This is a genomic window from Labrys okinawensis (assembly GCF_002982075.1).
Classification (GTDB): Bacteria; Pseudomonadota; Alphaproteobacteria; order Rhizobiales; family Labraceae; genus Labrys; species Labrys okinawensis_A.
The window spans coordinates 1-224,964 of the sequence record NZ_PUEJ01000005.1; the positions used below are offsets into that span (position 1 = coordinate 1).

General features: G+C 63.4%; 223 protein-coding genes, 2 tRNA genes, 2 pseudogenes and 2 riboswitches (1 of these 229 only partly in view). Of the genes and pseudogenes, 112 read left to right on the forward strand and 115 right to left on the reverse strand.

Annotation, left to right across the window (positions count from 1 at the left end):
* The 30 genes and pseudogenes from tuf to C5L14_RS13750 form a co-directional block, all read left to right on the forward strand.
* A pseudogene (gene tuf / locus C5L14_RS13605) lies at positions 1–126 on the forward strand (elongation factor Tu); the annotation flags it as partial.
* Positions 127–195: 69 nt separating this feature from the next.
* Complete coding sequence (gene rpsJ / locus C5L14_RS13610) at positions 196–504, forward strand: 30S ribosomal protein S10 (protein WP_068292049.1); 309 nt, start codon at positions 196–198, stop codon at positions 502–504.
* A 31-nt stretch (positions 505–535) separates the two neighbouring features.
* Positions 536–1,240: a 50S ribosomal protein L3 gene (gene rplC, locus C5L14_RS13615; RefSeq protein WP_105862621.1), complete on the forward strand. Its 705-nt coding sequence runs from the start codon at positions 536–538 to the stop codon at positions 1,238–1,240.
* A gap of 10 nt (positions 1,241–1,250) precedes the next feature.
* Positions 1,251–1,871: a 50S ribosomal protein L4 gene (gene rplD / locus C5L14_RS13620; RefSeq protein WP_105862622.1), complete on the forward strand. Its 621-nt coding sequence runs from the start codon at positions 1,251–1,253 to the stop codon at positions 1,869–1,871.
* Positions 1,868–2,164 carry a 50S ribosomal protein L23 gene (locus C5L14_RS13625; protein ID WP_105862623.1) on the forward strand — a complete coding sequence of 99 codons (297 nt, stop codon included), beginning with the start codon at positions 1,868–1,870 and terminating at the stop codon, positions 2,162–2,164. The genes rplD and C5L14_RS13625 overlap by 4 nt, the downstream gene beginning before the upstream one ends.
* A gap of 28 nt (positions 2,165–2,192) precedes the next feature.
* On the forward strand, positions 2,193–3,026 hold the full coding sequence (gene rplB, locus C5L14_RS13630) for a 50S ribosomal protein L2 (protein ID WP_105862624.1): 834 nt from the start codon (positions 2,193–2,195) through the stop codon (positions 3,024–3,026).
* A gap of 11 nt (positions 3,027–3,037) precedes the next feature.
* Positions 3,038–3,316, forward strand: coding sequence for a 30S ribosomal protein S19 (rpsS, locus tag C5L14_RS13635; protein WP_068292063.1), 279 nt, complete (start codon positions 3,038–3,040; stop codon positions 3,314–3,316).
* 3 nt (positions 3,317–3,319) lie between these two features.
* Positions 3,320–3,700, forward strand: a complete 381-nt coding sequence (gene rplV / locus C5L14_RS13640; protein ID WP_068292065.1) for a 50S ribosomal protein L22 — start codon at positions 3,320–3,322, stop codon at positions 3,698–3,700.
* A gap of 10 nt (positions 3,701–3,710) precedes the next feature.
* A complete protein-coding gene (gene rpsC, locus C5L14_RS13645; RefSeq protein ID WP_105862625.1) occupies positions 3,711–4,421 on the forward strand; it encodes a 30S ribosomal protein S3 in 711 nt (236 codons plus the stop codon).
* A gap of 30 nt (positions 4,422–4,451) precedes the next feature.
* Positions 4,452–4,865 carry a 50S ribosomal protein L16 gene (gene rplP, locus C5L14_RS13650; RefSeq protein WP_105862626.1) on the forward strand — a complete coding sequence of 138 codons (414 nt, stop codon included), beginning with the start codon at positions 4,452–4,454 and terminating at the stop codon, positions 4,863–4,865.
* A 10-nt stretch (positions 4,866–4,875) separates the two neighbouring features.
* Entirely contained in the window at positions 4,876–5,079 is a 204-nt protein-coding gene (rpmC, locus tag C5L14_RS13655) for a 50S ribosomal protein L29 (RefSeq protein WP_068292078.1), read from the forward strand.
* Between the two features lie 11 nt (positions 5,080–5,090).
* Positions 5,091–5,342 carry a 30S ribosomal protein S17 gene (rpsQ, locus tag C5L14_RS13660; protein ID WP_105862627.1) on the forward strand — a complete coding sequence of 84 codons (252 nt, stop codon included), beginning with the start codon at positions 5,091–5,093 and terminating at the stop codon, positions 5,340–5,342.
* Positions 5,343–5,678: 336 nt separating this feature from the next.
* A complete protein-coding gene (rplN, locus tag C5L14_RS13665) occupies positions 5,679–6,047 on the forward strand; it encodes a 50S ribosomal protein L14 (RefSeq protein ID WP_068292087.1) in 369 nt (122 codons plus the stop codon).
* A gap of 1 nt (position 6,048) precedes the next feature.
* Positions 6,049–6,366 (forward strand): 50S ribosomal protein L24, encoded by a 318-nt coding sequence (rplX, locus tag C5L14_RS13670; protein WP_105862628.1) that lies wholly within the window; start codon positions 6,049–6,051, stop codon positions 6,364–6,366.
* Positions 6,359–6,946: a 50S ribosomal protein L5 gene (gene rplE / locus C5L14_RS13675; protein ID WP_105862629.1), complete on the forward strand. Its 588-nt coding sequence runs from the start codon at positions 6,359–6,361 to the stop codon at positions 6,944–6,946. Before rplX ends, rplE begins: the two co-directional genes overlap by 8 nt.
* A gap of 42 nt (positions 6,947–6,988) precedes the next feature.
* Positions 6,989–7,294 carry a 30S ribosomal protein S14 gene (gene rpsN, locus C5L14_RS13680; RefSeq protein ID WP_068292095.1) on the forward strand — a complete coding sequence of 102 codons (306 nt, stop codon included), beginning with the start codon at positions 6,989–6,991 and terminating at the stop codon, positions 7,292–7,294.
* A gap of 12 nt (positions 7,295–7,306) precedes the next feature.
* Positions 7,307–7,705: a 30S ribosomal protein S8 gene (gene rpsH, locus C5L14_RS13685; RefSeq protein ID WP_105862630.1), complete on the forward strand. Its 399-nt coding sequence runs from the start codon at positions 7,307–7,309 to the stop codon at positions 7,703–7,705.
* Between the two features lie 17 nt (positions 7,706–7,722).
* Entirely contained in the window at positions 7,723–8,256 is a 534-nt protein-coding gene (gene rplF, locus C5L14_RS13690; RefSeq protein WP_105862631.1) for a 50S ribosomal protein L6, read from the forward strand.
* A 12-nt stretch (positions 8,257–8,268) separates the two neighbouring features.
* Positions 8,269–8,631, forward strand: coding sequence for a 50S ribosomal protein L18 (gene rplR, locus C5L14_RS13695; RefSeq protein WP_105862632.1), 363 nt, complete (start codon positions 8,269–8,271; stop codon positions 8,629–8,631).
* Positions 8,632–8,643: 12 nt separating this feature from the next.
* Positions 8,644–9,201: a 30S ribosomal protein S5 gene (gene rpsE, locus C5L14_RS13700; protein ID WP_105862633.1), complete on the forward strand. Its 558-nt coding sequence runs from the start codon at positions 8,644–8,646 to the stop codon at positions 9,199–9,201.
* Positions 9,202–9,218: 17 nt separating this feature from the next.
* Positions 9,219–9,410 carry a 50S ribosomal protein L30 gene (rpmD, locus tag C5L14_RS13705; RefSeq protein WP_105862634.1) on the forward strand — a complete coding sequence of 64 codons (192 nt, stop codon included), beginning with the start codon at positions 9,219–9,221 and terminating at the stop codon, positions 9,408–9,410.
* Positions 9,411–9,422: 12 nt separating this feature from the next.
* Positions 9,423–9,902, forward strand: coding sequence for a 50S ribosomal protein L15 (rplO, locus tag C5L14_RS13710; protein ID WP_105862635.1), 480 nt, complete (start codon positions 9,423–9,425; stop codon positions 9,900–9,902).
* A gap of 77 nt (positions 9,903–9,979) precedes the next feature.
* Complete coding sequence (secY, locus tag C5L14_RS13715; protein WP_105862636.1) at positions 9,980–11,317, forward strand: preprotein translocase subunit SecY; 1,338 nt, start codon at positions 9,980–9,982, stop codon at positions 11,315–11,317.
* Entirely contained in the window at positions 11,317–11,907 is a 591-nt protein-coding gene (locus tag C5L14_RS13720) for an adenylate kinase (protein WP_105862637.1), read from the forward strand. The genes secY and C5L14_RS13720 overlap by 1 nt, the downstream gene beginning before the upstream one ends.
* Positions 11,908–12,124: 217 nt before the next feature.
* Positions 12,125–12,493: a 30S ribosomal protein S13 gene (gene rpsM / locus C5L14_RS13725; RefSeq protein ID WP_068292123.1), complete on the forward strand. Its 369-nt coding sequence runs from the start codon at positions 12,125–12,127 to the stop codon at positions 12,491–12,493.
* Between the two features lie 59 nt (positions 12,494–12,552).
* Positions 12,553–12,945: a 30S ribosomal protein S11 gene (gene rpsK, locus C5L14_RS13730; protein WP_105862638.1), complete on the forward strand. Its 393-nt coding sequence runs from the start codon at positions 12,553–12,555 to the stop codon at positions 12,943–12,945.
* A 67-nt stretch (positions 12,946–13,012) separates the two neighbouring features.
* Positions 13,013–14,044 (forward strand): DNA-directed RNA polymerase subunit alpha, encoded by a 1,032-nt coding sequence (locus C5L14_RS13735; RefSeq protein WP_209430830.1) that lies wholly within the window; start codon positions 13,013–13,015, stop codon positions 14,042–14,044.
* A gap of 39 nt (positions 14,045–14,083) precedes the next feature.
* Positions 14,084–14,500, forward strand: coding sequence for a 50S ribosomal protein L17 (gene rplQ, locus C5L14_RS13740; RefSeq protein WP_105862639.1), 417 nt, complete (start codon positions 14,084–14,086; stop codon positions 14,498–14,500).
* Positions 14,501–14,722: 222 nt separating this feature from the next.
* Positions 14,723–16,117: a Do family serine endopeptidase gene (locus C5L14_RS13745; protein ID WP_105862640.1), complete on the forward strand. Its 1,395-nt coding sequence runs from the start codon at positions 14,723–14,725 to the stop codon at positions 16,115–16,117.
* Positions 16,117–17,427 (forward strand): replication-associated recombination protein A, encoded by a 1,311-nt coding sequence (locus C5L14_RS13750; RefSeq protein ID WP_105863204.1) that lies wholly within the window; start codon positions 16,117–16,119, stop codon positions 17,425–17,427. The genes C5L14_RS13745 and C5L14_RS13750 overlap by 1 nt, the downstream gene beginning before the upstream one ends.
* Before the next feature lie 182 nt (positions 17,428–17,609).
* On the opposite strand, the gene C5L14_RS13755 is transcribed toward C5L14_RS13750, so the two are convergent.
* Both C5L14_RS13755 and C5L14_RS13760 read right to left on the reverse strand, forming a co-directional pair.
* Positions 17,610–18,068 carry a hypothetical protein gene (locus C5L14_RS13755; RefSeq protein WP_105862641.1) on the reverse strand — a complete coding sequence of 153 codons (459 nt, stop codon included), beginning with the start codon at positions 18,066–18,068 and terminating at the stop codon, positions 17,610–17,612.
* A 169-nt stretch (positions 18,069–18,237) separates the two neighbouring features.
* Entirely contained in the window at positions 18,238–18,987 is a 750-nt protein-coding gene (locus tag C5L14_RS13760; protein ID WP_105862642.1) for a pyridoxamine 5'-phosphate oxidase family protein, read from the reverse strand.
* Between the two features lie 112 nt (positions 18,988–19,099).
* Here C5L14_RS13760 and C5L14_RS13765 point away from each other — a divergent pair, with 112 nt between their 5' ends.
* Positions 19,100–20,500, forward strand: a complete 1,401-nt coding sequence (locus C5L14_RS13765; protein WP_105862643.1) for a PLP-dependent aminotransferase family protein — start codon at positions 19,100–19,102, stop codon at positions 20,498–20,500.
* Between the two features lie 11 nt (positions 20,501–20,511).
* Here the strand turns inward: C5L14_RS13765 and C5L14_RS13770 are convergent, their stop codons facing one another.
* A complete protein-coding gene (locus C5L14_RS13770) occupies positions 20,512–20,916 on the reverse strand; it encodes a GFA family protein (protein WP_181161165.1) in 405 nt (134 codons plus the stop codon).
* Positions 20,917–21,112: 196 nt separating this feature from the next.
* On the opposite strand from C5L14_RS13770, the gene C5L14_RS13775 reads away from it, so the two are divergent.
* The 3 genes from C5L14_RS13775 to C5L14_RS13785 are packed head-to-tail and all read left to right on the forward strand — an operon-like array spanning position 21,113 to position 23,571.
* Positions 21,113–22,108, forward strand: coding sequence for an RluA family pseudouridine synthase (locus C5L14_RS13775; RefSeq protein ID WP_105862644.1), 996 nt, complete (start codon positions 21,113–21,115; stop codon positions 22,106–22,108).
* Positions 22,109–22,111: 3 nt separating this feature from the next.
* Positions 22,112–22,789, forward strand: a complete 678-nt coding sequence (locus C5L14_RS13780) for an HAD-IA family hydrolase (RefSeq protein WP_105862645.1) — start codon at positions 22,112–22,114, stop codon at positions 22,787–22,789.
* Entirely contained in the window at positions 22,786–23,571 is a 786-nt protein-coding gene (locus C5L14_RS13785; RefSeq protein WP_105862646.1) for an ATP12 family chaperone protein, read from the forward strand. The genes C5L14_RS13780 and C5L14_RS13785 overlap by 4 nt, the downstream gene beginning before the upstream one ends.
* 91 nt (positions 23,572–23,662) lie before the next feature.
* On the opposite strand, the gene C5L14_RS13790 is transcribed toward C5L14_RS13785, so the two are convergent.
* The 5 genes and pseudogenes from C5L14_RS13790 to C5L14_RS13810 form a co-directional block, all read right to left on the reverse strand.
* Positions 23,663–24,940: an aminotransferase gene (locus C5L14_RS13790; protein WP_105862647.1), complete on the reverse strand. Its 1,278-nt coding sequence runs from the start codon at positions 24,938–24,940 to the stop codon at positions 23,663–23,665.
* An 89-nt stretch (positions 24,941–25,029) separates the two neighbouring features.
* Positions 25,030–26,859: a TRAP transporter large permease gene (locus C5L14_RS13795; protein WP_105862648.1), complete on the reverse strand. Its 1,830-nt coding sequence runs from the start codon at positions 26,857–26,859 to the stop codon at positions 25,030–25,032.
* Positions 26,859–27,524 (reverse strand): TRAP transporter small permease subunit, encoded by a 666-nt coding sequence (locus tag C5L14_RS13800; RefSeq protein ID WP_105862649.1) that lies wholly within the window; start codon positions 27,522–27,524, stop codon positions 26,859–26,861. Before C5L14_RS13800 ends, C5L14_RS13795 begins: the two co-directional genes overlap by 1 nt.
* A 284-nt stretch (positions 27,525–27,808) precedes the next feature.
* Positions 27,809–28,954: a TRAP transporter substrate-binding protein gene (locus C5L14_RS13805; RefSeq protein ID WP_105862650.1), complete on the reverse strand. Its 1,146-nt coding sequence runs from the start codon at positions 28,952–28,954 to the stop codon at positions 27,809–27,811.
* Positions 28,955–29,247: 293 nt separating this feature from the next.
* Positions 29,248–30,161: pseudogene (locus C5L14_RS13810) on the reverse strand (LysR family transcriptional regulator).
* Between the two features lie 186 nt (positions 30,162–30,347).
* Here C5L14_RS13810 and C5L14_RS13815 point away from each other — a divergent pair.
* The 7 genes from C5L14_RS13815 to C5L14_RS13845 all read left to right on the forward strand — a co-directional run bounded on the left by C5L14_RS13815 (position 30,348) and on the right by C5L14_RS13845 (position 38,889).
* Positions 30,348–31,085 (forward strand): N-acetyltransferase family protein, encoded by a 738-nt coding sequence (locus tag C5L14_RS13815; RefSeq protein WP_342588409.1) that lies wholly within the window; start codon positions 30,348–30,350, stop codon positions 31,083–31,085.
* Positions 31,082–32,302, forward strand: a complete 1,221-nt coding sequence (locus C5L14_RS13820) for an MFS transporter (protein ID WP_105862651.1) — start codon at positions 31,082–31,084, stop codon at positions 32,300–32,302. The genes C5L14_RS13815 and C5L14_RS13820 overlap by 4 nt, the downstream gene beginning before the upstream one ends.
* 70 nt (positions 32,303–32,372) lie before the next feature.
* Entirely contained in the window at positions 32,373–33,905 is a 1,533-nt protein-coding gene (locus C5L14_RS13825) for an acyl-CoA carboxylase subunit beta (protein WP_105862652.1), read from the forward strand.
* 408 nt (positions 33,906–34,313) lie between these two features.
* A complete protein-coding gene (locus C5L14_RS13830; protein WP_146126907.1) occupies positions 34,314–35,150 on the forward strand; it encodes a hypothetical protein in 837 nt (278 codons plus the stop codon).
* A 384-nt stretch (positions 35,151–35,534) separates the two neighbouring features.
* Positions 35,535–37,550 carry an acetyl-CoA carboxylase biotin carboxylase subunit gene (locus C5L14_RS13835; protein ID WP_105862654.1) on the forward strand — a complete coding sequence of 672 codons (2,016 nt, stop codon included), beginning with the start codon at positions 35,535–35,537 and terminating at the stop codon, positions 37,548–37,550.
* A 130-nt stretch (positions 37,551–37,680) separates the two neighbouring features.
* Complete coding sequence (locus C5L14_RS13840) at positions 37,681–38,355, forward strand: Crp/Fnr family transcriptional regulator (protein ID WP_181161166.1); 675 nt, start codon at positions 37,681–37,683, stop codon at positions 38,353–38,355.
* A 102-nt stretch (positions 38,356–38,457) separates the two neighbouring features.
* The gene (locus C5L14_RS13845) at positions 38,458–38,889 is read left to right on the forward strand and encodes a hypothetical protein (RefSeq protein ID WP_105862656.1); all 432 of its coding nucleotides are present in this window, start codon (positions 38,458–38,460) and stop codon (positions 38,887–38,889) included.
* 13 nt (positions 38,890–38,902) lie between these two features.
* Here the strand turns inward: C5L14_RS13845 and lipB are convergent, their stop codons facing one another.
* Positions 38,903–39,646 (reverse strand): lipoyl(octanoyl) transferase LipB, encoded by a 744-nt coding sequence (gene lipB, locus C5L14_RS13850; RefSeq protein ID WP_181161167.1) that lies wholly within the window; start codon positions 39,644–39,646, stop codon positions 38,903–38,905.
* Positions 39,647–39,827: 181 nt separating this feature from the next.
* On the opposite strand from lipB, the gene C5L14_RS13855 reads away from it, so the two are divergent.
* Positions 39,828–39,912: transfer RNA gene (locus C5L14_RS13855), tRNA-Leu, on the forward strand.
* 62 nt (positions 39,913–39,974) lie between these two features.
* On the opposite strand, the gene C5L14_RS13860 is transcribed toward C5L14_RS13855, so the two are convergent.
* Entirely contained in the window at positions 39,975–40,811 is an 837-nt protein-coding gene (locus C5L14_RS13860; protein ID WP_245443387.1) for a polysaccharide deacetylase family protein, read from the reverse strand.
* Between the two features lie 300 nt (positions 40,812–41,111).
* Here C5L14_RS13860 and C5L14_RS13865 point away from each other — a divergent pair, with 300 nt between their 5' ends.
* Positions 41,112–41,867, forward strand: a complete 756-nt coding sequence (locus tag C5L14_RS13865; RefSeq protein ID WP_245443388.1) for a glycoside hydrolase family 25 protein — start codon at positions 41,112–41,114, stop codon at positions 41,865–41,867.
* A 37-nt stretch (positions 41,868–41,904) separates the two neighbouring features.
* Here the strand turns inward: C5L14_RS13865 and C5L14_RS13870 are convergent, their stop codons facing one another.
* A complete protein-coding gene (locus C5L14_RS13870) occupies positions 41,905–42,168 on the reverse strand; it encodes a DUF3253 domain-containing protein (RefSeq protein WP_105862658.1) in 264 nt (87 codons plus the stop codon).
* 245 nt (positions 42,169–42,413) lie between these two features.
* Between C5L14_RS13870 and C5L14_RS30360 the strand changes: the two genes are divergently transcribed.
* The 4 genes from C5L14_RS30360 to C5L14_RS13890 all read left to right on the forward strand — a co-directional run bounded on the left by C5L14_RS30360 (position 42,414) and on the right by C5L14_RS13890 (position 44,615).
* Positions 42,414–42,566 (forward strand): hypothetical protein, encoded by a 153-nt coding sequence (locus C5L14_RS30360; protein WP_181161168.1) that lies wholly within the window; start codon positions 42,414–42,416, stop codon positions 42,564–42,566.
* 383 nt (positions 42,567–42,949) lie between these two features.
* Positions 42,950–43,624 carry a glutathione S-transferase family protein gene (locus C5L14_RS13880; RefSeq protein WP_105862660.1) on the forward strand — a complete coding sequence of 225 codons (675 nt, stop codon included), beginning with the start codon at positions 42,950–42,952 and terminating at the stop codon, positions 43,622–43,624.
* On the forward strand, positions 43,624–44,043 hold the full coding sequence (locus C5L14_RS13885; RefSeq protein ID WP_105862661.1) for a DUF1489 family protein: 420 nt from the start codon (positions 43,624–43,626) through the stop codon (positions 44,041–44,043). Before C5L14_RS13880 ends, C5L14_RS13885 begins: the two co-directional genes overlap by 1 nt.
* A 212-nt stretch (positions 44,044–44,255) precedes the next feature.
* Positions 44,256–44,615: a hypothetical protein gene (locus C5L14_RS13890; RefSeq protein WP_105862662.1), complete on the forward strand. Its 360-nt coding sequence runs from the start codon at positions 44,256–44,258 to the stop codon at positions 44,613–44,615.
* 4 nt (positions 44,616–44,619) lie between these two features.
* Here C5L14_RS13890 and C5L14_RS13895 read toward each other — a convergent pair whose 3' ends face one another.
* Positions 44,620–45,195 carry a PAS domain-containing protein gene (locus C5L14_RS13895; protein ID WP_181161169.1) on the reverse strand — a complete coding sequence of 192 codons (576 nt, stop codon included), beginning with the start codon at positions 45,193–45,195 and terminating at the stop codon, positions 44,620–44,622.
* A 322-nt stretch (positions 45,196–45,517) separates the two neighbouring features.
* Here C5L14_RS13895 and C5L14_RS13900 point away from each other — a divergent pair, with 322 nt between their 5' ends.
* The gene (locus C5L14_RS13900; RefSeq protein WP_146126908.1) at positions 45,518–46,267 is read left to right on the forward strand and encodes a rhomboid family intramembrane serine protease; all 750 of its coding nucleotides are present in this window, start codon (positions 45,518–45,520) and stop codon (positions 46,265–46,267) included.
* Between the two features lie 106 nt (positions 46,268–46,373).
* On the opposite strand, the gene folP is transcribed toward C5L14_RS13900, so the two are convergent.
* The 6 genes from folP to C5L14_RS30365 all read right to left on the reverse strand — a co-directional run bounded on the left by folP (position 46,374) and on the right by C5L14_RS30365 (position 53,575).
* Entirely contained in the window at positions 46,374–47,669 is a 1,296-nt protein-coding gene (gene folP / locus C5L14_RS13905; RefSeq protein WP_105862665.1) for a dihydropteroate synthase, read from the reverse strand.
* Positions 47,670–47,679: 10 nt separating this feature from the next.
* Complete coding sequence (locus C5L14_RS13910) at positions 47,680–48,591, reverse strand: aminotransferase class IV (protein WP_105862666.1); 912 nt, start codon at positions 48,589–48,591, stop codon at positions 47,680–47,682.
* Positions 48,588–49,154 (reverse strand): anthranilate synthase component II, encoded by a 567-nt coding sequence (locus C5L14_RS13915; RefSeq protein WP_105862667.1) that lies wholly within the window; start codon positions 49,152–49,154, stop codon positions 48,588–48,590. The genes C5L14_RS13910 and C5L14_RS13915 overlap by 4 nt, the downstream gene beginning before the upstream one ends.
* Positions 49,151–50,521 (reverse strand): aminodeoxychorismate synthase component I, encoded by a 1,371-nt coding sequence (pabB, locus tag C5L14_RS13920; protein WP_105862668.1) that lies wholly within the window; start codon positions 50,519–50,521, stop codon positions 49,151–49,153. The genes C5L14_RS13915 and pabB overlap by 4 nt, the downstream gene beginning before the upstream one ends.
* 340 nt (positions 50,522–50,861) lie before the next feature.
* Complete coding sequence (locus C5L14_RS13925; protein WP_105862669.1) at positions 50,862–52,028, reverse strand: benzoate/H(+) symporter BenE family transporter; 1,167 nt, start codon at positions 52,026–52,028, stop codon at positions 50,862–50,864.
* Between the two features lie 188 nt (positions 52,029–52,216).
* Positions 52,217–53,575 carry a hypothetical protein gene (locus C5L14_RS30365; RefSeq protein ID WP_181161170.1) on the reverse strand — a complete coding sequence of 453 codons (1,359 nt, stop codon included), beginning with the start codon at positions 53,573–53,575 and terminating at the stop codon, positions 52,217–52,219.
* A 387-nt stretch (positions 53,576–53,962) separates the two neighbouring features.
* Here C5L14_RS30365 and cckA point away from each other — a divergent pair, with 387 nt between their 5' ends.
* From cckA to C5L14_RS13945, 3 genes are all read left to right on the forward strand, one after another.
* Positions 53,963–56,521, forward strand: coding sequence for a cell cycle histidine kinase CckA (gene cckA / locus C5L14_RS13935; protein ID WP_105862670.1), 2,559 nt, complete (start codon positions 53,963–53,965; stop codon positions 56,519–56,521).
* 285 nt (positions 56,522–56,806) lie between these two features.
* Positions 56,807–57,721: an alpha/beta hydrolase gene (locus tag C5L14_RS13940; protein ID WP_105862671.1), complete on the forward strand. Its 915-nt coding sequence runs from the start codon at positions 56,807–56,809 to the stop codon at positions 57,719–57,721.
* A 215-nt stretch (positions 57,722–57,936) separates the two neighbouring features.
* Positions 57,937–59,778, forward strand: a complete 1,842-nt coding sequence (locus C5L14_RS13945) for a hypothetical protein (protein ID WP_146126909.1) — start codon at positions 57,937–57,939, stop codon at positions 59,776–59,778.
* Positions 59,779–59,790: 12 nt separating this feature from the next.
* On the opposite strand, the gene C5L14_RS13950 is transcribed toward C5L14_RS13945, so the two are convergent.
* Positions 59,791–60,414: a TetR/AcrR family transcriptional regulator gene (locus C5L14_RS13950; protein ID WP_105862673.1), complete on the reverse strand. Its 624-nt coding sequence runs from the start codon at positions 60,412–60,414 to the stop codon at positions 59,791–59,793.
* A gap of 105 nt (positions 60,415–60,519) precedes the next feature.
* Here C5L14_RS13950 and C5L14_RS13955 point away from each other — a divergent pair, with 105 nt between their 5' ends.
* Together C5L14_RS13955 and C5L14_RS13960 are read left to right on the forward strand one after the other, a co-directional pair.
* The gene (locus tag C5L14_RS13955) at positions 60,520–61,209 is read left to right on the forward strand and encodes a PspA/IM30 family protein (RefSeq protein ID WP_105862674.1); all 690 of its coding nucleotides are present in this window, start codon (positions 60,520–60,522) and stop codon (positions 61,207–61,209) included.
* 40 nt (positions 61,210–61,249) lie between these two features.
* On the forward strand, positions 61,250–61,531 hold the full coding sequence (locus C5L14_RS13960; RefSeq protein WP_105862675.1) for a YiaA/YiaB family inner membrane protein: 282 nt from the start codon (positions 61,250–61,252) through the stop codon (positions 61,529–61,531).
* A gap of 142 nt (positions 61,532–61,673) precedes the next feature.
* On the opposite strand, the gene metA is transcribed toward C5L14_RS13960, so the two are convergent.
* The 5 genes from metA to C5L14_RS13985 all read right to left on the reverse strand — a co-directional run bounded on the left by metA (position 61,674) and on the right by C5L14_RS13985 (position 69,559).
* Positions 61,674–62,597 (reverse strand): homoserine O-acetyltransferase MetA, encoded by a 924-nt coding sequence (gene metA, locus C5L14_RS13965; protein WP_105862676.1) that lies wholly within the window; start codon positions 62,595–62,597, stop codon positions 61,674–61,676.
* Between the two features lie 55 nt (positions 62,598–62,652).
* Positions 62,653–62,730: riboswitch (SAM riboswitch) on the reverse strand.
* Between the two features lie 70 nt (positions 62,731–62,800).
* Complete coding sequence (gene metH, locus C5L14_RS13970; protein ID WP_105862677.1) at positions 62,801–66,571, reverse strand: methionine synthase; 3,771 nt, start codon at positions 66,569–66,571, stop codon at positions 62,801–62,803.
* 186 nt (positions 66,572–66,757) lie between these two features.
* Positions 66,758–67,063 (reverse strand): hypothetical protein, encoded by a 306-nt coding sequence (locus C5L14_RS13975; protein ID WP_105862678.1) that lies wholly within the window; start codon positions 67,061–67,063, stop codon positions 66,758–66,760.
* 1 nt (position 67,064) lies between these two features.
* Positions 67,065–68,153 (reverse strand): hybrid-cluster NAD(P)-dependent oxidoreductase, encoded by a 1,089-nt coding sequence (locus C5L14_RS13980; protein ID WP_105862679.1) that lies wholly within the window; start codon positions 68,151–68,153, stop codon positions 67,065–67,067.
* A gap of 161 nt (positions 68,154–68,314) precedes the next feature.
* A complete protein-coding gene (locus C5L14_RS13985; RefSeq protein ID WP_105862680.1) occupies positions 68,315–69,559 on the reverse strand; it encodes an aromatic ring-hydroxylating oxygenase subunit alpha in 1,245 nt (414 codons plus the stop codon).
* A gap of 117 nt (positions 69,560–69,676) precedes the next feature.
* A riboswitch (cobalamin riboswitch) is annotated at positions 69,677–69,881 on the reverse strand.
* A gap of 182 nt (positions 69,882–70,063) precedes the next feature.
* Between C5L14_RS13985 and C5L14_RS13990 the strand changes: the two genes are divergently transcribed.
* Positions 70,064–71,704, forward strand: coding sequence for a fumarate hydratase (locus tag C5L14_RS13990; protein ID WP_105862681.1), 1,641 nt, complete (start codon positions 70,064–70,066; stop codon positions 71,702–71,704).
* 364 nt (positions 71,705–72,068) lie between these two features.
* Positions 72,069–73,244, forward strand: a complete 1,176-nt coding sequence (locus C5L14_RS13995) for a porin (RefSeq protein ID WP_181161171.1) — start codon at positions 72,069–72,071, stop codon at positions 73,242–73,244.
* A gap of 69 nt (positions 73,245–73,313) precedes the next feature.
* On the opposite strand, the gene C5L14_RS14000 is transcribed toward C5L14_RS13995, so the two are convergent.
* Positions 73,314–74,231: an NAD(P)-dependent oxidoreductase gene (locus C5L14_RS14000; RefSeq protein ID WP_105862683.1), complete on the reverse strand. Its 918-nt coding sequence runs from the start codon at positions 74,229–74,231 to the stop codon at positions 73,314–73,316.
* A 326-nt stretch (positions 74,232–74,557) separates the two neighbouring features.
* Here C5L14_RS14000 and recA point away from each other — a divergent pair, with 326 nt between their 5' ends.
* From recA to C5L14_RS14020, 4 genes are all read left to right on the forward strand, one after another.
* The gene (gene recA / locus C5L14_RS14005; protein WP_105862684.1) at positions 74,558–75,631 is read left to right on the forward strand and encodes a recombinase RecA; all 1,074 of its coding nucleotides are present in this window, start codon (positions 74,558–74,560) and stop codon (positions 75,629–75,631) included.
* 319 nt (positions 75,632–75,950) lie between these two features.
* Positions 75,951–78,602, forward strand: a complete 2,652-nt coding sequence (gene alaS, locus C5L14_RS14010) for an alanine--tRNA ligase (protein ID WP_105862685.1) — start codon at positions 75,951–75,953, stop codon at positions 78,600–78,602.
* A gap of 4 nt (positions 78,603–78,606) precedes the next feature.
* Positions 78,607–78,795 (forward strand): hypothetical protein, encoded by a 189-nt coding sequence (locus C5L14_RS14015; RefSeq protein ID WP_105862686.1) that lies wholly within the window; start codon positions 78,607–78,609, stop codon positions 78,793–78,795.
* 37 nt (positions 78,796–78,832) lie between these two features.
* A complete protein-coding gene (locus C5L14_RS14020) occupies positions 78,833–79,624 on the forward strand; it encodes a dimethylarginine dimethylaminohydrolase family protein (protein WP_105862687.1) in 792 nt (263 codons plus the stop codon).
* Between the two features lie 175 nt (positions 79,625–79,799).
* On the opposite strand, the gene C5L14_RS14025 is transcribed toward C5L14_RS14020, so the two are convergent.
* The 4 genes from C5L14_RS14025 to C5L14_RS14040 form a co-directional block, all read right to left on the reverse strand.
* Positions 79,800–80,528, reverse strand: coding sequence for an ABC transporter permease subunit (locus tag C5L14_RS14025; protein ID WP_105862688.1), 729 nt, complete (start codon positions 80,526–80,528; stop codon positions 79,800–79,802).
* A gap of 2 nt (positions 80,529–80,530) precedes the next feature.
* On the reverse strand, positions 80,531–81,211 hold the full coding sequence (locus C5L14_RS14030) for an ABC transporter permease (protein WP_181161172.1): 681 nt from the start codon (positions 81,209–81,211) through the stop codon (positions 80,531–80,533).
* A 121-nt stretch (positions 81,212–81,332) separates the two neighbouring features.
* Positions 81,333–82,109, reverse strand: coding sequence for a transporter substrate-binding domain-containing protein (locus tag C5L14_RS14035; protein ID WP_105862689.1), 777 nt, complete (start codon positions 82,107–82,109; stop codon positions 81,333–81,335).
* A gap of 128 nt (positions 82,110–82,237) precedes the next feature.
* Positions 82,238–83,038, reverse strand: coding sequence for an ABC transporter ATP-binding protein (locus C5L14_RS14040; RefSeq protein WP_105862690.1), 801 nt, complete (start codon positions 83,036–83,038; stop codon positions 82,238–82,240).
* A gap of 151 nt (positions 83,039–83,189) precedes the next feature.
* Between C5L14_RS14040 and C5L14_RS14045 the strand changes: the two genes are divergently transcribed.
* Together C5L14_RS14045 and pssA are read left to right on the forward strand one after the other, a co-directional pair.
* A complete protein-coding gene (locus tag C5L14_RS14045) occupies positions 83,190–83,888 on the forward strand; it encodes a phosphatidylserine decarboxylase (RefSeq protein WP_105862691.1) in 699 nt (232 codons plus the stop codon).
* Between the two features lie 95 nt (positions 83,889–83,983).
* A complete protein-coding gene (pssA, locus tag C5L14_RS14050; protein ID WP_342588410.1) occupies positions 83,984–84,715 on the forward strand; it encodes a CDP-diacylglycerol--serine O-phosphatidyltransferase in 732 nt (243 codons plus the stop codon).
* Positions 84,716–84,832: 117 nt separating this feature from the next.
* Here the strand turns inward: pssA and tyrS are convergent, their stop codons facing one another.
* The gene (gene tyrS, locus C5L14_RS14055; RefSeq protein ID WP_105862693.1) at positions 84,833–86,074 is read right to left on the reverse strand and encodes a tyrosine--tRNA ligase; all 1,242 of its coding nucleotides are present in this window, start codon (positions 86,072–86,074) and stop codon (positions 84,833–84,835) included.
* A 199-nt stretch (positions 86,075–86,273) separates the two neighbouring features.
* On the opposite strand from tyrS, the gene C5L14_RS14060 reads away from it, so the two are divergent.
* Positions 86,274–87,401 (forward strand): anhydro-N-acetylmuramic acid kinase, encoded by a 1,128-nt coding sequence (locus C5L14_RS14060; protein WP_342588411.1) that lies wholly within the window; start codon positions 86,274–86,276, stop codon positions 87,399–87,401.
* Positions 87,398–87,802, forward strand: a complete 405-nt coding sequence (gene mce / locus C5L14_RS14065) for a methylmalonyl-CoA epimerase (RefSeq protein ID WP_105862694.1) — start codon at positions 87,398–87,400, stop codon at positions 87,800–87,802. The genes C5L14_RS14060 and mce overlap by 4 nt, the downstream gene beginning before the upstream one ends.
* A 90-nt stretch (positions 87,803–87,892) precedes the next feature.
* Here mce and C5L14_RS14070 read toward each other — a convergent pair whose 3' ends face one another.
* The 9 genes from C5L14_RS14070 to C5L14_RS14110 all read right to left on the reverse strand — a co-directional run bounded on the left by C5L14_RS14070 (position 87,893) and on the right by C5L14_RS14110 (position 97,983).
* Positions 87,893–89,320, reverse strand: coding sequence for a DEAD/DEAH box helicase (locus C5L14_RS14070; RefSeq protein WP_105862695.1), 1,428 nt, complete (start codon positions 89,318–89,320; stop codon positions 87,893–87,895).
* Between the two features lie 464 nt (positions 89,321–89,784).
* Positions 89,785–90,354, reverse strand: a complete 570-nt coding sequence (locus C5L14_RS14075) for a hypothetical protein (RefSeq protein ID WP_105862696.1) — start codon at positions 90,352–90,354, stop codon at positions 89,785–89,787.
* Between the two features lie 230 nt (positions 90,355–90,584).
* Positions 90,585–90,998 carry an HIT family protein gene (locus C5L14_RS14080; protein WP_105862697.1) on the reverse strand — a complete coding sequence of 138 codons (414 nt, stop codon included), beginning with the start codon at positions 90,996–90,998 and terminating at the stop codon, positions 90,585–90,587.
* 4 nt (positions 90,999–91,002) lie between these two features.
* Complete coding sequence (locus C5L14_RS14085) at positions 91,003–92,241, reverse strand: GNAT family N-acetyltransferase (protein WP_105862698.1); 1,239 nt, start codon at positions 92,239–92,241, stop codon at positions 91,003–91,005.
* Positions 92,242–92,346: 105 nt separating this feature from the next.
* Entirely contained in the window at positions 92,347–92,814 is a 468-nt protein-coding gene (locus C5L14_RS14090) for a RidA family protein (protein ID WP_105862699.1), read from the reverse strand.
* Between the two features lie 114 nt (positions 92,815–92,928).
* The gene (locus tag C5L14_RS14095; protein ID WP_105862700.1) at positions 92,929–94,140 is read right to left on the reverse strand and encodes an NADP-dependent isocitrate dehydrogenase; all 1,212 of its coding nucleotides are present in this window, start codon (positions 94,138–94,140) and stop codon (positions 92,929–92,931) included.
* A gap of 113 nt (positions 94,141–94,253) precedes the next feature.
* On the reverse strand, positions 94,254–94,898 hold the full coding sequence (locus tag C5L14_RS14100; protein ID WP_105862701.1) for a glutathione S-transferase family protein: 645 nt from the start codon (positions 94,896–94,898) through the stop codon (positions 94,254–94,256).
* 214 nt (positions 94,899–95,112) lie between these two features.
* Positions 95,113–97,353 carry an NADP-dependent isocitrate dehydrogenase gene (locus C5L14_RS14105; protein WP_105862702.1) on the reverse strand — a complete coding sequence of 747 codons (2,241 nt, stop codon included), beginning with the start codon at positions 97,351–97,353 and terminating at the stop codon, positions 95,113–95,115.
* 381 nt (positions 97,354–97,734) lie between these two features.
* Complete coding sequence (locus C5L14_RS14110; RefSeq protein ID WP_105862703.1) at positions 97,735–97,983, reverse strand: hypothetical protein; 249 nt, start codon at positions 97,981–97,983, stop codon at positions 97,735–97,737.
* Between the two features lie 254 nt (positions 97,984–98,237).
* Between C5L14_RS14110 and C5L14_RS14115 the strand changes: the two genes are divergently transcribed.
* The 3 genes from C5L14_RS14115 (at position 98,238) to murI (ending at position 100,624) form a co-directional block, all read left to right on the forward strand.
* Entirely contained in the window at positions 98,238–98,984 is a 747-nt protein-coding gene (locus tag C5L14_RS14115; RefSeq protein ID WP_245443389.1) for an RNA methyltransferase, read from the forward strand.
* A gap of 73 nt (positions 98,985–99,057) precedes the next feature.
* Positions 99,058–99,555 carry a CYTH domain-containing protein gene (locus C5L14_RS14120; protein ID WP_105862705.1) on the forward strand — a complete coding sequence of 166 codons (498 nt, stop codon included), beginning with the start codon at positions 99,058–99,060 and terminating at the stop codon, positions 99,553–99,555.
* 247 nt (positions 99,556–99,802) lie between these two features.
* Entirely contained in the window at positions 99,803–100,624 is an 822-nt protein-coding gene (gene murI / locus C5L14_RS14125; protein ID WP_245443390.1) for a glutamate racemase, read from the forward strand.
* 70 nt (positions 100,625–100,694) lie between these two features.
* Here the strand turns inward: murI and C5L14_RS14130 are convergent, their stop codons facing one another.
* Together C5L14_RS14130 and C5L14_RS14135 are read right to left on the reverse strand one after the other, a co-directional pair.
* Positions 100,695–101,387: a DUF930 domain-containing protein gene (locus C5L14_RS14130; protein ID WP_105862707.1), complete on the reverse strand. Its 693-nt coding sequence runs from the start codon at positions 101,385–101,387 to the stop codon at positions 100,695–100,697.
* Positions 101,388–101,655: 268 nt separating this feature from the next.
* On the reverse strand, positions 101,656–102,051 hold the full coding sequence (locus C5L14_RS14135) for a hypothetical protein (RefSeq protein ID WP_146126910.1): 396 nt from the start codon (positions 102,049–102,051) through the stop codon (positions 101,656–101,658).
* Between the two features lie 230 nt (positions 102,052–102,281).
* On the opposite strand from C5L14_RS14135, the gene rpsD reads away from it, so the two are divergent.
* Both rpsD and C5L14_RS14145 read left to right on the forward strand, forming a co-directional pair.
* The gene (gene rpsD / locus C5L14_RS14140; protein WP_105862709.1) at positions 102,282–102,899 is read left to right on the forward strand and encodes a 30S ribosomal protein S4; all 618 of its coding nucleotides are present in this window, start codon (positions 102,282–102,284) and stop codon (positions 102,897–102,899) included.
* Positions 102,900–103,190: 291 nt separating this feature from the next.
* Positions 103,191–103,829, forward strand: coding sequence for a glutathione S-transferase family protein (locus C5L14_RS14145; RefSeq protein WP_105862710.1), 639 nt, complete (start codon positions 103,191–103,193; stop codon positions 103,827–103,829).
* 12 nt (positions 103,830–103,841) lie between these two features.
* On the opposite strand, the gene C5L14_RS14150 is transcribed toward C5L14_RS14145, so the two are convergent.
* Entirely contained in the window at positions 103,842–104,768 is a 927-nt protein-coding gene (locus C5L14_RS14150) for a LysR family transcriptional regulator (RefSeq protein ID WP_105862711.1), read from the reverse strand.
* An 87-nt stretch (positions 104,769–104,855) separates the two neighbouring features.
* Here C5L14_RS14150 and C5L14_RS14155 point away from each other — a divergent pair, with 87 nt between their 5' ends.
* Entirely contained in the window at positions 104,856–105,767 is a 912-nt protein-coding gene (locus C5L14_RS14155; RefSeq protein WP_105862712.1) for a DMT family transporter, read from the forward strand.
* A gap of 182 nt (positions 105,768–105,949) precedes the next feature.
* Here C5L14_RS14155 and C5L14_RS14160 read toward each other — a convergent pair whose 3' ends face one another.
* The 4 genes from C5L14_RS14160 to purL form a co-directional block, all read right to left on the reverse strand.
* A complete protein-coding gene (locus C5L14_RS14160; protein WP_105862713.1) occupies positions 105,950–106,255 on the reverse strand; it encodes a putative quinol monooxygenase in 306 nt (101 codons plus the stop codon).
* Positions 106,256–106,346: 91 nt separating this feature from the next.
* A complete protein-coding gene (grxD, locus tag C5L14_RS14165; RefSeq protein ID WP_105862714.1) occupies positions 106,347–106,688 on the reverse strand; it encodes a Grx4 family monothiol glutaredoxin in 342 nt (113 codons plus the stop codon).
* Positions 106,689–106,792: 104 nt separating this feature from the next.
* The gene (locus C5L14_RS14170; RefSeq protein WP_105862715.1) at positions 106,793–107,023 is read right to left on the reverse strand and encodes a BolA/IbaG family iron-sulfur metabolism protein; all 231 of its coding nucleotides are present in this window, start codon (positions 107,021–107,023) and stop codon (positions 106,793–106,795) included.
* A gap of 16 nt (positions 107,024–107,039) precedes the next feature.
* Positions 107,040–109,262 (reverse strand): phosphoribosylformylglycinamidine synthase subunit PurL, encoded by a 2,223-nt coding sequence (gene purL / locus C5L14_RS14175; protein ID WP_181161173.1) that lies wholly within the window; start codon positions 109,260–109,262, stop codon positions 107,040–107,042.
* 174 nt (positions 109,263–109,436) lie between these two features.
* On the opposite strand from purL, the gene C5L14_RS14180 reads away from it, so the two are divergent.
* Entirely contained in the window at positions 109,437–109,673 is a 237-nt protein-coding gene (locus C5L14_RS14180; protein WP_068294951.1) for an Lrp/AsnC ligand binding domain-containing protein, read from the forward strand.
* A 257-nt stretch (positions 109,674–109,930) separates the two neighbouring features.
* Here the strand turns inward: C5L14_RS14180 and C5L14_RS14185 are convergent, their stop codons facing one another.
* Complete coding sequence (locus C5L14_RS14185; protein WP_105862716.1) at positions 109,931–110,395, reverse strand: hypothetical protein; 465 nt, start codon at positions 110,393–110,395, stop codon at positions 109,931–109,933.
* Between the two features lie 461 nt (positions 110,396–110,856).
* Between C5L14_RS14185 and C5L14_RS14190 the strand changes: the two genes are divergently transcribed.
* Positions 110,857–111,099, forward strand: a complete 243-nt coding sequence (locus tag C5L14_RS14190; protein ID WP_105862717.1) for a hypothetical protein — start codon at positions 110,857–110,859, stop codon at positions 111,097–111,099.
* A gap of 244 nt (positions 111,100–111,343) precedes the next feature.
* On the forward strand, positions 111,344–111,634 hold the full coding sequence (locus C5L14_RS14195; protein WP_105862718.1) for a hypothetical protein: 291 nt from the start codon (positions 111,344–111,346) through the stop codon (positions 111,632–111,634).
* A gap of 530 nt (positions 111,635–112,164) precedes the next feature.
* On the opposite strand, the gene C5L14_RS14205 is transcribed toward C5L14_RS14195, so the two are convergent.
* The 3 genes from C5L14_RS14205 to C5L14_RS14215 form a co-directional block, all read right to left on the reverse strand.
* Complete coding sequence (locus C5L14_RS14205; protein WP_105862720.1) at positions 112,165–113,148, reverse strand: asparaginase; 984 nt, start codon at positions 113,146–113,148, stop codon at positions 112,165–112,167.
* Positions 113,149–113,178: 30 nt separating this feature from the next.
* A complete protein-coding gene (gene purQ / locus C5L14_RS14210) occupies positions 113,179–113,874 on the reverse strand; it encodes a phosphoribosylformylglycinamidine synthase subunit PurQ (protein ID WP_105863211.1) in 696 nt (231 codons plus the stop codon).
* 136 nt (positions 113,875–114,010) lie between these two features.
* Positions 114,011–114,958, reverse strand: a complete 948-nt coding sequence (locus C5L14_RS14215; RefSeq protein ID WP_105863212.1) for a LysR substrate-binding domain-containing protein — start codon at positions 114,956–114,958, stop codon at positions 114,011–114,013.
* A gap of 209 nt (positions 114,959–115,167) precedes the next feature.
* On the opposite strand from C5L14_RS14215, the gene C5L14_RS14220 reads away from it, so the two are divergent.
* Positions 115,168–115,485, forward strand: a complete 318-nt coding sequence (locus C5L14_RS14220) for a DMT family transporter (protein ID WP_105862721.1) — start codon at positions 115,168–115,170, stop codon at positions 115,483–115,485.
* Positions 115,486–115,519: 34 nt separating this feature from the next.
* Here the strand turns inward: C5L14_RS14220 and C5L14_RS14225 are convergent, their stop codons facing one another.
* The 5 genes from C5L14_RS14225 to purC all read right to left on the reverse strand — a co-directional run bounded on the left by C5L14_RS14225 (position 115,520) and on the right by purC (position 118,335).
* The gene (locus C5L14_RS14225) at positions 115,520–116,056 is read right to left on the reverse strand and encodes a hypothetical protein (protein ID WP_105862722.1); all 537 of its coding nucleotides are present in this window, start codon (positions 116,054–116,056) and stop codon (positions 115,520–115,522) included.
* The gene (gene purS / locus C5L14_RS14230; RefSeq protein ID WP_105862723.1) at positions 116,056–116,295 is read right to left on the reverse strand and encodes a phosphoribosylformylglycinamidine synthase subunit PurS; all 240 of its coding nucleotides are present in this window, start codon (positions 116,293–116,295) and stop codon (positions 116,056–116,058) included. Before purS ends, C5L14_RS14225 begins: the two co-directional genes overlap by 1 nt.
* Before the next feature lie 64 nt (positions 116,296–116,359).
* Complete coding sequence (locus C5L14_RS14235; protein WP_105862724.1) at positions 116,360–116,932, reverse strand: RNA 2'-phosphotransferase; 573 nt, start codon at positions 116,930–116,932, stop codon at positions 116,360–116,362.
* Between the two features lie 78 nt (positions 116,933–117,010).
* Complete coding sequence (locus C5L14_RS14240) at positions 117,011–117,553, reverse strand: hypothetical protein (protein WP_146126911.1); 543 nt, start codon at positions 117,551–117,553, stop codon at positions 117,011–117,013.
* A gap of 17 nt (positions 117,554–117,570) precedes the next feature.
* Entirely contained in the window at positions 117,571–118,335 is a 765-nt protein-coding gene (purC, locus tag C5L14_RS14245; protein ID WP_105862726.1) for a phosphoribosylaminoimidazolesuccinocarboxamide synthase, read from the reverse strand.
* Between the two features lie 361 nt (positions 118,336–118,696).
* On the opposite strand from purC, the gene C5L14_RS14250 reads away from it, so the two are divergent.
* Together C5L14_RS14250 and C5L14_RS14255 are read left to right on the forward strand one after the other, a co-directional pair.
* Positions 118,697–119,020, forward strand: coding sequence for a DUF1476 domain-containing protein (locus tag C5L14_RS14250; RefSeq protein ID WP_105862727.1), 324 nt, complete (start codon positions 118,697–118,699; stop codon positions 119,018–119,020).
* A 68-nt stretch (positions 119,021–119,088) separates the two neighbouring features.
* On the forward strand, positions 119,089–119,883 hold the full coding sequence (locus C5L14_RS14255; protein ID WP_105862728.1) for an HpcH/HpaI aldolase family protein: 795 nt from the start codon (positions 119,089–119,091) through the stop codon (positions 119,881–119,883).
* A gap of 153 nt (positions 119,884–120,036) precedes the next feature.
* On the opposite strand, the gene C5L14_RS14260 is transcribed toward C5L14_RS14255, so the two are convergent.
* From C5L14_RS14260 to C5L14_RS14275, 4 genes are all read right to left on the reverse strand, one after another.
* Positions 120,037–120,600, reverse strand: coding sequence for an RBBP9/YdeN family alpha/beta hydrolase (locus tag C5L14_RS14260; RefSeq protein ID WP_105862729.1), 564 nt, complete (start codon positions 120,598–120,600; stop codon positions 120,037–120,039).
* A 215-nt stretch (positions 120,601–120,815) separates the two neighbouring features.
* Complete coding sequence (purB, locus tag C5L14_RS14265) at positions 120,816–122,126, reverse strand: adenylosuccinate lyase (protein WP_105862730.1); 1,311 nt, start codon at positions 122,124–122,126, stop codon at positions 120,816–120,818.
* 77 nt (positions 122,127–122,203) lie between these two features.
* The gene (gene rpe / locus C5L14_RS14270; RefSeq protein WP_105862731.1) at positions 122,204–122,875 is read right to left on the reverse strand and encodes a ribulose-phosphate 3-epimerase; all 672 of its coding nucleotides are present in this window, start codon (positions 122,873–122,875) and stop codon (positions 122,204–122,206) included.
* A gap of 127 nt (positions 122,876–123,002) precedes the next feature.
* Positions 123,003–123,992, reverse strand: coding sequence for a P1 family peptidase (locus C5L14_RS14275; RefSeq protein WP_105862732.1), 990 nt, complete (start codon positions 123,990–123,992; stop codon positions 123,003–123,005).
* Between the two features lie 208 nt (positions 123,993–124,200).
* Between C5L14_RS14275 and C5L14_RS14280 the strand changes: the two genes are divergently transcribed.
* The gene (locus C5L14_RS14280; RefSeq protein ID WP_105862733.1) at positions 124,201–124,992 is read left to right on the forward strand and encodes a cytochrome c biogenesis CcdA family protein; all 792 of its coding nucleotides are present in this window, start codon (positions 124,201–124,203) and stop codon (positions 124,990–124,992) included.
* Between the two features lie 196 nt (positions 124,993–125,188).
* Here C5L14_RS14280 and C5L14_RS14285 read toward each other — a convergent pair whose 3' ends face one another.
* From C5L14_RS14285 to C5L14_RS14360, 16 genes are all read right to left on the reverse strand, one after another.
* Positions 125,189–126,310 (reverse strand): branched-chain amino acid ABC transporter substrate-binding protein, encoded by a 1,122-nt coding sequence (locus C5L14_RS14285; protein ID WP_105862734.1) that lies wholly within the window; start codon positions 126,308–126,310, stop codon positions 125,189–125,191.
* A gap of 258 nt (positions 126,311–126,568) precedes the next feature.
* On the reverse strand, positions 126,569–127,687 hold the full coding sequence (locus C5L14_RS14290) for a branched-chain amino acid ABC transporter substrate-binding protein (RefSeq protein ID WP_105862735.1): 1,119 nt from the start codon (positions 127,685–127,687) through the stop codon (positions 126,569–126,571).
* 122 nt (positions 127,688–127,809) lie between these two features.
* Positions 127,810–128,163 (reverse strand): DUF6867 family protein, encoded by a 354-nt coding sequence (locus C5L14_RS14295; RefSeq protein ID WP_105862736.1) that lies wholly within the window; start codon positions 128,161–128,163, stop codon positions 127,810–127,812.
* Position 128,164: 1 nt separating this feature from the next.
* A complete protein-coding gene (locus C5L14_RS14300) occupies positions 128,165–128,887 on the reverse strand; it encodes an ABC transporter ATP-binding protein (RefSeq protein ID WP_105862737.1) in 723 nt (240 codons plus the stop codon).
* A gap of 2 nt (positions 128,888–128,889) precedes the next feature.
* A complete protein-coding gene (locus C5L14_RS14305) occupies positions 128,890–129,813 on the reverse strand; it encodes an ABC transporter ATP-binding protein (RefSeq protein ID WP_105863213.1) in 924 nt (307 codons plus the stop codon).
* Between the two features lie 20 nt (positions 129,814–129,833).
* Complete coding sequence (gene livM / locus C5L14_RS14310; RefSeq protein WP_245443391.1) at positions 129,834–131,231, reverse strand: high-affinity branched-chain amino acid ABC transporter permease LivM; 1,398 nt, start codon at positions 131,229–131,231, stop codon at positions 129,834–129,836.
* A 2-nt stretch (positions 131,232–131,233) separates the two neighbouring features.
* Entirely contained in the window at positions 131,234–132,187 is a 954-nt protein-coding gene (locus C5L14_RS14315) for a branched-chain amino acid ABC transporter permease (protein WP_105862738.1), read from the reverse strand.
* A 431-nt stretch (positions 132,188–132,618) separates the two neighbouring features.
* Complete coding sequence (locus C5L14_RS14320) at positions 132,619–134,235, reverse strand: NTP transferase domain-containing protein (RefSeq protein WP_105862739.1); 1,617 nt, start codon at positions 134,233–134,235, stop codon at positions 132,619–132,621.
* A 10-nt stretch (positions 134,236–134,245) separates the two neighbouring features.
* Positions 134,246–134,974 carry an XdhC family protein gene (locus C5L14_RS14325; protein ID WP_105862740.1) on the reverse strand — a complete coding sequence of 243 codons (729 nt, stop codon included), beginning with the start codon at positions 134,972–134,974 and terminating at the stop codon, positions 134,246–134,248.
* Positions 134,975–135,013: 39 nt separating this feature from the next.
* Positions 135,014–135,355, reverse strand: coding sequence for an XdhC family protein (locus tag C5L14_RS14330; protein WP_105862741.1), 342 nt, complete (start codon positions 135,353–135,355; stop codon positions 135,014–135,016).
* Positions 135,356–135,449: 94 nt separating this feature from the next.
* Positions 135,450–136,667 carry a vWA domain-containing protein gene (locus C5L14_RS14335; protein ID WP_105862742.1) on the reverse strand — a complete coding sequence of 406 codons (1,218 nt, stop codon included), beginning with the start codon at positions 136,665–136,667 and terminating at the stop codon, positions 135,450–135,452.
* Positions 136,668–136,901: 234 nt separating this feature from the next.
* Complete coding sequence (locus tag C5L14_RS14340) at positions 136,902–137,819, reverse strand: AAA family ATPase (protein ID WP_105862743.1); 918 nt, start codon at positions 137,817–137,819, stop codon at positions 136,902–136,904.
* A gap of 210 nt (positions 137,820–138,029) precedes the next feature.
* On the reverse strand, positions 138,030–138,593 hold the full coding sequence (locus tag C5L14_RS14345; protein ID WP_428832624.1) for an O-acetyl-ADP-ribose deacetylase: 564 nt from the start codon (positions 138,591–138,593) through the stop codon (positions 138,030–138,032).
* 131 nt (positions 138,594–138,724) lie between these two features.
* On the reverse strand, positions 138,725–139,522 hold the full coding sequence (locus C5L14_RS14350) for an FAD binding domain-containing protein (RefSeq protein WP_105862744.1): 798 nt from the start codon (positions 139,520–139,522) through the stop codon (positions 138,725–138,727).
* A gap of 122 nt (positions 139,523–139,644) precedes the next feature.
* A complete protein-coding gene (locus C5L14_RS14355; protein WP_105862745.1) occupies positions 139,645–142,014 on the reverse strand; it encodes a xanthine dehydrogenase family protein molybdopterin-binding subunit in 2,370 nt (789 codons plus the stop codon).
* Between the two features lie 248 nt (positions 142,015–142,262).
* Complete coding sequence (locus tag C5L14_RS14360) at positions 142,263–142,757, reverse strand: (2Fe-2S)-binding protein (RefSeq protein ID WP_105862746.1); 495 nt, start codon at positions 142,755–142,757, stop codon at positions 142,263–142,265.
* 414 nt (positions 142,758–143,171) lie between these two features.
* Between C5L14_RS14360 and C5L14_RS14370 the strand changes: the two genes are divergently transcribed.
* The gene (locus C5L14_RS14370; protein WP_105862748.1) at positions 143,172–143,774 is read left to right on the forward strand and encodes an exopolysaccharide biosynthesis protein; all 603 of its coding nucleotides are present in this window, start codon (positions 143,172–143,174) and stop codon (positions 143,772–143,774) included.
* 30 nt (positions 143,775–143,804) lie between these two features.
* Here C5L14_RS14370 and C5L14_RS14375 read toward each other — a convergent pair whose 3' ends face one another.
* Positions 143,805–144,695 carry an AraC family transcriptional regulator gene (locus C5L14_RS14375; RefSeq protein WP_105862749.1) on the reverse strand — a complete coding sequence of 297 codons (891 nt, stop codon included), beginning with the start codon at positions 144,693–144,695 and terminating at the stop codon, positions 143,805–143,807.
* Positions 144,696–144,827: 132 nt separating this feature from the next.
* Here C5L14_RS14375 and C5L14_RS14380 point away from each other — a divergent pair, with 132 nt between their 5' ends.
* On the forward strand, positions 144,828–145,583 hold the full coding sequence (locus C5L14_RS14380) for an SDR family NAD(P)-dependent oxidoreductase (protein ID WP_105862750.1): 756 nt from the start codon (positions 144,828–144,830) through the stop codon (positions 145,581–145,583).
* A gap of 5 nt (positions 145,584–145,588) precedes the next feature.
* On the opposite strand, the gene C5L14_RS14385 is transcribed toward C5L14_RS14380, so the two are convergent.
* The 9 genes from C5L14_RS14385 to C5L14_RS14425 all read right to left on the reverse strand — a co-directional run bounded on the left by C5L14_RS14385 (position 145,589) and on the right by C5L14_RS14425 (position 154,008).
* On the reverse strand, positions 145,589–146,314 hold the full coding sequence (locus tag C5L14_RS14385; RefSeq protein ID WP_105862751.1) for an MOSC domain-containing protein: 726 nt from the start codon (positions 146,312–146,314) through the stop codon (positions 145,589–145,591).
* Positions 146,315–146,344: 30 nt separating this feature from the next.
* On the reverse strand, positions 146,345–146,749 hold the full coding sequence (locus C5L14_RS14390; protein ID WP_105862752.1) for a DUF930 domain-containing protein: 405 nt from the start codon (positions 146,747–146,749) through the stop codon (positions 146,345–146,347).
* A gap of 360 nt (positions 146,750–147,109) precedes the next feature.
* Positions 147,110–147,517 carry a DoxX family protein gene (locus tag C5L14_RS14395; protein ID WP_105862753.1) on the reverse strand — a complete coding sequence of 136 codons (408 nt, stop codon included), beginning with the start codon at positions 147,515–147,517 and terminating at the stop codon, positions 147,110–147,112.
* A gap of 185 nt (positions 147,518–147,702) precedes the next feature.
* Positions 147,703–148,470, reverse strand: coding sequence for a proteasome-type protease (locus C5L14_RS14400; protein WP_105862754.1), 768 nt, complete (start codon positions 148,468–148,470; stop codon positions 147,703–147,705).
* Between the two features lie 260 nt (positions 148,471–148,730).
* Positions 148,731–149,543, reverse strand: a complete 813-nt coding sequence (locus C5L14_RS14405) for an ABC transporter permease (RefSeq protein WP_105862755.1) — start codon at positions 149,541–149,543, stop codon at positions 148,731–148,733.
* On the reverse strand, positions 149,540–150,379 hold the full coding sequence (locus C5L14_RS14410; RefSeq protein ID WP_105862756.1) for an ABC transporter permease: 840 nt from the start codon (positions 150,377–150,379) through the stop codon (positions 149,540–149,542). The genes C5L14_RS14405 and C5L14_RS14410 overlap by 4 nt, the downstream gene beginning before the upstream one ends.
* Before the next feature lie 58 nt (positions 150,380–150,437).
* Positions 150,438–151,553 carry an ABC transporter substrate-binding protein gene (locus C5L14_RS14415; protein ID WP_105862757.1) on the reverse strand — a complete coding sequence of 372 codons (1,116 nt, stop codon included), beginning with the start codon at positions 151,551–151,553 and terminating at the stop codon, positions 150,438–150,440.
* A 99-nt stretch (positions 151,554–151,652) separates the two neighbouring features.
* Positions 151,653–152,786, reverse strand: coding sequence for an ABC transporter ATP-binding protein (locus tag C5L14_RS14420; protein ID WP_105862758.1), 1,134 nt, complete (start codon positions 152,784–152,786; stop codon positions 151,653–151,655).
* Positions 152,787–153,099: 313 nt separating this feature from the next.
* Positions 153,100–154,008: a LysR substrate-binding domain-containing protein gene (locus C5L14_RS14425; RefSeq protein WP_105862759.1), complete on the reverse strand. Its 909-nt coding sequence runs from the start codon at positions 154,006–154,008 to the stop codon at positions 153,100–153,102.
* A gap of 140 nt (positions 154,009–154,148) precedes the next feature.
* Between C5L14_RS14425 and C5L14_RS14430 the strand changes: the two genes are divergently transcribed.
* The 4 genes from C5L14_RS14430 (at position 154,149) to C5L14_RS14445 (ending at position 158,764) form a co-directional block, all read left to right on the forward strand.
* Positions 154,149–155,717 carry a peptidase M20 gene (locus C5L14_RS14430; RefSeq protein ID WP_105862760.1) on the forward strand — a complete coding sequence of 523 codons (1,569 nt, stop codon included), beginning with the start codon at positions 154,149–154,151 and terminating at the stop codon, positions 155,715–155,717.
* A 16-nt stretch (positions 155,718–155,733) separates the two neighbouring features.
* A complete protein-coding gene (locus C5L14_RS14435; RefSeq protein ID WP_428832625.1) occupies positions 155,734–156,666 on the forward strand; it encodes a dimethylarginine dimethylaminohydrolase family protein in 933 nt (310 codons plus the stop codon).
* Positions 156,667–156,699: 33 nt separating this feature from the next.
* The gene (locus C5L14_RS14440) at positions 156,700–158,142 is read left to right on the forward strand and encodes an FAD-binding oxidoreductase (protein ID WP_105862762.1); all 1,443 of its coding nucleotides are present in this window, start codon (positions 156,700–156,702) and stop codon (positions 158,140–158,142) included.
* Positions 158,143–158,461: 319 nt separating this feature from the next.
* Entirely contained in the window at positions 158,462–158,764 is a 303-nt protein-coding gene (locus C5L14_RS14445) for a hypothetical protein (RefSeq protein WP_105862763.1), read from the forward strand.
* 204 nt (positions 158,765–158,968) lie between these two features.
* Here the strand turns inward: C5L14_RS14445 and C5L14_RS14450 are convergent, their stop codons facing one another.
* From C5L14_RS14450 to C5L14_RS14465, 4 genes are all read right to left on the reverse strand, one after another.
* Positions 158,969–159,808 carry a transglutaminase family protein gene (locus tag C5L14_RS14450; protein WP_105862764.1) on the reverse strand — a complete coding sequence of 280 codons (840 nt, stop codon included), beginning with the start codon at positions 159,806–159,808 and terminating at the stop codon, positions 158,969–158,971.
* Between the two features lie 7 nt (positions 159,809–159,815).
* Complete coding sequence (locus tag C5L14_RS14455; protein WP_105862765.1) at positions 159,816–160,757, reverse strand: alpha-E domain-containing protein; 942 nt, start codon at positions 160,755–160,757, stop codon at positions 159,816–159,818.
* A gap of 59 nt (positions 160,758–160,816) precedes the next feature.
* Positions 160,817–162,232: a circularly permuted type 2 ATP-grasp protein gene (locus C5L14_RS14460; protein ID WP_105862766.1), complete on the reverse strand. Its 1,416-nt coding sequence runs from the start codon at positions 162,230–162,232 to the stop codon at positions 160,817–160,819.
* A 226-nt stretch (positions 162,233–162,458) separates the two neighbouring features.
* Positions 162,459–163,373, reverse strand: coding sequence for a LysR family transcriptional regulator (locus C5L14_RS14465; protein WP_209430950.1), 915 nt, complete (start codon positions 163,371–163,373; stop codon positions 162,459–162,461).
* A 143-nt stretch (positions 163,374–163,516) separates the two neighbouring features.
* On the opposite strand from C5L14_RS14465, the gene C5L14_RS14470 reads away from it, so the two are divergent.
* Positions 163,517–164,518 (forward strand): zinc-dependent alcohol dehydrogenase family protein, encoded by a 1,002-nt coding sequence (locus C5L14_RS14470; protein ID WP_428832626.1) that lies wholly within the window; start codon positions 163,517–163,519, stop codon positions 164,516–164,518.
* Between the two features lie 184 nt (positions 164,519–164,702).
* On the opposite strand, the gene C5L14_RS14475 is transcribed toward C5L14_RS14470, so the two are convergent.
* Positions 164,703–165,302, reverse strand: a complete 600-nt coding sequence (locus tag C5L14_RS14475) for an NUDIX domain-containing protein (RefSeq protein ID WP_105862769.1) — start codon at positions 165,300–165,302, stop codon at positions 164,703–164,705.
* A 100-nt stretch (positions 165,303–165,402) separates the two neighbouring features.
* On the opposite strand from C5L14_RS14475, the gene C5L14_RS14480 reads away from it, so the two are divergent.
* On the forward strand, positions 165,403–166,158 hold the full coding sequence (locus C5L14_RS14480) for a DeoR/GlpR family DNA-binding transcription regulator (protein ID WP_105862770.1): 756 nt from the start codon (positions 165,403–165,405) through the stop codon (positions 166,156–166,158).
* A 160-nt stretch (positions 166,159–166,318) separates the two neighbouring features.
* On the opposite strand, the gene radC is transcribed toward C5L14_RS14480, so the two are convergent.
* The 3 genes from radC to C5L14_RS14495 all read right to left on the reverse strand — a co-directional run bounded on the left by radC (position 166,319) and on the right by C5L14_RS14495 (position 168,725).
* Positions 166,319–167,074, reverse strand: a complete 756-nt coding sequence (gene radC, locus C5L14_RS14485; RefSeq protein ID WP_105862771.1) for a RadC family protein — start codon at positions 167,072–167,074, stop codon at positions 166,319–166,321.
* Positions 167,075–167,905: a type I methionyl aminopeptidase gene (map, locus tag C5L14_RS14490; RefSeq protein ID WP_105862772.1), complete on the reverse strand. Its 831-nt coding sequence runs from the start codon at positions 167,903–167,905 to the stop codon at positions 167,075–167,077. It lies immediately after the preceding gene.
* Between the two features lie 184 nt (positions 167,906–168,089).
* Positions 168,090–168,725: a TetR/AcrR family transcriptional regulator gene (locus tag C5L14_RS14495; RefSeq protein WP_210203245.1), complete on the reverse strand. Its 636-nt coding sequence runs from the start codon at positions 168,723–168,725 to the stop codon at positions 168,090–168,092.
* Positions 168,726–168,827: 102 nt separating this feature from the next.
* On the opposite strand from C5L14_RS14495, the gene C5L14_RS14500 reads away from it, so the two are divergent.
* Together C5L14_RS14500 and C5L14_RS14505 are read left to right on the forward strand one after the other, a co-directional pair.
* Positions 168,828–169,676, forward strand: a complete 849-nt coding sequence (locus tag C5L14_RS14500; protein WP_105862774.1) for an NAD(P)H-binding protein — start codon at positions 168,828–168,830, stop codon at positions 169,674–169,676.
* On the forward strand, positions 169,669–170,163 hold the full coding sequence (locus C5L14_RS14505) for a DUF1772 domain-containing protein (RefSeq protein ID WP_105862775.1): 495 nt from the start codon (positions 169,669–169,671) through the stop codon (positions 170,161–170,163). Before C5L14_RS14500 ends, C5L14_RS14505 begins: the two co-directional genes overlap by 8 nt.
* A gap of 45 nt (positions 170,164–170,208) precedes the next feature.
* Here C5L14_RS14505 and C5L14_RS14510 read toward each other — a convergent pair whose 3' ends face one another.
* Positions 170,209–170,829 carry a 2OG-Fe(II) oxygenase family protein gene (locus tag C5L14_RS14510; protein WP_105862776.1) on the reverse strand — a complete coding sequence of 207 codons (621 nt, stop codon included), beginning with the start codon at positions 170,827–170,829 and terminating at the stop codon, positions 170,209–170,211.
* A 356-nt stretch (positions 170,830–171,185) separates the two neighbouring features.
* Between C5L14_RS14510 and C5L14_RS14515 the strand changes: the two genes are divergently transcribed.
* The 3 genes from C5L14_RS14515 to gpt all read left to right on the forward strand — a co-directional run bounded on the left by C5L14_RS14515 (position 171,186) and on the right by gpt (position 173,866).
* Positions 171,186–172,316 (forward strand): Mrp/NBP35 family ATP-binding protein, encoded by a 1,131-nt coding sequence (locus C5L14_RS14515; protein ID WP_105863216.1) that lies wholly within the window; start codon positions 171,186–171,188, stop codon positions 172,314–172,316.
* Positions 172,317–172,369: 53 nt separating this feature from the next.
* Entirely contained in the window at positions 172,370–173,140 is a 771-nt protein-coding gene (locus C5L14_RS14520) for a competence/damage-inducible protein A (RefSeq protein WP_105862777.1), read from the forward strand.
* 225 nt (positions 173,141–173,365) lie between these two features.
* Complete coding sequence (gene gpt, locus C5L14_RS14525; protein ID WP_105862778.1) at positions 173,366–173,866, forward strand: xanthine phosphoribosyltransferase; 501 nt, start codon at positions 173,366–173,368, stop codon at positions 173,864–173,866.
* A gap of 111 nt (positions 173,867–173,977) precedes the next feature.
* On the opposite strand, the gene C5L14_RS14530 is transcribed toward gpt, so the two are convergent.
* Entirely contained in the window at positions 173,978–175,786 is a 1,809-nt protein-coding gene (locus C5L14_RS14530) for a glycosyltransferase (protein WP_181161174.1), read from the reverse strand.
* A gap of 235 nt (positions 175,787–176,021) precedes the next feature.
* On the opposite strand from C5L14_RS14530, the gene C5L14_RS14535 reads away from it, so the two are divergent.
* Both C5L14_RS14535 and C5L14_RS14540 read left to right on the forward strand, forming a co-directional pair.
* Positions 176,022–176,723, forward strand: coding sequence for an outer membrane protein (locus C5L14_RS14535; RefSeq protein WP_181161175.1), 702 nt, complete (start codon positions 176,022–176,024; stop codon positions 176,721–176,723).
* A gap of 329 nt (positions 176,724–177,052) precedes the next feature.
* Positions 177,053–177,250 carry a hypothetical protein gene (locus tag C5L14_RS14540; protein WP_105862780.1) on the forward strand — a complete coding sequence of 66 codons (198 nt, stop codon included), beginning with the start codon at positions 177,053–177,055 and terminating at the stop codon, positions 177,248–177,250.
* A 22-nt stretch (positions 177,251–177,272) separates the two neighbouring features.
* Here C5L14_RS14540 and C5L14_RS30370 read toward each other — a convergent pair whose 3' ends face one another.
* Together C5L14_RS30370 and pdxA are read right to left on the reverse strand one after the other, a co-directional pair.
* Positions 177,273–178,280, reverse strand: a complete 1,008-nt coding sequence (locus C5L14_RS30370) for a cupin domain-containing protein (protein ID WP_181161176.1) — start codon at positions 178,278–178,280, stop codon at positions 177,273–177,275.
* A complete protein-coding gene (pdxA, locus tag C5L14_RS30375) occupies positions 178,280–179,350 on the reverse strand; it encodes a 4-hydroxythreonine-4-phosphate dehydrogenase PdxA (protein ID WP_281062573.1) in 1,071 nt (356 codons plus the stop codon). Before pdxA ends, C5L14_RS30370 begins: the two co-directional genes overlap by 1 nt.
* 74 nt (positions 179,351–179,424) lie before the next feature.
* Between pdxA and C5L14_RS14550 the strand changes: the two genes are divergently transcribed.
* Together C5L14_RS14550 and C5L14_RS14555 are read left to right on the forward strand one after the other, a co-directional pair.
* The gene (locus tag C5L14_RS14550; RefSeq protein ID WP_105862781.1) at positions 179,425–180,303 is read left to right on the forward strand and encodes a LysR family transcriptional regulator; all 879 of its coding nucleotides are present in this window, start codon (positions 179,425–179,427) and stop codon (positions 180,301–180,303) included.
* Positions 180,304–180,327: 24 nt separating this feature from the next.
* On the forward strand, positions 180,328–180,744 hold the full coding sequence (locus tag C5L14_RS14555) for a hypothetical protein (RefSeq protein ID WP_146126912.1): 417 nt from the start codon (positions 180,328–180,330) through the stop codon (positions 180,742–180,744).
* A 154-nt stretch (positions 180,745–180,898) separates the two neighbouring features.
* Here C5L14_RS14555 and C5L14_RS14560 read toward each other — a convergent pair whose 3' ends face one another.
* A complete protein-coding gene (locus C5L14_RS14560) occupies positions 180,899–181,825 on the reverse strand; it encodes an STM4504/CBY_0614 family protein (RefSeq protein ID WP_146126913.1) in 927 nt (308 codons plus the stop codon).
* A 231-nt stretch (positions 181,826–182,056) separates the two neighbouring features.
* Between C5L14_RS14560 and C5L14_RS14565 the strand changes: the two genes are divergently transcribed.
* The 3 genes from C5L14_RS14565 to C5L14_RS14600 all read left to right on the forward strand — a co-directional run bounded on the left by C5L14_RS14565 (position 182,057) and on the right by C5L14_RS14600 (position 186,388).
* The gene (locus tag C5L14_RS14565) at positions 182,057–182,476 is read left to right on the forward strand and encodes a thermonuclease family protein (RefSeq protein ID WP_181161177.1); all 420 of its coding nucleotides are present in this window, start codon (positions 182,057–182,059) and stop codon (positions 182,474–182,476) included.
* Positions 182,477–184,036: 1,560 nt separating this feature from the next.
* Entirely contained in the window at positions 184,037–184,600 is a 564-nt protein-coding gene (locus C5L14_RS14585; protein WP_105862788.1) for a recombinase family protein, read from the forward strand.
* A 1,524-nt stretch (positions 184,601–186,124) separates the two neighbouring features.
* Positions 186,125–186,388 carry a hypothetical protein gene (locus C5L14_RS14600; protein WP_105862791.1) on the forward strand — a complete coding sequence of 88 codons (264 nt, stop codon included), beginning with the start codon at positions 186,125–186,127 and terminating at the stop codon, positions 186,386–186,388.
* A gap of 298 nt (positions 186,389–186,686) precedes the next feature.
* Here C5L14_RS14600 and C5L14_RS14605 read toward each other — a convergent pair whose 3' ends face one another.
* On the reverse strand, positions 186,687–187,403 hold the full coding sequence (locus C5L14_RS14605; RefSeq protein WP_105862792.1) for an SOS response-associated peptidase: 717 nt from the start codon (positions 187,401–187,403) through the stop codon (positions 186,687–186,689).
* Positions 187,404–188,642: 1,239 nt separating this feature from the next.
* Entirely contained in the window at positions 188,643–188,879 is a 237-nt protein-coding gene (locus C5L14_RS30960; RefSeq protein WP_105862793.1) for a DUF2188 domain-containing protein, read from the reverse strand.
* A 316-nt stretch (positions 188,880–189,195) separates the two neighbouring features.
* Here C5L14_RS30960 and C5L14_RS14615 point away from each other — a divergent pair, with 316 nt between their 5' ends.
* On the forward strand, positions 189,196–193,878 hold the full coding sequence (locus C5L14_RS14615) for a hypothetical protein (protein WP_105862794.1): 4,683 nt from the start codon (positions 189,196–189,198) through the stop codon (positions 193,876–193,878).
* A 4-nt stretch (positions 193,879–193,882) separates the two neighbouring features.
* Here the strand turns inward: C5L14_RS14615 and C5L14_RS30835 are convergent, their stop codons facing one another.
* Positions 193,883–194,005 (reverse strand): hypothetical protein, encoded by a 123-nt coding sequence (locus tag C5L14_RS30835; protein WP_281062574.1) that lies wholly within the window; start codon positions 194,003–194,005, stop codon positions 193,883–193,885.
* 310 nt (positions 194,006–194,315) lie between these two features.
* Here C5L14_RS30835 and C5L14_RS14620 point away from each other — a divergent pair, with 310 nt between their 5' ends.
* The 3 genes from C5L14_RS14620 (at position 194,316) to C5L14_RS14630 (ending at position 196,542) form a co-directional block, all read left to right on the forward strand.
* Positions 194,316–194,714, forward strand: a complete 399-nt coding sequence (locus C5L14_RS14620; protein WP_105862795.1) for a hypothetical protein — start codon at positions 194,316–194,318, stop codon at positions 194,712–194,714.
* A gap of 4 nt (positions 194,715–194,718) precedes the next feature.
* The gene (locus C5L14_RS14625) at positions 194,719–195,663 is read left to right on the forward strand and encodes a tyrosine-type recombinase/integrase (protein ID WP_105862796.1); all 945 of its coding nucleotides are present in this window, start codon (positions 194,719–194,721) and stop codon (positions 195,661–195,663) included.
* Between the two features lie 126 nt (positions 195,664–195,789).
* Positions 195,790–196,542: a hypothetical protein gene (locus C5L14_RS14630; RefSeq protein ID WP_105862797.1), complete on the forward strand. Its 753-nt coding sequence runs from the start codon at positions 195,790–195,792 to the stop codon at positions 196,540–196,542.
* Between the two features lie 1,712 nt (positions 196,543–198,254).
* Here the strand turns inward: C5L14_RS14630 and C5L14_RS14645 are convergent.
* From C5L14_RS14645 to C5L14_RS14660, 4 genes are all read right to left on the reverse strand, one after another.
* Positions 198,255–199,928 (reverse strand): DUF6538 domain-containing protein, encoded by a 1,674-nt coding sequence (locus C5L14_RS14645; protein ID WP_245443392.1) that lies wholly within the window; start codon positions 199,926–199,928, stop codon positions 198,255–198,257.
* A 99-nt stretch (positions 199,929–200,027) separates the two neighbouring features.
* Positions 200,028–200,113, reverse strand: a tRNA-Leu gene (locus C5L14_RS14650).
* Between the two features lie 36 nt (positions 200,114–200,149).
* Positions 200,150–201,322 (reverse strand): FAD-dependent monooxygenase, encoded by a 1,173-nt coding sequence (locus C5L14_RS14655; protein WP_105862800.1) that lies wholly within the window; start codon positions 201,320–201,322, stop codon positions 200,150–200,152.
* 7 nt (positions 201,323–201,329) lie between these two features.
* Complete coding sequence (locus C5L14_RS14660) at positions 201,330–201,575, reverse strand: zinc-finger domain-containing protein (protein ID WP_105862801.1); 246 nt, start codon at positions 201,573–201,575, stop codon at positions 201,330–201,332.
* A 139-nt stretch (positions 201,576–201,714) separates the two neighbouring features.
* Between C5L14_RS14660 and C5L14_RS14665 the strand changes: the two genes are divergently transcribed.
* A complete protein-coding gene (locus tag C5L14_RS14665; RefSeq protein ID WP_105862802.1) occupies positions 201,715–202,470 on the forward strand; it encodes an alpha/beta fold hydrolase in 756 nt (251 codons plus the stop codon).
* 71 nt (positions 202,471–202,541) lie between these two features.
* Entirely contained in the window at positions 202,542–203,396 is an 855-nt protein-coding gene (gene cysE, locus C5L14_RS14670) for a serine O-acetyltransferase (protein WP_105862803.1), read from the forward strand.
* A gap of 80 nt (positions 203,397–203,476) precedes the next feature.
* Here the strand turns inward: cysE and C5L14_RS14675 are convergent, their stop codons facing one another.
* The 3 genes from C5L14_RS14675 to C5L14_RS14685 all read right to left on the reverse strand — a co-directional run bounded on the left by C5L14_RS14675 (position 203,477) and on the right by C5L14_RS14685 (position 205,409).
* Entirely contained in the window at positions 203,477–204,304 is an 828-nt protein-coding gene (locus C5L14_RS14675) for a hypothetical protein (protein WP_245443393.1), read from the reverse strand.
* A 183-nt stretch (positions 204,305–204,487) separates the two neighbouring features.
* Positions 204,488–205,021, reverse strand: a complete 534-nt coding sequence (locus C5L14_RS30965; protein WP_105862805.1) for a GFA family protein — start codon at positions 205,019–205,021, stop codon at positions 204,488–204,490.
* Positions 204,990–205,409 (reverse strand): GFA family protein, encoded by a 420-nt coding sequence (locus C5L14_RS14685; protein ID WP_105862806.1) that lies wholly within the window; start codon positions 205,407–205,409, stop codon positions 204,990–204,992. Before C5L14_RS14685 ends, C5L14_RS30965 begins: the two co-directional genes overlap by 32 nt.
* A 323-nt stretch (positions 205,410–205,732) precedes the next feature.
* Here C5L14_RS14685 and C5L14_RS14690 point away from each other — a divergent pair, with 323 nt between their 5' ends.
* Together C5L14_RS14690 and C5L14_RS14695 are read left to right on the forward strand one after the other, a co-directional pair.
* Positions 205,733–205,930, forward strand: a complete 198-nt coding sequence (locus C5L14_RS14690) for a DUF3126 family protein (RefSeq protein ID WP_245196728.1) — start codon at positions 205,733–205,735, stop codon at positions 205,928–205,930.
* A 133-nt stretch (positions 205,931–206,063) separates the two neighbouring features.
* Positions 206,064–206,594, forward strand: a complete 531-nt coding sequence (locus C5L14_RS14695; protein ID WP_105862807.1) for a gamma carbonic anhydrase family protein — start codon at positions 206,064–206,066, stop codon at positions 206,592–206,594.
* Between the two features lie 107 nt (positions 206,595–206,701).
* Here the strand turns inward: C5L14_RS14695 and C5L14_RS14700 are convergent, their stop codons facing one another.
* Both C5L14_RS14700 and panC read right to left on the reverse strand, forming a co-directional pair.
* Positions 206,702–207,325: a transglutaminase-like cysteine peptidase gene (locus C5L14_RS14700; protein WP_105862808.1), complete on the reverse strand. Its 624-nt coding sequence runs from the start codon at positions 207,323–207,325 to the stop codon at positions 206,702–206,704.
* A 321-nt stretch (positions 207,326–207,646) separates the two neighbouring features.
* Entirely contained in the window at positions 207,647–208,513 is an 867-nt protein-coding gene (panC, locus tag C5L14_RS14705) for a pantoate--beta-alanine ligase (protein WP_105862809.1), read from the reverse strand.
* 205 nt (positions 208,514–208,718) lie between these two features.
* On the opposite strand from panC, the gene C5L14_RS14710 reads away from it, so the two are divergent.
* Positions 208,719–209,417 (forward strand): DnaJ domain-containing protein, encoded by a 699-nt coding sequence (locus C5L14_RS14710; RefSeq protein WP_181161181.1) that lies wholly within the window; start codon positions 208,719–208,721, stop codon positions 209,415–209,417.
* Positions 209,418–209,685: 268 nt separating this feature from the next.
* Here C5L14_RS14710 and C5L14_RS14715 read toward each other — a convergent pair whose 3' ends face one another.
* On the reverse strand, positions 209,686–211,317 hold the full coding sequence (locus C5L14_RS14715; RefSeq protein ID WP_210203246.1) for an SPOR domain-containing protein: 1,632 nt from the start codon (positions 211,315–211,317) through the stop codon (positions 209,686–209,688).
* A gap of 464 nt (positions 211,318–211,781) precedes the next feature.
* Between C5L14_RS14715 and clpS the strand changes: the two genes are divergently transcribed.
* A complete protein-coding gene (gene clpS, locus C5L14_RS14720; RefSeq protein ID WP_105863220.1) occupies positions 211,782–212,114 on the forward strand; it encodes an ATP-dependent Clp protease adapter ClpS in 333 nt (110 codons plus the stop codon).
* 10 nt (positions 212,115–212,124) lie between these two features.
* A complete protein-coding gene (clpA, locus tag C5L14_RS14725) occupies positions 212,125–214,545 on the forward strand; it encodes an ATP-dependent Clp protease ATP-binding subunit ClpA (protein ID WP_105862811.1) in 2,421 nt (806 codons plus the stop codon).
* 172 nt (positions 214,546–214,717) lie between these two features.
* Here clpA and C5L14_RS14730 read toward each other — a convergent pair whose 3' ends face one another.
* From C5L14_RS14730 to C5L14_RS14740, 3 genes are read right to left on the reverse strand one after another with little or no spacing between them, the layout of a single operon-like run.
* Positions 214,718–215,311: a hypothetical protein gene (locus tag C5L14_RS14730; protein WP_146126915.1), complete on the reverse strand. Its 594-nt coding sequence runs from the start codon at positions 215,309–215,311 to the stop codon at positions 214,718–214,720.
* A gap of 27 nt (positions 215,312–215,338) precedes the next feature.
* Entirely contained in the window at positions 215,339–215,971 is a 633-nt protein-coding gene (locus C5L14_RS14735; RefSeq protein WP_105862813.1) for a hypothetical protein, read from the reverse strand.
* Positions 215,968–216,762 (reverse strand): MotA/TolQ/ExbB proton channel family protein, encoded by a 795-nt coding sequence (locus tag C5L14_RS14740; RefSeq protein ID WP_105862814.1) that lies wholly within the window; start codon positions 216,760–216,762, stop codon positions 215,968–215,970. Before C5L14_RS14740 ends, C5L14_RS14735 begins: the two co-directional genes overlap by 4 nt.
* Positions 216,763–216,996: 234 nt before the next feature.
* On the opposite strand from C5L14_RS14740, the gene C5L14_RS14745 reads away from it, so the two are divergent.
* Positions 216,997–218,406 carry a histidine kinase gene (locus C5L14_RS14745; protein WP_105862815.1) on the forward strand — a complete coding sequence of 470 codons (1,410 nt, stop codon included), beginning with the start codon at positions 216,997–216,999 and terminating at the stop codon, positions 218,404–218,406.
* Positions 218,403–219,035 carry a response regulator gene (locus C5L14_RS14750; protein ID WP_105862816.1) on the forward strand — a complete coding sequence of 211 codons (633 nt, stop codon included), beginning with the start codon at positions 218,403–218,405 and terminating at the stop codon, positions 219,033–219,035. The genes C5L14_RS14745 and C5L14_RS14750 overlap by 4 nt, the downstream gene beginning before the upstream one ends.
* A 9-nt stretch (positions 219,036–219,044) precedes the next feature.
* Here C5L14_RS14750 and C5L14_RS14755 read toward each other — a convergent pair whose 3' ends face one another.
* Positions 219,045–219,869, reverse strand: coding sequence for a DeoR/GlpR family DNA-binding transcription regulator (locus C5L14_RS14755; protein WP_105862817.1), 825 nt, complete (start codon positions 219,867–219,869; stop codon positions 219,045–219,047).
* Between the two features lie 472 nt (positions 219,870–220,341).
* On the opposite strand from C5L14_RS14755, the gene C5L14_RS14760 reads away from it, so the two are divergent.
* From C5L14_RS14760 to hlyD, 3 genes are all read left to right on the forward strand, one after another.
* The gene (locus C5L14_RS14760; RefSeq protein WP_105862818.1) at positions 220,342–223,836 is read left to right on the forward strand and encodes an autotransporter domain-containing protein; all 3,495 of its coding nucleotides are present in this window, start codon (positions 220,342–220,344) and stop codon (positions 223,834–223,836) included.
* 226 nt (positions 223,837–224,062) lie between these two features.
* Positions 224,063–224,761, forward strand: a complete 699-nt coding sequence (locus C5L14_RS14765) for a CerR family C-terminal domain-containing protein (RefSeq protein WP_105862819.1) — start codon at positions 224,063–224,065, stop codon at positions 224,759–224,761.
* Positions 224,758–224,964, forward strand: the 5' portion of a protein-coding gene (hlyD, locus tag C5L14_RS14770) for a secretion protein HlyD (RefSeq protein WP_105862820.1). The gene runs 819 nt beyond the window's last position; 207 of the gene's 1,026 nt are visible here — the first part of the coding sequence; the start codon lies at positions 224,758–224,760; the stop codon falls past the right edge of the window. Before C5L14_RS14765 ends, hlyD begins: the two co-directional genes overlap by 4 nt.

The following is a 224,964-nucleotide window of genomic DNA, read 5'->3' on the forward strand; positions in this document are numbered from 1 at the left end:
GGCGACAACATCGCCATGACGGTGAACCTGATCGTGCCGATCGCCATGGAAGAGAAGCTGCGCTTCGCCATCCGTGAAGGCGGTCGTACCGTCGGCGCCGGCGTCGTCGCCGCCATCATCGAATAAGAGCTTTCCAAAGCGCGTCCTTCAGGCGCGCCGTCATTCGGCGCGCCATTTCATTTCGGAGTCAGGGCAATGAACGGCCAGAACATCCGCATCCGTCTCAAGGCGTTCGACCATCGTATTCTCGACACGTCGACCCGCGAGATCGTTTCGACGGCCAAGCGCACTGGCGCCGCCGTCCGCGGACCGATCCCGCTGCCAACGCGGATCGAAAAATACACGGTGAACCGCTCGCCGCACGTGGACAAGAAATCGCGTGAGCAATTCGAGATGCGCACCCATAAGCGCCTGCTCGACATCGTAGACCCCACCCCGCAGACCGTGGACGCGCTCATGAAGCTCGACCTCGCCGCAGGCGTGGACGTCGAGATCAAGCTCTGATCAGGCTCCTCTAGGCTTAGGAACGAACGCCATGCGTTCTGGTGTCATTGCACAGAAGATCGGCATGAGCCGCGTCTATAACGACGCTGGCGAGCATGTCCCGGTCACGGTTCTCCGTCTCGACGATTGCCAGGTCGTCGCTCACAGGACCAACGATAAGAACGGCTATACCGCGCTTCAGCTCGGTGCCGGCCTCGCCAAGGTCAAGAACACGACCAAGGCGCAGCGCGGCCACTTCGCTGTAGCCAATGTGGAGCCCAAGCGTAAGGTCGTCGAATTCCGCGTGCCGGAAGCCGACCTCATTCCGGTTGGCGCGACGATCACCGCGGACCACTTCGTCCCCGGCCAGTTCGTCGATGTCACCGGCACGTCGATCGGCAAGGGGTTTGCCGGTTCGATGAAGCGCTGGAACTTCGGCGGCCACCGCGCCAGCCATGGTAACTCGATCACGCATCGTGCCCATGGTTCGACCGGTCAGCGCCAGGATCCGGGCAAGACGTTCGCCGGCAAGAAGATGGCGGGTCACATGGGTGACGAGCGCATCACCACCTTGAACCTCAAGGTCGTGCGCACCGACGTCGAGCGCGGCCTGATCCTGGTCGAGGGTGCCGTTCCCGGCGCCAAGGGCGGCTGGATCCTGGTGCGCGACGCCGTGAAGAAGCAGCTGCCGGAAGCAGCGCCGAAGCCCGGCGCGTTCCGCTTGCCCGAAGCTGCTGCTGCAGCGGCCGGCGAGTGAGGAGGAGCCGATGAAACTCGCAATTACCACTCTCGAAGGCTCCGAAGCCGGTTCGGTCACGCTGTCTGACGAGATCTTCGGTCTCGAGCCGCGCGCCGACATCCTGCAGCGCGTCGTGCGCTGGCAGCTGGCCAAGCGCCAGGCCGGTACGCACAAGACGCTGGGCCGGTCCGAAATCAACCGGACCAAGAAGAAGCTGTACAAGCAGAAGGGCACCGGTGGTGCTCGTCACGGTGCAGCCTCGGCTCCGCAGTTCCGTGGCGGTGGCCGCGCCTTCGGCCCGGTCGTGCGTTCCCATGCGCATGACCTGCCCAAGAAGGTCCGCGCCCTCGGCCTCAAGCATGCGCTTTCGTCCAAGGCGAAGACGCAGCAGCTGATCATCGTCGACAAGGCGGTCGCTGAAGCGATCAAGACCAAGGCGCTGAAGGAAACCTTCGGCAAGCGGGGTCTGGCCAACGTGCTGATCATCGACGGCGCCGAACTCGACCAGAACTTCGCACTGGCCGCCCGCAACATCCCGAACGTGGATGTGCTGCCGGTCCAGGGCATCAACGTCTACGACATTCTCCGCCGTGACAGCCTCGTGCTGACCAAGGCGGCTGTCGATGCGCTGGAGGCGCGCTTCAAATGAGCACCGATGTCAGGCATTACGACGTGATCGTGTCGCCGGTGATCACCGAGAAGGCGACCGCTCAGTCGGAACATAACCAGGTGGTGTTCCGGGTTGCTCCGGATGCGACCAAGCCGCAGATCAAGGCCGCCGTCGAAAAGCTGTTCAACGTCAAGGTGACGGGCGTCAACACGCTCGTTCGCAAGGGCAAGACCAAGCGTTTCAAGGGCATTCTGGGCACTCAGAGCGATGTCAAGCGTGCGATCGTGACTCTGGCCGAAGGCCACACGATCGACGTGACGACAGGCCTCTGAGGCGCGGGCCGGAAAGGGAGAGAGACCAATGGCTCTCAGGAAATACAAGCCGGTTACGCCGGGCCTGCGCCAGCTCGTGCTGGTCGACCGTTCCGCCCTGTACAAGGGCGCTCCGGTCAAGACCTTGACCGAAGGCCTGACCAAGTCGGGTGGCCGCAACAACACGGGCCGCATCACCTCGTTCCGCAAGTCGGGCGGGCACAAGCGCGCCTACCGCATCATCGACTTCAAGCGCCGCAAGCTCGATGTCGAAGGTACGGTCGAGCGGATCGAGTACGATCCCAACCGCACGGCGTTCATCGCGCTCATCGACTATACCGACGGCGACAAGGCCTACATCCTGGCTCCGCAGCGTCTGGCTGTCGGCGACAAGGTGATCGCGGCCGCTTCGGCCGACGTGAAGCCGGGCAACGCCATGCCGATGTCGGCGATGCCGGTGGGCACCATCGTCCACAATGTCGAGCTCAAGCTCGGCCGTGGCGGATCGGTCGCCCGTTCCGCCGGCAGCTACGCCCAGATCGCCGGCCGCGATGGCGCCTATGTCATCCTGCGCCTGAACTCGGGCGAGCAGCGCTTGGTTCTGTCGAGCTGCTTTGCCACTGTGGGCGCGGTGTCGAACCCGGACCACATGAACATCTCGCTCGGTAAAGCGGGTCGTTCGCGCTGGCTCGGCATCAAGCCGTCCGTCCGCGGTGTCGCCATGAACCCGATCGACCATCCCCATGGTGGCGGCGAAGGCCGTACCTCGGGTGGCCGTCACCCTGTCACGCCTTGGGGCAAGCCGACCAAGGGCAAGAAGACGCGTTCGAACAAGGCGACGAACAAGTTCATCGTCTCGTCCCGTCACGCTAAGAAGAAGTAAGGAGACCACCCGTGTCCCGCTCAGTCTGGAAAGGCCCGTTTGTCGACGGGTACCTCCTGAAAAAGGCGGATGCCGCGCGCGGCTCCGGCCGCAGCGAGGTCATCAAGACCTGGAGCCGTCGCTCCACCATTCTGCCGCACTTCATCGGCGTGACTTTTGGCGTCTACAACGGCCAGAAGCATGTCCCGGTGCAGGTGACCGAAGACATGGTCGGCATGAAGCTCGGCGAGTTCGCTCCGACCCGGACCTTCTATGGTCACGCGGCGGACAAGAAGTCGAAGAGGAAGTAAGTCATGGGCAAGCCGAAGTCCGAACGGGCCCTGCCTGACAATGAAGCGAAGGCGGTAGCGCGCATGCTGCGCGTTTCGCCGCAGAAGCTCAATCTCGTCGCGTCTCTGATCCGCGGCAAGAAGGTGGACTCGGCTCTGGCCGACCTGACCTTCTCGCGCAAGCGCATCGCCACCGACGTGAAGAAGACGCTGCAGAGCGCCATTGCCAATGCCGAAAACAATCATGGCCTCGACGTCGACGATCTGATCGTCTCCGAAGCCTATGTCGGCAAGGCTTTCGTCATCAAGCGTTTCCATGCCCGCGCCCGCGGCCGGGCAGGGCGCATCGAGAAGCCCTTCTCCAATCTGACGGTCGTCGTCCGCCAGGTCGAAGCCAAGGCGTAAGGAGCAAGCGATGGGACAGAAAGTTAATCCGATCGGCCTGCGTCTGGGCATCAACCGGACCTGGGATTCCCGCTGGTTCGCCAACAAGGGCGAATATGGCAAGCTGCTGCACGAGGACATTGCGATCCGCCAGGCGCTGATGAAGCTGCTGAAGCAGGCCGCCGTGTCGCGCATCGTCATCGAGCGTCCGCACAAGAAGTGCCGCGTCACGATCTACTCGGCTCGTCCGGGCATCGTGATCGGCAAGAAGGGCGCCGACATCGATAAGCTGAAGAAGGCCGTGTCGAAGCTCACCTCTTCGGAAGTGCACATCAACATCGTCGAAGTGCGCAAGCCGGAAGTGGATTCGACCCTGGTTGCCGATTCGATCGCCCAGCAGCTCGAGCGCCGCGTGGCATTCCGCCGTGCCATGAAGCGGGCCGTTCAGTCGGCCATGCGTCTGGGTGCGGAAGGCATTCGTATCAATTGCTCGGGCCGTCTGGGTGGCGCCGAAATCGCTCGTCTGGAGTGGTATCGCGAAGGTCGCGTGCCGCTGCACACGCTGCGCGCCGATGTCGATTACGGCACGGCTACGGCTTACACCACCTTCGGTACGTGCGGCATCAAGGTCTGGATCTTCAAGGGTGAAATCCTCGAGCACGATCCGATGGCCCAGGACAAGCGCTTGGCGGAGGCCGACAGCGGCCGTTCGTCTTCGCGCCCCCGTAACGAAGCTGCGTGAGCGGCTCGCGGGAGTTGAGAGAATAGAACCATGTTGCAACCCAAGCGCACCAAATTCCGTAAGCAGTTCAAGGGCCGCATTCACGGTGTGGCCTCCTCGGGCGCGCTCCTGAACTTCGGCCAGTTCGGCCTCAAGGCTCTGGAGCCCGAGCGTATCACTGCCCGCCAGATCGAAGCAGCGCGTCGTGCGATCACCCGCGAAATGAAGCGTCAGGGTCGCGTGTGGATCCGCATCTTCCCGGATGTGCCGGTTTCGGCAAAGCCCGCGGAAGTGCGCATGGGCTCCGGCAAGGGCGCGCCCGACCATTGGGTCGCGCGCGTCAAGCCGGGCCGCATCATGTTCGAGCTGGACGGTGTGAGCGAAGAAATCGCTCGCTCCGCCCTGACGCTCGGCGCCGCCAAGCTGCCGGTCAAGACCCGCGTCATCCAGCGCATCGCTGAGTGAGGAAAACACCATGAAGATCCAAGACATCAAGGTGCTGTCCGACGACCAGCTTGCCGATGAACTCGCCAAGCAGAAGAAGTCGCAGTTCAACATGCGCTTCCAGAAGGCCACGGGTCAGCTCGAAAACACGGCCGAGGTGCGCAAGGTTCGCCGCACCATCGCCAAGATCAAGACGGTTCAGAGCCAGAAGGCCGCGACCAAAGCCAAGGCTTGAGGAGATAATTCATGCCCAAGCGCGTCCTGCAAGGCGTCGTCGTCTCTGACAAGAACGACAAGACGATTGTGGTGAAGGTGGAGCGCCGCTTCACCCATCCGCTGCTGAAGAAGACGGTGCGTCGCACCAAGAACTACCATGCTCATGATGAGAGCAACGGCCATAAGGTCGGTGACGTCGTGTGGATCGAAGAGGGTCGCCCGATGTCCAAGCTGAAGCGCTGGGTCGTCGTCGACCAGGCGGCGGAAGCAGCCAAGGCCTGATCGTCTGGCAGGGCAGGGGGCGATTCAGCGCCTTCGTGCCGACACGGTAAAAATAAAAGCCGGCGGAAGCCGGCTTTGTGCTTGTGGTCGACCGAAGGAATCGCTAGAAGACCGGCTTTCCTGGAGCGTCGGCGAAAGGGGTGGAGGTCTCCACCGCCTTGGCCGCGCTTTCGTGCTTGTTAGTGATTTGCCTGCCGCAAGGCTGGCGAAGTGGGTTCAAAACCGAGCAGGTGGCGAGCTTCACGGCGGTTGGGTTTCGATCCTGCTGCCAAACCCGAGGTTGGGCCGGGTCCGCTGCGTGCGGATACCAGCCTGCGAAGAATAAGAGGGTACGTCATGATTCAGATGCAATCGAATCTCGACGTCGCGGACAATTCTGGTGCCCGACGCGTGATGTGCATCAAGGTTTTGGGCGGCTCGAAGCGGAAATATGCTTCCGTCGGCGACGTTATCGTCGTTTCGATCAAGGAAGCCATTCCGCGCGGGCGCGTCAAGAAGGGTGATGTGATGAAGGCCGTGGTCGTCCGTACGGCCAAGGACATCCGTCGTCCCGACGGTTCCGTGATCCGCTTCGACCGCAATGCGGCCGTGCTGATCAACAATCAGAAAGAGCCGATCGGCACCCGCATCTTCGGGCCGGTTCCGCGCGAGCTGCGCGCCAAGAACCACATGAAGATCATCTCTCTGGCTCCGGAGGTGTTGTAACATGGCCGCCAAGATCAAGAAGGGCGACAAGGTCGTCGTCATGACCGGCCGTTCCAAGGGCCGTGTCGGTGAAGTGATCCAGGTGTTCCCGGAAGAAAACCGCGCGATCATTCGCGGTGTGAACATCGTCCGTCGCCATCAGCGCCAGACGGCGAGCCAGGAAGGCGGCGTGATCTCGAAGGAAGCGCCGATCCACCTGTCGAACGTCGCCATTGCCGATCCCAAGGATGGCAAGCCGACCCGTGTCGGTTTCAAGGTTCTCGATGGCGGCAAGAAGGTTCGCGTCGCCAAGCGTTCGGGAGAGCAGATCGATGGCTAAGTCCCCAGCCACCGCCGAGACCGCGAATGGCGATGCCTATTCGCCGCGTCTGAAGGCCTATTACAATGACGTGGTTCGTCCCGAGCTGATCAAGCAGTTCGGCTACAAGAACCCGATGGAAGTTCCCTCGATCTCCAAGATCGTGCTGAACATGGGCGTGGGCGAAGCCACCGCCGACACCAAGAAGGTCACCGTTGCGGCCGCCGATCTCGCTTTGATCGCGGGTCAGAAGCCGGTGATCACGCGGGCTCGCAAGGCGATCTCGCAGTTCAAGGTGCGCGAGAACATGCCGATCGGCGCGAAGGTCACCCTTCGCAAGACCCGCATGTATGAGTTCTTCGATCGCCTGGTGACGATCGCGCTGCCGCGCGTCCGTGACTTCCGTGGCCTGAACCCGAAGAGCTTCGATGGCCGTGGCAATTATGCCATGGGCTTCAAGGAGCACATCGTGTTCCCCGAGATCAACTACGACAAGGTCGATCAAGTCTGGGGTATGGACATCGTCGTCTGCACCACGGCCAAGACCGATGAAGAAGCGCGTGCGCTTCTGAAGTTGATGAACTTCCCCTTCCGGCAGTGAGGCGGTTGATCCGCCCTCAAACGCGGAACGTTGGAGACCTACATGGCTAAGAAAAGTTCGATTGAGAAGAACAAGCGTCGCGAGAAGCTCGCCAAGCAGTATGCTGGCCGGCGCTCCCGCTTGAAGGCCATCGCCAACGATGAATCGTTGTCGATGGAAGAGCGCTTCACCGCTCGTCTGAAGCTCTCGGAACTGCCGCGCAACTCCGCCAAGGAGCGCGTGCGCAACCGTTGCGAAGTGACCGGCCGTCCGCGCGCCGTTTACCGCAAGCTGAAGATGTCGCGTATTGCTTTGCGCGAACTCGGTTCCAAGGGGCTGGTTCCCGGCCTCGTGAAATCGAGCTGGTGAGGAGATATCGTCATGGCGATCAATGATCCTGTCGGCGATATGCTGACCCGTATCCGTAACGCGCAGATGCGCCGCAAGACCAGCGTGACCACGCCCGGTTCCGGCCAGCGCGCTCGCGTTCTCGATGTGCTGCAGGCGGAAGGCTATATCCGCAACTACACCGTTACCGATTTCGGCAACGGCCGCAGCGAATTCGAGATCGAGTTGAAATATTATGATGGCGCACCGGTGATCCGCGAGATCGCCCGCGTCTCGAAGCCCGGCCGCCGCGTCTACGTGTCCGTCAAGGACATTCCGCGCGTCGCCAACGGACTGGGCGTATCCATCGTTTCGACCCCGCGTGGTGTCATGGCCGATCATCAGGCTCGTGAATCCAATGTCGGCGGCGAAGTGATCTGCACCGTATTCTGAGCCGGGGGAGAGTTAGAATGTCTCGTATCGGTAAGAAGCCGGTTGCCGTTCCTGCTGGCGTCACTGCCAGCCTGGATGGCCAGACCGTCAAGGCCAAGGGCCCCAAGGGCGAATTGTTCTTCACCATCCCCGACCTCATCTCGGTCGAGTTCAAGGACGGTGCGTTCAAGGTCGACCCGAAGGACGATTCCAAGCTCGCGCGCTCCCAGTGGGGCATGTCTCGCACCATGGTGTCCAACATCCTGGTGGGCGTCACGCAGGGCTTCGAGAAGCGTCTCGAAATCAACGGCGTCGGCTACAAGGCCGCCGTTGCCGGCAAGGTCGTCAAGCTGTCGCTCGGCTATTCGCACGACGTCGATTATCCGATTCCGGAAGGCATCACCGTGGTGACGCCCAAGCCGACGGAAATCGTCGTGTCGGGTATCGACAAGCAGAAGGTCGGCCAGGTCGCGGCTGAGATCCGCGAATATCGCGGCCCCGAACCCTATAAGGGCAAGGGCGTCAAGTATGCTGGCGAATTCATCTTCCGCAAGGAAGGCAAGAAGAAGTAACGGAGCCAATCCATGGCAAATGCAAGGCAAGCTCTTGAGCGCCGCAAGGCGCGTGTCCGCCGGCAGCTGCGCTCGGTGGCGAACGGACGGCCGCGCCTCTCGGTTTTCCGCTCTTCCAAGCACATCTACGCTCAGGTCATCGACGATGCGAACGGCAATACGCTGGTTTCCGCATCGACCCTCGAAAAGGACCTGCGCGGCAGCTTGAAGACGGGCGCCGACATCGAGGCCGCGAAGGTAATCGGCAAGCTCCTTGGCGAGCGTGCGATTGCCAAGGGCGTCAAGGACGTCTTTTTCGATCGCGGCGGCTACATCTTCCACGGGCGCGTCAAGGCGCTCGCTGATGCGGCCCGCGAAAGCGGCCTCAACTTCTAAGGAACGGATTCTATGGCTCGTGAACGTGAACGTGATCGTCAGCGCGAAGAGCGCGACAGCGAGTTCGTGGACCGCCTCGTCCACATCAACCGCGTTGCCAAGGTGGTGAAGGGCGGCAAGCGCTTCGGTTTTGCGGCGCTCGTCGTCGTCGGTGACCAGAAGGGCCGCGTCGGCTATGGCCATGGCAAGGCTCGCGAAGTGCCGGAAGCCATCCGCAAGGCGACCGATCAGGCCAAGCGTGGCCTGGTGCGGGTGTCGCTGCGCGAAGGTCGTACCCTGCATCATGACGTCAATGGCCGTCATGGCGCCGGCAAGGTCGTCCTGCGCGCCGCTCCGGCCGGTACCGGCATCATCGCCGGCGGCCCGATGCGCGCCGTGTTCGAATCGCTCGGCATGCATGACGTCGTCGCCAAGTCGCTGGGGTCTTCCAACCCCTACAACCTGGTGCGCGCCACTTTCGACGCCCTGAAGCATGAGGACAGCCCGCGTTCGGTCGCGGCGCGCCGCAGCCTCAAGGTGTCGCAGATCCAGAGCCGGCGTCAGGGTATCGACGCCGAGTCGACGGACTGATCGGAGAGGGATGAGCGATGGCTAAAACCAAGACCGTCACGGTCGAGCAGATCGGTAGCCCGATCCGCCGCACCGCGGACCAGCGCGCGACCCTCGTCGGCCTGGGCCTTAACAAGATCCGCCGCAAGAGCACGCTGGAAGATACGCCGGCCGTGCGCGGCATGATTGCCAAGCTCGGCCACCTCGTCCGCGTGGTCGAGGCCGAGTAAGGAGACGCGACGATGAAACTCAACGATCTTCGCGACAATCAGGGCGCTACCAAGGCCCGTATCCGCGTCGGACGCGGTATCGGTTCTGGTAAGGGCAAGACCGGCGGCCGTGGCGTCAAGGGTCAGACCTCGCGTACCGGTGTCGCCATCAAGGGCTTCGAAGGTGGTCAGATGCCGTTGCATCGCCGCCTGCCGAAGCGTGGCTTCAACAACATCTTCGCCCTGGACTTCGCCGAGGTGAACCTCGACCGCATCCAGGTCGCCATTGACGCCGGCAAGCTCGACGCCAAGGCCCCGGTCACCGCCGAGGCTCTGGTTGAGGCCGGTGTGATCCGCCGCGCCCTCGATGGCGTGCGCCTGCTCGGCCGCGGCGAGATCAAGGCCAAGCTCGCCTTCGAGGTCGCCGGTGCGACCAAGAGCGCCGTGGCCGCGGTCGAAAAGGCCGGCGGTTCCGTCAAGGTGCTGAAGGCTGTGGCAAAGGCCGAAGCCTGATCCTATATGAAAGCGGCCCGCCTCGTCTGGCGGGCCGCACCTTTTTTTGGCGCGCTTTCGACACGGCGGAGCACCACATGGCATCGGCGGCCGAGCAGCTTGCTGCGAGCATCAACTGGAGTTCGTTCTCCAAGGCTGACGAACTCAAAAAGCGTATCTGGTTTACGCTCGGCGCGTTGGTCATCTACCGGCTTGGTACCTATATTCCGCTACCCGGAATCAATCCCGAAGCCTATCAGACGGCCTTCAACGGCCAGGCCGGCGGTATTCTCGGCCTCTTCAACATGTTCTCGGGCGGCGCCGTTTCGCGCATGGCGATCTTCGCGCTCGCGATCATGCCCTACATTTCCGCCTCGATCATCATCCAGCTGCTGACCACCGTCGTGCCGCAGCTCGAGGCCCTCAAGAAGGAGGGCGAGGCCGGCCGCAAGATCATGAACCAGTATACGCGCTACCTCACGGTGGTGCTGGCGACCGCGCAGGCCTGGGGCATCGCCATCGGCCTGGAGGGCGGGCAGGGGATCGTGCTCGCGCCGGGGCTGTTCTTCAAGATCTCGACCACGATCACGCTGGTCGGCGGCACCATGTTCCTGCTCTGGCTGGGCGAGCAGATCACCTCGCGCGGCATCGGCAACGGAACCTCGCTGATCATCCAGGCTGGTATCGTCGCCGAGTTCCCGGCGCATCTGGGCCAGATGCTCGATCTGGCGCGTACGGGCGGCATGTCGCCGGTGACGCTGCTGGTCTCGGTCGTGGTCGCCGTCGCCGTGGTGCTGGCCATCGTGTTCTTCGAGCGCGCGCAGCGCCGCCTCCTGATCCAATATCCCAAGCGCCAGGTCGGCAACCGCCTCTATGAAGGCCAGTCGTCGCATCTGCCCTTGAAGCTGAACACTTCGGGCGTGATCCCGCCGATCTTCGCCTCGTCGCTGCTGCTGCTGCCGACCACCGCGGCCGCTTTCGTGGCGCAGGGCAATCCGAATTCTTGGCTTGCCAATGTCGCGATCTATCTCAATCACGGCAAGCCGCTGTTCATGGTGCTCTACGCGCTGCTGATCGTGTTCTTCTGCTTCTTCTACACGGCGATCGTGTTCAATCCGACCGAGACGGCCGACAACCTCAAGAAGCATGGCGGCTTCATTCCGGGCATCCGCCCGGGGGAGAACACCGCCAAGTTCATCGACTATGTGCTCACGCGCATCACCGTGGTCGGTGCGGTCTACATCGCCCTGGTTTGCATGGTCCCGGAAATTCAGAATTATATGGTGCCTTCGATTCCCTTCGTATTGGGCGGTACATCGCTTCTCATCACGGTGAGCGTCTCGATGGACACGCTGGCCCAGATTCATGGCCATCTGCTTGCTCATCAGTATGAAGGGCTGGTACGCAAGACCAAGCTGAAGGGGAGCCGTCGCTGATGAAGCTCATTCTGCTGGGTCCGCCGGGGGCGGGCAAGGGAACCCAGGCCGTGAGGCTGTCGGAGAAGCATGGCATTCCCCAGCTCTCGACGGGCGACATGCTGCGTGCGGCCGTGCAGGCCGGCACGCCGGTCGGGCTGAAGGCCAAGGCTGTGATGGATTCGGGCGGGCTGGTTTCGGACGACATCGTTGTCGGCATCGTCGCCGATCGCATCGAGGAAAAGGATGCGGCCAACGGCTTCATCCTCGACGGTTTTCCGCGCACCGTGGCGCAGGCTTCGGCCCTTGACCGCATGTTGTCGGAGAAGGGCTTGCGACTCGACGCCGTGATCGAGTTTGTGGTCGACGAGTCCGTGCTGCTGTCGCGCATCGAAAAGCGCGCCGCCGACACCGTCGCCCGCGGCGAGAAGGTGCGGCCGGACGACAATGCGGAAGCTTTCAAGACCCGTCTTGAAGCCTATCGCGCCCAGACGGCACCCCTGTCTGACTATTATCGCAAGAGCGGCGATCTTCGCCCGATTGACGCGATGAAATCGATCGACGAGGTCACTCGTGAGATCGACACCACACTGGCGGCGGTCTCGGTCTGATTCGCCGCCGGCATACGCCGTGAGGCGATATGCATGAAGTTTGTCTTTACGAGTTGACGTCTTCGCAGAGAATCTCTAGAAGACGCCTCTCACGTCAAAGACGCGCGGGTCGATCGCTCGGTCAGAGCGAACGGCTCGTTTTTGCGCTGCCGGTTCGCCGGCGATGATTGAACTGATATTCGGCCTCATGCCGGATCAAAGATTTGGAGACCGGAACGTGGCCCGCATCGCTGGTGTCAACATTCCCACTGCCAAGCGTGTCGAGATCGCGCTGCAATATATCCACGGCATTGGCCCCGCCAAAGCCAAGGAGATCGTTGCCAAGGTCGGCATTGCGCCTGAGCGCCGTGTCCACCAGCTGTCGGACCAGGAAGTCCTGCAGATCCGCGAAACCATCGACCGCGATTACATCGTGGAAGGTGATCTTCGTCGCGACGTTGCGATGAACATCAAGCGTCTGATGGATCTGGGCTGCTATCGCGGTCTGCGCCATCGTCGCAGCTTGCCCGTTCGTGGCCAGCGCACGCATACCAATGCCCGCACCCGCAAGGGCAAGGCGAAGCCGATCGCCGGCAAGAAGAAGTAATTCGTTTTCATTCTATCCCGAGCGCCTGGTACCACGGGCGCGCTTGAAGGATCCATACTATGGCAAAAGAAGCCACTGGTCGCGTTCGTCGTCGCGAGCGCAAGAACATCGTTTCTGGCGTTGCTCACGTCAATTCGAGCTTCAACAACACCATGATCACCATCACCGACGCCCAGGGCAACACGATTGCCTGGTCTTCGTCGGGCACGATGGGTTTCAAGGGCTCGCGTAAGTCGACCCCCTATGCTGCGCAGATGGCTGCTGAAGACGCCGGCCGTAAGGCCAGCGAGCATGGCATGCGCACGCTGGAAGTTGAAGTTTCCGGTCCGGGTTCCGGTCGTGAATCGGCTCTGCGCGCCTTGCAGGCGTCGGGCTTCACGATCACGTCGATCCGCGACGTGACGCCAATTCCGCATAATGGTTGCCGCCCGCGCAAGCGTCGTCGCGTCTAATTCCGCGATTTGAGATGGCCCGGCCGCTATCCGAGCGTGCCGGGTTTGTTGGCCGCACCGAGACCGATTGAAGGGTGTCGTCGTGATTCAGAAGAACTGGCAGGAACTTATCAAGCCCCAAAAGCTCGAAGTGACTCCGGGAGAAGATCCGAAGAGCCAGGCAACTGCCGTTGCCGAGCCGCTGGAGCGTGGCTTTGGCGTGACTTTGGGCAATGCGCTGCGCCGTGTCTTGTTGTCGTCCCTGCAGGGTGCGGCCGTGACCTCGGTGCATATCGATGGCGTGTTGCACGAGTTCTCGTCGATCCCCGGCGTGCGCGAGGACGTGACCGATATCGTCCTCAACATCAAGGAAATCGCCGTCAAGATGGCGGCGGAAGGCCCCAAGCGGATCGTGCTGAAGAAGCAGGGTCCCGGACAGGTCTTCGCTGGCGACATCCAGACCACCGGCGACATCCAGATCCTCAATCCCGAGCACGTGCTGTGCACGCTGGACGAGGGCGCTGAGATTCGCATGGAGTTCACGGTCAACACCGGCAAGGGCTATGTGGCGGCTGACCGCAACCGGCCCGAGGATGCCCCGATCGGTCTCATTCCGGTCGACAGCCTCTATTCACCGGTGAAGAAGGTGGCTTTCAAGGTGGAGAACACCCGTGAAGGCCAGATCCTCGACTATGACAAGCTGACGCTGACGGTCGAGACCAATGGCTCGATCACCCCGGAAGACGCGCTGGCCTTCGCGGCCCGCATCATCCAGGACCAGCTGGAAGTCTTCGTCAACTTCGAGGAGCCGAAGAAGGAATCCGAGGCCCCGGCCATTCCGGAGCTCGCCTTCAACCCGGCGCTGCTCAAGAAGGTGGACGAGCTGGAATTGTCGGTCCGTTCGGCGAACTGCCTGAAGAACGACAACATCGTCTATATCGGCGATCTGATCCAGAAGACCGAAGCCGAAATGCTCCGTACGCCGAACTTCGGCCGCAAGTCGTTGAACGAAATCAAGGAAGTGCTGGCTCAGATGGGTCTTCATCTGGGCATGGAAGTGCCGGGCTGGCCGCCGGAGAACATCGAAGAGCTCGCCAAGCGCTTCGAAGAACATTATTGATCTGGCGCATCGCGCTGCCAAACTTGAAGGAACAGGGCAATGCGTCACGGCAAGGCTCACCGCAAATTCAACCGTACCGCCGAACACCGCAAGGCGATGTTCGAGAACATGGCGGCCTCGCTCATCAAGCATGAGCAGATCGTCACCACGCTTCCCAAGGCCAAGGACCTGCGTCCGATCGTCGAGAAGCTGGTCACCCTCGGCAAGCGTGGCGACCTGCATGCCCGCCGCCAAGCCATTGCGACGCTCCAGGACGAGACCATCGTCAAGAAGCTCTTCGACGTGCTGGCGACCCGCTACAAGGACCGCCAGGGTGGCTACACCCGCGTGCTGAAGGCCGGCTTCCGCCATGGCGATTCCGCACCGATCGGCGTGATCGAGTTCGTCGATCGTGACGTCTCCGCCAAGGGCCAGGACTCCGGCCCGGTCGCCGAGGAGCAGGCCGAGGCGGCCTGATCGTCTGAAGGCGAATGAACATTCGAAAGGGCGGTGCGCAAGCGCCGCCCTTTTTGCTTGGGGCGCGGACGTCCGGTCCGCTCTGTTATGGCGGGCATCATTTCCAAGAGCGGACTGGAAGTCGGGGCTTCCAAAGACCACATTTGCACCATTGGCTTCGCGCCTGATCTGGTCCAGAAGGGTCTGCGAGGCCGACAACGCCGTTCCATTCGGAGTCCATTCATGCGTCGACTGTCCTATGCCGCCTTCGTGCTCCTTGCCGGCCTCCTGCCGGCGCAGGCCCAGGAAAGCGCCGTTCCTGAAAGCGCGGCGCAGGTGAAGCTGTCCTTCGCCCCGGTGGTCAAGAGCGTGACTGCGGCCGTGGTCAACGTCTATGCCCAGCATGTCGAGAAGGCGCAGACCAATCCGATGTTCAACGATCCCTTCTTCCGCCAGTTCTTCGGCGGCGGAGCGGCACCGCGCGAACGGGTGGAGCGTTCGCTCGGCTCGGGAGTGATCGTCGCCAAGGACGGCATGATCGTCACCAACTATCACGTCATCGCCAATGCCACGCAGGTCCGTGTCGCCCTGTCCGACAAGCGCGAATACGATGCCGACATCATCCTCAAGGACCAGCGCGCCGATCTTGCCGTACTCCGCCTCAAGGGCGTGAAGGGCGAGCTTGCCACGCTCGATTTCGCCGATTCCGACAAGGTGCAGGTGGGCGATCTCGTGCTGGCCGTCGGCGATCCCTTCGGCGTCGGGCAGACGGTGACCTCCGGCATCGTATCGGCGCTGGCGCGCAGCCAGGTCGGCCAGTCGGACTTCCAGTCCTTCATCCAGACCGACGCCGCCATCAATCCGGGCAATTCCGGCGGAGCCCTGGTCGATCTCAACGGCAAGCTGGTGGGCATCAACACGGCGATCGTGTCGCGCTCGGGCGGCAATATCGGCATCGGCTTCGCCATTCCCGCTGCCATGGTCAAGGTGGTGGTGGCATCGGCCCAGGCCGGTTCCGATCGCGTCCTGCGTCCGTGGATCGGCGCCAGCCTGCAGAGCGTTTCATCCGAGATCGCCGAGTCGCTGTCGATGGAGCGGCCGGCCGGTGCCCTGGTGACCGAGGTCGCCAAGAATGGGCCTGCGGCCGAAGGCGGCCTGCAGACGGGTGATGTCGTCCTGGCTGTCGACGGCGTCGCGGTTTCCGACCCCGACGAATTCGGCTATCGCTTCGCCACCAAGCCCCTGGGCGGTGAAGCGCAACTCGAGGTCCTGCGCAAGGGCGAGCGCGTCAAGGTTTCCGTCAAGCTTGCCCCCGCGCCCGAGAGTACGCCACGCGACGAGACTGTGCTGCAGGGACGCTCGCCGCTCAGCGGCGCCACGGTCGCCAATCTCTCCCCGGCCATGGCCGAGACTCTCGGCATGCCGCTCGACACCAATGGCGTGGTGATCACCAATGTCGAGGACGACAGCGCCGCTGCCAATTTCGGCTTTCAGAAAAAGGATGTGATCCAGGTCATCAACGGCCAGAAGGTCGACGATACCAAGGCGCTTGACGCCCTGGTGCAGGAGCCGCGCCGCCTGTGGCGCATCACCATCCTCAGGGATGGCCAGCAAATCTCGACGATCCTGGGGGGATGATGTCGGATCTGTTTTCTGCAGCGGGATTGGAGAAGGAGGCGCCACGGCCGCTCGCGGACAGGATGCGCCCCAAGCACCTCTCCGAGGTGGCCGGACAGGATCATCTCGTCGGCCCCGAAGGAGCGCTGACGCGCCTGCTCGCCTCGGGCTCGGTCGGCAGCCTGATCTTCTGGGGCCCGCCTGGCACCGGCAAGACCACGGTGGCGCGCCTGCTGGCCGGTGAGACCGATCTTGCCTTCGAGCAGATTTCCGCGATCTTCACCGGCGTCGCCGATCTGAAGAAGGTGTTCGAGGCGGCACGCGCACGGCGCATGATGGGGCGGGGCACGCTGCTTTTCGTCGACGAAATCCACCGCTTCAACCGGGCGCAGCAGGATGGCTTTCTGCCGGTGATGGAAGACGGCACCGTGACTCTGGTGGGTGCCACCACCGAAAACCCTTCCTTCGAGCTCAACGCGGCCTTGCTGTCACGCGCCCGCGTGATGGTGTTCAATGCCCTGGACGAAGCGGCGATCCTGCGTCTTCTCGCCCATGCCGAGGACGTCGAGGGCAAGAAGTTGCCTCTCGACGAGGAGGCGAGGGCGGCGCTGGTGCGCATGGCCGACGGCGACGGCCGCGCCAGCCTGACCCTGGCCGAGGAAGCCTGGCGCGCGGCCAAGCCCGGCGAGGTCTTCACGGCGGCCAAGCTGCAGCAGGTGCTGCAACGCCGGGCACCGATCTACGACAAGTCGGCGGATGGCCACTACAACCTGATCTCGGCCCTGCACAAATCGGTGCGCGGCTCCGATCCCGACGCGGCGCTCTATTATCTCGCCCGCATGTTCGATGCCGGCGAGGATCCGCTGTTCATCGCGCGTCGGGTGGTGCGCATGGCGGTGGAGGATATCGGGCTCGCCGATCCACAGGCCCTGGTCGTGGCGAATGCCGCCAAGGACGCCTATGACTTCCTCGGCAGCCCCGAGGGCGAGCTCGCCATCGCGCAGGCCGTGATCTATGTGGCGACGGCCCCGAAGTCGAACGCGGCCTATAATGCCTACAAGGCGGCGATGCGCCTTGCGAAGGAGGGGGGCTCGCTGATGCCGCCCAAGATCATCCTCAACGCGCCGACCAAGCTGATGCAGGCCGAAAGCTACGGCCAGGGCTATCGCTACGACCATGACGAGCCCGAAGCGTTCTCCGGCCAGAACTACTTTCCTGATGCCCTGGGACGCCGCCAGTTCTACACGCCGGTCGAGCGCGGCTTCGAGCGCGAGATCCGCAAGCGCCTGGAGTATTGGGACAAGATCCGGCGCGAGCGGGGCGGGGGGTAACCTCTGGGATCCCCGGCTTTTCGTCCCTGGGATCGCAGGCTCTCAGCCTGCTCTTGGATCGGTCGATTTGGGTAGCCAGCTTTCAGCTTCTACGTAGTCCTCATCGCTCGGCTGTGCGAGCGCCTTATCATGTCGATTGATAAGGGGCGAAAGACCACAGTCGTTCGCCATATTGGTAGCCGCTAATTCAAATGAGCGCGTAAAAGGGATTCAAAAATTTTGTTGCTCGGTTCGCTCTCTTCGAAATCCTCATCAAAGCACCCGCGAGCGAGCATCAAATCGAGAGCTGTCCTAGCCACCGGCGAGATGCGCTCAAGCCAGCCAGAAGCAATGACGGCGACGTCGTCATGGCTATCGTCTATATCGGCTATCGCTGCGTTGACGACTGCAAGCACTTTGCTTACGGCATCCACCTCGGCGGGCGTCATCGTATCGGGTGCTCCTTTCGGCCAAGGCCATTCGGGGCGATCGTCATCCACCCAATCAAAAAACATCTCGAAGAATTCCTGCGGGCTCATTCTTCGAACAGCCCCGGCGCCTTCCGCCAACCAGCACATCGAGTCCATGATCCTGTTTCGAACACGCTGGTCGACGAGGCGCTCAGATGGATTCTCACTCATGGCAGGTTGGTGCTCATTCATGAAATGTTCGCCTTTGGAAAATCGCCGCCGTATCCATCGTGGCTGCGACCATTGGCATCCACTACAGTTTTTCAGTCAAGGTGGGGAGTGACACACAGTTCACCGATGTGCTGAGATCGAGCATGGCGCAAGGCGAATTTCCAAGAGCCTGCGGCCTTGGCAGCGGCACTCAGCTCACAGGCTCTGCTGTCTCCGTCTCGCTTTCATAGAGCTCTTGCGCCTCCAGCAAGGCTTCATCGAGACGCCGCCCGGCGCGATAGCCCGCCAGGCCTGCCGTCTTTCCCATGCCCGGCAGCAGGCGCGGGCAGGGTTCTGCTGTGCCGATCACCGTCTGGACCGGAATGACGCCGGCCCAGACCGGGTGGCCGTAATCCTCCTCGTCGTCGCCGACGCCGGCGGCGCGCACCTTGGCCGAGGCCTCCTCGATGCGCATGCCGATCACCATGGTTGCCTTGGATTCCTGCGCATGCGTCCGGCGCAGCTCCACCGCACGGCCGGGATAGAAGCGGTCGACCACGCCGAGCAGGGCCTTCGCCTTTTCATCCGGATCGTCGATGATGCGGGCGGTGCCGAAACAGATCGCCGAGCGATAATTGGCCGAATGATTGAAGCCGCTGCGCGCCAGCACCAAACCGTCGAGATGCGAGACCGTCAGGCAGACCGGCGTGCCGCCCTTGAGGTTGCGCAGCATGCGGCTGGCCGAGGAACCGTGCCAATAGAGCCAGTCGTCCTCACGCCAATGGATCGTGGGCGTGCAATAGGGCTGGCCGTCGATGACATAGGCGACATGGCACATGAAACCGGCATCGAGCACGGCATAGACAGCCTCATGGTCATAATGGCCGCGGTCGTGCCGCCGCCTCAATCGGTTGCGGCCGGTGACGGCGAAACGCTCCGGCGTTGCTTCCTGCTCTTTCATGGTGCCTTGCTTTCAACGATGAACATGCGCAGGGTGCGTCATTACATTGGTCCGAGAAAGATCCAATTTGGCTAAAAGAATTCGAACCAATTTGCCCGACTGGTCCACCCTGATGCCCGTGTTGCCGGGCCGGGGGCCCCGCAGGCGCGAACTCTATGTCGCCATGCGTAGACTGATCGAGACAGGCCTGGCGCAACCGGGCGCCAAGCTGCCGACGACGCGCGATCTCGCCAAGCGGCTCGGCCTGTCGCGGGCCGCTGCCGTCGCCGCCTTCGAGATGCTTGTCGCCGACGGCTTCGTAGAGGCCCGCATCGGCGCGGGCACCTTCGTGGCGGCACAGGTGCCGGCAGTCTGGGAACGGCGCGCCGGCCCCTCCGGACAGAGGCCAGCTTCGCCGGCGCTGCCGTGCGAACTGGGCGTGGCCACCCTCGACGACAAGACCATGCGTGTCTTTCGCGGCTTGCTCTCGCGCAACCTCGCCCAGCCGGGGCCGGAGCATTTCCGCTATGGCGATCCGCGTGGCGGGAGCAAGTTGCGGGAGGCGATCACGGCCTATCTCCGGGCGGCCCGGGGCGTGCGTTGCGACGCCGAGCAGATCGTCGTCACCACCGGCACCATGCATGGCCTCGATCTCATCGTGCGTACCATTCTCAAGCCCGGCGATGCCGCCTGGATCGAGGATCCCTGCTATCCCCTGGCCAAGGCGGCGCTGGAGGCCGCGGGTGCCAGGCTGATCGGCGTACCCGTCGACGGGGAGGGGATCGACGCCGCCGGGGGCGAGAAGCGCGGGGCCGAGGCCCGCCTCGTCTATGTCACGCCCTCCCATCAATTTCCGCTCGGCGTCGCCATGACCATGCGTCGGCGCCTGGCTCTGATCGATTGGGCCAAGCGCAACGATGCCTGGATCGTGGAGGACGACTACGACAGCGAATTTCGCTTCTCGGGTCCGCCGCTCACGGCCCTGCAGGGCATGGACGGGGCCGACCGGGTCGCCTATCTCGGCACATTCTCCAAGGTGCTGTTTCCGGGTATCCGCATCGGCTATGCGGTGCTGCCGGAGGCCCTGCTCGACAGGGTGCTGCGCCTGAGGACCTTGTCCGACAGGCAGCCGCCCACTCTGGTACACGGCGCCGTGGCTGATTTCCTCAACGATGGCCATTTCGCGGCCCATCTGCGCCGGGCTCGCCGGCGCGTGCAGGCCGCGCGGGACGGCTTCGTCGCCGCGCTCCGCCATCATTGCGCAGGCGAGCTGGACTTTGCCGTGCCGGAGCACGGGCTCCATCTGGTAGCGAGGCTTGCGAATGCATCTGGCGATCGCGATCTGGTCCGCAGGCTGTTCGCTGAAGGCGTCGGGGCACGGGCCCTGTCGCCCATGTATCTGAGTGCGCCGGCCCGCCAGGGCCTCGTGCTTGGTTTTTCGGGATTCGGGGCGGACGCTCTGGAGAGCGCCGCCGGGCGCATCAGCGATGTCCTGCGGGACTTCCTCAAAACCAGCGCGCCGGCACGCGCGTAGCGATCGGGTTCCTACCCCTCTTGCGGCAACCCATCCGCGATCTCGTAATAGTCGCCCTTTTGATCGACGCAGATATGCTTGACCAGCCTGAGGCCGGTTGGCTCGTCGAGCGTTCCCGCCGCAATGGATATGTGACTGCTGCCCTTGCCATCCCAAAAGATCTGGGCGCCGCATTTGGAGCAGAAACCGCGGCTCGCCGTCGGCGAAGAGCGGTACCAGCGCAGCTTTTTCGTCGAGGCGATGTCGAGATCGGCTGGGGCGCAGGCCGCATAGGCGCCGAAATGGCTATGCAGCCTTCGGCACAGAGTGCAGTGACAAGCCCAGACGTCGCGCACGGCGCCGCGGATCGTATAGCGCACCGAGCCGCACAGACAGCCACCTGTGGCTCGTATCGGCCGCTCCTGGTCTGCGGACATCACCAATCTTCCTTCGCTATCGCTGCGGTTGCCTTTCCCCGAAAGGAGCCACGCCTTGCGTGAACCGCCTGGGGGCGCTGCAGGTTGGACGATCCATACCTCACCGGCAAGCAGTCGCCTTCGGCGATTTCCGGCAGACAGCGGCGCCGTGCTGCTTTATAGGGACGCAATCCCTCAATCGCGTGTCGGAACCTTGATGTCCTTTCTGGTCGAAACCCGTATCGTCACCGCCGATGAGGACGGCATGCGTCTCGACCGTTGGTTCAAGACGCATTTTCCGGACCTCGCTTTCGGCCATTTGCAGAAATTGCTGCGCTCCGGCCAGATTCGCGTCGACGGCGCGCGCGCCAAGACCAATGATCGCCTCAGCAAGGATCAGAATGTCAGGGTGCCGCCGCTGCCGCGTTCCGATCCGGCGATCACCAGCGTCAAGCGCTCGGCGCAGAGCCAGAAGGACGCCGATTTCATCCGTTCCCTGATCCTGCATGAGGACAGGGACGTGCTGGTAATCAACAAGCCGCACGGCCTGTCGGTCCAGGGCGGCTCCGGCACGGAGCGCCATGTCGACGGCATGCTCGCGGCCCTGGCCGGGCCGGATGGCGAGAAGCCCCGCCTGGTCCACCGCCTCGATCGCGACACGTCCGGCGTGCTGGTGCTGGCCAAGACCCGAAAGGCGGCCTCCGATCTCGGCGCCATCTTCCGCACCCGCTCGGCCCGCAAGATCTACTGGGCCCTGGTCAAGGGCGTGCCCGCTCCCAAGCAGGGCCGCATCTCGCTGTTCCTCTCCAAGCAACTTGGCATGGATGGCGAGAAGGTGCGGGTGATGAAGCATGGCGACGAGGAGGCCGTGCATTCCATCACCTATTATTCGCTGGTCGATCGCGCCGCCAATTCGGTGTCCTGGCTGTCGCTGAAACCGGTGACCGGCCGCACCCATCAGCTGCGCGCCCACACCGCCCATATCGGCCATCCCATCATCGGCGATCCGAAATATGGGGAAGCCATGGAGAACATTCCCGAGGAACTGCCCAAGAAGCTGCATCTCCATGCGCGCCGGATCACCCTGCCGCATCCGCGCGGCGGCACGCTCGACGTCACCGCGCCCTTGCCGCCGCATATGAAGCAGAGCTTCGAGATACTGGGCTTCGATGCCTCGGCCTATGATCCCATCGTCGACGCTCCGGAGGATTGAGGCGTGAAACTTGTCCTGTTCGACGTCGATGGCACGCTGCTCGACAGCCAGCATCTGATCCATGCCTGCCTGGTCGAGACCTTTAGAGGCATGGGACGCCCGCCGCTGCCGCGTGCGGAGATGCTGAGCATTGTCGGGCTCTCGCTGGTGCCGGCGATCCAGCGCCTGTTCGGCGACGATACCAGCGCCGACGACATCGACAAGGCTGCCGCCTTCTATCGCGACGCCTTCCTGGCCCGCGTCAACGATCCCGCCTTCGCGCCGCCACTGTTCCCGGGTGCGGCGGAAGCGGTGGCCGAATTGCGCCGGCGTGACGACGTGATCCTGGGCCTGGCGACGGGTAAATCGCGGCGCGGCGTAGACCGCATCCTCGAAAGCTTCGGCTGGGAAGGGCTGTTCGCCACCATCCAGACCGCAGATACCGCTCCCTCCAAGCCCGATCCTGGCATGATCGTGCAGGGTGCCGGCGAGGTAGGCCTGCGTCCCGAGGATGCCATCATGATTGGCGATACCAGCTTCGACATCCTGATGGGGCGCCGTGCCGGCGCACGCACCATCGGCGTTTCCTGGGGCAACCATCCGGTTTCCGAACTCACCGAGGCGGGAGCCGACCATATCATCGACGACTTCGCGCAGTTGCTGCCGCTGGTCGAAGCTTTCAAGGTGACCGAGCCGCAATGAGCGATCGTGATTTCTATGGCGACTGGTTCCGCGATGGCGCCACGCCCGATCCCATGCATGCCGCCCAGAAGGGCATGAAGCCCGAACTGCCCAAGCGCTTCTACAGTCAAGCGAGCGTGGTCGAGCAGGACGGGCAGCATGCCGTGGCGCTCGACGGCCGCGTGGCCCGTACGCCCGCCAAGGGTCTGCTGGCTTTCGCCAAGCCCGAAATGGCCGCGGCGGCCGCGGCGGAGTGGAACGGGCAAGGCAGCCATATCGATCCCTTCTCCATGCCGATCACCCGCATCGCCAACTCCGCCATCGACGGCGTGCGCACCTCACGGCAGGCCGTGATCGACGAAATCGCCAAATATGGCGGTTCGGATTTCCTCTGCTACCGGGCCGACCAGCCCGAGGAACTGGTTCGCCGCCAGGCCGAGGCCTGGGATCCGGTGCTGGCCTGGGCGGCCGAGCATCTGGGCGCCAGGCTCGCCGTGGTCAACGGCATCCAGTACAAGCAGCAATCCCCGCAAGCCCTGGCCGCCATCGCCGAGGCCGTAGCCCGGCATGATGAGTTCGGGTTGGCCAGCCTTCATGCCGTCACAACGCTGACCGGTTCGGTCATCCTGGCGCTGGCGGTGGCGCAAGGCCATCTGGAGCCCGAAGCGGCCTGGGCCGCGGCTCATGTCGATGAAGACTATCAGGCCGAACTCTGGGGCCAGGACGAGGAGGCCCAGCAGCGCCGCGCCTGGCGCTGGCGCGAGATGGAAGCGGCCTCGCGCCTGCTGGCGTTGGGACGGTAAGCCTGGGACCGCCGGCATCCTGCCGGCCTCTTGGAACCGTCGCATTTTGGAGGAAAGACAGCCGGCAAGATGCCGGCGGTCCCAGGAAACCTCATCCCGCCATGCGCTTTTCGCACGCCGCCAGCAGGGTGCAGAGAGCCACGGCATCGGCGGCCAGCTTCACCTCGGCGAGGCTCGGATAGGTCGGCGCGATGCGCAGGGTCCGGTCCTCGGGGTCCTTGCCATAGGGATGGGTGGAGCCGGCCGGGGTGAGGGCCAGGCCCGCTGCCTTGGCGAGGGCCACCACACGCGAGCCCGTGCCTGCCATCACGTCCAGGATGATGAAATAGCCGCCGGCCGGCTTGGTCCAGCGCGCGAAGCTATGGCTGGCAAGGCGGCGTTCGAAGGCTTCCTCCACCGCCGCGAATTTCGGGGCGATCAGGGCGCGGTGCTTTTCCATATGGGCGTGGATGCCGTCGAGATCGCGCAGGAAGCGGACATGGCGCAATTGGTTGAGCTTGTCGGGACCGATGGTGCGCTTGCTCGCATTGTCGAGATACCAGCGCACATTCGCGGGCGAGGCGGCGATGAAAGCCAGGCCGGCACCGGCGATGGTGACCTTCGAGGTCGAGGCGAAGACAACAGGCCTGTCGGGATTGCCTGCCGCCGCGCAGGCCTCCAGGATATTGGCGAGATGCGGCCTGGTCTCGCCGAGATGGTGCAGCGCATAGGCGTTGTCCCACAGGATGCGGAAATCGGGCGCGCCCGTCTTCATGCGTGCGAGGCGTTCGACCACGGCATCCGAATAGGTCTCGCCGCTCGGATTGGAATATTGCGGCACGCACCAGATCGCCTTGACCTTCGGGTCGGCAGCCAGGCGCTCGACCTCGTCCATGTCGGGGCCTTCGCCGGTGAGCGGCACCGGGATGAGCTTGATGCCGAAGGACTCGCTCAGGGCGAAATGCCGGTCATAGCCCGGCACCGGGCAGAGGATGGCGATCTCCTCTTCCTTGCTCCAGGGCTTCGTCCCGCCAGGCACGCCGCGCAGCAGCGCATAGACATGGACGTCATGCATCAGCGCCAGGCTGGAATTGTTGCCGACGATGACCTGGGCAGCAGGGGCGCCGAGCACCGGGGCAAACAGGTTGCGTACCTCGGCCAGGCCCTGCAGCCCGCCATAGTTGCGGGTATCCTCGCCGGCTTCGCTGAGATGGTCGCGGTTGCCGGGCAGAGCGAGCATGCCTTCAGCGAGGTCGAGCTGCTCGGGCGCCGGTTTGCCGCGGGTCATGTCGAGTGAGAGCTTGCGGTCTTTCAAGGCCTCGTATTCGCGCGTCAGTTCGCCGTGGAGGGCGGCGAGGGCATCGGGGCGCAGTTCGGCCAGGCTCGACATGGCAATTTCCTGTTGGGGACGACGATGTACGTCGCACTACAGCGCAATGGCACCCGAGTCGAGCCTTTGCAGAGCGGGCCGGTGGCAAATCACCGGCCGTAAAGATATTGCGGCAGCCAAAGGGTGAGCCCGGGCCACAGATACATCAGCACCATGCACAGCACGACGATGGCCATGTAGGGCATCATGCCGGCGAAGATCTGGTTGATCGTCACATGCGGCGGCGCCACGCCCTTGAGATAGAAGGCCGACATCGCGACCGGCGGCGACAGGAAGGCCGCCTGCAGATTCACAAAGACGATGACGCCCCAGAGGATGGGATCGATCTCGAAATGCTTCAGCAGCGGCAGGAAGATCGGTACGAAGATGATGATGATCTCGGTCCATTCCAGCGGCCAGCCGAGCAGGAAGATGATCGCCTGCGACAGGATCATGAATTGCAGGGGTGTCAGGTCGAGCGACAGCACCCATTGCTCGATCAGCGCCTGCCCGCCGAGAATGGCGAAGACCGCCGAGAACACCGCCGAGCCGATGAAGAGCCAGCACACCATCGCCGTGGTCTTGGCAGTGAGAAAGACGGCTTCCTTCGTGCGCTTCCAGTCGAGCGTGCGGGCAGCCAGGGCCAGGGCGAAGGCTCCCGCCGCCCCCACGGCGGCCGATTCCGTGGCGGAGGTGATGCCGAACAGGATGACTGCCAGCACCAGGACGGTGAGGATGGCGAGCGGCAGGACCGAAGAGCTCAGGAGCTTGATGACTTCGAGCCGCTCCGGTCCCATGGCGCGATAATAGCGGGCCAGGATCACGGCGGCCACGGCGGCGATGATACCGAAGGTCACGAAGAAGGCCGTGGCTGGACCGGTCGGGCCTGCCACCGGCGCACCTCCCGCGTCCGGGCTTCCCAGTTGCTCGGGAGCGCCGAGCTGTTCGGGTGTCGAGCCAAGCTGTTCCGGAGCCGAGCCGAGCTGTTCCGGGCTTGAGCCGAGTTGCTCCAGGCCGGCGGCGGCATCCGGCTCGACGCCTGCCTGGCCGTGTATGATGACATACCACCACAACAGACCGAGGGTGCCGGCGACCAGGAGGAGAGGCACCAGCGTCGCGGCGAAGTTCCCGGCGATCTGCCGGTAGGTCAGGCGGCCGTTTGCGGTCTCCAGTTCGAGCGCGCGGCGGGGCGAGAACAGGGCCCGCAACAGCCCCGCCGGCATGTTCGGCGAATAGAGCGCCTGGAAACGCGGCATCCAGGCCGGGACCGGCACCCTGGTCTGTTCCGGCGGCAAGGCGGGGGCGATGCGCGGATTGAGCATGGCCCAGCCGATGATGTAGACGAGGTAGAGGAAGGCCAGGAAGAAGCCGGGAAACATCGCCGCGGCATAGAGCTTGACCACCGACTGGCCCGCGACGGCGGCATAGACGATGATCATCACCGAGGGCGGGATGAGGATGCCGAGCGTGCCCCCGGCGGTGATCACGCCGGAGGCAAGCTTCACGTCATAGCCGGCCCGCAGCATCGGATTGAGGGCGATCACCCCCATCAGCACCACGACGGCGCCGACCAGGCCGCTGGCGATGCCCCAGAAGGTGCAGACGATCAGCGTCGTCACCGCCAGCGCTGCCGGCAGCCGTCGGAACGAGAGCTGGATGGAGTAGAACATCTTGTCGACCAGCGCGCCGCGTTCCATCACATAGCCCATCAGCACGAAGAGCGGGATGGAGATCAGGACATCGTTGGTCATGGCGCCGTAGCTGCGCTGGACCATCAGGTCGAAGATGCGGTTGTCCATCCAGTGCTGCGCCGGATCATAATAGGCATAGAAGCCGAAGAAGATGCCGAGGCCCATCAGGGTGAAGGCCGTCGGAAAGCCCATCATGATCACCACCACGATGAGCCCGAGCATGAGAAGGCCGAGTGCAGGATCGCTCATCAGGACTGGTCTCCGCCCATGCCGCGCTGGCGGGCCGCTTCATCGATGCGCTGCACGCCGGCGATTGCCGCTTCGCGCACGCTGGCATCGACATATTGGCTGTGCTCGAGCTGCTCGCCCACCACATCGATTTCATTGACGTCCTTGAGCCTTTCGGGCCAGCGCCCGGTCTTGAGGCAGAGGAGGCAGCGCGTGATCTCCGCCAGGCCCTGCAGCATGACCAGGGCGCCGGCGACCGGGATCACCGTCTTGAAATGATAGAGGGGCGGCCCGTCGGCCGTGATGCTGGAATGCTCGTTGATGCGCCAGGACGAGGCGGCGTAGTCGGTCCCCGCATAGACCAGGGCGGCGATACCGGGCAGGAAGAAGACGATGTAAAGCACGAGGTCGAAGCTGGCCTGGGTGCGCGGGCGCATCGAAGAATAGAGGAAATCGCCGCGGACATGCGCATTCTGGGCGAGCGCGTAGGCGCCGGCCAGCATGAACAGCGAGCCGTAGAGCATGTTGCTGGCATCGAAGATCCAGGCTGTCGGCTGGTTCAGGATGTAGCGCTTGAAGACTTCGGCGCACACCAGCAGCATGAGGGCGATGACCAGCCAGGCCGCTGCCTTGCCGACCCAGGTACTGATGGCGTCGATCCCGTAAAGTAAACGCTGAATGGTCATGCGGCTGCCCGGCGGGAAGAGGAAACGGAGTAGGAAGACCAGGGAGGCAGGGCGGCTCCTTCGGCGAAGAAGGGCCGCGCCAATATCTGCCGTCCCGCGGGGGCGGCTCGGCGTCAGCGGAACAAGAATGGCCCGAGCTTTGCCATTGCCGGGCTCAACCCGGCAATCCAGCCCATATCGCCCGCTTGAAAGCAGGTGGGCCCTGGATGCCCGGATCAGGTCCGGGCATGACAAAATCGGCGCTTCAAATTCCGGAGCGTAACGCCAGCCGACCCGTCAAAGCCTCAGATCTTCTTGGCCGCGCCATTGGCGCCGAAGTAATGATCGAAGGCCATGCGCCTGTTAACCACCGTATCCTGTTCCCAGCGCGCGGCGCGTTTGGCGAAGGCTATCTGCGAGTCCAGGATCTCCTTGAACAGGGGATTGTCCGCTGCCTTCTTCTTCACCACCTCGTCATAGACTTCGAGCTGCTTCTTCAGGAGAGCCTCGGGAGTCTTGTAGAACTTGACGCCATTCTTCGACTGCAACTCGGCATAGTCCTGGGAATAGCGGTCGATGGCTTTCCACTGCATGTCCTGGGAGGCTGCCTCGGTGGCATTGGCGATGATGGCCTTCAGCTTGTCGGGCAGGGCGTCATATTTGGTCTTGTTGAACAGGATTTCGAACTGCTCGGCATTCTGATGGTAACTCTGCAGCATGCACACCTTCGATACGTCGGCGAAGCCGAGTGCACGATCGGAGGAGGCATTGTTGAATTCGGCGGCGTCGAGCAGGCCGCGGTCCATCGCCGAGACGATCTCGCCGCCGGGCAGGGCGTTCACGGCCGCCCCCATGCCGGAGAACACGTCGATCGAGATGCCGACGGTGCGGAATTTCAAGCCGCTGAGATCCTCTGGCTTGCCGATGGGCTTCTTGAACCAGCCGAGCGGCTGGGTCGGCATGGCGCCATAGGGCAGGGAGATGACATTGGCGCCGATCGAGGCATAGAGCTTCTCGAGCAGCTCCTTGCCGCCACCATATTTATGCCATGCCATCAGCATGTTGGCGTCCATGCCGAAAGCGGGACCTGAACCCCATAGAGCCAGGGCGGTCTGCTTGCCGTAGTGATAGACCATCACGCCATGCCCGCCGTCGAGCGTTCCCTTCGACACGGCGTCAAGCAGGCCGAAGGCCGGAACCACGGCGCCGGCCGGCAACACCTCGATCTTGAGCTCGCCGCCGGTCATGTCATTGACCTTCTTGGCGTAGTCCTGGGCGAATTCGTGAAAGATGTCTTTGGCCGGCCAGGTGCTCTGCCAGCGCATGCTGGTGGGAGTCTGGGCCCGCGCGATCGACGGGGCCGCAATGGCGACGGCAGCGACGGCGGCGGCCTCGCCGAGGAATTTGCGGCGGGACGCTTGTCCTTCGCCGGTCGTCCGAATCTTGGTCATACAATCCTCCCTGGATGCAGGCCCTCGAAAGATCCGGCTAGTCGGATGCGTTCATTGTTTTCGTTTTGAACGGCTCTCCATTCCGGATACACGCCGACGGATGGGCAGTCGGTGCCAAAGGCTTGATCAGACTATTGCACGTCGATTTGCCGTCGCCAACTGGAGCGCACGCCTCGATGGGAGGATGATGTCATGTCGAAGAACGCAATCTTGCTCCCGCGAAGCGCCAATTCCGGGAGGCTGGACATCGCCGCTACCTGGAAAGACGCTTTGGCGTATCTGATTACAAATTGTTAATCTTCGCATAGGGTCCCGGACACTGCGGAAGCAGGCGGTGGGGCGGGCAGTTGGCGCAGGGCTTGCAGGATTTCCTTGAGCCCGCGATGCAGGGGCTTGTCGCGCCGGACGATGATGGCGAGCTTGCGCGACAGGGGCGGCGAGAGCGGCTGTACGGCGAGGGCTCCGGAAGCGGCGTCGCCGCGAACGGCGATGCCGGGCAGGATCGAACAGCCGAGCCCCGCCCTTACCAGTTCCTTGATCGCCTCCACGCTGCCGAGCGACATTACCGGACGCGGCGACAGGCCTGCTTGCGCAAACCAGTCGTCGGTGAGCCGCCGGGTTCGAACAGCAGCAGCGGCAAGTCGGCGAGAGCGGCGGGAGAAGCAGGGGCCGGCAGTCGGGTGTGCGGCGGCGCGATGACCATGAAGGGGTCCTCGAAGACCGGCTCGATCTCGAGCGAGCGGCTCGAAACAGGCATGGTGACCAAGGCGAGGTCGAGCCGGTTGTCCTCGACCGCGCGAGCGATCTCGCCGGTATTGCCGGTGGTTATGACGATCTCGAGCCGGGGATGGCGTTGCCGCAAGCTCTGGAGCAGGGCTGGCAGCAGGAAAATGCAGGCCGTCGCGCCGGTACCGATGCGCACCGTGCCCATCACACCTTCGCTCTGGCGGGCGACTGCTTCGAGTGCCTCCTGGACGGCCGCGTCGATGCGGGCGGCGTGACGCAGCAATTCCATTCCGGCTGCCGTCGGCCTTGCCTTGCGGCCGACGCGTTCGACCAGGGCCGTGCCGAGGCGCCTCTCCAGTTGGCGGACCTGCAGGCTGACCGCTGGTTGCGTCAGGTTCAGTCGATCGGCTGCCGCCGAGAAGCTGCCGAGTTCGACGACATCAGCGAATGCCTTGAGATGATCGAGGTTGAGGCGGTTCATATCGCGGTCGTTCTCATGCCAAAGATTTCCTTATGCTTAGCATGATTTTCCAAAGCTTCCTTTATTCAAGGGAAGGGCGATAATCCGGCTGGTTTTTACAAGGCGGAGAGAATGCGGGATGACAAGCCGCCTGCCGCTTCTGGCAGCATTCATGGCAACCGGCAGGGAAACCGGGCGCTACCTTGCTTGTCTCCCCGGTCGCGCCTTCACCAGTGGGCCGCCTGGCGCGAACTCGACGACAGGTTGCTGGCGGATGTCGGCCTCACCAAACTGGAAGCGCTGGCCGAACGGCCGATGGCGGGGAGAGGCGATCCTGTTATGAAGGACGGCAAGCAGGCGACGGCAATGACAGCGAATCGAATGGATCCAGCCGCCAATGCGGCAGCCATACGCGTGCGGGACGCCCGCGAGAAGGACATCGCGGCGGTGCAGCCTATCTACGCCCACCACGTGCTCGAAGGCCTGGCGAGCTTCGAGGAGGTGCCGCCGAGCCTGGAAGAGCTGGTTTCGCGCCGCCTCGGCGTCCTGGCCCAAGGGCTGCCTTATCTCGTGGCCGAGACGGAGGGGCGCGTGGTGGGCTATAGCTACGCCACGGCCTACCGGCCGCGCCCCGCCTATCGCTATACCGTCGAAGATTCCGTCTATGTCGCGCCGGATATGAGCGGGCGAGGCATTGGTCGCCTCCTGCTGGAGGAATTGATCGCCCGCTGCGAGGCCGGCCCCTGGCGCCAGATGCTGGCGGTGATCGGCAATAGTGGCAATGCCGGCTCGATCGCCTTGCATCGGCGGTTGGGCTTTTCCGAAGTGGGCGTGCTGACATCAGTCGGCTTCAAGCTCGGGCGCTGGGTCGATACCGTGCTGATGCAGCGTCCTCTCGGGATCGGGAACGACGGGCCGCCTCTCGATAGCGAGGCCGGGCGGTGATCGAGCGGCGTACCGTCCTTTGCCTCGGCCTTTTCCAGTTCGTGGCCTGGGGAGCGACCTATTACTTGGTCGGCGGCTTCGGCGAGAGGATGGCAGTCGAGCTCGGCTGGTCGCGCGACATCGTCTATGGTGGCTTTGCCGTGGCTATGCTGGTGATGGGCCTGGTCTCGCCGCTGTGCGGGCGGCTGATCGATCGCCATGGCGGTCGCGGCATGATGGCGTCCGGATCGGTGCTCGCCGCCTCGGGATGTGTGGGGCTGGCCGTCAGCCATTCCCTGCCTGTCTATTTCGCCGCCTGGCTGGTCCTGGGCGTCGCCATGCGGCTGACGCTCTATGACGCCGCTTTCGCCGCATTGGCCCGGGCAGGCGGGGCCGAGGCGCGGCGCGCGATGGCTCAGATCACATTGCCGGGCGGTCTTTCCTCCACGGCGTTCTGGCCGCTGGGAACGACGCTGGCCGACAGCCTCGGCTGGCGGGGGGCCGTGCTGGTCTATGCTGGCCTGTTGCTGGCAACGGTACCGCTCGCTTTGGCATTGCCGGCCGTTCGGCGCCGTGAGGAACCGGCGCCCGGTGCCGAGAGATCCGGGCCGAGGCCGGGCAGCACCGGTTCCGGCCTCCTTCTTGCCGGCGTGCTCTACGCCCTGATCACCACGATCCTGAATTTCCTGAACGCCGGCATGTCTTCCCACATGATTGCCATCCTGGCCGGGCTCGGCCTTGCCCAGGCTACGGCAGTCTGGGTCGCCACGCTGCGGGGCATCGGCCAGTCGGGCGCGCGACTCGCCGAGATCCTGTTCGGCACCCGCCTGCATCCGCTCGCGCTCAATCTGCTGGCCTGCTCCCTGCTGCCGCTTTCCTTTGCCGCAGGATTTGCCGGTGGCTACTCGCTCACGGCGGCCATGCTGTTCGCCCTCGGCTATGGTGCCGGCAACGGCCTGGCGACGATCACGCGCGGCACGGTTCCGCTCGTCCTGTTCGACCATCGCGCCTATGGTGCCATCACTGGCCGCCTTCTCGCCCCGAGCTTCATGGTTTCGGCCGGGGCGCCTGTCATCTATGCACGCGTGATCGGCTGGTGGGGTCAGGAGGGGGCGCTTGCCCTCTCGCTGGCGCTGGCCGGCGTCACTCTGGCCGCCGCCCTCCTGCTCAAGCTGCGTTTTGCGCCGGCGAGCGCCGGTTCCTGTGGAATTTCCCAGGGGAAAGGCCGAGCACGGTGAAATCCGGGCGATATCGCTGTATGGAACAAGGCGCGGCAGGTTCCAACAAGAGCCGCGGGAAGCGCCCTTCATGAAGCATATCCTGGCCGAACTCGATACACGCCGCACCCAGGCCCTGCTGGGCGGTGGCGAAAAGCGCATTGCAGCACAGCATGCCAAGGGCAAACTCACCGCACGCGAGCGCCTGGAATTGCTGCTCGATGCCGGCTCCTTCGAGGAATTCGATGCCTTCGTCGAGCATCGTGCCGTCGATTTCGGCATGGATCGCACCCATATCGCCGGTGACGGCGTCGTCACCGGCTGGGGCACGGTGAATGGCCGCAAGGTCTTCGTCTTCGCCAAGGACTTCACGGTGTTCGGCGGCTCGCTGTCGGAGACCCATGCCACCAAGATCAACAAGATCCAGGACATGGCGCTAAAGAACCGGGCGCCGATCATCGGCCTGTTCGATGCCGGCGGCGCCCGCATCCAGGAAGGCGTGGCGGCGCTCGGCGGCTATGGCGAGGTTTTCAGGCGCAACGTGCTGGCGTCTGGGGTGATCCCGCAGATATCGCTGATCATGGGACCCTGCGCCGGCGGCGATGTCTACTCGCCGGCCATGACCGACTTCATCTTCATGGTGAAGGACACCAGCTACATGTTCGTCACAGGCCCCGATGTCACCAAGACGGTCACCAACGAGACGGTGACGGCCGAGGAACTGGGTGGAGCCTCCGTCCACGCCGTGCGCTCCTCCGTGGCCGACGGCGCCTATGAGAACGATGTAGAAGCCCTGCTGCAGATGCGTCGGCTGATCGATTTCCTGCCGGCCAACAATTGCGAGGGGCCGCCGGAGATTCCGTCTTTCGACGATATCGAGCGGCTGGAGCCCTCACTCGATACGCTGGTGCCGGACAACCCCAACAAGCCCTACGATATGAAGGAACTCGTCACCAAGCTGGCGGACGAGGGAGACTTCTTCGAGATCCAGGCGACGTTCGCACGCAACATCATCACGGGCTTCGCGCGTCTTGCAGGACGGACCGTCGGCATCGTCGCCAACCAGCCGATGGTGCTGGCCGGCGTGCTCGATTCCGATGCCAGCCGCAAGGGCGCGCGCTTCGTGCGCTTCTGTAATGCCTTCGAGATCCCGATCGTCACCCTGGTCGACGTTCCCGGCTTCCTGCCCGGCACGGCGCAGGAATATGGCGGGCTGATCAAGCACGGTGCCAAGCTGCTGTTCGCCTATTCGCAGGCTACCGTGCCGCTGGTGACCGTGATCACCCGCAAGGCCTATGGCGGCGCCTATGACGTGATGGCCTCCAAGCATGTCGGGGCAGATGTCAATTATGCCTGGCCGACGGCACAGATCGCGGTGATGGGGGCCAAGGGCGCCGTCGAGATCATCTTCCGCCAGGACATGGATGACCCGGAGAAGATCGCCAAGCACGTCAAGGGCTATGAGGACCGCTTCCTCTCGCCCTTCGTCGCCGCCGAGCGCGGCTATATCGACGAAGTCATCCAGCCTTCGCAGACGCGCAAGCGGGTGGCACGGGCCCTGGCCATGCTGCGCAACAAGCATGTCGAGGCTCCGCGCAAGAAGCATGACAACATCCCGCTATAGTGAGATGGCCAGGCCGGTTATTTTGCCTGCCGTAGGGGAAAATAACAAAACATGGTGAATCCCGTCGATAGCGCTTCCTGCCGGCCAGCCGCACCTCGCAGGGCAGGCTTGCGGCAGCGGCATGGCTGAACCCTGAAAAGGGTTTGATATCAGAGAGATATCGGGTGTAACGGATCGTCCTCTTGATATTCGGCTCTTTCGTCGAGCCCGTGACGGCCGCCAAGCCCAACGTTGCGAATGATCGGATTTCGGCCCGACATTGCCACAGGATTGTGGCGAAGCGCACATTCTTTGGCCATGTGCGGCCCTTAGGGTGAGACTCATTAACGCCACTTTGAGTGGTCCAGGCTCAAATTGGCATCATGAGGCGCCGCGAGTTTGGCGCAAACCAAGGCAAGGCACGACACTATGGTGACGTCACCTATCGCAACTCTGATTCAACCCGCCCTGGAGCGCGGTTCGATCGAGGATTCCGAAGTCCAGCAAATGCGCCAGCGTTGGCAGGACGGCGTGCAGCTCCAGGCCGCCGATGCCGACGCACTCTTTGCGCTTCAGGGCGTACTGGCTGGGCGCAACAAGGGTTTCAATGCCCTGTTCGAGGAAATGCTGACGGCTTTCGTCCTGGATCGTAACGAGCCCAAGGGCAGCATCTCCAAGGAGCAGGGAGCCTGGGTGCTTTCGATGCTCGATGGCGGCGAGGGACTGGTGGCCAATGCCGCCGAACTCGGCCTGCTGATCCGCCTGGTCGAACAGGCCGACAGCGTGCCGGACGAGCTCGCCAGCTTCGCATTGCACCAGATCCAGCATGCCGCGATGACGGGCGAGGGACCGGCCGCAAAGGGCCGCATTCATTTCTCCCGCGTGATCGATACGCAGGATATCGTCAACATGGCCCGCCTCTTCCAGGTCGAGAAGGGAGCCAGGCGCCGCATCATCTCGCGCCAGGAAGCCGAGATGCTGTTCGACATGGCCGAAGGCTGCAACAGCGAGGACCCGGCCTGGGACGGGCTGTTCGCCGAAACCATCCAGGCTCATCTGCTGGCGACCAACCAGCCGAGCAATACGGGTGGCCGCTCCCTCACCACGCCCGTGGTCCTGGCCGATCGCGACAGCGCCTGGCTGAACCGGCGCATCCAGCATGATGGCAGGGTGAGCCGCGCCGAGCGGGCCTTGCTGGCTCTGGTCGATCCCCGCCAGATGGCGGCGACCAACAACTGGGATCAGTCGATCAGCCAGATGATCTAATCCATTCGAGCCTATTGAAGCGATACCATCGAATGCCGGCCCTCGGGCCGGCATTTTGCTTTTTGGGCAGGGTGTTGGCCGCCGAAGATGAATCTCGATATCAGCCTGTTCGTCTCAAATCCTGTCGCCTGCGGGTGGGCATTCTCTGCCCATGTCGCCGCCGTCGGATCCGAAGCCATGCTGAAGCCCTGGCGGCGATCCGCGTTCCCTGGCAAAGGCGCATGCGAGAGCTTGGGCGGAACAGGCCGGAACCACTCCTCCGTAGCGATCAGCGGTGCACGCCGCCTGAATCTCCCGGCCGGCTTATTGCGTGCGGCCGGAATCTATGAGACGCCCTAATCGAGGGCAGCGCGCCCATTCGAGCCATCCTGGGTGATTGCAGGCATGTTTTCCAAAGTTCTGATCGCCAATCGCGGAGAAATCGCCTGCCGCATCATCAAGACGGCGCGCAGGATGGGGATTGCCACAGTCGCCGTCTATTCCGACGCCGATCGCGACGCTCTGCATGTCGAGATGGCGGACGAGGCCGTTCATATCGGCCCGCCGCCCGCGGCCCAATCCTATCTCCAGATCGAGAAGATCATCGAGGCTTGCCGCAAGACCGGCGCCGACGCGGTGCATCCGGGCTATGGTTTCCTGTCGGAGCGCGAGGCCTTCGCGAGGGCGCTCGAGGAGGCCGGCATCATCTTTGTTGGGCCCAATCCGCGCGCCATCGCCGCGATGGGCGACAAGATCGAATCCAAGAAGGCGGCCGCCGCAGCGGGTGTTTCCACCGTGCCGGGCCATCTCGGCATCATCGAGGACAGCGCGGCCGCTATACGTATCGCCGAGGAGATCGGCTATCCGGTGATGATCAAGGCCTCCGCCGGCGGCGGCGGCAAGGGCATGCGCATTGCCTATTCTTCGGCCGAGGTCGAGGAAGGCTTCCGCCTGGCGCGTTCGGAGGCGAAGGCGAGCTTCGGCGACGATCGTGTCTTCATCGAGAAGTTCATCGTCGAGCCGCGCCATATCGAGATCCAGGTGCTCGGCGACAAGCATGGCAACGTCATTCATCTGGGCGAGCGCGAATGCTCGATCCAGCGCCGCAACCAGAAGGTGATCGAGGAAGCGCCATCGCCTCTACTGGACGCGGAGACGCGGGCCCTGATGGGCGCGCAAGCCGTCGCTCTCGCCAAGGCGGTCAATTATGATTCTGCCGGAACGGTGGAATTCGTCGCCGGGCAGGACAAGAGCTTCTACTTCCTGGAGATGAACACGCGCCTGCAGGTCGAGCATCCCGTGACCGAACTGGTGACGGGCATCGATCTCGTCGAACAGATGTTCCGCGTCGCCGCCGGCGAGAAGCTGGCGCTGAAGCAGTCCGACATCAGGCTTTCGGGCTGGGCGGTGGAATCGCGCGTCTATGCAGAGGACCCCTTACGCAATTTCCTGCCCTCGATCGGCCGCTTGACCCAGTATCGTCCACCGGCCGAGCGGCGCGAGAAGGGGATCACGGTCCGCAACGACACAGGCGTGTTCGAGGGGGGCGAGATCTCGCTTCACTACGACCCGATGATTGCCAAGCTTTGCACCCATGCCCCGACACGGGCCGGCGCGATCGCCGCCATGTCGGATGCGCTCGACGGCTTTGCCATCGAAGGCATTCGCCATAATATTCCGTTCCTCTCAGCCCTCATGCAGCATGAGCGCTGGAAGGAGGGCCGGCTGTCGACCGCCTTCATCGCCGAGGAATTCCCCGGCGGTTTTTCAATCAGCCCGCCCCAGGGGGTGGTTGCGGACCGGCTCGCGGCGGTCGCGACGGCGATCGACCATATCCAGAACCAGCGCAAGCGCGGCATCAGCGGCCAGATGGTCGGCAGACCCGTGGAGTTCGAGCGTCGCCGCGTCGCAATGCTGGGCGACACGTCCTTCACCGTTGAAGTGGACGAGGCGCGTGGGGAGATGCAGGTGACCTTCCTTACGCCGGAAGGCGCGCCGGAGCGCCTGGTGACGCTGACCTCCGATTGGAAGCCCGGCCAGCCGGTGTGGTCGGGCCGCATCCATGGCGAGCCGGTGTCCATGCTGGTCCGCGCCATACCCAATGGTGTCGTGCTCGCCCATCGCGGCACTGCCGCCGACATCCGCATCTACACTCAGCGCGAAGCCGAGCTTGCCCGCCTGATGCCGGTCAAGAGCAGCTCGGCGCTCACCACCGCCCTGCTGTGTCCGATGCCTGGACTGGTCCGGGCCATCGAGGTCGCCGAGGGCCAGGAGGTCAAGGCCGGGGAGGCGCTTTGCGTGGTGGAGGCGATGAAGATGGAGAACGTCCTGCGCGCCGAGCGCGACGCCACCGTCAAGAAGATCCGCGTCAAGCCGGGCGACACCCTGGCGGTTGATGCGGTGATCATGGATTTTGCCTAGAATTTTCAAGAACAGGTGACGGATTTTTCGACTGGGAAAATGCGTCAGAGCAAGAGTTGAAAAGAAAGCTCGTTTCGAAGAAATCGTGCTTTTCTGACATTCCGGCATTCGCGGTCGAGGGGGAGTGGGTTTGAGCGTCTGGGACCAGTTCTTCAGCTGGGGCGCGCTCCCCGGCCACATCGCCTATGCCATCATCGCTGTCTCCTACCTCCTGACCAACATCTTCTGGCTGCGGCTGGCGGCGGTGGTGGGCATTGCCCTGGAGGTCCTCTATTTCCTGTTTAGCGGCTCCGCGGTTTGGCCATCGATCGCCTGGGACAGTGCCTTCATCCTGATCAATCTGGTGCAACTCGGCATTCTCCTGCGCGACCGGTTCAGCCTGAAGCTCTCGGCCGACGAAAAGGCTTTCATCAAGCCGATCGTCGGAGACCTCGATAAGGCTCAGATCGCCCAGCTCCTGCGAACGGCCGAATGGCGCACGTTGGAGCCTGGCTCGGTGGTGACCACCGAGGCCGATCCGGTGCATGAACTCACTTTCATCTGCGAAGGCCAGACGGAAGTGCGCGTGCGCGACCAGCTCGTCGCCCATGTCGGCGCCGGGGCTTTCGTCGGAGACGTGTCCTTCGCTACGGGCGTGCCGGCGACCGCCACCGTGATCACGGAAAATGCCGTGCGCGTCCTGGCCTTCGATCAGGCCAAGCTCAAGGCGCTCTGCAAGCGGGACGAGCAGATCGCGCATGCTCTCTATCGCCGAATCGGCGGCGGCCTGGCCGACAAGATGCGGGTGGCGACGGGCCGCCTGTAAGGAGGCGAGGGACCATGAACCGGAATCTGAACCTCGAAACGCTGCGTTAACCCGCGGATGTTAAAAGCATATCCAGCTTGGGTTCAGTGCGTTGTCAGGACAATGCTGTCAGTCGTCATCCTGCGTTTGCTGCTTTCACCGTCCGGTGCGATCGATCGCGTTGCCTTCACCGCCGGCGTCGTGCTGCTGGCCGCGCTCGCGGTCGGCGGTCATCATGCCATGCAGGGCTGGAGCGGCCCCTATGGCCTGGGTTCCTTCGCCTTCGTCGCGGCCATCGCCTGGTCGGCCATCTGCCTCTCGCGCAAGCGCCTGCATGATTTCGGCTGGTCCGGCCTGGTGATCCCGGCCTTTCTGAGCCTCTATCTGCTCGCCGTCGCGATTGCGATCTTCTTTCTCGACCGGGGGGCTCTTGCTTCCTGGCAGCAGGCCCTGGCGACATTCGGTCTGTTCAGCGGCCCGATGGTCGGCTGGCTGATCGCATTGGCGATCATTCCCGGCAACGGGCTCGCTTCCAGCGCGAAAACCAGCTGGTAGGCGTAAAATCCTCTCAGGCCAGGGCCTTGCCGGCGTTTTCGGATTCGATTTCTTGCCTCGGCGGGCACGTCGGCCCGAAGATAGGTTCGAAGCTCTGGCGCAAGGCGAGATCGACATCATCCAGCGTCACCGGCAAGCCGAGATCGACCAGGCTGGTCACGCCATGGTCGCGGACCCCGCACGGCACGATGCCGGAGAAATGGTCGAGCTCGGGTTCCACATTGATGGCGATGCCGTGGAAGGAGACCCATCGCTTGAGACGGATGCCGATGGCGGCGATCTTGTCTTCGGCAGTTTCGCCGCGCTCGGGGCGCCTCACCCAGACACCGACCCGATCCTCGCGGCGCTCGCCCCGGACGTGAAAGGCCCAGAGCGTATCGATCAGCCAAGCCTCCAGCGCCGTCACCAGCCGCCTTACGTCCTGGCGGCGGCGCTTGAGATCGAGCATGACATAGGCCACCCGCTGGCCGGGGCCGTGATAGGTGTATTGCCCGCCGCGCCCGGTCTGGTGCACCGGGAAGCGATCCGAGGCGACCAGATCCTCCTGTCGAGCCGAGGTGCCAGCGGTATAGAGGGGCGGATGTTCGAGCAGCCAGACGCACTCGCCGGCCGTTCCGTCGGCGATCGCCGTTGCCCTGGCCTCCATGGCCGCAATGGTTTCCTCATAGGGACTGAGGCCCGCAATCACCTGCCATTCCACCGGCGGAGAATCGCCGTCAGGCAGGAAACTGTGGTCCATGGTGTTGCGGCTGGTCACTGGATCGGTTCCAATCGGGGGAAGAGCCCTTCATATCGGCGGATATCGGCGCTTCGACAAGGCCTTGCATGCTAAGTGCAGGAAAAGCGTGAATTGCCCTTGCTGCCCTGTGATCGATCTGTTAGACGATGCCCCGCTTCACACGGCAGCGCGTTCTGCGAGCCGGCCTTGTGCAGCAACCGCGGTCATGGCGGAATTGGTAGACGCGCTACCTTGAGGTGGTAGTTGGGAGACCAGTGGAGGTTCGAGTCCTCTTGACCGCACCATATTAGAGCAAAGCTCCAAAAGGGCGATCCAGCGATGGATCGCCCTTTTGTTTGCCCTGGACCTAGTGCGGCGGCGCGCGCCTTGGCTGGCCGGCAGGCTTGCCCTGATTGGCAAGTATGCGTTCGGTCTGGGAGAACCAGCCGGCAGGCGCAGGCTTGGTTTCGAGCTCGCCGGGACCCGGCACGATATGCACGATTCGAAAGCCACGCCTTTTTAGTTCCTGGAGAAACTGGGGCAGCATCGCCACGGTGCGCGGTTGGATGTCGTGCAGGAGCACGATGCCGCCCTTGTTCTTCTCGAGCCGCCCGAGCACCAGCTCGAGTTCTTCCTGCGGTGTTTCCGGCTCCCAATCGCTTGCCCACAAATCGGCGCCGAACGCCACGACGTCGAGCGAGGCGAGCCATTGGTTGAGGGCAGGGGAGTCGGCAAAGCCGGGAAAGCGGAAGAAGGGCTGGTGCGGGCGTTCCCGCGCGACGCCCCATACCGCCTTGTCGACGGCATGATAGCCGTTCTCGATATCGGCGCGGGCCCGCTCGAAGGGCAGGCGCCGCAGGACGGGATGGGTCATTGAATGATAGGCGACGGTATGTCCCTCTTTCGCGACCCGAGCGGCTAGAGCCGGGGTAGAAGCGGCGTTGCGGCCGATCATGAAGAAGGTGGCCTTGACGCATTGGTTCGAAAGAGCGTCGAGGATCTTCTCCGTACGCCCCGGCATCGGCCCATCGTCGAAGGTCAGCACCACCTCTCCCGGGGCCAGTCGCAAGGTCTGGGGATAGGTCTTGAGGCCCACCGCGCCGCCGCCGACGGTGCCGACGGGCAGCGTGCGCGACACGCCCAGCGCCTCCGGTGGGCAGCCTGCGAGGCTGGAAGCAGGCAGGGCGCAAGCAAGGGCGGCCAAGCAGAACGTCCCGGCAAGACGCAGGGATGGGCCTAGCCGGGAAGTTCCGCAAATATTCGATGCCTTGCAGGCCCCCCGCGATCGCGCCCGTGGCTCAATCACGAGAAGTTTGCTTAGGGCCGAGACTTTCATGATAGGATTTGACCGGTAATAGGGGATGATTCGCCTGATAAGCGTGTTTGCGAGCCGAGTCTTCAAAGATTTTTGTCGACAGTGAGAAGCGGTTAAGCTTCTCTCTCTACCCTGTGTTTCCAGTCGTTGAAGTGCCGGGCGTAACGGCCATTCATAATGGGTATCACAATGCGATCGCTGTCGCGCTTCATGCAACGCGGATTGATTGCAGCGGGCGTGCTGTTGCTCAGCGCCTGCTCGACCGTCCAGCAGGCCTATCCCGAGGCGAGCAGATTTCCTGTTCACGGCATCGACGTCTCGAAATATCAGGGCGTCATCGATTGGAACGCCGCAGCCCGGGGAGGCGTGCGCTTCGCCTATCTGAAGGCGACCGAAGGCGGTGATCGCCTCGACGACAAATTCAAGGCCAATTGGGAAGGAGCCCGCGCCGCGGGCATACCCACCGGCGCCTATCATTTCTATTATTTCTGCCGGCCGGTGGAGGACCAGGTCGCCTGGTTCAAGACTCATGTGCCACCGGCGAGTGACGCTTTGCCGCCGGTTCTCGACATGGAGTGGAACCATCTCTCGCCGACCTGCAAGCTGCGCCCGCCGGCCCAGAAGATCCATGCCGACATGGCGGTCTTCCTGCGGGAGATGGAGCGCTTCTATGGCAAGAAGCCGATCATCTACACCACGGTGGATTTCCACCGCGAGATCCTGACCGGCGAACTGGAGAACTATCCCTTCTGGGTGCGTTCGGTAAAGGGCCATCCTTCCGGGCGCTACGGCAAGCGGTCCTGGGCTTTCTGGCAATACACGGCCACCGGTTCGGTGCCGGGAGTCCAGGGCCAGGTCGACCGTAACGCCTTTGCCGGTTCCGAGCAGCAATGGCAAGACTTCCTGGCCCAGAACATCGCCACCGGCAGTATCGCCGCCAATTGAGGTTCAATGCCGTTGGGAGCGCCGATAATGCTTCGCCTTAGTCGATCCGTACCGGTCCGAGCCGGTAGACGCCCTTGAAATCGTCGGGATCGGCTGGCGCGCCCTTGCGATAGATCACCAGCCGGCCTTCCTTGGCCAGGCGCACCACGATACGGCGCAGTGGCTGCATCAGGGGCCCCCATTGATCGGCGGCCTTGCCGCCGACCTCCTGCGCGATGTCCGCCGGAGCCAGGGTCTTGCCCACCGGCAGGGTTGCGATCAGGCGGAGGGCCGTCTGTTCGAGTGCGTCCTTGTCTACCATTGAACTCACGATCTGGATGGGAGAGCTGTGTTGGGCGCTTCTTGGCAAACGCACTATTCGTTTCTCGATCGATTCTCCGCGTTGGTGGCCGATGTCTGAAGAGAGTACCGGCCACCGCGAAGCAATCGTCTAGCAGAGGAATTTGCCGGGTGCGCAACCGCCACTTGGTGCGGGTTTGCTGGGGGATGGTGCAGCGGGAGCCGGTGAAGGGCTTTCGATGCGGGGGGCGCTTGGAGCAGCCGGTGATGGCGGTTCGACCCGAGGTGCCGGTGCCGACCATCCCGGGCGGGACAGGCCAGGAGAAGCACCGACATCAGAAGTCGTCGGGCGTGGAAACACCCTTCCTCCAGATCCCGGTGTCGCGCCAGGCTCCAAGCCCGATCCCGGTGTTCCACTAGGCGGCGTGCCGGGAGTGCCGGGGAAAAAGCGACCGGGGCCGGGGTCTGGTCTGCCGGGGCGCGGCCGGCCATGGCGGCGATAGCGTCGATCATCACCATAATAGCCGCCGCCATAATAGCCGGGGTCACTGTAATAAGGCCGATCGGAACCACCATCACCAGGTACAGCGCAGCTTGCCAGGGGGAGGGTGAGCAGACCGGCAAGCAAGAGCATTTTCTTCATGGGCACGACTCTCAGATGCATTGCAGTTCGTGGGTGGGACAATGAAGGCGCTCCCGCCAGCTTGCAACTGGATGTTTGGCACCAGGGTCGTTAAACCGCGTTGTCATAGGGCATGTTGACGAAAGCAAATCTCCGTTTGCACCTCCAAGCTGGAGGCGGCATGGTGCGGCCCGTGCTGGAGTACGCCCCCTTGAAACTGATCATCGGCAACAAGAACTATTCTTCCTGGTCCATGCGCCCTTGGCTGGCGGCGAAGTCGGCCGGCATCCGTTTCGAGGAGCAGATCATCTGGCTGCGTCATCCCGAGACCTCCGCGATGATCAAGGCGACTTCGGCAGCCGGCAAGGTGCCCATTCTCATCCATGGCGACATCATGGTGCACGAATCCATCGCCATCCTCGAATATCTGGCCGAGATCGCTCCGAATCTCTGGCCTGAGGATCGCGAGAGCCGGGCTCATGCCCGCGCCATCAGCGCGGAGATCCATGCCGGTTTCCTGCCGCTGCGCCGCAACTGCCCGATGAACATCAAGCGCCAGCCCAAAGCGATTGCGCTCGACGACGAAACGCGGGCCAGCGTGGAAAGAGTGGTGGATCTCATCATCGATTGCCGCACGCGTTTCGGCAGCGGCGGCGATTTCCTGTTCGGTGCGGATTTCAACAATGCCGATGCAATGTGGGCACCGGTAGTGAATCGGCTTCACGCCTATGACATCAAGGTCCCGGCTGCGGTACGCCGCTATATGGAGGCAGTGATGACGACGCCGATGTGGCGTGAGTGGGAGGCGGCCGCCCTCGAGGAAACCGAAACGATCGTCGACATCGATTCAGTGTGATGAGCCTCAACCTGATCAAGCTGTGTGTCGGCGCCGAATCGATCGCCGACCTGGAAGAATGGATCGCCCTGCGCTTGCGCCTGGCAGGCGAACAGATCCATACCACCCGCATGATGCCGAAGAATCGCGAGGCGATCCTTGGCGGCGGCTCCCTCTATTGGGTGATCAAGGGCATCGTGTCCTGCCGGCAGCGCATTACGGATTTGCGGGCGCGCCGTGACGAGGACGGCATCTCGCGCTGCGATATCGTGCTCGATCCGGTGGTCGTCGCGGTCGATCCCCGTCCGCGCGGCCCGTTCCAGGGCTGGCGCTACCTCAGCGCGGCCGATGCCCCGCCCGATCTTGCCACCGCCGGTTCGGCCGATGCCGACCTGCCGATAGAGCTGCAGCGCGAGTTGCGCACCATCGGCCTCGTCTGAGCCTGGAAGCCGTTATGGCCCGCGAATAGCTTCGCGACAGCTGCAAGGCGTGTTCACGCTATAGTCACACTCCATGCGTCATTATGGCACGCAATCGCCGCTTACCTGAACGTTATTCGTTATCAAGCGTTAACCATGACGTGTGCAGGATGGCACTTCGAAGTTTCACCGCTCTGGCATCATGGCCGTAAGTTGAGTGGATGGAGGAAGCCATGTTGATCGCAAGTACAGAAGGGCAGGGCTGGTGCTACGAAGTCATCGCGCAGTCTGACGGCTTTCTCGTCCAGGCTCGCGATCTCGATACCGGCGAAGTTTCCCTGAACGAAATCACCCTGTTCCGCACCTCGCCGGTCGCTTTGGCGTATGCCGATATGGCAGCCGCAGCGGATCGCTTCGCGGCGTCCCGGCTCGAAGAAGTCGAGGACTGGCAGACCCTCGCCGACGATTACCATCACGAACTGGATCGTTTCACCGCCATTCGCGATCGCCTGTCCGATGATGGGGTTGGTGGCGCCTTGCTTCGCTGCAGCCGGGCGGGTTCGTTGCGCGATCAGGCCTATCGGCTGCATTGACCGGTCAGGCGCTGGCCTTGCCGCCCTCGACCAGGGTGAGATGGCCATAACGGCGGGTGCCGGTGGGCAGAGCCGCACGGCGCTGGATACGCGACGTCGCCGGGATTTCCTCCACCGAGACGATGTCGAAACGCGAAATGGGATGCAGGCCGATCCAATAGGGGGCCTCGCCTGGTGTGAGGCTGCCCAGGATACGCGAATTGGCCTTGCCGCGATGATGGAGCGGCAGAAGCAACAGTTCCAAATCGAGACAATGACCTTGCAGCGTGCTGCCGTTCAGCGCGACCACCCGCGCCGTCAGGTCCGACGATACCGCCGTCAGCAGGTCCGCTAGGCCGGTTCGATCGCTCCAGCGATCCAGCAGGGAAGCTCCGCGCAGTTCCTGGCCCAGCAGGGCGCACATGCGGGTTCCGGCCAGCCGGAAAGGAAAGCTGCGATTCCTATCGATCTCCACAATGAAGGTATCGCCGAGCACGCGTCGGATGGCGGCTGGATCGATGTCGATGCGTTCGGGGGCCGGCCTCTGGCCGCGCAACTGATCCCAATAGCCGTAGAGGTCGCGTGTCGCCGTATTCTTCATTGGTCTGCCACCCCCGGAGCAAAGCGCGTTCATGGCTGATCGCTTTTTGCTCTAACTCTCTGTTTCCGAGCCAAACCGAAGGATGGTCTCGGGCGTCCTGCGATTTTTCGAGTCATGCGCGCGACCCGAACGCGCTCCCGTCCGTCTCAGGCCGGCGAGAAGGCGACGATAGCACCGGCGAGGGAGCTGACGGCAGAGGGCAGGATGGTTACCGACTGGAAACGAATTATTAATGTTAACAAAAGGTTAACGGCGCCGAATCGATGTTAAGAATGGCGGGGTGGCTGGCCATGGTTTGCTTCCTGCTTCAGGAGATACTTCTTTGTCATTGAAATCGCGCGGCAATATCGAACCGCCAGCGGCCTTCAACGTCCCGGCGGTCGTCCTGCTGCTCACCGGCCTCATCGTCATTGTTCACATTGCGCGGGCGGTAATGCCCGTGAGCTGGAGCGCCTGGCTGGTCGGTGTTTTCGCTTTTACGCCGCTGCGCTACGATCCGTCATTCGCGGAGAGCATTGCCTGGCCTGGCGGGCATATTGCCGACATTGTCGGATTCCTGACCTGTTTCTTTCTCCAGTCCGATCCGGGCACTCTGATGATCAACGGAGCGGCATTGTTGATCCTGGGGGCCGCCGTGGCCTGGCGCTTCGGCACCTGGCGTTTTCTGGTCTTCACCGCTCTATGCATCGTTGCAGGCTCGTTTACCTGCCTGTTGTTCTACTGGGGCAGCGCAGCCGCCATGGTCGGGGCGGGCGGTGGTTTGTCCGGCCTGTTCGCAGCTTCGATCCATTTTCTCTTTAAGGGCGGGTCGGCGATGGCGGCGTTTCGGGTCGCCGGCGGCGCGGCCTTTCGCAAGCCGGCCTGGACCTTGCGCGACGCCCTGGCGGACCAGAATGTGCGCATCTGGCTCGCTGTCTTCGCCTTCATCACGGCGTGGAACGCCGTGAGCCCGCTGATCCTTACCACGTCACAGGTGGTGCCCGGCTGGCCGGCCAATATAGGCGGCTTTCTGGCAGGCCTGGTTCTCTTTCGCTTTTTCGACCGGCAGCCGCGGCTGCGCCGGGTCGTCTGAACTTAGAGAAAAATGACCTTTCTCCGAATGGTCTTTTGCTCTAACTCCTTGTTTGACGGTTTTCTCAATCGAAAAGTCGATCGGCTTTTCTGGAAAAAACGTCAAATCAGCTCATCGCCTGCCCCTCGACGGCGCTCCACACCGCCAGGGCCTGCCGCGTCTGCGCAACGTCATGAACGCGCACTGCGTCGGCGCCGCGCTGGGCGGCGGAAAGAGCGGCGGAAACCGATCCGGCGACGCGTTCCGAGGCCGGGCCATGGCGATCGACGCCGCGGATGAAGATCTTGCGCGAGGCTCCGATCAGCACGGGAAAACCGAGCGCGCGCAATTGCGGCGTGGCGTCGAGCAAAGCGAGGTTGTGTTCCATGGTCTTGCCGAAGCCGATGCCGGGGTCGAGCCACAGGCGCGAGGCGGCGATGCCGTCCTTGATGGCGCGTTCGCATTTGAAGCTGAGCTCGGCGCAGACATCCTTCACCACATCGGCATAAACAGGGTTGACCTGCATGCTCTGCGGATCGCCCTGCATATGCATCAGCACCACGGGGACATCATGATCGGCGACGGCCCTGCGGCTGGCCGGATCATCCAGGGCGGTGACATCGTTGATCATGGTGGCGCCGGCCGCGAGTGCGCGCGCCATGATCTCGGCGTGGCGGGTATCGATTGAGATCAGGCGATAGCGCCGTTTGGCCTCCTCGGCGAGGGCCTCGATCACCGGGCCGACGCGCTGCCATTCGGTTTCGATGTCGACGGGAGTGGCGCCCGGACGCGTCGACTCGCCACCGATGTCGAGAATGTCGGCCCCTTCCTCCATCAGCTGGCGGGCATGGGCGATGGCCGTCTCGGCGTTGTCATAACGCCCGCCATCGGAGAAGGAATCGGGCGTGACGTTGACGATGCCCATCAGCAGCGGCACCGTCCTGAGGGCCCGTACATGGGCGCGGTCGCTGCGTGCCAGCATCAGGCTGACGGTTTCGCCATTGACGGGATGACGCCAGCCCGGTGCGATATCGGCGAGGGGCGCGAGCACGAAGGCCCGTTCATGCATGCGGGGATGCGGCACCACCAGGTCTGGCGTGTCGATGATTTCGCTGCCGTAGCCGATCAGATCGAGATCCAGCGTGCGTGCGGCATTGCGTTCGCTGCGCTCGCGTCCGAACTGCAATTCGACGTCGAGCAGGACGGAGAGAATCTGATGCGGCGTAAGGGCACTCTCGACGGCGATGACCTGGTTCGCATACCAGGGCTGGTCCGAGCGCGGCACCGGCTCGGTCAGGAACAGGCGTGAACGCGCCGAAATCGTCAATCCGCGGGCGGCCAGGGCAGAGACGGCCCGGCGGAGGGTTTCCCGGGGAGCTCCTTCGGAGGACGGAAGATTGGCACCGAGGGCGACGTAGATCATGGAAACACGCTCACTGGATGGGAAGGGCTACCTCCAGGCGCGCGCCGGTGTCGTGTTCGATGCGGGCCAGGAGGGCGTTGAAGAGGCGGTTGATGGACGAGGCTGCCCGGGGTGACGGGGCCATGCTCCGCTTGCCCAGGGCCGAAACCGGGCGGATCAGGCGTACGGAATTGGTGAGGAACAAGGCTTGGGCCCGCTCCATCAGGGCTGGTGTCAGGCTGGCCTCGGCGGTCTCGAAGCCGAGGACTTCCGCTTCCTCCAGCACAAGGGCCCGCATGACGCCGTCGAGGCAGCCATCGGCGCAGGGAGGGGTGACGAACCGGCCATCGATGATGGCGAAGAGGTTGGCGATGGTGGATGAGACGGCGTTGCCCTCCAGGTTGCGGATCAGGGCATCGTCGGCACCGGCCTCGGCGGCCCGGCGGGCGGCCAGGATGTTCTCGAGATAGTTGAGGGACTTCAGGCGGGCGAGCGGCGAGAACTGGTTGCGCGGCAACTCGGCTTCGGCGAGGTGTGCGGGCTGGCCGACGAGGCCGGTGCTCCAGGGCTGGGCCGTCACCAGGATGGTGGGCGGATTACTCGGCGATTGACTGCCTGGCGGCGGCCACAGGCCCCGGGCAGCCTGTCCCCGCGTCACCGTAGTGCGCAGGATGGCATGGCGTTCGCCCAAATCGTTCAGCACACCGCCAAGCGCCTCCTCGAGCCGGGCAGGATCGACGTCGATGCCGATGGCTGCGGCATGGCGCACGAGGCGGGCACGGTGGCGCTCTTGTGCGAAGGGGCGTCCCTTGAAGCAGCTCATGGTGTCGAAAACGCCGTCGCCGAGCTGGAAACCGCGGTCGAGGGCACTGACCAAGGGAGAGTCGACCTGGGGGATGCCGGCGGTGTCACCCGCCAGGAGACGATGAAGAAAGAAGCTCACTGCACGCGATCCAGGAACGCGCGGATGATCTGATGTCCCTGTGGGGTCAGGATCGACTCGGGATGGAATTGCACGCCGAAGGTGGGGTGCAGGCGATGGGTAAGCGCCATGATCTCGCCCTCGTCGCTGCGCGCGGTGACCTCGAGCGGGCCATCCTCGTCGATTTCGACGATCAGCGAATGATAGCGCGCCGCCTCGAAGGGTTGCGGGAGCCCGGCGAACAGGCCGCCGCCCTGATGCTCGATGCGCGAGGCACGGCCGTGCATGGGCGTACGGGCATGGGCGGTGCGCCCGCCGAAGACCTCGCCGATGCATTGGTGGCCGAGGCAGATGCCGAGAATGGGCAGCTTGCCGGAAAAGAGCTTGATCAGGTCGAGCGAAGCCCCGGCATCGCGCGGCGCCTTCGGCCCCGGCGAGAACACCAGGGCCTTCGCGCCGAGATGGAGGACATCATCGGCATTCACGGCATCGTTGCGGACGACACGGGTTTTCGCGCCGGCCTCCTCGAAATAGCGGGAGACGTTGAAGACAAAGGAATCGTAATTGTCGACGATCAGGATCATGCCGCTTCCTCCGCGCGGGCGGGATCCTCGAAGGCCGCGATCAGCCGCTCGGCCTTGGCCAGGGTCTCGTCATATTCGGCGAACGGATCGGAGAGCAGCGTGATGCCGCCTCCGGCCCGGACCGAAAGGTCCTTGCCGTCATAGCTGAGGGTGCGGATGGCGATGTTGAGATCGGCCGCGCCGTCGAAGCCGATCCAGCCGATGGCACCGCAATAGGCGCCGCGCGGCTCGCGCTCGAGTTCGCCGATGATCTCCATGGCGCGGATCTTCGGCGCTCCGGTGATCGAGCCACCCGGGAAGGTGGCCGCGATCAGGTCGGTAACGTCGAGCCCCGCCTTCAGGCGGCCCGTCACCGCCGAGGTCAGGTGGTGCACCGAGGCATAGGTTTCGATGCCGCACAGCAGGGGAACCTCGACGCTGCCGGCCTCGCACACGCGCGACAAATCATTGCGCAGGAGGTCGACGATCATGATGTTCTCGGCCCGGTCCTTCTCGCTGCGGGCGAGCGACTGGGCGATGGCGATGTCCATGGCGGCATGGGCGCAGCGGCGCTTGGTGCCCTTGATCGGCCTGGCCTCGACCCTGCCGCCGTCCTGGCCGGCATCCAGACGCAGAAAGCGCTCGGGAGAGGTGGAGGCAATGAAACGTTCCCCATCGACCAGCAGGGCGGCAAACGGCGCCGGATTGGACCGCCGCAGGGCAAGATAGGTCGCCAGCGGGTCTGCGCCGTGCTGGGGCGTGGCGCTGAAGCGATGGGAGAGATTGGCCTGGAAGATATCACCGTCGCGGATATAGGCAACCACGCGTGCGACCTCCGCTTCGTACTCGCTCCGGCTGCGGCTGTCGCGCCAAGTCAATGCGCTCGGCGCCGACGCCTGGCGGGGCTTGGCTTCGAGCCCCTCGACGAGCCGTTCGGCGCAAGCCTGGTCAGGCGCAATGACGAAGGCACGCTTCTCGATGGTGTCGAAGGCGAGGAGGCGGTCGTAGAAGGGCAGGTCGATCTGCGGGCTGCCGGGCGCGGCGGCAGGAACCGATGATCCGAAGCGCTCGAACAGATGACCCGCTTCATAGGCGAAATTGCCGATCGCACCGCCGGTGAAGGGAGGCGCTCCCGCCATTGCCGGCCGGGCATGCTGCCGCAGCAGATGGCGCAATGCCTCCATGGGTGCGCCGGCGATGGCGGCATCGTTCCAGCGTGCGATGCCGTCGACGACCTGGAATAGGCCGAAGGGCGAGGCAGCCAGATAGGACCAGCGGCCCAGCGTTTCATGCGGCATGGCGCTGTCGAGCAGGGCCAGTCGCGGCTGGCTGGCCATGGCGGCCGCAGCTTCGAGGGGGTCGATCCAGGGTATCTCAACAATGATCATGGCAGCTCAAGCACAATCCTGGTGCGGCACCAAAATGCCGGCCAGCTCGTGTGATGCGGACAGACCGCTTCAATAGCGTTTTGCGATTTGACGGAGTCGCCTCGAATCGCAAAGACGCGTCTAACCAAGGAGCCGGAGCAAACAAGCGTTCAGTCATGAACGCGCTTTGCTCTGGGTTCGGCGATTGGAGCGTCGGGCGGCTTCCCTGTCAGCCGGCCGGAACTCATCACGCTGAGGCTTGCATCCGGGATGGGCCCAAGCGTCCCGCATCTCTCAGCCCTGTGGAGATACGTGGAACATCGCATGTCTATGTAGCGCTTTTTTTTGCCTTTGTCGTGCCTCAGTTTGCGTCGGAATAAAGCATGTGCACGACAAGGCCTGCACAAAGGCCCCAGAAGGCGGCGCCGATACCGTGAAAACTGAAGCCGGATGCCGTCACCAGGAAGGTTGCGAGCGCCGGCAGGCGCTGGCTTTCCTCCCGCACGGCGCCAAGCAGGGATGCCCCGAAAGGGCCTACCAGGGCCAGTCCCGCCGCCGCTTCGATCAGGATCGGCGAAGAGGCCGTGACCAGGCCGGTGGCAATCGCCGACAGCATCGAGAAGATCGCCGCGTAGGACAGCCCGGCCACCACCGCGGCGGTATAGCGCCGTTCGGGCTGGGCGTGGGCGTCCGGGCCGGCGCAGAGGGCGGCGGTGATCGCGGCGAGGTTGACGGTGGGAGCGCCCAGCAGGGAAGAGAACGCCGACACGCCTCCGGTCGCGAGGAAGGCCGGCCGTGTCGGCACCTGATAGCCATAGGTCGCCAGCACGGTCAGGCCCGGAATATTCTGGGAGGCCATGGTGACGATGAAAAGCGGCAGGCCGATCGAAATCAGCGTTTGCCAATCGAAGCTTGGGGCAACGAATTCAAGCGGCGGCAGAGCCAGGGTCGGCGTGCCTCCCTGGCCGTCGAACGCCATGGCGCCCAAGGCGCCGGCGAGCGCAGCGGGCGCTGCCCACAGGCGATAGAACCGTCCAACCACCAGCCAGGTCAGCACCACGGGTATGGCGAATTGCGGTACCTGTCCGAGGGCGGTCACCGGAGCAAGGCAAAGCTTGAACAGGATGCCGGCCAGCATCGCGCCGGCGATGGGACGGGGGATGCGGGTGATCAGCTTGCCGAGGGGAGACCACAAGCCGGCGACCATGATCAGCGCGCCGGTGACGAGGAAGGCGCCGACAGCGGCGGAATAGCCGCCGGCCGGTGCCGTCAGGCTTGCCAGAAGGGCCATGCCGGGTGTCGACCAGGCGGTCGAGACCGGCATGCGGGTCGCGAGGCTGAGTCCGGCGCCGCATAGACCCATGGTGAGGCACAACACGGCAAGGCCCGACGCGATCTGCCCCGGCGAAGCGCCGACGGCGCTCATGCCGTTGATCACCACTGCTACCGAACTCGTATAGCCGACCACAGCGGTAAGGATGCCCATGCCGGCGGACTGGCCGCTGAGATCTGCAAGGAAGGAACGCATGGCTGGGAAACCAGGATTCTCGGAGGGGCTGGCGGACATGCCGCGAGGGCCGCCTTATTCGGCCCCTGCCACGGAATGTGCAAGCCGCATGTCGGATGAATCGGGCTATCGCCCCGCCGCGTGACGGGCCATAGGCGCCCGGCCAAAAGAAAACGGGCGGAAGATCCGCCCGTCAATGCCTGGTCCCGTCAGGACTTCTTGCTGTCGTCCCGGCTGCGTCCCAGCAGGCTCGCCATTTCCTCCTCGAGGCTGGCGAAGGGATCTTCCTCGGCCGGTGGCGGCGTGGTCGTCGGCGCCGGCGTGGTGGAGGGAGCCGGCGGCGGTGTCGGCGCCGAAGTCGGGGCTGGCGTCGGCGCCGCGGTGGCTGCCGGTGCGGCGGTGGTGCTCGATGCCGGTATCGGCGGTGTGGTGGCCGGCCGTGTCGGCGTCGTCAGTCTCTCGCCGACCCGGAAGGGTTCCGTACGCGTCGGCTCGGCCGGGGTGCGGGGCGCTGGCGTGCCCAGAGAGGGCTCGATGCGGCCCCCGGGAGCCTGCGAAGCCTCACCGCCCGGACGCGTGTCGGCGGAGAAACGAGGTTCGACCCGAAGATCCGGCGCCTGGCGCGGGGCAGGCGTAGGAGCCGGAGTCGCCTCGGGGCGGCGCCATTCCGGCAAGCGCAGATCCGGCAGGCGAATCTCGGGCAGCGTCAGCCGGGTGGTGGTCGGCGCCGGCGGTTCGCGCGTTTCGGGGGCGGGTTCGAGATCGAGCCCTTCTGCGACGTCGAAATCGAGATCGCCCTTGGGCTCGGGAGCTGCCGTGGTCTGCGCAGCAGACATGGTCGGCTTCGGTGCCGGCGTGGTCGCGGGCTGGTCGCCGGCTAGAAGCTCCTCGAAATGCGCGGCGTCGATCGTGGCGCGCGGCTCTTCGGCCGGAGGCACGGCCGGTGCGATCGGGGCAGGGGTCGTCGCGGCTGCGGGGCGGCCGAAATTCGGCAAACGCGAAGTAGCGCGCTGGAAAAAGCCGGGCTCGCGCGGGGGGACGACGCTCGGACGCGTCGCGGGCTGCGTCGACGAGGCCGGAGCTATGGTGGTTGCGGCAGCGGGCGTCCTGGTTGCCGGCGTGGCGGCCGGCGCCGGCGTATCGATCTTGGCTACAGGCGGGGGCTCGACTGGAGCAGGACGGGCGAAATCTTCTTCGACTTGCCGCGGCGGCGCGGAGACGGCGGCCGTACGCTCCTGCACCGGAGGCGGTGTCGCACCGGGCGAAGCCGGGCGCGGAGCCTGGCCGGCGGGACGGGCCCGCAAAATGCTGGATTCGACGACGACGTCGTTAGGACCACCGATCATGATCAGATGTTCGACGTTGTCGCGCCGGACCAGGACGAGCTGGCGGGTACCGACGCCATAGGAATCAACCACGCCGAGCCGCGACTGCTTGCCACCTTTGGCGCTGCCGACCTGAGGACGGTTGATGGCGCGCCAGATGAACATCAAGACGACTCCCACCACCAACAGCAGGCCAGCCAAGGTGAACAACTGCGCGGGCAGCCAAGAGTTCAACGAATCCATCGATACAATTCCTTAGATCTGGTCTGGTGCCGATAGGGGATGGCAGCCTGATGCGACCAGTACTCTTTCCGGGCTGGTTTCTTAGAAGACGGTTAACGTGAAAGAATCAACAGCAAAGTCGCTAAACCAAGGCTCGTCCCTTAGATATGGTCAAAAAAACCGGAGAAATGCCGCAAAAGAGGCGGATTCTTCTTCCCTCTCAGCCCTTTCATCGGGGATGCAGCATGGTCCGGGACGCCTTTCGAAGGGGCTAAACCGCCACAAAGGACCAGGATATTTTTGGTCAACGAGGTTAACACATTTTGAAATGTGAACTGCTAAGCCAAACTGACCATTATGCGGTTCGCCGGAGCGAATCGCCCTTGAAGATGCGCGGTGGGGTTGAACATGGCTGAAGGCGAGGAGGCGGCGGCACGCGGCGCCGCGGTCGATCGCAGCGAACGGCCCAGCGGCATCTTCTGGGTGCTGGCGCTTGCCGCGGTGATCATTCTCATCGCCGTGGGAGTGTCGCTGCTGCCTTATGATTGGGGCAAGGTCGCCAGTTTCGGCATCCTGGCCGTCTTCGCCATCGTCGGCATGATCGCCATGTTTGCCTGGGCGATGGGTATCGCGCATTTCGGCCAGTCTTCGATCGCGCGCAACGATCTCACCAAGCTGATCACCGACGAGTCTCCGGAAGGCATTCTCGTCACCAACAAGGACGGCCGCATCATCTATGCCAACGAAGCCTATCTGGCCCTGACAGGTGCGATGGGCGAACAGGATATCCGCACGGTGGAGCGGGCCTTCACCGGAGATCCTGACGTTTCGGAGGCGACTTACCGCCTGGCCCAGGCCGCGCGGGCCGGCCAGCGCCTCGCCGAGGAATTCCGCATCGCCTCCGCCCCGCCCGCCGGAACCGCTTCCTGGTATCGCGTGCGCGTGCGCCCGATCGAGCGCCCCTCGGGAGCAGGGGAGACGGTGTGGACCGTCGCCGATATCACGCGCGAGCGCGAGCGCCAGGAGAACGTGTTCCAGGAACTGCAGCACGCCATCGACTATCTCGACCATGCGCCCGCCGGTTTCTTCTCCGCCGATCCCTCGGGCGAGATCGTCTATCTCAACGCCACGCTCGCCGGCTGGCTCGACTATGACCTCGCCCAGTTCGGCACTGGCGGCCTGACGCTGGCCGATATCGCGCCGGGCAATGCCGGTGCCCTGGTGGTGACGCAGGCGAGCGAACCGGGCAGCGTGCGCACCGAGATCTTCGACATCGACCTCAGGCGCCGCAACGGCACGATCATGCCCGTGCGCCTGTTCCACAAGATCGCCTTCGCCGCCGATGGCCAGCCGGGTCCCTCGCGCACCCTGGTGATCTATCGCGGGCCGGGCGGCGACGTTTCCGAAGGCCTGCGGGCGGCGGAAGTGCGCTTTGCCCGCTTCTTCAACAATTCGCCCCTGGCGATTGCGACCATTGACGAAAATGCCAGGATCGTCCGCACCAACGCGGCGTTCATGCGGCTGTTCAAGGAGTCCCTCAACGGCGACGCACCGGGCCACTCCCTGCTCGAGGCCGTGGTCGAACGCGACCGCGAAGGGCTGAGCAAGCTGACCCGCCTCGCCATGGCCGGCCGCGGCGACATCGAGCCGGCCGAGGCGTCGCTCGCCGGACAGGGCAGCCGCTCCGCCCGATTCTGGTTCGCACCCGTCGATCGCGGCGAGAACGAGAAGGAAGCGGCGATCGTCTACATGATCGACACCACCGAGCAGCGCACGCTGCAGGAACAGTTCACCCAGAGCCAGAAGATGAATGCGGTCGGCCAGCTCGCCGGCGGCGTCGCGCACGACTTCAACAATGTGCTCGGGGTGATCATGCTGGCGGCCGATTCCCTGCTCGGCAGCCACAAGCCCGGCGATCCCGCCTTCCAGGACATCATGGCGATCAAGAGCAACGCCAACCGCGCAGCCAATCTCGTGCGCCAGTTGCTCGCCTTCTCGCGCCGGCAGACCCTGCGTCCGCAGGTGCTGAACCTGAACGATGCGATGTCGGACCTGTCGATGCTGCTGCGGCGCCTGCTCGGCGAGAAGGTCGCGCTGGAGGTCGTCCATGGCCGCGATCTCTGGCCGGTGAAGGTGGACGTCAACCAGTTCGAACAGGTGGTGATGAACCTCACCGTCAATGCGCGCGACGCCATGCCCGATGGCGGCAAGGTGATCATCCGTACGCGCAACGTGCCGATCTCCGAGGCCAGCGCCCTCGACCGCAGCGAATTGCCGCCGGCCGACTACGTCACCGTCGAGGTCGAGGACAATGGCAGCGGTATTCCGCCAGCCGTGCTCGACAAGATCTTCGAACCCTTCTTCACCACCAAGGATGTCGGCAAGGGCACCGGCCTCGGGCTTTCGACCGTCTACGGCATCGTCAAGCAGACGGGCGGCTCCATCCTCGTTCATTCGGTCGAGGGCAAGGGCACGATCTTCCAGATCTTCCTGCCGCGCCTGGTCGAGCCGGCGAAGGCGGCCAGTGCCGAGGCCGACACCGTGCCGGGCCAGCCCGGTTCGGCACCGGCCAAGAGCAAGGAGATGCCCGATCTCACCGGCCGCGGCCGTATTCTGCTCGTCGAGGACGAGGAGGCCCTGCGCGCGCTCTCCGCCCGCACCTTGGCGGCTCGTGGCTTCGAGGTGATCGAGGCCGGCTCCGGCATCGAGGCCCTGCAGATCATCGACGAGGGGGAGGGCGAGATCGATCTCGTCGTCTCCGACGTGGTGATGCCCGAAATGGACGGACCGACGCTGCTCAAGGAAATGCGCAAGCGCCAGTCGAAGACGCGCATCATCTTCGTCTCCGGCTATGCCGAGGAAGCCTTCGCCAAGAACATGCCGGAGGGCGAGGAGTTCGCCTTCCTGCCCAAGCCCTTCTCGATGAAGCAGCTGGTCGAGGCGGTGAAGTCCAACATGAAGCCATAGGATGGCGGTGGGGGCTCGGTTGTATCCGATTGCCCGACCGTCATCGTGGGGTGGTCGTCGCACGGACACTGAACATGCGATGGCTGTTCAACAATAATTGCTCACGGGATCGCAAGCCGGCTGAGGCTTATGCCAGCAGCCGCGATGTTTGACTCAGGGGTCATTGCGAGCGCAGCGAAGCAATCCAGGAGCCACGGCCACCGCGCCTACGAAGCCTAGATTGCTTCGCTATGCTCGCAGTGACAGGGGGTGCTTGGTTCAGGTATTATCCTATTGATTTTTCGCGTGAATATCCGACTGGTCGCAACCATTGTGGTACTGCTGGGCGTCGTCTGCGGTCCCGCCGGGGCTGCGGGGCCATCCGGATGCGATCTCGGCGGCACGCAGATCCGCTCGATGCCGGATCCCGTTTCGGGGCGGTCCTATGATGTCGAGATCACCCTGCCGTCGGATTATCAGGTAAATCCGGGCAAGCGCTTTGCGGTGCTGTATTATGCCGATGGCGGCCACCTCGCCGCATCGGCCACCTGCCTGTCGAAGGAACCCCGCCGCCAGGAAGCGCTCCGGCTGGTGAAGAGGCTCCATCGCGAGGGCAAACTCGCGGACGAGCCCATCCTTGTCGGCCTTTCCTATGCCAAGGGCGAGGGTTTCGCGGCGAGCCGGGCTCGGGACTACACGCCCGTGGCCGACAAGCCAGGCTATGGCGGGGCCGGGGCCTTTCAGGCCTATCTCGCAAAGACCGTCATTCCCGCCATCGAGAGCTCCTATCGCACCGCGCCCAGGCGGCGCCTGTTCTGGGGACACTCCTATGGCGGGCTTCTGGGCGCCCGCATCCTGCTGACCCAGCCCGGCCTCTTCCAGTCCTATATTCTCGGTAGCCCATCCTTCTGGTTCGCCGATCACGCCATCCTGGCGATGGAAGCCGGTTACGCCAGGACGAACCACGATCTGAAGGCGAACGTCCTGATCTATGTCGGCGGTGACGAGATACGCCGCTACGATCCCGACCGGCGTGGCGACACCCGCGATATGGTCGCCGATGTCCGGACATTCGAGACGCAGCTCAAATCGCGCGGTTTTCCGGGCCTGACGATCCGATCTCTGGTGGTGCCCGGCAAAAACCATCGTAGCACCATTCCGCCCGGCTTTTCCTGGGCCATTACCTCGGTGCTCGGCAACCAGACGGTACAGCCCCGCTAAAGCCCCTTTTGGATTCGGAGGAAGCGAAGAGCCGGCGCATTTTTCTTGGAAGATCGCTGGATGGGAGGCGTAGCGGTGATTGTTTTCAAATCATTCCATCTATGGTTGTAGAGTGGTTAGCGGACGAGAGTCGATATCCAGCTTTTCCTGATAATGGCATGCATTCCGAGACTTGTCTTCCTTGTCCCGAAGGTCCTCAAGCCGGCTGTGAGGCCTTGTCCAGCTATTTCAACGCAGCCCCGACAAGGGCGTTTCTCTCACTGGACGAACTGCGAAAGGCGATGACCCAAACCAATCCCTCGGGTGGTCTGTTTCTGGACTATCTATTGGAGGGAGACTATTTCGCGGGCAAGGCGACGTGGGTCAATCCGTCCGGCCCTGTACGCCAGGCCTATGAAGCCATGGTGGCGGCCAACCCCTTCTTGATCTCCGAAAGTCCCTATCAGCCCGCTTTTGCCCGCAAGGACGTTCGGGTGAGAGGAGAGAACAAGGTTTTCGTCGCACGGCTCGATACAGCCTGTGAAGAGGTGCGGTTGCTTGCCGAAGGGCACCGCAAGGCACGGGAGGCTGGTGCCTGCAGGCCGAGAGCGCTATTTGCCGGAGGTCCTGCTGCCAAGATCGGCGCCCTTCTGAGCGGCTTGCAAAAAACCGCCGCCGATGCCTCGGATGTGGTGTTTGTGCTGGATGGCGCCGAGCAGTCCAATGAAAGCGGTTCAGCGAGTTACGAGCATGTCAATCATGCCAATGCGCTCAATGCTGAGCTCGACAACACCGGGCTCGGCATTCTGGGTACCGCCCTCAGGCGCGCCATCTTCGGTGAGGCGGATGCTTCGGTCGCCCTCGGCATCGACTACAAGAAGGTCGACCTTTGGCCCCGCGGGGTTCGGTTACAGGATGTGCCTGTCTATCTTCACAACGAATGGCACGGCCTGGTGCAGCGCGTTCGCAAATTCCTGGGACGGCCGACGGATCACCTGAAGAGCCGCCTAGCCAGCAAGGTTTCGACGCAGATCCTCACTGAGATCGAGCGACGGATGGCGGTACGACTGCGTCTCGACCAGGACAGTCCTCGTGCTGTCTTCCTCTATCTCTCGCGCAAGAACCATGAGGCTTCGCTGGTCGACAACCGCGAGCTTGTGCAGGATGTCGGTCTGGCGATCCATAAGCTCGATGCGGCCAGCCTGGAAGCCTTCTATGGTCCCGCCATTCTAAATCGCGTGGTGTCGGGCGATCTCTTCCTGGACAATGGTTGCGTTCGCCATGGTTTCGATCGCCTCTGCATGGACGCGATGGAGCGGAACGGCATCGAGTGCCGGCATCGCCAGCGTCTGACCCGGGTTTATTTCGAGGAGGACGGGAACGGCGCGGCACGGGCGGCTGCGGTCACCCTGGAGGACATGAACACAGGGATGCTCTCGCATCTGGCCTTGGACCATCTGTGCCTTTCGCTGGGCCCTACCGCTACATTTCATTATGAAGCGACCGGGCACAGGCTGTCGGCTCTGGCGGAGCGCCTTGGCCTCGGCCTGCCCGTTCCCCATCAAACGATCGCGGCCGGGCTTTCCGCGCAACTCCTGTTCCGGATTACCGATCCCGACAAAGTGCAAAATCTGCCATTTACCGGGATGAAGCAGACCCATTTCGTCGAGATTGGGCGAACCTCCAGTCATCTTGTGATGAAACTGACCTGCGGCGGAATGATCGGGTTGCCGGTCTACAGCCGGAGCTATGCCATCAATGCACTGGCGAGCATCCTCAGCATATTGACGCCGGGATGCGGTCTGACTTTCGAAGACGTGATCTGCGCATGGCCATGCACACGAGGCATCAACGGCCCGAATAACGGCCAGATCGTCCGGCTCGGCTGCAATGCGGTGGCGCGTTTCGGCGAAGGGGGCACGGGCATGTCGAAAATGGGCAGCAACGCCCAGACTATGCTCGATTTAGCCGGCATGAAATGGCCGATTTCACCGGAACTACGGCTGGACCCATCCCTCTACCGGCACACGGTCATCGACCGCCGCAAGCCTGTTGCCAGGCGGCTGGGCCTGCGTTGAACCGGTGATTTCTCACGCACTTTCGAGGCCTCGGCCCATGGCGCTGACCACCAGGGCGATCTGTTCGCGCAGATAGGGAAGCGGGAGCTGCACGAGCTTGCCCTCGAGCCCGAGCAGCACCATGCCGTGGGCGGCCGAGAACAGGGATCGGGCGAGAAGGGCTCTTTCGGAGGGAGGCAGAGCCGGCTGGAGCGCGGCAAGCGGCGTTTCCAGGTGTTGGAACAAGGCCTCCTGCTGGCGCAGATGCTCCGCCGGCAGCTCCTGGCCATCCGGCAGGCGGAAGTCGAACAAAGCATGCCAACGCCCGCCATGGTTGGCTGCAAAATCGAGATAGCCATTTGCCAGGGCGATCAAGGTGCGATTGGCGATGGCGCGGGGGCCGCCCCCTGCGGCGGCGGCAGCTTCGGCCTCCCGGCTCAGAATGGTGCCGAGCAGAGCGAAGCTGCGGGCATTCACAGCCAGGATGAGGGCGGCGAGATCGGGAAAGACCGTGTAGATGGCGCCGAGCGCGCAGCCCACCTCTTCGGCTAGGGCGCGTGCTTTCAAGGCCGCATGGCCTTGCGCGACGATGGTTTTCTCGGCCGCCTCGATCAGCTTTTCGCGCAGCTCTTCCCGCCGTGCCTTTGCCTTGGCCATCCGCGGCAACTCCTTTCGTGAACATTGTTCAAAATATCTCTTGAACGATGTTCATGTTTTAGTTAACGTCATATCGTGAACGTTGTTCATAGCACGGAGAGCGTGATGTTCAAGACCATCGTGACCTTGTTCCGCGGGGCGGCAGCGGAAGCGCAAGACAATCTCGCCGGCCGCAATGCCGTGAGAATCCTGGATCAGCAGATCCGGGATGCCCGCGCCGGCCTCGAACAGGGACGGCGCGCCCTGGCGGTAGCCATCGCCCAGGACAGGGCCGAGGCCCGACGGCTCGGCGATGTGCGCCGGCGCATCGCGGATCTCGACGAACGCGCCATCGAGGCGCTGCGCGGCGGGCGTGATGACCTGGCGGGTGAAGCGGCCGTCGAGATCGCCAATCTGGAAAACGACACGGCAGCCATTGCCGCCGCCCAGGCGACATTCGCCGAGGAGGCGGCACGACTGCGCACCAAGCTGGCGGCGGCCGAGCGCCGCTTTCTCGAAATCGAGCGGGGCCGGCGTATCACCGCAGCGGCAGAGATCGTGAACAAGCTCAAATCCGGTTACGCCGCTGCTGCGCCCGGCACGGCCCTGGCCGATGCCGAAAAGACGCTGGCCCGGCTCAGGGAGCGCCAGACTCATCAGGACGATGTGGATCTCGAGCTCGAGGTGCTCGACGCCGAGGCGCGCTCGGCGGCGGCAACCGAAAGGCTCGAAGCGGCTGGGTTTGGTCCTCCGACGCGGACGACGGCCCAGGACGTATTGGCGCGGCTGAAAACACGGGCGGCACAGGCCGCTTGAGTCACCATCCCTTCAACTGTCGAAGAATCGAGACGATCCCATGGAACAGTCGAACCTGATCAAGCACTCCAATGCCTGGGTCACCTTCACCTATGCCGCCTTTGCCGGAGCCGCCGGCATGGTCGGTCTCGGCATTCTGTTCATCCCCGTCGATATCTGGATCAAGGCCTATCTGGCCATGGGCACGGTGATGCTGATCCAGACCTGCGTGACGCTGACCAAGACGCTGCGCGACCAGCAGGAGGCTGGCCGCCTGCACAACCGCATCGAAGATGCCAAGACCGAGCAACTGCTGATGCGGATCGATCGCGCCAAGGATTGAGGGGGTGGGGGCGCGTGAGACGCGGTGGGCCGATCTCCAGATCGGCCATCTTGGAAGCGCCGTACGCGCGGGAAATGAAGATGGTCGATCTGGAGATCGACCCTCCAATCCGCGCCTAGGCGCCCGTGCACCCGAGAGAATCTCAGCGCCCCCTCCCGACCTCGCTCAGATCATAGGGTGTCGTCTGGTAGATCTCGTTGATCCAGTTGCCGAACAGGAGATGGGCATGGCTGCGCCAGAAATTGCGCGGCGGGAAGGACGGGTCGTCATAGGGGAAGTAGTTCTTCGGCAGTTTGATCGGCACGCCGGCCTCGACGTCCCGGAAATATTCGTCGGCCAGCGAGGTCGATTCATATTCGACGTGGTTGAAGAGATAGAGCCGGTTGCCTTGCCGTTCGTGAATGAGGCACACGCCGGTTTCGTCCGAATCCATCAGGATCTCCAGTTCGGCCTTCTCACGGACATCCTCGCTGCGCACCTCCGTCCAGCGCGAGACAGGGATGTGGAAGTCGTCGGAAAAGCCGTTGAGATAGATGGAGGAGGGCTTGCGGTTATGGTGCTGGTAGACGCCGAAGGCCTTTTCGGACAGGTCATATTTGGGAATGCGGTGGAAATGCCAGATGGCGGCCATCGCGCCCCAGCACACGTTCAGCGTGGAATGCACATTGGTCGTGGTCCAGTCGAGAATCTGCTCGAGTTCCTTCCAATAGGTCACTTCCTCGAAGGGCAGCGTCTCCACCGGCGCGCCGGTGATGATGAAGCCGTCGAACTTGCGGTCGCGGACTTCTTCCCAGGTTTCGTAGAAGGCGAGCAGATGATCTTCGGGGGTGTTCTTGGCGCGATGGCCTCCGACGCGCACCAGGGAGAGTTCGACCTGCAGCGGCGTGGCGCCGACCAGGCGCGCCATCTGCAGTTCGGTGCGGATCTTGTTGGGCATCAGGTTGAGCAGGCCGATCTGCAGCGGGCGGATGTCCTGCCGGATGGCGGCCGTTTCCGTCATCACCCGCACCCCTTCGCTGACCAGGGTGGAAAAGGCGGGGAGGGTATCCGGAATCTTGATAGGCATTGTGCACTCGATCGACGTTGGGCCAGCCGGAAAGCAATGCGACAGGTCCACGGATGGAGTGCATCCAGCGGCCCTTTAGCGAGTTGTTTAACGTGGCTGCAAGCCGGCCGGCCAAATCACCACGGGAGAAGAGGTAATCCTGGCGCGCGCCGAAATCAATGGCAATCCTGGACCGCCGGCTGGAAGCCTGCGGTCCCAGGAATTTACTCCGCCGCCTCCGCCACGCCCGGCACGTAGTTGAGCACGGGCGATAGCCAGCGCTCCACCTCTTCCACCGTCATGCCCTTGCGGGCGGCATAATCCTCGACCTGATCCTGCTCGATCTTCGACACCCCGAAATAATAGGCCTCGGGATGGGCGAAATAGAGCCCGGATACCGAGGCGCCCGGCCACATCGCATAGCTTTCGGTCAGGCGCACGCCGATGCGAGCCTCGGCGTCGAGCAGGCGGAAGAGCGTGCCCTTCTCGGTGTGGTCGGGCTGGGCGGGATAGCCGGGGGCCGGGCGGATGCCGCGATAAGGCTCGCCGATCAGTTCCTCGGGCGTCAGGTTCTCGTCGGCCGCATAGCCCCAGAATTCCTTGCGCACGCGTTCATGCATGCGCTCGGCGAAGGCTTCGGCAAACCGGTCGGCGAGGGCCTTGACCATGATCGAGCCATAGTCGTCATTCGCGCGCTCGAAGCGCCTGGCGATCTCGTCCTCTTCCATGCCGGCGGTAACCACGAAGCCGCCGAGATAATCGCCGTGCCCGCTGATCTCAGGGGCGACAAAGTCGGAAAGGGCGACATTGGCGCGGCCATCGCGCTTGGTGAGCTGTTGGCGCAGAGTGTGCAGGCTGGCAAGCTTCCGGCTGCGGCTCTCGTCGGTATACAGATGTATATCATCGCCGATGGCACTGGCCGGCCAGAAACCGATCACGGCCTTGGGGCGGAACCACTTCTCTTCGATGATGCGGGCGAGCATCGCCTGGGCGTCGTCGAAGAGCTGGCGCGCGGCCGCGCCCTGCTTCTCGTCGGAAAGGATGGCAGGATAGCGGCCCTTGAGCTCCCAGGTCTGGAAGAAGGGCGTCCAGTCGATGTAGCGCGCCAACTCGGCGAGGTCGTAGTTCTCGAAGATTCTGGTTCCGAGGAAGCTCGGCCTGGGCGCGACAAAGCCGGTCCAGTCCACCTTGTGGGCGTTGGCCCGGGCCTTGGCGAGGGACAGGCGCAGCTTGTCGGCCTCGCTGCGGGCATGGGCCGCGGCGACCTTGGTATATTCGGCCTGGATGGTCTCGACATAGCCAGGCTTGATCGTCGGGGAGAGCAGGCTGGAAACCACGCCCACCGCTCGGCTCGCATCCGTCACATAGACAGCCTGGCCGCGATCATAGCGCGGATGCACCTTCACGGCGGTGTGGACGCGGCTGGTGGTGGCGCCTCCGATTAGCAGCGGAATGTCGAAACCTTCGCGCTCCATCTCGGAGGCGACATGCACCATCTCGTCGAGCGAGGGGGTGATCAGGCCAGAGAGGCCGATGATGTCGACCTTTTCCCGGCGGGCCACTTCGAGGATCTTGGCCGAGGGGACCATCACGCCGAGATCGATGATCTCGTAATTGTTGCAGGCGAGCACGACGCCGACGATGTTCTTGCCGATGTCGTGCACGTCGCCCTTCACGGTCGCCATCAGCACCTTGCCGGCGCTCTGGCGGGCTTGTCCGCCGTTGGCGGCCTTCTCCGCTTCCATATGGGGCAGCAGCACGGCCACGGCCTGCTTCATCACGCGGGCCGACTTGACCACCTGCGGCAGGAACATCTTGCCGGACCCGAACAGGTCGCCCACCACGTTCATGCCGGCCATCAGCGGGCCCTCGATGACATGGAGGGGGCGCTCGGCCGCCAGCCGCGCTTCCTCGGTATCCTCGTTGATGTAGTCGGTGATGCCGTTGACCAGAGCATGCTCCAGGCGCTTTTCCACCGGCCAACTCCGCCAGGCCAGGTCCTGCACCTTGGCCTCTTTGGCCCCTGCGCCACGGAAACGCTCCGCCAAGGCCAGCAGCCGCTCCGTCGCGTCGTCGCGGCGATTGAGCACCACGTCCTCGCAGGCCTGGCGCAACTCCGGATCGATGGATTCATAGACGGCGAGCTGGCCGGCATTGACGATCCCCATGTCCATGCCGGCCTGGATGGCGTGGTAGAGGAACACGGCATGCATGGCTTCGCGCACCGGCTCGTTGCCGCGGAAGGAGAAGGAGAGATTGGAGACGCCGCCCGAAATGTGGACGTGGGGCAGGGTGCTTCTGATCTGCCGCGTCGCCTCGATGAAGGCGAGGCCGTAGCCGTTGTGCTCCTCGATGCCGGTGGCGACGGCGAAAATGTTGGGGTCGAAGACGATGTCCTCTGGCGGGAAACCCGCCTCCTCGGTCAGGAGCTTGTAAGCCCTGGCGCAGATTTGGACTTTTCGTTCCAGAGTGTCGGCCTGCCCCTGCTCATCAAAGGCCATCACCACCACGGCGGCGCCATAGGCGCGCACCAGGCGGGCGTGATGAAGGAAGGCTTCCTCGCCTTCCTTCATCGAGATCGAATTGACCAAGGGCTTACCCTGGACGCATTTCAGGCCGGCCTCGATGATCGAGAATTTCGAGGAGTCGATCATCACCGGCACGCGGGCAATATCCGGTTCGGCCGCGATCAGGTTGAGGAACTCGACCATGGCCTTTTCGGAATCGATCAGGCCCTCGTCCATGTTGATGTCGATGACCTGGGCACCGTTGGCGACCTGGTCGCGGGCAATGTCGAGGGCGGTCGCATAGTCCCCCGCCGTGATGAGCTTGCGGAACTTGGCCGAACCGGTGACGTTGGTGCGCTCGCCCACATTCACGAAAGGAATGGTGGCATCGAGCGTGAAGGGCTCCAGGCCCGACAGCTTCATCCTGGGCTCAGCTTCAGGGATGGCACGCGGCTTGTGGCGGGCAACGGCTTGGGCGATGGCGCGGATGTGCTCGGGCGTCGAGCCGCAGCAGCCGCCGACGATATTGACCAGGCCGTCGCGGGCAAAACCCTCGATCTGCGCCGCCATCGCCTCGGGGCTTTCGTCATATTGGCCGAACTCGTTGGGCAGGCCGGCATTGGGATAGGCGCAGACGAAAGTATCGGCGACGGTGGAGATCTCGTCGAGATGCGACCGCATGGCATTGGCGCCGAGCGCGCAGTTGAGGCCGATGGTGAAGGGGCGGGCGTGCCGCACCGAATGCCAGAAGGCGGTCGGCGTCTGGCCGCTGAGGGTGCGGCCGGAAAGATCGGTAATGGTGCCGGAGATCATCACCGGCAGGCGCAGCCGCTTCTCGCCGAACACCTCTTCGCAGGCGAAGATGGCCGCCTTGGCGTTGAGCGTGTCGAAAATGGTCTCGATCAGGATGATGTCGGCGCCGCCATCGATGAGGCCGCGGATCTGCTCGGCATAGGCGATGCGCAGGTCGTCGAACGTAATGGCGCGATACCCGGGGTTGTTGACATCGGGCGAGATCGAGGCGGTTCGATTGGTCGGGCCGAGCGCGCCGGCCACGAAACGCCGGCGCCCGTCCTGCTGCTCCGCCTTGGTGGCGGCACGGCGGGCGAGGCGCGCGCCATCGCGGTTGAGGTCGTAGACGGCCTCCTGCATGCCGTAATCAGCCTGCGCGATCGAGGTGGAGGAGAAGGTGTTCGTCTCCAATATGTCTGCCCCGGCCATGGCATAGGCGTAGTGGATCGCCTCGATCGCCGCCGGTTGGGTGAGGGTGAGGAGGTCGTTGTTGCCCTTCAGGTGACACTCGCAGCCGACGAAGCGCTCGCCCCGGAAATGATCCTCCTCGAAGCCGAGGCCCTGGATCTGCGTGCCCATCGCGCCGTCGAGGATCAGGATGCGCTCCCGTGCAGCGGCAGTAAGGGCGGCAAGGATCTCCGCGCCCCGATCGTTTTGGGCAGGCGCGGCGAACAGGGCTTCGACCGGAGCGCTCATCACGAGCTCCTATAACGGAATTACGATATCAAGATATCCTTATATGATAGCAATGAGGCGGGAGAGGTCAAGGCGAACTATCCCGAAAGCGTCGGTTTTCTGTCCGGGATTGCTGGGAGGCGGGTGAGAAGGGTAGAGAAGAGGCGGACGTCAGCGACATGCTTGCATGTCGCGATATCCGCCTCTTCAGGCATCCGCCCGCAAACGCCGCCGGCCGCGTCGCTGGCCGGCATGGTCCCGCACCTCGTCGAGCAGGCTGCTGAGATGCGGCAGCAGCAGGTTGTCCGCGCTCGAGGCCTCGAGCAGCAGGACTTTCAGATCGGCCGCTTCCCTGGCGAGGTCCACGCCGTCTTCGCGGCTGAGGATCCAGGCCAGCAGAAGGGTACGGGCCCGCTCTTCCGGCAAAGCAGGGCCGTCATCCCGTGTGGCTTCCAGGATGGAATTCACGATGGCCGCGTCGATATCGGCGTGAGTCTCAGTGGCGACGGTCATCTCAGGCCTCGATCTCGATACGGCCGAGCGGCCTTGTGCAGCAGGCCAGCACCAGACCGGCGGCTATTTCCTCCTCGCGAATGCCGCCCTGATGGGTCATCGCCGTCTCTCCGGACAGGCATTGCACCTTGCATGTTCCGCACAGGCCCATGGTGCAGCCGGTCGGAATGTTGAGGCCGGCGCTACGGGCGAGCCGGAGAATGGTATCGCGGCTGGAAGCCGGCACCTCGATGCCGGATTTGGTGAACGCCACGCTGGCTTCGCCGGCGAGCACCTCGCCCGTGCCGGTTTCCTCCACCGGCGTTTCGGCCGGCTGGAAACTCTCCTCGTGATAGCGGCGCATGTCGTAGCCATTGGCTTCGAGCATCTCCTTCACCGCTGCCATGAAGGGGGCGGGGCCACAGCAGAACACCTCGCGCTCCCGGAAGTCCGGTGCGATCAGGCGCAGGGCAGGGGCGTTGAGCCTGCCCCGGAAGCCGGTCCAGACCTCATTGATCTCGGTTTCTTCCACGATCCAGGCGAGGCGGAGGCGCGGCATGCGCCCTGCCATACGCTCGAGTTCCTGCCGGAAGATGATCTCGTTCGGCCGGCGTGCGCAATTGACGAAAGCAATGTCGGTGGCGGCGCCGTGGTCTTCGGCAAAACGGGTCATCGACATCATCGGCGTGATGCCCGATCCCGCCGAGATGAAGAGGTATTTCTCCGCCGGGTGACGATGGAAACTGAACTGCCCGAGAGGCCCATAAGCTTTCAGCCGTGTGCCGGGCTTGAGATTGTCCAGCATCCAGCGTGTGCCGATGCTCGAGGCCTGTGCCTTGGCGGTTATGCTGATCGAGAGCGGGCGCGACGGGCTGGAGGACAGCGTATAGGTGCGCAGCACCGGTCCCCTCTCGGCCGGAATCTCCAGCGTGATGAACTGGCCGGGCTCATAGCGGAACCAGCCTTGTTCGGCGGCGCGGAAGGTGAAGGTCGCGACGTCGCGGCCCTCATGGACGATCGATACGCATTCGAGCGCCTGGTTCTGGTCGTTCCAGGGCGGTGTTTCGTCGATATGCCTGAATTTCGCCAGGGCTGCGGAGGGCGTCGGCATGGTGTCTACCTTTGTATATATCGGTTTTGCTAACACCCTCCCCTGGAGGGGGAGGGTCGACGCGAAGCGTCGGGGCGGGGTGATTTTCACCGGCTGCTGTGTTTCTCACCCCACCCCGGACTTCGTCCGACCCTCCCCCTCCAGGGGAGGGTGAAAGGGCCTTAGGCCACGCTGCGCAGGCGCACGCCGTCGCCGCCGAGCGCTGCTTCCATTGCGTTGCGATACCACTCGACGAACTGCATCACGCCGCCTTCGTGCTCGGGGGCGTAGGGGCCGGGCGTGTAGACGGGCGATGACACGCCGAGCTGGTTTTCCTCGACGATCTGGCGATCCTGGTCGTTGGTCATCCGCCAGACATGGGTGAGTTCATCGAGATCGTAATCGACGCCCTCGACAGCATCCTTGTGCACCAGCCATTTGGTGGTGACCTGGGTTTCCTTCGGCCCGATCGGAAGCACGCGGAAGCTCACGGCGTGGTCGCCCAGCACGTGGTTCCAGGTGGTGGGATAGTGGAAGAGCAGCAGGGCGCCGATATTGCCTTCCTCGATCGTCGGGCCGAGGGGACGCTGCACGGCCGGCTTGCCGGACATCGTGTAGCTGACGGCATTGCGTAAAAGCGGCATGCGCGCCATGCGGAACTGGCCGTCGCCGGAAATGCTGAAAGTGCTGGGCAGGCCGGCTTCCTCGCAGCGCCGCCAATGCTGGCCGATCAGCGGATCCTTGTCGGCGCCCTGCACCCCTGTCACCGTCGGCGCTTCGGGGAAGGTGCGGCAAAGCTCGGGATGGTTGCCCGCGCAGTGGTAGCACTCGCGGTTGTTCTCCCAGACCAGCTTCCAATTGCCCTTCTCGACGATGGTGCTTTCGAAGGCGACCTTGGCGTTCTTCAGCCCATGCGGCGCCAGATAGGGCATGGCGCCGGCGCGGAAAGTCTCGAAATCAGGCGCCTCCCTGGCGAGGCAGATCCAGATGGAGCCGGCCACGCTCTCGCAATGCACAGGCTTCAGCCCATATTGCGTCGCGTCGAAGCCGGGGCCCATGTCGCGGGCGAACAGCAGGCGGCCGTCGAGTTCATAGGTCCACTGATGATAGGGGCAGACCAGCTTGGCGACACTGCCGCTTGTCGCCGCGCACAGCCGCGATCCTCGGTGTCGGCAGGAATTGTGAAAGGCACGGATGGCGCCGTCGGCGGAACGCAGCACGATCACCGGATAGTCGCCGACCTGGAGGGTGAAATAGCTACCCGACTTGCCGAGCTCGCAGTCATGGCCGGCGAACAGCCATTCGCGATACCAGATGTTCTCCATGTCCAGCCGGAAGAATTCCGGGTCGGTGTAGAATTTGCCCTCGAGCGTCGTGCCCGGATGGTGGGCCCGGAGGCGGCCCAGCATGTCCTGATGCGCAGTCATGTCAAAATCCCGCGTGACAACCAATGCATTGACGTGACGGCGGGAGAGGGAAAGCGGCTTGGAACCTGCGCCGGTGGCCGGGCACAATCCAACCTCCTTCCGGAACGCCCACCGCGTCCGTCGGTTTTCATCGTGGCTGGTTTCCGGGCTCAGGAGCGGCCTTTCGGCCCGATCGCGGCGCCTTCCCAGGTCTTCCCGACCCAGTGGCACGTGCCGCGATCTTCTCCTCTACCGTTGCGGGGGCAGCGCCGGATTCAGACCGGCTTCCCAATTCTCCGAGCCGCCTTGGGAGCGGACCGGCACCTCGAATGAGGATGAGAATACAGCGAGTCGGCGCACAGACTAGAGGCGATACGACGGATGATGGTGTGTTCAGGACATTGCCGAGCGCCATACCGGCGAGCAGGAAATCATAGGCAGCGTTCGCAAGAAGGTCTAAAGGGTCCACGACATGGGCAGTTTGGAATTGCCCTGAACTCAATATCAAGTCGGAGCCTTGCTGCCATGCCCGCCGATTCCGCTTCCAATTCGCGCTATCCTCATGTTCCCTTGTTTCCCCTCGGAGCGGACGAGACGCCTTATCGCAAGCTGACCAGCGAGGGCGTGCGGGTCGAGAAACTCGGAGGCAGCGAGATCTTGCAGGTCGACGGTGAGGCATTGCGGCTTCTGGCCGAGCAGGCCTTCATGGACATCAACCATCTCCTGCGCCCCGGCCATCTCCAGCAATTGCGCAACATCCTCGAGGATCCCGAGGCGACGGACAATGACCGCTTCGTTGCCTATGACCTGCTCAAGAACGCCAATATCGCCGCCGGCGGCGTGCTGCCCATGTGCCAGGATACCGGCACCGCCATCGTGATGGCCAAGAAGGGCCGCAAGGTCTGGACGGAGGGCGAGGACGAAGGCGCCATCGCCCAGGGCATCCGCGATGCCTATGAGAAGAAGAACCTGCGCTATTCGCAGCTGGCGCCGCTGTCGATGTTCGAGGAGAAGAACACCAAGACCAATCTGCCGGCGCAGATCGATATTTCGGCGGAAGGGGAGGAGGCCTACAAGTTCCTCTTCGTCGCCAAGGGCGGGGGCTCGGCCAACAAGACCTTCCTCTATCAGGCCACGCCTTCCATCCTGTCCAAGGACCGCCTGATCGCCTTCCTGAAGGAGAAGATCCTCACGCTCGGCACGGCGGCCTGCCCGCCCTATCACTTGGCGGTGGTGATCGGCGGCACCTCCGCCGAACTCACGCTGAAGGCGGTGAAGCTCGCTTCGGCGCGCTATCTCGACACCTTGCCCACCGAAGGTTCCGAACTTGGCCATGCCTTCCGCGACCTCGAACTCGAGAAGGAAGTGCACAAGCTCACCCAGTCGCTCGGCGTCGGCGCCCAGTTCGGCGGTAAGTATTTCTGCCACGATGTGCGTGTCATCCGCCTGCCGCGCCACGGCGCCAGCCTGCCGATCGGCCTCGGCGTTTCCTGCTCCGCCGACCGCCAGGCCATGGGCAAGATCACCCGCGACGGCGTCTTCCTCGAGGAGCTGGAACACAATCCGGCGCGCTTCCTGCCCGAGATCGACGAGAGCAAGCTCGGCGGCGCGGTGGTGAAGATCGATCTCAACCAGCCGATGTCCGACATTCTGGAGACACTGTCGCGTCATCCGGTGAAGACGCGCGTCTCGCTGACCGGCCCGATCATCGTGGCCCGCGACCTCGCCCATGCCAAGCTGCGCGAACGCCTGGAAGCGGGCGGCGGGCTGCCCGACTACATCAAGAACCATCCGGTCTATTACGCCGGCCCGGCCAAGACGCCGGCTGGCTACGCCTCCGGCTCCTTCGGCCCCACCACGGCCGGGCGCATGGACAGCTATGTCGACCAGTTCCAGGCCGCCGGCGGCTCGATGGTGATGCTGGCCAAGGGCAACCGCTCGGCCCAGGTCCGCGAAGCCTGCGCCAAGCATGGCGGCTTCTATCTCGGCTCGATCGGCGGCCCCGCCGCGCGCCTTGCACAGGATTGCATCAAGAAGGTCGAGGTACTGGAATATCCCGAACTCGGCATGGAGGCAGTCTGGCGCATCGAGGTCGAGGACTTCCCGGCCTTCATCGTCATCGACGACAAGGGCAACGATTTCTTCAAGGAACTCAACCTGGGCTGAGTTCACGCGGACGGCTTTTTCGGCGAGGCCTCTTCCTGAAAAGGGAGGGGCCTTTTTCATGCACTTTTCGCGTGCTGTTGCGAATTCGCAACTGTCATGGACAAAGCCCCTTTGTGTCAGAACGGTGACTCACCTTAACATTGTGTAATGTCTCGCCTGGGAGGAAAGCTTCGATATCGCAGTGCACAACGACTGCGCCTCTTCGGTATGCCCAATATTGCTTTGCCGGCTTGCCGAAGAGAGAGGCCCTTTTGAAGGGGCCGACTTATGAGATCGAGGTATTTCCATGTTTATTCGTGCAATTTTACTCGGCGCTGGCGCCGTATTTCTTGGTGTTTCGACCGCCTCTGCTGCATACCTGCCGATGAGCAAGGGCGAGGCTGTCGAATATGTGAAGGTTTGTACGGCATTCGGTCCGGGCTTTTTCTATATTCCGGGCACCGACACCTGCCTGAAGATCAGCGGCCAGATCCGAGCCGACTATTGGTTTGCGCAGGCGCCCAGCAATGCAACGGGTAAGCGCAACATCAGCCAGACACAGTTTCGGACCAACGCCCGCATCCGCTTCGATGCGCGCACTCAGACCGACTGGGGCATGCTGCGCTCCTTCTTCGAACTCCAGGCCGAGTCCAATGCGGGGGCAGCCACGCATGACACCTTCCAGGTACGCCAGGCCTATCTGCAGTTCGGCGGCCTGACGGCTGGTTATGCCTGGTCGCCCTATGCCTTCTACGACCCCAATTATCAGGCCGAGTTCTTCGCGCCCTATTTCGGCGAGCAGGGACGGCGCAACCTGATCAGCTATACGGCGCAATTCGACAAGGCCTACGCCACCCTGTCGATCGAGGACGGGCGTGACCATCGCGCCAATGCCTCGGTCTACGGGAACAATGTCGTGGTCAATGGCGTCACGGTTGCTGGTGGTGTCGGCGGTGCCCAGATGCCTGATATCGTCGGCGTCGTCGGCTATGACGACAACAAGAACGGCTGGGGCCGTTTCCAGGTGATGGGCGCCCTCCATCAGAACCGCAGCGCTACGGCGGGCTATAGTACGAAATACGGCTATTCGATCGGTGTTGGCGGCAACCTCAACCTGCCGGTTCTCGAGGGGGCCTACATCGCGGCCGAAGCCAGCTACGCGGACGGCGCCGTAAAATATCTCGGCGTCGGCGGTTCCCAGCCGAATGGCTCGTCCACCCTCGGCTTCGGCGGCGTGGACGCCTACATAACCAACGGCACGATCCATGATCTCGACAGCGCCAAGGGCTTCGCCGTGCAGGGCGAGGCCGGTCTCAACGTGACCAAGAGCCTGCAAGCCATTCTGTTCGGTGGCTATCTGCACTTTGACGCCCCGCGCATCGCCTCCAAAATCACCGACAATTTCAACTATTATGTCGTTGGAGGCCAGGTGAATTACACCGTCGTCAAGGGCTTCATCGCGGGTGCCGAAGTCTGGTACCAGAACAAGGACCCGGAGGGCCTGAACAGCAAGACGGTCGACGCCGTCGGTGCGGGCGTGCGCCTGCGCCGTACCTTCTGACCTGGTCTACAGGTGTAAACAGCGCGCCGCGCTCCTCCTGAGCGCGGCGTTGCTGCCTGTGCCTTCCGGTCAGTTCCGGTTGGCCGGGGTGAGATCGGTGCCGTTCAGGCGGCCGATATAGTCGGTGAGCATCGGCACATGGCGCTCGGCACCGCCGGCGGCCATCGCCACGCCGAACGAGTTCTTCACCGCATTGCCGATCGGATTGACCAGGCCGGCTGCGTCCGCCATCGCTTCCAGATAGCGCAGATCCTTGAAGGCATTGGCGATGGTGAATTTGTGCGCATTCTCGTCGCCCTCCAGGACCCAGCGCGAAAAGGTCTGGTAGAAGCCGCAATCCATGCGGCCGCCGCGAATGACGCTGTCGAAGCGCTTGGGCGTGATGCCGACCTTTTGCGACAAGGCCAGGGCCTCCGCATAGAGGGCGGCATAGCCGAGCGATACGAAGTTGTTGAGCAGCTTCATGCGATGACCATCGCCCGTACCGCCAATATGCACGATGCGTCCGGCCCAGGTGGCGATCACCGGCTTGAGGCGTTCGAACAGGGCGTCGCTGGCGCCGACCATGGTATCGAGCGTACCTTCCCAGGCTTCCTTCGGCGTGCGGCCCAGCGGGGCATCGGCGTAATCGATGCCGGCCTCGGCGAGTTCGGCGGCGAGCGCCAGGGTGGAGTTGGGATCGGAAGTCGAGCAGTCGACGACGACGGAACCCGGCTTCAGGCCGGCTTTCAGCCCGTCGGGACCGCGTATGAGGGCCTCGACCTGCCGCGAGCCGGTGACGCATAGGAAGACGATGCTGGAAGCGGCGCCCACTTCGCGCGGCGTCTTGGCCTCCTTGGCTCCACGGGTTACGAGATCCTCGACAGGCGCGCGGTTGCGATGCCCCATCACCGTCAGCGCATAGCCCTTCTCCACGATGTTCTTGGCCATGCCATGGCCCATATAGCCGACTCCGATGAAGCCGACGCTCTCCTGCCCATTCGTCATTGCAATCGTCCCGTTTCCTGTCCCGCCTGTCCCGAGCGGGTTGCCGACCCATCCTGACGGCGGGGGAGTGTGGACGGGAAGGACGTTGGCGCGCAAGCTGAATGGTTCATTGGTATGACGATTTATCGATGGCTGGGGCCTCGACCCCGGCAGTCAGCCTTCGTTAAATAAGAAGCGTGAGAACAAAAATAGAACTTGCGTTAATGAGAACAAAATGGGTACATAGTGCCACGGGGCTTTGAATTGCGATGAGATTGCAGGCCCGGTGTTGGAAAATGATCGGTCCGGATGACGAATCCGTTCGTGCTTGATAGGGAAACGGGCATATGAGTCAGACGCAGCTGCGCTTGGTCGAAGGAAGCTCCATGGACAAGACGAAGGCGCTCGACGCCGCCCTATCACAGATTGAACGCTCTTTCGGCAAGGGCTCGATCATGCGGCTCGGCAAGGGTACCAAGACGATGGAGGTGGAGGCGATCTCCACCGGTTCTCTCGGTCTCGATATCGCGCTCGGTGTCGGCGGCCTGCCCAAGGGCCGGGTCATCGAGATCTATGGGCCGGAATCCTCGGGCAAGACCACGCTGGCGCTGCACAGCGTCGCCGAAGCCCAGAAGAAGGGCGGCGTCTGCGCCTTCATCGATGCCGAGCACGCGCTCGATCCGGTCTATGCCCGCAAGCTCGGCGTCAATCTCGACGAATTGCTGATTTCGCAGCCCGATACGGGCGAGCAGGCCCTCGAAATCTGCGACACGCTGGTGCGTTCGGGCGCGATCGACGTCATCGTGATCGATTCCGTGGCCGCGCTGACGCCCAAGGCCGAAATCGAGGGCGAGATGGGCGATGTGCAGCCCGGCCTGCAAGCCCGCCTGATGAGCCAGGCGCTGCGCAAGCTGACGGCCTCGATCGGGCGTTCCAACTCGATGGTGATCTTCATCAACCAGATCCGCATGAAGATCGGCGTGATGTATGGCAGCCCGGAAACCACCACGGGCGGCAACGCCCTGAAGTTCTACGCCTCCGTACGCCTCGATATCCGCCGCATCGGCGCGATCAAGGACAGGGAAGAGGTGGTCGGCAACCAGACCCGCGTGAAGGTGGTCAAGAATAAGGTGGCGCCGCCTTTCAAGCAGATCGAATTCGACATCATGTATGGCGAGGGCGTCTCGAAGGTGGGCGAACTGATCGACCTTGGCGTCAAGGCCGGCGTGGTCGAGAAGTCCGGCGCCTGGTTCAGCTATGAGAGCCAGCGCCTCGGCCAGGGCCGTGAGAACGCCAAGCAGTTCCTCAAGGACAATCCGGATGTCGCCGACAAGATCGAGGGCCAGATTCGCCAGAATGCCGGCCTGATCGCCGAGCGCATCCTCGACAATATCGATCCGGCCGACGCCGAGGACGATTGAGGCTCGTAGCTGGCCCGCGAGACAGCGAACGCCATGCTTGACGAAATAACCCGCCTGTTGGCCCCAACAGGCGGGTTTTTCATGGATGAGCGCCTCGACAGGCCGGAACAGCCTCGCTACAACGCCCCACCACCATGCAAGTTCCTCTTGATCGAGCCACAGGCTCGATCAAGAGGAACTTGCAAGATTTCAAGCACTTGCAGAATATCTCGATATTGCCCATTCGTGGGCAGTATCGAGATATTCTGCTTAGGATGCTGGCCAGGCCGAAAGGAAGGGACCAGCGAAACAGGCATTGGGCCAAATAGGCAAATTGGGCATGAGCGGCGTCAACGAGATCCGATCCACCTTCCTCGACTATTTCGCGCGGAACGGCCACGAAGCCGTGGCGTCTTCGCCGCTGGTGCCGCGCAACGATCCGACCTTGATGTTCACCAATGCCGGCATGGTGCAGTTCAAGAACGTTTTTACCGGCATCGAGAAGCGTCCCTATTCGCGGGCAGCGACCTCGCAGAAATGCGTGCGCGCCGGCGGCAAGCACAATGATCTCGACAATGTCGGCTATACGGCACGGCATCATACCTTCTTCGAAATGCTCGGGAACTTCTCCTTCGGCGATTATTTCAAGGATCGGGCCATCGAGCTCGCCTGGAACCTGATCACCAAGGATTTCGGCCTGCCGGCGTCCAAGCTCCTGGTGACCGTGTTCTCCGAGGACGATGAAGCCCATCGGCTGTGGAAGAAGATCGCCGGCTTGCCGGACGACCGCATCATCCGCATCCCGACCTCGGACAATTTCTGGCGCATGGGTGACACCGGCCCCTGCGGTCCGTGCTCCGAGATCTTCTACGATCACGGCGAGCATATCTGGGGCGGCCCGCCCGGCTCGCCTGACGAGGATGGCGACCGCTTCATCGAGATCTGGAATCTCGTTTTCATGCAGTTCGAGGAACTGGCCGGCGGCGAGCGTGTCAACCTGCCGCGGCCCTCGATCGACACCGGCATGGGGCTCGAGCGTATCGCGACCGTGCTGCAGAACAAGCACAACAATTACGACATCGATCTCTTCCAGGCGCTGATCCGCGCCTCGGTTGAGGCCATCGGCGTGCCGGCCGAGGGGCCGGCGCTCGCCAGCCACCGCGTCATCGCAGACCATCTCAGGGCTTCCTCCTTCCTGGTCGCCGATGGCGTGCTGCCGTCGAACGAGGGCAGGGGCTATGTGCTGCGCCGGATCATGCGCCGCGCCATGCGCCACATTTCCCTGCTCGGCGCCAAGGAACCCACCATGTGGAAGCTGGTGCCGGCGCTGGTGCGCGAAATGGGCGCCGCCTATCCCGAACTCGTGCGGGCCGAGGCGCTGATCAGCGAGACGCTGCGCCTGGAGGAGACCAGCTTCCGCCGTACGCTGGAGCGCGGCCTGGCCCTGCTCGACGCGGAGACCCTGAAGCTCGGCGACGGGCAGGTCTTCTCGGGTGACGTCGCCTTCACCCTCTACGACACCTATGGCTTCCCGCTCGACCTGACCCAGGATGCGCTGCGGGCGCGCAACATCTCGGTCGATCTCGAAGGCTACCAGGCCGCCATGCAGCAACAGAAGGCCAAGGCGCGCGCTGCCTGGGCCGGATCGGGCGATGCGGCCACCGAGACGGTCTGGTTCGGCCTGCGCGAGCAGGTCGGTGCTACCGAGTTCCTCGGCTATGAGACCGAGACCGCCGAAGGCGTCGCGCTGGCCCTGGTCAAGGACGGCAAGCCGGTCGATCGCCTCGCCGAGGGCGAGAAGGGCTATCTGATCCTCAACCAGACGCCGTTCTACGGTGAATCCGGCGGTCAGCAGGGCGATACGGGCATCGTGCAGGCAAACGGCCTGAAAGTGGCGGTGACCGACACCCAGAAGAAGCTCGGCGATCTTTTCGTGCATGCCGTCACAGTCGAGGAGGGCACCCTCAAGGTTCAGGAGCCTCTCGAACTCGTCGTCGATCACGCCCGCCGTTCCGCGATCCGGGCCAATCACTCGGCCACGCATCTTCTGCATGAGGCGTTGCGCCTGACGCTCGGCGATCATGTCGCGCAGAAGGGCTCGCTGGTGGCGCAGGACCGCCTGCGTTTCGACTTTTCGCATCCCAAGCCGATCTCGGACGAGGAGATCAAGGAGATCGAGGATCTCGCCAATGCCGTCGTGCTCGACAATAGCGAGGTGACCACGCATCTGATGAGCGTGGATGACGCCATCGCGTCCGGCGCGCGCGCGCTGTTCGGCGAGAAATATGGCGACGAGGTTCGCGTCGTCTCGATGGGGCAGCGCCAGCCCGGCTCGAACAAGGCCTGGTCGGTCGAGCTGTGCGGCGGCACCCATGTGCGCCGCACAGGTGACATCGGCCTGATCCGCATCGTCTCCAACGGCGCCGTCGCGGCCGGCGTTCGCCGCATCGAGGCCATGACGGCGGATGCGGCCCGCAGGCACCTCGTCAATGAGAGCCGCCTGCTCCAGGGATTGGCCGACGTGCTGCGCACGCCCGTGCCGGAAGCGGGCGACCGCCTGGCCACGCTGGTCGAGGAGAATCGCAAGCTCGAACGCGAACTGACCGAGGCGCGCAAGAAGCTCGCCATGGGCGGGGGCGGGGGCGACAGCGAAATCCGCACGGTCGGCAAGACCCGCCTGCTGGCCAAGGCCGTCACCGGCATTGAGCTGAAGGATCTGAAGGCGCTTGCAGACGAGGGCAAGAAGCAGGTCGGTTCGGGTGTGGTCGCCATTGTCGCGACCTCCGAGGACGGCCGCGCCGGCCTCGTCGTCGGCGTGACGGCGGACCTGACCGGCAGCTTCAACGCCGTCGATCTCGTGCGCAAGGGCTCCGAGGCTCTCGGCGGCAAGGGAGGCGGCGGGCGGCCCGACATGGCGCAGGCTGGCGGCCCCGATGGCTCCAAGGCCCAGGCGGCCCTCGATGCCATCGCCGCGGCACTGGCAGAGGCCTGAGCCGATGGCTCAGTCCAATACGCCGAACTGGATGAGGCCGCTCTGGGTTCGCGTGCTGCTTTGCGTGCTGCCCGCGGCCTGGGCCGGGGTGGAGCTCTATAACGGCAACCAGTTCTGGGGCCTGATGTTCGCGGCCGTGGCCGCCTATGGACTGTGGACCCAGGTCATTCAATATCGTCCTCCGGAAGAGTGAAGCCGGCGGAGGTCAGACCCTTTCGATCGGAGCCAGCATGAGCGCCTTTCCCGTCTATGCTTTCGACAATGCCATCGTGCGCCTGCCGCCGGCGAGCGTGACGGAGGGCCTGCGTGCCGAGGATCGCGGCGCGCCGACCCATGCGGGCGTCTCGACCGAGCATCGTCTCTATATCGAGGCCCTGCAGGCCGCCGGCGTTGCCGTCGAGGTCCTGCCCGCCCTGGAGGATTTCCCGGATTCGCTGTTCGTGGAGGATCCGGCCCTGGTGTTCCCGGAGGGTGCGATCCTGCTGCGGGTCGGCGCCAAGAGCCGTTTCGGCGAGACGGCCGAGATCGCGCCTGTGCTGCGCACGCGCTTCGAGAAGGTCCTGGCCCTGCAAGGGCCGGGGTTCGTCGACGGCGGCGATGTGCTGGTCACGCCCCAGGCCGTGATGATCGGCCTTTCCGACCGCACCACCCGGGAAGGGGCGGAGGAACTGATCGGCCTGCTGGCTGAACTCGGCCGCAAGGGCGTGGTCGTCACCACGCCCCCAGGCGTCCTGCATTTCAAGTCCGACTGCTCTCTGCTCGACGACACCACCATGCTGTCGACGGCGCGCCTCGCCGCCTCGGGCGTGTTCGAGGGCATGCGGGTGCTGCTGACGCCCGAAGGCGAGGAGGCCGGGGCCAACGCCCTCCGGATCAACGACCGGGTTTTCGTCGGCATCGATTATCCGCGCACGGCCGCCCTGCTCGAAGCCGAGGGCTACAGCGTCGTCCGGCTGCCGACGTCGCAGATTGCCAAGATCGACGCGGGCCTGTCCTGCATGTCGCTACGCTGGCATAGCTGAAATCCGACACCCATAAGGACGGGGCATGTCGACTTCCGGTCGACATCCTCGGATATGCTGCATTTGTCGACCTCGCTCCATCAGGTGGAGCTATGAGGGCGACACTCCGCGATTGCCTGCCTTTTCCGATCGGGCGGAGTTGGTGTCCTGAGCCGAATGTTGGTTCGAAACGCCCTCAATGCGGTTTCACCGTCTTGGCGAAACCGGCTTCCAGGCGCCGGTAGACGGCTTCGATCACCAGCGTGGTGATGAGATAGCCGATGGCCACCACCAAGAGGGGCGTGTAGGTGATCGCCTCGCGCGAGCGGATGATGTTGATCTGGCCCAGGAGATCCTGGACGCTGACCAGATAGGCGAGGGCAGTCGATTTCAGGCAGAGCACGGTCTCACCGGCAAAGGTCGGCATCATCGCCTGCATAGCGCGGGGCAGCCAGATGCGTCGCACCAGCGCGAACCCGCGAAAACCATAGGCGCGCGCCGCTTCCAATTCGCCGCGTGGGACCGAGAGCAGCGCGCCGCGCACGACTTCACCGACATAGCCGCCCACACTCAGCACTAGGGCGAAGATGACATAATAGTAGCCGTCCTTCAGGACTGGCCAGATGAAGGATTGCCGGATGCCGGGAATGGCGGGAAAGAGCGAACCCAGGCCCTGGTAATAGACGAACATCTGCACCAGCAGCGGCGTGCCGCGAATGACCGACACGAAGCTGGAGGCGATGGCGTAGACCAGCCTGTTTTTCGAAACCCGGCCGAAGCCGACCAGCACCGCCAGGGGAAAACCGAAGAGCAACGAGAAGAACAGCAGTTTCAGCGTGGTGAAGAAGCCGCTGAGAATGGCCGGCCAGTATTTGCCGATCCAGCCGAAATTCTCGAAAAACCAGCTTGCCAGATCCGCGGACATGGTCACCCCAGCTTGGGAGTCCAGCGCCGGATGTGACGCTCGAACATTTTGATGAAGATGTTGGAGAATTGCGTCAGCGCGTAATAGATCGCGCCGCAGAGCAGCAGGAAGGGGAAATACATGCGCGTGGAGGCCGCGGCCTGCACGGCCGTGAAGGTGAGCTCGTTATAGCCGACCACGAAAATCAGCGCCGAATCCTTCAGCATCGTCATCCAGAGATTGGTCAGCCCGGCGAAGGCGAAGGGAATCATCAAAGGCAGGATGACGCGCCGGAACAGGCCGAATCCGTGCATGCCATAAGCGCGGGCAGCCTCGATCTGCCCCTTCGGCAAGGCGAGCACCGCCCCGCGCAAAATTTCCGAGGTATAGGCGCCATTGACCACGCCGAGCACGGTGATGGCAGCGAAGAAACCACCGATTCCCAGCGTGCCATAGCCGAGCCACGCCATCAGGGCATTGAGCCCCTGCTGGCCCGCATAATAGAGGATCAGGATGAGCAGCACCTCCGGCACGGCGCGGCAGATGGTGGAATAGCCATTGGCGAGCGCAACCAGCCAGCGCGGTCCACGCAATTTAGCCCAGGCGACCAGGCCGCCGATGACAAGGCCAGTGAGATAGCCCCCGACCGAGATTTCGATGGTGATGACCAGGCCTTGGAGCAACGATACGCCCCATCCGGACATCAGTAGATTCCAGAAAGCTTCCACGCCCGACCCCACAGGAAGGAAAGGGGCCGGCCCGAACTCTCAGGCCGGCTGGAGAAAGCCCGGTTCAGTTCACCGGGAGTGAACCGAGCGGCTTATCTCACTTCGGCGGCGTACCGACGTTGTATTTGAAGTACTTCTTCTGGATCGCGTCGAACTCGCCATTGGCATAGACAGCCTTGATGCCCTCATCGAGCTTGGCCTTCAGATCGGTGTCCTCCTTGCGCAGGCCTCCCCCCACGCCGGCTTCGAAGACCGGATCCTTGGGGAACTGCTTCATCTCGCAGCATTGGCCGTCCTTGCCGGCCAGGAAATCGTCGAGCGCGGCGGCATCGGCCATCACCAGGTCGAGACGGCCGGCGGCGAGGTCGGCATTGGCGGCGTCCTGCGTGCCGTAGCTCTTGATGTCGGCGTCGGGATAGGTCTTCTGGACATATTGGGCGTGAATGGTGCTCGTCTGCACGCCGATCGATTTGCCCTTCATGCCCTCCGGCGTGAACTCGAACTTGTCGGCCTTGTTGCCGATGAATTCGGGAGGCGTGTTGTAATAGCGGATGGTGAAGCCGATCTGGGCCGAGCGCTCCGGCGTGATCGTCATGGAAGCCCAGATCACGTCGATCTTCTTGGCGATCAAGGCTGGGATGATGCCGTCCCAGGCGGTGGCGACGATCTCGCAATCGAGCTTGGCGGCTTTGCAGACGGCCTTGGCCAGATCGACCTCGAAGCCGACCCATTGGCCGGAGGCGTCCTTCGAAGCGAAGGGCGGGTAGGGCTCGGCCGCGACGCTGACCTTGATGGTGTCTGCCTGGGCCGAGGCGAAGGCCGCGCCACAAAGAAAGGCGGTCGCCATGAGAAGTTTGGCGCTGAAGTGTTTCATTTTGGTCCCCTGATAGATAACTGTTTTTTCGACGTTTTCTTGGTTTTCATACTTGATGCGCGAGTTCCGGTGCCCTCCTGCCCCTCGAACTTTTCCGTCAAGCGGAAATGATTGCCTCGCAAGTCGCTTTAGTGCTGGCGCGGCGTGACGAATTGACGGCAGCGCTCGCTGTTGGGATTGCCGAACACCTTTTGGGGCGGGCCTTCCTCCTCGACATTGCCGTTGTAGAGATACATCACATGGCTGGCGACATCGCGGGCGAAGGCCATCTCATGGGTCACCAGCAGCATGGTGCGCCCCTCCGCAGCGAGATCGCGGATGACCTTGAGCACCTCGCCGACCAACTCCGGGTCGAGCGCCGAGGTCGGCTCGTCGAACAGCATCACCTTCGGGCGGATGGCAAGGGCGCGGGCGATCGCCGCGCGCTGTTGCTGGCCGCCGGAGAGAAAGGCGGGATAGACGTCCTTCTTGGCGTAGAGGCCGACCTTGTGCAGCAATTGCTCGGCATGGGCGATCGCCTCGGCCTTGTTCTCGCCGAGGACATGGACCGGCGCTTCGATGACGTTTTCGAGCACGGTGCGATGCGCCCATAGATTGAAGCTCTGGAACACCATCCCCAGCCGGCTGCGGATGCGCTGGAGCTGCTTCTGATCGGCGACCGCCATGGCGCCATGGCCATCCGGCTTGAGGCGAATCTCCTCGTTTCCGATCAGGATGCGACCGGAATTGGGAACCTCCAGCAGATTCGTACAGCGCAGCATCGTGCTCTTGCCCGAGCCTGATGCGCCGATCAGGGCGATCACGTCGCCTTCATGGGCCGTAAGGGAAACACCTTTGAGGACTTCCAGCAGACCGAAACTCTTGTGAATATTGTCGAGTTGAACAACGGGTGTCCGGCTCGCTCCCGCTTGTGGGGCGTCCTCTGGCATAAAGCGACCTCATCTGACGTTCGGTTGCCCAGAACTGTATCAGCCATTTCAGTTTGCACAAGGTGCAGGCAGCCACTCTTGTCGATAACGACATGCTCTGGTCTTTATCCGCTGCATGAGATAGGCAGAGCCCTAAACTGGAACCCTGCCTATGTCGCTTGCCGCCTCCATCCGCAAAGTCCTGGTGCCGATCAACCGCGAAGGCTACCCATTCCTGGGCATCGCGGGCGTGGCCACGCTGATCGCACTGGGATGGATCAAGGTTCTGTTCTGGCCTCTTCTGATCCTCACCGCCTGGGTCGCCTATTTCTTCCGCGACCCTCAGCGGGTGACGCCGGTGCGCGAGGGCCTGGTGGTCTCGCCGGCCGACGGCGTGGTCAGCCAGATCGCCAATGTGCTGCCGCCGCCCGAACTGGGTCTGGCCAGCCAATCGCTGCTGCGCGTTTCGATCTTCATGAACGTTTTCGATTGCCATGTGAACCGCAGTCCGGTGACGGGGACGATCACCAAGATCGCCTATAAGCCGGGCAAGTTCCTCAACGCCGATCTCGACAAGGCCAGCGAGGACAATGAGCGCAACGGCTTCATCATCGACACCGGCGCCGCCCGCTACGGCGTCGTACAGATTGCCGGCCTGGTGGCGCGGCGCATCGTCTGCTGGACCAATGAGAACGAGCATGTCGCCGTCGGCCAGCGCCTGGGCATGATCCGCTTTGGGTCTCGCGTCGACGTCTATCTGCCGGAAGGCGTGCGTCCCCTGGTCGGCATCGGCCAGAAGATGGTGGCCGGCGAGACCATCCTGGCGGATGCGAATACCACCATGCCGAACCTGACCCACCGCGTCGGCTGACCATGGACCCGCTCTTCCCGCCTTTTCAGCCAGGAAGTCCGGATCCCGAGGGACCGAGGCGGCGTGCCATTCCGCTGCGCGTACTCATTCCCAACATGATCACGCTGCTCGCGCTCTGCGCGGGCATGACGGCCATTCGCCTGGCCATCGAGAACAAGCTCGACCTTGCCATCGGCTGCATCGTGGTCGCGGCGCTGCTGGACGGCGTCGACGGACGCGTGGCGCGCTATCTCAAGGGCACCTCGAAATTCGGCGCGGAGCTCGATTCTCTCGCCGATTTCGTGAATTTCGGCGTGGTTCCCGGTATCGTCCTCTATTTCTGGGGGCTGCACGATCTGCGATCGATCGGCTGGATCGGCTCGCTGGTCTTCGCCATCTGCATGGTGCTGCGCCTTGCGCGCTTCAACGTGACCAGCAGCGATCCCAACCGCCCGGCCTTCCAGGCGAACTTCTTCACCGGCATGCCCGCTCCAGCCGGAGCCTGCACCGTGCTGCTGCCGATCTATCTGGATTTCCTCGGCCTCACCCATGAGCCGAGCCACGCCAAATATGAGCTGGCCTATGTGCTGCTCATCGCCTTCCTGATGATCTCCACCATTCCGACCTTCTCGGGCAAGAAGCTGGGCAACCGCATTCCACGCGAATGGGTGCTGCCGATCTTCGTCGTCGCGGTAGTGGTGGTAATGCTGCTGGCGCTCTATCCGTGGGAGTCGCTGACCTCGCTCACCGTCGCCTACTTGGCGACCATTCCGTTCGGCGTCGTCTATTACCGCAAGCAGGCGAGGGCCCATGCGGCCTCGCTACCCCTGGAGCGGAAGGGCGAATAGTTCTTTGGAGCGTGGACATCGCGGCGACATGCCTTCATGTCGCGATGTCCGCGCTCATCGTGGGAATCCACCAGATTGGTAGACGAGAGCGGACAGTATGTCCGCGCTCCAGAAGCGTTACACCGGCCTTGCCAGCACGTGCTTCTTCTTGCCAAGCGACAGCTTGATCACGCCGTCGGCGGTGACGTCACCCTTGCTCAGCACGGCCTTGGGATCGCTGACCGCCACGTCGTTGACCCTGAGCCCGCCGCTGGCGATCTGGCGGCGAGCCTCGCTGGTCGACGGCACCAGGCCCGCCTGCACGAAGGCATTGAGCAGGCCCACGCCCTCGCTCAGGCCCGCCAGTTCGAAGCTCGGCAGGTCGCCGGCCAGCGTGCCTTCCTCGAAAGTTTTTCGCGCGGTCTCTTCGGCAGCCTCGGCCTTGTCGCGGCCATGGACGAGGGCGGTCGCCTCGGTGGCCAGGCGCTTCTTGGCCTCGTTGATCTCCGAGCCGCCGAGGGCGGCGAGGCGGGCGATCTCGTCGAGCGGCAGGGTGGTGAACAGCTTGAGGAAGCGCTCGACGTCGGCATCCTCCGTGTTGCGCCAATATTGCCAGTAATCATAGGCCGAGAGCATGTCGTCGTTGAGCCAGACGGCGCCGGCGGCGGTCTTGCCCATCTTGGCGCCCGAGGCCGTGGTCAGCAGCGGGCAGGTGAGGGCATAGAGCTGCGGCGTGCCCATGCGGCGGCCAAGATCGATGCCGTTGATGATGTTGCCCCACTGATCCGAGCCGCCCATCTGCAGCACGCAGTCATAGCGCCTGGAAAGCTCCACGAAATCATAGGCTTGCAGGATCATGTAATTGAATTCGATGAAGGAGAGCTCCTGCTCACGGTCGAGCCTGAGCTTCACCGAATCGAAGGACATCATGCGGTTGACCGAGAAGTGGCGGCCGATGTCGCGCAGCATCTCGATATAATTGAGCTTGGTCAGCCATTCGGCGTTATCGACGAGGATGGCGCGCTCGTCGGTGTAGTCGATGAACTTGTCATAGACCCTGAGGATGCTGTTTTTGTTGGCCTCGATCTGCTCGATCGGCAGAATGCGGCGGGTTTCGTCGCGGCCCGAGGGATCGCCGACCCGCGTGGTGCCGCCGCCCATCAGGGTGATCGGGCGATGGCCGGTCTTCTGCAGCCAGTGCAGCATCATGATCGGCACGAGATGGCCGATATGCAGCGAGCTTGCCGTGAGATCGACCCCGACATAGGCGGTCAGGCGTCCGCTGGCGGCCTTCTCGTCGAGGCCTTCCAGATCCGATACCTGGTGGATGAAGCCGCGCTCGGTGAGGGTGCGCAGGAAATCGGATTTTAACGCGGTCATGGCAAACGCTTTCAAACGGCTTATAGATGTCTAGAGCAAAGCGTGTTTGGACGGGAACGTCCGTTTGCTCTAGCTCTTTGGTTCGATGCGCCTTTGCGATTGCTGGCGTGTCCGCCAGATCACAAAACGCTTTAAGCGCCCTCTAACAGGTTTGGCGGCGCTTTGGTACAGGGGTGCTGAGAAATCGGGTGATTTGCGCATGAAGACGATGATGACGGCACTCGGGCTAATGTCCGGGACCTCGATGGACGGTATCGATGCCGCCCTGATCGAGACGGACGGCGAGGGCACCGTCGAGATGGGACCGACAGTCGAGCTCGCTTATAATGAGGAAGAGCGCAGCCTGCTGCGGCAGGCCCTGGCCGATGCGGTGGCGATGAAGCGTCGCAACGAACGTCCGGGCGCTTTGGTGGCGGCCGAGCGGCTGATCACCCGCAAGCATGCCGATGTCGTTTCCGATTTCCTCAAGGCGCATGACCTCAGCCCTGACGATATCGATGTCATCGGCTTTCATGGCCAGACGGTGCTGCACCGCCCGCAGGAGCGGCTGACCGTGCAACTCGGCGACGGCCAGGCCCTCGCCGACAGCCTCGGTATCCAGACCGTCTACGACATGCGGGCTGCCGATGTGGCCGAGGGCGGGCAGGGCGCTCCGCTGGTGCCGGTCTATCACCAGGCCCTGGTGCAGGCCGCCAAGCTCGCCGGGCCCGTCGCCGTGCTCAATCTCGGCGGCGTCGGCAATGTCAGCTATATCGCCCGGGGACGCGATCCCATCGCCTTCGACACCGGCCCCGCCAATGCGCTGATCGACGATTTGATGATGGAGCGCACCGGCATCGCCTTGGACCAGGACGGTCGGCAGGCCCTGGCCGGCAGGGTCGACGAGACGGTGCTCGGCCAATTGATGGCCCATTCCTATTTCGGCGAGGCGCCGCCCAAATCGCTCGACCGCAACGCCTTTTCGCGCGAGGCGGTTGCGGGTCTGTCCACGCCCGATGCGGTGGCGACCCTGGCTGCCTTCACGGCCCGCAGCGCGGCGGCGGCACGCCAATGGCTGCCTGCCGAGCCGAAGCTGTGGATCGTCTGTGGCGGCGGAGCCCGCAATCCGGCAATCCTCAACTTCCTGCGCGCCGAGACCGGCGTACCTGTGCGGACGGCGGACGAGTTCGGCTGGTCGGCTTCCATGATGGAGGCACAGGCTTTTGCCTATCTGGCCGTTCGATCCCTGAAAGACCTGCCCTTGACCTTTCCCTCCAGCACCGGCGTCCGCAAGGCGCTCACGGGCGGTATTCTCGCAGTGCCGGGCCAGAAGCGGGTAAGCGCATGATCGGCCGTCTCAACCATGTCGCCATCGCCGTGCGCGACCTCGGCGCTGCCACCGCCGTCTATCGTGACACCCTCGGCGCCCATGTCTCGCAGCCCCAGGCTCTGCCGGAGCACGGCGTCACCGTCGTCTTCATCGAGCTGCCGAACACCAAGATCGAGCTCCTGGAACCCCTGGGTGAGGCCTCGCCGATCGCGCGCTTCCTCGAGAAGAACCCGGATGGGGGCATGCACCACATCTGCTACGAGGTCGATGACATCCTCGCCACGCGGGACCAGCTGAAACAAACGGGGGCGCGCGTCCTTGGCGACGGTGAGCCGAAGATCGGTGCCCACGGCAAGCCGGTGCTGTTCCTGCATCCCAAGGATTTCTCGGGTACGCTGGTCGAACTGGAACAGGTTTGATCCGATTGCGATCGGAGTATGGCACAGTAGCCTTCTCCCGCAAGGGGAGAAGGAAGATGCGCCTCATTCGTCCCGGTCGAGCCTATGATCTCAGCCGTTGCTCTTGCGCCGGATCGGCGTGAGCAGGAAGGACGGGACGTGATCGCCCATGCCGATCACCACCGGGCCGTCATCCTCGTCGCGCCGATGCGGCCTGGACGATGCAGGACGGCGTTGCTCGGGGGCCTGCTGCGGCTCGTGGCGCGGAGCCTTGGGAGCTTCGTCGCGTTCGCGCGACGGCCTGGCCTCGCGGCCCTTGCCCTGCTGGCGCGGTTCCTCGGTCTTGCCGCCGCGCTCGCGACGCCCGCGCCGCGGCTTGGCGTGGATCTCTTCCTCTTCATCCCCCTCGATCGGCGGCGGATCGCCGGTGAAGGGGATCTTGTTGCCGGTCAAGGTCTCGATGGCCGAGACATGCTTGCCGTCGGCGGAACTGACCAGGGTGAAGGCCCAACCCGAACGACCAGCGCGGCCCGTGCGGCCGATGCGGTGGACATAGTCGTCGGCGTGGACCGGCACGTCGAAATTGAAGACATGGCTGACGTCAGGAATGTCGAGGCCGCGTGCCGCGACGTCCGAAGCCACCAGGATCGGCATCTCGCCATTGCGGAAGCTCTCCAGTGCGGCCATGCGGGCGCGCTGGTCCATGTCACCATGCAGTGCGACGGCGCCGAAGCCGTGGCGCACCAGCGAGCGGTGCAGGATGGCCACTTCCGACTTGCGGTTGCAGAAGACGATGGCGTTCTTGAGATTCTCCGCCGAACGGATCAAGCGGCGCAGGGTGACCCGCTTTTCGGCGGGGGGCGACTTGGTGTGCACCAGCGCCTGTGTGATCGTGGTGGCGGCAGTGGCGGGCCGGCTGACCTCCACCTGCACCGGATTGTGCAGGAACTGGTCGGTAATGCGCTTGATCTCCGCCGGCATGGTCGCGGTGAAGAACAGGGTCTGCCGGGTGAAGGGCACCAGCTTGCAGATGCGCTCGATGTCGGGAATGAAGCCCATGTCGAGCATGCGGTCGGCCTCGTCGATGACGAGAAGCTCCACGCCGGTGAGCAGCAGCTTGCCGCGCTCGACGTGATCGAGCAGGCGCCCGGGGGTGGCGATCAGCACGTCCACGCCACGCGTGATCTTGGCGTCCTGGTCACCAAAGGAGACACCGCCGATCAGAAGCGCGACCGACAGGCCGCTCTTGCTGCCATAGCGGTCGAAATTCTCCTGGACCTGCGCGGCCAATTCGCGGGTCGGCTCCAGGATCAGCGTGCGTGGCATGCGGGCGCGGGCGCGTCCCTTTTCCAGCAGCGTCAGCATGGGCAGGGTGAAGGCTGCCGTCTTGCCGGTGCCCGTCTGGGCGATGCCGAGCACATCGCGGCGCTGCAGCACATGGGGAATGGCCTGGGCCTGGATGGGCGTGGGATTGGTGTATCCGGCCGCTTCCACGGCGGCGAGGACCTTTGAAGAGAGACCGAGTTCAGCGAAGCTCATTGCGGAAATGTCGAACCAACAGAGGCCGCCCCGATCGGACGGCAGAGGGCGGCTCGCATCGCCGCACGGACAAACAGGGCCCTATCGGGTGGGCCCGGACGGCGCGAACATAGGGTTAGGCAGGGAAATGTCAATGGTTTTGCCGGGCAAAGGCACGGTTTTTGCTCGATTTCCAGGGCTTTTTCGTCGATTTGGTGGGCGGCCGACGCAAGCCTTGATGATGAGACGGCAGGATCGCTAGCTCGAACAAACGGGACGACGTTCCTTTCCTTGCGTCATCCATGTGGCGGCGAAGAAAAAAAGCACTCAGCGATCCGACCGGGGCGCCCGAAGTGACAAAGATACGCAGGAACAAGGCGTTAGAGCGGAAGCATTCAATCGCGATTGCGCTCCGCTCCGCAAAGGACACAAACGCAAAAGGCGGGCATCGGCCCGCCTTTCTTCTGCAGAGGGATGAACCGGCCTTACTCGGCCACGGTTTCAGGCTTCTTCTTGGCGGGCTTCACGGGGGGCTTGGCCGGCTTGGCTTCGGCGGTTTTCACCGGGCGCGGCTTGGGCTTCTTGACCACGGGCGCTTCCGTGGCTTCGCCGAAGCGCTCGTTGATCTTGCGTGCGATGGGATCGTCGCGCTGGGCCTCCGGATCCATCGGCAGGATGGTCTCGATCGGATCGGCCTGGTCGATCGAGCCGGTCTGATCCTGGATGATCGGGAATTGCGGGGCAAGGGGGGCATTGGCCGCCGCCTGCATCGAATTGGCATCGGGGGCGGGCGCAGGGGCCGGTGCGGCGGGCGCCGGCGCAAGATTGGCGATGACAGGCGTCGTCACCGGGGGCGGGGCTGTCACCGCGACGGCCTCTGCCGGTGCGGCCGGTGCCGCGTGGATCGAGCGGGCCGTGTCGATGGCGCCGACGAAAGCCACGAAACCGGCGGCGACGAGGGCGCCCTCGCGCTTCAGCTTCCAGTGGTGGCGGGCCCGGTAGGCAGTATGCCAAAGCCAGCCGACAGTGATATCGACAGCACTTGCGACCAACATGACGAACTCCAACTCAACGCGACCTCGGTGAGAATCACTATTGCGCGTGATGGTGAAGAAAAACTTGCCAAGGCGAATCGGCAGCCAAGAAATTTTGCCGAGGCAAGTTTCGCCGGGTGGTCGGAGCCGGGATTTCCGGGGAGTGCGGACGAAAGGTTGTACTTGCAGGAAGGGAAGAGCGGATCGCCCGATACTGTCTTGAACGTCGTAGGGACGTCCGCGCTCCGGGCCTATAGCAAAGCGCGGATCTTGGCGGCGTGCTGGGCGAGGACGGCGTGGTCGGCCATGGCGCGCGGGCGGACAGGAACACCCGTCTTCATCGGCAGGAGGTGGAAATGGACATGCGGCACCTCCTGGCCGCCCGAAACCTCAGAATGCAGCCGCAACGTATGGCCATCCGCGCCGAATGCCTTGCAGGCGGCCAGGGAGACCTTCTGTGCGATCTGGGCGAGGTAGGCCAGTTCATCCGGTTCCACGTCGAAGATGTTGCGGGCGGGCTTCTTGGGGATCACCAGGCTATGGCCGTCGACGATCGGCATGATGTCGAGGAAAGCGAGGGTTCGGTCATCCTCATAGAGCGTGTGGTTGGGAATTTCCCCCCGCAGCAGCTTGGCGAAGATGTTGTCGGGATCATAAGCGGTCATGCCGCTATCCTTTCCTGAAGGGCGTTGCCTCGTCGAGAGCTTCGTGGTGGGCGGCAACCTCGGCGCGCTCATGCGCGAGATAGTCGTCAACCGCCCGTCGAAATCCGGGATCGGCAATATAATGGGCGGAATAGGTTGTCACGGGCCGATAGCCGCGCGCCAGCTTGTGTTCGCCCTGTGCGCCGGCCTCCACCCGGCGGAGGCGGCGTTCGATGGCGAACTCGATGGCCTGATGATAGCACACTTCGAAATGCAGGAAGGGATGGTCCTCGATGCAGCCCCAATTGCGGCCGTAGAGCGTGTCGGAGCCGATGAAATTGATGGCCCCGGCGATATAGCGCCCCTCGCGCCTGGCCATTACCAGCAGGATGTGCTCGGCCATGGTCTCGCCGATGAGGGCATAGAATTTACGATTGAGATAGGGGCGGCCCCATTTGCGCGAGCCGGTATCCATGTAGAAGGCGTAGAAGGCGTCCCAGGCCTCCTTCGTGATGGCCGTGCCGGTCAACCTCTCGATGGTGATGCCGTTGGCCAAAGCATCCCGGCGCTCGCGCTTGATGGTCTTGCGCTTGCGAGAGGCGAGGGAGGCCAAAAAGGCCTCGAAATCGTCATAACCCTCGTTGAGCCAGTGAAATTGCTGGTCTGTACGCTGCAGGAAGCCCTGGGCGCCGAGCCATTGCCAGTCGTCACGGCCGATGAAGGTGGCATGGATGGAGGAGCCGCCGATGGAAGAGAGGGCCGCCTTGGCGCCTCTCACCAGGGCCGATGAGACGAGGGCGGGATCCTCGCCCGGAGCGACCAGGAAGCGCCGGCCCGTTGCCGGCGTGAAGGGGATGCTGACCTGGAGCTTGGGATAATATTGCCCGCCGGCGCGCTCATAGGCATCGGCCCAGCCCCAGTCGAAGACATATTCGCCCTGGCTGTGGCTCTTGCCATAGGCGGGCATGACGCCGGCGACCCGGCCGTCGTCATGGCTGACGAACAGATGGAGGGGCGTCCAGCCCGAGCGTCCCCCGACGCACCCACTCGCTTCGAGAGCGTGCAGGAAATCGTAGGAAATGAAGGGGTTGAAGTGCTCGGCGGAGGGATCGGGAGCGGCCGCTTCGTCCCCGGCGCTCGGGCGGTGCCCGGAAAGGCAGTTCTGGGGCGTGGCGGCGAGAGGATTGGCGCAGCGGTCCCAGGCCTGGCGGCCGATGGCCTCGATCGAGGAAGCTGCCTTGATCGTAAAGCCCTGGTCGCTCAAGCCTGCATTCCCTCAACGGATACCTGTCCGGGGAATTTGGGCCTATTCCCGTCGAATGCAAGAGGCGCGGCCCGAGTTCCATTGCCGCGCCTTTCGTAAGTGGCCTCAGGCGACTTCGATCAGCGCCTCGACCTCGACGGTGGCGTCGAGGGGAAGCGAGGGCACGCCCACAGTGGAGCGGGCATGGCGTCCCTTGTCGCCGAAGACCTCGACCATCAGGTCGGAAGCACCGTTCATCACCATCGGATGGGTGGTGAACTCCGGCGCAGCGGCAATGAAGCCGCCGAGGCGGACCACGCGCACCACCTTGTCGAGGGAGCCGACGGCCGCTTTGATCTGCGCCAGGATGTTGATGGCGCAATAGCGCGCGGCAATCCGGGCGTCTTCGACGGTGACCGTGCCAGCGCCGAGCTTGCCGGTGGCGGCCAGCTTGCCCTCATTGTTGAAGCAGAGCTGGCCGGAGATAACGAGGTGGTTGCCGGTGCGCACCGTGCCGACATAGTTGGCGACCGGGGCAGCCGGGGTGGGCAGGGTGATGCCGAGTTCGGCAAGGCGGGCGTCGATGGCGGACATGGAAGCCTCTCTTTGGAGCGCGGACATCCTGTCCGCTCTTGGAAGCGTTGAAGGGCAGGGGAGAGCGGGTCTCGCGACAAGCAAGCATGTCGTTGAGAAGCCCGCGCTCCGAAATCAGGCCATGGCCTTCTTGAGGTTCTCGTCGATCTTGTCGAGGAAGCCGGTGGTCGACAGCCAGCCCTGATCGGGGCCGACCAGCAGGGCCAGATCCTTGGTCATGAAGCCGGTCTCGACAGTGGAGACGCAGACCTTCTCCAGGGTGGCGGCGAACTTGGCGAGCTCGGCATTGTCATCGAGCTTGGCGCGATGGGCAAGGCCGCGGGTCCAGGCGAAGATCGAGGCGATGGAGTTGGTCGAGGTCTCCTTGCCCTTCTGGTGTTCGCGGTAATGGCGCGTCACGGTGCCGTGGGCGGCCTCGGCCTCGACCGTCTTGCCGTCGGGGCTGAGCAGCACGGAGGTCATCAGGCCGAGCGAGCCGAAGCCCTGGGCGACGATATCGGACTGCACGTCGCCGTCATAGTTCTTGCAGGCCCAGACATAGCCGCCCGACCATTTCAGCGCCGAGGCGACCATGTCGTCGATCAGGCGGTGTTCATAGGTCAGCTTGCGCTTGTCGAACTCGGTCTTGAATTCACTGGCGAAGACTTCGGCGAAGATATCCTTGAAGCGGCCGTCATAGGCCTTGAGGATGGTATTCTTCGTCGACATGTAGACCGGGAAATTGCGCTGCAGGCCGTAGTTGAACGAAGCGCGCGCAAATTCGCGGATCGATTCGTCGAGGTTGTACATGGCGAGCGCCACGCCGTCGCCCGGCGACTTGAACACTTCCTTCTCGATCACCGAGCCGTCCTCGCCGACGAACTTGATGGTCAGCGTGCCCTTGCCGGGGAAACGGAAGTCGGTGGCGCGATACTGGTCGCCGAAGGCATGGCGGCCGACGACGATCGGCTGGGTCCAGCCCGGCACCAGGCGCGGCACGTTGCGGCAGATGATGGGCTCGCGGAAGATCACGCCGCCGAGGATGTTGCGGATGGTGCCGTTGGGCGACTTCCACATCTCCTGGAGATTGAATTCCTTCACGCGGGCTTCATCCGGCGTGATGGTGGCGCATTTCACGGCCACGCCGTGGCGCTTGGTGGCCTCGGCCGCCTCGACGGTGACCTTGTCGCGGGTCTTGTCCCGGTTCTCGATGCTGAGGTCGTAATAATCGAGCTGGAGATCGAGATAGGGGAAGATCAGCTTGTCCTTGATCTGCTGCCAGATGATCCGGGTCATCTCGTCGCCGTCCATGTCGACGACCGGATTGGCCACCTTGATCTTTGCCATCGTACAAGCCTCATTTATTGGGAAATATCGGCGCGGCTATAGCACCGCGATCCGGTCGGGGGAAGTTCGGCGGACGATGGCGCCTGTTGTTTTTGCCGGGTGAAACCAAGCAATTACTGCGGAGCTTGCGCCTGCTTGGCCTCGGCAACCAGCTTGTCGTCGATCTCACGGGCCCGGATGGCGGCGGGACGGCCGGCGATTCGCTGCCAATAGGCGGCGAGGGCCGGACGCGGCTCGATCGTCTTGAACATCAGGCCCCAGCCAACCTGCGAGCCGAAATAGACGTCGGCAGCCGAGAAGCGGTCTCCCGCGATGAACTCGTTCTGGGAGACGGCATAGTCGAGCGCGTCGATCACGTCGGCATAGCAGCCATAGCCGACCATGCGCTTGCGCTCATCGGGAATCTCGATGTTGAGCGCCTTGTTGGTCACCGCGGCCTCGACCGGGCCGGCCGCAAAGAACATCCAGCGATAATAGAGGCCTCGCTGCGGGGACCCGGCCGGCGGCGCCAGACCCGCCTGCGGAAAGGCATCGGCCAGATAGGCGCAGACGGCGCCGCCTTCGGTGACGACCACGCCGCGATGGGCAATGGCCGGCACCTTGCCCATCGGATTGAGAGCGAGATAGTCGGCCGATTTCATGCTGGTGCCGAAGTCGAGGATCTCGGTGCGATAGGGCTGGCCGACTTCCTCGAGCATCCAGCGGGCAATACGGCCGCGTGACATCGGGTTGGTGTAGAAGACGAGTTCATCGCTCATGGGGCTGTCCTGCTGGAAACGGTGGCGGGAGCATAGCCCTGCAACCGGATTTGACCAGGGCAAAACCCCGCCGGGGTTGGGAGTGTCAGCCTCCGGCTGACATCTTGGAAGCCAAGCTCTTGCGGTCCGGTAGAATGTCAGCCGGAGGTTGACACTCCGCACATCCTGCACTGCGTCATGCAAGACCGACTGTCTTGTCAGGCAAAACCCGGCCCTATGCCGCTCCCGCCTGCGCCAGCGCCGCGTTGAGCGTGGCGCTCGGACGCATCACGGCTTCGCATTTCTGCCGATCGGGCAGATAGTAGCCGCCGATATCGGCCGGCTTGCCCTGCACGGCCGCGAGTTCGGCGAGGATCTTGGCCTCGTCGCGCGCCAGTGTTTCGGCCAGCGGCTTGAATTGCGCCTGCAGGGCCGGGTCTTCGGTCTGGGCGGCGAGTTCCTGCGCCCAATACAGTGCCAGATAGAACTGGCTGCCGCGATTGTCCAATTCGCCGGTGCGGGGCGAGGGGGATTTCTTGTTGTCCAGGAGCTTGCCGGTTGCGGCGTCCAGCGTCTTGGCGAGCAGCTTGGCCTTGGCGTTGCCCGTCTTGATGCCGAGATCCTCCAGCGAGACGGCCAGCGCCAGGAATTCGCCCAGAGAATCCCAGCGCAGATGGTTTTCCTCCACCAATTGCTGCACATGCTTGGGCGCCGAGCCGCCGGCGCCGGTTTCATACATGCCGCCGCCGGCCATCAAGGGCACGATGGACAGCATCTTGGCGGAGGTGCCGAGCTCCATGATCGGGAACAGATCGGTGAGATAGTCGCGCAGAATGTTGCCGGTGACGGAAATCGTATCCAGGCCGCGGATCACGCGCTCGAGCGTGTAGCGCATGGCGCGCACCTGGCTCATGATCTGGATGTCGAGACCGGCGGTGTCGTGCTCGGCGAGATAGGCCTTCACCTTGGCGATCAGCTGCGCCTCGTGCGGGCGATAGGGGTCCAGCCAGAACAGAGCGGGCATGCCGGAATTGCGGGCGCGCGTCACCGCGAGCTTGACCCAGTCGCGGATCGCCGCGTCCTTGACCTGACACATGCGCCAGATGTCGCCCTGCTCGACGGTCTGGCTCAGCAGCACCTCGCCGGTCGCAAGGTCGGTGATGTTGGCCACGCCGTCCTCCGGGACCTCGAAGGTCTTGTCGTGCGAGCCATATTCCTCGGCCTGCTGCGCCATCAGGCCGACATTCGGTACGGTGCCCATGGTGCGGGGATCGAAGGCTCCGTGCCATTTACAGAAATTGATCATCTCCTGGTAGATGCGGGCGAAGGTACTCTCCGGCATCACCGCCTTGACGTCCTTCAGGCGGCCGTCGGCACCCCACATCTTGCCGCCATTGCGGATCATGGCCGGCATGGAGGCGTCCACGATGATGTCGTTGGGCGAGTGGAAATTGGTGATGCCCTTGGCCGAGTCGACCATCGCCAGTTCGGGCCGGTGCTCGTGGCAGGCATGCAGATCGCGCTTGATCTCGTCCTGCATGCTTTGCGGCAGGGTTGCGATCTTGTTGTAGAGGTCGACCATGCCGTTGTTGACGTTGACGCCGAGTTCGTCGAACAGCTTGCCATGCTTGGCGAAGGCATCGCGGTAGAAGATCTTCACGCAATGGCCGAAGACGATGGGGTGCGACACCTTCATCATCGTCGCCTTCACATGAAGCGAAAACATCACCCCGGTCTTGTGCGCGTCTTCGATCTGCTTTTCGTAGAACTCCAGAAGCGCCTTCTTGCTCATATACATCGAGTCGATGATCTCACCATCCAGCAGCGAGACTTTGGGTTTCAGGACGATGGTCTTGCCGCTGTTGGTGACCAGCTCCATCTTCACGTCGCGGGCCCTGTCGAGCGTCATCGATTTCTCGCCATGGTAGAAGTCGCCGTCATGCATGTGCGAGACATGCGTGCGCGAGGCCTGGCTCCATTCGGCCATGCTGTGCGGGTTCTTGCGCGCGTAGTTCTTCACAGCCAGCGGCGCGCGGCGATCCGAATTGCCCTCGCGCAGCACCGGGTTCACGGCGCTGCCGATACATTTGGCGTAGCGGGCGCGGATCGCCTTTTCCTCGTCCGATTTGGGGTTCTCGGGATAATCGGGAATCCTGTAGCCCTTGCCTTGCAGCTCCCGGATGGCCGCCGTCAATTGTGCCACCGAGGCGCTGATATTGGGCAGCTTGATGATGTTGGTGTCGGGCAGCAGCGTCAGCCGGCCGAGCTCAGCCAGATTGTCGGGAACGCGCTGTTCATCAGTCAGAAAATCGGGAAATTCGCCAAGGATGCGGCCGGCGACCGAAATGTCGCTGGTGACGACGTCGATTCCGGCGGGGGCGGCAAATGTGCGGACGATGGGCAGGAAGGCGGCGGTTGCCAATGCCGGGGCTTCATCGGTCAGCGTGTAGATGATGGTGGGGGATTTGGCGTTCATACGCTGGCTTCCTTGGCAAGTCGGAATCAGGGCGACAAAAAGCGCTCGCGCCGGTGCGTGGATCGGCACGAGTGCTCGGTAAATTTGCAGGGCGGCGTGGTCAGGGGGCGTGTCTTTCCGGCAACGGGATGACCTCGATGACTTGGCGCTCGATGACCTTGGCAGAGTTTTCCGGCGGGGTCCGCGGGTGGGGCGCACCGAAGAACTCACGCCTCGAACCTGCCACCTGCTTCGGACTTCGGCAACTGATTTGTGCCTGCGGGCTTGCGCTGCATCGTGGATGGCGGGAGGCTCGGGATCGGCACGACAAGACACTCCCGGAGCGGAGCTCGCGGGAGTGTCGGCAGATTGTCCGAGATTGATGGAGCCGGTCTATCGCAGTCAGTTGCACACTTCGCGGGTGCGATAGATGTAGCTCTGCGCATAGTCGTCCCAGACGCGGTAGCTCACTGTCCGGCAATCGTAATAGGTGGTGCTGCTATAGGTTTGGGTCACGCGGTAGGAATTGGAATAGGTGGGATAATTATAACCGCTCGCATAGCCATTGTCGCAATCGTCGGCGAAGGACGCGGCAGTCGCGGCGGTGAAGGCCGTGGCAGCGAAAGCGAGGGTAAGAAAAATCTTGCGCATGATCGTGGTCCTTTAAGCCGGGCTTCATGGCCCTTTTGATGGGAGGACCCTAGCGAAGCGGATCCGACCCGGCGGTGCGTTCGGGCACATTGGCCCGGCCGCCGATTGGCGGCGTGTATCCGTGGGAACAAGGACAGTCCTGGTTCGGCGCGTTGCAAAGGAGCTTTCATTATCCGCCGAATGGTCTATTCAGCCCGAACTTCTCCTGCTTTCGAGCCTTTTTCGTGATGTCTCAGTCGAATGCGAGCACTGCCGTGACGCCTCCCGCCGTGATCCTGGTCCGCCCCCAGCTTGCCGAGAATATCGGCATGTGCGCCCGCGCCATGATGAATTTCGGCCTCAGCGAGATGCGCCTGGTCTCGCCCCGCGACGGCTGGCCGAAGAAAGGTGCCCGCCAGGCTTCCTCCGGTGCGTCCGCCGTGCTGGACAATGCCAGACTGTTCGAGACGACCGAAGAGGCCATTGCCGACCTCAATTACGTCTTCGCCACCACCGCGCGCGAGCGCGGGCAGATGAAGGACGTCTTCGCCGCCGATGAAGGCGCCGTGAAGATGCAGGTCCTGGCGGGCGAGGGCGCGCGCAGCGGCATTCTGTTCGGGCCCGAGCGCATGGGGCTCTCCAACGACGACGTGGCCCTGGCCGATGCCATCATTTCCTTTCCGGTCAGCCCGGCCTTCACCTCGATCAATCTCGCCCAGGCGGTGCTGCTGGTCGGCTATGAATGGTGGAAGCTGGTCTCGGGCGGCAAGGCGCCGATCGCGCCCACCCGCAGCTCCCCGCCGGCGACGCGCGAACACATGCTGGCCTTCTTCGATTATCTGGAGCGGGAACTCGACGCTGTCTCCTTCTTCTATCCGCCCGAAAAGCGCGAGGTGATGGTGCGCAATTTCCGCAACATCTGGCATCGGCTCGCGATGACCGAGCAGGACGTCCAGACCCTGCGTGGTGCGGTGGCCTCGCTCGTCGGCGGGCGGCAGGGCACGCGAATCAAGCGCGATTGAACCGGCGCGAACGCGAAATCCCTGTCACAGGCTCTCGCTAGGCTGTGCCCACTTCCTTCGGATTGGGTGTTTCATGGCCGTCGAGATCGAGCGCAAATTCCTTGTCCGCAACGATGATTGGCGCCGGCAGGTCCGGGGATCCGCCACAATCCGCCAGGGTTATTTCTGCCGCACGCCCCTGCTGCGGGCGCGCATCCGCATCTATGGCGACAAGGGCTTCATCACGCTCAAGAGCGAACCGGGCACGCGCAGCCGCCATGAGTTCGAGTACGAGATCCCGCAGGTCGATGCCGCCGAGATCATCCGCCGCTTTTCGATCGAGCCTCTCGTCACCAAGACCCGCCACGATGTCGACCATGCTGGAGTGCGCTGGTCCGTCGACGTCTTCACAGGTCCCAATCATGGACTGGTGCTGGCCGAGGTCGAGCTGGAGCACGAGGACCAGGCCGTTCCACTGCCCGAATGGGTCGGCGAGGAAGTGACGGGCGACCGGCGTTACGGCAATTCGAATCTGGCGCGCTTTCCCTTTGCGAGCTGGGGCGAGGAATTGCCGCCGGCCGACGCCTTGTGAGGAATTGTCGGGCGTGCCGCTTTGGGATCAAAAAAAGATCACGATCGCAACGCTTCATTCACTCATCTGGGTTTGAATAGGCGTGCGCCCGGTTGGGTAGTGCGTACGGGCAACCAATATGCAGCGATTGATTCCTGATGGTGTCGATCATTCCGAAGAGCGTCCCATGAAGGCTAGCCTTCCCGGGCAAACTAGTTTGCCCTGCAGGGTCGACCTTCTGGCTGGCACGGTTTATGGAGCTGCGGTCATGTCTGACCGCGCTCCAACTGTCCTTGTCTTTGATTCCGGCCTTGGTGGCCTCACCGTATTTTCCGAATTGCAGAAGGCGCTTTCCGGTGCGCGCTTCGTCTATGCCGCCGACGATGCCGTCTTTCCCTATGGCCGCCTTGCCGAGGACGTCGTGGTCGAACGCGTCGTCGAGGTGATGGAGCGGTTGATCCCGCGTTATCAGCCGTCTTTGGTGGTCATCGCCTGCAACACGATATCAACCGTTGTCCTCCCCGTGCTGCGCCAACGCTTCTCGGTACCCTTCGTTGGCACCGTGCCCGCGATCAAGCCGGCTGCCGCGCTGACGAAGACGGGGAGGGTGGCGATCCTGGCGACGCCGGGTACCGTCAAGCGCGACTATACGCGCGAGCTGATCCGTTCCTTCGCCGCCACGATCGAGGTGGAACTGGTCGGCGCGATGGGGCTGGCCCGCCTGGCGGAAGCCGTATTACGCGGCCAGCCCGTCGAGGATGAAGCGATTGCGCGCGAGATCGCGCCTTGTTTCGTCGATCGCGACGGCAAACGCACCGATGTGGTGGTGCTGGCCTGCACGCATTACCCGCTGGTGCTCGAAACAATGAAGCGGGTCGCCCCCTGGCCGGTCACCTGGCTCGATCCTGCCCCGGCCATCGCTCGCCGCGCTGCCGAGCTTGCCGGCTCGATCCCGCCGCGCACGGTGGTGGAGGACGGTCTGGCCCTATTCACCGGCGGCGCCGGACTGACCGGCGAACTCAGGGCGGCGCTTGCCGCCCGCGGCCTTCCGGCCATTGCCGTCGAAGCCATGCCGCCGCGCTGGCATTGAAGCGTTCTCCGGAAAAGTTGGCAGGCTTTTCGACCAGGAAGACGATGAGCATCCCACCGTCGTGGTAGGCTCAATCCTGCGGCTCGTCGCTGACGGGCAGGTTGAAACGGCTCCATGCGTTCCTGGGTATGGCCGCGCCGGCCTGGAACTCGAATGCTGAAACCCTGGCGAGGTCGAGGGTGAGGTTGCAGCGATATCTCAGGACGAACCACTGCCTCCGGCTTCGGAATGCCGCGCCGTCGGCTGTTACGCTCGCATCGCCCATCCTGGTTTCCGCGCGTGCATAGGCGATCGTGAGGTCGGGCTCGAGATCGTGGTTCCAGGCCCGCAACTGGGCCATGGCCTCGATGTTGCACAATTGCTCCATGCGTTCGTCGCGGCCGAGGAGAGGCAGCATCTTCCTGGCCTGCCGGCTGCGTGGATCCGCGAGGGCGAGATCGGACAGGATCTTCCGGGCCTGGATCATCGCCGGTGGCGACGGCGGTGGCAGGGCTTCGCTCGGCCTGGGAACCGCCACTCCTCCCTGCGGAATGCCATCGGCCGAGGGCGGCTTGGCCGGTAGCGCAGGAGGGGGCCGTGCCGGCGGGGGTGGTTTGGGAATGTCCCCGACGAATTCGACTTCGATGCTGTTTTCGGGAGGCTGGTTCAGCGGTGCGGGGCGGGGAAGCAGGAACAGCAGGGCGAGGACGATGACGTGGAGCAGCAATGCCGCGGGCCAGCCGAGGGAGACGTCTCGATTGGTTGGAAGCGCGGCGACGGGCATCGCTCAGGGAGCGGCCGTGGCGATCGGCTGCAACAGCACCATGAAATCCCTCCTATGGAGGCCGGCCGGAATTTTCCGCCGGATCGACGGCCTGCACCAGGACGAGGCGTTTTGTCGGAATATAGGCGAGGAACTGCCCGCGATAGCCTGCCGCAATGGACTGGCGAACCGAGTCGGCGGGCACGACGGAGCCGCCGTGCCAGCGGAACTGATTGAGGAAGAGCTGGCCGAACCGGGCGGGGTCCCCCGCGCTCTTCCGCGCTTTGCTCTATTCGACCGTCACGACGATGAAATCCTCGTAGATCTCGACATTGATCAGCGGTGATCCGTCGATGACGGCGTTGGCCGCGGAGGCGCTGATGCGGCCGCGATTGAGCATGCTTTCCAGCCGGGCGCGGTTTTCCTTGCTGGAGAAGAAGCGGTCGGATTCATCTTCCCGGTCGCGATGGTAGCCCAGGTAGAAGTTGGCGCGATCCTGCCGGATGATTGCGGCGACGGAGGTCAATCTTTCGCCGTTCGTATTGAAATGATCCGCGCTGGAGAGGCGGGCCGTATAGGTTTCGAGCGGTGCCGCGCTGGCAAAGCTCAACGACGCCGCCAGAAATGCGGCGGAGAGAGAAAGGGTTTTCATCAAAGAAGACTCACAAGTGCCGAGTTGGCCCAAGCTACTCACCCGCCATGTAGCTGTCGAGTTGCCCGGGATACAGGGGATCGGGTGCCGTCCTGGAATTGACATGCAGCGATCTTTCGACTAAGCGAACGCCACACGCGGGGCCTTCGGGTCCCGCGTGATGTTTTACGCTCCCGTGACGGCCGGTCTCCGGCTGTCTGTCGCCCGGGTTCCGGGAGAGGAGGGCGCGTTCCTCATAACTTCGCAAACCATAGAGGACGCGAATGTCGAAGCGCCATAACGCTAAGTACAAGATCGATCGCCGCCTTGGCGAGAATATCTGGGGTCGCCCCAAGAGCCCCGTCAACCGCCGCGAGTACGGCCCGGGCCAGCACGGCCAGCGCCGCAAGGGCAAGATGTCCGACTTCGGCACCCAGCTCCGCGCCAAGCAGAAGCTGAAGGGCTATTACGGCTCGATTTCGGAAAAGCAATTCCGCAAGATCTATGAAGAAGCCCGCCGCCTGAAGGGCGACAGCTCCGCCAACCTCATCGGCCTGCTCGAGCAGCGCCTGGATGCGGTGGTGTATCGCTCCAAGTTCGTGCCGACCGTGTTCGCTGCCCGCCAGTTCGTCAGCCACGGCCACGTCAAGGTCAATGGCCGCCGCGTCAACATCCCCTCCTACAAGGTGAAGCCGGGTGATGTCGTCGAGGTCAAGGAAGCCTCCAAGCAGCTCGTGCTGGTGCTCGAGGCCGTTGCTTCCGGCGAGCGTGACGTTCCCGACTACATCGAAGTCGATCATTCCAAGCTGACCGCCAAGTATGTCCGCGTTCCGACGCTGCAGGACGTGCCCTATCCGGTCCAGATGGAGCCGAACCTGGTCGTCGAATTCTATTCGCGCTAAGCGAATACGACCTGATACACGACAAAGGCCGCCATTTTGGCGGCCTTTTTTATTGCCGGTCGGGTTGTGCACGCTGGAAGGTCCGCAAATCGGGATGGCCGTATTGCAAAAAGATCATGCGACACGCCGGCTCAGTCGCTTATGGTCTGAACCGACGAGCCGGTGAAACAAGCAAGAACAGCGGCAGGGGTTGCACAGAACCAACAAGTAAGAGATTGGGGCGGTCTTCCCCGATCGCCGCATAATGTCGGGAGGTGGCCGGCCGCAGCCGGTCGATGCTAAGAGGTCTGTATGGTTTACACGCTTTGGGGCGAACCGGATTCCGGCTCTTTCATGGTCGAGGCCGCCTTGGCCGAGGCGGGGCAGGATGTTCATCTGATCGATATCGATCTGACCAAGGACGAGCAGCACAACGCTCAGTATCTGGCAATCAATCCGTTGGGTAAGATTCCGGCACTACGCTTCAACGACGGAACCACGATCGTACAGTCGGCCGCCATTCTGCTGGCATTGAGCGAGGAACACCCCGAAGCGCGCCTGATGCCGGCGCATGATGCCCCCGACCGTCGCCATGCCCTGCGCTGGCTGATCCATGTGGCGGCTGAAATCTATCCCCTCATCGAACTCTACGATTATCCCCTGCGTTTCGCTCCGCCCGAGACGCATGAGACAGCCATGCGTTCACGCGTGCGCCAGCGCATCCGTGAGCGCTGGCAACTGGTGGAGCAGGCAGCCAGTGCCGAAGGCAGCTTCCTGTTGTCGGGCTTTTCGGCCATCGATCTCGCCATCGCCGCCATCAGCAATTGGGCGATCGGCAATGAATGGCGGGCCAAGGAATGCCCGAAGCTCACCCGTATCACCGAAACCGTGGCACAGCGGCCCGTCATAGCGCCGATCTGGCGCCGGCATTTCGGCGAGCAGGAGAATTGAGCCTACCGCTTGCTAGCCCTTCCGGCCGGGGGCAGTAAAGCTGGAGATAGCCGCCTCGTCATGACCCGCCTCGCGCAGAAGGCGCACCGCGAGCTCCGCGGCCGGGCCTCGCAGAGCTTCGTCCGAGCGGATCAGATGAAAGGCCACGTGGTAATCGATCGTTCGGTCTGAAACCGGTACGAGGCGCCCCTCGTCGAGGGCGGCCGCCGACAGAGGCGGACGCGCCAGGGCGATGCCCAGCCCCTGGCAGCAGGCATCGATGACCAGGTTATAGTCCTCGAAACGGCGATCCTGGCCGCGCGGCACGTAGTCCACGCCTTCCGGCGCCAGCCAGCGCCGCCACCCCTCGATATTGGAATCGTGCAGGATCGGCAGCTCGAGCAGAGCCTGCGCGTCATTGCCGCGTCGCAGGCGTTCGGCAAGGGCAGGGGAGGCGATCGGGAAAGCCTTCTCCTGCCAGAGCTGGACGCCGCGCACGCCGGCCCAGGGCCCCTTGCCGCAGCGTATTGCCAGATCGCTGCCTTCGCCGAGATCCGCAAGGCGATGTTCGAGCACCAGTTCGAGATGGATGTCGCTGCCTTCCAGGCGGGCAAGGCGGCGAAACAGCCAGAGCGAGGCGACCGAAGGCGTCACCGACAGGCGCACCACGGCCTTGGCCCGGCGGGGAGACCAGCGCTCGCCGCTGTTGCCGAGCAGCGCCAGGGCTTCCTCCGTCCGGGCGAAGAAACGCATGCCCTCCGGCGTCAGGTTGACGCCGCGGGCCTTGCGCTCGAACAGGCGCACGCCCATCCAGCGCTCCAGGCGCGACACCTGGCGGGAGACGGCGCCATGGGTGACGCCGCTCTCCTCGGCCGCAGCCGAGAAGGAGCCGAGACGTGCCGCGCGCGCGAAGGTTTCGAGGGTATCGAGCGGTGGGAGACTGGGCGAGCTGTGAACCATAGACACAGAAGATCATTGATTGAGGTGCTTTTCAAGCACGCCGAAGGGGGATAGGTCACGGGGGGCACTGAGAGTCGGGAGACGATGATGAGCAGCATGGCCTGTGAAGCCGAGGCAACCAAAAAGAAGAGCGGATTCGACGCGGTCGCCTTCGGCGCCATTCTGGTGACCATTCTCTCCTGGGCCTCGTCCTTCGCGCTGATCCGCGTCTGCCTGACGGCCCTGACGCCGATGGAACTGGCCGCAGCGCGCTATGTCGCGGCCGGCGCCATCGGCCTGGCCTATCTGGCGGCTGTGCGCCCGCCCATGCCGCTGCCGCGGGACTTCCTGCGCCTTGCCATTGCCGCCATATTGTTCATTGCCGTCTATGCCGTGCTGCTCAATACTGGCGAGCAGACCGTGCCGGCCGGCCCGGCCAGCTTCATCATCAACACCATGCCGGTACTCACCGCCCTGATTGCGATCTTCGCCTTAGGCGAGCGTTTCGGACGCTGGGGCTGGGTCGGTACGGCGACCTCCTTCGCCGGCGTCGCTCTCATCGCGGTGGCGACGGATACGGGTTTCAAGCTCGATCCCAATGCGTTGATGATCTTCGGTGCCGCCGTCTGCGCCGCCGTGGCCAGCGTGTTGCAGAAGCCGCTGCTCGGGCGCTTTCCGGCCCTGGCGATCACCGCCTGGATCCTGTTCATCGGTGCCTTGCCGCTGCTTCCGGCGGTACCCGCCACGCTCCGGGCCTTGGCGGTCGCCGCCCCTGCCGAGGTGAACTGGGCTGTCGCCTATCTGGTGATCTTCCCGACCGCGATCGGCTATGTCACCTGGGCCATCGCCCTCAAGCGCCTTTCGGCGGCACGGGCGTCCAACTTCCTCTATGGCGTGCCACCGACGGCCACGCTGATCGGCTTCCTCTGGCTCGGCGAGGTGCCGACCCCTGTCGGCATGCTGGGCGGCGCGCTGGCGATCCTCGGCGTGGTGATCGTCAACGTCATGAAGGGGCGTTAGATCGCCTTCCAGAAAAGTTGACAGACTTTTCGATTAAGAAAACGCATCAAGACAAAGAGCTGGAGAACGTGCGATTCAGAGAAATCGCACGTTCTCTAGATTCGGTGGGCTTCAGACCAGTCCTATCGTGCCGGCGGGGTATGGCGTTTCCAGGCTGGTCTGAAGATCAGCCCCCACAGCCCTTACGTCGGGCGGGGCGTCCCGATCTCGTAGCAGTGCAGATTTCGCTCGCCGATGCCAAGAGCAGGCCAACTCGCCCGCCACTCGGCGATGTGCTGGGAGGCGAAATGACGGTCCAGGGCCGCGTGGTCGCGCCAGATCTCCTTCACGTGGATGAGACCCGCATCGAAGACATCCTCGGCATAGGAATATTCCTCGCAGCCCTCTTCGGCGCGGCTGCTCTCCACCATGCGTTTCATAGCCGGGCGCGCCAGGGACAAGTTGGCAGCCGGCAGGCGCACCGTGCCGACGATCAGCAATTTGCTCATGGGCCTCTCCGGCTTTTGTCCCGCCCAACGAAAAAGCCAGGCTGCGGGCCTGGCTTTGTTTCTGCGTCACATTCGCGGGCCGGCAAAGACGTCAGGCCTTGGCCGGAGCCTTTACCGGAATGTTCTTTTCCTGCAGGAAGGTTACCAGCTCGCCCGATTGGAACATTTCGCGGGCGATGTCGCAGCCGCCGACGAACTCGCCCTTGACGTAGAGCTGCGGCACCGTCGGCCAGTTCGAAAAATCCTTGATGCCGCTACGCAGATCCGGATTCTGCAGCACGTCGTGGTCCTTGTAGTCGACTCCGAGATAGTCGAGGATCTGCACGACCTGTCCGGAGAACCCGCACATCGGGAACGCCTTGTTGCCCTTCATGAAGAGCACGACGTCATTGGACTTGATTTCGTTTTCGATGAAGGTGGCGATGTCGCTCATGACTCAATCCCGATTGAGGTAATTCTCGATCTGAAACAGATAATGTCGAACATGTAAGCATGTCCGCGTCTAATGTCAGGGCTCAGCCTAACATAATTTATCGATCAGGGAGCACTCGTGGAAAGCGCAAGTGCGTGCAGCACGCCGCCCATCTTGCCCTTGAGCGCTGCATAGACCATCTGGTGCTGCTGGACGCGGGATTTGCCCCGGAACGCTTCGGAGATCACCGTCGCGGCGTAGTGATCGCCATCCCCGGCGAGATCGCGAATTTCGATCTTCGCGTCAGGAAAGCTTTCCTTGATCATCGCTTCAATGTCGGCGGCCGGCATCGGCATTGGAATTGAGTCCTCTTCAGGCGGCTTGGCGCGCCGAGCCCATCAAGGTCGGCAGGAACGATTCGTGGCGCTCGCTCAGCGCCGAAACCAGGATGGGCCGGCCTTCGGGCAGGATCAAGGCATCGCCGCCGGTTGTGCCCAGCGTGGTGACGGGCACGCCGGCCTCAGCTGCGGCCTTGGCGAAGGCCTCGGCCTTTTCGGCGGCAACGGCGACGACGTAGCGGGCCTGGTCCTCGCCATACCAGAAGGCATGCGGCTCGCTGCCCTGCGGCGCCTTCGACAGGTCGGCGCCGATGCCGCGCCCCAACGCCATTTCGGCGACGGCCACGGCAAGGCCGCCATCCGAAATGTCATGGCAGGTCTTGAGGTTTCCGGCACGGATCTGGCTGCGGATGAAGTCGCCATGGCGCTTTTCGACGGCCAGGTCGACCGGCGGCGGGGCGCCTTCTTCGCGCTTGAGGATCTCGGCAAGCCAGATGGACTGGCCGAGCCAGGTGCCGGGTCCGCCGACCAGCATGACGGTCTCGCCCTCGGCCTTGAAGGCGATCGAGGCCGTCACCGCGACGTCGTCGACAAGGCCGACCCCGCCGATTGTCGGGGTCGGCAGGATGCCACGGCCATTGGTTTCGTTGTAGAGCGAGACATTGCCCGAGACGATGGGGAAATCGAGGGCACGGCAGGCCTGTCCGATGCCGTCGAGGCAGCCAACGAACTGGCCCATGATGTCGGGACGCTCGGGATTGCCGAAATTGAGATTATCGGTCACGGCGAGCGGCAGGCCGCCCACGGCGGATATGTTGCGCCAGGCCTCTGCAACGGCCTGCTTGCCGCCCTCGACCGGATCGGCCTCGCAATAGCGCGGCGTCACGTCCGAGGTCATCGCCAGTCCCTTGGGGCCGTCGAGCACGCGCACGACTGCAGCGTCGCCGCCGGGCGTCTGGATCGAATTGCCGAGGATCAGCGTGTCATATTGCTCATAGACCCAGCGCTTGGAAGCCAGCTCCGGCGAGCCGATCAGGTTGAGCAGCACCTCGCCCGTCGACAGGTTCGTCTTGAGCGACGCGGGCTCGAGCACGGGCAGCTTGGGCGAGGGGACATGGGGGCGGTCATAGAGAGGCGCTTCGTCGCCGAGTTCCTTGATCGGCAGATCCGCCTTCAGGTCGCCATTGTGGAAGATGCGGAAGCGAAGATCGTCCGTGGTCTTGCCGACCACGGCGAAGTCGAGGCCCCATTTGCGGAAGATCGCCTCGGCCTCGGCCTCCTTGCCGGGCTTGAGCACCATGAGCATGCGCTCCTGGCTTTCCGACAGCATCATCTCATAGGCGGTCATGCCGCTCTCGCGCACCGGCACCTTGTCGAGATGGAGCTCGATGCCGAGATCGCCCTTGGCGCCCATCTCAACGGCGGAACAGGTGAGGCCGGCCGCGCCCATGTCCTGGATGGCGATGATGGCGTCGGTCGCCATCAGTTCCAGGCAGGCTTCCAGCAGCAGCTTTTCGGCAAAGGGATCGCCGACCTGCACGGTTGGGCGCTTTTCCTCGGAGTTGTCGTCGAATTCGGCCGAAGCCATGGTCGCGCCATGGATGCCGTCGCGGCCGGTCTTGGATCCCAAATAGACGATGGGATTTCCGACGCCGGTCGCCTTGGCGTAGAAGATCTTATCCTGCTCGGCGAGGCCGAGGGCAAAGGCGTTGACCAGGATGTTGCCGTCATAGCGGGTATGGAAGCGCACCTGGCCGCCGACCGTGGGCACGCCGAAGGAATTGCCGTAGCCGCCGACGCCGGCGACCACGCCGGAGACGAGGTGCTGGGTCTTGGGATGGTCGGGCGCACCAAAGGAGAGCGCGTTCATGCAGGCGATCGGGCGGGCGCCCATGGTGAAGACGTCGCGCAGGATGCCGCCCACGCCCGTGGTCGCGCCCTGATAGGGTTCGATATAGGACGGGTGGTTGTGGCTCTCCATCTTGAACACGGCGGCAAGGCCGTCGCCGATGTCGATGACGCCGGCATTCTCGCCCGGGCCCTGGATCACGCATTTGCCGGTGACCGGCAGCTTCTTCAGATGGAGGCGCGAGGACTTGTAGGAGCAATGCTCGTTCCACATCGCCGAGAAGATGCCGAGCTCGGTGAAGGTCGGCTCGCGTCCGATCAGATCCAGGATCCGCTGATACTCATCCGGCTTCAGCCCGTGCTGGGCGATGAGTTCGGCTGTGATGGCGGGTTCCGAGTGCACGGACATGCCGGGTCAGTCTCCTGTCAAGGCAATTTGCATGGTGTTCACGGCAGGCGATAGGGGTATCCGAGCCGAATGTAAACCATTGATCGCATGCAGGCGCCGCGATCCGCATTGACACCGCAACTTTGTTGGCCTTCCTGTGGGCGGACACTCGTTTCCAGTCTCGGAGTATCGGCGATGCGGACGTTTTTCGTGGAGATCAAATGCCAGCTCGGCCGCACCTATGAGGTCGCCAGCGCCCTGGCCGAGGCCGAAATCGCCTCGGAGATCTATTCGATCGCCGGCGACTTCGACGTGCTCGCCAAATTCTACGTCAATGACGATGTCGATATCGGTCATTTCGTCGGCGAGAAGGTGCAGTCCATCCCCGGTATCGCCAATACGCGCACGGTCCTGACCTATCGCGCCTTCTGAGGGCCGGCGGGACGTGCGAGGCCGCAAATGCAAATGGCGGCGCATAGGCCAATGCAGTTCACTTAAGCGTTTCGGGGTGCTCGACCTTTGTCATTGCCGGGCTTGACCCGGCAATCCAGCTCCCCGAGGGTTCATCCGTGCGGCTTCTGGGTAGCCGGGTCAAGCCCGGCTATGACAAATTCGGAGCGGTTCCTGCTTAAGTGAACCGTATTAGCCCATGGGCCGCCATTTTCTTCAATCGGATGAATGTAGCGCGTTCAGCTCTGGCCCATCGCCTCCGGCAGGGTCGCCCATTGCGTGACGCGATTGCCGTCGGCGCAACGCTCGGCCGCCTTGGTGCCGGAGATCACGTCGCCCGTATGGGAGCCATTGGTGACGATCAGGAAAACCTGCTGGCCGCTGCCGGAATCGGCGCTGACGCAGGCGGCATATTGGTCGGGATGGACTTTCGCTGCGGCCGGCGTGCGCCAGCCGTTAGAGATGCGGGCATCCGTGATGGTGCCGGGGACGAGTTGGGTCAGCTTGTGGGCAAGGGTTGCCCGGCCGGCCTGCGGCACGGGAAACTGCTGGGTGCCGTCCGCCGTGACGACCGGCTGCTGGTTGGAAACGTCCGGCCGGCTGGCTTCGCCGGAGCGCGGACCGCAAGCCGCCACCAGCAGTGAAAGGGCAACGGCTCCGGACAAGCCCCAAGCGAGACGCTGACGGGAAGAATGATGGTTCATATGCCTGCTCCAGTGCACCGAAATTAGAATCGCACCACCCCGGCGGGCTGGCAACCCGCTGTGTGCCTGCACACGACCTGATATGAATCACCGGCGCAGGATGTGCCATAACGCACATGCGATAGCAGATTCATGCAGAACTTCTGCGACTACGTTAACGAAGCGGCAGAACGCGAGAGAAATGCCTGCGCGCGGTTGGCATGGCTGAACCGCGGTGGAAGCATGCGGGCAGCCCGAATGACCAAGCTGTCGACGCGGTGACGCCGGACAATGGCCCCATTCACTGAATATACAGCGGCAATCCCAAGGGCGGAACCCCGCTGGTCCGGACGGCAGGCCTGATCTGCCGCCGCCGGCGTTGGTAATCACAAGGCATGGATGGCGATCTGCGCCGGACGCTTGCGTCCGCTGCCCGTGCGCTGCCGGCCGGTGGCTGTCCTTTCCAACCAAAGGAGAATTCGATGAGCAAGGTCAGAATAGTGGACGGCAATGGCGTCTGGCATTTCGTCAGCAGGGGTTGCGCCCTCGATATCGGCGTGAATCCGGGCGATGGCTATCACGTCTATCACCGTGACGACCGGCGCTGTTTGCCGGTGGCGCACAAGATCAAGCACCTGTTGGGCAAGCAGGTGGTCGTCGCGCCGCGTACCGAGGGGCAGATCAGCGAAGAGGAATTGCTCGAAGCCCTGGAGGCGGCCGCCTGAGGGGGCTGTTTCATGCAATGGTCACGCTTGAGGCAGACTATGGCCAGATTTCACGAGAAGAATGCGCCTCGGCAAAGCTCCTGACGCCGGGATGTGGGCGCCGGGCTGACAATGAGGCAGCCTGAGCGTTGGCCACGTTTCGAACCGCCTGCGGGGCGGGAGGCGATCAATGCCGACGGTGAGCAGGGCAGCCGTGACGTCACCCCGTCGACAGACAAGCCACTCAACCCGAAAGGACGACGCCATGAAGCTGACATCGGTGCGAATCGAACGCGCTCTGACCCAGATGGATGGCCGGGTCATTCCCGAATCCAATCCGATCGTGCAGGAACTCATCTCCATCTTCGGGGACCATACGTTCTTCGTTTCCAATGCGGGCCTCAGCACCGTGGAGCCCGTGGAGGCTAATGATGCCGAGCTCGACAAGGTTCGTATCGTCAGGTTGGCCAGATGGGCGGATGAGAGCAAGGCCAGCCTGGTGCCGCACCCGCCGATCAACACCGAAACGATGGTCACTCTCAGCGCAGCAGCCTGAGTCGTTCCCGGAGCTCCGAGATACTCCGGAGGATCATGGCGGCGTATGGGCCGCCATGATCACCAACTCCCGCAATCCCCAAATCGGGATTGTCCTGGGCTGACCTCTCAAAAAGGGAGGCCAAGATGATCGCGCCATTCCCATCGCATACCCAGGGCCACGGTTCGATCCGGGCCAACGCTGCGGGGCCCCGAGACCCGCAACCGGATCGGCCGTCCCCGGAAAGGCCTGACCCGTTCGACCCGGCTTCGCCGACCGAGATCCCCAAGCCGATACCCCAGCCGATCTGCCGCAGCTGCCGCCCGACGAGGTTCCGGTGCCGCAGGAGCCCCCGGACGTGCCGTTTCCTCGCGAAGTGGCGCCTTCTACCGATCGCCGATCTGGCGACCGATGACATGACTCGCGCCCGAGGGTGTGACTTGTAGCCCGGGATCCCTTCCCAGGGCTTCGGCCTAGCCAGGAATGACGGCATCGTCGAGGCTCTCCCTGCCGCTGACTGATGGCGAACTGCGCGATTCGACGTGCGGCTTCTATCCGCCCAGATATTCGATTTCCGCCCGCAACGCGTCTTGGTCGAGCCCCTGGCCGAGCAGGACGGCGGCGAGAAGCCGCGCCTTGTGGCCGCTGAGGTCCCCGGCGAAGATGGCCCCGGCGCGATGCAGATCGGTGGCTCCGCCATTGCCATAGACAGGCAGTACCCGCCCGCGCGGGCAGCGCGAGCAGATGATCACCGGAATGCCGCGCTTGATGACCTCCGCCACGGCCTTGGTCACCGATGGCGGCGTGTTGCCGCGCCCGAATCCTTCGAGCACGATGGCCTTGCTGCCGTGATCGGCGGCATAATGGAGATAGCCGCCGTCCATGCCCATGGCGAGGCGGATCAGCGTGACATTGGGCTCGATGGCGCTGGGGGCGTAGGCGCGCCGCAGCGCCGGGCGGCGATGCAGGCAGATGGCGCCCGCGTCGATTTCGCCGAGCTTGCCGTGCTCCCACGACATGAAGGTATCGGTGCGCGAGGTATGCGTCTTGCTCACGTCGCGAGCGGCGTGGAATTCCTGTTCGAAACAGATCATCGCGCCCAGCCCGCGGGCGGCGGGGGCCGCGGCGAGGCGGATGGAATCGGCAATGTTGCGCGGGCCGTCGGCATCCGGCTCATCGGCCGCACGCTGGGCCCCGGTGAAGACCACCGGCTTGTCCGAAGCGAGCAGGAGGTCGGCGAGATAGGCGCTCTCCTCCATGGTGTCGGTGCCGTGGGTGACGACGACGCCCTCGCAATCCTCCCGCGCGAGAAGTTCGTTGATGCGGGTGGCCAAGGCAAACGCCGTGGGAAGATCGATGGCGAAGCTGTTGAGGTTGCAGAACTCTTCGACCTCGATTTCGATCCCGGGAAGAGGATCGTGCAGCATGGCGCGCAGCGCCTGTCCGTCGAGACCGGCAACCACGTCGCCGGTGCTTTCGTCACGCCGGGAGGCGATCGTGCCGCCCGTCGTAATCAGATGAACCTTGCGCGTCATTGGCCTTCAATCTTGCATCGCCGTCGACGATCAGGCCGAAGCCATGGCGTTGACGACACTGGTAAACAGGCCACGGCCGTCCGTGCCGCCGGCCAGGGGATCGATCAGGTTTTCGGGATGCGGCATCATGCCCAGAACGCGTCGGTTGGCCGAATAGATGCCGGCGATATTGTTGAGCGAGCCGTTCGGATTGGTGGCGGCGCTGACCTTCCCCGCAGCGTCACAATAACGGAAAGCCACCAGGCCGTCGCCTTCGAGTTGCGTCAGGGTTTCGGGGCTGCAGAAATAATTGCCCTCCCCATGGGCCACGCAGACGTCGATGGCCTGCCCCTGGCGATAGCTGCTGGTATAGGCGGTATCGGTGCGCTCCACCCTGAGATGGACCCGCTTGCAGATGAATTTGAGATCGGCATTGCGCATCAGGACGCCGGGCAGCAGGCCGCCATCCGTGATGATCTGGAAGCCGTTGCAGATGCCGAGCACGAGGCCGCCCCGTTCGGCATGACGGCGGATGGCATCCATGATGGCGGCCCGGGCGGCGATGGCGCCGCAACGCAGATAGTCGCCATAGGAAAAGCCGCCCGGCAGCACGACCAGATCGGTTCCTGCCGGCAGGTCGGTGTCGGCGTGCCAGATCATCTCGACATGCGCGCCGGCCTGCTTGAGGGCCTTGGCCACGTCTCCTTCACGGTTGGAGCCGGGAAAAATGACGACAGCTGCTTTCATCGGATCCTGCTTATCGGTTGCGGCAGAGGAGGCTGGAGGCTTGGGCGTCCAGCCTCCCTCCATGCGTGCGCATATGGTTCCAGAGGGGGGGCTGGGTCAAGTGAAGAGTGGGCGCCAGGCTCCGAAACCGAGGCAATTACCGTGAATGCGCCGGCCTGCCGGTGGCTTCGGTGCCCATCGCCGGAGGCGCCACTTGGCGTTCGGCAAACTCGGCCAGGACCCAGTCTTTCAGCACGGCCACAGCCGGCCGGTTTTCCGCGCCTTCGGGATAGACGAAACTGAACTTCAGACCCTCCATGACCGGGCCGAAGGGCTGCACCAGCGCGCCGGAGGCAAGCTCGGCGGCGACCAGGGACAGGCTGAGCAAGGCGACGCCCTGGCCAGCGATGGCGGCCTGGATGGCGCTGCTTTCATCGTTGAAGCTGATGCCGCTGTCCGGATCGAGGTGCTCGATGCCGGCGCGCCGGGCCCAGGAGCGCCAATTCGGCACGTCCACCCGCGAGGCGATCGGACCCCAGTCGAAATGCAGCAGCGTCGCGCCGAGAAGGTCGGCCGGCTCACGCAGGCCCAGGCGATGGCTGCAGACAGGCGCGAATCTGTCCGTCAGCAGGGGCAGGGCGGTCATGCCGGCATAATGCCCGAGCCCGTAGCGGATGGCGGCATCGGCGTCGCCGGCATTGAGGTCCACCGTGTCGTCGGAGGCATGCAGGCGTAGATCCCAGCCCGGATGCAGGCTGCGCAGCGTGCCGACGCGCGGCACCAGCAGCTTTGCCGTGAAGGCGACGGTCGCCGACAGGGTCGCGATGCACCGCCGCGGGCGTTTCCTGACGGTTTCCACAGCCTCGGCCATGCTGTCCAGGGCGGCGCGCAGGGCAGGGTAGAGGCTGCGGCCCTCGACGGTCAGCAGGACCTTGCGCGTCTGGCGTTCGAACAGGGGAACGTCGAGATAGGCTTCGAGCTGGCGGATCTGGTGGCTGACGGCGGTGGCGGTGACGCCGAGTTCGGCAGCCGCCTTCTTGAAACTCTCCTGCCGCGCTGCGGCCTCGAAGGTGCGCAGGGAGGCGAGGGGCGGCAGGCGGCGCATCATCGCCCCCCATCCGGCTTGGCTTCATCCCGAGATCGTACCGTCATCTCCATGCGCATCATCACGTGAGCGATATCTTCATGCATGAAAGGAATTCATCCATCGCGTGAGAACTTCGAATTTGTTGGTTTGGAAGTCAATCACTTAATACGGCGGGGAAGGCTCATGACTCCCATGAGATGAATTGGATTTTGCAAAGGAAAGCCATTATGGCTTGGCTCTATCTGGCCGCAGCGGCGGTCTTCGAAGTGATTTTTGCCTTGAGCATGAAATATGCGGAGGGGTTCACCCGGCCGCTGCCGACGGCGATAACCGTCATCGCCGTGATCGGCGGTGTAGGTCTGCTGACCCTGGCTCTCAAGAGCCTGCCGGTCAGCGTCGCCTATCCGATCTGGACGGCGGTCGGGACGCTCGGAACCGTGGTCTTCGGTTACATCTTCCTGCGCGAGCCGCTCACGGCCATGAAGATCCTCAGCGCCGTCGCCATCGTCGCCGGTGTCGCCGGCCTCAAGGCCTCGACGGTATAACCTCGCCATGGCGGCGTTGATTGCGCCGCCAATCTCAGTCCGTCGGCTCGATCTTGTCGACAAGGCGATCGAACAACTTGAGGCCGGGCGGCGTCAGCTGGTCGGCCTTCATCCTTATTTCCAGCGTGCCGTTGTCGAAGCGCAGCAAGGCGATGGCGGCGGCCGTCTTTGCCAAGGCCCGGTCTTCGATGTCGTAAAGGCCGCGATAGCCCGTCATGCCGCCCGACACGATCGGTTCGACCGGCCCGCGGGGACGTATGCGCGAGCCGGGGGTAAGGCTCTGGATCCGCAGGTCGATCATGGCGCCGGTCGCAGCGCCCGGGCCAAAGGCGCCGAAACCCGGGCTTGGCAGGCCGCGCTCGTCAGACAGGAAGGTCGCGACCGCATGGGGCGGACACGTCGGGGCGGCACAGCGCAGGGCGAGCAGGGCCGGCGGCGCGGAAGCCTCCCTGACCCAGACGGTCTCGTCATAGCGCAGGCTGAAACCGCCGGTCTCGACAAGCTCTTCCGCGAGGCAGGCGCTGCCGGCTCCAACCAGGCACAGGACGGCTGCAAGCAGCCGGACCGGCATCAGGCGATATCGATGCTGTAGTTTTCGATCACCGTATTGGCGAGAAGCTTTTCGCATGCGGCCTTCAGCGTTTCGCGGGCGGTCTCGGCATCGGCCTGGCCGAGCTCGATGTCGAACACCTTGCCCTGGCGCACGCCATCGACATTCTTGATGCCGAGCGAGGCAAGAGCGCCCTCGATTGCCTTGCCCTGGGGGTCGAGGACGCCATTCTTGAGCGTAACGATCACACGGGCCTTCATTCGACACCTGCCTTCCAGCGAGAAAAAATCTTCGGCTTGCGCTTAAAGCAGTCCGAGCGATGGTTCAATCATTGCCTTGCCGACTGGAGCGGGAAAACGTCTCGAATACGCTCAGGAAATGCGGCGGTACGGCCTCGGTCAACCAGACGCCGTTGTCGCTTCGGTAGAATTGCGGCCCGGCCGCCTGCATTGCCTCAGCGTCGATCCGCAGGATGATCCAGGGCCCGGCGCGCCGCATGGCGACCTTTCGCGCCGTTTCGCGGTCGGCAGACAGATGCACGTGCTGGCGCGAGCGTTTTTCGAGGCCGGAAGAAAAGATGCCGGCTTGGTTGGACGCTGAGGTGCCATGCCACAATTCAGCTGGCGGTGCAGTGGCGGCAAGACCGAGATCGACAGCCACGCTGTGGCCCTGATTGGCGCGAATGCGCGTGCCGGTGATGATGAAGCGTTGCTTGTCGCTTTCCCTGACGACCCTTTCGATATCGGGCCGGCCCGCTCCCAATTGCTCGCCCGCGGCCCTGGCGAGATCGTCGATCTCGACCCAGCCCTGCGCATCGAGCGCCAAGCCGGCGGTCTCGGGTGCGTGACGGAGCACGAGGCTCATGAATTTGCTGAGTTTTTGTCGTCCATAGGCCATATCCGCTATCGTCCGTAGTGGCCGTCGCATCGCTCCTGCGGAAAAGCGTCGCGCCCTTTCCGAGACGATGTCCGGGTTCTATTGCGTTGCTTCGTCGATGAGTTTTCTGGCGATGCGCGGCTCACCGGCGATGACGACGATGAAGCTGGCCCCGCCCTCCTGGCGCTGGCCGACAGCATAGGCGTTGAAGTGATGGGATTTCTTGCCGCCGGTCATCGCCAGCTGGACCCCCCTCCAGTCGCCGGAAGCGAAACCGTCGACGCTAACCTTGGGTGGCGGCGTTTTGGTCTTGGGATCGGACTTGGCCAGCAGAGCGGCAAGCCGCCTGGGCTCGGACAGGGAGCGCTCGATCGCCAGGGCATCCGGGCCGGTCACGGTGAAACGCTCGATCGCCGCATCATAGCCGCAGCGCATTTTGGTGCAGAGCTGCAGCCCGTCGACACGGATGTTCTCACGCGAGACGAAGGCGCGCATCGGCAGCACCACCCACGATCCGGAGTCGGGCAGCGACACCGCCGGATCGCCGGCCCACAGGTCGAAAAGACTGCAGCCCGCAAGGGCGAGCAGGCCCATGCCAGCAAAAAGGGCTCGAACGCCGCGACGCGCGAGCCCCTTACGCATTGTTGCACTCGAGGCGATCACTGAACCAGCTTGGGCCCCTTGACGACGACATTGTCCATCTCGTTCATGATGCCGAGACGGCGGGCGACCTCCGTATAGGCCTCGACCAATCCGCCCATGTCGCGGCGGAAGCGGTCCTTGTCGAGCTTGTCGTTCGACTTGATGTCCCACAGGCGGCAGGAGTCCGGCGAGATCTCGTCCGCCAGGACGATGCGCATGATGTCGTTCTCCCACAGGCGGCCGCATTCGATCTTGAAATCGACCAGGCGAATGCCAACGCCGAGGAACAGGCCGGACAGGAAGTCGTTGACGCGGATGGCCAGCGCCATGATGTCGTCGAGCTCGGGCGGGCTGGCCCAGCCGAAAGCGGTGATGTGCTCTTCCGAGACCATCGGATCGTTGAGGGTATCGTTCTTGTAATAGAACTCGACGATCGAGCGGGGAAGCTGGGTGCCTTCCTCGATGCCCAGGCGCGTGGCGATGGAACCGGCGGCGACGTTGCGGACCACGATCTCGAGCGGAATGATCTCCACCTCGCGGATCAGCTGTTCACGCATGTTGAGGCGGCGGATGAAATGGGTGGGCACACCGATATCGTTGAGATTCTGGAACAGATATTCGGAAATGCGGTTGTTGAGGACGCCTTTACCGTCGATGACCTCGTGCTTCTTGGCATTGAATGCGGTGGCGTCGTCTTTGAAGTGCTGGATCAGCGTGCCGGGCTCGGGACCCTCATAGAGGACCTTCGCCTTGCCTTCGTAAATGCGGCGGCGGCGGTTCATCGGGATGTACCGTGGTTTGAGAAAATCCGTCAAAGGGCCTGGGCTCCTGGAAATGCGATCCGTGGCCGGCGCAATTGGCGATTCGATTTGCGGGAGCAAACCGGAGACACGGCCAACTTACCCGATCATGCCTCCGCGCACAATCTTCGTGCAGGCGAAGCGCCCGATCGGAACCAAGCTTCACGAATCAAGCCAAAGCACATTTGCTAGTGCCCGGCATGAGTGTAGTTTCAAGACGCCCGGCATCCTGGGGAGGAGAGGGCGTTACGGCGCATTAATTTGATTTGGGGATTGTGCGCCTATATGCAACAGGCATGGCCGGTCCTTCAAGGAAAACCGGCAGCTGAACAGGATTTAACGGATGACCACCTTCGACAAGCGGGAAGAGGCTTTCGAAAGCAAATTCGCCCATGACGAGGATCTGCGCTTCAAGGCGACGGCTCGCCGGAACAAGCTCCTTGGGCTGTGGGCCGCCGAGAAGCTCGGCCTTTCGGGCGACGAAGCCAACGCCTATGCCAAATCAGTCGTCCTGTCGGACTTCGAGGAAGCCGGCGACCATGACGTGGTGCGCAAGGTGCTCAGTGATTTCGCCGCGGCCAATCTCAGCATGAGCGAGCCGCAGGTCCGCCAGGCCATGACCGAATTGCTCGGCCGCGCCGTTCAGGAAATACAGAACGGCGTTTGACTGCCCTCAATCCATCTCTTGCGACGTCCCCTCCAGCGGGGCGTCGTAGCAATGCGATCGGAAATGCCATGACTGCCCCCACGCTGCGCGCCCGCCTCGCCAAAGGCGAAAAGATCTTTGCGGCCTGGATGGGGGCGGCTTATCCGCGCATCGCCGAGGCGCTCGGCCGGGCCGGCTTCGACGCCGTTATCATCGACCTGCAGCATGGCGAGGCGTCCTTCGGCGAAGCGCGCGATGCCATCAGCGCGGCGCATCTGGCCGGCACGCCGACGGGCGTGCGGGTCGGCCTGGACGGTTTCGGTGACGCAGCACGGCTCTACGACGTCGGCGCTGAGTTCGCCATCCTGCCGATGATCAATTCGGTGGAGGATGCCCGCCGGCTCGTCGACACGCTGAAATACCCGCCGGTCGGCGGACGGAGCTGGGGCGGAACCCGAGCCATTTCGCTGTTCGGCGCCGAGACCGAGGCCTATCGTAGCGTCGCGAACGACCGACTTATTGCGCTGGCGATGATCGAAACGCGGCAGGCTGCCGACGCGCTCGAGGAGATTCTCGACGTGCCTGGGCTCGATGGCGTGTTCGTCGGGCCGAGCGACCTGTCGATCAGCCTGAGCAACGGCGCCAGGCTCGATCATCAACTGCCGGAATCGGTCGAGGTGATCAACCGGGTTCTCGCTGCCGCCAAGGCCCGCAACAAGCTGACGGCGATCTATTGCGGCAGTGGCGAAGCGGCGGCCCGTAACGCCGAGCTCGGCTTCGACATCATGGGCATCGGCTCGGACTGGGCTTTCCTGACGGCTGGCGCCCAGGCCGCCTTGAAGGCCGCGCGCGGCCATGCGGGGCCGAGCGGCCCGAATTATTGAGATTTGCCTGGAGCGCGGATTTGGAGGGTCGATCTCCGGATCGACCGTCTTCGCCCTCCTCCCTGACTTGCCGTCCCCTTCCCAGGATCTTCGACCCCGCCGGGCATGACAGAGCGCATCGCACAAACGGGGCAGTAATTTGGCGAGCTGGTATTACTGGCTCTCGTGCCTGAGCTTCGACAGGAAGGACGCCAGGCGCAGCAGGCCTTCGGGCCAGGGGCCGTGACCGGACTCCACATTGATATGGCCGGCTTCGCCCGCATCGACGAATTCGCTGTTCCAGGCTTCGGCAAAGGAGCTGGCGCGATTGATGTCGCAATAGGGATCGTTGCGGCTCGCCACCAGCAGCGAGGGGAAGGGCAGGGCCGTCATCGGGATTGGATTGAAATCGAGATCATAGCCGGGCAGCAGATCCGGCTTGTCCCAATCGGAGGGCGCCACCAGCATTGCGCCGATGACATGCCCTTTCAGACGCTCGGCCGCGAATACGGTGGTGATCACGCCAATCGAATGCGCGATGACGATGGCCGGCCGGCTCGATGTCTCGACATTCTCGACGAGCCTGCTTACCCAGGCTTCGCGCTCGGGATGATCCCAATCATCCTGCTGGACCCGGCGGGCCGTCGAGAGCTTGGCCTGCCAGCGTGACTGCCAATGATCCGGGCCGGAATTGCCGAGGCCCGGCACGATCAGGATGTCGGCGTCGGAAATGCGCACGTCGATGTTCTCCGGCTCGGTTGGTAGGCACTTCAGCCAAGCAGATCGAGCCCGTCTCGACTCAAGATCATGGCTCCATTCTAGAGCATCGTACCGAAAAGCGGACACCGGTTTTCGGTAAAACGACCCTGCGGGAACGAGGCGGCGGGCCGGAAGCCGAAATGCTCCCGCAGCGCCGCTCATCCATAACGTCCAAGCGAACGCTCGGGCTCCGCTCAGGTTGCGGCGCCGAAGACGCGACCGAAGATCGTGTCGACATGCTTGAAGTGATAGCCCTCGTCGAACATCGCCTCGAGGGCCGCGTCCGACAATTTGGCCGAGACTTCCGGATCAGCCTTGAGGAAGGCGAGGAAATCGCCCTCGCCGCGCCAGACCTTCATGGCGTTGCGCTGGACCAGACGGTAGGAATCCTCGCGGCTGGCGCCGGCCTGGGTGAGGGCCAGCAGCACACGCTGCGAATTGTGCAGGCCGCCGAGACGGTCGAGATTGCGGCGCATGTTTTCGGGATAGATCACCAGCTTGTCGATCACGCCGGCCAGGCGCGCGAGCGCGAAGTCCAGGGTCACGGTCGCATCCGGGCCGATCATGCGTTCGACCGAGGAGTGGGAGATGTCGCGCTCATGCCAGAGCGCCACATTCTCCAGCGCCGGTGTCACGGCCGAGCGTACGATGCGGGCGAGGCCGGTGAGGTTTTCCGTCAGCACGGGGTTGCGCTTGTGCGGCATGGCCGACGAGCCCTTCTGGCCGGCGGAGAAGAACTCCTCGGCTTCCAGCACTTCGGTGCGCTGCAGGTGGCGGATCTCGGTGGCGAGGCGCTCGATCGAGGAGGCGACCACGCCGAGCGTCGCAAAGAACATCGCATGCCGGTCGCGCGGGATCACCTGGGTCGAGACCGGTTCAACGGCAAGGCCCATCTTCTCGGCGACATAGGCTTCCACCGCCGGATCGATATTGGCGAAGGTGCCGACGGCGCCGGAGATTGCGCAGGTGGCGATTTCCTTGCGCGCGGCGACGAGGCGCTCGCGGTTGCGCGAGAATTCGGCATAGGCCTGGGCGAGCTTGAGGCCGAAGGTGACCGGCTCGGCATGGATGCCGTGGCTGCGCCCGATGGTGGGCGTATATTTATGCTCGATGGCGCGCTTGCGCAGCGCCGCGAGGACCTCGTCGACATCGGCGATCAGCAGATCGGCTGCCCGCGACAGCTGGACGGCGAGACAGGTGTCGAGCACGTCCGAAGAGGTCATGCCCTGATGCAGGAAGCGCGCTTCCGGGCCGACGATCTCGCCGAGATGGGTGAGGAAGGCGATGACGTCGTGCTTTACTTCCCGTTCGATCTCGTCGATCCGGGCTACGTCGAAGGTGGCATCCCTGGCTTTCTCCCAAACCTTGGCAGCCGCCTCCTTGGGCACGACGCCAAGCTCAGCCAGCTTGTCGGTGGCGTGGGCCTCGATCTCGAACCAGATACGGAAACGGGACTGCTCCGCCCAGATGGAGACCATTTGCGGGCGGCTGTAGCGTGGGATCATGGGAGAAAGTCCTTTCGCGCCCCTTTTAGGCGCGGATGCCGGGAAAGTGAAACGCAAATCTGCGGAAGGAGAAGATGTCAGAGAGCCGCCGTCGCGGCTTCGCGAATGGCGCCGATGTTGGCGGCATAGGCGGCCGGACCGCCCTTGAACACATAGGAGCCTGCGACCAGCGCATTGGCGCCGGCCCGCACCACGAGCGGCGCGGTCTCGGGCGTGATCCCGCCATCGACCTCGATATCGATGTCGCGCTTGCCGACCCGTGCCCGGATGGCGGCGATCTTCGACAAGGTCTCGGGAATGAAGGCCTGGCCCCCAAAGCCGGGATTGACCGTCATCACCAGGATGAGATCGGCGAGGTCGAGCACATAGTCGACCACTTCCGGCGATGTGCCCGGATTGATCGCCACGCCGGCCCGCTTACCGAGCTTCCTGATATGCTGCAGCGAGCGGTGGAGATGCGGGCCGGCCTCGGCGTGGACGGTGATTGTATCGCAGCCGGCCTTGGCGAAATCCTCCAGATAGGGATCGGCTGGCGAGATCATCAGATGGGCGTCGAGCTTGGTGGTGACATGCGGCCGCAGGGCAGCGGCGACGCCGGGGCCGATGGTGAGGTTGGGCACGAAATGCCCGTCCATCACGTCGTAATGTACCCAATCCGCGCCAGCCTCCTCGATCGCCCGCACTTCCGCGCCGAGTGCGGCGAAATCGGCCGAGAGAATGGAAGGGGCGATGATGATGGGGCGGGGCATGGCGGATCCTCGGCTGTGACGGTCGCAGTGAACGGGCAGTACCTGCCAGAGCCGGCCAGCCATTGCAATCGTTGAGGAAGCATCCTTCCGGGACCGAGGACGATCACCTTCCTTGCAGGGGACTCCGTCATCGCCCTCCGAAACGATCCCGCCAACTCGGAAGAGCGCCGGGGAAGGGCAGGGCGCCCGCCTCGTAGACGGCGCGGGCACAGGCCCTCGCCAGCGCATGCGCCGCAGCCGTGCCGAGGGCGATCAGATCTCCGATGGGGTCGGCCAACGCCACATGCCCTGTAGCCGCGGCAAATACCGTGTCGCCGTCGAGCGGGGTATGGACCGGATGGATCGCCCGGGCGAGGCCATCCTGCGCCATCACGGCAAAATGCTTGGCCTGGGCCTTGGTGAGCACGGCATCCGTCGCCACCACGGCGATCGTGGTGTTACCGGCCTGCATGGCCTTGTGGCGCAGGGCCAGGGCATCGACCGGCCATGAAGCCGGCGGACCGAGATCGCCGAACTCCCCTGCCTGCTCGTAGGGCGCCGCCCAGAAATGGGGGCCGTCGCCGATGGTGACGCTGCCGAGCGCATTGACGGCGACCAGCGCCCCGACGGTGTGAAGCCCACAACGGGCGGAGGCCGATCCGAGCCCACCCTTCAGGCCGGCCGTGGTGGCTCCCAGCCCGGCGCCCGCCGATCCCAGCGCGAAGGTGCCGGCAGCCACCTCGGCTGCGGCGAAGCCGAGTTCACGATAGGGCGGATACCGCCCCCATTTCTTGTTGCCGCCGTTGAGGAGGTCGAACAGGATGGCACCGGGCACGATCGGAACCCTGACGGCGCCGACCTGGAAGCCGCGGCCCCGCTCGGCCAGGCAGGCTCCGATCCCGGCGCCGGCCTCCAGGCCGAAAGCCGAACCGCCCGACAGGGCGATGGCGTCGATCCGCTCGACCGTCCGCTCCAGGGCGAGCAGGTCGGTTTCCCGCGTTCCCGGGGCGCCGCCGCGCACGTCGACGGCGGCGACCGCCGGCTCCTCGAACACCACCGCCGTCGTGCCGGACGCGATCCCGTAATCCTCGGCATTGCCGACCAGCACGCCGGCGACATCCGTGATGAGATTGCGCATGAATCAGCCTCCGCTTGCCGGCAGCTTCGCACCGCCTTGCAGGCGAGACAATCGGCCTCGTGGCGGAGCAACCCTGCGACATCACTTCCGATCACGAGACAGGGAGTTCGACGAAACGGGCTTGGGCAAAAGGCGTGGGCGCGCTAGAGCAGGGGCTTCGCCGCCGGAAGGCGGTGTCGACGCGTGAATGCCTGTTCTGGATGGGTCCATGGCCGATATTACCTTGCCTGCCGTGTTCGTGGCCGGCCTGTTCTCCTTCCTCTCGCCCTGCGTGCTGCCGCTGGTGCCGCCCTATCTGACCTTCCTCGCCGGCTCCACGCTGGACGAGATGACGGGGCAGACCATCGACAAGGACGTGCGCCGGCGTGCGGTGATCTCGGCCCTGTGCTTCATGGCAGGCCTTGCCACCATCTTCATCTCGCTCGGCGCCGGGGCTTCCTATCTGCTGGTCCTGCGCCGGGCGATGGCCAATGGCCTCGGCAGCCTGGCCGAGAAGGGCATCCTTCCGGCCTCCTGGGCCAATTCGATCGATCCCTTCTATCTGCTGGCAGGCATCGTCATCATCGCCATGGGCCTGCACTTTCTGGGCATCCTGCGCATCTCCCTGCTCTATCGCCAGGCGCGCCTGCAGGCCGGCGCCGGCTCCGGCCCGTGGGGAGCCTTCGTGATGGGGCTGGCCTTCGCCTTTGGCTGGACGCCCTGCATCGGACCGGTTCTCGGAACGGTGATCGCCGTGGCCGGCAAGGATGGCAGCGTCAGCCAGGGCGTGACCTTGCTCGCTGTCTATACGCTCGGCCTGGGACTGCCCTTCGTAGTGGCTGCCTTTGCCATGAACCCCTTCATGCGCTTCCTGCGGACGTTCCGAGCCCACCTCGGCACGGTGGAGAAGGCGATGGGCGGGTTGCTGGTGGTCGCCGGCATTGCCTTTCTGACCGGTGGCATGGCCGATTTTGCCATCTGGCTGCAGAACACCTTTCCGATCCTCAGCAAGCTCGGCTGAAACCTGGGTTCGCGGACGTCTCGTCCGCTTCTTTCTTCCTTTCAGGCGCCAGTCGCCCGAGAGCGGACGAGACGTCCGCGCACCCGAAAAGATGTCCGTCCAGAACGGTTCGGGATTGCGGCCATGTTGCGCAAATAAAAACCCGCCCCGGCGGAGCCGAGGCGGGTGATGTTTCAGCACAAGAGAGGCAAGGGCCTCAGGAGGGGTTCTGCTCCGCGGCGATCTTGCCGTCCGCGGCCTTCTTCCAAGTGTAGATGGCGTAGGCCGGTTGAGCCAGATCGCCCTTCTTGTCGTAGGAGATCTCGCCGATTACGGTCTGGAACTTCTTGCCCGAATGCATGACCTCGGCGATCTTCTGCGGATCGGTGGACTTGGCTTCTTCCGCCGCCTGGGCCAGCACCTGGACGCCGGCATAGGCCAGCAGGGTGAAGCCGGCCGGATCGGTGCCCCCCTCGCGGAAGCGCTTCACCAGGTCGGCATTGGCCGGAATATCTTCGACCTTGGGCGCGAAGGTCATCAACGTGCTGACCACGGCATCGCCGCCGATGGTGGCGAATTCGGGCGAGTTCAGGCCGTCGGCGCCCATCATGATGGTCTTGCCGCCCTGGTCGCGCAACTGCTTGAGGATCAGCGCGCCCTCGGTGTAGTAGCCGCCCCACAGCAGCACGTCGGCGCCGCTCGACTTCAGCTTGGTGACGAGACCCGAATAGTCCTTTTCGCCGGCATTGGCCCCTTCATAGAGGACTTCCTTCACCCCGGCATCGTTGAGGTATTTCTTGGCCCCCTTGGCAAGGCCTTCGCCATAGGTCTGCTTGTCGTGCGCGATGGCGATCTTCTTGTCCTTGAAATGAGCCAGCACATAGTCCGCCCACACCTTGGACTGCTGATCGTCGCGGCCGCAGGTCCGGAACGTATTCCACAGGCCGCGGTCGGTCAGCTTCTCGCTGGAGGCGGACGGCGTGACGTTGATGATGTTGTTGTCGGCATAGACGTCCGAAGCGGCGATGGCGCCGCCGGAAGTGACATGGCCGACGACCCAGGTCACGCCATCGCCCACGAATTTATTGGCGACCGAGACGCTCTGCTTGGGATCGGCCTGATCGTCGCCGACGCTGATCTCGATCTTCTGGCCGAGTACACCGCCCTTGGCGTTGATGTCCTTCACCGCCATCTCGGCGCCTGCCTTGGCCTGCAGGCCGTAGGAAGCAGCGGGGCCGGTCATCGGACCACCGACGCCGAGCTTGATCTGCGCCTGCGCGCTGCCGCCCAAGGCGAGGCCCGCTGCGAGTACAGCGCCGGCCAATGAAAGTTTGTTCATGGGGGTTCTTCCCTGTTGTACTGGGCGCAGACCGTTCTTTTCTGGATCGGTTCCGCTGCACCCGATGACGCCATTGTCTAAATTTCCAGCGGCTTGTCACGGAAATTCAGGCGAAATCGCGAAGGGAAGGGCAGCCTGGCCATCTCCCCCTGCGTCATGTCTCCCATCGCGCTCCCACCCGAGCCGCGAATAGGAGCCTCCAAAGAAATCGCCCCAGCGAACCGGGGCGATTGAGATATCACGAAGAATGAAGGCAGATCACTTGTTCTGGAAGAAGTCGATCTTGCCGTCGGGACCCTTCTTCCAGGAGAAGATGACGTAGTCGATCTGCTTCATGTCGCCCTTGTCGTCATAGGAGACGTCGCCGATCACCGTCTTGAAGGTCTTGCCGGAGTGCATCACCTCGGCCATCTTCTGCGGATCGGCCGACTTGGCTTCTTCCGCGGCCTGGGCCAGCACCTGCACGGCCGCATAGGCCTTCAGCGTATAGCCTTCCGGCGTGAAGCCGCTGTCCTTGAACTGCTTGACGATGGCGGCGTTGGCCGGATCATCCTCGGCTTTGGGCGCGAAGGACATCTGGGTGCCGATCACGGCATCGCCGCCGATGGTGGCGAATTCGGAGGAGACCAGGCCGTCGCCGGAGACCATCACGGTCTGCATGCCCTGGTCGCGCAACTGCTTGAGGATCAGAGCCGCCTCGGTGTAGAGGCCGCCATAGATCAGCACGTCTGCGCCAACCGCCTTGAGCTTGGTGACGATGGCCGAATAGTCCTTCTCGCCGGTGTTCACACCTTCGAACAGGACTTCCTTCATGCCGTCGGCGGCCATCAGCTTCTTGGCGTTCTCGCCCAGGCCCTGGCCATAGGTGGTCTTGTCGTGGACGATGGCGATCTTCTTGCCCGGATAGGTGGCCTTGACATAGTCGACCCAGACCTTGGCCTGCTGGTCGTCACGGCCGCAGGTGCGGAACATGCCCCACAGCTTGCGGTCGGTCACCTTCTCGTTGGTGGCGGCCGGGGTGATGGCGACGATGCCGTTGTCGCCGTAGACCTCGGAAGCGGGGATTGTCACGCCCGAGTTATAGTGCCCGACCACCCAGGTCACGCCGTCGCCGACGAACTTGTTGGCGACCGACACGCCCTGCTTGGGATCGGACACGTCGTCGCCGACGGTGGATTCCAGCTTCTGGCCGAGCACGCCGCCGGCGGCGTTGAGGTTCTTGATGGCCAGTTCCGCGCCCTGCTTGATCTGGGCACCGGAGGCCGCACTCGGACCGGTGATCGGTGCGCCGATGCCGATCTTGATCTGCGCGAAGGCGGACGTGCTGAGCAGCAGGCCTGCCGCCAGCGCTGCGCCTGTCAACCAGACTTTTTTCATGTCGTTCTCCCAGTGGATTGGTGGAGCTTGCGGCTCCGGTCTGCGGATAGTCAGGACGTGAACGAGGCCGTCAGCCCAAGTTGCGCGTACAGCTCATCCGATTCCTTTGTGCCTGTGTTCGATCATTCCGCGCTCGAGCGCGCGCTCCAGCCAAGCGCGCCTGATCGCTGGAACATCCAGCCATATTTGCCGACCATCTGCTTGGCGAGCCGGACGCGATAGGACACCAGGCCGATGAGCTGAATGATGACGAGATCGACGAAGAAGTAATAGGGCGAGAACATGTTGCCGCCGAACGGCGCCTGGTGGAGGAAGCGCACGCCCATGGTCAGGAGCACCAGATAGAAGAACAGGATCGGGTAGCGGCTCCAGGTCGAGGCACTCGCCTTGCCGGTCATCCAGGCCGCCCAGCCGCCCATCAGCAAGGTGACGAGCACGAAGACGAACAGCTTGTCTTCGTAGAGATAGGTTTCCATCTCAATGACCCCCTTCCAGATAGGCCGCGCGCACTTCGGGCCGGGCGAGCAGTTCCCTGCCGGTGCCGGACATGGTGATCTGGCCGTTGACCATGACATAGCCTCGATGCGCCAGGCGCAACGCATGGAAGGCGTTCTGCTCGACGAGGAACACCGTCAGTTTCTGCGTCTCGTTGAGCACCCGCACCGCGTCGAAGATCTGCTTGACGATCAGGGGCGCCAACCCCAGCGAAGGCTCGTCCAGCATCAGCAGGCGCGGCCGGCTCATCAGGGCGCGGGCGATCGCCAGCATTTGCTGTTCACCGCCCGAAAGCGTGCCGCCGCGCTGGCTGGCGCGCTCCTTCAGGCGCGGGAAGAGCGTGTACATGCGTTCCAGGTCTTCGGCGAAATGGGCATTGCCGTCGATCTCGGCTCCCATCTGCAGATTTTCATAGACCGTCATGCGCTGGAAGATACGCCGTCCTTCGGGGGACTGGGCGATGCGCAGCCGGGCGATCTCATGCATCGGCATATGGGTGATGTCTTGCCCGTCGAACGAGATCGAACCGACACGGCATTTGGGAGAACCGAAGACCGTCATCATCAGGGTCGACTTGCCGGCGCCGTTGGCGCCGATGATGGTGACGATCTCACCCTGGTTGATGTCGACATCGACACCTTTGAGAGCGTGGACCTGTCCGTAATAGGTGTGGACGCCGCGTACGGCCAGCAGGGGCGAGGACATGCTCAACTCTCCGTTTCCTCGTCGGTGCCGAGATAGGCGGCGATCACGGCAGGGTCGTTGCGGACCTGCTCGGGTGTGCCGTCCGAGATCTTGGTGCCGTAATTGAGCACCACCACATGATCCGAAATCTCCATGACCACGGACATGTCGTGCTCGATCAGGAGAAGAGAGGTGTCGTGATCGCTGCGGATCGTGCGCAGCAGCTTGTTGAGGTCGAGGCTTTCCCTCGGATTGAGGCCGGCGGCCGGCTCGTCCAGGCACAGCAGGACCGGGTCGGTGCACATGGCGCGGGCGATCTCCAGGCGGCGCTGGTCGCCATAGGGAAGGCTGCCGGCGGGATCGTCGGCCCGTGCCATCAGGCCGGTCTTTTCGAGCCAGTATTTCGCCTTCTCGATCGCGGCCTTCTCGGCATGGCTATAGGTGGGCAGGCCGAGAATGCCGAAAACGGAGAAGCCCGACGCGCGCATCAGGTGGACATGCTGGGCAACCAGCAGGTTCTCCAGCACCGTCATGCCCGCGAAGAGGCGGATGTTCTGGAAGGTTCTGGCGACCTTCGCCTGACGGGAGACCATGAAGTCGGGCATGCGCTCGAGCAGGTAGAGCGTATCCTGGCCATGGCTCAGCTTCTGCTGGGTGGTGGCGGTCAGGGCGTCGAATTCATCCCAAGCCGCTACCGAGCCGTGCCGCAGGCCGATCCGGCCTTCCGTCGGCTTGTAGAAGCCGGTGATGCAGTTGAACACCGTGGTCTTGCCGGCGCCATTAGGGCCGATCAGGGCCGTGATGTCGCCCCGGCCGCAATTGAAGGAAACGGCGTTGACGGCGGTAAGGCCGCCGAACCGCATGGTCAGTTTCTCGACCTTGAGGATCGGGTCGCTGTGCCAGTGCTGTTCGGGATGGGCGTGCGAGGCGAGGGCGGGATCGATCATATCGTTGTTCTCGGGCGCGCTCATCCGTGACCTTCCTGTACCAGGGCGCCGGAGACGATCTTGCGTTCTTTGAGATAGACGGTGGGAGCACGGTTGGAAATGAGACCGCGCGGCTTCCACAACATCATCGAGACCATGGCGAGGCCGAAGATCATGGGGCGATACTGACTCGGGTCGAAGTCGGGCCCGAAGATCCACTTCATGAAAGTGAGCTCGCGCAGGATCTCCGAACCGCCGACCAGCAGGATCGCGGCCACGACCACGCCGAGCAGGCTGCCAGAACCGCCGAGCACCACGATCGCGAGCACCATCACCGATTCCTGGAACACGAAGCTTTCCGGATTGATGAAGCCCTGCTTGGCCGCGAAGAAGGCACCGGCGAGGCCGCCGAACAAGGCGCCACTGGCGAAGGCCGCGAGCTTGGTGGTGGTGGTGTTGATGCCGAGCGAGCGGCAGGCGATCTCGTTCTCGCGCAGGGCTTCCCAGGCGCGGCCGACCGGCAGCCTGCGCATGCGGCTGGTGATGTAAGCCGTCATCACCGCCAGAATGAGGATGACATAGTAGAAGAAGATCTTGCCATGGATCGGCGAGAAGGCGAGGTCGAAGGTCTTGGCGAAACCGTTCGGACCGGCCGTGAAGGGAATGCCGAAGAAGGTGGGGGGCTTGATCGAGGTGATGCCGTCATTGCCGTGCGTGAAGGATTTCCAGTTCACCAGCACGCTGCGGATGATTTCGCCGAAGGCAAGGGTGACCAGCGCGAGATAGTCGCCGCGCAGGCGCAGCACGGGAAAGCCGAGAATGATACCCCAGAGCGCGGCGAGGAAACCCGCGATCGGCAGGCATTCCCAGAAGGTCATGCCGTAATAGACCGATAGCAGCGCATAGGAATAGGCGCCGACCGCATAGAAGGCGACATAGCCCAGGTCGAGCAGGCCAGCCATGCCGACCACGATGTTCAACCCCCAGCCCAGCATGATGTAGATCATGATCTGGATGCCGTAGGTGTCGATCCATTTCAGCGAGCCCTTGTCGCCGAGAGCGAACAGCATCACCAGCGGGAAGACGACGGCGAGCCCGGCACCGAACCACATCACCCAGGGCGACATGCCGATGCGCGTCATCGTCTGGGCGAATTTGGAGGGCGTCTTGTGTTCGGAGCGTTGCGGGCGCAGCAGCACGAACAGACGGATCGCCAGGATGAGGCCGACGATCACGGCGGTGGTGATCAGGCCGCCGAAGCGCTTGCCGAAGGCGAAGTCGGGGTTGAGGAAGTTCAGGCGGAAGCTGTTGGTGGCCTGGTCGGAATAGGTCGTCAGTCCCACCACCGGCAGGAACATGCAGGTGGAGACCACGGCCCAGAAGATGAGATCCTTGAACAGGTCAGCCGGTGAAATGCGGGTGGTGCCGGTCGCGGCCATGATCACACCTTCTCCACTTCGGGGCGTCCCAACAGGCCTTGCGGCATGAAGATCAGCGTGATGGCGAGCACGGAGAACACCGCGACGTCGCGGTAGGCCGCAACGTCACCTTCGAAGGATCCCTCCCACAGTTTCTCGATCAGACCGATCAGCATGCCGCCGAGCACCGCGCCAGGCAGGGAGCCGATGCCGCCGAGCACCGCGGCGGTGAAGGCCTTGACGCCGGGCACGAAACCGTCCCGGAAGTTCACGGAACCGTAGAGCACCAGGAACATCAGGCCGGCGACGGCGGCCAGGGCCGCGCCCATGATGAAGGTGATCGAAATGGTGCGGTCGACGTCGACGCCCAGCAGGGCGGCCATCTTGCGATCCTGCTCGCAGGCGCGCTGGGCGCGGCCGAGCGAGGTGCGGGAGACGATGTACCAGAAGACCGCCAGCAGCACGGCCGTGGTGACGAAGATCAGGATGGCCTTGAGCGAGAGCGAGGCGTCCATGGCGCGCCCATCCGAGGCGACCTCCGACCAGATCTGATATTTGGCGCTGAGGGCGGCGTCCACGGCATGGGGGATTGCCTTGGATTCGGCGCCCTGGCTGACCTGCACGAAATTCGACAGGGCCATGGAGACGCCGATGGCGGAAATCAGGGGAGCAAGTCGGAACGAGCCGCGCAGGGGACGATAGGCGATGCGCTCGATGGCCCAGTTCCAGATACTGGTGAGGACCATGCCGATTGCCATCACCGCCAGCAAAGCCACGATGACCGACGAAAGTCCAAGCAAGGTGACCAGGATCACGAAACAGATGAACGCGATGATCGCGGAGAGCATGAACAGGTCGCCGTGGGCGAAGTTGACCATGCCGATGATGCCGAACACCATCGTGTAACCTACGGCGATAAGACCATATAGCGATCCTACCGCCAGCCCGTTGATGAGCTGCTGTAAAAACTCTGCCATCGTCTACAAACTTTCCCCTCTGTCGACGCCGTCCTTGCTTCTCCTGGCCCCCTTTGGCGGGATTTTTGCCTAAGAGACAGGCAGTCATTCGACGATTTCCTGTCATAGCAAGCGCTTTGCAAACTGACAATCACCGCGGCGGTCCCGAAGGCGAAGTTTCTGGAAATCACGAAATATTTATGCAGCTCGGCGAATTTTTTAGCGCCGGCTGACGCTTCAAGCGCCAATTCTCAGCCAGTAACGCCCAAAAAACGATTTAGCGGCTGAATGGCTCCAATCGAGCAAACGTGTAACGCCTGTTAGATTTCGTCTCGATCCACACAAAAATTTCGATTGGCATACTATCCTTCATCAGGGGAAAGAATGTTGCTGAATAATTGCGCACATCCCCTGCGCACGAAAGTTGCGCTACCGGGCGGAGCAACAAAATATCACGTCCGGAATTGTCGCAATTGCGCGAGCGCCTCCTTCGTGTCGACATCGAAGCTGGAGGCGCTCGAAGAGACGGGAATTTCCACAATCGCGTCGCTGTTCGCCTTGAGAATCTGCCGGCCACCGGCGTCGCCCTCGATGGCCTGCAATTCGTCGAAGAATCGGCGCGCCCAGATCACCGGATTGCCGCGCTGCCCTTCGGTAACCGGGAGAACGATGAGGGCGCCCTTGTCCGGTTCGAAGGCCGATATCAGCCGGTCCAATAGGGCGGCGTCCACCAGCGGCATGTCGCCAAGCGCGATCAGGGCGGCGTCGCATTCGGCGGGGAGGGCCGCAATGCCGGCGCGCACGGAGGTCGAGAGGCCCTCGGCAAAGTCCGGATTGTGCACGAAGGAGACGGCCAGCCCTGCCAGGGCATCGCGGACCTCGGCCTGCTGATGGCCGGTGACCACCGTGACCGAGTTTGCTCTGCTGGTGAGCGCCGCTTCCACGGCGTGGCGGACGAGCGGCTTGCCGGCATAGTCCTCCAGAAGCTTGTTCGGCCCGCCCATCCGCGAGGATCGGCCTGCCGCCAGGACGATGGCGGCGACGGAAGGAGGGGTCTCGCCCGTCTTCCCGGCGGCGGCGCGGGGCTGGGGGCGGCTGACGATCTCCATCAGCAGGCCGCCGACGCCGAGGCCGACGATATCACCGCGCGTGACCGGCAGGCCGGCCAGCAGGCGATGCAGGATCCAGTCGAAGCCGTTCTCCTTGGGCGAGCGCGCGCAGCCTGGCGCCCCCAGCACCGACATGGCGCCGGAGCGCCCCAGCAGCAGAAGATTGCCGGGATCGACCGGCATGCCGAAATGTTCGACCGCGCCACCCGAAATTTCGATGGCGGCGGGGATGACATCGCGCCGGTCGGCGATGGCCGAGGCTCCGAAGATGATGGTGAGATCGGCCTCCGCCGCCTTGGCCCGGTCGAGCGCCAGCGCCAGCTCCCGGGCCTGATGCGGCACTCTTTCGTCCAGGATGAGCCTGGCCCCAGCCGGCGACAGGCGCTCCTTCAGGACCTGCAGCGTGCGGGCGATCACGCTTTCCTTGAGCCCGGGAAGCAAGGTGGAGATCGCCGCGACCTTGAGCGGACGAAAAGGGGCGACCCGGATGATCGGGGCGCCCAGGCCGGCGAGGGCGCGCTCGAAGGTGGGCGCCTCCACGGCAAAGGGGATGATCTTGACGGTTGCGATCATTTCGCCGGCCTTGACTGGATCGAAGGCGGGTAGGGTCGCGAAGGTGATGCTCTCGTCGATGGCGTTCACCCGGTCAACGCCGTCACGGTCGATTACCAGCACGCCGGCGTGCTCGGCGAACAGATTGGCCCGGCCGGTGAACGGTTCGGCCACGCGTACGCCTTCACCCCCCAACCGGGCGGCAATGCGCTCGGCGGCGATATCCTCTCCGACATCGCCGGGATCGAGCCTGGCGATGACGATGGACTCGACCCTCTCCCGGCGCAGCGCTTCGATTTCGGCCGGCCCGATATGCGTGCCCTTCTTGAGGACGAGCCCACCCTTGCGGATCGAATGGACGGCAACGCCGCCCAGGGCCTGATCGATGGAAATCTCGCCGAAAAACATGGAGCTATAGTCACCTGTAACAGGGCTTGGGCGGAGCCGGCGGCCTGGGTTGCTTCTCGCCGCTTTCCAGCCGAAGCGCGGCCGTGATCTCGGCCATGATCGAGACGGCAATCTCGGCCGGACTGATGGCGCCGATATCGAGGCCGATAGGCGCATGGATACGCGCCAGCGCCGCCTCGTCGACCCCGGCCTCGCTCAATCGTTCGATGCGGCGCGCATGTGTCCTGCGCGAACCCAGCGCCCCCACATAGAAGCAGTTGCGTTCGAGCGCATGCTGCAGGGCCCCGTCATCGATCTTGGGATCGTGGGTCAGCGCGACGAAGGCTGTGTAGCGGTCGATCCCGAGCGGCGGCAAAGCGACATCAGGCCATTCGGCGAGCAATGTCACGCCGGGAAAGCGCTCGGGCGTGGCAAAGGCGGTGCGCGGGTCGATGATGACGGGATCATGGCCGACGAGGCGGGCGAGGGGGGCCAGGGCCTGGCTGATATGGACGGCGCCGATCATCACCAGCCGTACCGGTGGGACGTGGACGGTGATGAAATGGCGCCTCCCGTCCTGCTCGACCGTGGCGGAGCGCCCCTGACGCAATTGCTGCGACAGCATGGAGGCGAGCGGATCGGCCGGGATTCCGCTTTCCTCGACCAGGCGTTCCTCGCCGGTGTCGAGATCGGTGACGAGGAGGACGGCCCTGCGGGCGGCCTTGGCCTGGTTGAGGGCCTGGAGAGTGGCAAGTTTCATGGCGGAGCCTGCAAGAAGGGGGAGGGAGGAAGGCGGCCTTCAGTCCAGTTTCTCGACATAGACCCGGATGGTGCCGCCGCAGGACAAGCCGACCTGCCAGGCGGTCTCGTCGGCGACGCCGAATTCAATGAGGCGCGGCTTACCCTCCCGAATGACCTCTAGTGCTTCGGTGACGACGGCACCTTCGACGCATCCGCCCGAAACCGAGCCGAGAAAATTGCCGTCCTCGTCGATGACGAGGTTCGAGCCCGTCGGGCGCGGGGCCGAACCCCAGGTCTCCACCACGGTGGCGATAGCGACGCCCTTGCCATGTTCCCGCCATTGCTGGGCGCTGGCAAGGATGTCGGTGTCGGATGCGAAATTACTGGCAGTATCGCTCATCGAAATTGCTCCTTGAAACGAGGCCTAGCACGATAGTCGCATTGGTCCGGAATCTCGGAGGCTGACACTCCAAGGCACCGTTCGCCGGTCCTTCTCAACCAACGCGTTTTAACCAGCTCCTGGGATCGGCAGCGGCATCGGCTCTGCGGTCGAGGGCCTTGACCAGATCGCCCATGCTCCTGAGATTGTGAATGGTTCTGAATTCGTCAACATGCGGCAGCATGGCTTTGATGCCCGCCGCCCGCGCTTCGAAGGCGTCGAAGCGCAGCAAGGGATTGAGCCAGATCAGGCGACGGCAGGAGCGATGCAGGCGGTCGAGTTCCTTAGCGAGGCCGGGATCGACCTGGCGCTCCAGTCCGTCGGTGATCAGCAGCACCGTGGCGCCCTGGCCGAGCACCCGGCGCGACCAGTCCTTGTTGAAACGCTCCAGGCAATGGGCGATGCGGGTGCCGCCGTCCCAATCCTTGACGGCGCGGGAAGCATGCTCGAGCGCCTCGTCGGGGTCTCGCGTCCGCAGTGAGCGCGTGATGTTGGTCAGCCGGGTGGCGAAGACGAAGGCGTGCACGCGCCGGCCTTTTTCCGAGATCGCGTGCAGGAAATGCAGGAACAGCCGGGAATAATCCGCCATCGAGCCGGATATGTCGCAAAGCGCCACGAGAGGCGGGTGCTTCTCGCCGGCCTGGCGGTAGGCGATGGTGACGAGGTCGCCGCCGCTGCGCATGGCGGCCCTCAGCGTCCTTCTGAGGTCGATGACCTCGCTGCCGCCGGGCCTGAGGCGGCGCGTCGACTGGATGTCGAAGGGCAGGCGCAATTGCGCCATTTCCTTCTTGGCCGCGGTGATTTCCTCCGCGGTCATCTGGGCGAAATCGCGCTCCTTGAGGATCTCGCGCTCCGACATGGTCAGGCGAGCGTCGAACTCGACCAGCGTCTTCTCCTCCACTTCGCGCGGCGGCTCCTTGTAGAAGGCGTCGTTGACGCGCTGCGCGCCGGCCTTGGGCTTGGGCGGCTCCTTCATCGCCACCGCCTGGGGGGACATCATGGCGATGAGCTTCTCGGTCAAAGCGCGCTGGCGCCAGAACAGCTCGAAGGCCTGGCGAAACAGCAGCGATTGCTCGTGCCGCGTGACGAAGACGCTATGCAACGTCCAGTAGAAATCCTGCTTGGCGCCGAGGCCCGCCATTTCTACCGCCCGGATGGCATCGAGCACGCTGGAGGGGCCGACCGGCAAGCCGGTGTCCCGCAGTAGACGGCCGAAATAGGCGATATTGTCGGCAAGGCGGCCGAGGTTGGGGGAACTGGCGTCGATTGTCATTGGCACATGCCATTTCGGACGAAGACGCGCCGTTTACCCTCCCCTCGATGGGGTCGGTCATTCCTCTTGAATGGCCTGGGGTCGACACGAAGTGTCGGGGTGGGGTGACTTCGGAATAAAGTGGTCGTCATCCCCACAGCCCGCGCGTTTCCACCCCACCCCGGCCTTTCAGGCCGACCCTCCCCATCGAGGGGAGGGTAAAGGGGTCGCATCCAGCGCCCGAAATTGCCTGTTTCAACCATGCGCCTGCGCCCCGGCCTTGACGCTGTCGATCAGCCTCTTGGCCTGGCTGCCGGAGAGGCGGGCAATGTCGTCCTGATATTTCAGGAGCACGCCGAGGGTATCGGAGACGAGGGCGGGATCGAGCGCAACGGCATCGAGCTCAGTCAGGGCCGTGGCCCAGTCCAGCATCTCGGCGACCCCTGGGGACTTGAACAGGTCCTCGCGGCGCAGCGCCTGCACGAAGCCGACCAGCTCCCGCGACAGCTTGGCCGGCACATGCGGCACCTTGCGGCGCAGGATCTCGAGTTCGTTCTCGGCGCTGGGATAGTCGACCCAGTGATAGAGGCAGCGCCTCTTGAGGGCGTCATGGATCTCGCGGGTGCGGTTGGAGGTGATCACCACGATGGGCGGGGATTCCGCCTTTACCGTGCCGAATTCGGGAATGGTGACCTGAAAATCCGAAAGGACCTCCAGGAGATAGGCCTCGAAGGCCTCGTCGGTACGGTCGAGTTCGTCGATCAGCAGGATCGGTGCGCCGCCTGCCTGGGGGCGTACCGCCTCCAAGATGGGCCGGGCGATCAGGAAGCGTTCGGAGAAGAGATCGGAGCTCAGACTGGCGCGGTCGACGCCGCCGCCGGCCTCGGCCAGGCGGATCTCGATCATCTGCGCCATGGTGTTCCATTCATACACCGCCGAGGCGATGTCGAGGCCCTCATAGCATTGCAGGCGAATCAGGGGGCGCCCCAGCGTCGCCGACAGCACCTTGGCGATCTCGGTCTTGCCCACGCCGGCTTCCCCTTCCAGGAAGAGCGGGCGACCCATGCGCAAGGCGAGGAACAACACGGTGGCAAGGTCGCGCCCGGCCACGTAATCGGCTTTGGCGAGTAGGGCGGCGGTCTCGTCGATGGAAGCGGGAAGGGGGGCGGGCAAGGCAAACTCCTGAAATCTGCAGGCACTATAGGGCGAGTCCCTGCCAAGCGGAATTTCTCGATAGCCAACGGACTGGCGATCTCAAGAAACGCCGTAAGTATTTGAGATCCCGCAGAGTTCTCCTGGCCGAGCCCTCGCCTCGGTCAGGAGAACTCTGCACGGGCAAAGCAAAGCGGGGGGAGATTTGCTTCTGCCTGCCGGCGCCGGAAGTCAGAAGGGGGCAAGACCTGCATCGAGGAAGGCTTGGCGATAATGAGTCGCCGTGCCCGCATCGAAACAGCAGAACACGACGAGTGAAGGAGGGCTCGGCAACAGCGGCAGAGTATCGGTGACGGTCGCGACGGCGATAGTGGCCGCCTCGTCCGCCGGATACCGATAGATTCCGGTGGAGATGGCCGGAAAGGCGATCGAGGTAATGGCGTTGGCAGAGGCCACTTCTAGGCTGCGCCGATAGCAGGAGGCAAGCTTGTCGGACTCTCCCCGGGCCCCGCCGTTGAAGACCGGGCCGACGGTGTGGATGACGTGGCGGGCCGGCAGCCGGTATCCCCCGGTAATCTTGGCGTCGCCCACCTTGCAGCCATTGAGCGTGCGACACTCGGCCACCAGGTCCGGCCCGGCAGCGCGGTGAATGGCGCCGTCAACGCCGCCGCCGCCGAGCAGGGAGGTATTGGCGGCATTGACGATGGCATCCACCTCGAGCGTGGTGATGTTGGCGACGAGCACCGTTAGACGGGTCTTGGCCAAGTCGGTGGAGAATTCGTCTTCGGGCATCATCCTTGGCTCGCAGGCATCCCTGCCTGCTCTTTCTCGGGATGGGCGGAGCGTTCCCAGGAGCAGCCACCGCGCGACATGCGCATGTCGCTGACAGGCCTGCGGTTCCAGGAAGGCTCGCGCCCTGGGTTACCTCACTTTGCGGCTGCGACGGCCCGCTTGGTCAGCACGCCGATCAGGTGTGCGCGGTAGTCTGCGCTGGCATGAATATCGCCGTTGAGCCCCTTTGCCGAAAGGCTCACCCCGTCGAGCGATTTGGCATGGAAGCGCGACGACAGGGCTTCTTCCGCCTTGGTATGGCGGAACACGCCGTCGGAGCCGGCGCCGGTGACGGCGACGCGCACGGAACTCCCCTTCTTGGCCACGAACACGCCGACGAGCGCGTAGCGCGAAGCAGGATTGGGGAATTTCTGATAGGCCGCCTTGGCCGGAATGGGGAAGGAGATCTTGGTGATGATCTCGCCTTCCTCCAGCGCGGTGTCGAACAGGCCGGTGAAAAATTCGTCGGCCGGAATCTTGCGCTTGTTGGTGATGATGGTGGCGTTGAGGGCGAGGGCCGCCGCCGGATAATCGGCCGCCGGATCGTTGTTGGCGAGCGAGCCGCCGATGGTGCCGCGCGAACGTACCGCCGGATCGCCGATCATGCCGGCGAGAGCGGCAAGCGCCGGGATGGCTTCGCCGACCGTGGCGCTCGCCGCCACTTCGCCATGCGGGGTGGTGGCGCCGATGATGAGGTTGCGCCCCTTCACCTCGATGCCGCTGAGGCCCTCGATCTTGGTGAGGTCGATCAGGGTGGTGGGGCTGGCGAGGCGCTGCTTCATGGTCGGCAGCAAGGTGTGCCCGCCGGCGAGCAGTTTGGCGTCCTCCGCCTTGGCGAGGGCGGCGATGGCGCCGCGGACGGAGGTTGGGCGCTGATAGGTAAAGGGATACATGGGTGGCTCCCGGTTGAATTGGGGAGCGGGTCTTCAGACCCGCCCAGTTCTTATTGCTTGGAGGTTCCAGCCGGGTCCTGCTCCATCGGCATGCCGATGGAACTGAGAAGACCCGCCCTCCGTCATTCCGCGGCTTTCCTGCCCTTGGCAGCACGCTGCACGGCGTTCCACACCACCTGGGGCGATGCCGGCATGGCAATGTCCTCAATGCCGATGGCGTCCGTGATGGCATTCATCACAGCCGGCGGCGCCGCAATCGCACCTGCCTCGCCGCAGCCCTTGATGCCGAGCGGATTGGAGGGGCAGGTGGTCTTGGTCATGCCGACATTGAAGGAGGGCAGGTCGTCCGCGCGCGGCATGCAGTAATCCATGAAGGAAGCCGTCAGGAGTTGGCCCTCCTTGTCGTAGACCGCGCCCTCGAGCAGGGCCTGGCCGACGCCCTGGGCGATGCCGCCATGCACCTGGCCTTCGACGATCATCGGGTTGATCAGCTCGCCGAAATCGTCCACCGCCGTCCAGCGTGCGATGGTGGTGACGCCGGTATCGGGATCGATCTCGACTTCGCAGATATGCACGCCCGCCGGGAAGGTAAAGTTGGTGGGATCGTAGAACGCGCCCTCCTTGAGGCCGGGCTCGAGGTCCTGGCCAGAGAATTTGTGCGCGATATAGGCCTGCAGCGCCACTTCGCCGAAGGCCAGCCCCTTGTCGGTGCCGGCCACCGAGAAGCGTCCATCCTTGAACTCGATGTCGCCCTCGGACGCTTCCAGCACGTAGGAGGCGACCTTCTTGCCCTTGGCGATGATCTTGTCGACCGCCTTGACGATGGCCGACATGCCGACCGCGCCGGAGCGCGAGCCATAGGTGCCCATGCCGAACTGCACCTTGTCGGTATCGCCATGCACCACGGCGACCGAGTCGATGGGAATGCCGAGCCGGTCCGAAACCAATTGGGCGAAGGTGGTCTCGTGGCCCTGGCCGTGGCTGTGCGAGCCCGTCAGCACCTCGACGGTGCCGATCGGATTGACGCGGATTTCTGCCGATTCCCACAGGCCGACGCCGGCGCCGAGAGAGCCGACCGCCTGGGAGGGCGCGATGCCGCAGGCCTCGATATAGGCCGAATAGCCCAGGCCCCTGAGCTTGCCGGCCCGCTCGGAAGCCCGACGGCGGGCACCGAAGCCCTTGACGTCGTGCAGCTCCATCGCCTTGTCGAGCGAAGCGTTATAGTCGCCGGCGTCATAGGTCATGATCACCGGGGTCTGATGCGGGAAGGACTTCACGAAGTTCTTCTTGCGGAACTTGGCCGGATCGAGACCGAGTTCGCGTGCCGCCACCTCGACCAGGCGCTCGACCACGAAGGTCGCCTCCGGCCGCCCGGCGCCGCGATAGGCGTCGACCGGAGCGGTGTTGGTGTAGACGCCGTCGACCTCGGCATAGATGGCCGGGATGTCATATTGGCCTGACAGCAGCGGCGCGTAGAGATAGGTGGGCACGCTGGAGGAGAAGGTGGAAAGATAGGCGCCGAGATTGGCGATGGTATGGACGCGCAGGCCCGTGATCTTGTTGTTGGCGTCGATCGCGAGTTCGGCATGGGTGACGTGATCGCGGCCATGGGCATCGGCCAGGAAGGCCTCGGTGCGGTCCCCGGTCCATTTCACCGGGCGGCCGATGCGCTTGGCGGCCCACACGCACACCGTCTCTTCGGCATAGATGAAGATCTTGGAGCCGAACCCGCCGCCGACATCGGGGGCGATCACGCGCAGCTTGTGCTCGGGCGCGATGCCGATGAAGGCCGACAGCACCAGCCGGGCGACATGCGGGTTCTGCGAGGTGGTGTAGAGCGTATAGGCCTCGTTGCCGGCGTCATAGTCTCCGACGGCGGCACGCGGCTCGATGGCGTTGGGCACCAGGCGATTGTTGAGGATGTCGAGCCTGGTGATGTGCTTGGCTGCCTTGAAGGCGGCATCGGAGGCGGTCTTGTCGCCAAGATGCCATTGGAACACCGTGTTGTTCTCGGCCTCGGCGTGAACCTGGGGTGCGTCCTTGGCCTGGGTCTTGGCGGTATCGACGCTGGCCGCCAGCACGTCATAGGTGACATTGATGGCTTCGGCGCCGTCCTTGGCCTGTGCCAGGGTCTCGGCGAGTACCACGGCGACATGGTCGCCGACATAGCGAACCTTGCCCTGGGCCAGTGCCGGATGGGCCCCGGCCTTCATCGGCGAGCCGTCCTTGGAGTGGATCATCCAGCCGCAGATCAGGCCACCGATCTTGTCCTGCGCCAAATCCTCGCCGGTGAGGATCTCGATGACACCCGGCAGCTTGCGGGCCGCGCTGATGTCGATCGACTTGATCGCCGCATGGGCATGCGGCGAGCGCAGGAAATAGGCATGGGCCTGGCCCGGGCGATTGATATCGCCGGTATAATTGCCCTTGCCGGTGATGAAGCGGAAATCCTCCTTGCGGCGCACCGGTGCGCCAACGCCTGTGGCGTTCATGTCGTTCTCTCCCCTGGAGCACAGCGCGTTCATGCGTGAACGCTTGTCTGCTCGAATTCGCTGTTTCGACGTCTTTGGTATTTGACGCGACTTCCTCGCATCGCAAAACGCTATGGGATTGGAATAATCCCCGGCAAACAAAGGCTTCGCCGAGAGAGTCGATGGAAAGATCGAAGTCCGGAGTGGCGGTCGCGGGTGCTCGTGAGCTGCCACGAACGGGTAGGGCGACACATTCCGGGAGAGAGCGGCTATTCGGCCGCCTGCAGGGTTTCGCCCTCGGTCATGGCCTTGGCCCCTGCCGCGACTGCCTTGACGATGTTGTGATAGCCCGTGCAGCGACAGATATTGCCTTCCAGCTCATGGCGGATGGTCGCCTCGTCGAGATCGCCGCCGAGCCGGTCGACCATGGCGACCGAGGTCATGATCATGCCGGGCGTGCAGAAGCCGCATTGCAGGCCGTGATTGTCGCGGAAGGCTTCCTGCATCGGATGCAGCTGGCCGTTATTGGCCAGGCCCTCGATGGTGGTCACCGAGCTGCCGCTGACCTGGACGGCGAGGGCGGTGCAGGATTTGACGGCCTTGCCGTCAATATGCACCACGCAGGCACCGCACTGGCTGGTATCGCAGCCGACATGGGTGCCGGTGAGCCTGAGGTGTTCACGCAGAAATTCGACAAGCAAAGTACGCGGATCAATATCAGCCGTAATTTCCCGTCCATTGACGAGAAGCGAAACGGAAGCCATGGGGTCCTCCAACCGGTTCGCGATCTGTCGTCCCCTCTGCGTTCGCCGCCATTCATTGGCGGTCTGAACGGGAGACTCTCATGCAGCAGATCGGAATAATTCCAGTCTGGACCCCCGTTTTTCGGTGGTCAAGTGACAAGCTTGAAAAGTTGAGGGTCGTTTTTGCGGGGTTTTTCGCGATTTTTGCGATTTTTCGAACAAAGCTGAAGAAGGAGCCTGCGACAAGTCAGCACGACCTTCGGGGTCTTGCGATGCAGCATGCAATGTTGTGCTGCACAGGGAACTATGCGGCAAAAGCACAACACCCATCCGCAAATGCCACGCCCTGTTTGGCGTTCGGCAGCACAATCATCTCGAAATTGTCGCAGAGTCTCACTATAAGCCCGGCAAGGATCCCCACGAGTCAGCTTAATTTTGGAACCGCGTAACCCCAGAACATCCGAACTCCTTGCGGCGATTGCCTCGGCGGAAGGAGAGGAGCGCATTTATTTCGGCGACCTGACGGCCGCCATGCGCAACCGCGCCTTCGGTATCCTGTTCCTGCTGTTCGGCATACCCAACTGCCTGCCGATGCCGCCGGGCATCCCGGTGATCTGCGGCATCATCGTCGCCCTCATCGCGGCCCAGATGGTGATGGGGCGCGATAATCTGTGGCTGCCGCAATTCCTGGCCAAGCGCAGCTTCGCCCGCAAGGATCTGCAGCGCATCGTCACCAAGGCGGAACCCTGGATCCAGTGGGTCGAGCGTTTCGCCAAGCCGCGCCTGCACCTGTTCGCGGATGCCCGTTCCCGGCGGATCGTGGGTATCGTCGCGCTCGTGCTGGGCCTGGCCCTGCTGCTGCCCATCCCGATCATCGGCAACATCCCGCTCGGCATTCCCATCTGCATCCTTGGCCTCGGACTGGTCGAGCGCGACGGTGCCGTCATCCTGGCTGGCTATATCGCCACCAGCGTGGGTTTGTTGATCACGGCCGGGCTCGGCTATCTCATTTTCCAGGGCGCCCTGGCGATCTTCTGAGGCGCGCGGCAGCGACAGTCCCTTCGATGATCAGGCGGCTGCCCGAGCCCGCCCCCTCGCTGCCTTGATGTCGCGAACCGGCGGCAGGCCGAACAATCGGCCATATTCGCGGGTGAATTGGGGAACGCTCTCATAACCGACCGCGAACGCTGCCCCGCTCGCGCTCATGCCCTCGGCCTGCATCAGGCGCCTGGCCTCGATCAGGCGCAACTGCTTTTGGAATTGCAGGGGAGAGAGGGAGGTTATCGACCGGAAATGCTGGTGGAATGAAGAGACGCTCATGCCTGCAGCCGCGGCCAAGCGCCCGACCGGCAAGGGTTGCATGAATTCGGCCCTCAATACCGCAACGGCTCGCGCGATGCGCTGCGCGTAGCCATCGGGCCAACCCAGCCGCCGGATTGCCGCCCCGTGACGGCCGGCCAGCAGCCAATAATGCATCTCACGCACGAGTTGGGCCTGCAGCACCTGCACCGAGGCCGGTCGATCGAGCAAATGCATCAGCCGCAATGCCACGTCGGCGACCTCGGCATCGGTTGGCTGGACACGCACCGGGGCGTGATCGGCTCCGCCAACGGCATTCATCTGTGCAGCCAGATCGGCGATCACGGCCGCGTCCAGCTCCAGCACCAGCGACAGATAGGGCGCCGTGGTGCTGGCGCGGGTGATCTGGCTGACGGTCGGCACGTCCGCGGTGATCAGCAGGGAATCGCCAGCCGCGAAGTCGAAGGCCTGCATGCCCATGGTGACATGCTTGCTTCCCTGCAGCACCAAGCAGGCGAGGGGGCGGGAGATGGCGTGGACGAGGCCGCTGGGGGCAGTCGCCCGCACAGTGGTAAGACCCGGAATCGGCGTGGCCGCGATACCGTTCGAACCGGCGTGGGCTTGGGCATGGCGGCGAATGGCTTCAAGCAGGGCGGTCATGGTGGCAGCCTACTCGCTTCATGCTCGTTTTGCATGTCTCTTGGAGGATTAGGCAAAGAACATCGAGATTCCGGCAACACCGAAAGGCTATTTCGCCCGATATCGAGGTGTCACACCAACGGAGTTTGCCCGATGACCAGGATTTCACTCGTAACCGGGGCCAGTCGCGGTCTTGGCCGCAGCACGGCCCTCAATATTGCCCGCCTTGGCGGCGATGTCATCCTCACCTATCGCAGCCGGAGCGAGGATGCCGAGGCGGTCGTGGCCGAAATCGAGGCCATGGGCCGGAAGGCGGTCGCCTTTCAACTCGATACAGGCGACGTCCGGGCCTTTGCCGCCTTCGCCGAAAGGGTGCGGGCAACGCTGCATGACACATGGTCACGGGAGACGTTCGATCATCTGGTGAACAATGCCGGTCATGGCGATTACGCTCTGATCGGCCAGACCACCGAGGCGCAGTTCGATGCCCTGGTCAATGTCCATTTCAAAGGTGTCTTCTTCCTCACCCAGGCTCTGCTCCCCCTGCTGGCGGATGGCGGCCGTATCGTCAATCTATCCTCCGGCCTGACACGCGTGTCCTTTCCGGGCTATGCGGCCTATGCCGCGGCGAAGGGGGCCGTGGAGGTCCTGTCGACCTATCTGGCCAAGGAACTGGGTGAAAGGCGGATTGCCGTCAATACCGTGGCGCCGGGAGCGATCGAGACCGATTTCGGCGGTGGCGCCGTGCGCGACGATCCCAGCATCAACAAGCTCTTTGCGCAGATGACCGCCCTTGGGCGAGCCGGAGTGGCCGAGGATATCGGGCCGATGATCGCGAGCCTGTTGTCGGATGCCAATCGCTGGGTCAACGCCCAGCGGATCGAGGTCTCCGGCGGTCAGGCCATCTGAGCCGCTCAGCCGGCGAGATAGATACCGTCGTCCAAGCTGATCCGCCCAGGCTGCTCGACGGTGCCGTAAATGCCGATCCGATTGTCGAACTGGCGCGCGACCGTCTTGATGATCGCGGGAGTGCGCTGGGCCGTCTGGGGATCGAGGGTGATCATCACGCAGCGGTCGATCGGCCGGTCGGCGCGCAGGAGGGCCTCCTGGTTGCCGATGGCGAGCCGCTTGCCGAGCCAATCCCGCTCCCAGATCTCGGCATCCACAGGCTCTATCACGAGATTGATGCGGAAGCGCCGCAGATCGATCCCGCCGCCATGGGCGTGCGCCAGGCGGCCAGCCGTCGTCGTGCTCACCAGCGAGACGACGGCGCTATCGAAATGGCCCCGGCCGAGCTGCATCACATGCACGGGCTCGCCGGCCGCCTCGCTCAATTCCCGGCATAAGGCGGGATCGTCAATGTCGTATTCGCCGCCTTTGGGCGAGACCACGGTGAGCGCTGAGGTTCTGGGATCCTCCGGCTTGAGATAGCGGGCGCGATAGAGCAGCAGATCCGGCAGATCCCGGCCTGTGAGATAGGGAAAGCGGCCGCGGTCCCGCGTTTTCACGAAGGCATATTGCCGGTCGCCGGCAAGGCCGTTCCAGCGCAGCTCCGCCGTGTCCAGGACATCGCTGCCCATGGATTTGACCGGAAAGCGCTGGACCCGGCGGATAACGCCGATCGAACCGTCCTTGCCCATGCCTGCTCGCCCATGCGGGAGTGAAGGAAATCAGTGAATGGAGAGGCCGTGCGAGTCCCATTGGTCGCGCGGCACGGCTTCGCCGACCCTGTACTCCAGCGAGATCACCTTCATGCGGTCGGGTGTCGCCTCGCAGGTAAAGGAATACTGGTACCAGATTCCGCCGCTGCGGAAGGCACCGCCGTCGCCCTCAAGCGTGTCCCCCGACACATGAGGATCGCCCAGCGCATAGGCGATCACACTGTCGGGCTTGTAGGGGCGGGATTCGTGACGCAGCCTTTCCATCAGCTCAATGTCGCAGGCTTGCTGAAACCGATCGGCTGGGGCCAGCTTGGCGAGGCCGGCTTCGGTCCGGCTGGACTTGCTGTTCTGGCGGGCTAAGGCGGGTGTCAGGGCAAGGGCGATCAGGGCGATCGAAAGCAACGTCGATTTCATTCATCCAGTCCAGGCAGTACGGACGCGTGCCGGATCGCTGGACGGCCGGCACGAGCCCGTTATTGGCCATGATTCCCACCATGCACCGCACGATCGGCGAAAGGCCCGGTACGCGCGGCGGTTGGAAATGAGGGACCCGAACCACAGGCGTTCAACAATCCCGCTTTTGCTCCGGGCGACCAGCCACGATGGCCGATGCGGTCATCTCCATAGCGAGTGGGACCGGCTCGGCACGCCAGGGGAGGCGATGTCAACCCCATGGGCGCCCCGAGCCGATTCAGGGAGCGCAACCTAACGCTTCATCCGCGCCTTGTCGATCCGTGGCTGACGCGCAAACCGAAAGGGGGATGCGGCTAAATTCTACCTCTTGCGCGCCGCGTCCACGCTGATCGATCCTGGTCCCGCGAAGACGAAATAGAGGAAGAGGAAGCAGTAGAGGATGGCGGCGTCGCCGCCGTTCAGGGCCGGGAAGAAGGATTTCGGCGCGTGGAACATGAAATAGGCCACCGCCATCTGTCCGGAAAGGATGAAGGCGACGGGGCGGGTAAACAGGCCGATCACGATCAGCAGGCCGCCAAAGGCCTCCAGTATGCCACCGAACCACATCAGGCCGAAGAGCGGGATCTCTCGATCGGGCGGGAGTGCCGGGAAGCCGAACAGCTTCTGGGTGCCGTGCGCCAGGAAGATCAGGCCGGCGACGATGCGCACGATGGAAAGAATGGTCGGCGCATAGGCCTGAAGGGTCGATTGCGTCGAGGATTGCGACATGCTGCTCCGTCCGTGGTCGCTGAAGGGAACGCAGCCTTAGGTTATCAGCGCGCCTCTTTCCAGTCCGCGCGGCAGGCTCCGCGATCACGAACCATCACGTTCTTGTTTAACCTCGTTCCAGACTTGACTGATTTCCAAAGTGTTACGCAGCCGGACCGTGGTGCGCCGCGCGCCTGGGCGGCTGTTCAGGGCGTGTCGAGGACGCCCGTCTTGCCGATGATATAGGGCGGCCGGGGAATGGCGATATGAGCGGCCCGCAAGGCCGCCGACCAGCGTTCGCGCAAATCGTGGAAATAGGGCTCGCCCGGCTCGATGCGGTGGCTGATCTCGGATTTGAGGGCGTCGCGCCGAACGGTGAGGATGTCGATCGGCATCCCGACCCCGAGATTGGAACGCATGGTGGAATCCATCGAGATCAGGCCGACCTTGAGGGCGTCCGGCATTTCCGTCTCATAGTTCACGGCGCGGTCGAGGATGGGCTTGCCATATTTGTGCTCGCCGATCTGCAGATAGGGCGTATCGGCCGTCACCTCGATGAAATTGCCGGCCGAATAGATCATGAAGAGCCGCATCTTGCCGCCCTTGATCTGCCCGCCGAACAGAAAGGCCACGTCGAAGCGGCTGTTGTGCTCCTCCAGACTGCGGCCATCGGTGGCGTAGACCTGGCGGATGGCCCGGCCGATCAACTGAGCGGCCTTGAACATGCTGGGCATGCTCATCAGCGTGTCGACGGCGCCGGTATCGGAATTTTCGAGGCCCTCCTGGATGTGGTCCAGCACAGCCTGGCTGACGGAGAGGTTACCCGAGGTACACACCGCCAGCACGCGCTCTCCCGGCTCCTCGAACACATGCAGCTTGCGGAATGTCGCGATGTTGTCGATGCCGGCGTTGGTGCGCGTATCCGCGATCATCACCAGGCCCTCGCGAACCGAAATCCCGACGCAATAGGTCATCGACTGAACTCCCAAGCCGCCTGCCGGCGGCGCCCCAGCACGAACCCGATCGCCGGGCCGCAGCGATCTTCCCATAGAGCAAGATTCGTTTGCCGCCTACGGGCACCGCCCCGATCGGGACAGCGGCAAATGGCGGCAGGGGAGCGGGCCGCCGTCGCTTGTCCCTATAGGGCCGCTGTTGTCATTGCGAGCGAAGCGAAGCAATCCAGTCTTGCCCCGATACACGGAACTGGATTGCTTCGCTCGCAATGACGACAGGCTTAATGCTTCGGCGCCGAGCGCAGGCTCGAATAGAGCATTCGGATAACCAGCACCAGCGTGGTCAGCACGATCAGGATGACGGAGATCGAAGCGATCGCCGGATCGATGTTGTCGCGCACGCCGCTCCACATCAGCCGCGGCAGGGTGATGGCGTTCACGCTGGTGATGAAGAGGGTGACGCCGATCTCCTCCCAGGACAGCACGAAGGACAGCATCGCCGCTGTCAGCAGGCCGAACTTGATGTTGGGCAGGATGATCCTGGTGGCGCGCTGCCAGACGCTGGCGCCCATGCCGCGGGCGGCGAGATCGATGCGCCGGTCGACCTGGCTGAGCGAGACCATGATCAGCACTACGCAGAAGGGGACGATCATCACCACATGGGCGAGCACCACGCCGAGCCAGGTATCGAAGCCGATGATGGCGCTGACCTGGGACAGGCTGGTGAGCAGAAAGTAGAGCGTCATTGCCGAGACGACCGGCGGCACGATCATCGGCAGCAGCACGAAGCCGACAAGGGCCGCGCTGAAGCGGGGGCGGAACATCCAGATGCCAACGCAGAACAAGGTCGCCAGCGTGGTGGCGAGCACGCTCGAGACAACGCCGATGCGAATGCTGAGCAGGATGGAGTTGGCCCAGTCCGGGTTGGTGAACAGGGTCCGATAGTGGGTCAGGGCATAGTTGCCGTTGGGCATCGACAGATAGCGCGCCGCGGTGAACGAGACCGGCACCACGGCCAGCAGCGGCAGCAGCAGGAAGACGGCGACGAGGGCGGCGACGGTGAGCGCGATAAGGCCGGGGCGATGCGAGGTCATTTGGACACTCCCGTATCGCCGAGACGGGCATAGCGGAACAGCAGGCCCATCAGCACTGCCACGATCACCACCAGCGTCACGCTGATCGCTGCCCCCAGGCCCCAATCCGGGCTCTGGAACATGCGCAGATAGATGAGCTCGGCCACCATCACGCTGCGGCCGCCGCCGAGAATGGCAGGCGTGACGAAGAAGCCGAGGGCGAACACGAAGACGATGAGCGTAGCCCCGATGATGCCGGAAAAGGTCATCGGCACGAAGACCGACCAGAAGATGCGCAGCGGGCCGGCCCCCATGCCGCGCGCCGCGAGGAAGACGCGCTCATCCAGGCTGCGCATGGCCGAGGCCAGCGGAAACACGGCGAAGGGAATGAGAAAATGCGTCATGCCGACGATGACGCCGAACTCGTTGCGCACCAGCGTCAGCGGCTGGGAAATGAAGCCAAGGCTCTGCAGCCAGCTGTTGACGAGACCCCGGTTGGACAGCAAAGCGAGCCAGCCGAAAGCACGGGTCAGCACGGAGATCCAGAAGGGGATGAGGATGCATAATTCCGCCAGGCGCTGCTGCAGCGGCGTGCCGCGCACCCAGACATAGGCGATCATATAGGCGGCGATGACGGTGAGCACCGTCACCATGGCGCAGATGCGGAAGGTGCGCAGGAAGACCGAGAGCACCAGGGGATCGCCGGCAAGCCTTTGATACTGTGTCAGTCCTGGTTCGGGCAGGGTGATGCTCCACTGGGCCACCCCCAGGAAGGGAATGAGATAGACCAGCGTCAGGAATGCCAGCAATGGCCCCGCCAGAACCAGGAATGAAAGCGAAGACAAGGGCTTGTGCATGAAGGCTCTCGCATCTCTTCACTGCCCGGGCTTAGGGGGCCCGGGCAGCGGATGAAGGTCAGGCCGAGATGATCTTGGTATAGGCGTCCAGCGCCGCGCCGTAGTTTTCGGCATACCAGTTCATGTCGAGCGCCACCTGCTTGGCCATGTTGGCCGGATCGACGGGGTTGAGGCGCTTCTGGTCGGCAGGGATGAGAGCGTCGGTCGCCGGATTGGCGGGGCCCTGTCCGAGCATGTCGAACATCACCAGCTGCTTCTTGGGATCCTGTGCGCTGGCGATGAACTTCATCGCATTGTCCCTGCCGCCGGGATTGTTCTTGATCACCGCCATGGCGCCGGGCGAGATCAGGCCCTGGTCCCAGATGAACTTGATCTGCCCGCCCGAATCCTTCTCCAGCACCGAGGCACGAGTGGACCAGATCAGCGCCATCGAGGCATCGCCATTCAGCAGCACCTGCTGACTTTCGGCACCGCCACCCCAATAGGACACCACATTGTCCTTGAAGGCGGCGAGCTTGTCGTGAGCGCGCTTGAGATCGAGCGGATAGAGTTTTTCCGGCGCCACGCCATCGCCGAGCAGCAGGGCCTCCCACATGCCGGCACCCCATTTGTAGAGCGACCGCTTGCCCGGGAATTTCTCCACATTGAAGAAATCGGCCATGCCGGTCGGCGGCTTGTCGCCGAATTTGGAGGCGTCATAGGCAATGACATAGGAGAAGAAATAGGTCGAAGAGGCATGTTCCCAGCCAAAGCCCGGCCGGAACTTCGACTTGTCGACCACCTTGTAGTCGATGGGTTCGAGCATGCCCTGCTTGCCCAGGGAAATGGCGGAGAACGGGTCGGCGTCCACGATGTCCCAGGTCGGCTTGCCGCTCTTGAACTGGGCGGTGATGCCGCCTTCGGTCGGGCCAGTGCCGTCTTCCTTCACGGTGATGCCGGTTTCCTGCTGGAAGGGCTGGCCATAGGCGGCGTCATAGGCCTTGATGGCGTCGCCGCCCCAGTTGACGAGGACGAGCTGGCCGCCATCGGCGCGTGCCGGGCCGGTGCGCAGGGCGAAGGGAGCGCCGGCGAGCACCATGGCGGCGAGCTGGGCGAAGCGCCGGCGGCTGATCTGGCCGGCTTCGACCTTCGAGGCGAGGATTTCGAGACAGTCTTTCTGGAAGGCTTCGTTCATGGCCGATGTTCCCCTGTGGGTATGCGAAGGCGGATGGTGAGAGTTGTGTTATAATTATTTGTTTTTGCGATATTTTAATTGCAGGAAGAGGCCGTTGTTTCAGGCATCTTCCGGCAACAGGAAGCCCTTGCTCTTGGGCCAGGTGAGCCAGAGGTCCGGCCCGTTTGCCAAGGCTTCCGCCGCGCGGTCGGTCGGCAGCGTCAGGCTCACCGGCGTGCCGCTCTTGGTGGTCAGGGATAGTTTGGTGGCCGAGCCGAGATAGGTGGAGGCCGTCACGGTGCCGGCCAGGCAGTTGAGGGACTCCGTCTGCGGCCTGGCCGAGACGTCCATGTGTTCGGGGCGGATGGCCAGGATGCCGGTCTTGCCGACATGGGTCTGAGACGGCACGTCGAGCAGGGCTCCGTCGCAGGAGCCGCGGGCATTGCCGGCTTCCCGCTGGACGTCGTGCAGCGGCAGGAGATTGATGTCCCCCAGAAATTCCGAGACGAAACGGTTGGTCGGCCTTTCGTAGACCTCCTGCGGCGTGCCCACCTGCAGGAGTTGGCCCTGGTTGAAGATCGCCACATGCGACGACAGCGCCATCGCCTCGCTCTGATCGTGCGTGACGAAGATGAAGGTGGTGCCGAGTTCCTCGTGCAGGCGCTTGACCTCGTCCTGCATCGAATTGCGCATGTTTTTGTCGAGGGCGGAGAAGGGCTCGTCGAGCAGGAGCACGGGCGGCTCGAACACCAGAGCCCGCGCCAGTGCCACGCGCTGCTGCTGGCCGCCGGAGAGTTTCGAGGGCAGCTTATGGCCATGGCCGGACAGGCCGACGCGGGCCACCATCTCGCCGACGCGCCGGCGGATCTCGTCGCCGGGCACCTTGCGGATATGCAGGGGGAAGGCGATGTTCTGCTCCACCGTCATATGCGGGAACAGCGCATAGCCCTGGAACACCATGCCGAAGGCGCGCTCTTCGGCGGATAGGGTGGTGATGTCCGTGCCGTCGCGGGTGAGACGGCCGACCGTCGGTTTCTCGAAGCCGGCGAGGATCATCAGGAAGGTGGTCTTGCCGGAGCCCGAAGGGCCGAGCAGGGTGAGGAATTCGCCGCGGGCGATGGTGAGGGACACGCCCTTGAGCGCCTCGAACTTGCCGAATGTCTTGCCGATGCCCTCGGCCCGAATCTCGGCAGCATGTTCGGTGCTCGAATGACCGGCTGCCTTGCCGGGCGCTGTCCCGCCGTTTTGCGCCATGCATGTTCCCCTAAGCGGGTTATCCCTGATCGGAGCCACAGTCTCGGTCAGGGATAACCCGCATGATTTCAAACGATTGCAAGGTTGGCGCGCTTTGCCATTGTGGGTGAAGCGGGCCAACTTTGCTTGGAGCAAAGCGCTTTGCTCCGATTCCGTGTTTCGACGCGTCCTTGCGTTTCCTGCTGCCGCCAAATCGCAAAACGCTTTGGAAAACCTTTCAAAGCCTAAGCGTGATTATCGTTCACGACAATTGAATGTTGTTGCCTCCAGGGAAAAATTTGATTCACCCCAACGGGTAGCCCGCTACAGTTCTTCAGCCATAGTTGGGTCGGTATGTCGGGCTCGTCTGTGCTAAGGCCGACTTCAGCCAGTCTGCGAAGGCGCGAGAGACGGCATGGCCCGTCTTGGTGTGTTCCATCACCAGGAAATAGGAGCGGGGCGACTTGATGGCGAGATCGAAGGGACGGATCAGCTGGCCGGCCTTCATGGCGGTGCGGCAGGTGAGCTCGTCCCCCATGGCGATGCCTTGGCCGGCGGTGGCGGCGGCAAAGACGAGATTCATGTCGGAAAAGATCATGCCGCATTCGGCGTTGGGATTTTCGACATTGGCGAGAGCCAGCCAGCGTGTCCAATCGTCGAAATCGCCCAGATGCAGCAGCGGTGCCCTCAACACATCCGAAGGCTCGTTGAGACCGCCGACCTTGTTGAGCAGAGCGGGGCTGCATAAGGGCGTGAACTGGACCTCACACAGGAGCTCCACCGCCCGATTGGGCCAGTTGCCGTCTCCGAAGGCTATGAAGAGGTCGACATCGGGATTGGAGACGTCGTCGAGCCGCCGCGGCGTCACCACGCGCAGCGACACGTCCGGATACATCTCCTGGAACTCGGCGATGTGCGTGCACAGCCAAAGCGAGGCAAATCCGGGCGTACAGCTCACCTGCAGCGTGCCGGCGACACCCTTGTCGCCATATTGCAGCGAGGCGTCCCCGATGACGGTGAGGGCCTTGCGCACCTCGTTGGCGTAGTGGCGGCCGCGCGCGGTCAGCATCACGCCCTTGCCGTTGCGCTCCAGGAGATCGAAGCCGAGGTCGCGTTCGAGCAGGCGCAATTGATGGCTGACGGCGCTGCGGGTGAGGAAGAGCTCTTCGGCGGCGCGCCAGACGCTGCCGTGGCGGGCGAAGCTGTCGAGGGCCCTCAGGGCTTGGGTGGAGGGAATTCGCAAAAGAGGCTCCGGGAAATCTCTCCCCAACTTTTGGGAGCAATTGCTTACAGGTGAATGGAATTTGTTCAAACGGGCAAAACATATCACTTTTTGATAGCGATGTTCACCGCTTATCCTCGCCATGGATCAGGGAGGCGGAATTGACCAGTTCAGCTCAGCAGACGGCGCTTGCGCATGTCGACGCCATCGCCGGCGATCTCTCGCGCTGGACCCGCACGATCTTCGATTTTGGCGAGACCGCCTGGCGTGAATATGAATCGGCGCGCTGGTATGTCGAACTCCTGCGCCGGCATGGCTTTACCGTCGAGGAAGGCTCGGCCGGCATGCCGACGGCCTTCTGTGCGCACTGGACGGGCAAGCCGGGCGGACCTGTTATCGGCATGTATGCCGAATATGACGCGGTGCCCGGCAATTGCCAGGATGCGGCGACGGTCAGGCGCCCGCGGCCGGGGCTCAGCGAGCATGCCGGCGGCCATACCGACCCCCATTCGGCGCTCGGCACTTCCAGCCTCGGCGGCTTGCTGGCCACCAAGCAGGCGATGGAGCGCCACGGCCTTGCCGGCACGCTGCGCTTTACCGGCGAGCCGGCCGAGAAGGTGAGGGGCTCCAAGCCCCTCCATGCCGCCAAGGGCTATTATGACGGCCTCGACGGCATGCTCTCTTTCCATCCCTTCTACATGCTGCCGATGTGCAACACGGTGCGCTGGGATACCCATTGCGGCGCCGCCTATTCGATGATCTACCGCTTCATCTGTGATGAGCCGGAGGCCTGGAACCGCGCCGCGGGCGCACCGATCCCGCAATCGCATTCGGCGGTGCGCGCGCCCGGCGCCAACGATGCGCTGATGATGATGTACATGGCCTCCAAGGCCCTGCGCGATTCCATGCTGACCCATCAGGGCGGCTGGTCGATCAGCGAGGCGATCCTCACGGCTGGCCAGGCGACGGCGGACAATCTCCCGGCGGGCCTGGCCGAGATCCAGTACATGATGCGCATGCCCACCCTCGATATGGCCGAGCAGGCGACCGCCATGCTCGACCGCAATGCCGAGATGGCGGCCAGGATGACCGGTTGCCGTTATGAGCGTCATTGGGTGTGCAAGTCGCGCCCGGGCCTGGCCAACCATGCCATCGCCAACGTCGTCTGGGAGGCGATGTCAACGGTGGGGGCGCCGCGCTGGGACGAGGAGGCCTGCCGGCTCGCCCGCGAGATCCAGGTCAATCTCGGCCTGGAGCCGATGGAAAAGCCCTTCCTGGCCGAATGCGAACGGCTGATCGCCCCTGAGGAAGCCGAGGCGATCCTGCGGCGGGACCTGCCGCCCTCCCAGCTCAACTCGACCTCGGACGACTATACCGACATGAGCTGGCACGCCCCGACCGCCCGCTTCTACGTGGCCCGGCCGGCCCTCAGGGCGCCGGAAGGCTATACCTATCCGGGCTGGGTGATGAATGCGCTGGGCGGCATGCCCGCCACCATCGATCCGATGGTGACCACCGCCGCCAAGACGATCGCCCTCTCGGCCCTGCGCCTGATCGAGGACGGGGAGGCTCGCGCCGCTGCCCGCCGTGAATTCGAGGAACGCACCGGCGGCGGTGTCGGCGGCTCCAGCTGGATACCGCCGCTGGCCGACTATCCGCCGCCGATCGGCTTCCGCTGGCCCGAATATGTCACCACCGTGCGCGGGCGCGAATGGTGGATCCCCACCTAAGGAAAGGGAAACGACCGTGAACCGCATCGAACAGATCCATGTCGACGACGCCTTCACCCTGCGTCGCCGCAATCTCGCCGGCGGCACCAAGCCGCTCAAGCATTGGGGCTTTCGCAACGAGACCGACCGCTTGACTGACGTCCTGCTCGGCTCGCCGGCTTATCTCAGGCATATGGCCACCAGCTCGCTGTCGCGCAAACATCTGCGCGAGGCGCCCTGCAACATCCAGACCGCGCAGGCCCAGCATAAGGAACTGGCCTCGGCCTATGAGCATTTCGGCGTCAATATCCACTGGCTGGAGCCGGAAGTCGAACTGCCGATGCAGGTCTATACGCGCGATTCCAGCGTGATGACGCCCTATGGCGTCATCATCACCGCCATGGCCAATTGGTGGCGCCGCGGCGAGAACTATGCCGCCATCCGCGCCTATGAGAAGATGGGTATCCCGATCTACGACATGGTGACGGCCGGCACCTTCGAGGGCGGCGATTTCAACGTGATCGAGGAAGGCTGCGTGCTGATCGGCTGCGGGGGCGCCCGCACCCAGGAGGAGGGCGCCCGCCAGGTCGCCGGCTGGTTCGAGAAGGAAGGCTGGGAGGTCCGGCTCGCCTTCATCGACGAATATTACGTCCATATCGACCTGATGGTGGTGCCGATCGCGCCGAAGCTGACGGCAGTGTGCCTGGCCTGCACCGAACCCGGCATCGTCGACTGGCTCAAGGCCAAGGGCCACGAGATCATCGACGTGCCGTTCCAGGATACGATGGCGCTTGGCTGCAACTTCATGTCCGTGGGCGATGACCGCATCATTGCGCCCACCGCGAGCAAGAGCCTGATCGAGCAGCTCAAGGCGCGTGGATTCGAGGTTGCGGCCGTCGACACCGGCGAGATATCCAAGACCGGCGGCGGCATTCACTGCATGGCGCAGGCATTGCGCCGCGCGGCCTGAGCGCTCAAGGCGAAACGACAACAGGGTGAGGCGATGATCGGGCAGGAAAACGGGCTTCCGGCTGACTTCCTGTCAGATCTCGCCTCGGCGGTGGGCGCCGCCAATATCCGCACCGGCGCCGGAATCGCCGAGCTCGATCCGGGCGAGGACCCCGACAATCTCGGCGCTTCTGCCGTGATCTCGCCAGCGACGACAGGGGAGGTAGCCGCGATCGTGCGTCTTTGCGTGCGATACGGTGTTCCCGTAGTGCCGCAGGGTGGGCGCACCGGCCTTGTCGGCGGCGGCATTTCGACGGCGGGACAGCTCGTGATATCGACCCGCCGCCTCAATCGGATCGAGCGGCTCGATGCCGATGAGCGCGTGGCGGTGGTGGAAGCCGGCTGCACGCTGCAGGCCCTGCAGGAGGCCGCGCTCGCCCACCGGCTCGAGCCCGGCATCGATCTGCCGGCCCGCGGTTCGGCCACGATCGGCGGCATGATCTCCACCAATGCCGGGGGTATCATGGCCTTCCGCAATGGCGTGATGCGCCACCGCATTCTCGGCCTGGAAGCGGTGCTGCCGGATGGCTCCATCTATTCCGACCTCACACGGGTGGTGAAGAACTCGGCGGGATATGATCTCAAGCATCTGCTGATCGGCGCAGAGGGCACGCTCGGCATCGTCACCAGGGTCGCGATCAAGCTGGACGCCGTGCCGGCGGCCCATGCCGTGGCCTTGTTTGGTTTCGACTCGGTGCCCGCCGCGCTTGCTGCCATCCGGCGCGCCCTCGACGCGCGGGTCGGCGAACTGCGCGCCGCCGAGGCGATGTGGGCAGATTATTTCCGCTATGCCGCCCGCCACTTCGGCTGGTCGGCGCCGGATTTCTCCATGGAACACCGGATCTATCTCATTCTCTCGCTGGGCGGCGCCGACGAAGCGGCGCTGCAGGAGGAATTGGCGGCGATCTACGAGGAACTGCTGGGAACCTACCCAGAGACCAGCGCCGTCCTGGCGAGTTCGCTGGCGCAGGAGCAGGCGATCTGGCGGCTGCGCGAGGAATCGGCCGTCATCTATGTCGACTATCCCAACTCACCCAGCTTCGACGTCTCGCTGCCCTTGTCGCAGGTAGACGACTACGTGCGCGCCAGCATCGCCGGTCTTGCCGGCGTCTCGCCTGGGCTGGCTCCCTTCGTCTTCGGCCATCTGGGCGATGGCAACCTGCACATCATGCTCAACCGGGCGGAAGACGCGCTGACGGCAGACGACATCGCCGGTGTGGAAGCGGTGCTTTATGGCGGCATCCGCCAGCGCGGCGGTTCGTTCTCGGCCGAGCACGGCGTCGGCTCCAAGCGTATCCATGCCCTCTATGCTACGGCGGACCCGGTCAAGCTCGGCTTGATGCAGGCGATCAAGGCGATGGTCGATCCGGGAGATCTCATGAATCCCGGCAAGGTGATCGATCCCTCCCGCCTTCCCGAAACGAAGCATTCGGGCTGACGCAGCCTGCGCGGAAAGGTGCCATCGCTGGGGGCGTCGATGGTCTCGAGGCTCTGCCGGCATCCGGCCGTTGCGGAGCCGATACAGTATAATGCCTACCTCATCCGAATAGGGCATTGCTTCTTTTGTTGAAAGAATACACTGTTCGAGACCATCACGGTCGGAAATCAACCTTGCGTGAAAAAGCCTGCCCCCCTTCTTTTGGAGGAGTTTTTTACTAGACTCGGGGTGGGCAGTATCGGCAAGATCGATCCTGCTCAAGATGGTAGAACGAAACACCGGGTTCCGCAGCAAACCAACGAAATAGTTGGAGAGACATATGTTCGTGATCTGGCCTGTCATCGTTGCGATAGTGCTGGGCGCTCTGTGCGGGACTTTTGTTCCGGTACTGGCTTTCACGATCATTGCCCTGATCGCATCGATCGGCAGCGCCCTCATCATCTGGATGGCAGGCTTCGGCCTGGGAGCGGCCTTGATCGACATGGTGGCCATCGCCATCGCCCTGCAGGTGGGCTATGTGCTCGGAATTCTGATCTTGCTTGGGGTCAGCAAACTGGCCCCGAAATTGCGGCCGGCCATGGTGCGCCGCTACAAGCATGAGCACGATTCAAGCCGGCCTTGAGAGCCGTTCCCCGAGGTGTTTGCAGACTATCGAGCCGGAATTGTGCGCCGTCGTCATTGAAGAGCAGCGCCACGTTAGACATCCAAGTCTCGAAACGGCATTTTGGCGGGCGGGTCCCCGGCCCCTGGAAGACGCATGGCCTGCAGGCGGGGCTGGGAACGCCCCCAGCGCAGACCGCCTTGCAAAGACCTTGAAAGGGCTAGGTCAGCTCTGCGATTGACGCTGCGCCTGCGGATGCTCTCCCTTTTCGCCGATATCGATGGCGACCTCCAGGCTTTCGCCATCGCCGCCATAATGGGCGCCCCGCACCGGTGCGGCACTCAGGTAATCCAGGCCAGCGGCGACGCGGATGTGGTGGATGGTGGGACAGACCGACAGCGCCGGATCGAAGCCGACCCAGCCCAGACCCTCGACATAGGCCTCGGCCCAGGCATGGGTGGCGCTGCTTTGCTGCGCCGGCGGCTGCCAGAGCAATCCGCTGACGTAGCGGGCCGGGATGCCGAGCGAGCGGGCGCAGGCGATGAAGAGATGGCTGGCGTCCTGCGCGACGCCGGTGCCGGTCGCAAGGGCCTCGATCAGGCCGGCTGCCGGCTGCTTCGGATCCCGGCTGACCTCGACACGGTCATGGATCGCCTGCATCAGGGCATGACAGGCGGCGAGCCCGCCTCCTGCCGCAGCGGCACTCCGGCTGGCAAAGTCCTGGATCGAGGCATCGGCCTGGGTGAGGCCGGTATCGCGCAGATAGAGGGAGACGGGGAAACGCTCCACCACGCCGTGCAGCACGCCGGCATTGTCATGGGTCTCCACCTCGCCTTCCACGCGCACCCGCAGACTTTCGATGCTGCCGATGGCCGTAAAGGCGTGGCTGATATTGCCGAAGGCGTCCTCGGACTGGCTTAGCCTGACGTCCTGGTCCACATCGATGCGCCAGCGCACCACGTGCTGGCCATCATGCGAGCGCGGGGTCAGCCGCAGGGTCTGGATCACGGATTTGGCCGGCCGCTCGTAGCGATAGACGGTTTCGTGGGCGACGCAGATGCGCATGGGTTCGTCAGATCAGATATTGCTCGGCGATCGCCGCGCTCAGATTGTTGTTGTCGGTGATGAAATCGGTGATGAAATCATGCAGACCGGATTGGAAGACCTCGTCGATGCTCAGATTCTGCAGGCGCGACTGAGTCACGCGCGCCAGCCGCTGGGCCGGGCCCTGCCGGCCATAGACCTGCGCGAGCTGATCGAGATTCCCGTTCAAGTTCTCATAGCATGAAGCAAGGGAACGCGGCATCTGTGTGTTCAAGGTCAGCAGATCGGCGACAAGCCATGGCTTGAGGCTTTCCTTGTAGACCCAGTGATAGGCGGTCAGCGCGGAGACGGCGCGCAGGATGGCCGTCCACTGGAAATAGTCGAGACTGCCCCCGACGCTTTCCGAGGGCGGCAGCAGCACGTGGTATTTGACGTCGAGGATACGGGCCGTGTTGTCGGCGCGTTCGAGGAACAGGCCGAGCCGCGCAAAGGCATAGGCGTCGTTGCGCAGCATGGTGCGGTAGGCCGAACCGTCGAACATCAGGGAGACGCCCTTGACCCAGTCGAGGAAGCGGGAGACTTCCTCGCGGCTCATCCGGGCCGGATCATAGCGCTGGAGCTGGAGCCAGGCGTCATTGATGGTCGACCACATCTCCGCCGTGAGGGCGGTGCGCACGCCGCGGGCATTGGTACGCGCCATTTCGAAGCAATTGCGGATCGAGGAAGGGTTCTCGGCGGAAAAGGCCAGGAACTCGGTGACCGTGCGCTCGTTGGCCTCCTCATAGGCGGCAAAGAAGGCTGGACCGCATCCCGCCGTCTCCACGGCGCTCTCCCATTCCGTGGTCAGGCCGCCATAGGAGGCCGGCAGGGATGACAGACGGTAGGCGGCGTCGAGGATGCGGGCGAGATATTCGGCCCGTTCGACATAGCGGGCCAGCCAGAACAGGTTATCGGCGGTACGCGACAGCATGCGTCAATGTCCGGACGAGAGGAAGCAGGAGAGCGGCTGCGGAGCGTTCATGGCTGATGTCATCGGTCCAGAACCCAGGTATCCTTGGTGCCGCCCCCCTGGCTCGAATTCACCACCAGCGAACCTTGCTTCAGTGCCACGCGGGTCAGGCCGCCCGGCACGATGCGGACCTTGTCCGAACCGGTGAGGACGAAGGGCCTGAGGTCGACATGGCGAGGGGCGATGCCTTCCTCGACGTAACAGGGGCAGGTCGAGAGCGCCAAGGTCGGCTGGGCGATATAGCCGAAGGGATGCGCCTTCAGCTTGGCCCTGAAGTCGGCGATTTCGGCCTTGCTGGCATGCGGCCCGATCAGCATACCGTAGCCGCCCGATCCCGAAACCTCCTTGACCACCAGGCTTTCGAGATTGTCGAGCACATAGGCCAGAGCTTCGGGCTCGCGGCAGCGATGGGTTGGTACGTTCTGCAGGATCGGCTCCTCGCCGAGGAAGAAGCGCACGATGTCGGGCATGTAGGAATAGACGGCCTTGTCGTCCGCGACGCCGGTGCCGACGGCATTGGTGAGCGTGACATTGCCGGCACGGTAGGCAGTCATCAGGCCAGGAACGCCGAGGGCCGAATCCGGGCGGAAGGCGAGGGGATCGAGGAAATCGTCATCGATGCGCCGATAGATCACGTCGACGCGGCGAGGCCCTTCGGTGGTGCGCATATAGACGATCTCGTCCCGCACGAAGAGATCGCGGCCCTCCACGATCTCGATGCCGAGGCGATCCGCCAGGAAGGAGTGTTCGTAATAGGCCGAATTGTACATGCCCGGCGTCAACAGCACCACGACCGGATCGCGCGAGGCCGAGCGCGGGGCGATCGAGCGCAGGGTAGCGAGCAGTTCGTCCGTATAGTTCTCGACCGGTGCGATGCGGTGGCGCGCCACCACCTCCGGGAAAAGGCGCATGGTGACTTCGCGGTTCTCCAGCATGTAGGAGACGCCGGAAGGCGTGCGGGCATTGTCCTCGAGCACGTAGAAGGTATCGGCGTCGACCCGGACGATGTCGATGCCGGCTATATGGACATAGACGTCATGGGGCACGCTCTGGCCCGCCATTTCGGGGCGGAAGGCCGGATTGTTGAAGATCAGATCTTCCGGCACCACGCCGGCGCGCACCACTTCGCGTTTGCCATAGACATCCTTGATATACATGTTCAGCGCCCGCACGCGCTGTTCGAGGCCGCTTTTGAGCGTGTTCCATTCCTGGGCCGCCAGGATGCGCGGGATGATGTCGAAGGGGATCAGGCGCTCGGCGCCATCCTTGTCGCCGTAGACGGCAAAGGTGATGCCGATGCGCCGGAACAGCAACTCGGCCTCGTTTCGTCGGTGGGTCAACAATTCCTTGGGGGCCGTGGAGAGCCATTGCGCGAGATCGGCGTAGGCGGAACGAATGGTGCCGTCGCTCAGGGTCATCTCGTCGAACGCCGCCATACATTCCCTCCAGATGTGCAATCTGGCGTTACATTGAGCGAGATCGGGCAAAGCAGCAAGCGGTCTGCGCATAAGGATTGGTGAGATCATGAGCAGAATTGCGGATTTGCCTGCCGGGGAGGCAACTTGCCTTCCCCACGGGCATGGTTTGCCTGAAATGGCGGCTTGCGCTCTGACGTCGGCACTTCGTCGATGGGAGCGAAGCGATAGAGGAGCAAGCCCGTCTTCAGAGGCCGACTTCGTTGCTCATCAAGCGGGAAAGGTTGGTGGCGAGCAGGTCGATGGCGGCGCGTACGCGCAGCGGCTGCACGGGAGCGCGCGGCCAAAGGGCATGCACGTCGAAGACCAGGCCCGGATGTTCGGTCAGCACCCGGATCAACTCGCCTCTGCGCACGCGCTCGGCCACCAGCCAGCAGGGCATCCAGGCAAGGCCTGCTCCGGCCACCGCCGCATCGGCGACGGCATCGAGGGAATCGAAGATGAAGCGGCTCGGGGGCATGATCTCGATGGCCGGCCCGCTTTGTACCGGAAACAGCCATGACCGGGGGTGGCCGGAGCGGCCATAGAGAATGGCCTGATGGTCGGCGAGGGCGGCCAGGGTGAGCGGCGCGCCATGCTCGCGCAGATAGGCAGGAGCGGCGCACACCGTCATGCGCTGGAGGGCAACACGGCGCGTGATCAGGTTCATGTCGGATTCGAGGGTGCCGTTGCGAATGGCGAGGTCGTAGCCTTCTTCGATCAGGTCGACGCGCCTGTCGTTGAAGTTGAGCTCGAGTTCGAGAGCCGGATGCTGGGCCGCAAGCCTGAGTAGAAGCGGCGCGACACAGACGCGCCCGAACAGGGCGGGCATGGTGACGCGCAGCCGGCCGCTGACATCGCGCCGGCCGCTGTCGAGCAGAGCCTCGCCCTCGCGGATCTCGGCCAGTGCCCGCAGGCAGCGCTCATAGAAGACCTGGCCGTCCTCGGTCAGCGCCTGGCTGCGCGTGGTGCGATGGAACAGCCGGGCGCCCAGGCGCTCTTCAAGCCGGGCGATCGACTTGCCGACCGCCGAGCGCGACAGGTTGAGCCGCTGGGCGGCGGCGGCAAAGCCGCCAGCCTCTACCGCTTCGACGAAAACCGAGACACCGTTAAGACGATCCACCATTGCAAGGATGATATTGTAGAGGATTGGGAACCAAAGATCGGAATTTATGTCGCCACTGGTGCCAGAAATTCAACAGTACAGTGCCGCTCCCACTGATCCGAATGGAGACGACAATGACGGAGCGGATGAAACGATGGTCCATGAACGCAATCGGGCGCGATCGGCTCGTGCTCGACTATGCGCCGAAGCCCCAGCCGCAAGCAGGCGAGATCCTGGTCAAGGTGACCGCCGTTTCCCTGAATTATCGCGACAAGCTGGTGATCGAGACCGGCTTCGGCCAGCCCCTGACCTTCCCCTTCACCCCGGCATCGGACATGGCGGGTGTCGTCGAGGCGCTCGGAGAAGGCAGCACGCGCTTCAAGCCGGGTGACCGCGTGATCTCCACCTTCGTTCCCGGCTGGATCGACGGACTGAACCACGGTACGGCCCGCGTGCCGCCCTACCGCACTCTGGGCGGCATGCGGCCCGGTGTACTTGCCGACTATGTCGCTTTTCCCGAAGACTGGTTCACCCTCGCGCCGGCCACGCTCGACGATGCCGCCGCGAGCACTCTGCCGGTGGCGGGGCTGACGGCCTGGTTCGCCCTGGTGGAGCGCGGCACGCCGCTGGCCGGCAAGACCGTGCTGGTGCAGGGCACGGGCGGCGTCTCGCTGTTCGGGCTGCAGATCGCCAAGGCGGCCGGGGCAAGAGTGATCGTCACGTCCGGCAGCGCTGACAAGCTGGCGCGAGCGCGGGAACTCGGCGCTGATCACGGCATCAATCGCAGCCGGGAGGATTGGGTGGAGGCCACCCATCGCCTGACCGGCGACCGTGGCGCCGATCATATCCTCGAAATCGCCGGAGGCGCCAATCTGGGGCAGTCGGTCCAGGCTGCGGCGATGGGCGGGCGTATTTCCGTTATCGGCGTGCTGGAAGGTGTCGAGGTTTCCGCGCCGGTGGTCCCCCTGATGCTCAAGGGCTTGACGGTCCAGGGTATCGGCGTCGGCCACCGCCGGGCGCAGGAGGATCTCGTGCGGGCCGTCGATGCGCTCGGCCTTCGGCCCGTCATCGACAAGCGCTACGGCTTCGACGAACTGCCGGCCGCGCTCGACCATCTCGATCGCGGCGCCTTCGGCAAGATCGTGATCGAGACGGCGCGGTAGTGGAGGGGGCCTTCGCGTGGCTCTATAGCTGCTTTTCATGTTGGAAAGCAGGCTATTGGGAATGTCAGCCTCCGGCTGACATTCTGCCCGCCCGACGACGCTTCGTTTTCCAGAATGTCAGCCGGAGGCTGACACTCCAAATCCGCCCAAATGAAAATCGCAATAGTAGTATTCGGGCGTGGCGTCATGCCGTTCCTCCCGCTTTGCCGAAGAGATGCAAGGCGGCATGGTAGAGCAGCATGATGGTCTTGCCGTCGCGGATCTCGCCGCGCGCGATCATCATCAGCGCCTCGTCGATGTCGAGTTCGAGCAGATCGATGTCCTCGCCTTCCTCTACGTGGCCTCCGCCTGGGCCGACCCGGTCGCCGGGGCTGTAAGGCGCGACGAAGAAATAGAGCTTCTCGGTCACCGAGCCCGGGCTCATATAGGCTTCCATCACGCGCCGCACCTCGCGGATCCTGAAGCCGGTTTCCTCTTCGGTCTCGGCGCGGATGCGCTCTTCCGGGCTTGCCTTGTCGAGCAGGCCGGCCGGGGTTTCGATCAGCAGATCGTCGCAGCCATTGACGAAGGCCGGATAGCGGAACTGGCGCGTCAGGATCACGGTGCGCCGGCTGGGATCGTAAAGCAGGATTGTGGCGCCGTTGCCGCGGTCATAGGTCTCCCGGCTCTGCCTTTGCCAGCTTCCGTTGCCGCGGCGATAGAGAAACGTCGTCTTCTTCAGCACATACCAGTCATCGGAGAGGAGTTGGACCTCCTCCACACGAACCCGATCCGCCACGCTCATGGAAACCTCTCTGCACGAAATTTCGCGAATTATCTTGAAGGGCGCCTAAAATTCGTGCAAGTTCGTGTATAGTCAAGAAAATTCGTGAGGCGACAGCAGCATGCTCACCAGCGAGCGCAAGGCCTATATTCTCAAGGTTCTCGGCCGGGATGGGCGCGTCGTCGCCAAGGCCATCAGCCGGGAGCTTGACCTGTCGGAGGACACCATCCGCCGGGACCTGCGCGAATTGGCGGGCGAGGGGCTGCTGCAGCGCGTCCATGGCGGCGCCCTGCCGCATTCGCCGGCGATGGGCGATCTCGTCCAGCGCCGCGAGGTTTCGGCTTCCGGCAAGGTCGCCATCGGCCGGGCGGCTGCTCGCCTGGTGAGTCCGGGACAGGTGGTGATGCTCGACGGTGGCACCACGGCGGTGCAACTCGCGCGTCATCTCGCTCCCGGTCTCAAGGCCATGGTGGTGACCCATAGTCCGAATGTTGCGGTCGAGCTCGCCGGTCATGCCGGCATCGAGGTGGAACTGATCGGCGGCCGGCTGTTCCGCCATTCCATGGTTGCGGTGGGGGCAACCGCTGCCGAAGCGATCGCGCGTATCCGGGCCGACGTCTATTTCATGGGAGTGACGGGCATCCATGCCGAGATCGGCTTGACCACGGGCGACAGCGAGGAAGCGGCCATCAAGCGGGCGCTACGCCGTCAGGCTGCGGAAACCGTGGTGCTGGCCTCCCGGGAGAAACTCGGCGCTGCCTCGCCTTTTCATGTCGCGGACGCCGGAGAGGTCGACACGATGCTGGTGGAGGCCGATACCCCCGACCAGGCTGTCGAGCCTTTCCGCGCTCTGGGTGTCACCGTCATCCGGGCATGATGCCCCCAGCCGACCACCGATTTGGCTCAGAGCCGGCGGCCGATCCGGACGAGCAAAACGCGTTCGAATGTGAACGCTTATCTACTCTAACTCTTTGCTTCGATGCGTCTTTGCGATTCTTGGTGGCTCCGTCAAATCGCAAACATCCATAAGGGCCTGTTCAAAACAGGCGCTGCGCCTTCAGGCTGACATGGCCGTCGCGGCCGATGATGATGTGGTCATGCACCACGATGCCGAGCGGCCCGGCGACATCGGCGATGGTGCGCGTCATCGATACGTCCGCCGAAGAGGGCGAGGGATCGCCGGAGGGATGGTTGTGCACGAGGATCAGGGCTGTGGCCGAGAGTTCCAGCGCCCGCTTCACCACCTCGCGCGGGTATACGGGCGTATGGTTGACTGTGCCTCTCTGCTGAACCTCGTCGGCGATCAGGCCGTTCTTGGTGTCGAGGAAGAGGATGCGGAAGATTTCGCGCTCGGCGAAGGCCATGGTGCTGCGGCAATAGTCGATGAGGGCCGCCGAGGTCGACAGCACCGGTCGCTTGGCGATGCCGCCTTTGGCGAGGCGGTGGCCGGCCGCCTCGACGATCTTGAGGTCGCCGGCCACGCCGTCGCTGACGCCGTCGATCTCCCTGAGCCGGGCGATCGGAGCACCCAGGACCTCGGCCAGCGAGCCGAAACGGGCGATCAGCGCCTTGGCGAGCGGCTTGACGTCCCGGCGCGGGATGGAGCGGAACAGGATCAGTTCGAGGAGTTCGTAGTCGGGCAGGCGGCCCTCGGCCTCAGCGAAACGCTGGCGCAGCCTCTCGCGATGGCCGTGATAATGCGGCTCCGCCGTTTCGGCGGCTGGCGGGAACAGGGGCGCTTCGCCCAGGCCGGGAAGGGGGGCGTCCGGCAATGGCGAGCGCCCCTTCTTCATTCAGGCAGCCTTGGCGTAGGGGGGCTGGTTCAACGCGGCGGGGGAGAGGGTGAAGATCTCGACGCCCGTCTCGGTGACGCCGACGCTGTGCTCGAACTGGGCCGAGAGCGAACGGTCACGCGTGACGGCGGTCCAGCCGTCATTCAGCACCTTCACGTCCGGGCGGCCGAGATTGATCATCGGCTCCACCGTGAAGAACATGCCGGGCTTGAGCACCACGCCTTCGCCGCGCCGGCCGTAATGCAGAATGTTAGGCTCGTCGTGGAACAGGCGGCCTAGGCCGTGCCCGCAGAAATCGCGCACCACCGAGCAGCGCTCGGCCTCGGCATAGCTCTGGATGGCATAGCCGATGTCGCCGGTGGTCGCGCCGGGCTTGATGACGTTGATGCCGCGCATCATCGCCTCATAGGTGACTTCCATCAGCCGCTCGGCGCGGCGGGGGATGTCGCCGGCTGCATACATGCGGCTGGAATCGCCGTGCCAGCCATCGAGCACCACGGTGTAGTCGATGTTGAGGATGACGCCATCCTGCAGCGGCTTGTCGTCGGGAATGCCGTGGCAGACCACATGGTTGAGCGAAATGCAGCTCGACTTGCGATAGCCGCGATAGAACAGGGTGGCCGGATAGGCCTTGTTGTCCATCGCGAATTCGAACAGCATCCGGTCGAGCTGGTTGGTGGTGACGCCAGGCTTGACCGCGTCCACCATCAGATCGAGGCCCTGGGCCGCAAGCCTGCCCGCCGCGCGCATGCCGGCAAAGGCCTCCGGGCCATGGATCTTGATCTGGCCGTTCTTGCGCTGGGGAGACAGTTCTGCGTCGATGAAGCTCATGAAACTACCTGATTAGACATGTCGGATTCTTATGCCATCTGGGGATGCGGGCAGGAAAGAGAATTCTGAATATCGCATGGCTGCCTTGTGATCACCCGGGGATCGCAGGCTTCCAGCCTGCATCGTGCTTTCCTCTACCCGCAATGCTTCCGGATGCAGGCGAGGACGCCTGCGATCCCGGAAGTTACACCTGCCCCGGTGTCAGGATTTCTCGCAAGGTCATGCGCCTGAACGCGGCAACGATGGCCGCGCCTTCCTTTTCGTCCACCGAAACCGCCAGGCGCATGGTCGCCTCGCCGAGCTGCCAGATCGTGAAGGCGGTAGCGGCATAGGCCGAAGCATCCGCCGCCCCATGGGCCCGCGCCATGGCGTCGGCCAGCATGCCGCCGCAAATCCGGCTTTCGGCAAGTTCCAGGGCCGCGAGTTGCTTGTCGGCCTGCGTGCCTGACCAGACGTCGCGCATCACCGGTTCGGCCCGGTAGAGCTGGTAATAATCATCGATCAGCAAGCCATAGGCCGCTTCCAGTGCCGCGACCGAACTTACGGGCGTGAGCGCAGCCTCGACGCAATTGCGGCATTCGGCGCCGTAGCGCTCCGCCAGGCTGCGGATGATCGCGCTCTTGTCCGGAAAATATTGGTAGAGCGAGCCGATGGAAATGCCGGCCTGTTCGGCGACCTCGCCCATTTTCAGCTGATCGCTGCCGCGCGCGCCGATCAATTCCGTAGCGACCGCCAGGATCCTGTCCAGACGCTCGCGGCTGCGCTGCTGCACGGGCGCACGCCGGGGCAGGACTTCGGCGCGCGCTTTTTCGAGTGGCATCGTCGTCGATGTTTTTGCAGCCATCCCTTGACAACCTAAATATGAGGATTTATCACATTTTTAAATATGAGGGTTTCTCATATTTATCAGCGGGAGGCCGGAATGGCAAATGATCAATGGTCGACGGGCACGGTCCTGGTCTTGGGCGCTACGGGCAAGACGGGTCGTCGTGTTGTCGAGGGCTTGGAGAGGGCAGGGCGCAAGGTTCGTCTCGGCTCGCGCGGCGCCGAGCCGGCCTTCGATTGGGAGAAGCCGGAAGGCTGGGCTGCGGTGCTGGAGGGTATCGCGGCCATCTATGTCGCCTATCAGCCTGATCTGTCTGTGCCTGGAGCGGTCGAGGCCGTCGGCGCCTTCTTTCACCAGGCGAAACAGGCCGGCGTGACCAAGATCGTGCTGTTGTCCGGGCGTGGTGAGCCGGAGGCCGAGGAAGCCGAACAGGTGCTGCAGGCCACCGAGCTCGACTGGACGATCCTGCGCTGCAGCTGGTTCTTCCAGAATTTCAGCGAAAGCTTCTTCCTGGATCCCATCCTGGCCGGCGAAATCGTCTTGCCCGACACCCTGGCGCCCGAACCCTTCGTGGATGCGGATGACATCGCCGAGATCGCCGTCGCCGCCTTTGCCGATCCCCGGCATTCGCATCAGCTCTACGATATCACCGGGTCGCAGGCTCTCACCTTTGCCGAGGCGGTGGCCGCGATCGCCAGTGCGATCGGGCGCCCGATCGCCTACAAATCCGTGTCGCTGGAAGCCTATCGGACCGACCTGAACGAGCAGGGCGTGCCGGCGGAGGTGGTGGAACTCGTCATCTATCTGTTCGCCACCGTGCTCGACGGCCGCAACGAGCCGGTCGCCGACGGCGTCGAGCGCGCCCTGGGCCGCTCGCCGCGCCGCTTTGCCGATTATGTCGCCCGCACCGCGGCCACCGGCATCTGGGGAGGAAACCATGCTTGAGCGCGGCCTCTATGTCGCCACCTTCCTGGCGGCCATCGGCAGCGGTCTGGTGGCAGGCATCTTCTTCGCCTTCTCCAATTTCGTGATGCCGGCGCTGGGGCGGGTCGCCCCGACCAGCGGCATCGCCGCGATGCAGGCGATCAATGTCACCGTGATCAATCCCGGCTTCATGCTGGCCTTCATGGGCACGGCGGTGCTTTGCCTTGCTCTCGCCCTGGGCTCGTGGCTCTGGCTGGGGGAGTGGAGCGGCAAGCTGCTGCTGCTCGCCAGCCTGGTTTATCTCATTGCTTGCATCGGCGTGACCATGGGCCTGAACGTGCCGCTCAACGACGCCCTGGCCGTGCTCCAGCCCGAGACGGCGCAGGCCGGCCAGCTCTGGCTGCGCTATCTGGTGGACTGGACGTTCTGGAACCACGTCAGGACAGCAGCTTCGGCCTTGGCCTTGGTCCTCTTCACACTGGTCCTGATCGGCCGCAGCGCTGGCTGACACCTGGCATGTCCCCGGGCATATGCGGCCCGGGGCGGGACGCTCTCAGCGCCCGAAGATGCCCTTGAAGAACTGGGCCACGCCGTTGCGCTTCTTCTTGCGCTCGAGTTCGCCGGCATCCCTCAGCCAGGTGATCTGGACGACCCGGCGCTCGCCTGCGAAGGGCTTGTGGCCGTGCCATGAATTGGCGGCCCGGCGAAAGCCGAAGCAGGAGCCCATGATGGGCGAGATTTCCGCCGTCATGTCGTCGAAGTCGTCGGGGCCGTTCAGCACGCGCAGGCACCCCCCGTCTTCATCCCAATCGTCGTTCAGGTAGACGAGGAAGGTGGCGAGCTTGCTTTCGCTGTCGGTGTGAATGCGCCCGTCCTTGAGCTGCGAGAGCCGGCGGATCGTCGTCAGCCGGGGCAAGGGGTCGAGGTCGAGGCCGAGCTTGTCGGACAGGGACTTGGCCATGGCGCTGCTTTCGAGGTCCTCGACCAGGTCCCGGAAGCTGCCTCGCAGCGCCATGTCGTCGACGGTCAGGAAGCCGGGTTTGTCGATGGCTGGAAAGTCCTGCCGCAGCGACGAGATCTTGTCCTTTTGAAGAAAACCCTCGCCGATGATGTGGCGGTAGGGCTTGTCGTGGATTTCAGCATTGCGGATGACATCGAGGTCGATGACATGCATCGCCGGTCACTCCTGGAATGCATGCGCCGGCTGGCAAAGCCTGCACGGTGCTGCCCGAGCGTCCCCCGACCCTGAATGGATATGACGGGCTCGAATGTCTCGCTGCTGCGTGTCGTGGTCAAGGTGCTTTTGGTTTATAGGCGGTCCTGGCAAGCTCCGCTGCCCGCCCTCTCGCGATCCGGCTCGAACGGAGCCTTGCTGCAATCTGCCCGATAGGAGAATCGCGCCAGCGCGCCATATTATTGCGGGACCTGGCGGTGGTTGTGCTTGAATGCCCCCGCCGCACTTCCCAATATTGAGGGAAACTTTCGGGGCCGCCTCGCCGGCACCTTCCCTTGCTTCGTGAGGATCATTCCTTGTCCCTGACGCCAGCCGATGTCATTCGCGCCCTCGAACTCGTCAAATTGCCGGCAAGCGGCCAATCGCTGCCTGCGACCGGCCGGCTGACCGAAATCCGCATCGACGGTTCGAAGGTGATGTTCGCCATCGCCATCGATCCCACAGAGGCGCGGGCGATGGAGCCCGTGCGTGCCGCGGCCGAGAGCGCCGTGCGTGGTCTTCCCGGCGTCACCAACGTCCTGGTGGGGCTGACGGCCGAGCGGCCGGCCGGTGCAGCGCGCCAGGAGCCGCCTGGCCCGCGGGCGCAGGCCGCCGCCCACAATACACCGCAGCAGCGGCCGCCCGCTTTGCCCAGCGTGAAGCGCGTCATCGCCGTCGCCTCCGGCAAGGGCGGGGTCGGCAAGTCGACGACCGCCTGCAATCTCGCCATTGCCCTCGCGGCGCAGGGGCTGAGCGTCGGGCTGCTCGATGCCGATATATTTGGACCTTCCGTTCCAAAACTTCTCGGCCTGACGGACAGGCCCGAGCAGGATGACAACAAGAAGATTATCCCGCTCGAAGCCTATGGCGTGAAGACGATGTCGATCGGCTTCCTGGTCGACCAGGAGACCGCGATGATCTGGCGCGGCGCGATGGTGCAGTCGGCGCTCACCACGCTGCTGCGCGACGTCGTCTGGGGCAAACTCGACGTCATGGTGGTCGACATGCCGCCGGGCACGGGCGATGCGCAGCTCACCATGGCGCAGAACACGCCTTTGGCCGGCGCGGTGATCGTCTCAACGCCGCAGGATCTCGCCCTGATCGACGCGCGCCGCGGCGTCGGCATGTTCCAGAAGGTGAATGTGCCGATCCTCGGCATCATCGAGAACATGTCCACCTTCTCCTGCCCCAATTGCGGCCATGTCAGCCATCTCTTCGGCCATGGCGGAGCGCGGCGCGAGGCGGAGAAACTCGGCGTGCCGTTCCTCGGTGAACTGCCCCTGTCCATGGAAGTGCGCGAACGCTCGGATGCCGGCAGGCCGGTGGCCGCTACCCTGCCGGACAGTGCCGAGGCCGGCATCTATCGCCGGATTGCGGCGCAGGTTTGGGCAGGTCTGTCGGGGGAGGGTGTTGATCAACGCCAGCCGCCGCGTATTGTCATCGAGTGACGGCCGGCCGCTGCCCGCCGGAACCCGACAGCGACATCATCCGGAAATGCCTTATGGAAACGCCCTCTGTAAATCCCGAGCAAGCCGCTCCGGTCTCCGTGACGGCAGCCATTCTCGTCGTCGGCGACGAGATCCTGTCGGGCCGCACCAAGGACAAGAATATCGGCTACATCACCGAATTCCTCACCGGGGCGGGGATCGACGTGAAGGAGGTTCGCGTCGTTCCCGACGAGGAGGAGCGTATTGTCGAAGCCGTCAACGCGTTGCGCACACGCTATGACTATGTGCTGTCGACGGGCGGCATCGGACCGACCCATGACGACATCACGGCCGATTCCGTCGCCAAGGCCTTCGGCGTCGGCATCGAGATCGACCAGCGTGCCGTCGAGGCGATGACCAGGCATTATGGCGGCGCCGCCAACCTGACGCCGGCCCGCCTGCGCATGGCCCGCATTCCCGATGGGGCCGAACTCGTCGACAATCCCGTCTCCGCAGCGCCGGGCTTCATGCTGGACAACGTCATCGTGATGGCGGGTGTGCCCAACATCATGCAGCGCATGCTCGACAACGCGATCTTGAAGATGCGGGCAGGCGCGGTGACCTTGTCCGATAGCGTTTCGCCGGGCCCCGGGATCGGCGAGGGCGCCGTCGCCGAGCCGCTCGCGGCGATCGCGCAGGCTCATCCCGAGGTCTCGATCGGTTCGTATCCGTCCTTCGGGCCGGCCGGCTTCCAGACCCAGCTGGTGATCCGGGGCAAGGATGCCGCCAAGGTCGCCGCCGCCAAGGCCGATATCGAGGCGATGGTCGCCACCATCAAACGCTGATCGCCGAGTTTTTCCGGGATCGACTCGTAATATGGCGTGGAATGTTGAAGACTTGACTTGATCCGTTCGATTTCGCCGCTATGAAGAGCGACCCGCGCAAGCAGGTGATGGCCGATCGGATCATGACCCGATCGGCCATCACCTGCAGGACTTTTAACATTTGCAGAATTTACCAGCTCCATCCACCCATGGATGAAGCTGGCAAATTCTGCAGGGGACCGGATCATGAACTCGCCGAAGCCCGACAAGGCCTTCCCCGTATCCTGGGATCAGTTCCACCGTGATGCGCGCGCGCTTGCCTGGCGCTTGTCCGGCAGCGGTCCCTTCAATGCCATCGTCTGCATCACGCGTGGCGGCCTGGTTCCCGCGGCGATCATCTCGCGCGAGCTCGGCATCCGCCTGATCGAGACGGTCTGCATCGCCTCCTACCATGACTACAAGACCCAGAGCGGTCTTCAGGTGCTCAAGGACGTCGACGAGAAGCTGGCCGCCAATGGCGGGGAAGGCATTCTGGTGGTCGACGATCTCGTCGATACCGGCTCGACCGCCAAGGTGGTGCGTGACCGCCTGCCCAAGGCGCATTTCGCCACCGTCTACGCCAAGCCGCTCGGCCGGCCGCTGGTCGACACCTTCATCACCGAGGTGAGCCAGGATACCTGGATCTACTTCCCCTGGGACATGGGCCTCGCCTTCCAGCCGCCGATCGCCCAGAGCACCGAGGGCTGATATCGGAGCCCGCTCAAAGCGGCACCAATTCTTGCGGGGATCGCAGGCATCCTTGCCTGCTTGACGGCGATCTGCCTTCAAAAGGATGCACGCGCCCCCCGACGATCGTCTTCAGCCCCGTTGCGTGATGCGCAATCGCTCCAGTTCCTCCCAGCAGTTCCGGATGATCGGCTCCGCGCTCGGGCCGACATGCTCGCGGAAATGGGCCAGCATTTTGGCCATCGGCAGGCCGAGCTCGTCGAAGCCGATCATGTAGTTGCGGATGCGGTCGTGCCAGCTGATCGTATAGGGCGCGCCCATCGGGCGGTCGAAGCGATGGACCCAGCGCAGGAAGGGCAGGCATAGGGTACGCCCGCCGGCCTGGCGGAATTTCTCGTGAATGTAGCCTTCCTCGCCGCCGAAGCCGCGGAAGAGCTTATTGTAGCCGGGCCAGGCCGCGCGGCGGCAGGCGTAGAGGCCGAGTCCCTGCATCGGGATGTCGAAAGGCGGCGCCTCCGGATCCCTGCCGGCGGCGTCGAGTGCCCAGGTGCCATACATGCCGCCGGCCCACTCCGCCTTCCAATGGGTGGAAAGGCTCGTGAGGTCGTCGCTGACGAGTGGTCCCTGCAGCAGGTCGTTGCTGCCGGGATGCTGCTCGAAATAGCCGAGGAGTCTCGCCAGCGCTCCCGGCACCAGCAGAACGTGGCAATCGAGGCACACGACATGCTCGCCGGCGGCTTCCTGCATCACGAAATCACGCACGGCGGTGCCGATGCTCTCCGCCACCGGAATGTAGCGAAACCCGCCAGAGCCCTTGGCAAGGCGGCGAAGGGCATCGCCGCATATTCCGTTCGGATTGTTGTCGACCACCAGCAATTCGATGTCGTCGGCAACCTCGGGATGATAGAGGCGCAAGGCCTGGAGTGTGAAATAGACCCCGTCATAGTCGTCGAATGTCGCCATGCCGACGCTCAGGCGTTTGCGTGGCCCGGCGAGGGCGGGCTTTGGGAAGGCCCAGTCGCCGGCCGGCCGTGCCGTAACGGCCGCCGCGGCCTCGAGTCTCTGACGCACTTCGATCTTGTGCTGATGGGCCGCGTTCGCCACCGGCAGGCCGGCGTCGAGCGTACGGCGCAGAAAGCTGTCGAGCCAGTCGCCGGGCTGGCCGAAGCGCACTCTGACGACCGGGACCTGCCGGGCGAAGTCGCTCAGCTTGGCCTCGATCGCAGCCGATATCCGCTGGTCCGGATGCTGGGCGAGTTCGAGAAAGAAGCGGCATCTGTCCGACGAGACCGTGTGCAGGTCGGGTTCGGCACCCTCATGGCGCTGCGGGACCAGTACGAGGGCGCAGGGCCGTTCGGCCGCATGCCCCTCCGCCAGCGCTTCCGGCTTGATCACGGCACCTGCCTGGGTGAGGGAGGCATAGGCATCGATGAAGGTCGGCGAGGACAGGATGCGGGCCGACACCGGTGCATGCGGCGCAAGGGCAAGCGCGCCCGGCCTGACGGATGTCTCCGCATCCCCGAGGCAGACGAGATCGTCGGCCAGAAACTCGAAGCCCTTTTCGACCAGCCAGGCGGCCAGGCTGGTCTTGCCGCAGCCGGGAGGACCGGCAATCAGCACCACCCTGCCTTGGTGGGACACCGCTGCGGCGCGCAGAACCGGGCGGATGGAAGCCGTCGCCACCACGCGGCCGATCTCATCGAGCAGGGGATGCAGCGCCTCCGGCCAGGACAGATCTTTCCATACCAGGGTGCCGTCGCGATGGAGTTCGAGGCGGCCCGAGGCTCGTCGGCAGAGGCGCAAGGTCGCGGGCCGAGACTCCCGCTGGCTGCCATTGGCGACATGCCAGAAATAGGGCCAGATCTCTTCGTCCAGATCGTCGGGATAGATCAGCGCGAGGTCGATGCCGCAAAGCGTGATCGAGATAGTGCTTTCGCTCATCCCTTCTCCTGCTCCCTGTTCATGCATGGCAGTGACATCCCGGCGAGGACAGCCCGCATGGCTGGATGCAGAGCACGAGCAGGCGAGACCTTGCAAGGCCCCGGCCAAATCGGCCGCCAAGGCAGTCGCCTGCGACGGTGGCATGCAGCCCGATATATTCTGCCTGTTGCCGATATGTCCCCGACTTTTACTTTCCCTAAAAGTATACTTACGTCGTGTTTATGAGGGGGATTCGATGCGTACCATCTGCTTCGCCATAGCCGGTCTTTCCGCCTTGCTGTGCTCGACTTCGGTCTTTGCCGCCGACCTGGCCGCGCAGGCCGTCGAACCGGTTCCGCCGGTGATGACACCTTACAATTGGAGTGGCCCCTATGTCGGCTTGCATGCCGGTTATGGCTGGGGCCGCGAGAATGACGACCAGAGCAGGCTGTTTCCGCCCATAAGCACCACGCCTACGCCGGCGGCCGACAAGTTCGATCTCAGCGGCTTCATCGGCGGCGCTCATGCTGGTTACAACTACCAGATCAACGATTTCGTCATCGGCGTCGAAGGCGACATCGACTACTCCAATCTGAACGGCAGCGCCCATGCCATTTACAACGGCAACATTGCGCGCACGCTCAAGCTGAAGACCGAGTGGCAGGGCTCCGCCCGCGCTCGCCTCGGCTATGCCTTCGACAACATCCTGATCTACGCCACCGGCGGTCTTGCGCTGGCCAATGCCAAGCTCTCCACCGCCGGCGCGGGCTCAAGCAATACCCATGTTGGCTGGACCGTGGGCCTTGGTGCCGAATATGCCTTCACCCAGAACTGGATCGGCCGGCTGGAAGTGCGTTACAGCGACTTCAACAAGAAGAGCTATGCCACGCCGGATGGCCGCGTGAAGGCCGACTGGAACCAGACGACCGTCACGGCGGGCATCAGCTACAAGTTCTGATCAACCTTGCGGCAATGGCGTGAGAAGCCCGGACCAGCCGCAATGCAGTTCACTTAAGCGTTTCGGGGTGCTCGACCTTTGTCATTGCCGGGCTTGACCCGGCAATCCAGCTCCCCGAGGGTTCATCCGTGCGGCTTCTGGGTAGCCGGGTCAAGCCCGGCTATGACAAATTCGGAGCGGTTCCTGCTTAAGTGAACCGTATTAGGACCAGCCGGGCTTTTCATTTGGCGCGACGAGTTTTCAAATAAGAACAATTCAAGAACAAATTGCTGGCCAACGCCTGGCTTCCCAGCTACTTTCCCCTCGGATTCGAGGGATGGGAGGCAGGGATGTCGATAGATCCGAAAGCGCTCTTTGCGGACGAGGTCGTGCCGGCGACGGAGGAGGAAGCGGCCGCCCTCGATGGCATCATCCGCGATTGTGATGGCGATCCCTACAAGGCGGCGCTGACACTGTATCGCCTGTTCACCCTGCAGTCCGCGATCATGGAGGCGAGGGGGCAGCCGGCGGAGGGGAAGGCAGACTGAGGGCTGGGAACGGGCGCGGCGTTCACGCGTGGCTGCGCGGCGGCTCGATCAGCACGATCTGGCATTCGGCGGTCAGTGCTTCCGGGCAATGCTCGACCCCGTGCGGCACGATGATGAAATCGCCTTCCTCGACGACTTCGTCGCGGTCGCGGAAGCGCATGAGCAGCCGGCCCTTATGCACCAGGAGGAAGGCGTCCTGCCTGGCATTGAAATGCCAGCCGGATTCGGCCTCGACCCTGGCGAGCTTGATCTCGATGTCGTTGATACGCCCGGCAATCCGCGGCGAGGCGGTTTCGGCAACGGCGCCGAAGGCCGAGGACAGGCTCTGCTTGTGATAGGGGGACAGGTGGTTGTTGGTCTGCGCCACGTCCCGCATGATGGCGGCGAGCTGGCCCGCCACATCCTTGCCTGCGGCCGGATAGCGCCCGTCCAGCACGGCGGTGCCGATGGTGAAGCCCATGCCGCCCGCCTCCTTCACCGCTGCGATCTGCCCGGGCGTCTCGATCGATCCGGCCATGTAGACAGGCTTGGACACCGCGGCGCAAACGGCCTTCATCAGCACCGGCACGTCTTCCTTCGAGCGATAGGCAAGCAGATCCAGGCCATGTACACCTTCATGCGCCGCGAGTTCGCGGGCGCTGGCGACGATCTCCTCGATGCTGCCTTCGAGCACGCTGGGGTGGCCGCTGATACGGCCGGGGAAGGGGCAGTAGCGGATGGGCGTGCCCCTGACGATCGCCGACACCTCCTCGACATGCGTGCCGCCGAGTAGGATATCGACACCGATCTCGACGGCGGCTCGGGCGGAGGCCAGTTCGCTGTCGCGATCGAGCGAGACGACTTCGAGATAGGAGGTCGCGCCGCCCGCCCGGATCGCCCGGCCGAGATCCTTGAGCCGCTCGATTGGCAGGCCGATGTCCTTGAAGCCGATATGGCGGATCCCGAGTTTCAGTGCCGTTTGAAGATGCGTATCCGCATCCTGGACCGTCCGGTCGTTGCGGGTGAGCATGAAGATGAAGCGAAGACCCATCAGGAAACCCTCTCTCGTTCAGTATCGGCTTTGGCCGCGACGAGGCGCCGGGCATAGGCGATGGCGGTCATGAGGCTTGCAGGATCCGCGATGCCCTGTCCGGCAATATCGAACGCCGTGCCATGATCGGGGCTGGTGCGGATGAAAGGCAAGCCCAGTGTGATGTTCACGCCGCGATCCAGCCCGAGATATTTGATCGGAATGAGGCCTTGGTCGTGATATTGGGCGACCACCACGTCGAACCGTCCGCGCCGGGCCTGCAGGAACACGGTGTCGCCGGGCCAGGGGCCGCTGGCGTCGATGCCCTCGCGGCGTGCCGCTGCGATGGCCGGCGCGATGATCTCGATCTCCTCGCTGCCGAACAAGCCGCCTTCGCCGGCATGCGGGTTGAGGCCGGCGACCGCGATGCGCGGCGCCGAAATGCCGAGCGCCCGCCCGCCTTCATGAGCAAAGCGGATCGCCGCCATCTGGGCCTCGAAATCGGCCTGTTCGATCGCAAGCCGCAGGGCGGTGTGAATGGTGACGAGAACTGTCCGGATTTCGTCATTGCCCAGCATCATCGCCACCCGCGAGCCCCCGCCATGGGCGGCGAGGATCTCGGTGTGGCCCGGATAGGACAGGCCGGCGGCCGCCAGTGCCTCCTTGTTGATCGGGGCGGTGACGATGCCTGCCACCGTACCCGCCTTGGCCGCGCCGATGGCCGCCAGTAGCGCGTCATAGGCTGCCTTGCCGCAAGCTGGGTCGATCCGGCCGGGCGGCGGTGCCTCGCGGAGGTCGCAGGCATCGACGACCTCGATGACTGCAGGGTTGAACCGGGCTGTTTCAGGGCCGGCAATGGCGCGAACCTGCAGTGTGAGGCCAAGACGGGCCACGATGTCGGTCATCACACCCACGCTGCCATAGACGACGCAGGGGCCGCAGCCCATGGCAAGGGCCTTGGCAATGATCTCGGGCCCGATGCCGGCGGCATCGCCCATGGTGATGGCAAGCGGCCGGGAGGCCGCTGAATAGCTGACAACTGGCTGCTGCCTGCCCGGCAGCTCGCTGTCTTCGAAGGGAATGGTTTGCATGGCTCGATTATCGCGGAAACCGAGCCCGGAAAAAGCGATAGTTTCTGGCCAAAACCGGTGATATCAGATCACCAATGGATCGCTCCGAGATTCCTTCGCTGGACGATTTGCGCGCCTTCGAGGCTGCGGCGCGGCTGGGCTCGGTGCGCCTGGCCGCCGACAGGCTGGCGCTGACGCATGGCGCGGTCAGCCGGCGCATCGCCAAGCTCTCGCAGGATCTGGGTTTCCGGCTGTTCGAGAAGAGCGGGCGCGGCCTCAAGCTGACGGCGCATGGCGAGACCCTGTTCCTGACGGTGAATCGCTGCTTCGGCGAATTGCGCACCACCGTGCAGGGCCTGCGTGCTGTGGCGACACGGGATGATGCCCTGGTGCTGTCCTGCGAACCCTCGGTGGCGATGCGCTGGCTGATCCCGCGCCTGGGCGGCTTTCAGGAGGCCCATCCCGCGGTCGCCCTGCATCTTTCGGTCGGCGGCGGTGCGGTCGATTTCGCGCGCGAGCGGATCGACCTTGCCATCCGCCGGCTCGATTTCGCCATGCCCGAAAGCTGGCAGGTCAGGCGCCTGTTCGTCGAAAAGGTCGGGCCAGTGATGGTGCCCGACCGCCTGGTCGATTTCGAGGAGGGGGCCTATATCGGCCTCGGCACCCGGACACGCCCCGACGCCTGGTCGACATGGCTGGCGCGCCACCCCCTCCGGCCGCGCCCGAGGGAAATCCGCTTCTACGACCACCATTTCCTGATGATGGAAGCGGCCTCGGCGGGGCTCGGCGTGGCGCTCGGCCCACTGGTACTGGCAACCGACGACATCAAACGAGCCCGCCTCATCGCGCCCGCCGGCTTCTGGGCCGACGGCACGCATTACGGCCTGATCTGGCCGGGCGAGCGAGAACTGGGCGCGAAAGGCGAGCAGCTGATGGGCTGGCTGGTGAAGGAATGCGCGTCCTCGTTTGGATAGTGTTTCTCTAGATAGAGTGCTGGAATGAGTTCGATGCGGGTGCACTGTTGGGACGCACGCTATCTAAAGGGCCGCCAGCTGTCCCGTTTGCCAGTCGATGAGGTTTCTGTCGTTATCGGTGGTATGAAAATAGCCACGGTCTTGACCACCTTCAGTGTTGTTCTTGGGGTTTCCTCGTTCGTCGACCCTGCGAACTGTCAGGAGAGAGATCTCCGTGGAACCACAACTCCGTCAGTTGACGGCGGAACCTACTTCGTCCTCGCCGATACGAGCGGCTGTAAAAGTGTTTTTGTCGATGGGAAGAAATGGTCCTATGCGATCGGAATGCCTGGCCCGATCGGAGATGGCAAGCATTCGATTGCTTGCGGCGACCCGGATTTGGCAATTGAGTTTGAGGTACAGTTAGGCAAGACGTACGCGTTTGACTATTGGGGGCCATAATAACTGGTGAGCCAACGCCTGTCGCGTTCATGGCTGGTGCGGACGGCGGGACTGCGCCTGAGAAACTGGATGGCATTGATTCTAAAGGGAAATTTCAGGCAGTCAATTCTGAATGTATGCCAGTGGTGTTGTACAGCTTTCTCAAGTGGCCAATTTACGGACGTGCTTTATCGGATTCCACCAAATAGAGAATTACTGCTGCTGTTTGGTTTAGCTGCAGGGTCGCCAGCTCGCGGGGTACAACTCTTGGCGTTACGCCGGCGCCATGGCCGCCCATTTTGTTTCGAACAGTTGGCGTAGAGCTATCGATCAAGCCCTTTAGATGGTTAAGCTGCGTGGTGGAAAAGGCAGCGATTAATCCGCCATCGACGGCGGCTTGAATTAATTTGCTCGCGGGGTCGGTATCTTTAATCGGCCATTTGCGCTTGTGGGCAAGCACTTTCAGGACGCTTTCGAGTGCCTTCCCACATTCAACCAAGCACGTTTCAAAGTCGCCATTTCGATAGGCCTGATGGGCCGTGTGAAATTCCTTATCGGCAGCCACGAAGCGCTTCTCAGATAACAGGGCAAACGCAGGTAGTACGATCTCTTTATGAGTGTGAAGCGAGTCTAGGCGAACTATTTGGCCAGATACGTATTGATACCCGAGACCGGCCTCAATCAACCGTGCGTTGAGTTCCTCAATGACGTCTTCGGGGCGAGTTTTTATGTAGTTCTGATACGCGTACCAGTTAGGTTTAGCTATATTCTCAAGAGCCCTTAGGCTTATTTCGATTGCATCCAGCCATTCTTCAATGTTGTTTACCTTATCAAGCCAATCTAGGAACTCGTGAGCTTTTTGATTGTGACCGGGAGATAATTTATATACGCCAATTTCGCGGCGTAAAATATCTACGATGGCATCGTATAGTTTGTCACAGGGCGTCTCGTTGTAAAGGTTTCCATACTGCCCAATTCCGTCTTCTAACAATTGAACAACCTGAATCTGAAGTTTGCGCGGAATCACCTCGTACTGATAAACATCAGTGCCTTTTGAAGTGGATTGCCTCTTACGGCGGCTGAATATAGGCAGCAGACTCACGAGACCCTCATCCAAGCAAACACCCAGGCGAGTATATCACCACTAAATAGCTGAAGGCTCAAACTGACCAAGTTGTCCACACGCGAATAAATGGGTGAAGACCAGGGTGCGATGTTTGAAGAATGCCGTGCATAAACAGTTGAGAGTCTCCGTGGGGTAGTCTACATGTCACGAGTTGGTCGCTATTCCATATGCACACAAGTAGTGGCTGTCTTCCTGGCGACTTCTGCCATGGCCGCCACCTACCAACCAATAGACGGCTCCCGCATCATCGTCCTTGATGGTGACACAGTGGCACTCCCTTGTGTCTTCCCACGGCCCGGCTGCTCGGAACGCATCAGGCTCCTCGACATCGATGCGCCCGAAATCTTCCACCCGGATTGCGAGGAGGGACTGAAGTGGGGTCTCAAGGCCAAGGCCCGGTTGGCCCAACTCCTCAGGGGCAAGACGGTCTATATTGAGCGGGACCCCAAGCCCCGAAAGGACCCCTATGGGCGCACACTGGCATCTCTCAGGATCGGCAGCCCGAGCGGACCTAATGCCGGCATGCAGTTGCTCAGGGAGGACTTGGCGGTTCCTTATAAGACCGGCGCGGTGGCTCATGAGGAGAAGCGGCTCTATTGGTGCGGGCCGGATGCCGTGAGGAAATAGGGGGCTCTCACTGAGGGGCGCTCATATGAGTCCCCACTGCGCGGAGGCGGCCTGTCTCTTCCCCCCGTGCCACCCCTCATGATTTCACGCTGGGCTCACATCTCGCAGCCTAGTGGATGACCAGGGAAGACTGAGCCTGAGGAGGGCGTGAGAGTGGTGAGCAGAGTGTCCTATTTAGTCGCGTTGGGGGCTCTCCTCGCTGCCCCCTCGCTTGCCTTCGGGGATGACGACCACTTGCCCAAGAGGGTGGGAGAGTGCGTCATGACCCGCATCTCAGAACTCGGCTCCCGTCTTCAGGGAGTCTCCGACAGTGGCAACTCGGTGTCATACGAGAACGGAGGCTATGGGGTCTCCTACAGCACCGTGAAGGAACTTCAGAGGTCCCGCGTGGGCGACAGGGTGAAGCTATGCCTCGTGTCTATCCCGGAGGACTGCCCACCGGGAGACGACAGAGGCAAAGAGTACAAGGCGACCAACCTGCGGACTAAGGGGACCTGGACGCTGCCCGATGCCTCCCATATGTGCGGGGGAGCGTAGCCGTTATGGACAACGAGTGGTCCGAGTGGCGGCCCTTCCCGGACCCCAAGCACCGAGGCGTCCTCACGGCCCCCTATGGTCCTGGCTGCTACGAGGTGAGGCACATCAGCAATGGACAGAAGGTGCTCTTCGGGATGGGTGGGCACGTAGCGGCCCGGCTGAGTTCCTTACTACCCGAACCTCTCGGTACCGGGAGGAGGAACAACAAGGGCAAGCGGGACTACTGCCGAGGGCACCTAGTGGACCTCGAATACCGGACCCTTGCTTGTCTCACTCGGGGAGAGGCAGAGGAGGCGGAGAGGGGACTTAAGGTTCGGGCAGCGGACTACATGTTTCCGACCTAAGGGGAACTCCCGGGCTTAAAATTTGGGTCACCCATATGAGACCCCATCACGTGGCAGCGGCGAGGGGCTTCCCCCCGTGCCGGGTGGGGGCCTTTTCCTGCGAGCGGAATTGTGCACCAGGAGCGGCCTCTCACAAGGTGCCGAGAGTGAATGCCCGAGGCCCGCACCCGATGTCCTGGACCGTTAACTAAGCACCATGTGCGGCTTTATCTGCGGGCGTGAAAGGGGCCATCGGTCGCTGGTTGCAGGCCGTCCCATCGAAGTAACCTCGAAGATGCCCGAACAGGCCCCAGGCGTCTTCCCGTGATAGCTGGGGATGAAGCTCCTTAAGCAGTTGCAGTATGCACTCGCAAACATAACCCCTAATATGACTCCATCTGTTTTCTTGATAGGCGTATTCACGCCAGACGTTTTCGGGGAGGTTGTGCCTTACATACTCGAAGGCCTCGGCAATTTCCTCGTGCGTCCAACGCCGCAGCCTCTTGAAGTGATCCATTTCCGCACCTGCTGGTTGCGGCAAAAGCGATAGACCTTTTTATTCCCCTGTCCAATAGCCCCTGCCCATGTGGACGTGTCCGCTTTGCTCCTCAGGTGCGTCCAATAGACTCCCTCTTGACATTCTGGACATTGCGACTCATCATCCCTTGATCCTATTGGACACCAAGGGGGCTTGACGGGCATGCTTATCGGATACGCCAGGACATCGACAACGGAACAAGAGGCGGGCCTACAGGCCCAGCTTCGGGACCTCAAAGAGGCAGGATGCGAGGAGGTCTATTCAGAGCAGATATCCTCAGTGGACGTGAGGGCGCAGCTTCGAGAGGCACTGACATTCACCCGCAAGGGCGACACACTGGTAGTCACCAAGGTGGACCGCTTGGCCCGCTCTACCGTGGGGCTGTGGGAAATCGTGAAGGAACTCGATGAAAAGGGGGCGGCGCTACGGGTCCTTAATCTGGGTGGCGAGACTGTGGATACCAAGAGTGCCACCGGGCGGCTCATCCTGAATATCTTTGCGGGGTTCGCTCAGTTCGAGCGGGAGATGATGCTTGAGCGGCAGCGTGAGGGTATCGCCAAGGCCAAGGCTGAGGGGGTCTACAAGGGCAGGAAGCCCACCGCGAGGGCCAAGGCGGATGAGGTTCGCAAGATGCATGCCGAGGGTAAGACCCCTACGGAGATTGCGAGGGCCTTGGGGATAGGCAGAGGGAGCGTCTACAGGGCCATTGAAGGGGTGGGCGCTTAGGCCGGCCATCATCAGGATTGAACTGTAAGGACCCGTGGCGTGATGGCTGCGGGTCCTTCCATTTGGTATCCCGGAGATGGCCCATCAATCGATGATGACTTGGGCGCATTCCACTTTCCTAACCGAGTACCCCTTGTACTCCTTGTAGACCTGAGGTGCCCACAGGCAGCAGGGCGGCATGTGGCAAACCTTGTATGGTCCCGAGGTATCGACGCCGGCAGGACCAGGGCGGGAATCGTAGGCGATACATCCATGTGCATCCGCGAACTTATTTCGGATGCCCCGGTCGTTATCCTGCTCTTTCTGTTCCCGCCGTGTCAGGGGACGACGAAGCATCTTCTTCAGGGAGGCATGACATTGTTTCTTGCCCTCTTGCCTAATCGAGAAGACGCCGCCTTTGTACGTGTCCACTTCGATATACCAGGGGACGCCCGGCTCATCCGCCCTAGCACTTGGACCGCACAACAGCCCCACCGTGAGAACCGCGAGACCCAATAGCCGCATAGTGACGCCCCCTAAGCTAACCCCATGAAGGTAGCGACGTTGCTTGCGGTGGTCTATGCGATATTGCGCGGATTGACGATATGAAAGCACAGCGCTACCAAACACTACGCCTCTGACAGGGACTTTTTGGGGGGAGCTATGAGAGTTATTGCGATTGCCGTCGCTACATCATCCTTATTTCTTGGCGGATGCAGCATGACACTGCCCGTTCGTGGCTCAATGGCTAGCGGCGGGGAGACCTTTACCGGCAGTGCTACGGGGTATGCGGATGGCGGCGGCACGTTGCAGATCAAGAGCAACAAGGGGCTCCCCTGCACCGGTAACTTCGTCTATGAGACCCCACGTAAGGGCTCCGGGGTGTTCAATTGTAGCAATGGCCAGAGTGGTCCCTTTGAGTTTGCTTCGACGGGGACGCGGGGGACCGGCACCGGGACGATAGGCGGGAAGCCGTTCACCTTCACCTTTGGCTGAGATGGCCAGAAACCTGCCTCATCTTTGGAAATGAGCCTAGAGAGCCCGCTACGACTCACTGAGCGGCTTTCTCTTTGGGCGGGCTCGACAGTTCGTCGGGAGGAGGAGGGCGCTTAGGAGGTCTCTGCGGCCTCCTGCGCGGCAGCGGCTCCGTGACTTCCCAGGGTATTATCCTGGGTCTGCCCTTTCGCCAAACCAGCACGATCAGGGCCACCACCAGGGCCACGACGATGACACCCAGCCACCCCGAGGCGGATGCCTCAAAGCCCACTAAGCCGATCTTTACATTGATTGTGGGGTCCATCTCTGCCCGCAGCTCTCACCAAAAGAAAACATGCGATGCAGACAATGAGTATCAGGGCCTGATTCGTCTTTGAGTGCAAGCCGGCTGTGTACGGGAGCTGGGGAGAGGCCTGTGGAGAGCCGTGAAAAGGTCAAGCGCCTGCGCCCACTTCGGGGCTCTCTGCTTTAGAACATAAAGTGAACAAATGGCTGGCCATTGGGCTATCGACAGGTTACCGTTTGATGACGCAATGGCGGAGGTTGGCGATGCGGGAGCGAACGGCGGATGACATTCGGGAAGGTGCCGAGAGGGCCCGGCTAGACGCCTCTGCGGCACAGGCCATCGCAGACTGCGGAGGCGACCCTGTGGCAGCTGTGCAGGCCCTTATCGTGCTCAATGAGGCCATGCAGCGGGAGCTTGCCGAGTTACGCCATGAAATCGAGGAGATAACAGCCAGGGTATCGAGGGGGTATGCACGGGACCTCTTCTACCATCGTCTTGCCCACACAGACAGGCGGAGCGACGATTGACCGGTCGGCGAAAAGGGGAGCTATCCCCATCCATGGTGGATGCCGGCTGGCCGCACCAAGTTGCCCGGCACACGCCAGATGGTCATTTAACGGACTTCGCTGAGGTCGAGGAGTTCTGCCGGTCGGTGGGCGCCTGCCCGCGTCACCATTGCATTGCCGAATGGGCGCTCTACCATCTCGTATTCTGCTTCAGGGAGCAGGCCCATGCCGTGGCCTTTATGAAGCGCTTCGGGGGGCAGCCGATAGCGCCCACCCAGCGGGCCCGCACGGCACTCACAAGGCAGCTCCGAGAGCGGGGTCAAAGTAGCGGCTCGCCCTCGATCGGGTCCGCCACATCGCGCTGATTATACCGAGAGCTGCTGACCTTCTCCGAGATGGGCCACATGTCCATCTTCTCGGACGGGAAGGGGACCATGAGGTCAAAGGGGTCCGGCTCAATGTTAGCCATCCAGCGCTCATAGTTCTCCGGGGCGATGATGACCGGCATACGCTCATGGATGGTGCCTACCAAGCTATTCGCAGGGCAGGTCACGATGGCGAAGCTGCGGGTGATCTCGCTGGTGGCCGGGTCTGTCCAGCTCTCCCAGATTCCACCCAGGGCAAACTTGGAGTGATCCGCCATGGCGATGGCATAGGGTTGCTTAGGGCCTTTGATCGGCTTGCCGTTCTCCCCGAGGGTCTTCATCCACTCAAAGAACATGTCCACCGGGACCAGACAGCGGCGGCTCTTGTAGGCTCCCCTGAAGGCGGGCTTGGACTGGATACCTTCCGACCGGGCGTTGAACATGAGGGGCATCGTGGTGGGGTCTTTTACCCAGTTCGGGATAAGGCCCCAGCGCATCAGGCAGTGTTCGTTGCGTTCGGCCTTGGGGATGCGCCTTACGATCCATAGCCATTGCGTTGGAGAGCCGTTGTAGAGCGCCTTCCAGGCTGAGGCGACTTCCTCCTCAGTGGAGCCCATTTCGGAATAGATGCCGGGAAGCTCCGGCCCCTTCTGCATTACCCGTCCGCACATCGTGAGAGGGCCCCGAGGTTGACTAGCGGTGTAAGGTATCTTGGTGCCCCGCGGATGATCGGGCAAGTTTCCTCGGCACGGCAATTGGCGGCGATTGAGATAATCTCGGGTGGAAAACCGGGGCGAAAACGACCGGTAGGCCGCTCTAATTCCTTGTAAACGCTAGAGAATAACTCGCAGGTTAATGAATGGGGGCGCAGCCTCGGGGGAGCCCTTGGGTATAGCCTGTCGGTGCCTGCGGCGGGCCATCGCGAATTGATCGCCCCAAGACAAAGCTAAACGACAGGTTATCTTCTGTTGAACATATCGAAACAAATGGTGGCCCAATTGGTGGAAAATCGGCTCATTTTGACCTTAAGCGCAACTGTAACGTGTTGATTTTGCTGCAGAATAACTCGTACTTCTATGAAGGGCGCCCTCCGGGTTTCCATAGTGTACACCCTGCCGTAACACTGGCCATATTCACCGCCGCCCTAGGTCTGCTACCGGTGGAAAACAGGGGGAAAAACGACCGGTTGGCCTCGCTAAGCCCTTGTAAACGCTAGATAAAGTTACATAGCTTAATGAATAGGGGCGCAGCCATTAGGTCCCCCTGTGTGTAACTATAGGCTCCCTATGGTGCTCCCTAGTGTTGCTATAGGGGCCATAGCTCCGCTACTAGACCACTCCTCCTCTAGGTCCCACCCTCATGGGCTACCTAGAGTACTAGGAGGTTCACTCTGTGCTCAGAGTGTCCACACTTTGACCCTTTGCATTGTCCACTCGGTGACCAACTTGGCAGGAACACAGGGCGGAACACTACGAGGAAGACCCCGAGGTTTACTCCCAGGAACACCCCGAGGTTCATTCCCCGCTTCACTGCGAGCTTCACTCCCTGGTCCCCGAGGCAGCACACCCGGTAGCCGCTGAGGAGGGATAGGCAATAGGGCACCTCTCACCGGGTATCGTAAGGGCCTTTAAGGGGGAAAATAGGTGCCTTGCGGGCCTGGTGTGTGCCGTAACGCATTGTAAATTCTAAGGAATAACACCAAGCTTAATGAAGGGGGCGCCCTGGGTCTCCTTCATGCTGCACACATCACCATTGCGTCCCCTACAGAGCATTGGGTCTATGCCTCTCGGTGCACCCTGATGAGGACAGCTCCCGGGGTCCCCGTCCATAAGGCCTCCCAGTAACTACTAGGCCGGCAGTCTGCCGACACGCCCGCGTAAGAGCCTATCAGTGGCGTGCAACTCGGACACTCAGCCCCGAGGCGGGAAGGGGTCGTGCCCATAGGTCCGCTCCGCCTCAATGGTCCCATCCTCATGATGGACCACGAGTTGGGCATCATGCCCGTCCTGATGAACCTGTAAGGCCAGCCTAGTGGCGGCCATGACTGCGGCATTTTTGGTCCTGAAGTCTGCTGCGGGTTCCTCGTCCCGGCGTACCCACCACCGGTCCCCGACCTTCAGCACCCTATAGACAATCCTCCGTGGCATCGGTCTGCCTCACCAGCGGGTAGCAATGCCCACAGGTACCACGGAAGCCCCCGCCTATCCACTTGCCGTGCACCCAGAGAACCCCGTGAGCCACCTTAAGCTCACCCCAGCTTAGTCCCCTTTCAACACCAACCGCTGACCCCATGCCGGTCTCCCACCCAGGAGGCACGCATGTGGCTGTCCGCAGGAATGAAGACACATGGCGGAACCCCAAGCACCAGCCCTTACCGCTATCCCCGCAGGGCGCACACCTGAGAACCAAGCTACCACCCCGCTGACCCCAGGCAGTACGCCCGAAGTCCCCGCAGGGACACCTTTGGGCTCCCAAGAGGAGGAGGCCCTGCGTCTTGCCCTCTTACAGCAGGCCATAGAGGAGCAGCAGGCGGAGGAGGCCCAGGCCCAAGATGCCCAGCCCCCAGTCACCCCCCAGGACATAGCCGCAGGGCAGCAACTCCGGGATATCACCAGGGACCCCACGGAAGCTCTGGACGCACAACGGGCATCGGGTGTGGACCCGGACCCCTATGTCGCCATGAGGCAGGCCAACCCCGAGGGTCCCGATGCCGCCGCACAGTCGGCCACTATGCCCTCGATGATCCACAACACCGTGTCCGCCTTTGGTGGTGGCGCGGTGGAGGCAGGCTTTCAGACCTACGACTTCTTCGCCGGGCCTACCCCGGGTGACCAGAAGTCCGACTTCAGGCAGTGGGCCGAGAAGAAGTATCGGGGCCATATGGACGCCCTGGGTCCGGCTGGTGGTTTCGTAGGTGGGCTCGGGCAGTTCGCGGGGGGCATGGTGGGTCTCGGGAAGTTCACCGAGGGCCTCAAGGTCCTCCCTTGGATCGGCAGGGGGATTGAGGCATTGGAGGGCCTAGCCCAAGGGTCCAAGGCGGTGAAGGCCGGGGTGGAAGCCACCAAGGCCACCATCGTCAACACCACCATGTTCGATCCTCACCAGGAGCGCCTCTCGAACGTCATTGAGCAGTTCCCCCAGCTCCGCAATCCCATCACCGGGTTCCTTGCGGCCCACCCCGGGGACACCGATGCGGAGGGCCGCCTTAAGAATGCCCTTGAGAACCTCGGCATAGAGGCAACTGCCGGCGCTCTCCTCATGGGCGGCATGCGGCTCTACAAGGCATTGTCCTCGGGGGACCGGGAGGGCATCACCAGGGCATCCGATGAGGTGCTCAAGACCCAAAGCACCATAGAGGCTGAGGCGGCGGCCCCCCAGTTGGGACGAGATGAGCATTACCTTGTCAGGAATGGCGAGGTGGTCGGTGGGGATGGGAGCCCCCAAGATGGTTCGAGCCCTAGTGCGCCCACCACCGGGTTAGAAGGCGAGGTCCTCCCCCAGGACCGGTCGCCAGCCCCAGGTGTGCCCGAGGATCGCCGGGACCTGCTGGACCTCGGGTACACCGAGCAGCAGCTCAACAGGATGACCCCCGAGCAGGTCAGGGACAGCCGGGCCGCCTACAGCATCATGAAGAAGGACGCTGAGCACCAAGCGTCCGCCACGAAGTATTGGGATGGCGTCGGCGATGCTGCGGACCGCAAGGACTACCTGACGGAGATCGCCAGGGACATCGAGTCTGGCCGCGTGATCCTGCCGGAGAACCCGAAGGACCTAGCGCTCAAGGATAGCTCCTCAGTCTACGGCGAGGGCCAGCTCGCAGCCGCAGCCCAGGACCTCCGCGATTGGGCTAAGTCCGAGGGGCTGGGTGAAGGACCCGAAGCCACCAAGGAAATCATCGCGAACCTCGAAGCTGAGATTTTCGATGGTGTCACCCGCAGCGATGATGGGGTCTACTATAAGGACATCATCAAATATCTTCAGCGGCAGGACGCTGGGGACTTGACGGGGGCTCCGGGCTCGCCTGTATCCGGCACCTTCGAGCTAGGCGTAGCGGACAGAGAGGCAGCCGGATTGCCTCCCGCCAAGGGACCGGGCGATGTGGTCTATTCCATCATCCGGGATGGCCAGCCGGTGGGCTACGTTCATGCGACCATCCGGGGGAACACCGCAAGGATCGAGGACATATGGAGCACCACAGGGCAGACCCGAGGTGCCCTAGGTCCCGGTGTCGCCTCGCAGCTTCTCAAGCAGTTCCAGCGGGCCCACCCCGAGGTGATCAACCTCACCGGGCGTAGGACCACGGGTGCTCGCAACGGGGGCCGGGAGCACGGCTATGCGGATGAGGGCGGAGTGGAGGTCTCCGTGGACATCCCCAAGGCCCGCACGATGGCCGCCCGCAGTTACCTCGATGCCTCCTCGGGGGACCGGGTGAGCAGCGGTGAGGGCGGGACCAGCAACACCCAGGCCCCGGAAGGATTCGACCCGGCGCTTACCGGCAGCATCATGAAGGCTATTCGCGAGGACTGGGACGCCACGGACGGAGCCGGGAAGGACTGGCTGGAAGCCGTGCAGAGCGGCGAGAGAATGGCCTCTCCGCCGAACAGCTTGCCGTACCACAAGATGGCTACCCCCGAAGAGGTGGAGAGCTTCATCAATCACGCGGTGGAAGCGGTGAACAAGGAGGGCATCCTAGATAACCTCAAGGGCGGCGCGGTGCTCACCGACGCAAAGGCCCGGGAGCGCATCAGCCAGTACGCCGCCATCTTCAATACGGACCCCAATGCGATGATGAGCGAACTCGCCAAGGCCGGCGAAGCTGCTCACGACATGTTCGCCCACATGGAAATGGGCTACCTCATCGCCAACAAGATGTTCAAGGACGCCTATGTGAACTCCTTAGCCATCCAGCAGGGCCGCCTAGGGCAGTGGGGTGGCAATGCGGTGGCAGCTACGGAGGAGGTCCAGGCGCAGCTTGCCCGGGCTCTTCAGGCCTTGGGCCATGCGAACTCTATCCGTGCTGCGGGTGGCCGTGTGGTCCGCAGGAACCGCGCTGAGTTCGCCCCGGATCAAGCCACGATAGACAGCCTCAAGACCGTCAACCCGGACATGTTGGTCCAGCTTATGGTGGACAGCGCGGGAGACGTTCGGAATCTCCGCAAGATCACCCAGCCAAGTTTCCTCCGGCGCATTCAGGACTTCGCCAGCTACTACTATGCGAGCAACCTGCTGTGGGGCTGGAAGACCCAGGTAAACAACATCGTGTCCAACACGGTGACCGCCCTAGTGCGGCCAGCCGAAAGGGTTATCGGGTCCTACACCATGGGCGAGGCTGGGGCGTCCATCCGGCAGCAGGCCGTGAAGCAATACCTCTACATGGCAAGCTCTTTGCCGGACGCATGGAATGCCGCAGTGGAGGCCTTCCGCCTCGGGGACAGCCGCCTCGCCATGCATAATCTCGACCTCTACGGGACGCCCACGCAGGGTAACCGGGCGCTCTACCGGTGGAAGCCCTGGGACAGCATGGCGAACGTCACGTACAACACCATGGCCTCCTTCGGGAACATGGGACAGATGGCCGTAGGTGGGTCCCTCCGCTTCCTCGCCGCTGCCGATGAGGCGGCCAAGGTGATCACCTACCGGTCTATCGTCGGCGCCAAGGCACACCTTGAAGCGGTGGACCTGGGGCTCTCCGGTAAGGAGCTTTCCGAGCACGTCAACAGCCGCCTTACCGCTGCCTTTGACGATGCTGGACGGGCCACCGACATGGACGCGAAGAGGGAGGCACAGATTGCCACGCTCTCGCAGGACCTCGACACGGGTTTGATTGCGGCGGGCGCTAGGTCCTTCCAGTCCTTTGCCGCGCAGTTCCCCCCGGCTCGGCTCTTCGTCCCCTTCGTGAAGACCCCAGCCAATCTCGTGCGGTACGGAATAAACCTCACGCCTGGGCTCAATGTCCTCAGCAAGGATTTCCGTGATGCCTTCCATGGGCAAAAGGGCGACACTCCCCAGCAGCGTAGGCTCTTCAAGGCCCAAGCCCGAGGGCAGGCCTCGCTAGGTCTCACCTTCAGCTTGCTCACCGGGGTCATGGCCTACAACGGCATGATTACCGGCCCGGGGCCCGGAGATTCGGAGACGCGCAGGAACCTCATGGCCACTGGATGGAAACCTTTTGCCTATCGCCGGGTCAATGACGATGGCAGCGTGACCTACACCCCGTTGAAGGACATGTTGGGCCCATTCGCCATTCCCTTCACCATTGCGGCGGCTGTCGGGGAGGCCTCCCAGCATGCGGGAGTTGACCAAAGCACCGTAGAACGCACGGCATCCGCCCTGATGCTGGCGCTTACCAAAGGGCTAGCCGATCAGACCTATCTCAGGAACCTCCACCAGGCCATGGACATGCTGATGAGCGGTGAGGGGCGGCAGGTGGAGAGACAGGTGGGCAACATCGCGTCCAACTTCGTGCCGGCCTCCTCGCTTCTCAGGAACGCCAACGCGGCCTTTGTGGACGATGAGATGCGCGATGCGGTTTCCATTATGGACCAGATGATCGCCACCATTCCGGGGCTGTCTTCCACGGTGCCCCCGAGGCGCGATATCTGGGGAGACCCTATCCACGCCAAGCTGGGTCTATCATCCACCGCAGACGGCGTTGTGGACCTCGAAATGGAACGCCTTGCGATGGACACCCCAGATGGCCGCTCCATTGCCCACGTCACGCCGACCGGCACCGGGTACGACCTCAGGGACGTCACCACGGAAGATGGCAGGAACGCCTACGACCGCCTTCAGGAACTATCAGGTCACCTCCCCGGTGCTCCCTCGCTGAAGTCCCAGGTGGCCAAGGTGATGCAGTCCGAGGCTTACCTTAAGGCCCCCGATGGCTCCTCCTCGGTGAAGGGCACCAAGCTCTACATGCTGGGGTCCGTCATCAATCCCTACCATGAGAAGGCCAAGAAGCTGCTCATGAAGGACCGCAATGTCCGCAAGGCGATGTACACGGCGAACGAGCAGGTACGGGCAGCCTACGCGGCGAAGCAAAGGGACCCTAATGGTGCGCTGCCGCAACGCGATGTCCTCAATGACATCCTAGGGAAGTTCGGCATGGGCGGGGGGGAAGTGAGTGTCCCCGAAAGATCATCGTAGGTTACTAGGTGCCCTGGTAGGCATCCAGCGCCAAAACAGCGAGCTTAACGCAGCGAGTGAGCAGGGCAAGCACGCCGTTGATGATCTTCAGTTTATGGAAAAATGCGTTCTCACGCTTCTTAGCCATTGTTAGTCCTCTGAATATTCAAACCGGATTGGGCTCCGGGCGACCCAAGCTGTGCGGACTACACAACTGCCAGTAGTTGGCTGCTTAACGGGTCATGAATATCTTCGGGGACACTCGCTGCCGCTTATCGGGACCGCCCCGTCGCAAGTCAACGTGTTATCCTCCCAGAGGGAACACTTTGGGGGACCTATCAACAACGTGAATCGATAGGGGCTCTTCGGGTCCACATCGATTCACTCTTTGAATTGGACGCAGGGTACATCCTTGCAGGAGACAATAGGCGTTTTTCCTTTTCACCCAGGACACGCCAATGTCTGCCCCCAGTCCGGGCGCTAAGCCCAAGTTCGACTTCACCGCCCAGGTCTTCGAGACCCTCCCCACCGACCACATGAAGCCCCGCGCTACGTCGCTTCCTTTCCGGGAGCGCTGGACGGCCCTTTCCGCTGAGGTCGAGAAGGACGGCAAGCCCCGGGGGTTCTATGTGCCTGCGGCATATTTCATTGAGGTGCGAGGGGTGGCCCCTGAAAAGGTTCATCATGCGTACATCAAGCAGAAGCTCTCGGATGCATGGAACAAGTGGCTGAATGAGCTTCCTGCCGCCCGAAGGTCTGACCGTTTCGCCCTCGTGAAGACTAAGCGGACCGGGGAGGAGCCCGACTACAAGGGGCAGGGCCTCGGGGTCATCGCGGTACTGACGGTGAAAGGGTAGGGCGATGGACAACGTGATCCTATTTCCGGGGACCGCAGGGGTTCGGCCCATCCGGGAGACAGCCCCAGGCAAGACCACCTTGGTGGCCGCTCTGGACACTGCGGCAACCGCTTGGCGTGACCTGAGGTCTGCCGAAACGATGGTGTGCCAGGGGCGCATGGTCATCCAAGACCTGACCGAGGACCTTGCCGTCCGCCATGTCGAAGAGGTCACCCGGGAACACATCAAGGCTATGGTCTCGAAGTGGAAAGAGCAGGGCTATTCTGCCAGCACCATCCGTAAGCGCCTCATCGTGCTCAAGACCATGGGGTGTGACACGGCGGGGATTACCAGCGGCGTCAAGAAGGCCCCCAAGTGGTGGCTCAATGACGACCACAGGTCCCGCCTCCTCACGTGGCTCCGCACGCCTGTGCCCGAAGGTACCTCGCTGGCTGCCACGAGGCCGGAACTGGCGGACCACATCGAGTGGACCCACTTCACCGGGCTCCGCATCGAGGAGACCCTGAGGGTCAAGTGGTCCGGCGTGAGCTTCAGCAGGGGTCCTGAGGTCGGCCCGCCGTCACCCTTTGGCATGGACCTCTTCGTCCCAGGCACCAAGACCGAGGGGTCCCAGGCGACCATCCCATTGAGTGGCGAGGCGGGAGGCCTGCTGCTCCGCAGGTGGTTCGCTGCGGGATGCCCCAAGGGTGACAGCAAGGTCTTCCCGGAGCGCTACGACAACCTTCAGCGCCTGTGGAAGCTCTGCCGGGACCACCTTGGGCTCACCAAGTCCACCACATGCACCCTCAAGGCCATCCGCAGGTCTGCCGCACGGTACCTGCACTACGACAGGGCCATGCCCCTGGACCTCACCCGGCAATACCTCAGGCACAGCAACATCCAGACCACGATGGAATACCTGAGGCTGACTGGTGGTGCCAGCACTGAGGAAATGCGGAGGTTCCTGTAATGGGCACCCTTCACCTCTAGCAGCCGATCCCAACCAATTCCGCATGTAAGCCCGGGCAGCCTCCGAAGGAGCCTGGGAGCGCTTCCCCTATGTCCATTCCAAAACTCAACCAAGGAGCCGAACCCCATGGCTAAGACCCACGGACCCATGACTGCAATCGCCTTCCACGACTTTGTGGGATGGCTTGAAATGCGCCTTCACGGCGGCCTGCCGGACCCGAAGTTTCTCTGTCAGCATCTCCCCCAGGGCGTTCTTGCCCATGCCGTTCCTGTCGTGGACCCGGTGGACGGATCGGCGGCCATCGCTCTGTCAGTGCAGCCCATAAGGCCCGAGCGTCTCCACCTAGCGGACCGCGAGGGGGACAACAGCCCGGCCCGCCCCAGGACACGCTACTGGGAACCTGAGGCCGTCCTTTTGCTCCGCATGGCCCTCGCCAACGGGGGCACGATGTTCGTGGATGATGACTGCACCGGGAAGACCGAGAGCAACCCTGAGGGCAAATGGCACTACCCTGAGATATTCGGGGAGGGCATCTCCCTCAATAGGGTCTTTATGGATGCGGCTCCCGGGGACCGCGTGAGGGTCCATGTGGACCGCAGTCACCCCTTTGGGCACCACGATTGCCGCAGGCGGCTTCTCCACATTGAGACCGGCAACCCGACTACGGCAAGAGGTGTCTCTGACTTCCTCGATATTGCAGTGAGGACCTACGAGAGGCCGAACCCACAGGACGGCCTCACGGGACCCCAGCGCTTCCACGCGACCACCGAGCAGTACCGGCAGGTTCTCACGGATGCCCTCGCTGCCCACACCGCTTTCAACCCCTCTGCCTCCTCCGAGCAGGTCGCGCGGTGGCATCGGGAGAAACACCCAGTCTAAGGCAACGCCTCGCCTACGGCAGGTGGTGACACCGAGTTCCCCCGAGGCGGAAACGCTGTGCCGTTTCATTCGGTGCGGCCAGACGCAGCAGGCATCCTCGGCCTGCGTCCTGCGGGGATCGGGGGAGGGATATCAATGTTCGAAGGGGTTCGGCCAATGTCTCCCCCCCGCAGCCGCTTAGCGGAAATCTTTGGGGACTTCATTACGCCCGATGGGGTCCGCTTGGCCCTCGGGTACCTCGGGTTCCTCGTGGTCCTCTTCGCTGTCCTTACCGGGGCGGCAAGGGTCTTGGATGGGCTCATGAAGGAGCCGCCCGGTGCACACGCGGACCGGCTCAGCGCCTATTGTGTGGACCACGGGATAGGTTCCTGGGGCCGCTGCGTCGCGATGTATGAGGCGGGACGGATAACTGATGACGAGCTTGAGAGGTACCGGTAAGGGAGCACCTTAGGAGCGCGAAATCCACCGAGCTAGGGTGCCAAGGATATTGCGTCCCGAAGCGTGTGGCCGGAAGGATTTGCGATGAGAAGCCGCAGGGGTATCGCTGGGCACTGAAATGGGAGGAGCCTGCCATTGCCCCCTTTTGATCCTGTCCAGCTCGTCGCTCTCAATGGTAATCTCAAGCGAAGGGTCCCGGACCCATTCCCATCGGTCTCGCTTCCAGTATTCGAGAACGCGAACCGCCATTGTGTTCATGCTGTCCCCGGCAACACAGGTGATCTTGGCGTTTTCGTGCAAATAGGTTCCCTCGCTGTGACGCGGCGGGTCGCCATAGAGAAACTCATAGTTGTGGCGAATAAGGTCAGCCTGTGAATGGTCTTCCATGCTCGGGAACACCGGCCTGTTAAAAGAGCAGCAAACGGTAAAGGTGCGTAGGCACGCCTGACACACGACCTCTACAAGTACCGCTTCATTGCAATATATGTTCCCGGTACGGCGCGGAGTGAACGGCTCATAGCGCGGGACCCCGTATTCATCATACCAAAGCGGCGCGGTGGGGACGCGGGATAGAATATCGTCGTAGTTCCCATTCATGGGGGTGGCCGGCGCTCCCTGTCAATGAGCTGGAATCTGGCATGCGCCTGCCAGGACTGCAATGTGGGAACGTCATGGGATCGGTGTGCCTGCGTGTATCAGGCCGGGCGTATTACCGATGAGGAACTTGAGGGTACCGCTAGTCAACGGTGGGGTCCGTTGGGCGCTCGTTCGCGGGCTTACGCCGCGCTGCCTCGTTCTGTAGTTCGCGCTGAATGTTTTCTAGGGCAACCCCTCCGACCCCAAAGACCAGCATCAGGGGTAGGCCTATAGCGGTCCCGAGGGCTGCGAGCCCCGCACCCTGAGTCCCTACCACTGCGATACCTACGGCACTGGCCCCAAGGAACGCCCGAGTGGTCCCAGTCCGGTTATCCCAGCCGTGCTCTTTAAGTTTGGCGTAGGCCTTCACCACTCGTGGCCAAATGATCTTGGCGTTACGCATGGTACGGAACACAGCAAGGGCCTTCCGTGCTCTCGTCTGGTCGCTCTCCCGTATGTCTTTCAGTTCGGAGACCCATTGCAACAGCGCTGCCCGCTCCTCGTCCGTGGTGTTGCTTACCAGGGCGGTTGTAAGTGCTCGCTGGGCCGTAGGGGATGGGAGGTTCTCAGTCATAGTCCACAAGTAGCTTAAAATAGAGGAGCCAAGCAATACTGCCTTCGCTGCGCTCTCCTCCGCTTCAAGTTGGACCATCAACGTTGAACCTAGGGAACCGCTCAAAGGCCTTCGCCTTGGCCGCCACAGTCACCTCGCCATAGTCCGCTCCTATCGTCCCCGGGGCGTGCCCGCAGATGGCATCCAGCACGCTATCCTCTATGCCGGCCTGCCGCCCGATGGTCTTGAAGGTGTGACGCCAAGCATGGTTGGGGCGAACACGGGGGTCCGTCACGGCCTTCCGCACCGACTCCGTAACGCGGTTCTTCATGGTCCGCCATGAGCCCCGAAGTTCGCCCTTGGTGTCCGGTGTGATGAATAGGTGTCCGGCCTTGGTGCTTGCCACAAAGTCAGGGAACCCGAGGTCCACTAAGTGGCTGTGAAGCACGACCTCACGGAACTCCTTGTCCTTCACGGTGTAGGCCTCTGGCGTGATGGTGAGGACCCACACCTCTCCGCCCATGACGCTTACCTTCCTCAGGTCCGTCTTGCGGAGCTGCACGATTTCACCCACCCGGGCCCCCGTGTAGGCACACAGCCAGGGGACCCAGCGTTTAGCTGCTGCGGTCTTGGCATCTTCTCTGGGGCCTTTGCGGTAATCGGCAGCGTGCTTCAGGATCGCTCGGGCTTCCTCCTCCGTGAAATCCCGGGCCCGCGTTCGGACCGTCTTAGCGGGGCGCAGCGTGATCCCCACGGCGGGATTGACCCGAAGTTTGCGATTGGTGACCGCCCAGCCAAAGAGGGCACGGAGGGCACTGAGGTCATTATCCTTCACGGTTCGAGCATTGATGCCGTCCGCTAGCCGCTTGTTCTTGAAGGCCACGATATTGTCAGCCGTGATGCGGCCCGCATCGTCATGCCCAAGGAACTCCTTCAGCCGTTCCATCTTGCGGCTGTAAGCCTCATAGGTCGATTGCGTGACCCCCACCGCCTTGGCCTCTGCCCACCATCCCTCTACGATGTCTCCGAGTGTTAACTTGCCGTTGGCGTTCGTGGTGGCCGGCTTTGCGGGCTCCCCAGGCGGCTGCCAAGCGGGGAACCTTTGGGCCTTGGGGTCTGGTGAATAGTCCCCCTCTGCCTGCCTTTGGCGGCTCGCAGCGGCGTCCCGTAGTGCATCGCGGAAGGCCCCCAGGAGGATGAGCCGGCTGTGGCTGTCCACCTTGCGGATGCCATGAGCAAGCAACTGGCGGTCCACGATGGGGCCAAGAACGGCTTCCAGCGCCTCCGCGTCATCAGCGGGCAGGGCGCTCAGTTTCTCCCGGAGGTTCTCCCAGGCGGCGGCCATCTCGTGGGGCAGCGGGGGAGGCTCGGGGGTCCACGTCCCGTCAAACCCGATGGTGCCCGATACGGTGCGTTCGCTCTCTTCGTCGTTCGCCCATGCGTGATAGAGGAACCCAGCCAGGGCGGTGGCTTGCTTGGCGGTGAGGGAGACCGGAGCGTCTTCTCGGAGGCTGCGCCAGATGGCTTCCAGATAGGCCACGATTTCGGCCTGTCGTATCTTGGCGGTTACGGGGTCATCCGTGCGGAGGGATACCCGGATAGACCGCTTGGCCATGGCGGGCGTGATGGTGATTGGCTGTGTAGCGCCACCGAGAGGAATTTGCAGCGTCATGCCGGCTAGCTGGGACTGCACATCCTTGGGAATCCGCTGGTCAAAATAGCGACTACGAGAGCCTTTCCGCTGCATCGGCTTGACCATTCGATAGTGCATTGTATGCCACCTTTGTCTGACAGTGGCACAATCCTAACCGTCTGATAACACGTAACTTATTGGTCTTGAAGCCAAAAATCGCGATGCTGGTGCGGACGGCGGGACTCGAACCCGCACCCGGTTTCCCGAAGCAGATTTTAAGTCTGCTGCGTCTACCATTTCGCCACGTCCGCAGCGCCGGTCTTGCTTAGGGCTGGAATCATGGCAGCTCAAGCCGTTTCTGTGGGCTTCCAGCCATAGAGCCAGTCATAGCGCTCCAGGAGGCGCCGGCCACCGAGGGCAGACAGGCCGAGATCGCGTGCGGCGGCGAGGGGCCAGCGCCGGTGATAACGTTGGCCGTTGCTGTGCGCCTCGGCCTGGATCCGGCCGACACGCGGCAGGCGCAGGCGCGACCATTCCTGTAGACGGGCGGGAAGGTCGCCGTGGCCTGCGCCGTCGAGCCGGGCAGCCAATTCGGCCGCATCCTCGATGGCCGCCGCGCCGCCCTGGGCGATGAAAGGCAGCATGGGATGGGCTGCGTCGCCGATCAGGGCGATCCGGCCAGTCGCGATCCGGCTGTCGGCGCGGCCTTCGAACAGCGGCCAGGTCCGCCATTGCGGCACCGTGGCGAGCAAGGCGCGCAGGCGCCCGTCCCAGCCGGCATAGTGCGGCAGCAGCGCGTCCAAGGGCTGCGGCGTGGACCAGCCGGGGCCGGCGTCGTCGGCATGCGTCACCGCCACGAGATTGAGCGCCTGCCCCGAACGCACGGGATAATGTACGAAATGTGCGTTATCCCCGAGCCAAAGCCCGGTCTTCTGGCCTTGGAAGAGGACGGGTATTTCCTCACTCGGGATTACTGCCCGCCAGGCCCGTCGCCCGGCGAAACGGGGCGGCTCGAGGTCGAGCTGGGCTCGCAGCGTCGACCACACCCCGTCGGCGCCGATCAGCATGGAAGCGGAAACATCCGCATCCTTGCCCGCGAAGGACACGGTCACCCGCTGCCCATCCTGGCGGGCCGCGCGGATCTCCCGCCCCAGCTTGAGCGGAATGGCGCGCCGATGCACCGCTTCAACCAGCACCGTCTGCAGGTCGGCGCGATGGATCACACCATAGGGAGCGCCCCAGCGCGCTTGGCAGGCTCCGAGCGGCAGTTGCTGAATGAGGGCGCCGGTTGCGCCCTTGCGGATCACCACCGCTTCCAGCCGCACCATATGCGCTTCGAGCGCTGGGCCGAGGCCGAGGCCGAACAGCACGTTGAGCGCATTGGGGGTGAGCTGAATGCCGGCCCCGGCTTCCTCCAGCCTCGAGGCGCGCTCATAGATTTCAACCGCAAAGCCGCGCCGCGCCAGGGCCAGGGCCGCCGTCAGCCCACCGATTCCGGCGCCGGCGATCGCGATATCCATGCCCGGTTCAGGCGGCCTGGGCGTTCACCGTGCAGGCGGCCGGCTCCGACATGCCCTCGGGCAGCTTGGGATCATATTTATAGAGCGTGGAGCAGTAGGAGCACACCGCCTCGTCATCCGAACCGAGGTCGATGAAGATGTGGGGATGGTCGAAAGGCACGCTCGCGCCCTGGCACATGAATTCCTTCGAGCCGACGCGAATGACCTTCAAGCCGAGGTCATTTTGGAAATGGGGAATGGAATGGCCTGCCATTGATCTTCAGTCCGCCATGGGGACCCGGGGTCCACGACGTGGATTTGGGGTCCGTAATTTTCTCTCGCGCGGACCATAGCGGTGCCGCACGGGATGCGATAGGGGCTAATGGGAGCAAGAGCAAAGGAAAACCGCGCCGATGCAGCGTTTTGATCACGACGGCGTCGAAATCGCCTATATAGACGAGGGAGAGGGCGAGCCCATCCTTCTCATCCACGGCTTCGGTTCGAATCATCAGGTGAACTGGGTCGGCACCGGCTGGGTCGACCTGCTCACCAGGCAGGGCCGGCGGGTAATCGCCTTCGACAATCGCGGCCATGGCAACTCCTCCAAGCTCTACGATCCCGCCGCCTACCATCCGGCAGCGATGGCGAGCGATGCCGTGGCGCTGCTCGACCATCTGCGCATCGGCTCGGCGACGGTGATGGGCTATTCCATGGGCGCCCGCATCACGGCCTTCCTGGCGCTCGAGCATCCCCAGCGCGTCGATGCGGTGATCTTCGGCGGCCTTGGCGTGCGGCTGGTGCAGGGCGAGGCCCTGCCGCCCACCATCGCGGCGGCGATGGAAGCGCCCTCGCTCGATGACGTGCCGGACCCGATCGGGCGGATGTTCCGCGCCTTTGCCGACAAGAGCGGGGCGGACCGGCGGGCCCTGGCGGCCTGCATCCGCGGCTCTCGCGTCCAGCTCAATCCCGCCGAGGTCGCGCGGATCCTGCAGCCCACTTTGATCGCCGTCGGCACGCGCGACCCGATCGCGGGCTCGGCGCAGGAACTGGCCGCGATGATGCCCAATGCCACTGTGCTCGACATCCCGAACCGCGATCACAATCCGGCCGTCGGGGACAAGGTCTACAAGCAGGGCGTCTTGGCATTCCTTGCAGAGCAGGGCGTCTAAATGAACATTGGCACTGTCGCCATCACTGCGCTAGAAGGGAAGGAGATACCGTCCATTCAGCGGATAGGCAGATGAATCAGTCGAAGCGCCTGGTTTCCCATGGGCTTGAAATCGTCGATCCGGTCTGGAGCCGTGTGCGGGCCGAGGCCGAGGCGGTCACCCATGCCGAGCCGCAACTTTCCAGCTTCATCTTCGCCAATATCCTGCAGCTCAATTCGCTGGAAAGCGCCGTGGTGCAGCGCATCGCTTCGCGCCTGGATCATTCGGACATGCCGGCCACCCTGATCGCCCAGGCCTATGGCAAGGCGCTCGAGGCCGATCCGAGCATCGCCTCGGCCATCCGGTCCGATATTGCGGCGGTGATCGACCGCGACCCGGCGGCCAATCGCTATATCGAGCCGATCCTCTATTTCAAGGGCTTCCACGCCCTGCAGACCCATCGCCTGGCCCATTGGCTCTGGAAGTCGGGGCGCCGTGATTTCGCGCTCTATCTGCAGAGCCGCTCCTCGGCCGTGTTCCAGTGCGACATCAATCCGAACGTGCCGATCGGGCGCGGCGTCTTTCTCGACCATGCCACCGGCCTGGTGGTCGGCGAGACGGCGGTAATCGGCGACGACGTCTCCATCCTGCAGGACGTCACGCTGGGCGGCACCGGCAAGGAGACGGGCGACCGCCATCCCAAGATCGCCCGCGGCGTGATGATCGGGGCTGGCGCCAAGATCCTCGGCAATATCGAGATCGGCCAATGCGCCCGCGTCGCGGCGGGCTCGGTGGTGCTCAAGGCGGTGCCGCGCAACACCACGGTGGCGGGCGTTCCTGCCCGCGTGGTCGGGGAGGCGGGCTGCGCCGAGCCGTCGCGCAGCATGGATCAGATCCTGCACGGCCCGCTGCCGGACGACATGTTTTGGCACGACGTGGGGCTGTAGGTTCCTGTCTCGAAGGCCAGAAGCGAACGGGCCTGGAAAAGTCTAGGCTTGTGTAAATCTGATGTTGGCGCTCTTCTGGGCTATGGAAGCGCAGACAAGAAGGCCAAGTCTGGATAAAGCCGGATAGTGACAGCGCGTCTTATTGCGATCGCCAGGGGATCGTGAAAGATTCCGAGAGCCCTTCCTGCGTCAGCGGGCGTAAGCCAACCATCGCCAAGACGCCAGCGACGGAAAAACAGCCAATCGAGAGCACCGTGGCGCGCGAATTCCAGACTCTTTCGCGCCTGCTCGGCGGTGGCAGGTGGACTTGTACGGGCATTCGCCCCGAATTTGATGCGCAGTTCCTCCTCGAATGCAGTGCGGTGGGCCGCTAGTGCCATAACGTCCGCCTCTGTGATCGTTACAATCCGGTCCATTTCGGCTCGGACGTCCTCCGGCATCGTCTGGACAGCCCGCACAACCGCGTCAGCAAAGCGAGTATCGTGCGTGATATCGATATCCCATTCGCTGGGAAGATGGCGCCACAGAACGGTCTCCGCAGCCTTGCTCCAATATCCGTTTGTAATCAAGCCGAGTGATTGCAGGACGGATTGCGCATCCGGCGCGGCATGAGCAAGACCAAGACCCCAGGCGGCGCCAATATTCGGCCCAGGCAGAGGCAATGCCTCAGTTACGATATAGCTGATCAATCCGCCCCGATTTGGAGGAAGGGGAATGCTTCCATCCGCACGGCGAAAAGTGAGCAAATTCTGTTGGCTGGCCAGCTTAAGAACTGCAACGCATAGATCGTCCCAACGGGGCAGAACCTCAGGCAACTGGGGATTGTCGCGTGGAACAGCGCCATAGTCGGTTTTGTCGGCCTGGCCAAGCGCCACCAACGCGTCGCAACCGATCTGATAGGCCGTCATGGACATATCGTCCCAGCCCGCCCTGCCTTCCAAGGAACGGGGGACGTTCCGCGACAGGAAGCCAATAACGTCCATGGGCCAATGAGCAGCTAAATGGCGCGTATTCAACTCGCCCGTTCCTTCCGTTGCGCTCGGAGCCACATGCTTTCAATCGGTGGTCGTCTGTGCACGACGGTTGCGCTTTTATCGCCCGTCCCTTTCATGGCCCGGAAGATCGGGCGGCAGGGTTGCCCAGCTCACCTTCGACTGGCACCAGCTCTGGTGGGCTGGTTCCACAAGCGATGGGTCATCCAGAATACCTGCCTTGACATAGACCCGGTCAGGATGCCCGCGCGACGACGTGTAGAGCGGAGAGCCGCAGGTCCGGCAGAAATGTCGCGTCAGTTCGTTGCCGCTGTCTGCAATTTTGGCGAAGGATCCGATCTCGCCTGACGTCACGCGAAACGTCCCGGCCTCGAACGGAACGCTGACGTTGAAGGCGCTCCCGGTGCATTTCCTGCAATCCTCGCAATGACAATAGGCGGCAGGGCCGGCGGGCATCCCGCAGGAGATGCGAACTGATCCACAAAGGCACGAAGCGGTGATCTTCCCATTCATACCGCGACTATCGCACTTCATCCAAGTGCTGCAAAGGCCGTCGCGGGGCGGCCACAAATATGGCTGCGCAAGCTCGAGCGTTCGCCGCTCAGGACGGCATGCCCTGGAACTGTGGAACATCCAGGGGCTTGGCCCATGGCAGGCGCCGCTTCACGAACATTTCCAGCTTCGGTTCGATGCCGGCCGGCTTTTCCAGCGAGCCCAGCTGCACGAATGTCAAACCCGGGAAGCTCTCGAGGTTGCTGGTGAAGAGGCGGGCGCCACACTCGGTACAAAAATTGCGATCGAGCTTGTTTCCGGAGTCGGCGATATAGGTGACGGCTTTGATCTTGCCTTCGCCGCCGGTGAGCGTGAAGTCACTCGTTGGAACACCGAACCACGTTGCCGCTTCGCCGCCCGATGCCTTCTTGCAATCCAGGCAATGACAGACGGCGACGAAGGTCGGGTCGGTATCGAATTCGAACGCCACCGCGCCGCATGCGCATCGAGCCGTATGCTTTTTAGCCATGTCCGTCGGTCCTTATGCCCATCGCAGGTCGTCGGATCCTTGTGGAACGCCCTCGATGCACCGGAATGGGTGTGATCGAAATCCTATTCGCCTATCGTGAAGTTCACAGCCGGAACGGGATTTTGGCAACAAATTACTGTGCCACTCTCACAATCGTGCATGCCGGTGGCAAGCGATGCGCGATGGCGCTTTCCCCCGCTTAGACGGGGCACCGGCCCGCATTCTCTTGCGAAGCGAGCCCCAGCATGGCAAAGCCCGGGGATGGCGGGGCGGTAGGGTCGCCCGGCGCATTCAACCGAGGAAGTCCCGTGGACAAGAAAGACATGCAGCGCGTCGAAGCCTATCTTCGACGTACCTTCGGCAATGCCACCATTCGCGTCGTGCCTCGTGCCCGCAAGACCGACAGCGCGGAAGTCTATATCGGCGAGGAGTCGATCGGCGTGGTCTCCGAGGACAAGGAAGACGGCGAGACCTCCTACGATTTCCACATGGCGATCCTCGACATCGACCTCGAGGACTGATCGGCTATTTCGGGGAGCGCAGGCATCCCGCCTGCATCTTCCCATCCTGCAGCCGCAGCGTGTTCAAGGGCAGGTTATCGCGTACATGTGCATGTCGCGGAGACACCTGCGATCTTAGGAACGGAGCCCTGCCATGCCCCTCTATGCGCTCGACGATATCGCCCCCTCCGTGCCGGCTGACGGCCGCTATTGGCTGGCACCGGACGCGCAGGTCGTCGGCCGCGTGATCTTGCAGGAGGACGCCAATATCTGGTTCGGCGCTGTGCTGCGTGGCGATAATGAACCGATGATCATCGGCGCGCGCTCCAATATCCAGGACGGCGCCGTGCTGCATTCCGATCCGGGCTTTCCCCTCACCGTCGGGGAGGACTGCACGATCGGCCATTCCGCCATCCTGCATGGCTGCACCGTCGGCGCCGGCAGCCTGATCGGCATGGGGGCCACCATCTTGAATGGCGCGCGCATCGGCAAGGGCTGCCTGGTCGGCGCCAATGCGCTGATCACCGAAGGCAAGGAGTTTCCGGATCATTCGTTGATCGTCGGCTCGCCGGCAAGAGTGCTCCGTCCCCTCGACGAGGAAAGCGTCGCCAAGCTCAGGCAGTCGTCGGCGCATTATGTCGCCAACGCCAATCGCTTCGCCAAGGGGTTGAAGAGGGTGGATTAGGTCGCGGGGAGCGCATTTCCGGGTGCACGGACGTCTCGTCCGTTCTTGGAAACATGACACGCGCCGTGGGGAAGAGGCGGACGAGACGTCCGCGCACCCGGAAAAACTCAGTTGCCCTTCGCCGACACGATTGCAGTGGTCTGCGTGTCGCCGAGCGAGACCCAGGCATTCTGGTCGGATTGCGACTGGCGCTTGACGTAACGATAGCCGGTGGCCCGCCAGGAGAGGATCTTGGGCTCCTGGTTGTCGAGCACGAACTCGCCGCGATCGGTCTTCACCATCAAGACGGCGTGGCCTTCGTTCTTCTTGTCACGCACCACGGTGATCAGCAGGGCCGAGCGCGGCCAGCCGGCATCGATCAGCAATTTGCGCTTGAGCAGGACATAGTCCTCGCAGTCGCCCTTACCGTTGGTGGGGTATGCCCACCACTCGACCTTACCGTAATTGTCGAGGTCGGTGACCGGCTTCACCGATTTGTTGACCTGGTCGTTCAAGGCGATCAGGTCCTTCCAGGCCTGGCGCGAGAGCACGATGTCGCGTGCTTCCTGCGAGCCCGACTTGCAATCGGCCGGATTGTCCTTGCAGAACTGCAGATAGCCGGAGGGCGGGGTGGTGACATCGCCCACGGGCGCATAGATCGGCATGGCGCTGTGACCGGCGGCGGCGGCCTGCGAGTTCGGCAGTGATGCCGTTGCGAGCGCCATGGCAGCCAAGGCGGCCTTAGGGGCCATTCGGTTCAAATTCGACCTGATCCTGATCCCGAAGCGCATCACAATCTTCAGACCCGTTTTGCCCGCCACTGGATGTTTACCCAGAGAGCAGGGCCAATTACCCGTTCCCGAAGTCAACTTCGCACAAGGGCTGGGGCCGCACAACGCTCTTGCCGCAGAAAAAACAAGATCCACGTGCGGTGCGAAATGCCATAACCCTTTGAAAAATCTCATGTTAACGGTAGATTAACCACGATTTCCCGTTTTCTGGAGACCGTGGGCAACAAGGGGATGCGTGGCATGATTGCCACGGTTTCGTCACCTTTGCCGGGGCTAATTTGGTTAACGTCGAGCGGCTTCGACGCCGATATTGTCGATGAGGCGGGTGGCGCCCAGCCGGGCCGCCACCAGCAGCCGCACCGGCCCCTCCGCCAGCGAGGTCACCGGGGCAAGGCTCACCGCCTGCCGCGCCTCCAGATAATCGAGCTCGAAGCCTCCAGCCGCGATGGCGCCACGCCCGGACGCCAGGGCGGTCTCGATGTCGGCCCCCTTGATCACGTCGTCTGCGACCTGCCGGAGGGTGCGATGCAGGAGAGGGGCCTGGGCTCGCTGCTGCGGCGTGAGATAGCGGTTGCGTGACGACATCGCCAATCCGTCGGCTTCCCGCACGGTCGGCACGCCGACCACCGTGATCGGCAAATCGAGGTCGCGCGCCATCTGGGTGACGACGCAAAGCTGCTGATAGTCCTTCTCGCCGAACAGGGCGATATCCGCGCCGCTTTGGCAGAACAGCTTGGTCACCACCGTCGCCACGCCGGCAAAATGGCTGGGACGGAAACGGTCCTCCAGGCCGGCCTGCGCCGGCCCAGCAAGCGAGACCGTGGTGGCGAAGCCCTGGGGATAGATCTGGCTGACGTCGGGGGCGTATAGGAGGTCGCAGCCGACATCCCGCAGCCGGGCGAGATCCGCCGCCTCCGTGCGGGGATATTTGGCGAGATCCTCGGTCGGTGCGAATTGGGTGGGATTGACGAAGATCGTGGTCACCACGCGGCTTGCCCGCTGGCGGGCTTGCCGCACAAGAGTGATGTGGCCGTCATGCAGAGCGCCCATGGTCGGTACCAGGGCGACGGTCTCCTGCACCTCGCGAAAGCGCTTCACGGCTTGGCGCAACTCCGCCACGGTTCGAACGACCAGGGTTTGGCGTGCCATCCCGTACTCCGCAGGTCCATTACGTCGCATTTGCCTGGCCAGGGTCCTGCAGCGTTTTGCGATTTGGCTGTCACGCCGAGAATCGCAAAGACGCGCCGAACCAAAGAGTTTGAGCAAAGCCCCGATTACGTTTAAACGCGCTTTGCTCGGGGAATGCCCAACTGGCAAGACTCGGATTCATCGCTGTTTCGCAGATCGGATAGAAGTGGGCCAGCTTATTTTCGCATGCGTGGTGCTGTTCTGCCTGTGGCCGTTTCTCAAGCCGGGCATGCTGTCGAAGACACCGGTTCTGGACAGCCTGCTGCGGCGCGGCGGCAGCTTCCTCGCCTTTGCCTTCGGCCTCTATCTGCTGACGCGCGGCGTCTGGGGCATGGGATTGCCTTTGTTGCTTCTGGCAGCTGGCATGCGGGGCTGGCTGCCGCAATTGCCGGATGGCATCATTCCAGGCTCGCCGGCGAGGCCAAGCTCGGTACGCACCGCGGATCTGGTGATCATGCTCGATGCCAACAGGCAGCCGGTGGATGGGCAGGTCATTCGCGGGCGATTTTCGGGCCGTCGCCTTTCGGGCATGCAGGCGACCGAACTGATGACATTGCGCGGCGAGATCGCAGCCGATTTCGTCGGCCGTTCAATCCTTGAAGCTTATCTGGACCGCCGGCTTGCCGGATGGCGTGAACACTTCAAGGATGATGCGCACGCGAGGGGCTTCGGAACGGCGGCGTCCGACGCGATGACGAAGCAGGAAGCTTACCAGATCCTTGGGGTGCAGCCGGGGGCGAGCGCCCAGGAAATTCGTCGAGCGCACCGGGCGCTCATGAAGAAAATCCATCCCGATAAGGGGGGCACGACGCAGATGGCTGCTCGTGTCAACCGGGCCAGGGACATGCTTCTTGAAGGCCATTGACGCTAACTCCACCGAACTTGCTCGGTTCCGACGATGCCTGAGCGTCGCAGAACATGGTTACGCAACGATTAAGCTTGCGTCGTTTTCCCCGGGCCACGCGCGTTGTGGTGAAAGCCGCCTTTATGCTGGCGCGTTGAAGATGTTCTTCCAGCGATCCCAGGAGGTACCGATCTCAAAGCGAGCTGGTGCAAGCCCCTTAAAACAAAGGCGCGGCCCATCCGAGGAAGGCCGCGCCCGAGTGAAATGAAAACCGGCTCTTACCGAAAAATCAGAGCTTCACGGCAACGCAGGCGAAGGAAGCCGCCTTGAGGGCGCTGCAGGCGGATTGGGCCTGGTTCTGATCGCTGAAACCGGCAAAGCGAGCCCTCCAAAGGGTCGAACCGTTGCGGCTGACCGTCTCGGTGAACGGGCGGGCGGAGGAGAGCGCTTTGTTACCGGCTGCCTTGGCGCTGGACAGCAGCTGCCGGGCTGCTCCCTCGCTGTCGGCCGCGCCGATCTGGATGATCCAGCCGCTGCGCTGCGGTGCAGCCAGGGCGACCGAATCACGGGTGACGGCAACGGTGCGGACATTCTGCACGGTGGCGGTGGTGTCGGGGCTGGACTCGCTGCTCTGGCCAGCGCGCACGGGCGGCGTGGCCGGCGCGGTCGTGACCGGCTGGAGGCCCTGCACCCAGCGCATGCTCGGGGTACTGGGCGCCGCGAAGGCCATGACCGGCTTGGCAGGAACGGGTTGGGGCCGGGCCTGCGGCGCGGAGGCGGGCGCCGCGTCCCCGACGATTTCGGGGGGCATCGGTGCCGCCACCGGGGCGGCCTGGCGGGCCTTCGGCGCCTCAGCGACCACGGCCGGCCGGACAACCGGCGGACGCGGCGGCGCTGCCATGGGCTCGGCATCGTTTGGGAGTTCGGCCCGTGCGACCTGCGTGGAGGAGCGGTCGACTGCGTTGCCGGCATAGGCGACCGGCAGATAGGCGTCGATCAGGCGGCGCATCACCATGTCGCGCGAAGCGGCGCTGCGGCCACCCATCACCACGGCGACCAATTGCCTGTCGTTTCGCTTGACGGAGGTCAGGAGATTGAAGCCGCTGGCATTGGTGTAGCCGGTCTTGATGCCGTCGACCCCTTCCACCGAACCCAGGAGGCGGTTGTGCCCCGGGATCGGCCGCCCGCGATAGACGAAACTGCGGGTCGAGAACAGGCGGTAATATTGCGGGAAGCGCTTCTGGATGGCCATGCCCAGGATGGCGAGGTCATGAGCGCTGGTGATCTGCCGGCTGTCAGGCAGGCCGGAGGCATTGACGAAGGTGGTGCGTGCCATGCCGAGCGCGCGGGCCTTGCGGGTCATGTAGGCGGCAAAATTGCTTTCCGAGCCGGCAAGGGCTTCGGCCACCACCACGGCGGCGTCATTGGCCGAACGCGTCACCATGCCCTTGATGGCGTCGTCGACCCGGATGGTCTGGCCGGCGCGCAGGCCAAGCTTGGTGGGGGACTGCGAGGCGGCGTGGGCGGAGACGGGAAGCTCGGTCGCCATCGAGAGCCGCCCGGCCTGCAGCTGTTCGAACAGCAGATAGAGCGTCATCACCTTGGTGATGGAGGCGGGATGCCGCAGGGCCTCGGGGGAGGCTTCGTAGAGCGTGCGGCCGGTCTTCACGTCGACGACGATGGCGGCATAGCGCGGATTGTTGCGCATGTCGGCGGGAATGGCCGAGGCGGCCGATTCCGCGCGGACGCGCTTGCTGCGCGCATGCTTCATCGCTTTCTGCGCCGGGGCGGCGTGGTGGCCGCGGCGGCGCGCATCCGCTTCGTCCGGATGAAAGGCTAGGGTTGTCGTGAACACTACCAAGCCGGCTGCAACCATTGTGGTGGTCCGGGCCAGTCCGCCCCCGATCCAACGCGATAGCATGCAAAGTCCCCAATACTCACCGGCGCAACAGCACCGTCCATTACATGTCCCTGCGAAACCGGTGGTCTCTTTCGCCCTTCGTCCGGGGCTCACCCCATCCCCTGCGGGGAGGAGGCCGTCTCACCGTGCCGCTGCAGGGACGACACAGTCAACGAACCTAGGCGGACGCGGTTACGGATCGGTTAAGTGCCCAGCCGGCGCGGCATTTTGGTCGCATGATTGTCCGATTGGTTGAGAATGAATGAAAAAGACGTACTTCACCCGCTGTTCAGGCCTCCCGACATATTAATGCGATGGGACACTCTAGCAGAAAGTCGGGGTCGATCATAAATTCGGTTCGTGGAAGCCTTTTTCCTCGTCGAGATCGTGTTAGGCTGCAGGCGATTGCAGTTGTCGAAATGGAAGATTCAACGATTCTGGATATTGCATTGAGCGCCGCGCACAAGCCGTTTCCCTTGATCGGCATGGCCCGCGAGCCCCGAGCTCCAGGCGGTGGTGGGGGCACCAACGCGGCCGTGATCACCAAGACACGGCCGGCAACCAAACGCCCCAAACTCTACCGGGTCCTGTTGCTGAACGACGACTATACCCCGATGGAATTCGTCATCGAGGTGCTGGAGCGCTTCTTTAACAAGGATCGTGACGGCGCCACCCACATCATGCTGCATGTTCACCACAATGGCGTGGGAGAGTGTGGCGTCTACACCTACGAGGTCGCGGAGACCAAGGTGACTCAAGTCATGGATTTTGCCCGTAAGCATCAGCATCCGCTGCAATGCGTCATGGAAGAAAAGTGAGGAACTGATCGTGCCATCCTTTTCAAGACACCTCGAACAGTCCCTCCATCGCGCTCTGGCCGCCGCCAATCAGCGCCATCACGAATATGCGACTCTCGAGCATCTGCTGCTCTCCCTGATCGAGGATCAGGACGCGGCAGCGGTGATGCGGGCCTGCAATGTCGACCTCGACATCCTGCGCCGCAACCTCGTCGAATATATCGATACCGAGCTGGAGAATCTGGTCTCCGATGGCCGCGACGACGCCAAGCCGACCGCCGGGTTCCAGCGTGTCATCCAGCGGGCGGTCATCCACGTGCAGTCCTCGGGCCGCGAGGAAGTCACCGGCGCGAATGTGCTGGTGGCGATCTTCGCCGAACGCGAGAGCCATGCCGCCTATTTCCTGCAGGAGCAGGACATGACGCGCTATGATGCCGTGAATTATATCTCGCACGGCATTGCCAAGCGTCCCGGCCTGTCGGAAGCCAAGGCTCCGCGCGGCGTCGACGAGGCTGATGGCGACAGCCCGAAGACGACAGCCAATGGCGAGGATGCGTCCAAGAAGAAGCAGGACGCCATCGACGCCTACTGCGTCAACCTCAACAAGAAGGCGAGGGATGGCAAGATCGACCCGCTGATCGGGCGTGACAGCGAGATCACGCGCACGATCCAGGTGCTCTGCCGCCGGCAGAAGAACAATCCGCTCTTCGTCGGCGATCCCGGCGTCGGCAAGACGGCGATCGCCGAAGGCCTCGCCCGCCGCATCATCGAGGGTGACGTGCCGGAGGTGCTGCGCGGTGCCACCGTGTTCGCGCTCGACATGGGCACGCTGCTCGCCGGCACGCGCTATCGCGGTGATTTCGAGGAGCGCCTGAAGCAGGTGGTGAAGGAGATCGAGGCCTATCCGGGCGCGATCCTGTTCATCGACGAGATCCATACGGTGATCGGCGCCGGCGCCACCTCGGGCGGCGCCATGGATGCCTCTAACCTGCTCAAGCCGGCCCTGGCCGCCGGCCTGCTGCGCTGCATCGGCTCGACCACCTACAAGGAATACCGCCAATACTTCGAGAAGGACCGCGCCTTGGTGCGCCGGTTCCAGAAGATCGACGTGGCGGAGCCGTCCATTCCCGACACCATCGAGATCCTCAAGGGCCTCAAGCCCTATTACGAGGAATATCACAAGCTGCGCTACACCAACGACGCCATCAAGGCGGCGGTAGAACTGTCGGCCAAGTACATCAATGACCGCAAGTTGCCGGACAAGGCGATCGACGTCATCGATGAGACCGGCGCTTCGCAGATGCTGGTGACCGAAAGCCGGCGCAAGAAGACGATCGGCGTCAAGGAGATCGAGGCGACCATCGCCACCATGGCGCGCATCCCGCCCAAGACCGTGTCGAAGGATGACACCGAGACGCTGCGGAATCTGGAGACGAACCTGAAGAGGGTGGTCTACGGGCAGGACAAGGCGATCAAGCAACTCTCGGCCGCCATCAAGCTGGCGCGTGCCGGCCTGCGCGACCCGGAGAAGCCGATCGGCAATTATCTGTTCTCGGGACCGACGGGCGTTGGCAAGACCGAGGTCGCGCGCCAGCTCGCCTCGGTGCTCGGCATCAACCTGCTGCGTTTCGACATGTCGGAATATATGGAGCGGCACACGGTGTCGCGCCTGATCGGCGCGCCTCCCGGCTATGTCGGCTTCGACCAGGGCGGCTTGCTGACGGACGGCATCGACCAGAACCCGCATTGCGTGCTGCTGCTGGACGAGATCGAGAAGGCCCATCCGGACCTGTTCAACATCCTGTTGCAGGTGATGGATCACGGCAAGCTCACCGATCATAACGGCAAGAGCGTCGATTTCCGCAATGTGATCCTGATCATGACCACCAATGCCGGTGCGGCGGATCTGGCCAAGGCGGCGTTCGGCTTCACCAAGAACAAGCGCGAAGGTGACGACACCGAGGCGATCAACCGTCTGTTCACGCCGGAGTTCCGCAACCGCCTGGATGCCACCATTCCCTTCGACCACCTGTCGCAGGAGATCGTCAGCCAGGTCGTCGACAAGTTCATCGCGCAGCTCGAAGTGCAGCTCGCCGATCGTCATGTCGCGGTGGAGCTCTCCAACGACGCTCGTACCTGGCTGGTGGCCAATGGCTATGACGAGTTCATGGGCGCCCGGCCGATGGCTCGCCTGATCCAGCAGGCCATCAAGACGCCGCTGGCCGACGAGGTGCTGTTCGGCCGGTTGAAGTCGGGCGGTGCCGTGCGGGTGACCGTCGTCACCAACGAAGAGGGTAAGCAGGAACTGGGCTTCGAATATCCCGCGGGCCCGGCCAAGCCCAAGCCCGAACCGGTGGTGGCGGACAACAGCCAGGCCTCGGCCAAGAAGCCCAAGGCCAAGCCGAAGGGGCCACCGCAGCGCGAGCCTGACGCTCCGGCTGGCGCCGAATAGGCCTGCGCCGCAAGGACGGCCAGGGAATATCCAAGGGGCGTGAGACGGGGCACCGTTTCACGCCCCTTGTCGTAAGGACAGGTCTTGCGCGGATTTGCCCGGCGTGGATTTCGGGTGATGCATCGGCGCCGAGCAGATCGGGCCCGCGGCCGTGACGGACGGCAATGCGGGGTCAGGGCATATCCTTTGGCGGCAGAGCCGGTTTGGGCAATGGCACGAGATCGACGTTGCGCGATTGCCCGCCGAGAAAAGCCGGGTCGAACAGGCCGCCTCCGGAAGGATCGCCGCCGGGCGGTGCGCCGGTCTGCAGCGGGCCTGCCGGGACGCTTTGGGATGCCCCCGTTCCGAAAAATTCCGCGCGTCCGCCCTGCAGATTGCCCTTTTCGATCTCCTTCTGAGCCTTGGACACCCGCCGGGCGAGGTTCGCCGTATAGGGCAGGCGATAGGCTCGCGGCTCGCCGGTCGGCAGGTTGGCCGCATCCAGTTCCTCGAGCCAGAGATGGATGGCGCCGGCCTCGCCCTGGATGACATTGGGCTCGACGATCCTTGTCCACAGCACCTGAAAGCGGGCGGGCACTCCGACGGGAGCCGACCAGCCCAGCAGGCCTTGCGTCGAGAAGAACACGACGACATAGAACAGGCTCGCCGCGCCGATCGCGCCGATCTTGATCAGGCGCGGCAATGCCAGCCTGATCAGCACGGTGAGCATGAGGAGGCTGAGGAAGACATAGGCGAGCACCAGGCAGAGCGCGTTCATCTCAAGCATTGCCGCCGCCTGTCGTTATTGCCGCCGTCATCGGTTCTTGTTCCAGGCATTGTGCATGCCGCGCAGGATCGACCTGGCTTCCCGGCTCGTGCCGGTGACCTCGCCCTGCGCATCCATGGTGAAGCGTATGGCGGTCAGTTCTGTTCCGCCCTCTGCCGTATCAACCGTCTCCCTGGCGACGATCTTGGCGACCGGATTGAGCTTTTGCACCGTTACCGTCACCGGCACCGGCTGCTTGGTCAGAGCGGTGAAGTGATAGACATTCACCGTGTATTCGCCGGCCACGAAGCCGCGAATGCTGACGAGTTCCTCGCGCACCTTGGTCTGCTGCTTGCGGCCGTTGACCATGACGAAATCGTTGAGGCCGCCGCGATCGTCACGGTCGAGCACCAGGAAGCCCGCCTCGCGCCGGCGGTACCAGGCGATGTTGCCGAGGGGATCCTGGACGAAGATGTCCATGTCGTCGGGATGATTGTCGGGCCAATCCATGGTGATGATGAACTCGGCCTTGCTGTCGATCTTGCCCTCATTGGCCTTGGGGGAAATGATGATGAACACCACGAAGAACAGGAAGGCGATGACCTGCAGGGCCTTGAACAGCACCACGCTGAACGGGTCGAAGGCTTCTTCCCGCCCATGGAGATCGAAGTCATCGATCATCCCGGCGCCCTTTGCGCTTCCAGCGCCGAAATCACATGGACTTCGGTGAGATCGACCGCGAAGGAGAAGATGCGCGAGGTGGCGCCGTCGAGGAAATGATACTGAACCTTGATCAGGATCGAGCCGATCAGACCCACCAGCGTGGTGTACATGGCAACCGCCATGCCTCCGCTCATCAGCGACATCGAACTGCGCACGGCTTCCTTGCTGTCGGTGTCGAGCCCGGCGATCGGCGCCAGCATCATGATGAAACCGACGATGGTGCCGAGCAGGCCGAGTTTCATCAGCGTATCGCTGGCAAAGGCACCATAGCGATTGGAGCCCCGCAGCCGGTCGGCCAGAACGCGCAACAGCAAGGTCTGGTCGAGGCGGGCCGCGCCCTGTAGATGGGCCTTGGTGACGAGGTCGCGTATGTGCCCGGCGACCAGGCCATGCCCAAGCTTTCCGTCGGGTGTCGAACCCAAGCCTGTCGGAGCCGAGCCTGTCGAACTCATGCCTGTCGAACCCATGGCCGCCAGGGCAGACTTGCCGTCTCGGATGATCGCCTGGGCCGTGCGCCGGGCAGCCTCCCCCTCGCGCCCGATGGCGAGGATGCGCCACAGGCAATGCAGACTGCTCGCGATGTAGAGGAGGACGATGACAACGGAGATATAGGTCTTGTCCTCGTCGATCATCTTGGCAATGAAGCCAAAATACCAAAGCACGAGGAAGGCGAAGATGCTGACGCCGGTAAAGACGAGCCAGGGCAGCAGGGGATCGGCACCGGAAAGGCGCGGTTGACGCTCGCTCATGGGACGTTTGGACTCATGGGACTGACTCTCACGGAGCTTGCTTACGGTTGCAATGGATCGACGAGTCTTGCTTCAGGCTAACAACGACGAAAGCTGGCATCCTGGGTAGGCGTCCCGATTTCACTTGGGCATTTTGCCCGACATTGGCTTGGGCGGGGCGCCTCGAAGCCTTTGTGCTTGCCAGCACCACGGGCCATGCCCACTATTCGAGGGTCGATCCAGCACGAGTGAGCCATGAACCTCTTCGGTCATCTCGTTTTGCGGCTCGCCGCCGCCATCATTCTCTGCCTCGCCTGCGCCATCGGCTGGGTCTTGCACGACACGCGCCGTGCCACCGAAGCGGAGACCCGCGCCTCGGCCGAGCGGGTCTCCACAGCGCTGCAAGCTCTCTATTGGCGCGAACTGCTTTGGCGCGGCGGACTTTCGCGCGACCTCATCCTCCCCTTGCCCGATTGGAACACCATCGTGACGATGAAGGTGATTTCGCCGGGCGTCTGCATAACCGTAGCGCCCGGCCGGGAAGAACCCCGGCGCCTGTGCAGCCAGCTCGAGACGATCGGCCGTCCCGCGCCGGCCTGGTTCGAAACCTCCTATGACTGGCTGTTCGGGCCCAACCCGGTCGTCAGGCGCCCTCTCAGCGATCGCGAGCGTCAGGCTGGGACCATCGAAGCCGTGTCGGATCATGGCGCGGCCGTGCGGCTGGCCTGGGACCGGATCACCATCGTGCTTAGCGTGGCAAGCCTGCTGGCGATCGCCATCGGCGTGCTCGCCGCGCTGTTCATCGGCCAGTCGCTTTTGCCGGCGCGTACGATCGTTGCCGGCCTACGTCGCCTCGAACGCGGGGATTACGGCTACCGCCTGCCTCGTTACCGCACGGCGGAATTCGACCGTATCTCCGGCGCGGTGAACGATCTCACCTGCCGTCTGGCCGAAACCACCGCCCAGCGCGTCGCCCTCACCAACCGCCTGTTCCAGGTGCAGGAAGAGGAACGGCGTACGCTGGCGCGCGATCTCCACGACGAATTCGGCCAGTGTCTGGCGGCCGTCAATGCCCTTGCCGGCGCCATCGAATTGGAGGCCGCGGACCGGCCGGAGATTGCCAAGGACGCTCGCTCCATCGCCGAAGTGACACGCCGGATGAATGCGACCTTGCGCGGCACCCTGCAACGGTTGCGTTCTCAGGAACTCGAGGAACTGGGCCTGGAGGCCAGCCTCGCCCAGCTCGTGGCCGGCTGGAATGTCGGCAACACCACGCGCACCAGGTTCCACCTCGATATCGCCGGCAACCTCACTGGCCTTCCGCATGCCATCGCCCTGAGCATCTATCGCATTGCGCAGGAGTGCCTGACCAATGCCGCGCGCCACGGCAAGCCGCGCGACATCCGCCTGTTCGTCAAGCGAACGGGTTTGCAGGAGGAGGGGGCTGTCGAACTCAGCGTCGAGGACGACGGCGGCGGCAATCCGCTGCGGCTGACCATGGAGGCCGGGCATGGCATCCTCGGCATGCGGGAGCGCGTGGCGGCGCTGGGCGGAAGCCTTTCCATCGGCCAGGCGCGGCACGGCGTGCGGATCGCCGCGATCATTCCGCTGCTCGCCGATCGCGCCGACCGGATGCGCGACGTGGCTCGGCCTGTCCCGGCATGAGCGATCTCAGTATCCTGCTGGTGGATGACCATCCCGTCGTCAGGGAAGGCTATCGGCGGCTGCTCGAAAAGGTGCCCGGCTATCGCGTAGTGGCCGAAGCCAGCGACGCCGTTTCAGCCTATGAGGCCTACCGGCAAGCCAAGCCCGACGTGGTGGTGATGGATCTTTCCCTGCCGGGCCTCAGCGGCATCGAAGCCTTGCGCCATATCCGCCAATGGGACCATGCCGCCCGGGTTCTCATCTTCACCATGCATAGCGGCGCCGCCTTCGCCCTCAAGGCGTTCGAAGCGGGGGCTGCCGGCTATGTCACCAAGGGCAGCGATGCAGCCGAACTCGTCAACTCCGTTGCCCTGGTCGCCAAGGGCGAGAGAGCCATGAGCAACGACGTAGCGCGCGAGATCGCGGCCGAACGCCTGGCCCATGCCGCATCGCCGCTCGCCGAGCTCAGCCCGCGCGAAACCGAGATCCTGCGCCTGGTCGCATCAGGCTGGTCGGCCGAGGCCATCAGCGCGTCCCTGCATCTCAGCCTCAAGACGGTCCGCAACTACCACTATCAGATCAAGACCAAGCTCGGCGCCCGCAACGATGCCCATCTCGTGTGGCTGGCCATCGATGCCAAGCTGGTTTGATTCAAGCCGTTACAACTCGAGGGGAACCTCCTGCGCGACGGCAGAGGCGACATGGGTCTCGATGCCGCTTTGGCGTATCCTGTCGAGGAAGGGGGCTGGAATATTGTCGCAGACCAGGATGTCGACATCCTCGAGCGATCCGAGCCTGACCAGCGCCCGCTTGCCGAATTTCGTGCTGTCGACGGCGAGGATGGTGCGTTCGGTCTGCGCCAGGGCCGCGGTGACGGCCGAAACCTCGGCATAATCGTCGTCGCAGATGTCTCCCGCCTGGTCGATTCCGCTCACCGAGATGATGGCATAGTCGAATTTGAAGCGGCGGATATAGTCGGCGGTGTCCTCCCGGAACACGCCTCCATCCACTGGCCGTACGAAGCCGCCGGGGATAGCCAGGGCGAAATTGGAATTCTCGCTGAAAATGGTGGCGACCCGCAGGCTGTAGGTGACGATCCGGAGGTCCCGCCGCTGCAGCAGGGCATGGGCGATCGCTTCGCAGGTCGTGCCGGTATCCATGAAGATTGCCGCCCCGTCTGGAATGACCTGGGCGACGAGAGCGGCCACCCTGGCTTTGTGTGAAGCGTTCTCGATGCGCCGCTGGCGGCGCGTAACGGCGTCGACCGGGGTAGAGATCGTGGCGCCGCCGTGCAGGCGGCGCACGCGGCCCGTGGCTTCCAGCGCGATGATGTCCCGACGAGCGGTCTGTGTCGTGACGGCGAAACGTTCGGCGATTTCCTCGATCGACAGATAGTGGCTGCGTTCGAGCAGCCGCAGCAATTCGGCCTGCCGATTCGATTTCTTGGTGCCGTCGCCGAGCCCATATTCGTCGAGTTGCGTCATCTGGCCTGCTTCGTTTCGCCCCGGGTGGCCAATGTCCATCCCCGCGGAAATGTTTCAAGGGAAAATGTCGCCGGGTATGCCCTGGCCACCCACTCGCCCGATGCGATGTCATGGGGCCTGGGAACCGCCGTCACCCGACGGTTATCAGAACCAAAATGTAATCAAAACAACATTTTTGTGCCTTCGCGTTTATGCCCGATAATAGGCAATACCTGGTCAAAAAGCTAATGAATGGCGCCCCATTACTGATAATTTCCCGTTTTCTCGCGATCTTCAGGCCGCCTGCCCGAAAGCCATAGCCGCCTGTGAGATGCAGGCGCGCTGTGTGTCCGACAAATTGTAATAAAGGTGACATTTGGCTGTGCCACCACGAAGAGTGTGGGTGGCAAAATGTTACTTCGGTCGGGCTGGGTGCTTTCAGCGGATCCTGGTCATGGCCACCCCCGTGATCGATTTAATTGGGGGTATTGCAATGGCTATTGGGGATGGTCGCCGCGAATGGCGGCGCGGGCTTTTCGGCATCGGTGCACATTTGTTATCCGGGGTGGCGCTGTGCACCTTGGCGTCCACGCCGAGCCTGGCCCAGGATGACGGCACATTGCGGATCATGACTTTGAACATCTGGAATCAGTTCAAGCAGAATCCGGAAGTCGTGGCCGACTTCATGACCAAGGTGAATTTCGACGTCCTGGGCATGCAGGAGGTCAATGGCAGCAAGTATGTTTCCGATATTCCGGGTTTTCTCGAAAAGGCGGGACTGGGCACCTATGGGAAAGTCCAGATCGGGGACGTCGGCATCATATCCCGGCTGCCGGGAAGCTTTGGCACCTATGTCTTGCCCGGCATTTCCACGCAGGGGCGCAATATCAGCTACACCATAGCGGACCAGCAGGGCGGGCGGCCGCAGACGGTGGTCGGTACCGTCCATCTCGATTATGCCGACGGCCCGCAGGGACGCGTCAAGGAGGCTCAGGCTCTCAACGAGTGGGCGAAGACGTCTTCGCGCCCTGTCATCCTCATGGGGGATTTCAATGCAGGCGACGTCGCCGAACGCGGGCTGATGAGCGCTGCGCAGCAGTCCTATTTCTATGCAGGCTATGTCGTCGGTTCCTACGGCGACAACGCGCTCTACAAGAAGCTGAGGGATGAATATCTGGGCGCGGACCAGCTCGCCAAGGCGCAGGCCTATTTCGACGACATGCGCTCCGGCGGCAAAGGCAAGGAAAAATATCGCAGCGTCATCCAGGCCTATTTCGACGCCAACCGGAGCAAATATCCCGGCATCACCAATATCGGCCAGATGAGCTGGCGGCAATGGGAAGAGATCATCGCGCTCGATGCCCAGGCCAAGGGCATCACCTTCAAGGATGAAACCTATCCGGTCGCCGACAACCAGCCGGTGACGATGAACGTCCTCAAGAAGCAATATATGCTGCTGCAGACGGAAGCCGTGCGGGAGCATTTCAAGCCGCACGACCTCAACGACGGCAGCTCGACCTGGCCCTCCGCGGGGGAGGACGACACCAATACCTGGGCGAGCTGGGACCGCACCAAGATCGACCACTTCCTGGCCTCGCGTCCCTTCGGCAAATGGTATGTGCTCGCCGACGATCCCAATGATCCCTATTCCGGTGTCATCAAGGATGTCTATGTCACCAAGCCCGATGGCACCAAGGCGCCGATATCGGATCACGAACCGGTCGCGCACAACCTGAAATGGATCGGTCCGGCGCTCGAGAGCTACACCGAAACGGCGGGCGGCAAGAGTTCGGACAAGACGCGCCTGGTCTGGGGCGAGCAAGCCAATACTTTCGCCAAGGACGGCAAGGAGTTCTTCCTCACCCGCAACAATATGCGTCGGGACATCTATCTCGGCCAGATCTCCGACGCGAACGGCAATCCCATTCTCGCCGGCCTGACTGAGGAGGAGAAGAAGACCCTTCTCGATTGCGCGAGCAAGGATCCGCGCTTCCAGCAGGCGATCCAGGAATATTGCATCGACGATCACTCCTTCATCGGCGAGACGCTGGTCAAGGACAAGGGCGTGCTGATCGTCGAGGAGGATGCGGCGCTCGGCACTTCGCAGGCCAGGCTGCGTCTGGCCGACGGCACGTTGCGCATCATCGGCAATGATATGCATGGCCTCGATCGCGCCCTGGTGCTGGAAGGCGTCGGCGGTTCGCTCGACGTCGCCAGCGCGGGCAATGCCGTGACGCTCGGCCAGGCGATCACCGGCGAAGGCGGGCTCACCAAGCTCGGGGCAGGGGGGCTGCGCCTCACCGGCACGGGCACCTATGCGGGACCCACGCTGGTGAAGCAGGGAACCCTGGTCGTCGATGGCTCGCTGACCTCGACCGTGACGGTCGATCGGGGTGCGGCACTTGGCGGCAGCGGTGCCATCGGCGGTCTCGAGGCCAAATCGGGCAGCCTGGTCACGCCGACCGGTGCCGGCGTGCTGACGGTGAAGGGCGATGCCCGTTTCAGCCAGGGCAGTTATTACCAGGTGGATGTCGGCGCGGGCGACAAGGCCGACAAGATTGCGGTGACCGGCAAGGCGACGCTGGACGGCGGCACCGTGCTGATCGGCGCCCAGGGCGGCAATAGTCTGTTGAGCAAGGAGCAGCTGCTCGCGCTCTATGGCAAGGAATACACCATCCTGACCGCCGAAGGCGGCGTCAGCGGGCGCTTCGAAGGCGCGCTGCCCGATTATGCCTTCCTCGGGGCGAGCTTCGGCTATGACCCCACCGAAGTGACGATGACCATCGGCCGCAACGGCCGCAGCTTTGCGAGCGTCGGGCAGACGGCCAATCAGCGGGCCGCGGCGGCGGGACTGGAGTCGCTGGGAAGGGGGAATGCCCTCTTCGACGATTTCCTGGTGGCCAATGCCGGCGCCGATCTCGCCGGCCACCTGGCCTCGCTGTCGGGAGAGGTCAATGTTTCCGCACGGACCGCCTTGATCGAAGGCGACAGCCAGTTGAGCGCCATGGCGACCGATCGCTTGCGGTCGGCTTTCGAGACGACGGCGGCTGCAGGCCTGCCAGCGACGGGGGCCGGGACGGCTTCCGCCATGCCCATGCAGTTCGCCTCACTCGGCGCCTCGAATACGCCCGTGGCCTCGGCTTCACCGGCAGCGCTTCCGGCGGCGGACGGGCTTTCCGTCTGGGGGCAGGGTTTCGGTTCTTGGGGGCGCTCGGGCAGCACCGGCAACGCCGCCGGCATGACGCGTAACAGCGGCGGTTTCCTGGTCGGCGCTGATACGCCCGTGGCGCTCGGTGAGACGGATGTCCGGCTCGGTGCGCTCGCGGGCTATAGCCGCACCAGCTTCAGCACCCGGGGCCTGGGCAGCGGTGACAGCGACAATTACCATCTCGGCCTTTATGCCGGCACGATGGTGGGGCAGCTCGCCTTGCGGGCCGGCGCCTTCTACACCTGGCACGACATCTCCACCAGCCGCGTGGCGGGCGGGCAGGGCGTCAGCGCCGACTACCGGGCCGGCACGACCCAGGTCTTCGGCGAGGCCGGCTATAATCTGCGCTTCGGCGCCTTCGGTTTCGAGCCTTTCGCCAACCTCACCTTCCTCGACCTCAACAGCGATGGCTTCCATGAGCGTGGCGGCAATGCCGCGCTTGCGGCCTCGTCCTCCACTACGAACGTGACCTTCAGCACGCTGGGGCTGCGGGCCTCCACCGCCTTCGAGCTCGCCAGCCTGACGGCACGCCTCAGCGCCACGCTCGGCTGGCGCCACGCCTTCGGCGATACCACGCCCGTCGGTCGGTTCGCTTTCGATGGTGGAACGCCGTTCGGCGTCGAAGGTGTTCCGATCGCCGAAGATGCATTGGTTGCCAAGGCGGGGCTCGACCTCGCCCTCAGCCAGTCGGCGACGCTGAGCGTGGCCTATGGCGGCCAGTTCGCCCGCCGGGGCAGCTTCGACCAGAACGTGTCGGGCAAGTTCAGCTGGCGGTTCTGATCGGCAAGACTGCTGCGGTGTCATGCCCACAGGCGGCATTGCGGCGGGTAGGTCTCCGGCCCACCCGCCGCAGATGCATCGAGGGATAGGTTAATCGTTTCGCACGTCGGATATCGATGCACCGATATCCGGCGGTTTCATTGTGTCATCCCGAGGCTGCAGTTCGTACCACGAGTTATAATTCAATCGATTGACTGAAATGCGAATTTCGTCTATGGGTTGCGTCATGGTCAAGAAACAATCCTCCTCTCCGGCCCCGAACGGCCGCGGCGATGCAACCCGCGAGAAGCTGCTCGATGCATCGATCGGCGTTTTCGGTCGGTATGGTTTCGACGGCGCCTCGACCCGCATGCTGGCGGATGCCGCTGGCGTCAACCTGCAGGCGATCACCTATTATTTCGGCAGCAAGGAAGGGCTCTACGTCGCCACGGCCGATCATATCGCCGGCCTTATTTCATCCCATGTCGGCGGGCTGGGCGGACGCATCCGGGCCCGACTCGCCGAGGCCGCGGGCGGCGGAGAGGCGATCGACCGCTACGAGGCCCAGGCCTTCTTGACCGAGCTGACGCAGACCATGGCGACCCTGTTCATCGGCCCGATATCCGAGCCGCTGGCCCGCTTTCTCATCCGCGAGCAGATGGAACCCACGGAAGCCTTCGAACGTATCTTCGCACAGGTGATGAAGCCCATGCTCGAGGCGGCAACCGCGTTGGTGGGCATCGTGCTCGGCGAGAATGGGGCTTCCCGCCCTGTCAGGCTGCGCACCCTGTCCCTTCTTGGCGGGCTGATGGTCTTCCGGGTCGCGCATGCGGCCGTGAAGCGGCATCTCGCCTGGGATGCGATCGGTGCCGACGAGGTTGAAACCGTGCGGCGTCATGCCGGCGAACTCGTCGCTGCGCTGGCCGCGGAAGGAGGCCGCTCATGAAGAAGGCCATCATTCCCCTTGTCGTGCTGGCAATCGCCGCCGGTGGGCTTGCCGCCTGGTGGTTCGACCTGCCCCAACGCCTGGGCTGGGTCGAGCGCGCCGACAAGGAGCTGGTTCTCTATGGCAATGTCGACATCCGGCAGGTGCAGCTCGGCTTTCGCGTCAGCGGCAGGCTTGCGGAGACGCTGGTGGACGAGGGCGAC

Bases quoted from the DNA above. Each gene is read 5' to 3' on its own strand.
- rpsJ (WP_068292049.1), top strand. From the start codon at position 196: ATGAACGGCCAGAACATCCGCATCCGTCTCAAGGCGTTCGACCATCGT.
- rplC (WP_105862621.1), top strand. From the start codon at position 536: ATGCGTTCTGGTGTCATTGCACAGAAGATCGGCATGAGCCGCGTCTAT.
- rplD (WP_105862622.1), top strand. From the start codon at position 1,251: ATGAAACTCGCAATTACCACTCTCGAAGGCTCCGAAGCCGGTTCGGTC.
- C5L14_RS13625 (WP_105862623.1), top strand. From the start codon at position 1,868: ATGAGCACCGATGTCAGGCATTACGACGTGATCGTGTCGCCGGTGATC.
- rplB (WP_105862624.1), top strand. From the start codon at position 2,193: ATGGCTCTCAGGAAATACAAGCCGGTTACGCCGGGCCTGCGCCAGCTC.
- rplV (WP_068292065.1), top strand. From the start codon at position 3,320: ATGGGCAAGCCGAAGTCCGAACGGGCCCTGCCTGACAATGAAGCGAAG.
- rpsC (WP_105862625.1), top strand. From the start codon at position 3,711: ATGGGACAGAAAGTTAATCCGATCGGCCTGCGTCTGGGCATCAACCGG.
- rplP (WP_105862626.1), top strand. From the start codon at position 4,452: ATGTTGCAACCCAAGCGCACCAAATTCCGTAAGCAGTTCAAGGGCCGC.
- rpmC (WP_068292078.1), top strand. From the start codon at position 4,876: ATGAAGATCCAAGACATCAAGGTGCTGTCCGACGACCAGCTTGCCGAT.
- rpsQ (WP_105862627.1), top strand. From the start codon at position 5,091: ATGCCCAAGCGCGTCCTGCAAGGCGTCGTCGTCTCTGACAAGAACGAC.
- rplN (WP_068292087.1), top strand. From the start codon at position 5,679: ATGATTCAGATGCAATCGAATCTCGACGTCGCGGACAATTCTGGTGCC.
- rplX (WP_105862628.1), top strand. From the start codon at position 6,049: ATGGCCGCCAAGATCAAGAAGGGCGACAAGGTCGTCGTCATGACCGGC.
- rplE (WP_105862629.1), top strand. From the start codon at position 6,359: ATGGCTAAGTCCCCAGCCACCGCCGAGACCGCGAATGGCGATGCCTAT.
- rpsN (WP_068292095.1), top strand. From the start codon at position 6,989: ATGGCTAAGAAAAGTTCGATTGAGAAGAACAAGCGTCGCGAGAAGCTC.
- rpsH (WP_105862630.1), top strand. From the start codon at position 7,307: ATGGCGATCAATGATCCTGTCGGCGATATGCTGACCCGTATCCGTAAC.
- rplF (WP_105862631.1), top strand. From the start codon at position 7,723: ATGTCTCGTATCGGTAAGAAGCCGGTTGCCGTTCCTGCTGGCGTCACT.
- rplR (WP_105862632.1), top strand. From the start codon at position 8,269: ATGGCAAATGCAAGGCAAGCTCTTGAGCGCCGCAAGGCGCGTGTCCGC.
- rpsE (WP_105862633.1), top strand. From the start codon at position 8,644: ATGGCTCGTGAACGTGAACGTGATCGTCAGCGCGAAGAGCGCGACAGC.
- rpmD (WP_105862634.1), top strand. From the start codon at position 9,219: ATGGCTAAAACCAAGACCGTCACGGTCGAGCAGATCGGTAGCCCGATC.
- rplO (WP_105862635.1), top strand. From the start codon at position 9,423: ATGAAACTCAACGATCTTCGCGACAATCAGGGCGCTACCAAGGCCCGT.
- secY (WP_105862636.1), top strand. From the start codon at position 9,980: ATGGCATCGGCGGCCGAGCAGCTTGCTGCGAGCATCAACTGGAGTTCG.
- C5L14_RS13720 (WP_105862637.1), top strand. From the start codon at position 11,317: ATGAAGCTCATTCTGCTGGGTCCGCCGGGGGCGGGCAAGGGAACCCAG.
- rpsK (WP_105862638.1), top strand. From the start codon at position 12,553: ATGGCAAAAGAAGCCACTGGTCGCGTTCGTCGTCGCGAGCGCAAGAAC.
- rplQ (WP_105862639.1), top strand. From the start codon at position 14,084: ATGCGTCACGGCAAGGCTCACCGCAAATTCAACCGTACCGCCGAACAC.
- C5L14_RS13745 (WP_105862640.1), top strand. From the start codon at position 14,723: ATGCGTCGACTGTCCTATGCCGCCTTCGTGCTCCTTGCCGGCCTCCTG.
- C5L14_RS13750 (WP_105863204.1), top strand. From the start codon at position 16,117: ATGTCGGATCTGTTTTCTGCAGCGGGATTGGAGAAGGAGGCGCCACGG.
- C5L14_RS13755 (WP_105862641.1), bottom strand. From the start codon at position 18,068: ATGAATGAGCACCAACCTGCCATGAGTGAGAATCCATCTGAGCGCCTC.
- C5L14_RS13760 (WP_105862642.1), bottom strand. From the start codon at position 18,987: ATGAAAGAGCAGGAAGCAACGCCGGAGCGTTTCGCCGTCACCGGCCGC.
- C5L14_RS13765 (WP_105862643.1), top strand. From the start codon at position 19,100: ATGCCCGTGTTGCCGGGCCGGGGGCCCCGCAGGCGCGAACTCTATGTC.
- C5L14_RS13770 (WP_181161165.1), bottom strand. From the start codon at position 20,916: ATGTCCGCAGACCAGGAGCGGCCGATACGAGCCACAGGTGGCTGTCTG.
- C5L14_RS13775 (WP_105862644.1), top strand. From the start codon at position 21,113: ATGTCCTTTCTGGTCGAAACCCGTATCGTCACCGCCGATGAGGACGGC.
- C5L14_RS13785 (WP_105862646.1), top strand. From the start codon at position 22,786: ATGAGCGATCGTGATTTCTATGGCGACTGGTTCCGCGATGGCGCCACG.
- C5L14_RS13790 (WP_105862647.1), bottom strand. From the start codon at position 24,940: ATGTCGAGCCTGGCCGAACTGCGCCCCGATGCCCTCGCCGCCCTCCAC.
- C5L14_RS13795 (WP_105862648.1), bottom strand. From the start codon at position 26,859: ATGAGCGATCCTGCACTCGGCCTTCTCATGCTCGGGCTCATCGTGGTG.
- C5L14_RS13800 (WP_105862649.1), bottom strand. From the start codon at position 27,524: ATGACCATTCAGCGTTTACTTTACGGGATCGACGCCATCAGTACCTGG.
- C5L14_RS13805 (WP_105862650.1), bottom strand. From the start codon at position 28,954: ATGACCAAGATTCGGACGACCGGCGAAGGACAAGCGTCCCGCCGCAAA.
- C5L14_RS13825 (WP_105862652.1), top strand. From the start codon at position 32,373: ATGAAGCATATCCTGGCCGAACTCGATACACGCCGCACCCAGGCCCTG.
- C5L14_RS13830 (WP_146126907.1), top strand. From the start codon at position 34,314: ATGGTGACGTCACCTATCGCAACTCTGATTCAACCCGCCCTGGAGCGC.
- C5L14_RS13835 (WP_105862654.1), top strand. From the start codon at position 35,535: ATGTTTTCCAAAGTTCTGATCGCCAATCGCGGAGAAATCGCCTGCCGC.
- C5L14_RS13845 (WP_105862656.1), top strand. From the start codon at position 38,458: ATGCTGTCAGTCGTCATCCTGCGTTTGCTGCTTTCACCGTCCGGTGCG.
- C5L14_RS13865 (WP_245443388.1), top strand. From the start codon at position 41,112: ATGCGATCGCTGTCGCGCTTCATGCAACGCGGATTGATTGCAGCGGGC.
- C5L14_RS13870 (WP_105862658.1), bottom strand. From the start codon at position 42,168: ATGGTAGACAAGGACGCACTCGAACAGACGGCCCTCCGCCTGATCGCA.
- C5L14_RS30360 (WP_181161168.1), top strand. From the start codon at position 42,414: ATGGCGGTTCGACCCGAGGTGCCGGTGCCGACCATCCCGGGCGGGACA.
- C5L14_RS13880 (WP_105862660.1), top strand. From the start codon at position 42,950: ATGGTGCGGCCCGTGCTGGAGTACGCCCCCTTGAAACTGATCATCGGC.
- C5L14_RS13885 (WP_105862661.1), top strand. From the start codon at position 43,624: ATGAGCCTCAACCTGATCAAGCTGTGTGTCGGCGCCGAATCGATCGCC.
- C5L14_RS13890 (WP_105862662.1), top strand. From the start codon at position 44,256: ATGTTGATCGCAAGTACAGAAGGGCAGGGCTGGTGCTACGAAGTCATC.
- C5L14_RS13895 (WP_181161169.1), bottom strand. From the start codon at position 45,195: ATGAAGAATACGGCGACACGCGACCTCTACGGCTATTGGGATCAGTTG.
- folP (WP_105862665.1), bottom strand. From the start codon at position 47,669: ATGATCTACGTCGCCCTCGGTGCCAATCTTCCGTCCTCCGAAGGAGCT.
- C5L14_RS13915 (WP_105862667.1), bottom strand. From the start codon at position 49,154: ATGATCCTGATCGTCGACAATTACGATTCCTTTGTCTTCAACGTCTCC.
- pabB (WP_105862668.1), bottom strand. From the start codon at position 50,521: ATGATCATTGTTGAGATACCCTGGATCGACCCCCTCGAAGCTGCGGCC.
- C5L14_RS13925 (WP_105862669.1), bottom strand. From the start codon at position 52,028: ATGCGTTCCTTCCTTGCAGATCTCAGCGGCCAGTCCGCCGGCATGGGC.
- C5L14_RS30365 (WP_181161170.1), bottom strand. From the start codon at position 53,575: ATGGATTCGTTGAACTCTTGGCTGCCCGCGCAGTTGTTCACCTTGGCT.
- cckA (WP_105862670.1), top strand. From the start codon at position 53,963: ATGGCTGAAGGCGAGGAGGCGGCGGCACGCGGCGCCGCGGTCGATCGC.
- C5L14_RS13950 (WP_105862673.1), bottom strand. From the start codon at position 60,414: ATGGCCAAGGCAAAGGCACGGCGGGAAGAGCTGCGCGAAAAGCTGATC.
- C5L14_RS13955 (WP_105862674.1), top strand. From the start codon at position 60,520: ATGTTCAAGACCATCGTGACCTTGTTCCGCGGGGCGGCAGCGGAAGCG.
- C5L14_RS13960 (WP_105862675.1), top strand. From the start codon at position 61,250: ATGGAACAGTCGAACCTGATCAAGCACTCCAATGCCTGGGTCACCTTC.
- metA (WP_105862676.1), bottom strand. From the start codon at position 62,597: ATGCCTATCAAGATTCCGGATACCCTCCCCGCCTTTTCCACCCTGGTC.
- metH (WP_105862677.1), bottom strand. From the start codon at position 66,571: ATGAGCGCTCCGGTCGAAGCCCTGTTCGCCGCGCCTGCCCAAAACGAT.
- C5L14_RS13975 (WP_105862678.1), bottom strand. From the start codon at position 67,063: ATGACCGTCGCCACTGAGACTCACGCCGATATCGACGCGGCCATCGTG.
- C5L14_RS13980 (WP_105862679.1), bottom strand. From the start codon at position 68,153: ATGCCGACGCCCTCCGCAGCCCTGGCGAAATTCAGGCATATCGACGAA.
- C5L14_RS13985 (WP_105862680.1), bottom strand. From the start codon at position 69,559: ATGACTGCGCATCAGGACATGCTGGGCCGCCTCCGGGCCCACCATCCG.
- C5L14_RS13990 (WP_105862681.1), top strand. From the start codon at position 70,064: ATGCCCGCCGATTCCGCTTCCAATTCGCGCTATCCTCATGTTCCCTTG.
- C5L14_RS13995 (WP_181161171.1), top strand. From the start codon at position 72,069: ATGAGCAAGGGCGAGGCTGTCGAATATGTGAAGGTTTGTACGGCATTC.
- C5L14_RS14000 (WP_105862683.1), bottom strand. From the start codon at position 74,231: ATGACGAATGGGCAGGAGAGCGTCGGCTTCATCGGAGTCGGCTATATG.
- recA (WP_105862684.1), top strand. From the start codon at position 74,558: ATGAGTCAGACGCAGCTGCGCTTGGTCGAAGGAAGCTCCATGGACAAG.
- alaS (WP_105862685.1), top strand. From the start codon at position 75,951: ATGAGCGGCGTCAACGAGATCCGATCCACCTTCCTCGACTATTTCGCG.
- C5L14_RS14015 (WP_105862686.1), top strand. From the start codon at position 78,607: ATGGCTCAGTCCAATACGCCGAACTGGATGAGGCCGCTCTGGGTTCGC.
- C5L14_RS14020 (WP_105862687.1), top strand. From the start codon at position 78,833: ATGAGCGCCTTTCCCGTCTATGCTTTCGACAATGCCATCGTGCGCCTG.
- C5L14_RS14025 (WP_105862688.1), bottom strand. From the start codon at position 80,528: ATGTCCGCGGATCTGGCAAGCTGGTTTTTCGAGAATTTCGGCTGGATC.
- C5L14_RS14030 (WP_181161172.1), bottom strand. From the start codon at position 81,211: ATGTCCGGATGGGGCGTATCGTTGCTCCAAGGCCTGGTCATCACCATC.
- C5L14_RS14035 (WP_105862689.1), bottom strand. From the start codon at position 82,109: ATGAAACACTTCAGCGCCAAACTTCTCATGGCGACCGCCTTTCTTTGT.
- C5L14_RS14040 (WP_105862690.1), bottom strand. From the start codon at position 83,038: ATGCCAGAGGACGCCCCACAAGCGGGAGCGAGCCGGACACCCGTTGTT.
- C5L14_RS14045 (WP_105862691.1), top strand. From the start codon at position 83,190: ATGTCGCTTGCCGCCTCCATCCGCAAAGTCCTGGTGCCGATCAACCGC.
- pssA (WP_342588410.1), top strand. From the start codon at position 83,984: ATGATCACGCTGCTCGCGCTCTGCGCGGGCATGACGGCCATTCGCCTG.
- tyrS (WP_105862693.1), bottom strand. From the start codon at position 86,074: ATGACCGCGTTAAAATCCGATTTCCTGCGCACCCTCACCGAGCGCGGC.
- C5L14_RS14060 (WP_342588411.1), top strand. From the start codon at position 86,274: ATGAAGACGATGATGACGGCACTCGGGCTAATGTCCGGGACCTCGATG.
- mce (WP_105862694.1), top strand. From the start codon at position 87,398: ATGATCGGCCGTCTCAACCATGTCGCCATCGCCGTGCGCGACCTCGGC.
- C5L14_RS14070 (WP_105862695.1), bottom strand. From the start codon at position 89,320: ATGAGCTTCGCTGAACTCGGTCTCTCTTCAAAGGTCCTCGCCGCCGTG.
- C5L14_RS14075 (WP_105862696.1), bottom strand. From the start codon at position 90,354: ATGTTGGTCGCAAGTGCTGTCGATATCACTGTCGGCTGGCTTTGGCAT.
- C5L14_RS14080 (WP_105862697.1), bottom strand. From the start codon at position 90,998: ATGACCGCTTATGATCCCGACAACATCTTCGCCAAGCTGCTGCGGGGG.
- C5L14_RS14090 (WP_105862699.1), bottom strand. From the start codon at position 92,814: ATGTCCGCCATCGACGCCCGCCTTGCCGAACTCGGCATCACCCTGCCC.
- C5L14_RS14095 (WP_105862700.1), bottom strand. From the start codon at position 94,140: ATGGCAAAGATCAAGGTGGCCAATCCGGTCGTCGACATGGACGGCGAC.
- C5L14_RS14100 (WP_105862701.1), bottom strand. From the start codon at position 94,898: ATGAGCGATGAACTCGTCTTCTACACCAACCCGATGTCACGCGGCCGT.
- C5L14_RS14105 (WP_105862702.1), bottom strand. From the start codon at position 97,353: ATGAACGCCAAATCCCCCACCATCATCTACACGCTGACCGATGAAGCC.
- C5L14_RS14110 (WP_105862703.1), bottom strand. From the start codon at position 97,983: ATGCGCAAGATTTTTCTTACCCTCGCTTTCGCTGCCACGGCCTTCACC.
- C5L14_RS14120 (WP_105862705.1), top strand. From the start codon at position 99,058: ATGGCCGTCGAGATCGAGCGCAAATTCCTTGTCCGCAACGATGATTGG.
- murI (WP_245443390.1), top strand. From the start codon at position 99,803: ATGTCTGACCGCGCTCCAACTGTCCTTGTCTTTGATTCCGGCCTTGGT.
- C5L14_RS14130 (WP_105862707.1), bottom strand. From the start codon at position 101,387: ATGCCCGTCGCCGCGCTTCCAACCAATCGAGACGTCTCCCTCGGCTGG.
- rpsD (WP_105862709.1), top strand. From the start codon at position 102,282: ATGTCGAAGCGCCATAACGCTAAGTACAAGATCGATCGCCGCCTTGGC.
- C5L14_RS14145 (WP_105862710.1), top strand. From the start codon at position 103,191: ATGGTTTACACGCTTTGGGGCGAACCGGATTCCGGCTCTTTCATGGTC.
- C5L14_RS14150 (WP_105862711.1), bottom strand. From the start codon at position 104,768: ATGGTTCACAGCTCGCCCAGTCTCCCACCGCTCGATACCCTCGAAACC.
- C5L14_RS14155 (WP_105862712.1), top strand. From the start codon at position 104,856: ATGAGCAGCATGGCCTGTGAAGCCGAGGCAACCAAAAAGAAGAGCGGA.
- C5L14_RS14160 (WP_105862713.1), bottom strand. From the start codon at position 106,255: ATGAGCAAATTGCTGATCGTCGGCACGGTGCGCCTGCCGGCTGCCAAC.
- grxD (WP_105862714.1), bottom strand. From the start codon at position 106,688: ATGAGCGACATCGCCACCTTCATCGAAAACGAAATCAAGTCCAATGAC.
- C5L14_RS14170 (WP_105862715.1), bottom strand. From the start codon at position 107,023: ATGCCGATGCCGGCCGCCGACATTGAAGCGATGATCAAGGAAAGCTTT.
- purL (WP_181161173.1), bottom strand. From the start codon at position 109,262: ATGTCCGTGCACTCGGAACCCGCCATCACAGCCGAACTCATCGCCCAG.
- C5L14_RS14180 (WP_068294951.1), top strand. From the start codon at position 109,437: ATGCGGACGTTTTTCGTGGAGATCAAATGCCAGCTCGGCCGCACCTAT.
- C5L14_RS14185 (WP_105862716.1), bottom strand. From the start codon at position 110,395: ATGAACCATCATTCTTCCCGTCAGCGTCTCGCTTGGGGCTTGTCCGGA.
- C5L14_RS14190 (WP_105862717.1), top strand. From the start codon at position 110,857: ATGAGCAAGGTCAGAATAGTGGACGGCAATGGCGTCTGGCATTTCGTC.
- C5L14_RS14195 (WP_105862718.1), top strand. From the start codon at position 111,344: ATGAAGCTGACATCGGTGCGAATCGAACGCGCTCTGACCCAGATGGAT.
- C5L14_RS14205 (WP_105862720.1), bottom strand. From the start codon at position 113,148: ATGACGCGCAAGGTTCATCTGATTACGACGGGCGGCACGATCGCCTCC.
- purQ (WP_105863211.1), bottom strand. From the start codon at position 113,874: ATGAAAGCAGCTGTCGTCATTTTTCCCGGCTCCAACCGTGAAGGAGAC.
- C5L14_RS14215 (WP_105863212.1), bottom strand. From the start codon at position 114,958: ATGCGCCGCCTGCCGCCCCTCGCCTCCCTGCGCACCTTCGAGGCCGCA.
- C5L14_RS14220 (WP_105862721.1), top strand. From the start codon at position 115,168: ATGGCTTGGCTCTATCTGGCCGCAGCGGCGGTCTTCGAAGTGATTTTT.
- C5L14_RS14225 (WP_105862722.1), bottom strand. From the start codon at position 116,056: ATGCCGGTCCGGCTGCTTGCAGCCGTCCTGTGCCTGGTTGGAGCCGGC.
- purS (WP_105862723.1), bottom strand. From the start codon at position 116,295: ATGAAGGCCCGTGTGATCGTTACGCTCAAGAATGGCGTCCTCGACCCC.
- C5L14_RS14235 (WP_105862724.1), bottom strand. From the start codon at position 116,932: ATGGCCTATGGACGACAAAAACTCAGCAAATTCATGAGCCTCGTGCTC.
- C5L14_RS14240 (WP_146126911.1), bottom strand. From the start codon at position 117,553: ATGCGTAAGGGGCTCGCGCGTCGCGGCGTTCGAGCCCTTTTTGCTGGC.
- purC (WP_105862726.1), bottom strand. From the start codon at position 118,335: ATGAACCGCCGCCGCCGCATTTACGAAGGCAAGGCGAAGGTCCTCTAT.
- C5L14_RS14250 (WP_105862727.1), top strand. From the start codon at position 118,697: ATGACCACCTTCGACAAGCGGGAAGAGGCTTTCGAAAGCAAATTCGCC.
- C5L14_RS14255 (WP_105862728.1), top strand. From the start codon at position 119,089: ATGACTGCCCCCACGCTGCGCGCCCGCCTCGCCAAAGGCGAAAAGATC.
- purB (WP_105862730.1), bottom strand. From the start codon at position 122,126: ATGATCCCACGCTACAGCCGCCCGCAAATGGTCTCCATCTGGGCGGAG.
- rpe (WP_105862731.1), bottom strand. From the start codon at position 122,875: ATGCCCCGCCCCATCATCATCGCCCCTTCCATTCTCTCGGCCGATTTC.
- C5L14_RS14275 (WP_105862732.1), bottom strand. From the start codon at position 123,992: ATGCGCAATCTCATCACGGATGTCGCCGGCGTGCTGGTCGGCAATGCC.
- C5L14_RS14280 (WP_105862733.1), top strand. From the start codon at position 124,201: ATGGCCGATATTACCTTGCCTGCCGTGTTCGTGGCCGGCCTGTTCTCC.
- C5L14_RS14285 (WP_105862734.1), bottom strand. From the start codon at position 126,310: ATGAACAAACTTTCATTGGCCGGCGCTGTACTCGCAGCGGGCCTCGCC.
- C5L14_RS14290 (WP_105862735.1), bottom strand. From the start codon at position 127,687: ATGAAAAAAGTCTGGTTGACAGGCGCAGCGCTGGCGGCAGGCCTGCTG.
- C5L14_RS14295 (WP_105862736.1), bottom strand. From the start codon at position 128,163: ATGGAAACCTATCTCTACGAAGACAAGCTGTTCGTCTTCGTGCTCGTC.
- C5L14_RS14300 (WP_105862737.1), bottom strand. From the start codon at position 128,887: ATGTCCTCGCCCCTGCTGGCCGTACGCGGCGTCCACACCTATTACGGA.
- C5L14_RS14305 (WP_105863213.1), bottom strand. From the start codon at position 129,813: ATGATCGATCCCGCCCTCGCCTCGCACGCCCATCCCGAACAGCACTGG.
- livM (WP_245443391.1), bottom strand. From the start codon at position 131,231: ATGGCCGCGACCGGCACCACCCGCATTTCACCGGCTGACCTGTTCAAG.
- C5L14_RS14315 (WP_105862738.1), bottom strand. From the start codon at position 132,187: ATGGCAGAGTTTTTACAGCAGCTCATCAACGGGCTGGCGGTAGGATCG.
- C5L14_RS14320 (WP_105862739.1), bottom strand. From the start codon at position 134,235: ATGTTTTTCGGCGAGATTTCCATCGATCAGGCCCTGGGCGGCGTTGCC.
- C5L14_RS14325 (WP_105862740.1), bottom strand. From the start codon at position 134,974: ATGAAACTTGCCACTCTCCAGGCCCTCAACCAGGCCAAGGCCGCCCGC.
- C5L14_RS14330 (WP_105862741.1), bottom strand. From the start codon at position 135,355: ATGAGCGATACTGCCAGTAATTTCGCATCCGACACCGACATCCTTGCC.
- C5L14_RS14335 (WP_105862742.1), bottom strand. From the start codon at position 136,667: ATGACAATCGACGCCAGTTCCCCCAACCTCGGCCGCCTTGCCGACAAT.
- C5L14_RS14345 (WP_428832624.1), bottom strand. From the start codon at position 138,593: ATGATGCCCGAAGACGAATTCTCCACCGACTTGGCCAAGACCCGTCTA.
- C5L14_RS14350 (WP_105862744.1), bottom strand. From the start codon at position 139,522: ATGTATCCCTTTACCTATCAGCGCCCAACCTCCGTCCGCGGCGCCATC.
- C5L14_RS14355 (WP_105862745.1), bottom strand. From the start codon at position 142,014: ATGAACGCCACAGGCGTTGGCGCACCGGTGCGCCGCAAGGAGGATTTC.
- C5L14_RS14360 (WP_105862746.1), bottom strand. From the start codon at position 142,757: ATGGCTTCCGTTTCGCTTCTCGTCAATGGACGGGAAATTACGGCTGAT.
- C5L14_RS14375 (WP_105862749.1), bottom strand. From the start codon at position 144,695: ATGACCGCCCTGCTTGAAGCCATTCGCCGCCATGCCCAAGCCCACGCC.
- C5L14_RS14380 (WP_105862750.1), top strand. From the start codon at position 144,828: ATGACCAGGATTTCACTCGTAACCGGGGCCAGTCGCGGTCTTGGCCGC.
- C5L14_RS14385 (WP_105862751.1), bottom strand. From the start codon at position 146,314: ATGGGCAAGGACGGTTCGATCGGCGTTATCCGCCGGGTCCAGCGCTTT.
- C5L14_RS14390 (WP_105862752.1), bottom strand. From the start codon at position 146,749: ATGAAATCGACGTTGCTTTCGATCGCCCTGATCGCCCTTGCCCTGACA.
- C5L14_RS14395 (WP_105862753.1), bottom strand. From the start codon at position 147,517: ATGTCGCAATCCTCGACGCAATCGACCCTTCAGGCCTATGCGCCGACC.
- C5L14_RS14400 (WP_105862754.1), bottom strand. From the start codon at position 148,470: ATGACCTATTGCGTCGGGATTTCGGTTCGCGAGGGCCTGGTGATGATC.
- C5L14_RS14405 (WP_105862755.1), bottom strand. From the start codon at position 149,543: ATGACCTCGCATCGCCCCGGCCTTATCGCGCTCACCGTCGCCGCCCTC.
- C5L14_RS14410 (WP_105862756.1), bottom strand. From the start codon at position 150,379: ATGCACAAGCCCTTGTCTTCGCTTTCATTCCTGGTTCTGGCGGGGCCA.
- C5L14_RS14415 (WP_105862757.1), bottom strand. From the start codon at position 151,553: ATGAACGAAGCCTTCCAGAAAGACTGTCTCGAAATCCTCGCCTCGAAG.
- C5L14_RS14420 (WP_105862758.1), bottom strand. From the start codon at position 152,786: ATGGCGCAAAACGGCGGGACAGCGCCCGGCAAGGCAGCCGGTCATTCG.
- C5L14_RS14440 (WP_105862762.1), top strand. From the start codon at position 156,700: ATGATCGGGCAGGAAAACGGGCTTCCGGCTGACTTCCTGTCAGATCTC.
- C5L14_RS14445 (WP_105862763.1), top strand. From the start codon at position 158,462: ATGTTCGTGATCTGGCCTGTCATCGTTGCGATAGTGCTGGGCGCTCTG.
- C5L14_RS14450 (WP_105862764.1), bottom strand. From the start codon at position 159,808: ATGCGCATCTGCGTCGCCCACGAAACCGTCTATCGCTACGAGCGGCCG.
- C5L14_RS14455 (WP_105862765.1), bottom strand. From the start codon at position 160,757: ATGCTGTCGCGTACCGCCGATAACCTGTTCTGGCTGGCCCGCTATGTC.
- C5L14_RS14460 (WP_105862766.1), bottom strand. From the start codon at position 162,232: ATGGCGGCGTTCGACGAGATGACCCTGAGCGACGGCACCATTCGTTCC.
- C5L14_RS14470 (WP_428832626.1), top strand. From the start codon at position 163,517: ATGAACGCAATCGGGCGCGATCGGCTCGTGCTCGACTATGCGCCGAAG.
- C5L14_RS14475 (WP_105862769.1), bottom strand. From the start codon at position 165,302: ATGAGCGTGGCGGATCGGGTTCGTGTGGAGGAGGTCCAACTCCTCTCC.
- C5L14_RS14480 (WP_105862770.1), top strand. From the start codon at position 165,403: ATGCTCACCAGCGAGCGCAAGGCCTATATTCTCAAGGTTCTCGGCCGG.
- radC (WP_105862771.1), bottom strand. From the start codon at position 167,074: ATGAAGAAGGGGCGCTCGCCATTGCCGGACGCCCCCCTTCCCGGCCTG.
- map (WP_105862772.1), bottom strand. From the start codon at position 167,905: ATGAGCTTCATCGACGCAGAACTGTCTCCCCAGCGCAAGAACGGCCAG.
- C5L14_RS14495 (WP_210203245.1), bottom strand. From the start codon at position 168,725: ATGCCACTCGAAAAAGCGCGCGCCGAAGTCCTGCCCCGGCGTGCGCCC.
- C5L14_RS14500 (WP_105862774.1), top strand. From the start codon at position 168,828: ATGGCAAATGATCAATGGTCGACGGGCACGGTCCTGGTCTTGGGCGCT.
- C5L14_RS14505 (WP_105862775.1), top strand. From the start codon at position 169,669: ATGCTTGAGCGCGGCCTCTATGTCGCCACCTTCCTGGCGGCCATCGGC.
- C5L14_RS14510 (WP_105862776.1), bottom strand. From the start codon at position 170,829: ATGCATGTCATCGACCTCGATGTCATCCGCAATGCTGAAATCCACGAC.
- C5L14_RS14520 (WP_105862777.1), top strand. From the start codon at position 172,370: ATGGAAACGCCCTCTGTAAATCCCGAGCAAGCCGCTCCGGTCTCCGTG.
- gpt (WP_105862778.1), top strand. From the start codon at position 173,366: ATGAACTCGCCGAAGCCCGACAAGGCCTTCCCCGTATCCTGGGATCAG.
- C5L14_RS14530 (WP_181161174.1), bottom strand. From the start codon at position 175,786: ATGAGCGAAAGCACTATCTCGATCACGCTTTGCGGCATCGACCTCGCG.
- C5L14_RS14535 (WP_181161175.1), top strand. From the start codon at position 176,022: ATGCGTACCATCTGCTTCGCCATAGCCGGTCTTTCCGCCTTGCTGTGC.
- C5L14_RS14540 (WP_105862780.1), top strand. From the start codon at position 177,053: ATGTCGATAGATCCGAAAGCGCTCTTTGCGGACGAGGTCGTGCCGGCG.
- C5L14_RS30370 (WP_181161176.1), bottom strand. From the start codon at position 178,280: ATGGGTCTTCGCTTCATCTTCATGCTCACCCGCAACGACCGGACGGTC.
- pdxA (WP_281062573.1), bottom strand. From the start codon at position 179,350: ATGCAAACCATTCCCTTCGAAGACAGCGAGCTGCCGGGCAGGCAGCAG.
- C5L14_RS14550 (WP_105862781.1), top strand. From the start codon at position 179,425: ATGGATCGCTCCGAGATTCCTTCGCTGGACGATTTGCGCGCCTTCGAG.
- C5L14_RS14555 (WP_146126912.1), top strand. From the start codon at position 180,328: ATGAGTTCGATGCGGGTGCACTGTTGGGACGCACGCTATCTAAAGGGC.
- C5L14_RS14565 (WP_181161177.1), top strand. From the start codon at position 182,057: ATGGCCGCCACCTACCAACCAATAGACGGCTCCCGCATCATCGTCCTT.
- C5L14_RS14585 (WP_105862788.1), top strand. From the start codon at position 184,037: ATGCTTATCGGATACGCCAGGACATCGACAACGGAACAAGAGGCGGGC.
- C5L14_RS14600 (WP_105862791.1), top strand. From the start codon at position 186,125: ATGCGGGAGCGAACGGCGGATGACATTCGGGAAGGTGCCGAGAGGGCC.
- C5L14_RS14605 (WP_105862792.1), bottom strand. From the start codon at position 187,403: ATGTGCGGACGGGTAATGCAGAAGGGGCCGGAGCTTCCCGGCATCTAT.
- C5L14_RS30960 (WP_105862793.1), bottom strand. From the start codon at position 188,879: ATGCCACGGAGGATTGTCTATAGGGTGCTGAAGGTCGGGGACCGGTGG.
- C5L14_RS30835 (WP_281062574.1), bottom strand. From the start codon at position 194,005: ATGGCTAAGAAGCGTGAGAACGCATTTTTCCATAAACTGAAGATCATC.
- C5L14_RS14620 (WP_105862795.1), top strand. From the start codon at position 194,316: ATGTCTGCCCCCAGTCCGGGCGCTAAGCCCAAGTTCGACTTCACCGCC.
- C5L14_RS14625 (WP_105862796.1), top strand. From the start codon at position 194,719: ATGGACAACGTGATCCTATTTCCGGGGACCGCAGGGGTTCGGCCCATC.
- C5L14_RS14630 (WP_105862797.1), top strand. From the start codon at position 195,790: ATGGCTAAGACCCACGGACCCATGACTGCAATCGCCTTCCACGACTTT.
- C5L14_RS14645 (WP_245443392.1), bottom strand. From the start codon at position 199,928: ATGGTCAAGCCGATGCAGCGGAAAGGCTCTCGTAGTCGCTATTTTGAC.
- C5L14_RS14655 (WP_105862800.1), bottom strand. From the start codon at position 201,322: ATGGATATCGCGATCGCCGGCGCCGGAATCGGTGGGCTGACGGCGGCC.
- C5L14_RS14660 (WP_105862801.1), bottom strand. From the start codon at position 201,575: ATGGCAGGCCATTCCATTCCCCATTTCCAAAATGACCTCGGCTTGAAG.
- C5L14_RS14665 (WP_105862802.1), top strand. From the start codon at position 201,715: ATGCAGCGTTTTGATCACGACGGCGTCGAAATCGCCTATATAGACGAG.
- cysE (WP_105862803.1), top strand. From the start codon at position 202,542: ATGAATCAGTCGAAGCGCCTGGTTTCCCATGGGCTTGAAATCGTCGAT.
- C5L14_RS14675 (WP_245443393.1), bottom strand. From the start codon at position 204,304: ATGACGGCCTATCAGATCGGTTGCGACGCGTTGGTGGCGCTTGGCCAG.
- C5L14_RS30965 (WP_105862805.1), bottom strand. From the start codon at position 205,021: ATGTTCCACAGTTCCAGGGCATGCCGTCCTGAGCGGCGAACGCTCGAG.
- C5L14_RS14685 (WP_105862806.1), bottom strand. From the start codon at position 205,409: ATGGCTAAAAAGCATACGGCTCGATGCGCATGCGGCGCGGTGGCGTTC.
- C5L14_RS14690 (WP_245196728.1), top strand. From the start codon at position 205,733: ATGCAGCGCGTCGAAGCCTATCTTCGACGTACCTTCGGCAATGCCACC.
- C5L14_RS14695 (WP_105862807.1), top strand. From the start codon at position 206,064: ATGCCCCTCTATGCGCTCGACGATATCGCCCCCTCCGTGCCGGCTGAC.
- C5L14_RS14700 (WP_105862808.1), bottom strand. From the start codon at position 207,325: ATGGCCCCTAAGGCCGCCTTGGCTGCCATGGCGCTCGCAACGGCATCA.
- panC (WP_105862809.1), bottom strand. From the start codon at position 208,513: ATGGCACGCCAAACCCTGGTCGTTCGAACCGTGGCGGAGTTGCGCCAA.
- C5L14_RS14715 (WP_210203246.1), bottom strand. From the start codon at position 211,317: ATGCTATCGCGTTGGATCGGGGGCGGACTGGCCCGGACCACCACAATG.
- clpS (WP_105863220.1), top strand. From the start codon at position 211,782: ATGGCCCGCGAGCCCCGAGCTCCAGGCGGTGGTGGGGGCACCAACGCG.
- C5L14_RS14730 (WP_146126915.1), bottom strand. From the start codon at position 215,311: ATGCTTGAGATGAACGCGCTCTGCCTGGTGCTCGCCTATGTCTTCCTC.
- C5L14_RS14735 (WP_105862813.1), bottom strand. From the start codon at position 215,971: ATGATCGATGACTTCGATCTCCATGGGCGGGAAGAAGCCTTCGACCCG.
- C5L14_RS14740 (WP_105862814.1), bottom strand. From the start codon at position 216,762: ATGAGCGAGCGTCAACCGCGCCTTTCCGGTGCCGATCCCCTGCTGCCC.
- C5L14_RS14745 (WP_105862815.1), top strand. From the start codon at position 216,997: ATGAACCTCTTCGGTCATCTCGTTTTGCGGCTCGCCGCCGCCATCATT.
- C5L14_RS14750 (WP_105862816.1), top strand. From the start codon at position 218,403: ATGAGCGATCTCAGTATCCTGCTGGTGGATGACCATCCCGTCGTCAGG.
- C5L14_RS14755 (WP_105862817.1), bottom strand. From the start codon at position 219,869: ATGACGCAACTCGACGAATATGGGCTCGGCGACGGCACCAAGAAATCG.
- C5L14_RS14760 (WP_105862818.1), top strand. From the start codon at position 220,342: ATGGCTATTGGGGATGGTCGCCGCGAATGGCGGCGCGGGCTTTTCGGC.
- C5L14_RS14765 (WP_105862819.1), top strand. From the start codon at position 224,063: ATGGTCAAGAAACAATCCTCCTCTCCGGCCCCGAACGGCCGCGGCGAT.